Raw genomic sequence first — 221,759 nt, 5'->3', positions numbered from 1 at the left:
GACTTCGTGGTCGTGCTGGGTGCCGGGCTGACCGACGGCGACCAGGTGCCGCCGCTGCTGGCGGGCCGACTCGAGCGGGCCTGGGGGCTGTACCGGGTGCAGGCGGCCCGGGGCCGGCCGCCGGTCGTGCTGGTCTCCGGTGGCAAGGGCGACGACGAGCGGGTGCCGGAGTCGCAGGCGATGGCCGACCACCTGATCGCGCTGGGCTGCCCGGCGGACCGGGTCGTCCAGGAGGACCGGTCGGTCAGCACCGAGGAGAACGTGCGGTTCAGCCGGGTGGTGATGGAGGACCGGCACGGGCCCGGCTACCGCTGCGTGGTGGTCACCAGCACGTTCCACGTGCTGCGCTCCGCCGTGCTGGCACGGCGGGCCGGTCTGCCCGGCCAGGTGCTCGGGGCGCACACGGCGCCGTACTACTGGCCGAGCGCCATCATCCGCGAGTTTGTCGCCGTCCTCGCCCTCTACCCGACCGCCAACGCGGCGGCGGTGGCCGTGCTCGGCGTGGTCGGCGCCGTGGTCGGCCGGATCGCCTGAGGACGGGGCCCGGCCGCCAGGCGCCGGGCACCGGGCACCCGGCGGGCGAGCGGTTCGTTCAAGACCGCCGGGCGGTGCGCGGCCGAGACTGCGGGCATGACGGAACGAGCCTTCACTCCCGCGCTGGGCCGCCTCGCGCCCAACCGCCTCTACGACCCCGTGGCCGCCCTGCTGCGCGAACGCCTGTGGCGCGGCCTGCTGACGATGCATGCGGCTCCCAGGCCCGGGGACGTGATCGTCGACGTGGGCTGCGGCACGGGTTCGCAAGCGCTGCTCCTCCACCGGGTCGAGCCGCGGGCGCGGGTGATCGGCATCGATCCGGATCCGGGCATCCTGGCGCTGGCCCGCCGCAAGGCGGCCGGGGCGGGGGCGGCGGTGGAGTGGCTCGAGGGGATGGGCGACGGCCTGGCCGGGGCGCTGGGTGCGGGCTCGGCGAGCACGGTGGTCTCCAGCCTCGTCCTGCACCAGTGCCCGGTGCCGATGAAGCGGGCGGTGCTCGCCTCCATGTACGAAGTGCTGCGCCCCGGCGGGCGGTTGGTGGTGGCCGACTACGGGTGGCAGCGCACCCGGTCGATGCAGCTGGCGTTCCGGATCGTGCAGCTCGCCGACGGTGTGGCCGACACCCGGCCCAACGCCGAGGGCCGGCTGCCCGAGCTGATCGCCGAGGCGGGCTTCCGGGACGTGCGCGAGGCTGAGGTGGTGACGACGGTCACCGGTTCCATCTCGGTCTACGTGGGCCGCCGGGACTGACCGCGACCCCTCAGCCCGCCCAAGCCCGCAGCCACAGCCGGACCCGCAGCCGCAGCGGGTCCCGGAGCCGGTGCCACAGCCGGAGCCGCAGCCGCTCCCGGAGCCGGAACCGGAGCCGGTCCCGGAGCCGGTGCCGGAAACAGAACCGGGCCCGGGCCCGAGGCCTCCGGGCGCAGCAGCGGGATGACCGCGGCGGGTGTGAGGCCGGTCATCTCGCGCAGTTGCCGGGTGAGGTGGGCCTGATCGGCGAAGCCGGCCGCCATGGCCGCCTCGGCCGGTGAGCGGCCTTCGCGCATCGCTTCGGCGGCCCGGCGCAGCCGCAGCCAGATCCGGTGGCGGGTGAGCGGCATGCCCAACTGCCGGCGGGCCAGGGTGCGCAGGCGTTGGGGTGACAGGCCGACCGTGGCGGCCAGGGTCGCGAGCGGGAGGTCCGGGCGGTCGTCGAGCAGGGCCATCGCGGTCAGCAGACGGGGGTCGAGTGCGCCGGGGTGGCGGACCCCGTCCCCACGGATCTCTCGGTCATCGCGATGACCGAGACGATCGCGTTCGTCGAAGGCGTCGAAGGCGTCAAGGGCGTCGAGGCCGTCGAGGTCGTCGAGGCCGACCAGGGCGGCCAGGTCGTCGGCTTCGGTGAGACCGGGGTCGGGGCCGCAGCGGCGGCGCAGCCGGTCGGCGAAGGCGCAGTGCGGTTCGACGTAGACGGTGAGCAGGTGGGCGGTGGCGAGCAGGCGGTGCCGGACCAGTGGGGGCACGATCAGGGCCCGCGCGCGGTGCCGGGTGCCGGCGCCGTCGAGCATGGTGACGTGGCCGGCGGCGGGTGCGACGGCGATCTGGAAGGCGGCGTGGCTGTGGGCGGTGCCGTCGCCCGAGGGGCCGCGGTAGACCGCGTGGCCCTCGTGGACGGCGAAGTGGGGTGTACCGCGTGCGGCGTCGCCCGTCATCCGGTTCATCCGGTCGATCATGCCGTCGTCGGGCGGCCCGGTCCACCCCTTCGGATCAGGTCGAGAAGTGCACCGATTGGGTTCGGTGTGCGGTCATTTGACGAAGAGTCATTACGGATACCGAACCATTGACATGGCTCACCGGCGTTGCGAGAGTTCTCCTCGTCCGGAGCGTGCCGGTGCGTCACTGCCGGTCAGCGGTCCGGCGCCGCACCCGAGCCCTGCTGGAGTACCGAACCCGGATGAGCCCCGACACCGCTGTGACGCGCCGGCCCTGTGCCGGGTCGCCGCGCGCCCGTGGTCTCACCCGGCGGGTCGGTCCGTAGGGCCGGTGTTGTCGCGCGACCGACCGGGGGGTGGTCGTCGCGGAGTTCCGTGGACCGGGCGTCGGGTTCGCCGACCGGCCGTCGACCGCTTCTCTGTGAGGATCGCAATGAGCCTACCCACGATGCGTGAACCCGCCGGTCCGGCGCAGCGGCCCGGTCCGCTGCGCCGGATGTGCTGGATCTTCCCCGACCGGGAGTCGACCCGGGCGACGGCGATGTGGCAGGACTTCTTCTGGGACCTGTACGCGGAGGTCGCCGAGGAGTCGGGGATGTCCTGGACCCGGCATGCGCCCGACGCGGTCGCGGTGGACGCCACAGATCCCGCACGCCCGCGGGTCTACGTGGACGGTGAAGAGGTCTCGCCGGGCGACACCCTGTTCGTCACGGCGCTGTACTCGCTGCCGTACCAGGCGATGGACATCTTCAACCAGTACGAGCTGTACGCGGTGCTCGAACAGGCCGGTTTCTACCTGCCGTTCCCCCCGCAGGTCTCGCTGGTCGGCAACGACAAGCTGGCGACCATGCTGGCCCTGGCCGGCTCTCCGGTGCCGCCGATCCCCACGGTCCGGATCGGCACCGGCCGCGATGTCGGCAAGCACCTGTACGAGGTGGCGCTGGCGAACATGACGTACCCGGCGATCGTGAAGCCGTCGGGGTGGTGCGGTGGCGGCGGCATCAATCTGGCGCGCAGCCGGGAGGACATCCGGGGGCTGGCCAGTCTGGCGCAGGGCGGCGACACCACGCTGGTCGTCCAGCCGTACCTGGGGGACGGCACGGTCGACTACCGGGTGTACGTGGTGGACGGCGAGCCGTACGCGGTGATGAAGCGGATCCCGCTGCCGGGCTCGCCGGTGGCCAACGCCAGCCGTGGCGGGATCATGGAGTTCCCGCCGGTGCCGCCGGAACTGGCCGCGGCGACGGCGTACTTCGCGGAGCGGCTGCCGATCCCGTTCTTCTGCGTGGACTTCCTCTTCGACGGCGAGCGGTACTGGTTCTCGGAGCTGGAGCCGGACGGGGTGATCGCCCCCGACTATGACGACCCCGGCCGCACCCTGCAGCGCGACATCACCCGGGCGCGGTTCGCCGCCTACCGGGACGCGCACGCGAAGTGGCTGGCCAACGGCGCGGCCGGCACGGCGGTCACCCTCACCCCAGGAACGGAGTCGAGATGACGGACGAGATCACGGGCCGGTTCTCGCTGCCGCCGCAGGCGGCCGGCCCGCACCTGGGCGTCGCGCGGCGCAACCTCGAACTGCTGCGTACCGTGCCGGAGTTGGCCCAGCGCTACGCCGCCCTGGACGGGCCGCTGACGCTCGACGGGCTCGCCGCGCTGCCGCCGCTGGCCAAGGACGACCTCAATGTCGCGCTCGCCCACCTGGAGCCCCGGGCCGCGACCGGTGCCACCTGGCTGTTCCAGAGCGGCGGCAGCACCGGCGCGCCGAAGGTCGGCCACGCGCCGACCGGGTTCTACATGGCCGGGGTGTACGCGCACTGGCAGCCGCTGGACCGTTCGGACGTGTTCGTCAACGCCTGGGGCGCGGGCCGGATGTGGGGTGCGCACTTCCTGGCGGCGGGGCTGGCCGACCTGTCGGGGTGCCAGGTCATCGCCCTGGGCTCGGTCACCGCCGACGAGTACGAGGACTGGCTCGGGTTCTTCGCCGCCCGTTCGGTGACCGCGATCGGCGGGACGCCCAGCGTGCTGCGGCTGTGGTTCGCCCGGGCGCGGGCCGCCGGGCTGGAACTGCCTTCGCTGCGCAAGGTGCTGTGGCTCGGCGAGGCGTGGCAGCCGCAGCTCGAGCAGGACATGGCGGTGGTCGCGCCGCACGCGCGGCGCTGGGGCATGTTCGGCTCCACCGAGACCTGGGTGGTCGGCACCAACACGCCCGACTGCCCGGCCGACACCTTCCACCCGCTGCCCGAGCAGCTGGTGCACGTCGGCGAGGGCGACCTGCTGGACTTCACCACGCTCAACCCCGACATGCTCAACCCCGTTCTGCGCTACCGGACCGGTGACGCGGGTGAGTTGACGGTCTGTCCGTGCGGCCGGGCGGGTGCCGCGATGCGGGTGCTCGGGCGGCGCGACAGTGTGGTGCAGGTCCGCGGTCTGGGTCTGCACGTGAACGAGATCATCGACCGGGTGGAGCGGGAGCCGGGGGTGTCCCGGGCCCAGGTCCTGATCACCGAGACCGGGGGGCGGGCGAGCGGCGTGGACGTCCTCCTGCTCGCCGGCCAGGATGCGGCGGTGGACCTCGACGGTCTGCGCCGGGAGCTGCTGTCGGCGACGTTCACCCTCAGCACCGCGTTCCTGCACGACCCGGAGTCCTTCCGGGTGCTCGCGGTGGACGCGCTGGTCAGCAACGACCGGACCGGGAAGACGGCCGACTTCGTGGTCCGGGAGGGGTCGTGAAGCTGCGCCGGCCGGCCTCGCTGGGCCGCGGGTTCAACCTGTTCTGGGCGGGCCAGACGGTGAGTACGGTCGGCGACCGGGTCACCGTGTTCGTGGTGCCGACCCTGATGATCTTCGCCCTGCACGCCAGTGCCCTCCAGGTCGGCGTGGTGGCGATGGCGCAGTACCTGGGCATTCCGCTGCTCGGCCCGGTCGCCGGGGTGCTGGTCGACCGCTGGGACAAGCGGCGCACGATGCTGACCTGCGACCTGGTACGGCTGGCGGCGGTGGCGCTGATCCCGCTGGCGTACTGGCAGGACGCGCTCTCCACCCCGCTGCTGTTCGGCTGCGTGGCGGTGATCAGCGGCGCCACCATCTTCTTCAACGTCGGGTACCTGGTCGCCGTCCCCGCCGTGGTGGAGGAGGACCAGCTCGTCGGTGCCTACTCGCGGCTGGAGGGCAGCGGTTCGGTGTCCGAGGTGGCCGGCCCGTCGATCGCGGCCGCCCTGTACAGCGCGCTCGGCGCGGCGGCGCTGCTGGTGGACGCGGCCAGCTACCTGGTCTCGGCGGTGTGCTTCCGCTACATGCGGCCGTGGGGCGAGCGGACGGTCGTCGAGGGCACGGTGTGGGAGCGGCTGACCGCGGGTTTCCGGCTGAACTGGGCCGATCCGGTGCTGCGGCGGGTGGTGGTGGCCGCGGTGACGCTCAACTCCGGCGGTCCGGTCTTCGTCACGGTGCTGCCGATCCTCGCCTACCGGGGCCTGGGCGTCTCGGCGGGGGTGTTCGGGGCGGCCATGTCGGTCGCCGCGGCGGGCGCCCTGGTCGGCGCGCTGGTCGCGCCGCGGATCAGCGGGCACCTGGGCACCGGGCGGACCATGGCCTGGGCGCTGCTGCTGCACTGCCTGGTCGGGCTCGGCGTGCTGGCGGCGCCCGCGCTGCCCGCCGGGCCGGTGATCGCGGTGACGATGGGCTGCTACGGCTTCTTCATGTCCTGCATCAACGTGTGCAGCGCGCCGATCCGGCAGTCCCGGATGTCGGCCCGTCACCAGGGGGTGATGCACGCGGCGTTCCGCACCGTGACCTGGGGGGTGATCCCGCTGGCGGCGCTGGTCGGCGGTGTCGCGGTGACCTTGCTGACCGGCCCGCTGGGGGTCCTGGACGCGGCGCGGGTGGTGATGGCCGGCGGCACCCTGCTGGCGGCGTTCTCCTTCCTTCCGGCGGCGGGCCTCCAGCCGCTGCTGGACGCGGCCGAACGGGAGCGCGCCGCTGCGGCGGAGGCCACCGCCGCCGGGCCCGGCAGCGAGCCGACGCTGACGGAGACGGCGTCATGACGGCGGACCCGGGCAGGACGGTCCTGGTGACCGGGACCTCCTCCGGCATCGGGCTGGCCACCGCCGTCCGCGCGGCACGGGCCGGGTTCACCACGGTGGCGACCGTGCGGGAACCGGGCCGGGCGGACGCGCTGCTCGCCGCCGCCGACCGGGCGGGCGTCACGCTGGACGTGCGCCGGCTGGACGTCACGGACGCCGACTCGGTGGCGGAGTGCGTGACGGGCGTCGAGCGGGCGTACGGGCGGCTGGACGCGGTGGTCAACAACGCCGGTGTCTCCAACTCCGAACCCACCCTGGAGATGTCGACGATGGCGGCGCTGCGCGCCAACCTGGAGGTGAACTTCTTCGGTGTCATCGCGGTCAGCCGGGCCGCGATGCCGCTGCTGCGGGCCGCCCGGGGACGGCTGGTGACCATCGGCAGTGTGCACGGGGTCGTCGGCCAGCCGTTCAACGAGGCGTACTGTGCGGCGAAGTTCGCCGTCGAGGGGTTCATGGAGAGCCTGGCCCCGGTCGCCGGGGCGCACGGGGTGACGGTGTCGCTGGTGGTGCCGGGCTTCGTGCCGGACACCGAGTTCGGGGTGTTCCCCGACATCAACCGGGGGACCATCCAGGCCGCCTCGGGCCCGTACGCAGACACCTTCGCCGACTACCTCGCCTGGGTGGGCGGCCAGGGCTGGGAGGCGGCGGGGCAGCCGGCGGCGGAGGTCGCCGAGGTCGTGGTGCGCACGCTGCTCGCGGAGCGGCCCGGTTTCCGGGTCCCCGCCAACGGCTGGGCGGCCGAGTACCTGGACCACAAGCTGGCCGACCGCGACGGCTCGGCCGTGCAGACGCTCGCCCGTACCTGGATCGGACGACCCGACGCCGACGGGCCGGACTCCCCCGGCACCGACGGCAGCTAGGCCGGCGGACCGGCGGACCGGCAGACCGGCAGACCGGCAGACAGACCGACGGCAGACAAGGAGAGGCAGTGCCCGCGAAACCGCTTCAGGAACTGGTCGACCATGCCCGCACCCACTCGCCGTTCTACGCCCGGGTGTACCGCGACGTACCCCGGACCGTCTCGCACATCACCGAGCTGCCCATCATCGACCAGGCCGAGTTCTGGGCCGCCAACCGGTGGCCGGACAACCAGGTCCTGACCGCGCCGCTGACCGACGCGGGTGTGTACAAGACCGGCGGGACCACCGGCGCGCCGAAGCTCTCGCCCTGGTCGCGCACCGAACACGCCGACTCGGTGACCGCGTTCGGCGCGGGTCTGGTCCAGGCCGGGCTGAAGCCGGGCCACCGGGTGGCCAACCTGTTCTGCGCCGGTGAGCTGTACGGCGGGTTCCTGTACGTCGAGAACGCGCTGCACCACGCGCCGGTCGACAACGTCCGGCTGCCGGTCGGCGGCGCCGCCTCCGACGACTACATCGCCGACCTGATCGCGAGCTTCGGCGTCCACGTGCTGGCGGGCGAGCCGATGAAGCTCAGCTCGGTGGCGGAGTGCCTGGTGCGGCGCGGTGAGAGCGCCGACTCGGTGGAGCTGCTGCTGTTCGGCGGCGACCTGCTCTTCGCCGACCTGCGGCCGATCCTGTCCCGGGCCTTCCCCAAGGCGGCGGTCTCGTCGCTGGGTTACGCCTCGGTGGACGCGGGACTGGTCGCCGCGCCCGTCCCGGGCGACGACGTCCGGGTGCACGAGGCGTTCCCCCACCGGACCCTGGTGGAGATCGTCGACGATGTGACCGGTGAGCCCGTCACCACCCCGGGCGTGCCCGGCCGGGTCCTGGTCACCAACCTGTTCCGCACCCTGATGCCGATCATCCGCTACCCCGCCGGGGACCGCGCGGAGTGGCTGGACGCCGAGTGCCGCCGCTTCCGGCTGCTCGGCCGCTCGGTCGAGGGCGCCCGGGTCGGTACCGTCGCGATGCCGACCGAGGACATCCGCGCGGTCCTCATCGAGGCCGACCCGGACCGGTTCATCGCCGGGATGCAGATGGTGCAGCGGCGCTGGGACGGCCGCGACGGCCTGATCCTGCGCCTCGGCTACACCGACCAGCCGCCCGCCGACCTGAGCGGCAGCCTGATCGACGCGGTGTACACGGCCCGGCCGCTCTACCCGGCCGAGGTGGCGTCGGGCGCCATCCACCACCTCCAGGTGGAGTGGGTCCCCCGGTCCGAGCTGGTCACCAACCCCCGCACCGGCAAACTCCAGCAGGTCCTGGACGAACGCCCCCCGGCCTGACCCCGACCCGGATCAGCCGGCCGGCGGACCACCCGGCGGCCGGCTCCGGTGGACACCGGCCGGCGGTGCGCTGCCCGGGTCCCACTCGAATCGGTCCGATCGTCCTCCCGTCGGCGAGTCGGTGGAGGTCGGGGTCGTGGACGCTGCGCGGGGTACGGTGGCCGGATGATCCGGACACCCGAGGCGTTCGCCCGCAGCACCATCGGCCGCGAAGGGCCGCGCGGGGCCGCCTGGATCGCCGAACTCCCCTCCATTGTGGCGGAGTTGCTGGAGCGATGGGACTGCACCCCGGACGGCGCGGTGATGCACGGCGGGGTCGGGGTGGTCGTGCCGGCCCGGCGGCGGGGCGTGGGGGTCGTGGTGCTCAAGGTGTCCTTCCCGCACCCGGGCAATGTGCACGAGCCGGACGCGTTCGCGGCCTGGGGCGGGCGCGGGGCGGTGCTGCTGCACGAGCGGGACGACGCGCGCTTCGGGATGCTGCTGGAACGGGTGTGGCCGTCGACCCTGGCGGAGCACGGGGACGGCGACGAGGTGGTGCGGGTCGCCGGGCGGATCGGTCACCGGCTCGCCGTCCCGGCGCCTCCCGGCCTGCCGCGACTGAGCGAGGAGGCCGGCGCCTGGGAGGAAGAACTACGGCTGGACTCGTCGGAGTTGCCGCACAACATGACCCGGTACGCGGTGGACGCGGCGCTGGCGACCGTCCGTGAGCTCGGCCGTGTCCAGCCGGACACCCTGCTGCACGGCGACCTCCATGCCGGGAACATCCTGCGCGCCGACCGCGAGCCCTGGCTGGCCGTCGACCCCAAGGGGCACGTCGGGGATCCCGGGTACGACGGCGGCACGCTGCTCAAGACCCGGGCGCTGACGCTCTTCGGCGCCCACGACCCGGCCAGGGCTGTACGCCGTGCCGTCGACGTCTTCGCCGAGGCCGCGGAGCTCGACCGTGAACGCGTGCGCCGCTGGGCCCAGTTCCACGCCGTCCGGGCCGCGTTCTGGGGCCACCGGCACGGCTTCCGCGTCGCCCGCGGCGGAGCGGGCCGGGACCGGCTCACCGCACTCATGGATCAGCTGGCGGAGCTGCTCGGCTGATCCGGGTTCGGCGGGTGGTCGGAGGCGACCAGGGCGGCGGCGCGGGTGGGGTCGTCGGCGGCCCGGCGCAGGAGGGCTTCGAGGTCGTAGGGCGGGGTTTCGGGGGCGGCTCCGAGGGCGAGGTCCAGGCCGGGGTCGAAGCGTGGTGCCCGGAGCGCGGCGCGCAGGTCGGGGCGGAGCCGGTCGAGCGTGCGCAGCAGGTCCCAGCCGGCGGCGTCCAGGCGGGCGCGGCGCACCGGGTCGCAGGCGTTCAGGGCGTCGTCGACCCCGGGGTCGGCGGGGTCGTACGTCTGCAGCGCGGGCAGCAGTTCGGGGGCGCCCAGGACGGCGGCCGCGTGGAAGGTCAGGGTGTGGGCGCCGTCGGGGTGGCCGAGCAGGTCCAGGAGCAGCGGAACGGCGCGCGGGTCGTGTCGCCGGGCGAGGCCGTGGATGCCCTCCTCGCGGGCGTCCGGGTCCTCGTCGCCGGTGCGTTCCCACAGGGCGGCGCGGATCGCGGGGCTGTCGGTCCCGAGCTGGACGCCGAGGCCGAAGGTCGCCCAGTTGCGCACCTGCGGGTCCGGGTCGCGGCTCAGTGTGATGAGCGCGGCGGTGTCGGGGCCGTCCGGCAGGTCGGTGGCGACCCCGGGGAAGGCGGCGGCGACCTGTTCCCGTACCCCGGCGTCGGGATGGCCGGCCAGGGTGACCAGGACGGGGACGGCGCGCCGGTCCGCGGTCCCGCCGAGGGCGCGGGCCAGCGCGGCGAGGACCCCGCTCCCGGTCTCCCGCTGCGCCAGGCCGATCAGGGCGGTGGCCGTCTCGGCGCGGAGCTCCTCGTGCCGGTCGCCGGCGTGGCCGAGCAGGGTGCAGCCTGCCTCCCGGTCGACCGGGTCGGGCGAGCGGATCAGTTCCCGGCCGAGCGCCAGGGATCCGGGCCCGTCGGCGGCGGCCTGCCGGAGCAGGGACCGGTACTCGCCCTGGTCCGGGTCCGAGGGGTCGGCGGCGTGTGCGAGCGCCAGGGCGCGGGCGACCGGTTCCGCGGCCGGGGTGGTGTCCACCGGTGCAGTCTCCCGTACGGCCGCGACGCTGCGCACCGGGGTTTTCGCCGGTCAGCCCTACGCCTCGTCAGCCGTTCGCCTCGTCCGGTCGGCCGTAGCGGCCGGCCGCGACCTTCAGCGGGATCAGGGCGAGCCAGGGCCACTTGGTCGCGGAGGTGAAGGTGTAGGAGATGACGACGACGGCGGTCAGCACCAGGCTCGTGCCCACGAGTTCGATGACGAGCGCGCGGACGACGTGGCGGGGCAGCCCGGTGCGCAGGATGCCCGGGTGGGCCTTCAGGTGCAGCACGATGGCGAGTTGGACGACGTCCACGGCGGCGACGCCGGCGGAGTAGATGGCGACCGACTGCCACTGGTCGCCGTACTCGGACAGCAGGGCGGTCGGGAAGGGCAGCAGGGCGACCAGGCCGAGTTCCAGCAGGGCGAGCCTGGTCAGGGTGGTGTCGGGGCGTCCGACGTACTCGAAGATCTCGCGGTGGCCGCGCCAGAACTCGACGATCACCAGGAAGCTCAGCCCGTACGCCGCCAGGGGCGGGAGGATGTCGTGCAGCGCCTGGCGGTAGTCGTCCGGGGTGAGGCCGGCCGGGATCGCGACGTCGAGCACCAGCAGGGTGGCGGCGATGGCGAAGACGCCGTCGGACAGGGCCAGCAGGCGGTCGAGGGCGGGACCGCCGGCCTCGGTGGGCGCTCGCTCCTCGGGTCCGCTCATCCCGTCGAGCGTAGGGGGGCCGGGCGGCCCGGCGGGCGGACACGCCGGGCCGCCGGACCGGCGCCGCCCATTCGGGCCAGCCCCTCGAGGGGCGTTCAGTCCGAGGGTTCGGCGATCTCCGCCCGGTCGCTCCCGCCGTCGGACAGGAACGACGCCAAGGCTTGGCCCTGTTCGGCGACGGCGGTGCGCTCCGTCCGGGTGAGGGGGCGCAGCGGGGTGACGGTGACGGTGCCTGCCCGGGTGGTCCAGGTGGCGCCGACCCGGCCGTCGACCAGGACCACGCGCTCCCCGGCGACGGACAGGCCGCGGTGGGCGTCGTCGATGATCCGGCGGCGGTCGTGGTAGCCGAGGATCGCGTTGTCGAAGGCCGGGAGGAACCGTACGGGGGCGGGGGTGTCGGGGTCGGGGCGCGGTGCGTCGGGGAGGTCGAGCAGTTCCCGGCCGCGCTCGTCGCGGAAGGCGACCAGGTCGCCGCGGATCGCGGCGACCGCGGCCGGCAGTCCCGCCAGGCCGCACCAGGCGCGCAGGTCGGCCGTGGCGGCGGGTCCGAAGGCGGCCAGGTAGCGGCGGACCAGGGCCTGGCCGACGGGGTCGGCGGGGTCCGGGGACGGCGGGTCGATCGGGCGGCCGAGCCAGGCGGCGAGCGGGAGGTTGCGTACTCCGCCCTTGGTCCGCCACAGGCCGCGGGGCGGCAGCTGGGCCATCGGGACGAGGGCGGCGACCAGCATCTCGCCGAGTGGGCGCGGTCCGGGGGCGGGCCAGCGGTCGGCGACGGCGCGGGCGAGTTCGGTCATCGTGCGGGGCCGGCCGTCGGAGAGGACGGCCCGTCCGGCGGCGGCGAGTTCGTCGAGGTCGACGCCGGCGAGTTCGCGGCGGTAGGTGCCGAGCACCCGCTGGCGCAGCATGGCGTCGTGGCGGGCGCGCCAGGCGAGGGCGTCGGCGGCGGTGAGCAGGTGGACGGTGCGGCGCATCAGGTGGGTGCGGACCACGTGGCGGTCGGTGAGCAGCTCGGAGAGGGCGGCCGGGTCGAAGGTGCGCAGCCGTGACCAGAGTCCGGTGAACGGTTCCTGCGGTTCCTGGGCCTGCAGGCCGCCGAGGTGCGCGATTGCGTCGTGGACGGGCAGGTCGCCGGGTTCGAGCAGCAGCTGCCGGGCGAGTGTCGCGCGGTTGAGGGCCCGGGTGCCGAGGACGGTCATCGGATCCCCCGCCCGTTGTCGGGCCGGCTCGCCCGGTGTGCCCGCCTCGGTGCTGTCAGGGTCATGGTGCTCGGGCCTCTCCGGTCGTGGTCGTACGGGGAACGGGACCACGGTCGCACGGGTAGCGGTCAGGTTCTGGCCGCTACCGGGGGCAGGATGGGGTCCATGCCGACGACTTCAGCGCGACTGCTCGCCCTGCTCTCCCTGCTCCAGGCGCGCCGGGACTGGCCGGGGGCGCTGCTGGCGGAGCGGCTGGAGGTGAGTGCGCGGACCGTGCGGCGCGATGTGGACCGGTTGCGCGGGCTCGGCTATCCGATCGCGGCCACCAAGGGGCCCGAGGGCGGGTACCGGCTCGACGCGGGTGCCGAGCTGCCGCCGCTGCTGTTCGACGACGAGCAGGCGGTCGCCCTGGCGGTGGCGCTGCAGCTCGCCGCCTCCTCCGGCGCGGGGATCGGGGAGGCCGCGGCCCGTGCGCTGAACACCGTCCGGCAGGTGATGCCCGCGCGGTTGCGCCACCGCATCGACACGCTCCGGGTGACGGCAGTAGAGCGGCCCGGGGACCGGTCGGGGCCGGAGGTGGACGGTGGTGTGCTGGCCGCGGTGGGCGCCGCCGTCCACGCCCGCGAGGTGCTGCGGTTCGGTTACGCGGGACCGGCGGGCGGGTCCGGCGGGCCGCCGCGCCGGGTGGAGCCGCACCACCTGGTCACCTGGGGAGGGCGCTGGTACCTGGTGGCCTGGGACCTGGACCGCGAGGACTGGCGGACCTTCCGGGCGGACCGGATGGCACCGCGCACGCCGACCGGTCCGCGCTTCACCCCGCGCGAGGTGCCGGGGGGTGAGGTGGCCGCCTTCGTGGCCGGCCGGTTCCGGGGCGCCGACGGCTCCGGTGCGCTGCCGTGCCGCGGCGAGGTGGTGCTCGGCCTGCCGGCGGCCACCGTGTCCCGGTACGCGGGTGACGGGCTGGTGGAGGAGCTCGGCCCGGACCGCTGCCGGCTGACCCTGGGTTCGTGGTCGTGGGCGGGCCTGGCGGCAGCCGTCGGCGCCTTCGACGCGGAGATCGAGGTGGTCGGGCCGCCCGAGCTGCGCCGGGCGTTCGCGCTGCTGGCCCGCCGCTACGCCGAGGCGGCGGCGGGGCCGGCCGCTCCCCCGGCCCCGGCGCCCGGCCGCCACCGGTCGGGGTGAGGGCTCGGGGCAGGGCCGAGGGCCGGGGCGCAGGGCGCAGCGAGCCGGGCGAGGTCCAGGTCGACGAACTCCCGTGGCGCCGTCCGGACCGGAGTCCCGTGCCGGGTCCCGGTCCGGGGCGCGCGGTCAGTGGAAGTCGTCGCGGCGGGGCGGGGGGTTGAGCGCGTCGGCACGCTGCTGCCGCTGCCGGTGGGCCTGGTCGGCGGTGATCTCCCGCAGGTGTGCCTGGCTCTGCAGGGTCATCAGGGTGGCGAGTGCGTGGCGCGGTGTCAGGGGGTTGTCCAGGCAGGCGCGGTACAGGGCGGCGGCGCGCCCGGTGTCGCCGTACAGGGTGCGGTGGAGCTCGGCCGCCCGGTACTGGGCGTACGGGTGTCCGCGGTCGGCGGCCGTCTGCAGGAGTTCCAGGGCGTGCTCCGCGGGTGTGCGGGTGACGCGCAGCTGGCGTTCCAGGTAGAGGTCGGCGAGGGCGAGCATGGCTTCGGGTTCGCCGAGGTCGGCGGCGGCGCGGTACCAGTGGGCGGCGTCGTCGAGCGAGGGGGCGATGCCGGCCGGCGGGCAGCCGTGGTGGGCGAGGGTCGCCAGGTAGTAGGCGGCGCGGGGGGATCCGGGGCTCTGCCGCAGCCAGGGCACGGCCTCCGCGTACCGCCCCTGGACGTAGTGGACGTGGCCGAGGAGTTCGACGGCGGCCGGGTGGCCGGTGGCCGCGGCGGTCTCGAGGAAGAAGGTGGTCGCGGGGCGGTGCGGCTCGCTGTTCCAGCAGTGCAGCGCGATCCGGTAGTACTCCTCGGCGGTGGTGGGTTCGCGGCCGTCCGCGGTGAAGTTGATCCCCTGCCAGAGCACCACTGCCGTTCCTCCCCCGGGCCGGGCGCCGCTCGCCGCCGCCACGCGATCCTGGCACGCCCGGCCCCGGTTGCCCAGGGCGGGGCCGGGGGCCGGGCGGTCAGGCTCCGGCGGTCGCCCGGGAGACGTCGCGCAGCAGCGGGAGCAGCTGGTTCTCGCCGGCGGTCAGCGGGCGGGCCAGCGTCCAGTTGGCCATCACGGTGCGGCGTTCGGGGGCCGGGCTGATGTCGAGTTCGGCCAGCACGCCGTGCTGGAGCTCGAAGCGGACCGACCGGCGCGGCACCAGGCCGACGCCGAGGCCGATCCGGACGGCCTCCTTGACGCCCTCGGTGCCCCACAGGTCGAGGGTCGGGGCGCCGGACAGTTCCCAGCAGTGCAGCAGGTCCTTCAGCTGACGGCGGGTCTGGGAGCCGCACTCGCGCAGCAGGAAGGTCTCGCCCGTCAGGTCGGCGGGGGCGATCCGGTGTCCCGCGAGCGGGTGGTCGGCGGGGCAGACCAGCAGCATGTCGTCGCCGGCGAGGCGTTCGGAGCGGTACCGGCCGGGGGGCAGCGGGCTGCCGCTGAGGCCGACGCCGGTGCGGCCCTCCTCCAGCGCCTCGGCGAGCTGGTCGGCGGTGCTGACGGCGAGGCTGAGCTGGGCGTCGGGTTCCCGGCGGCGCAGTTCCTGGAGGAGGGCGGGCAGCAGGTGGTGGCCGATGGTGCTGGTGCTGCCGATGACCAGGGGTTCGCGGCGCAGCAGTGCCGCCGCGTGGACGGCCTCGACGGCCTGGTCGGCGAGGGCGAGGACCTCCTTGCTCTGGGCCAGCAGGACCTCGCCGGCCAGGGTGGGGCGGATCTTCGGGCCGGATCGGTCGACCAGCTGGGTGCGCAGGGCTATTTCGAGGTTCTGAACCTGTTTCGACACGGAGGACTGGCTCAGGAACAGGACTTGACCCGCCGCCGAGAATCCCTCGCATTCGATGACCTGTGCGAAAATCGCCAGTTGATTGAGGTTGAGTCGCATCGTGGCCTCGCTCGCGTCCGGACGGTGTGGGACACAGGGGTCCGGCGCGGTGCCGCACTGAACCGGCCGGTAGGGCAATGTACCCTGCGCCCGGCTCCGGGTCACAGTGCTGGTCTACCTGCGGTGTTGCCGGTCCGGGCGGTGGGTCGGGTGCGGGGCCGTCCACCCCCGCTGCTACGTGCGCCGACGGTCGGGCGACTGCGGGCCGGACCCCGCCCGCGGGGTGGTGCCGGCACCCGGCGAATGGCAAAGGATTCGCAAAGCCGCGGGACGAAACCTCGGATCGGCCCTCTTTCTCTGGTGACCGGCCCGCCAGCGGCCGGCAGTTCCCAGGGAGGTATTCCGGTGCACCCTTGCCCCGGCGGTCAACCGTCCGCGCAATCCCCGTCCGCCGTCCCCTCCCGGCCCGCCCCGGGCCGGCCCACCCCTTCCCGGCCCGCCCCCGGCCGCCTCGAGCCCAACCGGCCCGGCGCCCCCGCCGGCCGCCCGGTGCCGGGCCCCCGGACCCGGCACCGCCATCCGGGCACCCCCTGGAAGGGGGCGCTGTGGATGCGCTGACCCTGCCGGTCGGCGACCGCGGGGAACTGGTGCTGCGCCGCTCCCCCGGCCCCGCCGCCGACGCCGCGCCGCGGCAACGCCCCGGCACGGTCCAGGCGGTGGCGCTCGCCACGGCGCCGGGGCCGCCCCCGCCGGGCCTGTCCCCCACGAAGGTGATCGCCTACCTGCACGGGCCCGAGCCGTACCTGCTGATCCCCGACCCGGCACCCGGCATGCACCGCGCCCTGGTCCGCTGGCTGCGGGGCGGCTCGGCGGTGGTGGGCCCGGTGGTGGCCCGCGCCGACGCCGGCGCCTCGCTGCGCTGGGCGCGGACGCTGCTGGCCCTGGCCCCGCAAGGGCCGGGCGCCGCCGGCGAACTCCTCTTCGTCGAGGACCACCTGGCCCAGGTGGTGCTCTTCCAGGACCCGCTGCTGGCCGGCCACCTGTCGGCCAAGTGGCTCGCCCGGCTCAACGACCTGACCCCGCGCCGGCGCGAGATGCTGGAGCAGACCCTGCTCGCCTGGCTGGAGGGCGGCGGCGCGACCAGAGCCGCGCTGCTGCTGCGTCTGCACCCGCAGACCGTCCGCTACCGGCTGCGCCAGCTGGAGCGGCTGTTCGGCGCCAGCCTGCGCACCTCGCAGGCGCGGTTCGAGATCCTGCTGGCACTGAAGATCCACGGCATGGCCGCCGAGTTCGCCCGGCTGCGCCGCCGCGCCGACCAACTGCCCGCCTCCCGGGCGTCCGAGCCCCACCAGGACGGCCCACCCGGCACCCGCTGAGGGCCGTGGCCGCTCCTTGACCCTCCCAGCTCCCGTGACCTTCGACCGGGACCTGCGAACACCCAGATCCGTCCGTCGCCGTGCGTTCCACGGCGGAACCGTGCTGCGGTTCCGCGGCAGGTCCGCACGGCCGCCCGGGCCCGCCGCGGCGGTCCGGCGGCGGGCCGGCGTGCTCGCACATCCCGGCGTGATGAGGAAACCGATGTCATCTTCGAGGAAGAAGCGCGGATCCGGAACCGCTCCCTACGGAATCCCCAAGGTGAGCCGACTTCCGCGATCGTTCGCCACTCTTCTCGTGATCGTGGCCATGATCTCCACGGTCGCCGCCCTGGTGGTCCCCATCGTGCGCTCGGCGGGCTCGTACCGAAGTCCCCAGGCGGCCGATGTACCGGGGACGGTGCAGACACCGACCGGGCCGCTGACACCGCTGGACCGGGACTTCGTCAAACGGGTCAGGCTGGCCGGGCTGTGGGAGATCCCCGCCGGCCGGATGGCCCTCGACAAGGGCGGGACCCCCGAGGTCAAGACGGCCGGCCAGCATCTGATCGACGGGCACACCGACCTCGACCGCGCCGACCTGGAGACGGCCAGGACCCTCAACATGGACGTGCCCGCGGAGCCGAACGCCCAGCAGAAGGCCTGGCTCAAGCAGCTGGACGACGCCCAGGGCCCCGAGTTCGACCGGCTGTTCGCCAACATCGTGCGCAACGCCCACGGCCAGGTGTTCGCCGTCGTCGCGCAGGTCCGCGCCAGCACCCAGAACTCCACCGTCCGCGACCTGGCCACCATGGCCAACTCCACGGTGCTGGACCACATGTCGGTCCTGGAGGACACCGGACTGGTCAAGTTCGGCGACCTCACCGCTCCGCCCGGCGGGTCGTCCTCCCCGTCCGCGAGCCCGGTCCCGGCGCCCGCGGGGACACAGCGTTAGAAGCGCGCAGCACGAAGGCCGGCAACGGCCTGTCCGAGACACCCGATCCATCTCCGAAGGTGCGACTATGCGGATTCACAAACGCGGCAAATCCCGCCGCCGAGGCCTTGCCCTGCTGCTGGCCGGGGTGCTGGCGGTCACCGGGGCGTCGGTCCTCGCGGCGGCGGCGTTCGCCGGGCAGGGCCCGTGGCGGTCCCAGGCCGCCACCCAGCTCGGTACGGTCGCCTGCGCCGACGTCGGCTCCGGCCTGGCCTCGGTGCCGGAGGCCGCCCAGGCCGACGTCGACCAGGGCCTCGCCGACCTCGACGCCCAGGTCGCCGACGCCTACCAGGACCTCTCGAAGGCCGGCTCCAAGGGCGGCGAGAACAAGGTGATGGGCACCCTCGCCGCGAAACGCAGCACCACCCTGAAGAAGCTCTCCTCCAGCGCCGGCCCGGACTCGGGCCTCCCCGCGGACCTGTCCGCACTGGCGAACTGCTCGATCCGGCGCGACCTGGAGGTCGACGCCTCCGCCAAGGACTTCGCCCCCGAGTCCGCCAAGGCCGCCTCCGACCGCAGCAAGTCCTCGGGCGGCGCGTCCAAGCTGGGCCGCGGCTTCGTCGACATCAAGTCCGTCGCCCCGAACGCCAAGCCCGCCCGCACCGGGCCCGCCTCCGGCACCTTCACCTCGCAGTGCGGACGCAACGAGAACCGCCACCTCAACCCGGACAACGTGATCGTGGCCCCCGGCGTCAACAACGGCGCCCACCACATGCACGACTACGTCGGCAACAAGGCCACCAGCGCGTTCTCCCCCAACGGGCGGCTCGCCGCCTCCGGCACCACCTGCTCCAACGGCGACCAGTCCGCCTACTACTGGCCGGTGCTGCGCCTGCTCGACGGCAGCAACGACAGCGACCTCAAGGCACCGGGCGGCGGCAAGGACCGCAACGTCGGCAAGATCCTCCAGCCGGCCGAGGTCAACATCACCTACAGCTCCGCCACCGGGAACAAGGTCCAGTCGATGACCCGCTTCCTGCGCATCATCACCGGCGACGCCAAGGCCCTCACCAACGGACCGGCCAACGCCCACGCGTCCTGGAGCTGCACCGGCTTCGAGGACCGGCAGCTCGTCGACAAGTACCCCGCCTGCCCGAGCGGCAGCCGGGTGGTGCGGACCCTGAAGTTCCCGGACTGCTGGGACGGCAAGAACATCGACAGCGCCAACCACCGCACCCACACCGCCTTCTCCGACAAGAAGGGGGTCTGCCCGAAGAACTTCAAGGCGATCCCCCAGCTGACCGAGCGGGTCGCCTACGACGTCCCGTCCGGGGTCAAGTTCGCCGTCGACAGCTTCCCCGAGCAGCTGCACAACCCGATCACCGACCACGGCGACTTCATCAACGTGATGAACAAGGGCCTGCTGGACCAGATGGTGAGCTGCATCAACGAGGGCCGGCGCTGCGGATGACCCCCACCCCCGCCCGCCGGGACCTGCCCGGCGCACCCGGCCGCCCCACCCCGCGCGGCCCACCCGGGCGGCGGCCCGGCCCCCAGCACCACCCGCATTCGACCGGTGAACCGAACCGGACCAGCCACAACGCCGGAGGACTCAGCAGATGTTGACAGGGCAAGGACGCCGGTCGCGGCGCTCGGCCGAGGGGCCGGACCGTACCGGCCGCACCGGCCAGGACGGGCAGACCCCGGCCGGCACCACCGGGGACCAGGCCGAGGCCGGCGCCGCCGGCCCCCGCACGGTGTGGTCCCTGCTCCCGCTGCTCGCGGCGGGGCTCGGCCTGACGGCGGTCGCCGTCAACGGCGCGCTGCAGGCGTTCCTCGGCGTGGCGGCCGGGGTCCTCGCCCTGGTGTCGTTCTCCTCCGCCGTCCTGTGGGGGCTGGCGGCGACCGACCGGCTGCTGCTGCACCCGGTGCACCGGCTGGCCGCCCAGGCGATCCACCGGGCGATGGGCATCGGCGGCGTGGTGTTCCTGGTCCTGCACGTGTGGATGAACCTGATCCAGGACCAGATCGGCGCGGTGTCGGCCTTCATCCCCTTCGCCGACCCGCACCGGCCGGTGGTGCTCGGCCTCGGCGTCCTGGCCGGCTACATCCTGCTGGCCGTGGCCCTGGCAGGCGCGGCCCGCGGGGTGCTGGCCAGGACCGGCGAGGCCGGCCGCTGGCGGATCGTCCACATCTGCGCCTATCCGGCCTGGGGCGCCAGCCTCATCCACGGGCTCAACGCCGGCCGGCTGCCCGCCGGCTGGGTGTCCATCCTGTACAGCCTCGCGGTGGCGGGCGTCGTGGTGGCGCTCGCGCTGCGGCTCGCCTTCCAGGACCGCGGCTCGCTGCGCCGGCCCGCCGTCCCGGTCCGGCCCGAGCCGGAGATCCGGCCCACCGTCGGTGCCGGCCCGGAGCGACGGCGGCAGGACGGATGAGCGGCGCACCCATCGCCTGGCTGGGCCGCCCGGTGCTGTTCGCGGGCCTGGAACGCGAGGAGCGGCTGGACTACCGCTCGCACCTGGTCGTCCACGGCGGGCTGCCGTCGATGCCCGCCGAGGAGCTGGCCGACCTGGCCGAGGACGTCAACCTGCGCGGGCGGGGCGGGGCCGGCTTCCCGTTCGCCCGCAAGATCCGGGCCGTCGTCAAGGCGGCCGCCCGGCGCAAGGGCCGCCCGGTCGTGGTGGTCAACGGAACGGAAGGAGAACCCAGTTGTCTCAAAGACGCGGCGCTGCTGCTGCGCGCCCCGCACCTGGTGGTGGACGGCGCACTGCTGGCCGCCGAAGCCCTGGACGCCGAGCAGGTGGTGCTCGGGGTCACCCGGACCGACACCGAGCAGTCGCTGCGCCGGGCGGTCGCCGAACGCAGGTCCACCCGGATCCCGGTCACCGTCACCCGGCTGCCGGAGCGGTTCGTCTCGGGCGAGGGCAGCGCCCTGGCCCGCGGCATCACCAGCGGGATCGCCCTCCCGCGCGGCGGCGGCGTGCGGACCAGCGACAGTGGGGTCGGCGGTGTGCCGACGCTGCTGTCCAACGCCGAGACGTACGCCCAACTCGCGGCAGCGGCCCGGCTGGGGGCGCTGGTGTACCGAGAAGTAGGCCTCCCTACGGAGCCCGGGACGGTCCTGCTCACCTTGGCCGGCAAACAGGTCGTGGAGGCACCGACCGGTGTCCCGCTCGCCGAACTGCTGACCATGTTCAACATGGAGATCGGCCAGGGCGTCCTGGTCGGCGGCTACCACGGCAAGTGGCTCTCCCCCGAGTCCGCCGCCCAGGCCGTGCTCTCCCGCCAGTCCTTCCAGAGCCTCGGCGGCGCCCTGGGCGCCGGCGCGATCCTGCCCCTCCCCGAGGACACCTGCCCGCTGGGCGAGGCCCTGCGGGTGGCCCGCTGGATGGCCGACGAGACCGCGGGCCAGTGCGGCCCGTGCTACCTCGGCCTTCCCGCGCTGGTCAAAGCGCTGGAGGAGGTGGTGCGAGGCGGCGGCCGGGCCGCCCTTGACGCCGTCGAGACCCGGATGCGCGCCGTCACCGGCCGCGGCGCGTGCAGCCACCCGGACGCCGCCTCCCGGTTCGTCGCCTCCGCGCTGGAGGTCTTCGACGACGACCTGCAGCTCCACTCGTACCAGTACGGCTGCGGCCGGTCCGTGCAGAACGTGCTCCCGATGCCGGTCATGGAGAGCGCCGGGACCATCGTCGTGGACTGGACCCTGTGCGAGGCCCACGGGCTGTGCACCAGCGTCCTGCCCGAGGTGATCAGCCTGGGCGCGGACGGCTTCCCCGCCGCCGGCACCATGCCGGTCCCCCCGCAGCTGCTGCAGCAGGCGGCCCGGGCCGTCGACCGCTGCCCCGCGCTGGCCCTGCGGATGCAGTGAGCCGCCCGCGCGGCTCCCCCGGCGCCCGGCGCCCGTACCACTCACCCAACCCGTCCGACCGGCCCGGCCCCACCCGGGCCGGTCCCGACCCGACCGATTCCGCATTCCCTCGAAAGCCCCCGGCTCCACCGATGGAAAGGCAAGGAACACCTTGACGACGACGACCAAACGCTACGGACTCGTGGCGGTCTGCCTCCTGCTGGCCGGCCTCGTGCTCATGGCGGCCTTCGGAAGTTCCAGCAGCAGCGCCAGCCCGAACAACCGGTCGGCCGACCCCGGGCAGCTGGTCGGCGCGACGCCCGCCCCCGCCGGGGCCGGCGGCTACGGCTCGTACGGCTCCTACGGCGACGCCGGTGCCTCCGGTTCCCCGTCGGCGGCCGGTGCCGGACAGGCCGGCGGGCAGCTCACCGTCCGGATGGACGCCCAGCTCGGCGCGGTCATGACGGACTCCCAGGGCTTCACCCTGTACCGCTTCGACAAGGACACCACGAAGCCGCCGATGTCCAACTGCTCCGGTGCCTGCGCCACCACCTGGCCGCCGGTCCTCAAGGACGGCACCACCGCCGGCAGCGGCGTCGACGCGAGCAAGCTCGGCGAGGTCACCCGGGCCGACGGCAGCCGCCAGCTGACCGTGGGCGGCTGGCCGGCCTACCGCTACGCGCAGGACACCGCGCCCGGTGACACCAAGGGCCAGGGCGTCGGCGGCACCTGGAACGCACTGGCCCCCGACGGTTCCAAGGCCAAGGCCGGCGGCGCCCCGGCGACCCCCGCGCCGGCCACCCCGGCGCCGGCCACTCCCGCCCCCGCCACCACCATGGCGCAGCCGACCCAGTCCAAGGTCCAGCTCTCCGTCATGACCCACCCCCAGCTCGGCCAGATCATCGTGGACGCCAACGGCCGCACCCTGTACCACTTCGCCAAGGACACCGCCTGGCCGATGCGCTCCAACTGCGAGGGCGACTGCCTGAAGACCTGGCCGGCCGCCCCGCCGGTGGACGCCGACAAGATCAAGGGGATCGACCCGAAGCTGGTCGGCAAGATGCAGCGGCCGGACGGCACCTGGCAGCTGAGCATCAACTGCACGCCCGTGTACCTCTACTCGGGCGACCAGGGCCCCGGTGACGCCCTCGGCAACGGCATCGGCGGCGTGTGGTCGGCCATCAACCCGGCCGGCAAGGCGGCCTCCGGCAAGTGACGGCCCCGGACAGCACGCTCGCGGCAACCACCCGCCTCCCGTCCGTCCGCACGGTTCTCCAGTGGGTCGCCCTGGTCTTCCTCCTGGTCCTGGGGATCGTCGAACTCCTCAGCGGCCCGGGCGGGTTGGCCGGAACGTCCCGGGCGGCCGCCGCCGGCCGGAGCTCGGTCGAGGACCTGGCGCGGCGGATCGGCTGCACCGCCGACATCACCACCGACGCCGCCGACCTCCGCCAGGGCGTCTGCACCTCGGACGGGGAGGAGATCTGGATCGCCACCTTCCCGACCACGGGCGCCCAGGACGCCTGGACCTCGGAGGCGAAGGCCTACGGGGGGTCGTACCTGGTGGGCGACCGGTGGGTGGTCGTCCTGTCCGACACCACCACCGACCTGCTGCACGGACTGCTCGGCGGGACCGTCGTCGGCGGGGTCGACCACACCGGCGCCCACTCCCACACCGGTAGCGGGTGACCGCGGCACACAGAGAGGAGGAGAGCGGGACCACGGGGTGAGGGTTCCCACCGGCCGGCGCCGGTGGGAACCCTCACCCGTTCTGTGGTCCCCTGGTCGTCCCCACAGCTGCACCTCGGCGCGGATGGTGGCGGGGATCACGGCGGGGACCGGGGCGGGACGCGGCGGGATCGCGGCCGGACACCACCCGCCGAAACTGGTGGCACGTCAGGAAACCCGCGCCGAAACGCCTGCCGACCATGCAAATGCTGTATGAGTTTTTCCGTTATCCCCGGGCCGACCCACTTGACGGAGCCTCGCCACGGTGCCGACGGGCCCGGCGACTTGCCTCACGGTGCGTCAAGTGCGCTCCGTACGCGGCTCCGCCACCCCGCATGCGGATTCCCCACATTCGGATCCGGAATCACCGGATGCGGGAGCGGTCCGACGGCTGTTGCCCGGAAACCCGTGGGACTGGTGTGCTGTGGCCCTTCCTGCCACACCGTCCCGACGGTCCCGCAGCAGACCGTCGTCGATGCCCTCAACCGGGCAGCTCCCCGTCCCGGCCCGTGCGCCGTAGCGCCGGCCAGGCCCCGCGAACTCCCCCACGCGAGATGGCCAGACCTGAGGAGGAACAAGTTGACCGTTCGTACCAGTACCCGCGAATCGGGCTTGAGCACGCTGAGCGACGCCGAGCTCGCGGCGGTGCTCCCCACCGCGACCGCGACCGGCGGCTCCCGCATCCGCGAGGTGATGGCCGAGGTGTTCAAGCGCCACCACAGCGCCGTACTCGCCTACGCCCGCAGCTACTGCCGCGACCCCCAGACCGCCCAGGACCTCGCCTCCGAGGCCTACGCCAGTACCTACCTGTCCGTCGCCCGCGGTCGTGGCCCCCGCCACGCCTGGCGCCCGTACCTGATGGCCTGTGTGCGCCGCACCGCGATGGAGTGGAGCGCCCAGACCAGGGACCGGGTGGTGCTGCCGGAGGACTTCAACACCTGGGCCGAGCGGCTGGCCGGGGACGCGGAGACCGAGGGCGCGCTGCTGGCCGCCGAGGAGACCGCGCTGATCGCCAGGGCCTACCGCTCGCTCCCGGAGCGGTGGCAGGTGCTGCTCTGGTTCTTCGTGGTGGAGGGCGAGTCCGCAGCCGCGGTCGCCCAGCGGATGAGCATGACGCCGAGCGGGGTGCGCTCGCTGGCCGCCCGCGCCCGCGAGGGCCTGCGCGAGGCGTACCTGCGCGCCCACGTCGACGAGGGCACCGACCTCGAGTGCCGCTACTTCACGGCGCTGCTGGCCGGCGCCGTCCGGCGGCCGGGTCGGCGGCGCGGCCGCGAGCTGGCCCAGCACCTGGAGGAGTGCCGCGGCTGCGTCCGGGTGGCGGCGGAGTTCCGCCGGGCCAACCGCCGCATCGTAACCACCTCGCTGGTTCCGGCCCGCACCGAGGCGGTGCATCCCTGCTGAGCCGCACCGCGCCGCGCCGGCCCGCGGTCGCGGGCCGGCGCGGCCTGATCCTCCACCGGTCAGGGGAACGGCACCACCCGGACCTTGTCGCAGCCGAAGAAGCGGTACGTCCGCCCGTCGGCCCGGTCGGTGTACGAGCCCTTCACGCACGCCTCACCGTCCCCCGGGCGCAGGCCCGAGTGTTCGGTGTCGAAGTGCAGCACCAGGTCGAGGTCGCCGTCCTTCACGGCCTGCGCCGGGTGCTCGGTGTGCTCGACCACGTCCATCGGGTGGCCCTGCCGGTGCGGTTCGGTGCTGCCGCCCGTCCCCGCGTACACCGCGTCGCGCGCCCCGAAGCGGGCGGTCAGCGGCTGGACGGTGGTGGCGTCGAACGCCAGCGGCAGTCCGTACTCGCCCGCCGTGGTGGTGAGCACCGCCACCGGGACGGTGTCGTTGGGCACCAGGAGCAGGTTCTCGGCGCGTTCCGGTTCGACGCTGATGGCGACCGGGACGATGCAGTCCAGGGTGAACTCCGCGGAGCGCCGGTTGTTGTCGGCGACCGGGTCGGTGTCGTCGGGCCGCGCCGGGGCGATCGAGCTGGTGAACCGGTAGGTGTGCGAGCCGGGCCGGTCGCAGCCGAGGGAGAAGACGGCGTCGGACGGCTGCGGGGTGCCGACCGCGAGCGTGGCGACGGTCCGGGTGGCGGTGGCGGGGGTCGCCGTGGCGCCGGGGTCGGGTACGGCGTCGGTGCGCACGGCGGCGTCCATCGGGCTGGACGGGCCGAGGTTGGCGACCGTGCTGTGCAGGGTGACGTCGAGGTGTTCGCCGATCACCAGCTGGGTGGGCGGTGCCTGGGCGGCCAGCCCGGTGACGGCCAGGTCGGCGACCGCGACCACCTTGGTGTCGGAGCTGGCGGTGTTGTCGGCGGGCTTCGCGTCGGGCCCGGCGAGGTTGTCGACGGTCGAGGTGGCGGTGAGGGTCTTCGGGCCGCCGTTGCGGTGGACCAGGTCCGCCGGGACGTCCGCCGTGATGGTGTACTGCCGGGTGGCCCCGAGGCCCACCTCGGACAGGTTGCAGGTGACGGTGGCGCCGGTGACCGTGCAGGGCACGCTGCCGGTCGGGTTGGTCACGTCGGCGGGCAGGGTCGTGGTGACCCGGGTGGAGGTGGCGGGGTTGGGGCCGTGGTTGGCCACGGTGACCGTCCAGGTCAGGCTCGTGCCGGCGATGACCGGGTCGGGTGCGTCGGTGAGCGAGACGGAGAGGTCGGTGGTGTTGTTGGCGGCCCGGATCCGGTCGGCCTCGGCCTTGGTCGGGAAGTTCTGCGACTCGGGCACCGGCGGGGCGCTGCCCGGCTTCGGGAAGCGGCCGGGCAGGTAGCGCTGCACGAGCTTCCAGTCGTCGTGGCCGGTGAGCAGGCTGTCCTTGGTGCTGTTGGTGCAGTCGGCGGGGCCGGCGGCGTCGATGTTGACCGACATCTGCTGGGCGCCGTCGTCGCCGTAGCCGGCCGGGTTGTCGCCGTTCCAGTCCGGGTTCCGGTTGAGCGGGGTGGTGCGTTTGACGCCGGTGTCGTCCATGAAGACGAAGTTGTTGACGGCGTCGTTCGGGTCGAGGACCCGGTCCTCGTGGAGGTCGTCCTCCTTGAGGTTGTCGAGCGGCGCCTTGCCGCGTGAGGTGCCGTCCAGGGCGATCCGGGCGGGTGAGAAGTCGACCAGCAGGCCGCCGCCGGCCCGCGGGATGCCGGAGTTGATGTCGTAGTTCATCACGCTGACGTAGTCGGGTTTGCAGTTGTGGGTCTCGTTGCCGCCGTGGCCGAGGCCGAGGTTGTGGCCGAGTTCGTGCATGAGCGCGCCGGGGTCGTTGCGGTACAGCACGATGTCGGTGCCGCCGCCGTAGCCGCCGATCGCGCAGTCGGTGTCGGGGCCGGCGCCGTCGGAGTCGGTGTGGCTGGAGGTGTAGATGACGTAGTTGAAGGCGCGCTGGCGGACGGCGGCGAAGTTGGTGGCCTTGCTCCGGTAGAAGGCCGGGTCGAAGCCGCAGTTGTCGACGGCCGGGATCACCCCGCCGCCGCCGAGGTTCTCGCCGGCCAGGCAGTCCGGGTCGACCGCGTCGGTCCTGCCGTCGCCGTCGTCGTCGATGCCCTTGCCGCAGGTGGCCTTGAAGTCCTCGACGCCTGTGTCGCGGAACGTGCAGTCGGGGTCGGCCCCGTCGGCGCCGTCCTTGCCGTCGTTGTCGATGCCGTCGGTACAGGTGCCCTGTGGTGGGCCCTCCATCGCGGTGGCGTCGTAGCGGCCGCCGGAGTCGACGTGCAGCCGGATGCCGTTGCCGCCGGCCGGGTTCGGCAGCGGGGCGAGTTCGAAGGCGCGCCTGACCACCTCGAGGGACTCGTGGGAGGGAGCGGTGTTCCCGCTGTGGTCGAGTTCGAGGAAGAGGTCCTTGTGCAGCGGGTCGGCGCCGAAGGCGGGCAGGTCGACGGCGGTGGAGTTGTCGGCGTTGCGGATGCCGTAGCTCTCGTCGCGGTCGGCGATGCCGTCCTGGTCGGCGTCGCTGTGGGCGCTGCTGGTGATGGTGAGCCCGAGGGCGGCGCGCTTGCCGTCGCCGGCCTCGGGGAAGTTGGGGTCGCCGTCGCCGACCGCGCAGGCCTGGCCCTGCGGGTGGCCGTCGCGGTCGGTGCAGGGTGAGTCCGGTCCGGGTCCGTGCCCGATGCCGTCGCCGAACCAGGTGTCGGTGAGCACGTTGTAGGTGAGGTTGAGCTCGACGTCCTGGTTGGCGGGGCTGATGTCCATCCGGTCGTCGTCGAAGCCGAGGCCGTCGTCGTCGTCCTTGATGCCGACGGTGATGCTGAGCGAGGTCTGGCCGGCGGGCAGGGTGAGGGCCTGGTCGAACACCCAGTGCTCGCGCACGGTGTTCGGGTGGAAGGCGTCGTCGGAGACGATCGGCCCGGTCTGCAGGGCGCCGTCGCCGATGGTGACCTCGGGGAAGAACTCGCCCTCCTCGTCGATCCCGGAGTCCGGGACCTCGAAGCGCTCGAACCAGTCCATGCTGACCGTGACGGTCAGTCCGAGCGGGACCGGCGGGGGCGCGGCGGCCGCCGGAGCCGGTGTGAGCAGCAGGCCGGACACCAGGCCGGCCGCCGCTGCCGCGGCCAGCCGTTGTCGCATCCTGTTCAGCATCCTGCCTGCCTCCTCCTGTGGCTGTTTCGGTAACGCAGAGTGACATGGCGGCCACCTCTTGACCCGCGCATGACCGGCCGTGGACACGACAGGTCCCTCGAAGGAGCGAACCGGTGTACGCCGGACGGCGCCACCGGCCGGACCGGACGCGCCGTCAACAGTCCACCGCCGTACGGGAGGGCGCTCACCCCTCCGGCCACACCGGCAACTCCGCAGGTCACCGACCCCATGGCGGTCCGGACCGCCCATGCCGGAGGTCCTGCACGGGTGGTTGCGGCTTCAATTAGGTATGGCTAACCTAAGCCCCTGCTTCCCCCACTTTTCAGCAAGGAAGGCCACCCCCGTGCCCTCGCCTCTGGTTCCCCCCGCCCTGACGTCGTTGGCGGCGGCCGCGCCCTCGACGCCGCTCGGTCCGTTCCTCGACAGCGCCGTGGCCTGGACCACCTGGGTCACCCTGATGGGATCGGTCGGGCTCACCGCCCTCGCCCTGCTGTCCGCCGGCCCCGCCGCCGCCCGTACCGCACCCGCCGCGCTCCCCGCGGTCACCGCCAGGCTCTCGCTGGCCGCCGCGGTGCTCGGCGTCCTCGCCGTCCCGGCCGTCCTCACCGACCTGGCCCACGGCGCCTCGAAGACCCACGGCTACGACTACGCCGCCGCCTGGGACACCCTCTTCGACGGCAGCAACGCCGGCCGCCTGTCCGGTCTGGAGGTCACCCTCTCCCTGGTCGGCGCCGCCCTGGTCGCCCCGCTGGTGGTCCGTTCGGTCGCGGCCGGAGCGGCGCGCCGGTGGCTGCTGTCCGCCGGCCTCGCGGCCTCCTGCATCGCGCTCGGCACCACCAAGTTCCCCACCAAGACGCCCGAGGACTGGGGCCGCACCAGCTTCGACACCCTGGTCTGGATGCTGCACCTGCTGGGCGGCGGCGTCTGGCTCGGCGGCCTGGCCGGTCTGCTGCTGCTCGCCCTCCCCGGCGCGGTGCCCGCCGCCGGCCGCCGCCCGTTCTGGTCGGCCGCCATCCGCCGCTTCTCGGTCGCCGCGATGGCGAGCGTCGCCGGCATCACGCTGTCCGGCCTGTTCCTGTACTGGGCGCACGTGGACGGCCCGACCCAGCTGGTCACCACCATGTACGGCCGGGTGCTCGGCGTGAAGATCCTGATCTTCGGCGGGCTGCTGCTGCTCGGCATGGTCAACCAGTTCTGGCTGCACCCCAGGATCGACGCGCTGCGCGAGGAGGGCGACGAGCGCCCGCTGGCCACCCTGCTGCTGCGCCGGTTCCCGCTGGTCGTCGCGGTCGAGGTGGTACTCGGGATGACGCTGCTGTTCGTGGCGCCCTTCCTGCACGGCTCCGCCCGCAACCAGGCCTTCCAGGCGCAGGCGGCCGAGCAGTCCGCCACCCCGATCCCGGCCAAGAAGCTGCCGAAGCTCCCGGCCAAGGAGGTCAGCGCCTCCACCTGGGTCTACGGGACGGCGGAGACCGCCGCCGTGGTCGTCCTCATGGTCGGCGCCTACCGGGTCTCCGGCCGGCTGGCCCGCCGCCGCACCGACGGCGCCGCGGCCCCGGCACCCGCCGCCGGCTGACCCTCGCCATCACCTGCCACCACCCCCGCCGACCTGGGACTTCTCCCGGGTCGGCGGCGGCGTACCGGGCCGGCCGCCGGTCCCACCCGGTGCCCGGGCGGCCACCCGAGTAGCGTTCGAGACGTGTCCAGTTCTCCGGCGCCACGGCGCCCGGACCGTCGGACGGCCGCACCGGGGCCCCGATGACCGGGCTGCTGGCGGCCGTCGACCCGACCAGCGGGTCCTCCCTGCTCGCCGCCTTCGGCGCGCTGGCCGTCCTGGTGGTGACCTTCGCCGAGTCGGGCCTGCTGGTGGTGGGGTTCTTCCTGCCCGGCGACACCCTGCTGCTGCCCGCCGGGGTGCTCTGCGCCGCCGGCGCCGACCACGGACCCCGCCTGTCGCTCTGGCAGGTGATGCTCTGCGCCGCCGTGGGGGCGGTGGCCGGGGCCCAGGTCGGCTTCCTGATCGGACGGCACGGCGGCCGGACGGCACTCGCCCGCACCCGCAGCGCCCGGCTGAGATCGGCGGCGGCCCGGGGGGAGTCGCTGCTGCGCCGCTACGGCTACCGCAAGGCGATCGTCTTCGGCCGGTTCGTGCCGCTGGTACGCACGGTCCTCAGCCCGCTCGCCGGTGTGCTGGACGTGCCCACCAGGACCTTCACCGTCTGGCAGATCGTGGGCGGGGTGCTCTGGTCGCAGACCCTGGTGCTGGCCGGGTACTGGCTCGGCGCGGCCGTCCCGGGGATCGACCACTACCTGTGGCTGCTGGTCGGGGCGGTCGTCCTGATCTCGCTCCTGCCGCTCCTGTTCCGCCCCCGCCGCGACTCGCGCTCCCGCTGAGGACCCCGGCCGGAAGCCGGGGCCCAAAAGGCTGTCGTCCTTCCAGGGGCGCGGGGAACTGCGCGAGGCCGGAAGGAACGGCGCCGCACCTCCCACCGGACCGTGCGCCGGACGGTCCGCTCAGCCGGTGGTGGCCGCCAGGATGTGGTCGCGGGAGGCCCGGACCTGCTGCCGCAGCGCGGGCAGGTCGACGTCGAGGACCCGGCCGTTCCACTTGCGGGGTTCGCCGTCGACCAGGACGGCGGTGATGTTGCGGGCGTCGCAGCCCAGCACCACGGTCCCGACCGGGTCGTTCAGGGGCATGGTGTTGAGGTCCTCGGCCTCGATGACCAGCAGGTCGGCCTTCTTGCCGGAGGTGAGCGAACCGGTCACGTCCTGGAGGCCGTTGGTGCGGGCGCCCTGGAGGGTGGCGAAGTCCAGCACGTCGTGGGTGGTGATCCTCGCGGGCTGCCGGCCGGTGCCGTAGGCGTCGTTCACCGCGCGCATCCGCTGGATGGCGTGCAGTGTCCGCATCTGGGTGAACATGTCCCCGGCCAGGGCGACCTCGACGTCGATGCTGAGGCCGGGGCGGACGCCCGCGGCCAGTGCCTCGTCGACGGCGGGGATCGCGGTCTCCAGGCCGATCTGGGCGTCCGAGGTGGGGGCGAGTGCGACGGTGGCGCCGCAGCCGCCGATCGCCTTCCACGCCTCGGGGGTGAGCCCGGTGGCGTGGATCAGGGTGACCTCGGGGGTGAGCAGGCCGGCCTCGGCCCAGTCCAGCACCGCCGCCGAGGAGGCGGCGCCGAAGACCGCGTCCACGCTCACACCGATGCCCAGCTCCGCGGCGACGCGTGCGAGTTCGGGCCCGTAGGCGAGGTCCGGCCCGGCGATCTCGTCGGTGGCGAGGGCCGCCAGGCGCAGGGTCAGCAGCTGGTCGCCGCTGCTGAAGTACCGGTCCGCGAGCCGGGTGAGGTCGCCGGGCCACTGGCGGTCCCAGTCGCCGAAGTGCGGGCCCATGGCGGCGTGGACACCGCGGATGCCGGTGTCCAGCAGCGCCTCGATCGCGGCGTCGGAGTGCTCGCGGGTGCGGGAGTTGTGCGAGAAGTCGAGCAGGCAGGTGATCCCGGCGTCGATCGCGGAGAGGGCTGCGAGCCGGGTGCCGGTGTACATGTCCTCGGGCCGGTACACCGGGGCGTAGCCGGCGAGGGTGGTGGTCACGTACCCGCCGAGGTCGTCCACGTCCGGCATGATCCGGCGCAGCTGGCTCTGCCAGGCGTGGCGGTGGGTGTCGACGAAGCCGGGTGCGAGGACGGTGCCGGTGGCGTCGACGACGATGGCGTCACCGGCGTCGAGGGCGGTGCCGACGGCGGCGATGGTGTCCCCCTCGACGAGCAGGTCCGCCCGGGGCAGGGTGCCCAGCTCGGGGTCCATGGTGACGACGGTCGCGCCGGTGAACAGGATGCGGCGCCGGGGGTCGCCGGCCGCCCGGCGGATCCGGTCGAGGACGGCGGCACCGGCGGGGTGGCCGACGGCCGGGATGGGGTCGGTGGTGGGGTCGGCGTGCACGGGAGGCCTTTCGGTGCGGTACGCCGGGCGGGGCCCGGCCGGGGCGGTCGCCCTCGTGACCAGCCTCGGGGTGCGCGGCCCGGGCAACCAGGCCGCCGTGTACCTGGGTGTCCGGCACCCAGGCTGCCCACCCGCCCCGCCCACCGGGGCCCGCTCCGGCCCGTCCGGCCCGACGTACTCGCGCGCCGGGCCCGGCGGCTCGGAGCACGCCACGACGGACGCAGTACGCCGCGCGCGGCCTTGTGCCCGTCCCGCCGGACGAAGGCTCCTCCCCTGCCCGCGCGGGAGCCGCCCCCGGCGCGGGGAGCCTGCGCGACCCGGGGTACTAGAGTTGGCGGGATGAGCAACGGGACGCCGCTGGGTGACTTTCTCCGGGCCCGGCGGCAGGCGCTGAAGCCGCACGAGGTCGGCCTGCCCGAGCACGGCAGGCGCCGGGTCCCGGGGTTGCGCCGGGAGGAGGTCGCGCTGCTGGCCGGGGTGAGCGCCGACTACTACGTGCGGCTGGAGCAGGGGCGGGAGCGCAGCCCGTCGCCGCAGGTCGTGGCGGCCGTCGCGGCGGCGCTGCGGCTGGGGCCGGAGTCCGCGGACCATCTGCACCGGCTCTGCCTGGTTGCCTCCCAGCGGCCGCGCGGCCGTACCCGGCCGACCGTCGACCCGCACCTCGTCCGGTTGATGGACGGCTGGGCGCACACCCCGGCGTTCGTGATCGGGCCGGCGCTCGACGTCCTCGCGGCCAATGCCGTGGCCGTCGCGCTGCACAGCGGCTTCGAGCGGTTCGACAACCTGGCGCGGCTGGTGTTCACCGACCCCGCGGGCCGCGGGTTCTACCGGGACTGGGAGCAGGCCGCGCGGTCCTGCGCCGCCGAGCTGCGGGCGGCCTTCGGCCACGATCCGGACTCGGCCGTGATCGCCGGACTGGTCGGCGAACTCTCGTCCGGGAGCGAGGAGTTCGCGGAGCTCTGGGAACGGCACGAGGTCGGCGGCAAGGCCCAGGACGTCAAGCGCCTGAGGCACCCCGCCGTGGGGAATCTGGAGATCCGCTTCTCGGCCTTCACGGTGAACGGCGCCCCGCACCAGCAGCTGGTGGTGTACCAGGCGGAGCCGGCCGGGGCGACCGCCGCCGCCTTCGAGCGGTTGCACGCGACGGCCGCCGGTACGCGGTGGGTGGGTGCCGCGCTCCCAGGACCCGCGCTGCCAGGACCCGCGCTGCCATGAACACCGCGGCCTGGCTGTCCGCCCGCCGGCGGACGAGAGTCGGGGCATGGACAACTACGACACCCCGCACCCGTTCGTCGGCATGTGGGTGACCGCCAACGGCCACATCCGTCAGGAACTGCTCGCCGACGGGCGCTACGACGAGGCCCGCGGCGACCGGCCGAGTGCCTACACCGGGCGGTACACCGTCACCGGTGACCACCTCGACTACGTCGACGACACCGGCTTCACGGCCACCGGCGACGTCCGGGACGGCGTGCTGTACCACGAGCACCTCGTCCTGTACCGGGAGCACTCCCCCGGGCCGGGCCGCCCCCGGACGGCCGGGTAGCGGCCGGGCCGGGGAACATGCGCCCGGCCCGGCGGCCCGGCCGTTACGCGGCGGCCGTGGGCCGGCCCCCAGTGCCGGTACGGGGGTTCGCGGTGCCCGTACGCGGGTTCGCGGAGCCGCGGCCGGGGCGGCCGCGGCCACCGCGGTTGCGGCCGGCGGAGGCGCTGCGCCGGGGGCGTTCGACGACCGGGTTGGCGATCACGGTGGGGATGCCGGTGGGGACGCGGGCGCCGGTGATGCGCGCGAGCTCCTCGTCCGTGGGGTGGACGGTGAGCGCGTTGGGGGTGAGGTCGGCGGCGGCCATCAGGCGGCTCATCTCGCGCCGCTGGTTGGGCAGTACGAGGGTGACGACGGTGCCGGACTCGCCGGCCCGGGCGGTGCGGCCGCCGCGGTGCAGGTAGTCCTTGTGGTCGGCCGGCGGGTCGATGTTGACGACCAGGTCGAGGCCGTCGATGTGGATGCCGCGGGCGGCGACGTTGGTGGCGATCAGCGCGGTGACCTGGCCCTGGCGGAACTGCTCCAGGGTGCGGGTGCGCTGCGGCTGCGACTTGCCGCCGTGCAGCGCCGCGGCCTTGACGCCGTCGGCGAGCAGGTCCCGGACCAGGCGGTCGGCGCCGTGCTTGGTGTCGGTGAACATGATCACCCCGCCCTCGCGGGCGGCGATGTGGGCGACCACCGCGTTCTTGTCGTGGCTCTGCACGTGCAGCAGGTGGTGCTCCATGGTGCTGACCGTCGCGGCGGTCGGGTCCACCGAGTGCACCACCGGGTCGTGCAGGAAGCGGCGCACCAGCTTGTCGACGTTGCGGTCCAGGGTGGCGGAGAACAGCATGGTCTGCCCGCCCTCGGCGACCTGCTCCAGCAGTTCGGTGACCTGCGGCATGAACCCCATGTCGGCCATCTGGTCGGCCTCGTCCAGCACGGTCACGCCGACCCCGTCGAGCCGGCAGTCGCCGCGCTGGATCAGGTCCTTCAGCCGGCCGGGGGTGGCCACCACGACCTCGGCGCCGCGGTGCAGCGCCATCGCCTGACGGCCGATCGACATGCCGCCGACCACCGTCGCCAGGCGCAGCCGCACCGCGTGGGCGTACGGGGTGAGCGCCTCGGTGACCTGCTGGGCCAGTTCCCGGGTCGGCACCAGGACCAGCGCGAGCGGGCGGCGGGACTCGGCGCGCCGGCCGGCGGTGCGGGCCAGCAGGGCGAGCCCGAACGCGAGGGTCTTGCCGGAGCCGGTCCGGCCGCGGCCGAGGACGTCACGGCCGGCCAGGGTGTTGGGCAGGGTGGCGGCCTGGATCGGGAACGGCGCGCTGACGCCCTGCCGGGTCAGCGTCGCCAGCAGGGCGTTCGGCAGCTCCAGCTCGCCGAAGGACGCGACGGCGGGCAGCGCCGGGGTGATCGTGACGGGCAGCGCGAACTCCCCCTGCACGGCGGAGCGCTGACGCGCGTTCCCGCCGGACGGGCGCCGTCCGCCACCGGATCGGGACCCGGAGCCGGGCCGGCCGCCGGAGCGGGCGGCGGCACCGCGGTACGCGGGACGGTCGGGGCGGTCGGTCCGGTTGCTGCGGTCGGAGCGGTTCATGCGAAGGGCCTTCCTCGGGGCGGCACGTCACGAGGAGGTCACCGCGGCGCAGGGCAGCGCGGGATCGCACGAACGGGCCGGAGATGGAACGGGCGGGGCGTGGACGGTGGGGCCGTGCGGCACGTCGCCTGCGGTGGGCGCTCGCCGTGGGACGGCGGCGGCCTGGATCCGCGGATGGTCACGGGCGACCCCGGACTGCGGCGCGGTGCGTCTCGCGTGGGGCGGTCGCCGGTGACGGAGCCGGGCCGGTGGGGCCTCGGCGGTGGTCGGCGGAAATGCCCAGGGACCCGCACCGTGCGTCGACGCGGTGCGGGTCCCTGCTGCGTGGCAGGTGCCTGCGCAGTGAAAACTACAGCGGGCGAATGTTCTCCGCCTGCGGGCCCTTCTGGCCCTGCGTGACGTCGAACTCGACCTTCTGGCCCTCGAGCAGCTCACGGAAACCGCTGGCGTTGATGTTCGAGTAGTGGGCGAACACGTCCGGACCGCCGCCGTCCTGCTCGATGAAGCCGAAGCCCTTTTCCGAGTTGAACCACTTCACAGTGCCATTAGCCATTAAAGCTCTCCTTCGAGGGGCCGTCCGAGGTCAGCACCGTGCAGACCTCGAGTCGCCGCGATGATGACCCACCGGGAAAAACCCGGACAACAAAAATGCGCCCGCGATCACATCAGCAGGCGCACACAGACGTTCATGGGGACCACAACTGCAACTGGGCATGACTGTAGCAGGCGCCGGCCGATTCGCGGGGGAATTACCCCCGCGCGTCCTGCGGGCATTCCCGCGCACCGCCGCCCGGCCGCCCGGACCGTCGCCGACGGGCCGTCAGGAGGCCCCGGGGGAACGGGGACCGGGCCCGTTGATCACACCGCTCCGGGGCCCGGCTAGAGTGCCGGGCATGGCGGTGGGCGCGGACGTGGACGTGGCGGTGGTGGGCGCGGGGCCGGTCGGCCTCGGCGCCGCACTGCTGCTCGCCCGGGCGGGGCTCGACGTGGTGGTGCTGGAGCGCCGCCCCGGTCCGGTCACCGAGTCCCGGGCCACGGACCTGCACGCGCGGACCCTGGAGGCGCTCGCGCCGAGCGGGCTGGCCGGGTCGCTGCACCCGCTGGGCCGCCGGGTGGACACCGTGGAGATGTGGTCGCACGGGCGCCGGCTCGGCGGCTTCGACCTGGGCGGGGTGCGCTCGCCGTACCCGTACATCCTGACCGTCCCGCAGTGTGCGACCGAGGGCCTGCTCGCCGAACGGGCCGAGCAGGCGGGGGTGCGGGTGCACCGCTCGACGGCGGTCCGGTCGGTCGCAGAGGACGCCGACGGCGTCACCGTACGGGCGGACGCCCTGGACCCGCTGCGCGCCCGCTGGGTGGTGGCGGCCGACGGTGCGTCGAGCACCCTGCGGACGCTGGCCGGCACGGCGTTCCGGGGCCGGACCTACGCCGGCACCTGGCAGCTGGCCGACCTGCGGGTCGAGGACTCCTCGCTGGACCTGACCCGGGTGCACATGGTGGGCGGGCCGCGCGGCCTGCTGGTGGTGCTGCCGATGCACCTGGACGGCTGGGCCCGGGTCGTGCTGCACCTGCCGTCCGGCCGCACGCCGGACGGCGCCCCCGCGCCCGCACCCTCCGCCGACGGCACGTCCGCGAGCGCCGACCCGGCCGCCATCGCCGCCGAGGCGGCGGCCCGCGGGTGGACGGCGAGCGTCCGCGACTGCCGCTGGGCCAGTACCTTCCGCACCCACCGCCGGTTCGCCGCCGGGCACGGAAGCCGGCGGGTGCTGCTGATCGGCGACGCCGCCCATGTCTGCAGCCCGGTCGGCGGGCAGGGGCTCAACCTCGGCCTGCGCGACGCCGTCTCGCTCGCCGCGGCGCTGCCGGACGCCACCGCCCGCGGCGGTGCGGCGGCGGACGCGCTCACGGCCTGGCGCCGCTCCCGCCGCGCCGACGCCCTGGGGGTGCTGGCCCGCACCGACCTCGCCACCCGCGCCTGGACGCTGCGCTCCGCGCCCGCCCGCGCCGTCCGGGACGCCGCCCTGCGCGGCGTCCTCACCACCCGGGCCGGGCGCCGTCTGCTCGCCGAGTCCGTCGCCGGACCCCACCCCGGCCGGTCCTGAGCCCGGGGCCCGGGCCGGGTCCAGGCCCCAGCGGTCCGCCGCCTGCGCCGGACCGGGTTCCCGGCCCGGCGGCCGCGTTCAGTAGAGTTCGGGGGTGGCCATTACACGGGAGCAGATCCTCGCCGAGCTCGGCGTCCAGTCGTCCATCGTGCCCGCCGCCGAGATCCGGCGCCGGGTCGACTTCCTCAAGGACTACCTGAGGTCGACCCCGGCCACGGGCTACGTCCTCGGGATCAGCGGCGGCCAGGACAGCACCCTGGCCGGCCGGCTGTGCCAGCTCGCCGCCGAGGAGCTGCGCGCCGAGGGCCACGAGGCGACCTTCGTCGCGGTCCGGCTGCCGTACGGCGTGCAGGCCGACGAGCACGACGCGCAGATCGCGCTGGGCTTCATCCGGCCCGACCGTTCGATCGCGGTCAACGTCAAGCCGAGCGCGGACGCCGTCGCCGCCGAGGCGGCGCTCGGCCTGGAGGAGCTGCTGGGCGACGAGCCCAAGCTGCGGGACTTCGTCCGCGGCAACATCAAGGCCCGCGAGCGGATGGTGATCCAGTACGCCATCGCCGGACAGCTGGGCATGCTCGTGGTCGGCACCGACCACGCGGCGGAGGCGGTCACCGGCTTCTTCACCAAGTACGGCGACGGCGGTGTCGACCTCACCCCGCTGACCGGCCTGACCAAGCGTCAGGGCGCGGCGCTGCTGGCCGAGCTGGGCGCGCCGTCCAGCGTCTGGGAGAAGGTCCCGACCGCGGACCTGGAGGACGACCGGCCCGCGCTGCCCGACGAGGTGGCGCTCGGCCTCACCTACGCCGAGCTCGACGACTACCTGGAGGGCGCCGAGGTCACCCCGGCCGTCGCGGCGAAGGTGGAGTCGATCTTCTTCGCGACCCGGCACAAGCGGACCGTGCCCGCCACCCCGCTCGACGACTGGTGGCGTTGATCCGGCGGGACCCGTCCAACGTCCTGCGGATCCCGGGCCGGTGGCCCGGGCCGTAGGGCGCGCCGTCCGGGCCGTTGGCTACTGTGCGGGCATGCCCGAAACCCACCTGCGGTCCGACGCCGGCGCGCCCGGTGTCGCCGGCGTGCCTGACGTACCCGGCGTGCCCGGTCTGCGCTACCGGGCCGACTGGCTCACCCCCGGGAGCGCCCGCGCACTGCTCGCCGAGGTCGACGCCGAGGCGTGGTCGACGCAGCTCAGACGCCGGGTGCAGCACTACGGCCACCGGTACGACTACGGGCGGCGCAGCGTGTCCGCCACCCGGTCGGCCGAGGTGCCGCCGGTGCCGGGCTGGGCCCGGGAGGTGGCCGGGCGGCTGCTCGGCGAGGGGCTGATGGACCGCGAGGCGGAGCAGGTGATCGCCAACGAGTACCTGCCCGGGCAGGGCATCAGCGCCCATGTGGACTGCCTGCCGTGTTTCGGGCCGGTGATCGCCGCGGTCTCGCTGGGCTCGGGCTGTTCGATGGACTTCACGGAGCCGGAGACCGGCACCAAGCTCGCACTGCCACTCGCGCCGGGCAGCCTGCTGGTCATGACCGGCCCGGCCCGGTCCGCCTGGCGCCACGCCATCGCCGCCCGCCGGAGCGACCCCGGCCCTATGGGGCGCGTCCCCCGGGCCCGCCGGGTGTCGGTGACCTTCCGCACCCTGCTCCAGCCCGCCGCATGAACCGCTTCAGCTACCCCGAGGTCGGCGCGACGGCTTCGAGCGGCCCGCTCCCGGCCGGCTACCACCACCTGCGCCACCGCGCCCGGCTCGGCGAAGGCCGGGAGGTCTTCACGGCGGCGGGTGAGGCGGTCCTGACCTGGCGGATGCACCACGCCATCGGGGTGGGGGTGTCGGCGTCCGCCCGGCGGGCCGCACCGGGGGTGCTGGTGACGGTGGTGCTCGGCCGCGGCAGGTTGGCGATCACTGCCCCGTGCGCGGTGGTCAGGGCCGTGGAGGAGCCGGACCGGATCGGCTTCGCCTACGGCACGCTGCCCGGCCACCCCGAGCGCGGCGAGGAGTCCTTCGAGGTGGAGCTGGACCCGGACGGACAGGTCTGGTTCACCGTCACCGCCTTCAGCCGCCCGGCCCGTTGGTACACCCGGGCCGTGTCGCCGCTGGTGCCGGTCTTCCAGAGGCTCTACGCCCGCCGCTGCGCCCGTGTCCTGCGCCGCCTGCCCGCGCGCGGGCGGCCCGGCCCCGGAGTCGGTCCGGAAACCGGGACGCGCTGACGCCCGCGACCAGGCGCCCGGGTCAGCGGGTGGCGGCCGCCAGCGCCTCGCGGACCGCGGCGGCGACGGCCGAGTGGCCCGGGTCCTCCGACAACGGGGACCCCGGGTCCTTCAGGTACGGCAGGCCGTAGGCAGGGGTGCCGGGCTGGAAGCGCCACCCCTCGGCGAGCGGTCCGGCGTCGACGGTGTCGTAGCCGAGGGCGTCGAGCAGGGCCGCGGCCCCGGCCTTGGCCCCGGGGTCGTCGCCGGCGATCGGCAGGGCGGTGCGGTCGGGCGCACCGGCCGGGCGGGCCAGGGCGGCGAGGTGGCCGAAGTAGATGTTGTTGAAGGCCTTCACCACGTGGGCGTCCGCGAGGTGTTCCTGGAGCAGGCCGCTGCTGGTGGTGTCGCCCGAGTCCAGCCGGTCGAAGTGTCCGTCGCGCTCGGGGTAGTAGTTGTTGGTGTCCAGCACGGTGCGTCCGGCGAGCGGTGCCGCGGGGACCTGGAGGTAGTTCTTCAGCGGGACCGTCACCACCACCCAGTCGCCCGCCGCTGCCGCCTCGGCGGGCGTCGCCGCGCGGGCGTGCGGGCCGAGTTCCGCGACCAGCCCGGCGAGGGTCTGCGGGCCGCGCGAGTTGCTGAGCACCACGTCCAGCCCGGCGTCCACCGCGAGGCGGGCGAGGGTGCTGCCGATGTTTCCGCTGCCGATGAGTCCGAGGGTAGCCATACCGGTCACAGTGCTCCGGCACCGGCGGGGTATTCCCGTCCCGGGTTCCGTGCCCACCGTTCGGGTCAGGCGAGCCCCCCGGACGGCCGTACCGGTGTCGCGGGCCGGCTCTCCCGGTTGGCCCGGTCGACGGCGGTGACGGTGTACCAGGAGCCTTCCGTGGTGGGGACGGTGAAGCGGCGGGTGCTGCCCGGCAGCAGCGCGGTGAGCCGGTCCGGGTCGGTCCGCCGCCCCGGACCGGGGTGGGTGTCGTAGCGGTAGACCGCGTGCTGGAACGGCTCCGGGCCGGGGCCGCCGGGGTGGATGACCAGCTGCGGGCGGCCCCGGCCGTCGAGGCCGGGGGCGACGAGCGGCGGCCGGGGCGGTGGCTGGGCGGCGAGCCGGGGCAGCAGTGGTCCGAGCGCCGGGCGGGGCCAGTGGTCGGCGGCCAGCCGGCTGACCCCGCCGAGCCGGTCGGCCCACACGCTGGTGGCGTTCCACAGCAGGTTGCCGCCGATCTGCGGGAGACCGGCGTTCAGGGTGAGGTGGCGGGAGAGTTCGGCGGGGTCCTGCCAGGCGCCGGGGCGGCCGGGTTCGCCGACCCGGGAGACGGCCTGGCCGATCCACAGCTGGGTGCCGGAGCCGGCCGTCCGGGTGGCCCACCAGGGTGCGAGCTCGGCGTAGTCCGAGCCCTCGGTGCCGATCGTCCAGTACAGCTGCGGGGCGAGGTAATCGACCAGCCCGTCCCTGGCCCAGCCGAGCGAGTCCGCGGACAGGTCGTCGTACGACTGGGTGCCGTGGGTGCGCGAGCCGGCCGGGTCGGTGGCGGCGTTGCGCCAGATGCCGAACGGGCTGACGCCGAAGGCCGCTTCGGGCCGGGCCTCGCGGACCTGGTCGCGCATCTCGCGGATCAGCAGGTCGACGTTGTGGCGTCGCCAGGCCGCGCGGTCGGTGAAGCCGCCGGCGTGGGCGGCGAACGCCTCGTCGTCGGGGAACGCCGCGCCGGGCGCCGGGTAGGGGTAGAAGTAGTCGTCGAAGTGGACGCCGTCCAGGTCGTAGCGGCGCACGGCGTCCATCATCGCCGCCACCACGAACCGCCGGGCCTCGGGCACCCCGGGGTTGTAGTACAGGCCGCCCCGGTAGGACGCGATCCACTCGGGATGGCGCCCGGCCGGGTGGCCGGGCGCCAGCCGGGCCGGGTCGGGCTGCGTGGCGACCCGGTACGGGTTGAACCAGGCGTGGAAGGCGAGGGCGCGGCGGTGGGCGGCGTCGACCATGAAGCCGAGCGGGTCCCAGCCCGGGTCCCGGCCCTGGGTGCCCGTCAGCCACTGCGACCAGGGCTCGGCTGCGCCCGGCCAGAACGCGTCCGCGGTCGGGCGGACCTGGACGAACACCGCGTTCAGGCCGAGCGCGACCGCGCGGTCGAGGTGGGCGGTGAACTCCGCCCGTGCCTGCTCGGCCGGCAGACCGGGGGCGGAGGGCCAGTCGATGTTGCCCACGGTGGCGATCCACACCCCGCGCATCTCCCGCCCACCGGGCGCGGCCGGCCGGGGCCGGCCCGCACCCGCCGGTCCGGCCTCGGGACGCACCGCCAGCAGGGCCGCCGCCCCGAGTCTGCCGGCGCCCGCCAGGAAATCGCGCCGTCCGGTCCGGGGCACGGCCCCACTCCACTCACCGAGCACAGCCAGCAGCGTAGAACCGGCCGGCCAGCGGCACGGCGAGGGCGCGCGCGGGAACTTGGGGGCGCGGGAAGTCGGGGCGCGGGACGTCGGAAGAGCGACGGGAGCAGGATGCGAACCCGCGTCCATCCGGGATCGGAGCCGGGCGCTCCACCGCAGGGCTTCCTCGTCGCCGCCTCGAACCTCACCGAGCGGCACCTGGGGCGCAGCAGCCCCTCGCCGCGCCGGCCGCCGCTCCGGCTTTCCGGCGCTTCCCGGAGGTGTGCGCCGTTGGGTCGAACGGCGGCGAGCGTCCGGGCGGCGGCCCGCGCCGTGGGTGACGATGGCGCTGTCCGCGCCTCGCCACCGTCTGGAGTCCGTCATGCCCGTACGGGTCCGCTCGTCCCGCGTCCGCCTGCTGTGCGCCGCGCTGGCGCTGGCCGGGGTGGGTGCGGTCGCGGCCTGCGAGTCCGACGGTGGCGGATCCACGGCCGCGTCCGGGTCCGGCGGCTCCGGCGTCTGCGCGGGCTCGGGCCAGCTGCTGGGGGCCGGCTCCACGGCCCAGGCCAACGCGATCGACCTGTGGAAGACCGCGTTCTCCGCCCTCTGTCCGGCGGTCACCGTCACGTACGGTGCCAGTGGGTCGGGGGCGGGGGTGCAGCAGTTCGTCCAGGGCAAGGTCGCCTTCGCGGGCTCCGACGCGGCGCTGGGCCCGGCCGATGTGGCGGCGACCCGCCAGGTCTGCCCCGGCGGTCAGGGCATCGACCTGCCCCTGGTCGCCGGACTGATCTCGATCGTCCACCACATCGACGGCGTCGACCGCCTGGTCCTCGACGGGCCGACCCTCGCCAGGATCTTCGACTCCCGGATCACCAGCTGGGACGACCCCGCCATCGTGGCCCTCAATCCCGGGGTCACCCTGCCCTCGGCCGGCATCCAGGCGATCCACCGCGCAGACGACTCCGGCACCACCGACAACCTGACCCGGTACCTGGCCGCGGCCTCCAACGGCGCGTGGCCCTATCCGCCGGCGAAGTCCTGGGCGGGCCAGGGCGGCCAGTCCGCCACCGGGAGCGCCGGGGTGGCGGCCCAAGTCAAGCAGACCCAGAACTCGATCGGCTACGTCGAACTCTCCTTCGCCGAGAACAACGGCCTGCGGAGCGCGGCCATCAGGACCGGTGCGCCGAAGCCGGTCGAGGCGACCGCCGCCAACGCCGCCAACACCATCGCCGCCGCGAAGCTCTCCGGGCCGGGCGAGGACCTCACGCTGGCGTTCGACTACACCACCGACCAGGAGAACGCGTACCCGCTCGTCCTGGTCACCTACGAGATCGTCTGCGACAAGGGCAACAAGCCGGCGGTCCTGCCGGCCCTCAGGTCCTTCCTGTCCTACGCCGCCGGGGACAAGGCCCAGCAGGCGATCGGCGCCCAGGGGTACGTACCGCTGCCGGTGCCGATCGCGGCGCAGGTCCGCGCCACCATCGACGGGCTCGGCTGATCCGGGGGTCACCGGCGGGGTGGTGACGGACCGGCGCGGCCGGCGCGCGGCGCGCCCTCGGGCGTGCCCTGGGAGCGGCGGCTGCGTTGAGGGAAGCATGGACAGAAACGATTCTGCAGACCGTCCCCTCGGACCCGCCGACGCCGAACCCATCTACCGGAACCTGGTCCGGCTGTGGGTCGCCCAGCGGCGTACCGTCCCCGGCTCCCCGGTCCCCCGGCCGCGGCAGTCCCGCGGCGGCGGGCGCCCCGCACCGTCCGACGGGCCGAGACCCCGGACCGGCGACCCGGTCGCCTTCGTCACCGGTCCCGCCGCACTGCTGCGCAGACCCGCGGAGCGCGGCGACGACGGGTGACCGGCCGGCGCGCGGCCGGCTCTCCGGGTTCACCCCTCCCCCCGCCCGGCGCCCACCAATTCCTTGCGGAGCCTCACCCTGGCGCGGTATCCGAGCGTCTTGACCGCCCCCACCCGCCGGCCGGTCAACCGGGAGATCTCCTCGGAGGTCAGCCCGTCCCAGTAGCGCATTCGCAGCATCTCCCGCTGGGCGGCGGTCAATTTTGTCATGGCAATAGCCAGCCGGGCCGCATCGGCGGCGCCGTCGAATGCCGCGATGACCGCGCTCTCCACGCGCACTCCCGCATCCGTCTCGGGCATCTCCAAAACCAGCACCTCGGCAATGGACGACCTCCGCCGTACATGATCCTTCAGCAGATTCTTCGCAATGGTGACGAGCCATGCGGAGAAGTCCGTGCCGGTCCACCGGTATCCCCGGATCGAGCGCATCGCGCGTACGAAGGTCTCCTGCGTCAGGTCCTCGGCGAGCGCTTCGTTCCCCTGCGTCCGGCGCAGGAGATAGGCCATCAGGGGGCCCCGGTGGCGGCGGTACAACTCGCTCCAGGCGGCCGGGTCGCCGGCCTGCGCGAGATCGATGAGCATCGACATGCGGTCGACGTTGCTGCGTGTCAGGGCTTCCTCCCCGGTCCGCTCGGACCCCTCTGCGGGGTAGGCGCCGACGCTAACACCCTTGCACGCATGCAAGCAAGGAAATCGATAATCCCGAGCCAACCCCCGGTAATCACGGGGAATCCGGTACAAGCTTGCATGCGCGCAAGGTGAATGGCCGGTCTGCGGCGGCGCGGTAGTCTGCCCGCATGCCACCCACCATTGACGAAGATCCCGGACGCGCCACGGCCCGCCGTTTCGGTGCGGCGGTCCACGAGGCCGCCGAACGCGCGGGATACGATCTGCGCCCCGGCGCGGGCGGCCGGGCCGCGCTGGCCAAGGACGTCGGAATGAGCGCGTCAGCCGTGGGCCGGATGCTGCGGGGGGACACGCTCCCCCGTCCGTCGCAGTTCGAGCAGATCGCCTACGCGGTACATGTCGAACTGCGGGACCTCTTGGTCCGTGGCGGCGTTATTTCCCCAGATTCCGCCAACAGCCTGCCGTTGAGAGTACGCTCACAGGCCATCAGCCCAGAGGAAGCGGCCGATGCCTGGGGCATTACCGACCCCGTGATCCGGAAATTCCTGCTCGCCACCATCTCGCAGGCGATCACCATGCAGCACGGGCAACGGGAGGAGAATGCGGGCTGACGTCGTGCCGGAATGAGGTGAAGGTCAGCGTGGCCAGATTCGCACCAACCGTCGTCAGAGTCTCGATGTCCGTTCTCGGCCTGGCGCTCGCCGTCGTGGCGGGCCGGGAGACGCCCTGGATCCCCCCGCTGACCGGCTTCCTGTTCGCGGTCCTGACCGCCACCGAGCTCGCCCTCGCCAAGGTCCGCCACTGGGTCCACCGGGCCGACGACCAGCTCCACACCCAGCTGGCCTTCGTGCTGTCCGAGCAGTCGAAGGCCGCCGCGGAGCACGACGCCCTCGCGATGGACCTCGCCGCCCTCGGACGCCAGATCCAAGAGCAGCAGCGGCAGCGCAACGGGGTGGACTCCCTGCTGGGGCTGCTCCTGACGGCCAGGGCCGACCTCACGGAGGCCCGCCGCACCGCCGCGGCCACCACCGCCGACTACGCCGACCTCTCCTCCGACTGGAACGGCCTGGTCCAGGACGTGATGCGGCAGGGCACCCCGCTCCCGGTGCCCCCGGCCCGCCCCGCCCCGGACGCCACCCGCCCGCCCGCGCACGACTGACCGCGCCCGGTGGGCGCGGTGCGACGGTCGGCGGACCACGGGGCCGGCGCCCGCCGGCCGGCCCCTGACGGCCCGTCCGTCGGCTCAGGGGGAGCAGGGCCCGAGGTCGCCGATCACCCCGACGCGGAAGCCGAGCCACGGGTAGGTGTGGCTGAAGAAGGCGTTGTCCTGCGGCTGGAGACCCACCGCGGAGGGCCACATCTGGTACGCCGGGGCGTTGGACACCCCGCCGTGCTCCCGGCGCCAGACCCGCGCGGAGTCCCCGCCGGCCGGGGGCGGGGTGATGGTGTCGGTCCACTCGACCGCGTTGCCGCCCTGGTCGAGGGTGCCCCAGGGCGAGGTGGTCCTGGCCTGGCCGACGGTGCTGAGGCTGCCCTGGTAGAGGGTCCGGTACGCGATGGGGTCGAGCCCGAACGGGTTGACGGTCGCGCAGGGGACGGGCTGCACCTGGCCCGGGCACCAGCTCGGCGCGGGCAGGTTGCTCGCGTGGTACGAGGCCAGCGGCTGGGTGGCCGCGTTGGTGACGTCGCCGGTGGCGGGGTCGAGGACGGTGGGCGCGGGTGCGGTGGCGTCGCCGTCCCCGAAGACGCCGGGGTTGGTGGGGTACTTCCAGTAGGAGTAGGTGCCGCCGCCGCTCGGGTCGTAGTAGGCCGCCTTGATCCACTCGTCCTGGCTCGGGACGACGAAGCCGGAGTCCTGCGCGCGGGTGGCGTCCGGGCGGGCGAGGTCGTACATGCCGCGCTCGGTCTGCGGCGAGAGCTCGACCTGGTAGCTGACGTAGTCGTGGCCGTCCCGGACGCCGGACTGCTCGGAGACCAGCCGGCCGTTGTGGAGCGAGTTCACGAAGCGGGCCGCCTTGAGGAAGTCGGCGAAGCCGTACGGCTTGTCCGCCCACTCGGGGAACGCCACGCTGTAGTGGTGGCCGTCGGCCGCCGCGGCGGAGAACTCGATCGGGCCGTACTTGGGCCACGCCGAGGAGCTCTCGCTCCGGTCGTACAGGCCGTGCGGGTCCCGTCCCCGGCGGTCCGCCGTGTTCAGGAACGCCACCCACTGTCCGACGGTGACCTCGAACTGCCCGATCTCGTACGGGTCTCGGACGCCGCCGACCATCAGGCACCCGGACGAGTCCGGCGGCGCGTCGGCGCAGGTCCGGTAGATCGCGTCGGTGAACGGGACGACGGCGACCGCCGGGTTCCCCGGGGCGCCGACCTTCACGGTCGTCACGGTCACCACCTCGCCCCGTACTCCCCCGGCCCCACCGGGCTCCGAGGCCGCGGCGCCCGCGGACGGGGCGAGCAGCACCGAGACCCCGCAGGCGGCCAGGGCGGCCCTGCCGAGTCGGGTGCGGCTGACGGCTACCTGCATGGTCGTTCCCTTTCGGCCACGGCGGACCTCCGCCGGATCGGGCGCCGGGCGCTGCGGTGCGGAGGGACTCGGCGGCCGGTCCCGGCCGCGAGCGGTCCCACGCTAGGACAGGACCACGCTCCGCGGTCGAAGCACCGCGGAGGGTGGGGAAATGTTCGCCCGTGTGACGGCCCTCCCGTTCCGCCGCCCGTTCCGCCGCCCGTTCCCCCCGGCCGCGTCCGCGGGTGCGGGCCGTTCACTCGTTCGTGTCGCCGGGGTGTCGTCCGCGGTGGCGGGCGACAGGCGTGGACCACCATGTGTGCTGTCCCGCTGGAGGCGAACGCGGGCCCGCCGTCGACGGGAGAGCGCCGTGCCCCGCAGCCACCCCCGGACCCCGCGCCCGCCCGAGCGCGGTCGCCGATGCCCCGGGCGCGGTGGCCCGTGAGGCTCGCGATCGACCGGGAGTCGCCCGATCTGCCCGCCGTCGAACAGGCGGTCTGCACCGAGCTGGCCGCCGTCGGTGCCGGGCCCGAGGTCTGCAACCAGGTGCTGGTGGCGATCCTGGAGGCGGTCGCCAACGCCCTGCGGCACGGCCGCACCCCCGACGGCGCCGGACGTCCCGTCCTGCTGGACCTCGAGGTCGCGGCCGGCCGGATCACGGCGACGGTCACCGACGACGGCCCGGGCTTCGACCCGGCCGCCTGTCCTGATCCCCGCGCGCCCGAGCGGCTGCTGCTCCCGGGCGGCCGGGGGCTGCTGCTGATGCGCCACTACATGGACAGCGTCGACCATGCCTTCCCGCCCGGCGGGGGCACCGTCGTGACGCTGCGGCGTACCGTCCCCGCGGCCGGCCCGGAGGCGGTGGATCCCGGCCACCGGGAGGAGCGCGGGTGAGGCCCGGGGCCGGGCGGGCACGGTCGCGACGGAGACGGCGAGGTGGCGTTCCGTCAGGGATGCCGTCCGCGGGGGCGGTACCGGCCGGTGCCACCGCTCAGCTCCGTACCAGCCGCTCAGCTCCGTACCAGCCGTTCGGCGTGCCCGGCCTCGTCCGGGCGGATCGTGCCGGGCCGGGAGCCGGCGGGCCGCCAGCGGGTGGTGACGCCGTCCGGGCCCACCAGTGCTCCACCGCGCAGTGCCGCCTCGATCCGCTCGCGGACCTCCGCCTCGGCGGCCGGTTCGGCCGCGAAGAGCACCCGCAGCCGCAGCCGGGCGTCCGAGGACGGCTCGACGGCGGTGTGGTGGGGGGCCAGCGGGCACGGCGGCTCGTGGTCCCAGTGCCCGCACAGCGCGACGGTGACGGCGGCCCCGAGGGCGCGGACGTCGCCTCCCGCCGCCAGTACCACCACCGCCTCGTGGACGTAGGCCCTGCGCATCCGCCCAGTATCCACCCGTGCGCCGTCGGTGCGGCCTGCCAGGATGGCGGCATGTCGAACGAGCCCCGGACCTGGTCCGGCGATCTGCACCCGGACCTGCTGGCGGCGAAGGCCCGGGTCTTCGACCCGGCCGGGCTGGGGTGTTCCCCGCCGGTGGCGGAGGCGGAGAGCGCGCCGTACGCGGCGTACGGGTTCCGGCTGGACGGGCGCCCGGTGCGGTTCCGGGCGGCGCGGACCACTCCGGCCAAGGCGGGCCAGTTCGTCACAGTGTGGAAGCGGCCCGATCCGCGCGGCCCGATCCGGCCCTTCGACACCGCCGACGACCTCGACCTGGTGGTGATCAGTTCGCGGGACGGCGGGCATCTCGGGCAGTTCGTCCTACCGTGCGCGGCGCTGGGCGAGCGGGGCGTCCTGTCCCGGGACGGGGTGGGCGGGAAGCGGGCGTTCCGGGTCTATCCGCCGTGGGTCACCACCACGAACCGCCAGGCCCGCGCGGCCCAGGCCTGGCAGCTGGAGTTCTTCCTGCCGGTGCCCGACGGCGGCCCCGTCGACCTGGTCCGGGCGCGGGCGCTGTACCGCGCGCGGGGCTGACCCGCGCCGGGCGCGGCGGGCCCGCGCTCAGCGCCGGGTGCGGATGCCGTCGAGGGCGATGCCGAGCACCCGGTCGCGCTGTCCGTCGTCGGGGAAGGCGACCGTGCCGACGCCGGAGACCAGGCGCAGCAGGTCGTCGATGTCCATGTCCCGGCGTACCTCGCCGGCCTCCTGGGCGCGGGTCAGCAGGGGCGTACCGGCGTCGTACATGGACTGGCGGCAGGCCAGGAAGACGTCGGTCTCCTCGCCCGCGAGGGCTTCGCGGATGGCGCGCTTGGTGAGGGCGTAGGAGACGAAGCGGCGCAGCCAGGCAGCCAGTGCCTCCCACGGCGGCTCGCCGGCGAGTTCGGCGGCGACCACGCCGAGGTCGTTGACCTCGTTGGCGTAGACGGTTTCGAAGAGGTGCCGGCGGGTGGGGAAGTTGCGGTACAGGGTGCCGATGCCGACGCCGGCGCGGCGGGCGATGTCCTCCAGGGAGGCGTCGGCGCCGTGTTCGGCGAAGGCGTCGCGGGCGGCGGCGAGCAGCGCGTCGTAGTTGCGCGCGGCGTCGGCGCGGCGCGGGCGCTGGGCGGCGAGGAACTCGTGGACGACGACCTGTTCCGTCACGCGGACCTCATCTCGGACACCCGGGTTGAACCGGAGGGGTACCTCCGCTAATCTGGAGGCATGCCTCGACTTTACCACTGAGGCCCCGACCTCGCCCTGCCGCCGTCCGGCCGGGCCCCTCTCTGTACACCGCCGGGCCGGCACCGGCCCGCGGACCGCCCGCCCGCTGCTGCCCGCGGCCGGTCCGCCCCCGCACGTCCGGGCCCGGCCCACTCCCGCCCGCCCATCGGCCGGCCACTGCCGTCCCATGTCCCGAGAAGGTTCGATGAACCGCCACTCCAACCGCCTCACCTTCGGGGTGCTGGCGACCGGTGCGGGTGTCTATGCGCTGCTCCAGTCGCTGATCACGCCCGCCCTGCCGACCGTCCAGCATGCGATGCACACCTCGCAGTCCACCGTCACCTGGGTGATGACGGCCTATCTGCTCTCCGCCTCGATCTTCACCCCGATCCTGGGGCGCGTCGGCGACCTGGTCGGCAAGAAGCGCACGATGGTCGCCTCACTGGTCGCCCTGCTGGTCGGCTGTCTCGTCGCCGCGCTCGCGCCCAACATCACGGTGCTGATCGTCGCCCGGGTCGTCCAGGGCATCGCGGGGGCGCTGTTCCCGCTCTCGTTCGGCATCATCCGCGACGAGTTCCCCGCCGCCCGGGTGTCCACCAGCATCAGCAACCTGTCCGCCGTGATCGCGGTGGGCAGCGGCCTCGGCATGGTGCTGGCCGGGCCGATCGTCGGCGCCCTGGACTACCGCTGGCTGTTCTGGTTCCCGGTGATCGTGGTCGCCGCCACCGCGGTGATCGCCCACCGCTACATCCCCGAGTCGCCGACCCGGACCTCCGGCAGCGTCAACTGGCTCGCGTCGGTGCTGCTGTCCGGCTGGCTGGTGGCCCTGCTGCTGCCCATCAGCCAGGCCTCCAAGTGGGGCTGGGGCTCCCCCACCGTGCTGGTGCTGCTGGCGGCGGCCGTGGTCCTGTTCGCCGCCTGGGTGCTGGCCGAGGCCAGGTCCCGCAACCCGCTGATCGACCTGCGCATCATGCGGCTGCCGGCCGTCTGGACGACCAACGCCGCCGGACTGCTCTTCGGCGGGGGCATGTACGCGGTCTGGGCGTTCCTCCCCGGCTTCGCCCAGACCCCCTCCTCGGCGGGCTACGGCTTCGGTGCGAGCGTCACCGGCGCGGGGCTGCTGATGCTGCCGATGCTGGTCGCCATGTTCGTCTCCGGGGTGCTCAGCGGCCGGCTGGCCGGGCGGTTCCCGGCCAAGGCCCAGCTCACCACGGGCGCCGTGCTCGGCGCCGCCGCCTGCGCGATCCTCGCGGGCTGGCACGGACAGCAGTGGCAGGTGGCGCTGGCCGCCGGCGTCTTCGGCCTCGGCATCGGCCTGGCCTTCGCCTCGATGAGCAACCTCATCGTCCACAGCGTGCCCGCGGCCCAGACCGGCGCGGCCACCGGCATGAACGCCAACATCCGCACCATCGGCGGCTCGATCGGCGCGGCCCTGATGACCGGCCTGGTCACCGGCCACCTCCAGCCCTCCGGCCGCCCGTACGAGTCGGGCTACACCCACGGCTTCGCCCTGCTCGCGGCGTTCTGCCTGGCGGCGGCGCTCGCCGCCCTGCTGGTCCCGGCCCGCCGGCCCGCGCCGGCGACGGCGACGGCCGGGGAGGCCGCGGCGGCCCGGCCGCAGGCCGTACGGAGCTGAACACCCGTGGGCCGCTCCCGGCGCGACGCCGGGACCGGCCCGCGGCGCGTTCACCCCGCGGCCGAGCGCACCGCGGTGACCGTCACCGTCGAGTACCGCACGGTGAAGCTGCCGCCCAGGGCGTCGACGGCCGCGCCGACCTCGTCCAGCACCTGCGCCAGCCGGTCCGGCGGGAGGCGGGTGAACGCGCCCTGCGTGGGCATCTGGTCGAGCCAGGCCTCCCGGGTGTACCGCCACTCCCAGTCCGTGCGCCACTGCTCCGGATCGTCGAAGCCGCCCGCCGTCCGGATCCCCTCGACGGCCCGGCCGACCAGGCCCTGGTAGCCCTCCACCGCCGACGCGCGGAAGTCGAACGGCGCGTCGGGCACGGCCCGCCGGCAGGCTCCGGCGACGGCCTCGGCCAGGTCGGGCGGGAGCTGGAAGGCGTTCCAGAAGGCCGCCAGCCGGCCGCCGGGCCGCAGGATCCGGGCGGCCTTGGCCGCCCCCGCGACCGGGTCGACCCAGTGCCACGCCTGGGCCGCGACGACCGCGTCGAACTCGCGCCCGGCCGCCTCCCAGTCCTCGAACGCCGCCACCTCGACCCGCAGGCCGAGCCGCCGCGCCACGGCGGCCATCCGCTCGTCAGGTTCCACGCCGAGCACCCGGCAGCCGGCCGCCCGGAACTGCCTGGCGGCGATTCCGGTACCGCAGCCGACGTCGACGACCTCGGGGCGGGCGGCTCCCGGGCCGGTGGCGGCGATCCGCGCCACCAGGGCATCGGGGTAGCGGGGCCTGGCCCGGTCGTAGCGTTCGGCGTCGCCGCCGAACGACCGGGCGGCCAGAGTGTGTCGGTGCGGTTCGTTCCCGGGGTCCGGCGTGGTCGCCGGCGGTAAGGTGGGCATGTGCCCATTCATAGTGGGCACATGCCCACTCGTCAACGGGGCGGGCCCGACCCAGAGATGCCGGAGCACACGATGCCTACCGGGGTGGCCATCCGCGACGCCCGCGACCAGCTCTTCGACGCAGCCGAGCGCGTCCTGCTCCGGGACGGCCCGAGCGCGCTGACCAGCCGCGCGGTCACCACCGAGGCCGGCTGCGCCAAGGGTGTCCTGCACCGGCACTTCGCCGACTTCGACGCTTTCCTGGCGGAGCTGGTCGTGGACCGAACCGCCCGGTTCCGCGCCCTGGCCGCCGACCTCGACCGGGCGGCGGGGACCGGCACCGTCGCCGGCAACCTCTCCGGAGCGCTGACGGACCTGTTCGGGCCGGTCGCCGTCGCGATCATCAGCCTGGTCACCTCCCGGGACGGCCTGCGCGGGCGCCTGCGCGCGACCAGTCCGACCGGCGTCCCGCTGCTGACCGACGCCGCGGCGGTGATCGAGGGCTACCTCGCCGCGGAGCGCGGCCTGGGCCGTATCGCGGCCGCCGCCGACCCCGGCACCCTCGCCCCGGCCCTGGTCGGCGCCGGCCACCTGCTGTTCGCCGACCGGACCGGCGCCCCGCCGGACCCGTCGGCCGTCCACCGGTCGGTGGCCGCCGTCCTCGCCGGGGCGCTGCCGTAGCGGCGCCCGGCTGCACCTGCGGGGGCGGCTGCCAGGTCCCGGCGGGTCCGCGAGGGTGATCCGGACGCCTGCCCGGTCGGGCGCCCGACGCCGCGGCCTCATCCGGCGCGACTCTGCACATGCGCCCTACGGCCGCGGGCTCAGGCCCCGGCGGCGCCGAACGGGCGGCCGGGGCCGAAGGCGAGCGCGGCGAACCGCTCGCCGATGCGGCGGTGGGTGGCGGCGTCCGGGTGGAGCGCGTCGGGCAGCGGCAGCTCGGCGTGGTCCGCCTCGCCGTAGAGCTCCCGGCCGTCCAGGTGGTGCAGGTGGGGGTCGTCGGCCGCGCGGGCTGCAGTGAGCCGGGCCAGCTCCTCCCGGATCACGGTGAGCGTCAGCTTGCCGGCCGCCCGCTCCGCCGGGTCGCCGACGGCCCGGAACCGCAGCTTCCCGTCGCTGAAGTCCGGCGCGCACGGGCCGGGGGTGTCCTCGTGGATCGGGCACAGGATCGGGGAGACCACCAGCAGCGGGGTGTCCGGGTGGCCGTCGCGGATGGTGTCGAGGAAGCCGTGGACGGCCGGGACGAAGGCGCGCAGCCGCATCAGGTCGGTGTTGACCAGGTTGATGCCGATCTTGACGCTGATCAGGTCCGCGGGCGTGTCCCGGATCGCCCGTGCGGTGAACGGGTCGAGCAGGGCGCTGCCGCCCAGCCCCAGATTGACGGGTTCCACGCCGCCGCCGGCGGCGGCCAGCGCCGGCCAGGTGGTGGTGGGGCTGTCGGCGTCCGAGCCGTGGCTGATCGAGCTGCCGTGGTGCAGCCACACCCGGCGGCCCAGGTCCGGCGCGGGGTCGACGGGGGCGTCGGTGCGCAGCGCGACCAGCTCGGTGACCTCCCGGTGCGGGAGCCAGATCTCCACCCGCTTGTCGTCCGCGGGCAGCCCGGCGAACCGGACGGTGGCGACCGGCCCGGGCCGGACCACCGTCGCGCCGGTGGCCAGGTCGACGGTCATGACCTTGCCGCCGGCCGCGGTGGCCCGGCCGGCCCGGCGGCCGTCGACCACCAGGTCGTACACGCCGTCGGGCCGGGGCGGGACGCCCGGGTAGGCCAGTTTGGTGGGCAGCACGTCCAGTTCGACGACGGTCGCCCGGGTGGCGAGGACCAGCCGGACCCCCGAGGGCTGGGCCGCGGCCATCGCCAGCTGCGCGTCGGCGCACTGGGCGCGGGCCCGGGCGGGCAGCCGGTGCGGCAGCAGGCCGTGCTCGGTGCGCTCCAGGTCGAGGGCGCCGCGCAGCAGGGCCGCGGTGATGGGCGTCTCGGTGAGGGCGCCCGGCTGCGGGGCGGTCCGGGGTGCCGCAGGGGCCGCGGCGGCGCCGTCGTCGGGTCGGGTGTCCATCCCCGCACCCTGCCGACCCGGCCGGGGGTTCCGCAACCGCTTTCCGGCCTCAGGCCGCGGCGCGCGGGCCGAAGTCGACGTCCGCGGTGGCGACCGTGCCGCCCGTGCGGCCGGGGGCGGTGTGGTGCTGCCAGTACAGGTTGGTGTGGGCGATGACCTGCTCGGGCGCCGGTGCGCCGTACGCCGACAGGTCCTCGGTGGTGTGGGCGTCGCCGACCAGGGTCGCGTCGTAGCCGCGGGTGATCGCGCCGTGCAGGGTCGAGCGGATGCAGGCGTCGGTCTGGGCACCCGCGACGTAGAGGTGGCCGATGCCGCGGGCGGCGAGCACCGCCTCCAGGTCGGTGTCCTCGAAGGAGTCGCCGTAGGCCTTCTGCACCAGCGCCTCGGGCTCCTGCCGGACCAGCTCGGCCACGTACTGCCAGCTCTCGGTGCCGGCGCGGAGCTCGTCGTCGTTGTGCTGGACCCAGACCACGTCGACCCCGGCGGTGCGGGCCCGCTCGACCAGGGCCGCGATGTTGGCGATCACGGTGTCGCGGCGGTGGGCGTGGGCCACCACGCCGTTCTGCACGTCGATGACGAGCACGGCGGCGTTGGGTCGGTCGGCCAGCGTGGTCATGGTTCCCCCGGAGTGTGTGGACCGCTGTCCCGACGATGCTATGTCCCGGGCCCCCGCAGCGGGCCGGGATCGGCCCACGGACGGCCGTCGGCGCAGCGCGGTGTCACCATGGAGCCCGGGGGCCGGTGACGGGAGGCGTTGATGGGCCGCGACTACCAGTTCCACCGCGAGCACGCCGGCTGTTCGGTGACGGCGGTGGTGCACCTGGGCACCGTACGGGAGCTGGAGCTGCTGGTGAACGGGAAGCCGGTGGCGTTCGAGCGGCTCCACGGCCACCACGCCGGGGCCCGGACGCTCACCACGGTGCTGCCGACCGATCCGCCCGTCGGCATCGACGTCCGGCTGGAGCTGCCCGGGGTCATGCGCGGGGACCCGGTCTGCGTCCTGATCGACGGTGACCGGCAGTCGCCGATGCCGTTGCGGCCGGTGCCCCGTACCGCGCGGCCGACCGAGGCCTCCTGGTACAGCTGATCCCCCGGCCCGCGGACGCCGCGCCGCCCCGGCCCCGGTGTGCCACCGTGGGAGGAAGGGGGTGCCAGGACCGTCCGCTGCGAGAGGAGCTGCGATGTCGTCGAAGCGGCGCCGCAAGAAGAAGGCACGCGCGAGGCGCAAGGCCAACCACGGCCGTCGGCCCCAGTGCTGACCGCCCCCACCCGCCCGACCACCCGGACCCGCCGTCGCAGCGCCGCTGCCCCGGCGGGTCCGCGCTGTGCGGTATGCCCCGCCGGGGCGTCGCGGGTCAGCCGATCCTGACGCCGATCAGGCAGGTGTCGTCGTCGGTGTCGGCGCTGCTGTAGCGGAGCAGGTGGTCCAGGCGGTGGTCGAGTTCGGCGGGGTCGTCGGACGGCGGCGGGGCCTGGGCGGTGGCCAGCAGGCTCTGCAGGGAGGACTGCAGGGACCGGTCGCGCCGTTCGATCAGGCCGTCGGTGTACATCATCAGGGTGTCGCCCGGCTGGAGCTGGAGTTCGCCCTCCTCGTAGTCGGCCTGGTCGATCGCGCCGAGCAGGATGCCGCCGACGTCGGGCAGGGTGCCGGCCTGTCCGTCGCGGAGCAGGACCGGTGGCAGGTGGCCGGCCCGGGCCCAGCGCAGCCGGCGGGTGGCGGGGTCGTAGACGCCGCAGACGGCGGTGGCGGTGACGTTGTCGGTCAGGTGGTGGGTGACGCTGTTGAGCCAGGCCAGCAGCTGGGCGGGTCCGGCGCCGGTGGCGGCGAGGCCGCGCAGGGCGTTGCGGAGCGCGACCATGCCGGTGGCGGCGTCGATCCCGTGGCCGGCCACGTCGCCGACGCAGAGCAGGATCTGGCCGCTGGGCAGGGCCAGTGCGTCGTACCAGTCGCCGCCGACCAGGTGGTCCTTCTCGGCCGGGCGGTAGCGGACGGCGACCCGCAGGTCGTGCAGGGTCAGCGGGCCGCGGCTGGGCGGCATGATGGCGTGCTGGAGCTGGAGGGCGAGCCGGCTGCGCTCGGCGGCCTGGGCCTCGGTGTGGGCGAGTTGGTCGCGGGTGGCGGCGAGCGCAACCTCGGTCCAGTGCTGGGCGGAGATGTCCTGATAGGCGCCGCGCACGCCGGCCAGGCGGGACTGCTCGTCGAGGACGGGTTCGGCGACCACCCGGATGTAGCGGGCGACACCGTCGGCGCGCTGGAGCCGGAACGCGGTGGAGGCGGCGCGCCGGTGGTGCAGCACGGTGCGCAGGAAGCGCCCGATGGCGTGGGCGTCGTCGGGGTGCGCGTGCTCGGGCAGTTGGTGCAGTGCGATCGGGCGGGCGGTGGGCGGCAGGCCGTGCAGCTCGAACAGCGGTTCGTTCCAGGCGATCTGGCCGGTGGTCAGGTTCTCCTCGAAGCCCCCGATCCGGCCCAGGCGCTGGGCGTGCTGGAGCAGCCGGGCGACCCGCGGGGTGCCGTCGTCGAGGCGCCAGACGACGGCCAGGTGCCGGCCGTGGCGGCTGATGCTGACCCGCGCCTCGGTGGTCAGCGGGACGCCGTCGACCAGGGCCACCAGCCGCATGCTCTCGGCGCGGAACGGCTCGCCGGTCGCGAAGACGTGCTCGACCTTCTCGAAGAGTCCGCCGGGTTCGGCGGCCAGCGGGTAGGCGTCCAGCAGCCGGGTGCCGACCACCGCGCCGGGCCGGCGGCCGGCGAAGTCGACGAAGCCGGGGTTGACGTGCCGGATCAGGAAGCGCAGGGGCAGGTCGGGCGTGCCGGTCAGGGGTTCCAGGACGAGGCAGGGGTCGTGGAGGCCGTCGGCGAGTTGGAGCAGTTCGGTGAGCTGCTGGTCGGCGCCCTCGCCGGCGGGATGTCCGGGCCCGGTGGCGGGCTGTGGTTCGAGGGCGGTGGCACACAGTTCGGCCAGCGCCTCGATCTGGCGGCGTTCGGGCCGGCTGTGCGGCGGCAGTTCGCCGCTCCAGCAGATCTCCAGGGCCCCGATGATCCGGCCGGCCGAGCCGACGGGGAGGGCGACGCGTCCGCCGGAGAGCTGGTGGTGGCCGATGGACGGCAGGCCGGCGTCGGCCAGTGACGGGTAGTCGGCGGTGTGCCGGCGGTCGAGCGCCTGGCGCGCGGGGGTCGGCACGCCGGGCGGTACGTAGCGCCAGCGGGCCGGCTCGCCCGCGTCGAAGCCGGCGCTGCCGGCCAGCGAGAGCGACTGGTCGGGGTGGGCGGCCCAGATCGCGACCGCCTCCGCGCCGAGCGGCCGCAGGGCGTGCTCCAGCATCGAGGCGGCGACCGCCTCGGCGTCGGCCCCGGCGAGGGCGCCGGCCTCGGCGGCGCGCAGCCGCAGCCCGACCGAGGGGGCGTCCGGGGCGGTGGCCTTGGTGACGAACTCGCGGGCGGCGGCGGCGATCCGGTCGGCGGACCGCCGGTTGACCAGGTCGGCCGCCAGTTCCAGCACGGAGAGCCCGGCCTGTTCGGCGAGGGTGTCGAGCTGTCCGGCCGCCTGGGTCGGGCTGCAGCTGAGCCGTTCGATCAGGATGCCCATGGCCATCTCGACCAGGGCGCGGCCTTCGGTCCCGGCCTGGGCCCGTTCCAGTTCGTCGCGCAGCCGTTCCACGGTGCTGGCGAGCCGGCCGACCGCCCGGGGGTCCCAGGGGGTCAGGCCGTCGGCGGGCGGATCGGCCTCCGGGTCCCGGGCGAGGACGGCGACGCCGTGCGCCGGGTCGGGGACGGCGGCGGTGACCGTGGCGGGGGTGACCGTGGCGGGGGTGGGCTCGCCGGGGCTGTCCGCGTCGGGGCGGGGGCCGGCGGGTCCGGGGCCGGGTCCGCGCTGGTGGGGGTCGTGCACGACGGGTTGCTCCTCGGGTGTCGGGGCACCGGTCGGGCGCCGAACGGCCGGGCGGACGCGGGTCAGACGGTCAGCCGGCTCTTGATCCGGGCCATCAGGTCGTGCGCGTCCACCGGCTTGGTGACGTAGTCGCTGGCACCGGCGGCGAGGCTCTTCTCGCGGTCGCCGACCATCGCCTTGGCGGTGACGGCGATGATCGGCAGGTCGGCGTGTTCGGGCATCGCGCGGATCGCCGCGGTGGCCGTGTACCCGTCCATCTCGGGCATCATCACGTCCATCAGGATGACGTCGATGCCGGGGTGGGCGGCGAGGGTGTCGATCGCGGCGCGGCCGTTCTCGGCCTGCAGCACGCGCATGCCGTGGAGTTCGAGGATGCCGGTGATGGCGTAGAGGTTGCGGTCGTCGTCGTCGACCACCAGGACGGTCCGGCCTGCGAAGGCGGTGTCGAGGTCGTCGGCGGGCGGCTGGTCCGCGGTCTCGGCGCGGACCGGGGGCAGTACGTCGCCGGGCCGTTCGGCGCTCAGGTGCAGGGCGATCCGTTCGCGCAGTTCGTCGAGGCTCGCGATGAGTTCCAGCGGGCGGCCGGCCGCCCGGTCGTGCAGGGCCTGCTCCTCCTCGGCGCCGAGGCGGCGGCCGTGGTGGGCGAGGACCGGGACGCCGCGCAGGGCCGGGTCGCGGTGCATCTCGCCGAGGAAGCGTTCGGCGGCCCCGTCGGGCAGGTCGAGTTCGAGGACCACGCAGTGGCAGGGGGTGGTGGCCAGTGCGGCGGCCGCCTCCTGCGCGCCCACGGCGGTGACCAGTTCCACCGGGCCGCGGGTGTCGCCGCCGTGCGGGTGGCCGCCCGGGTCGGCGAGGTCGGCCAGCGCGCTCTCGGCGACCAGCGAGAGCAGGCCGCGGGGACGGTCCTCGACGACCAGCAGCCGGCGCGGCCGGACCGGCGCGGCGGCGGGTCCGGCGGGGGCGGTGCGCCGTTCGCCGCCGGCCGGGGTGCTCACGGTCGCGGGCTCGGTCCGGGTGCCGGGGACGCCGGGCCCGGCGAGGTCGGCGCGGTCGGCGCGGTCGGCGCGGTCGGCGCGGTCGGCGCGGTCGGCGGGCAGGTACAGGGTGAAGGTGGAGCCCTGGCCGACCGTGCTCTCGGCGGTGATCACCCCGCCGAGCAGGAAGGCGATCTCGCGGCTGATGGACAGTCCGAGGCCGGTTCCGCCGTACCGGCGGCTGGTGGTGCCGTCGGCCTGCTGGAAGGCGCCGAACACGGTCTCCAGGTGCTGCGGGGCGATGCCGATGCCGGTGTCGTGGACCCGGAACGCGATCACCGGGCCGCCGCGCCGCGCCGCCTCGGGCGCCTGCCGCTCCTCGACCAGCCCGATCCGCAGCTCCACGCCGCCGCGTTCGGTGAACTTGACGGCGTTGGAGAGCAGGTTGCGCAGCACCTGCCGGAGCCGGTAGTCGTCGGTCAGCAGGCCCTCCGGTACGTCGGGGGCCAGGGTCACCTCGAAGGTCAGGCTCTTCTGGCCGGTCAGCGGCCGGAACGTCGACTCGACGTAGTCCAGCAGGCGGCGCAGCGGCACGTGCTCGGGACTGATGTCCATCTTGCCGGCCTCGACCTTGGAGAGGTCCAGGATGTCGTTGATCAACTGCAGCAGGTCGGAGCCGGCGGAGTGGATGATGCCGGCGTACTCGACCTGCTTGGCGGTCAGGTTGCGGGCCGGGTTCTGGGCGAGCAACTGGGCGAGGATCAGCAGGCTGTTGAGCGGGGTGCGCAGCTCGTGGCTCATGTTGGCGAGGAACTCGGACTTGTACTTGGAGGCCAGCGAGAGCTGGTGGGCGCGGTCCTCGAGCTCCTGGCGGGCCTGCTCGATCTCCAGGTTCTTGGTCTCGATGTCGCGGTTCTGCGCGGCCAGCAGCTCGGCCTTGTCCTCGAGTTCGGCGTTGGACTCCTGGAGTTCCTCCTGCCGGGCCTGCAGTTCGCGCGATCGGGCCTGCAGTTCGGCGGTCAACCGCTGGGACTCGCCGAGCAGTTCGTCGGTCCTGGCGTTGGCGACGATGGTGTTGACGTTGACGCCGACGACCTCCATCAGCTGTTCCAGGAAGTCCCGGTGGACCTGGGTGAAGGTGCGGACGGTGGCCAGCTCGATCACGCCGAGCACCTGGTCCTCCACCACGATCGGGAGGACCACCAGCGAGACGGCCTCGGTGCGGCCGAGGCCGGAGGAGACCGTCACGTAGCCGGGCGGCAGGTCGTCGACGGCGATGGTGCGACGGCTGCGGGCCGCCTGCCCGACGAAGGACTGGCCGAGGCCGAAGCGCCGGACGGCCGCCCCGTCGTGGCGGGCGTAGGAGCCGATCAGGTTGAGGTGGGTGGTGTCCCCGGACTCCTCGGCGAGGTAGAACGCGCCGTACTGGGCGTGCACCAGCGGGGTCAGCTCGTCCATCACCAGCTCGGCGACCACGTCCAGGTCGCGCTGGCCCTGCATCAGGCCGGAGATCCGGGCCAGGCTGGACTTGAGCCAGTCCTGTTCCTCGTTGGCGCGGGTGGTCTCGCGCAGGGACTCCACCATGAAGTTGATGTTGTCCTTGAGGTCGGCGACCTCGCCGGAGGCGTCGACGGTGATCGAGCGGGTCAGGTCGCCGGCGGCGACGGCGCTGGTCACCTCGGCGATGGCACGGACCTGGCGGGTGAGGTTGCCGGCCAGTTCGTTGACGTTCTCGGTGAGCCGCTTCCAGGTGCCGGAGACGCCCTCCACCTCGGCCTGGCCGCCGAGCCTCCCTTCGCTGCCGACCTCACGGGCCACCCGGGTGACCTCGGCGGCGAACGAACTCAGCTGGTCGACCATGGTGTTGATGGTGGTCTTGAGTTCCAGGATCTCGCCGCGGGCGTCGACGTCGATCTTGCGGGTGAGGTCGCCGTTGGCGACGGCGGTGGTCACCTGGGCGATGTTGCGGACCTGGCTGGTGAGGTTGTGGGCCATGAAGTTGACGTTGTCGGTGAGGTCCTTCCAGGTCCCGGCGACGTTGGGGACCCTGGCCTGCCCGCCGAGGGTGCCCTCGGTGCCGACCTCGCGGGCGACCCGGGTCACCTCGTCGGCGAACGCGGAGAGCGTGTCGACCATGGTGTTGATGACGCCCGCCAGTGCGGCGACCTCGCCCTTGGCCTCGACGGTGATCTTCTGCGACAGGTCGCCCTTGGCGACGGCGGTGGCCACCTGCGCGATCGAGCGGACCTGCCCGGTCAGGTTGGAGGCCATCACGTTGACGTTGTCGGTGAGGTCCTTCCAGGTGCCGGAGACGCCGCGGACGGTCGCCTGGCCGCCGAGGTTGCCCTCGGTGCCGACCTCGCGGGCGACGCGGGTCACCTCGTCCGCGAACGCCGACAGCTGGTCGACCATCGTGTTGATGGTCTCCTTCAGCTCCAGGATCTCGCCGCGGGCGTCCACCCGGATCTTCTGCGACAGGTCGCCGCGGGCGACCGCGGTGGTGACCTCGGCGATCGAGCGGACCTGGGCGGTCAGGTTGTCCGCCATCACGTTCACGGACTCGGTGAGGTCGCGCCAGGTCCCGGAGACGTCCCGGACGTCGGCCTGCCCGCCGAGGCGGCCCTCGGTGCCCACCTCACGGGCGACCCGCGTCACCTCGCCCGCGAACGAACTCAGCTGGTCCACCATCGTGTTGATGGTCTCCTTGAGTTCCAGGATCTCGCCGCGCGCGGTCACGTTGATCTTCTGCGACAGGTCGCCCTCGGCGACCGCGGTGGCGACCTGGGCGATCGAGCGGACCTGCGCCGTGAGGTTGCCGGCCATCGAGTTGACCGAGTCGGTCAGGTCCCGCCAAGTCCCGGAGACGCCCTTGACGTCGGCCTGCCCGCCGAGCCGGCCCTCGGTCCCCACCTCACGGGCGACCCGCGTCACCTCGCCCGCGAACGAACCGAGCTGGTCCACCATCGTGTTGACGGTGTTCTTCAGCTCCAGGATCTCGCCGCGCGCATCGACCGTGATCTTCTGCGACAGGTCGCCCCTGGCCACCGCCGTGGTCACCTGGGCGATGTTGCGGACCTGGTTGGTCAGGTTGCCGGCCATGAAGTTGACCGAGTCGGTCAGGTCGCGCCAGGTCCCGGCCACGCCGGGGACCTGAGCCTGGCCGCCGAGCCGCCCCTCGCTGCCGACCTCGCGGGCGACCCGCGTCACCTCGCCCGCGAACGAACCGAGCTGGTCCACCATGGTGTTGACGGTGTTCTTCAGCTCCAGGATCTCGCCGCGCGCCGCCACGTCGATCTTCTGGGAGAGGTCGCCCTTGGCCACCGCCGTGGCGACCTGGGCGATGTCCCGCACCTGCGAGGTGAGGTTGCCCGCCATCGCGTTGACCGAGTCGGTCAGGTCCTTCCAGGTCCCCGACACCCCCGGCACCTCGGCCTGCCCGCCCAACTGACCCTCGGTGCCCACCTCGCGGGCCACCCGGGTCACCTCGGAGGTGAACAGCGACAGCTGGTCGACCATGCCGTTGAACACCAGGGCGATCTCGCCGAGCAGGCCGTTGGCCTCGACCGGGAGCGTGGTCCCGAAGTCGCCGTCCCGTACGGCGGTCAGACCGGCCAGCAGCAGCCGCAGTTCGGGCTCGCCGACCTGCGCCGCAGCGTGGCCGACCGCGTCGGCGTCCGGGCCGTCGGGGTGCGGCCCGCCGGGGTGCGCTGAGTCGGTGGGCGGCCGGTCGGCCGGGACACCTTGCGCGGGCACCTCGGGGGCCGGTGCCGCGCCGGCAGGCACGTCGTCGGTCGGCACTCCACCGGCCGGAGCTCCGTCGGCCGGAACTCCTTCGGCCGGAAGTCCGTCGGCCGTTGCGGCACCCGGGCCGGTCGCAGGAGCGGACTTGGTCGAGCCAGCCATCGAAAGTCGCCTCCGTGGCGGGCTGTGCCCCCGCCGTCGCCACTCCGGCCCGCGGCGCCGGCAGGTCGCGCCGGGCGTCTCGGGTTCACTCGCCGACACGGGAACGTGCCGCCTGGAGGCTACCCGACGGGTTCCACCGGGTGCGAACACTTCACGACATGTGTGCAGGACCCGCCGCCAGTCCGTGCAGCTCGAGCTCCGCCCAGACCACCTTCCCGGACGCGTCCGGGCCCGGGATGCAGCCCCACCGGCGGGCGAGCATCGCGACGGCGCGCAGCCCGTAACCGCCCAGCCGGCCGGGCGGCCTCGGCGGGATCGGGACGGCGGCCGGCGCAGCCGGGCCCGGCGGAGGCGGCGGGTCCGACGGGGCGGCAGGCATCAGGGGCGCCGGGGCGGCCGGGCTCAGGTCGGTGATCTCGACGCGCAGCGTGTGCGCGGCGACGGAGATCGCCAGTTCGGCGGCGCCGCCCGCGTGGCGGCAGGCGTTGGTGACGAGTTCGGAGACGACGAGCAGCACGTCCTCGGCCCGGGCCCGCCGCTCCGCGTCCTCGGCCGGGAGCCAGCCCCATTCCCGCAGAACGGACTCCGCGAGGTCGCGGCTGCGGCCGATGGCCCCGGCCCGGCCGGTCAGCGCGAGACGGCGGACCGGGCCCGGCCCGAGGGCGGACGTGGCGCCGACGGTGACCGTGGTGGTGCCCTGTTCCGCGTCCATGTCCGCACCCGCCTCTCCCGACGGCACCGGCCGACCGGTGCCGGACTTCCCGTACGTCCGTCTGCCCTCCCGTCTGCCCTCCCGCACCGCCGGAACACCTCACCGTCACCCCGCGGCCCCCGGCCGTCCCCACCGCGGCGGCAGCAGCGGCAGCACCGGCACCGGCACCGGCAGCCGGGCGGAAACCGCGGTGACTATCCGGTCGGAAGCGGGGCAGGCGAGGCGCTGTCAACGATTTGGAGGTCGTTCACCATGGTTCCTCTTCTGCTGGTGCTTCTGCTGGCCGTGATCCTCTTCGGCGCGGGTTTCGCTCTCAAGGCGCTGTGGTGGGTGGCGGTCATCGTCCTGGCGGTGTGGCTGATCGGATTCGTGGCCCGGGGCACCGGCGCTTCCGGCAGCCGGGGCCGCTGGTACCGCTGGTAGCCGACCGCAGTGACGTACGAGACCGACGTACGGCGGTGACGTACGAGGGAGCGCGCCTTCCGGGGTGCGCCCCCTCGTACGTTTCTCACGCCGTGCCGCGCTCCCACCCGCCCGCGCTCCCGCGCCCGCACCCACCGGCTCTGCCCGGTCCAGGTCCGGGCCGGCCGGGCCGGTCGAGGTGCCGCGGCCCGCGGTGCGAGGATGGAAGCCGACGGCATCCGGCGATCCGGCCGTCCGCCTCCCTCGCGGCCCGGCCGGTACGGGCCGGCAGGAGGCTCTCATGACAGCTCCCCTTCGCGGCCGGCCCGGCCTCGTGAGCGGCGGGCGGGCTCTCGGACCACGTCCCGGGGCGCAGGTCCTGCGGGTGGCGGTGGTCGGCTCGGGTCCGGCCGGCCTGTACACGGCCGAGGCCCTGGTCAAGCAGACCGCGCAGGCCGGTCGGACCGGTCCGGCGGGTCAGGCCGCCGACGGCTCCGCCGTGCGGGTGACGGTGGACGTCCTGGACCGCCTGCCCACCCCGTACGGGCTGGTGCGCTACGGCGTCGCCCCCGACCACCCGTCGATCCGGTCGATCGCCGACTACCTCCGGCGGGTGCTGGAGGACCCCCGGGTGCGGTTCCTCGGCGGGCTGCGGCTCGGCGGCGAGGTGACCCGCGAGATGCTGCTGTCCTGCTACGACGCGGTGGTGTACGCGACCGGCGCCCCGCTGGACCGGCGGCTGGGCGTGCCCGGCGAGGACCTGCCGGGCAGCGCGGCGGCCGCCGACTTCGTGCGCTGGTACTGCGGGCACCCGGACGCCGACCCCGGCCGGTTCGCCCTGGACGCGGCCTCGGTCGCGGTGATCGGGGCCGGCAACGTGGCACTGGACGTGGCCCGGGTCCTGGCCCGCCCGGCCGCCGACTTCGGCCCGACCGACGTACCGGATCCGGTGCTGGCCGCGCTGGCCGCCAGCCGGGTCCGGGAGATCCACGTGATCAGCCGCCGGGGGCCGGCCGAGGCCCGGTTCACCACCAAGGAGCTGCGCGAACTCGGCGAGCTGCCCGGTGTCGACATCGCCGTCGACGCCTCGCCCGGCCACCTCGCCGGGGCCTCCCCGGGGGACGGCGGGCGGCCCCCCGGCGCGGACCCGGTGGACCGCCGGGTCCGGGGCAACCTGGCCGTGGTGGCCGACTGGGCCGCCCGGCGGCCCGGGGGCGGGGGGCGCCGGGTGTGCTTCCGGTTCTGGCGCCGCCCGGTGGAGGTTCTCGGGCCCGGGCGGGTGACGGCGCTGCGGCTGGAGCGGACCGCCCCGGGCACGGCGGGCGGGGCGGTGGGCACCGGCGAGTACGAGGTGCTGCCCGTCCAGCTGGTGCTGCGGTCGGTCGGCTACCGCTCGGCACCGCTCGCCGGGGTGCCCTTCGACGAACGGCGTGCCGTGGTCCCCAACGCCGAAGGGCGGGTCCTGGGCGCCGACGGCCGGCCCCGGCCGGGCGAGTACGTCGCCGGCTGGCTGAAGCGCGGGCCGTCCGGCGTGATCGGCACCAACAAGGCGGACGCCGCGCAGACCGTCCGCTCCCTGCTCGCCGACCGGCTCCCGGGCGGCGCCCCGCCCCACCACGCGGACCCCGGCGCGCCGCCGCTGGCCGACCGGCTGGCGGCCCGCGGGGTCCACCCGGTGACGTACGCCGAGTGGCTGGGCATCGACGAGCGCGAGCACCGGACCGCCGCCGCGCTCGGCCGCGGCGAGCGGGTCAAACTGAGCGGCTGGGACGCCCTGAACACCGCGAGCGGCCACCCGCGGCCCGGCCGAACGGCCCACGGGATCGGGTGAGTTCACGCGAATCCCGCCCGCAGCGGCCGCGCGCTTGCCAGATTGTGGGGATGAGCCACCCACCGACCATCGAGGACCGGGCCGCCGCGGCCGGGTCGGGCCGCACCCGGCCGACGATCGCCAGCCCGTGGACCGGCGGCCTGATCGGTCTGCTGCTCGGCGCCCTGGTCACCGCCACCACCATCCTGCTCACCCTCCACCCGGCCGCCGCACCGTCCGGTACCGCCGGCGGCCCGCTCACCGCGCCGCCGGAGCTGCCCGGTTTCACCACCTACCGGTCGGCGGTGACCGCGCTCGACGCGGACAAGGGCGCGGCGGACGCCGACCGGGTCGCCGACGAGGACGCCCGAACCGCCGAGAAGCTCTCCGAGGCGTACGGCGGCGCCACCGGGCTCGCCCAGCGCTACGCCGACCGGCAGCTGGAGCAGACGTTCCTGCTGGTGGCCGTCCGCGCCAACACGCCCGGCCCCTGGGTCGGGTACCAGGATCCCGCGCAGCTCGGGCTGGTCCGGGCGCCGGAGGAGGTGCGGCGCATCGGCGAGGTGTCCTGCTCGATCGCCAACCGGCCGACCAACGCGGGCGGCACACCGGCGGACGACACCGTCGAGGTGGTGCTCTGCCAGCGGGCGGCCCACGGGCTGACGGTCCAGATCCGGTACCCCGGCGGCGACCTGCGCAACCGGCCGGAGCAGGTCGCGGAGCTGATCGACACGGTCTGGTCCCAGCTGTCCTGACGCCCGGTCACACCGTCCGGGCTACACCCGCTGCAGGTCGGTGCGCGCCGGTGCCGCGGCCCAGGCCAGCGAGTACCAGGAGAGCACCGCGAGCACGAGCACGCTCGGGAGTTCGGCGCAGTAGGCGAGGACCTGGGCGGTGAGCAGCGGGGCGCCGCGGTGCGCGGACCAGAGGTCGAAGAACGCGTCCATGAACAGCAGCACGGCGGTTGCTGAGGCGATCGGGCTGGTCGCCCGGTGCCGGCGGCGGACCAGCGCGGCCAGCAGCAGCAGCGCCGTCACCTCGATGAGGTCGAGCCAGACCCAGGAGTTGGACAGGTTGCGGGCACCGAAGTGGCCCTTGGCGGTGAGCGCGAGGACGACGATCCAGGGCAGCAACAGCACCGCGGCGGCCCGCAGCACGACCGGCAGGCGGCGGCGGATCGCCGGTTCGTGGGCGTCGAGTGCGCTGCGGAGATCGGCCATCAGCCGATCCTAACCGGGGCGGGCCGGTGTCCTGCCCGGGCCCCGCGCCCGGCGCCCCGGTTCCTCAAGAGGTCGTGCGGTTCCTCGGGGAGGTCGCGCGGTTCCTCGGGGAGGTCGAGCGTCAGGGGTCGAGGCCTTCGACGACGGCGACGGTCACCGCGGCGTAGGCGGCGTGCGGCACGATGTCGGCGATCCAGTCCGTGAGCGCCCAGGTGCGCGGGTCGGTGACCTTGAGGACGGTCATCGGACCGTTGGTCCCGATCAGCGCGCCGACGCCGGCCACGACGTAGGTGACGGCGGTGGACGGCCGCCAGCCCGCGGCACGCGCCACGCCCAGGATCATCCCCATGCCGACCCCGGCGGCGATCCCGGTCAGCGGGCCGAGGCCCGCGGTGCGGTTCTCCCGCTCCTTGCGGTCCCCCGGCACCTGGACGTGCACGGCCTCGGAGAGCTTCTCGACGGTCACCTCGGGGGTCGAGCTCGCGGGCCGGGCCCGGAGGACCATGTCGAGGTAGCCGACGGTGTTCAGCGCCGTCGTACCGGCGGCGCCGGCCGCGGCTCCGGCCAACGCTCCCTGCAGCAGCGTCGTCATGGCTTCTCCCGTGGGCTGGGGTGGGGGTCGCGGGCAGGTGGGCCGGCCGTCCGGCGGCATCGGGGGCACCGTGTCGGCGGCGACGGGCCGAGCCTCCGGCGCCGTACGCCCGTCAAGGCAGCCAACCGCCCGGCGTCCGCGAACACGCCAATCCAGTCAACACCCGGCCGACCACCGACGCCACCGGGCTCCCGCGCGCGCCGGCCCGGCGCTCGGCACGGCCGGGCCGGGCGGGCCAGCCGCTCCCCGATGACCTGTCGCATGGGAGGACGGCGGAGCCATCCGCCCGGCGCACGCCGGGTGGCGGACCCGCCATGGGGCCGGAAACAGTCGGTACATGACACAGACCACGTGGACCGAAGCCAGAATCCAGCTCCCTGCCACCGAGGGCGGTCACGCTGCGGATCAGGGTATGACCCGTATCGGCCCGGAGGGCTGGGTGCACGTGAGGCAGGACGGCGGGGGTTTCGCGTCCTACCCCCCGCAGTCGGTCTTCTCGATCACCTGGAAGAGCGACCCTTGGGCGGCGGACCGGTAGCGCATGCGGAAGGGCCCCGGCGTCCACCGGGGTCCTTCTCGTTGCGCAGAGCGCTCCCGCACCGCCGGAGGTGTTCTTCGCCGGGGCCGCCGGACCTGTCAGGCGTGCGGGGCGGCGGGCTTCCCCGGCTGCTGGGCGGCTCCGAGCGGGGCGAGGACGGATGCGGCCGACGCCACCGACTCGGCGAGCAGGGCAGCGGTGCGGCCCGCCTCGTAGAGCTGCTCGCGGGCGTCGCGGGCTGCCCGGAGCGCGTCGTGCGCCGCGTCGTCACCGGCGCCGCGCTGGGGCCCGATCCGGCCGGCGGCCTGTTCGCTGCTGAGGAACGAGGCCAGCTGGTCGAGGAGTTCGGGCAGCCGGGCGGTCAGTCCCGCGAGCGCCGCGACCGTGTCGACGGCGTCCGCCGAGTGCACCAGGCCGGGGCGGCCGTCGGGGCCGGCGCTCAGCGCGGCGGACCGGACCAGGTCGGCGGCTTCGGCGGTCAGCTCCGCGGTGGACAGGTTCACCGGCACGTGGCTGTTCATGGTGGTCTCCTTCGACGGGCCGGGCCCGGTGCGGACCCGGCCCTCGTCTGCCCCGGCCGGGGACGATCAGCCGTCGGCGGACGGAAATTGGCCGGGACTCGCCCCCGCCTTCCGGGACCGCCGCGGCCCTCGCGACCCGAGGTCGGCCACCGTGCCGCCGGACGGATGGGGCCGGGGGAACCGCGCGGATGGTGGGGGCACGGCCGGAAGCGGCGCCGACAGGGCGGCCCGGGCCGGTCCGGGCCGGCCCGACTGTCTTGACTTCAACCGAAGTTCAGCTTCTAGGTTCACCCGTGCGCCCCCGGAACCGTCCGGCGGCAGGCGACCGAGCGCGAGGAGAGCCACCATGTCAGGAACCGGAACCGGAACCGTCACCGGAGCCGTCACCGGAACCGCAGCCGCCGCCGAGGTCCCCGAGCGCTACCGCCGGGCCGTGGTGCCGCACCTCATGGTCGACGACGCGGTTGCGGCGATCGACTTCTACCGGCGCGCGTTCGGCGCCCGCGAGGACGTCCGGATCGACCCTCCGGGAGGCGGGGTCCTCCATGCGGAGGTCAGCATCCACGGGTCGGTGCTGATGCTGGGCGACGCCGGGGCGGCGGAGGCGGGGGCGGCCTCCTTCGCGCCGCCGCGCGTGCTCGGCGGCGGGACCTCCGTCATGCTGCACGTGTTCGTCCCGGACGTGGACGCTCTCGCGGAGCGCGCGGCAGCGGCGGGCGCCGAGGTCCTCCAACCGCCGACGGACATGTTCCACGGAGACCGGACCGCCGTCATCAAGGACCCGTCGGGCCACCTGTGGGTGTTCCTGACCCACCTGGAGGACCTCTCGGCCCAGGAGCTCGCCCGCCGGGCCGCCACCTCCGCAACCGCCGACGAAGCACTGACGGCTGAGGGCTGACGGCTCACGGCTCACAGCTCACGGCCGGGTGCGCCGCTCAGCGCTGCGGGGCGACCAGGCCCAGCTCGTAGGCGGTGATGACGAGTTGGACCCGGTCCCGGGCGCCCAGTTTGGTGAACAGCCGTGAGACGTGGGACTTGGCGGTGGCGACCGTGATGAAGAGGTCCTCGGCGATCTCGGCGTTGGAGCGGCCGCTGCCGACCAGGGTCAGCACCTCCCGTTCGCGCTCGGTGATGACCTCCATCGGCCGTGTCCGGGCGGCACCGCCGTGGGGCGGGAGAGGGGTTCCGGGGCGGCCGAGGAAGTCGGCGATCAGGCGGCGGGTGACGCCCGGGGCGAGCAACGCGTCCCCTGCGGCGACCACCCGGACGGCGGCGAGGATGTCGTCCACGGCCATGTCCTTGACCGCGAAGCCGCTGGCCCCGGCCCGCAGTGCGGCATGGACGTGCTCGTCCTCGTCGAAGGTGGTCAGGATCAGGACCCGGGTGGCCGCCGAGGCGCCGGTGACCCGGCGGGTGGCCTCGATCCCGTCCATGCCGGGCATCCGGATGTCCATCAGCACCACGTCGGGGGCGGTCTCGGCGGCCAGCCGGACGGCCTCGGCGCCGGTGGCGGCCTCGCCGACGACCTCCAGGTCCGGGTGGTCGGCCATGATCACCCGCAGGCCGGACCGGAGCAACGGCTGGTCGTCGGCGAGCAGGACCCGGATCATCCGGCCACCGCCGGGCCGTGGGTGTCGGCGGGCAGCGGCAGCCTCGCCCACACCCGGAAACCGCCCTCCGCGCGCGGCCCGGCACTGAACGCGCCGTGCAGCAGCGCGACCCGCTCCCGCATCCCGATGATGCCGAACCCGTGGGCCGTGCCGGGGTGTTGGGCCCCGCGCCCGCCGTCGACGACCTCCACCAGCAGTTCCCCGTCCCCGTATTCGACGGTCACCCGGCAGTGCGTGGTGGCCGCGTGGCGGACCACGTTGGTCAGCGCCTCCTGGACGATACGGTAGGCGGACAGGTCGATCTCGGCCGGGATCGGACGCTGTTCGCCGCCGCGGAGCACCTCCACCCGCACACCCGCGTCGGCGGTCGCCGCGGCCAGCCGGTCGAGGTCGGCGAGGCCCGGTACGGGTGCGGCGGAGGCCGGGCCGGCGCCGGCCGGGTCGGCCTGACGGAGCGCCACCAGGGTGCGTCGCAGGCCCGCCAGGGTCTCCCGGCCGGTGGCCTCGATCGCCCGCAGCGCCTCGCGGGCCGCGGCGGGCTGGGTCTCGATCACCCGGCTGCCGACGCCGGCCTGGATCGCGATGATGCCGATGCTGTGCGCCACCATGTCGTGCAACTCCCGGGCGATCCGCAGCCGTTCGGCGGTGACGGCCTCGGCCACCGCCTGCCGGCGCAGGGCCGCCCCGTGCTCCCGGCGCTCGCGGACGAGCAGCCCGACCACGTACGCGGTGACCATCGCCAGCAGGGCGACCACGCTGATGGCGACCAGCCGGTCGGGTCCGTAGGCGAAGCCTCCGGCTGCCAGCAGTTGCACGGTGGCCGAGACGGCGGCGGCGGCGAGCACGACCGGACGGCTCCGGGTGGCGGCGACGAAGCCGAGGGCGATGTCCGCCGCCAGGAAGGCCAGGAACCGGTCCGGCTGGAAGACATCGCGGCTCAGCACCACCAGCACGAGCGAACCGGTCAGCGTCAACGCCAGTGCCAGCAGCGGCTTTTGGCGCAGCACACCGGTCAGCAGACCGACCGCCAGCACGGCGGCCAGGCCCTGGAAGGTCCCGGACACGGTCGGCGCGCCGGTCGGCAGCAGCAGCACCGTGAGCACGTACAGCAGGCTCCCGCCCCAGAGCGCGGGCCACCCGGCCGCCACCGGTCCGGGTCTTCCGTGGGGGCCGTTGCGGCGGGCGGCGACGGCGGGCCCGTCGGTGCGGGTACGAGCGGTGGTGTCCATGCCGGGACCCTAGACGGGCCGACCGCCGCCGGGCATCCGCCCCGGGGCGTACGCCCGAGGGAGGGTCGGGGCCCGGCGACTGCCGTCCGCGGCGGGAGACCGGTGGGTCGTCGGCCAGGGTCCCGGGGGCAGGGTGCGGGGTGTCGGCGCTCTGCGGCGGTCTGTGCGCAGCGCGGGCCGGGGCCCAGGGGGCTGGTCCGCGCAGCGCGGTCACCGTGGTGGCGACCGCCGCCGGTGCCGCCGACGGTCTCCTCCATAGCCACACCGTGGTGGTGACCGCGTGGCGGCGCCTGGTGCAGAACCGGGGTCCGGGGTCCGGGTCCGGGGTCCGGGGTCCGGGTCCGGGGTCCGTTGCCCGGCGAACTCACCGTCACCCCGGCGGTGGCGGGCTCGTGGACGGTGTGCCTGCGGTGGCCGCCGGTCACGGGTCGTCGTCGCGGGTCGTCGTGGCGGCCGTGGTTGCCGGGTCCTGCGGTGGGTGAGGCGTCCCCGGTCACCGCGGCGCGCGGCGGCGGGGCCGGGACGGGATGTGGACCCGGAAGCGGCCGTCCACCGGGTCCACGGTCGCGGGCAGGAGCCGGCCCACCTGCAGCCCGGAGTGCGCGGACCGGTCCCAGGTCGCCTCGAAGGTCGGGAAGCCGGGGCCGCTGATCCGTACCCGGAGCCGGACGCCGTCCACCTCGCCGTCCCAGGGGATGGCGGTCAGCTCGAGCACCTCGGCGGTCGCGGCGGCCCCGGACCGGTCGAGGCTCCGGTTGTCCGCGCGTTCCCGGCGGGTGTGGACCATCACGCCGATCCCGAGCGGCGTCATGATGAGGGTGAAGCCGGCGCCCACGATCAGCAGCGCGGTCCCGGCGGTCACCGATTCGGCCAGCAGGGCCGGTCCCAGCAGGGCCGTCACCACCCCGACCAGGTGGCGCAGCAGTGCGCCCGCCGGACCGACCACGGGGACCTGCGTTGGCCCGGGCTGACCGCCTCCGGGCGGTCCCTGGGCCGGCCGACCGGCGGTCAGGCCAGGCCCGCGTACAGGAATCCGCCGGGGTTGGCGGGGTCGGGCAGCAGCCGTACCTGGTCGCCGGCCCGTGGGATCTGCAGCTTGGAGACCAGGGTGCGCAGGGTGAGCTGGTCCTGTGCCGGGCCGGCCGGGCGGACCACCAGGTCGACGACCGGGTCGTAGTTGACCAGGCGGCCGGTGTCGGCGATCGACACCACGACGGCGGGGACGGTGGGCGCTCCGGCGGCGAGCAGTTGCTGGACCTCGCCGGCCGACCGGTGGCCGGCGATGGACTGCTGGATCGCGGCGAAGTCCTGGCCGCCGACGAAGGCCTTGGTCATCCGGCCGTAGAACCCCTTGCCCTCGGCGATCTGCCCGACGATCTCCTCGGCCTTCTCCTCGCGGCTCCTGCGGCCCTTGCCGAAGATTCCCATGTCTCTGCGTTCCTCTCTTCTGTGCCACCTGCTCGGTGTCCGATGCGTTGGACGCTATGGGGCCCGCCGCGCCTACCGATCCCAGGTTCCGAGCCGAGGGACGGTCCGAGGCCCGAGGGGCCCGGGCGTCGGTGATCACCGGGCGCCGTACGCTGGGCCCATGGACTCACCCAGCGGGCCGACGGGGACCTGCGTTCCGCGTGCGATGGTCATCGACCGTGCCTGGCGTGCGCTGGGGCCGGGGCTGGAGCCGCTGAGCGGGCCGGGCGGCAGCCCGCTGACCCGGACCGTGAAGCTGGTCCTGCTGCCGTTGGTGGTCCGCCCGTCGCTGCACACCTCGCTGGCGGCGGACTTCCTGACACGCTCGCAGGCCGCCGAGTTGGAAGGGCTGATCAGGGAGGCCGGCGAGTGCCTGGTGGCGACTGCCGCCTGGTTCACGCTGCTCAAGCGGGCCCGGCGGGCGCTCGGGATCGTCGCGGGCAACCCGCAGGACCTGTACTTCCAGCGCTGCTTCGAGCTGGCCACCGTGCACGGCGCCCCCTCGGACGGCGCGGCGCCCGGCTCATCGATGCCCAGCGCCTCAGTGTCCGGCTCATCGGTGTCCGGCTCCCCCGCGCCCGGCGCCTCGGTGCGCACCGCCGAGGGCCGAGCCAGGGCGGCCGTCCGCGAGATCGCGGAGGCGGGCGGCGGACGCACGGTGGACGCGCTCAGGGAGCACCTCGCCGATCCGGACCGCCGTGCCGCGCTCGACCGGACCCTGCTCGCGGCCTGGCAGGAACGGGAGTTGACGCCGGCCGGAGACCTGGCGGCCGTCTCGGCGCTGGCGGCCGAGGCGCTCGACGCGTGCGCCGCGCCGCGCACCGGGCCCGGCGAGAGCGGCGCCACCGCCCCTGCCGCCGGGGTGGCGGGCGCGGCCGCGTTCGCCGAGCTGGTCGACCGCGGGTCGGGCAGTGCGCTCGGCCGGGCGCTGTGGGCGGGCCGCGCGGACGCCCTGTGGGGGCGCGCGGACCTGCCGGCCCACCTGGAGCTGACGGCGCACCGGGTGCCGCCGCGTCCGGAGACCGGCCGTGGCGCGTCGACCGCGACCCTCCCGCCGCCGCTCGACCGCACCCTGTTCGAGCGGGTGTTCACCGTCCTGCAGTCGTCGGGGCGGGACGCGGACCTGCCGCCCGTGCCGGAGCTGGTACGGCGCGAGGCCGGCCGCAGCTGCCAGCCGCTCGGCCTCGGCGACGAGAGCCTGCGGGTGGCGGTGGTCCTCGGCGGCTGCCTCGCGGTCGGCCTGGACCCGCTGGGCTCCGGGCGGCCGCCGGGGCCGGGGACCGCCGCCCACCGGCTGGTGAACCGCCGCTGGCAGCGCGAGGCGTCGGTCCTGCGGGCCCGCCGGATGACCGCCGTGCCCGACCCGGACGGCGGCACGCTGGCCGAACTCGCCGCGGAGCTGCGCACGCCGTGGGTGGCCTACCTGCGCCGGCTCTGGGTCAGGCTGCACGGCCGCGATGTGCGGGACGCCCCGCTGGACGGTCCGGCCGCCGCGTGGGAACTGCTCGACGGGGTGGCCCGCTCGGTCCTGCTGGACCACCGCGGCCGGGTGCGCAACGCCCTGCGCGCCCTCTCGGCACCCGCCGTACCGCAGCTCGTCGAGGCGAGGAGCGCCTGATGTCCTGGCTCACCGTCGGCAGGACCGCGGACGGCGAGGTCCGGATCGTGCCCGGGACCACGCCGGAGATCGCCGAACCCGCCGCCGCCCGGCCCGTGTTCGCGCAGGCGGTGCTCGATGTCGCGGGTGCGGTGCTGACCTGGCCCGTACCCGGCGACCCGGCGCCGCCGACGGCCCTGGTGCATGACGGCGCACGGGCGCAGCAGTGGCTCTGGGCGCTGTACGGGCCACCGGCCGCGGCTGCGGTCGCGGCCTGCGCCGAGGGGCGGTCCGGGCCTGTCTCCGTGCCGTCCGGGCCGGCCGACCCACGGCTGTCCGCCGATGCGGCCCGGTTCGCCCTCGGGCTGTGGGCGGCCCGGTGGTGGCCGGCCTCGGACCGGGACGGGATCCCGGCGCTGCCGGGCGACCTGCTCGGTCTGGAGCTGGCCGCGCTGGGCCACCGGTGCCAGCAGCTGTTCGACGGCTCCGGCGACCAGGTGGACGACTGCGCGGCGGATCTGCTCGACGCCCACCGGGCGGCGGTCGGCCCGCTGCTGCGGTGGTGGCGCACGACTGCCGAGCGGGTTCCGGGTCCGGCTCCCGTCCCGGTTCCGGCGCAGGTGGCGGAGGTGCTCCGGCTGGTCGACGCGTTGGCGGACCTCACCGGCCTGGACGGTCCCGAACTCCGGCTGCTGCGCGAGGAGTTCGACGGGCAGGCGCCCGAAGCCGGCTCCCGGGAGGGTGCGCTGTCGCCGCTGTCGGGCTTCGGCGCACTGTTCGCCCGGCCGGGCGGGTACGCGCTCGCGGCGGGCGGGCCGGTGACCGGCTCCGGTGCCGCCGCGCTCGGGTCCGCTGCCGGGGCGGGGCTCGGTCGGGTGATCGCGCGCGGTGCGGGGTCCTGCGACTGGCGGCGCTACCCGCCCGGTTTCGTCGATGCGGCCGAGGAGGCGGTCTCCTGGACGGCCAGGGCGCAGGGGTCCGGCCGCCGGATCGAGGTCGAGGCGCTCGCGGGAGCCGTGGTACCCGCGCCCGGGGTGTTCCTGGTCGCGCAGGTGCGGGTGGGCGGCGAACCGGCCGCACGGATTCCGCTCGCGCTGCGGGACGACGTCTGGTTCGGCCGGGCGGACCTGGTACTGCCGGAGTCGGCGGCGGCCCGGATCGAGGTGGACGTCCTGCTGCCCGGATTCGGCGGCCCCGACGACGGCCCACCCGCCCTGGCGGCCGACCGCGAGGCCGTGCGCACCCTGGCCCGCCACCGACTGTCCGGGGCGTCCGGTCCCATCCCGTACGACTCCCCCGCCCGGCCGTTTCTCGCCGAGATCGCCGCGGCCGACGCCGCCGAGGACTTCTGACGCCATGCCTCCTGCCGATGCCCAGCAGACCCCACAGCCCGACCCGACAGACGAGGCCGCGCCCCCTGGCCGGGCGGACGCGCTGGGCCCTCCGGAGCAGGCGGACCCTGCCGCGGCGCCGCTGTTCGGTGAACCGTTCGACAGTGGGCTGGCGCTGTTCGAGGACCTCCAGCTCACGGCCGACCTCCCGGCGGCGCTCGCCGTCCTGCGCCGCCTGCTGGCGGCCGCCGAGGCGCTCGACGACTCGCCCGATGTCCGCTTCCTGCGCGCCCATCTGCTGGCCAACAGCGCCATCGTCCGTCTCTCTGCCTCCGAACTCCCCTACGCCGAGGACGACTTCATCGGCTCGCTCGAGCTGCTCCACTCCATCGAGGCCGCCCCGATGGGCCCGCGCGGGCGGCAGCTGTGGCTGGACGTGCTGCTGAAGACCTTGCTGGGACGGGCCGAACTGCTGCGCCGCTCCGGGCGGCTGGACGAGGCCGCCGGGTGCCTGGACGAGGCGGACGCCCGGCTGCCCGGGTTCGCCGGGGACGGCACCCGGGCGGCCGAACTCGGGCACCACCGGGTCCTGTTGCTGATGGCGCGCAGCGAGTGGGGCGCGGCGGAGGAGCTGGCGCTCGCGGTACTGGACACCACGCCCGCCGAGGTGGAGACCCGGCCGCGCCTGTTCACCGCAGTGGGTCTGGCCTGCGCCTCGACCGGGCGGTTCGACCTCGCGGAGGACTGGTTCACCCGCGCCGAGGAGGGTTTCGCGCTGCTCGGCGACGTCGGCGCACGGCAGGAGCTGATCGCCGACCGGGCGTACACCGCCATGCGGCGCGGCGACTTCGACACCGCCGAGCAGCTCTTCGCCGAGGCCTCCGCCGTCTTCGAGCGGCAGCGCCGCTTCGGCGACCTGGCGGTCTGCGAGCAGGCCCGCGGCTTCCTCGCCGCGCAGCGCGGCGACGCCGCCGGGGCCCTGGCCCTGACGGAGACCGGGCTGGCGCGGTTCCAGCAGCTCGGCGCCTCGCTCGCGGCGGCCGACACCATGCTGCTGGCCGCCCGGCAGGCGTACGCCCGCGGTGACCTCGACGAGCAGCGCAGGCTCACCGAGGGCGCCCGCGAGGTGTACCAGGCGCAGGGTGTGTACGAGCGCTGCGCACAGGCCGATCTGATGCTCGCGGCGAGCATCGAGGACGCCCTCGACCGACTACCGGGCGCCGCCGACCCGGCCCCGTCGGCCGCCGACCCGGCAGTCGACGCCCCGGAGGCCGACGCCCCGCCAGGAAGCGCCGCGGCGGGCGACCGGGCGGCGGCGCTGGACGCGGCGCTCGCGCTGGCCGTACCGGCGGCGCTGGCGGTCGAGGCGTTCCGCTTCGACTTCGCGACCGGCCACGCGCGCAGTCAGTGGCTGGAGCTGGCGCAGGAGGGGATGCAGCTGGTGTTCCGGCTGGCACAGCGGCGCGGGGACCAGGGGTTGCTCTTCGAGCTGGTCGAACACCGCTGCGCCGGGGCCGCGTTGACGCTGGGCCGGGCGCCGGGCCCGGCGGTGGCGGCTGCGGTGTTCCCGGACCCGGCGGCGAAGGTCCGCGCACCCGCGGCCGTCCCGGGGTCACCTTCCCCGGTGCTCGGTGCCGTCGCCGCGGAGGCCGCCGCCTCGGTGGGGCTGCGGGCCGCTCCCCCGCCGCCGGTGCTGATGTCACCGGCCTCGCCGCGTACCGCGCTGCAGGAGTACGCGCAGGCCGCCCGGAGCCGCTATCACCGGGCGGTCGTGAGCGGGCCCGCGGTGGCGTCGTGGTGACCGCGGGCGCGCCGGCGCGTCCGGTCGTGCTGCTCAGGCTCGCCGACGCCGGGGACCTCCATCTGACCTGGCGCTGGACGGCCGGCGCCCACGGCTACGGCAGCGGGTACGCGCCCGCCGCCGAGGTCGAGCAGGCGGTCCGGGCGCTGGCGGCGGCCCTGCCGGGACCGGGCGAGGCGATGCAGCACGCCCTGGAGGCGGGCGCGTTCGCCGACCGGCACGGTGAACTCCGCCTGGCCCGGGCGCTGGCCGAGGCGCTGTGGCCGCCAGGGCTGACCGAGCAGCTGCGGCACGTGTCGGGGGCGGTGGGGCGTCCGGTGGTCCGGATCCAGCCCTCGCCGCGGGTCGCCCAGGTGCCGTGGGAACTGCTCACGGTCGATGCGGACGACACCCGGCTGATCGACCTCGCGGACGTCGCGACCGCTGCGCCGCTCTCGCTCCGCCGCCCGCCCGGTCCGGAAGGACCGGAAGGTCCCCAGGGACCGGAGGCTCAGGAGGCACCCCGGGTGCCGTCCGCCGGACGGGACGCGGTGGTGCTGGTGCTCGACCCGAGGATCCCCGGGTTCCGCGCGGACTCCGTGCTCGGTTCGGTGCTCGGCCCGCCCGGGTCGGACCCGGAGCTGCTCGCGCTGGTGGGGCGTCACCTCGATGCGGGGACCGCGGTGCCGGCCGTGGCCGCCCCGGCGGAGGCGTTCCGGCGCAGCGACCTGGACCGTGACTGGCTGGGCGGCGTGCTGCGGGCGGGTGCGCGCCGGCTGCTGTACGTCGGGCACGTCAGCGGCGCGCCGGTCGGCGGTGGCCAGAGCGAGGACGCGGCGCTGCATCTCGCCTGCGGGGCGCAGGTCGCAGGCCTCGCCGAGCCGGTCCGCGGCCACCGTCCGCTGTCGGCGAAGGACCTGCTGCTCGGCACCCTGGCGGGGCGGGCGGACGGTGTGCCGGGGGCCCGGCTGTGGCCGGCGCCGAGCAGGGTCGCGTTGATCGCCTGCGAGAGCGGTGGTGACCTGCGCTTCGCCGAGTCCTTCGGGCTGGCGGCGGCGATGCTCCACAACGGCGCGGAGCTGGTCACCGCGACCCGCTGGACGCTGCCGACCAGCTTCGCCTTCCACCAGCTGGCGGGCCTGGACGCGTCGGTCCGCCCGCTGTCGGAGGCGGTCACCGCAGTCGACGCCGCCCACGACCACCCGGACCCGGTCGGCGCGCTCGGCGGGTGGCAGCGGCGGCAGCTGGCCCGCTGGCGTACCGGCCACCGGATCGAGCACTCACCCTTGTTGTGGGCGGCCCTCACCTGTATCACCGTCTGAGAGGAGCTAACACAAAGCCTTCGCGAGGCCATGTCTCGTCGTTCGTCCGCTCGTTGGTCCGTCCGTGGGGAAGCTGAAGGTCCGCCGTGGGTGGTATCGGATGATCTGTGGGCACGTATCGAGCCATTGCTGCCGGTGCGGGAGCGCCGGTCGCGCAATCCAGGTCGGTTGCCTCTGGACGATCGCGGGTGCCTGCAGGGGATCCTGCTCGTGCTGCACACCGGTGTCCAGTGGGAGTGGCTGCCGCAGGAGTTGGGCTTCGGCTCGGGGATGACGTGCTGGCGCCGGCCGCGGGACTGGCACGAGGCCGGCGTCTGGGACCGGTTGCACCAGGTCCTACTGACCGAGCTGCACCGTGCGGGGAAGCTGGACCGGTCGCGGGCGGTGATCGCCGGCTCCCACCACCAGGCCCGTCGGGGCGGCCCAAAACAGGTCCGAGCCCGGTCGACCGCGCCCGGCCGGGCTCGAAGCACCATGTCATCACCGACGGGCGCGGCACCCCGCTCGCCATCACCCTGACCGGCGGGAACCGCCACGACGTCACCCAGCTCCTGCCACTGCTGGACGCGATCCCACGCATCCGAGGAGCAACCGGCCGACCCCGTCACCGCCCGCGCCAGCTGTTCGCCGATCGTGGCTACGACTTCGACAAGTACCGCCGGCTGCTCCGGAAACGGGGTATCAAGCCGGTCATCGCCCGCCGCGGAGTAGCGCACGGCTCCGGCCTGGGGACCGTCCGCCGGGTGGTCGAGCGCACCAACGCCTGGATCCACGGCTTCCGACGCCGCCGCATCCGCTGGGACATACGCGACGACATCCACGAGGCGTTCCTCAAGCTGGCCTGCTGCGTGATCACCTACCGACGCGTCCGAGCTTTGTGTTAGCTCCTTTAAGCCGTGACCGCTACGGGTGGCACCGGCCTCGGCCGTCGCGCCGGAGGGCGCCGCCGCCCGGCCTGTGCGGGAGCCGAGCGACGTTCGAGCGTCAGGCGGGACGAATGTGCTCGGCCTGCGGGCCCCTCTGGCCCTGGGCTACGTCGAAGGTGACCTTCTGGCCCTCCTGCAGCTCGCGGAAGCCCTGCGCATCAATGTTCGAGTAGTGGGCGAACACGCGGCCGCCGTCCTCCTGCTCGAGGAAGCCGAAGCCCTTCTCGGCGTTGAACCACTTCACGGTGCCGTTGGCAATGCTGGTTCCTACCCGGATCGGTGCCGGGCCTGCTCTGTGCGGGCCCGTGCGGAGGTGATCGCCAAGGTCCGGAGGTGCATGCGCTGGACAGCAAGAACGCCCGCGGGCAACGACCGCGGGCGCACACTCGGAACCACGACTGCTCCGATGACGGTACCCAGCGAACGGCATCGGCGCGGGCCGACGCTCTGCAGAATGCCGGGCCATCAGCTCCGTACACGATGCACTGGATGGCCTGCTCTTCCTGAAATCGATGTCTATCGGACAGCCCGCGTCTTGGAAAGGGACGAGCGCTGGCGGGGTCGCACCCAGGCGCGAGCTGCCTGAAGGCAACCCACTCAGGTGCCAACGAGCATGCCGTGCAGCAAGCCCACCTCGGCCTCAGCCCGTTTCCGAGCCCGAGCCCAAGCCCAAGCCCAAGCCCGCTAGCTGTATTGGCCCGACAGCGGCGAGTGTCAGTAGGTGGCTTTACGCTGTCGCCGTGAACATTGACGATCTTGAGTGGCATGCGAAGCACTACAGTGGCATTTCCTGGAAGCTGATAAACCTCCTACTGAAACAGGGACATCTGGACCTGGTGATCCGGGCTGCGCATGAGAAAGGTGAATGGTCCTGTGCCGAGGCGGCGGCCCGTGAGCTCTTCCGGACCGGAGAGTACGAACGAGCCCGCGACGTACTGGAACCCTTCGTCGCGGCAGGCTGGCAGCCCGCCGTCTGGGCGACGGCGGAGACCCTGATCCAGTGGGGTCGGATCGACGAAGCGCTGGCCCTGGTCCGTCCGGACGAGACCGGGCCCACGCCGGACCGTGTCTGCTTCGACTTCGCCAAACTCCTGGCCGCTGCCGGGCGTGTGGACGAGGCGATCGAATTCCTGCAGCCCCACCTCGGCGGCTGGTGGCTGACGTCGTGCCTCGTCGAGATCACCGATGGGCAGGACCGCGACGCCCGGGTGCTGGAGCTGCTGGACCCAATCGCGCAGAGTGCCCGGCGTGCCAGGGGCGAGGGCCGGTGGAACCATCCTTGCAGCAACGCGCAGCAGCTGCAGGCCCAGGTCCTGGAACGCTCCGGCCGCGCCGACGAGGCGATCCGGATCCTCGGCGCGGACATAGCCGCAGGCCACTTCCTGACTCAGAACACCCTCACCGCGTACGCCGAGCTCCTCCTCCGTCACGGGCGCATCGAGACCCTGCGTGAACTGGGCACCGGCAACCGGGCGGGCGTTGTTCTCCAGTACTACACACGGGCCCTCGAAGGCGCTGGGAAGGCCGATGAGGCGGAGAGGGTCCTGCGGGAGTTCATCGGCTCCGACGAGTATCCGGACCGCTTCCGTTGGCCCCTGATCGATCTGCTGGCTCGGCAGGGCCGCGTCGACGAAGCCGTCGAGGCGGGACGCCCCACGTTCGACCACCACGACGCCTGCCTCCTGGAGGGTGTCATCCACCTTCTCCAGAAGGCCGGACGCCCCGAGGATGCCCTGGCCCTCCTCGACGAACGCAGCGCCGAGTTCGTCGAGGAACACACCTCCTGGTTCGCCTCAAACCGGCTGTGGCTGCTGGGCGAGGCCGGCCGGCACGAGGAAGCCCTCGACTACGCCGCGACCCGACCCGCGGACGAGTACCGCTTGAAGGAAACGACGGCCTGGCTGCTGGCAGACTCCGGCCGCGTCCAAGAAGCCGTCACGCTACTGCGGACCGGAGACCCCCAACACCTTTCGGAGCTGGCCGAGCTCCTGGTCCAGCAGGGACGCGCTGCCGAGGCGATCGACGTCCTGCCCACGCTCGCCGAACAACGCGCGGCGTATGAGCCGGGGACGCCCATCGCAACCGATGAGAACGGCTACGCCCTTGAGCCCCCCGTCTAATACCGGAATGGGTATTTCCGTGACGAGGCTTCGGCTCTTGAGCTGAAGCCTCGTCTCTTACGCTGACCGGTCCCGGTGCTGGAACCAATGACGCCTACGTGAGCACAACAACCGCCTTAAGCCGCCGAACGCCGAGCGCCGGACGCCGACCACCGGGGCTCATCGCGTCGGCACGGCCGTGGAGGGCTCGGAGGGTGTGCTGGGCTCGGAGGGCGTGGCGGGTTCGGAGGGCCCGGCGTCGAGGCCCGTACCGGGGACGGTCTGGCTGGCCACCAGGTCCCGGTAGGGGCCGCAGCGGGCGAGCAGTTCGCGGTGGCCGCCGGCGTCGACGACGGTACCCCGGTCCATCATGATGACGTGCTGGGCGTGCTGGACGGTGGAGAGCCGGTGGGCGACCACGATGACGGCCCGGGTCGCGGCGAGTTCGGAGACGATCGCCCGGAACCGCTGTTCGTTGAGTCCGTCCAGCTGGCTGGTGGGCTCGTCGAGCAGGACGATCTCGGCGTCGGAGAGCAGGGCGCGGGCGAGGGCCATCCGCTGGCGCTGGCCGCCGGAGAGGTCGGATTCGCGGCCCAGCGGGGTGTCCAGGCCCTGCGGGAGGCGGGCGATGTCCTCGGTGAGGCCGACGGCCTCGAGTGCGGCGTCGAGTTCGGCGTCGTCGGCCCGGTCGGTGCGGCCGAGCTGCAGGTTCTCCCGGGCGGTGGCCTCCAGCAGGGTGAACGCCTGGTCGACGTAGGCGATCCGGCCGCGCAGCGCGTCCAGTGGCCAGCTCCGGACATCGTGGCCGAGGACGGTGATGGTGCCGGCCGTCGGGCGGATGAACCGGTCGATCAGCGACAGGGTGGTGCTCTTGCCGGCCCCGGACGGGCCGACCACGGCGGTCAGGCCGGTGCGGGCGGTGGTGAAGGAGATGCCGCGCAGCGCGGGCTCGGTGGAGCCGCCGTGGGTGTAGCCGACGGAGCGGAAGACGACCGAGGGGGCGTCGGGCTCCGGGGTCGGGACGGCGCGTTCGGCGTCCCTGGGGTCGGTCTCCGGGGGCAGCGCCAGCAGTTGGTTGCAGCGGTCCCGGGCGGCCAGGCCGGCCTGGAGGCGGCCGGTGCCGGTGGCCAGCGTGTTGACGGAGGGGATGGTCTGCAGCAGGTAGAGCAGGAAGGCGGCGAACTCGGCGACCTGGAGGTCCCCGGCGGCGAGGCGCGCGCCGCCGGTGAGGATCACGGCGATCATCGCGAGCTGGTTGCCGAGGGTGAGGACCGCGGGGATCAGCGAGCCGAGGCGGGCACCCACCAGGGAGACGGCGCGCAGCCGTTCGGCGTCGGCGGCCAGGGCGCGGGCGGCCACCGGTTCGGCGCGGTAGGCCTTGATGGTGGTGAGGGCGTCCAGGTCGGCGGTGAAGCGCTGGGCGAGGTGTCCGACGGCGTCCTGCTGGCCGGTGACGTTGGCCCGCATCCGGCGCAGGATGAGCAGGACCAGGACGGTCAGGACGGCGAGCGCGAGCACGGTGACCAGGGTCAGCACCCAGTCGATCCAGACCATCACGACCAGGGTCGCCGCCACCGTCAGTGCGGCCAGCGGCAGTTGGACGGCGACCTCGACGACCTGGCGCAGCAGCAGGGCGTCCGAGGTGATCCGGGCGGCGATCTCGCCGGTGCCCCGGGTGCGGACGGTGGCCAGCGGCAGCCGCAGGGCGTGTTCCATGATGCGGACCCGCAGCCGGTAGGTCAGCCGTTCGCCGATGCGGGCCAGCAGGAAGCCGGACAGTGCCTCGGCGAGGGCGCCGCCGAGCGCGGCCGCGCACATCAGCAGCACGTCGGGGGTGAGCGGCCGGTGGGCGGAGAAGTCGGTGATGATCTCGCGCACCAGCAGGGGGAGGGCGAGGATCGCGCCGGTGGCTGCGAGCGCGGCCAGCAGGGACAGGGCGAGCCGGACGGGCTCGGCGGTCAGTTCGGCGCGCAGCCGTACCGGGTCCGGCGGGCGGCTGGCGGTGCGGGTGCTCTGGTCGGCCACGGGCAGCCTCTCTGGTGGTACGGACGGCGGTGCGGCGGCGGTGACTCGGGCCGTCGAGGGCGCGCGGGGGGCGGTCCGGGGCGGCGCAGCGGCCGTGCGACGACGGTGCCGGCGGGATCACGGCGTCGCCGGTCTGCGGCGGACGACGCCCCAGACCGGCGGAGTTGCTGGTCCGGGCCGCAGCGGGGTGTCGCCGCTGCGGCCCGGTGGGCCGGCCGGGCCGGTGGTGACGGCCCGGTCGGCTGTTCCGTGTTCCCCGCCCTACCGGACGGGCGGACGGGTCAGAGGCAGAGCAGCGTGGAGACGGTGCTGGTGCCGCAGTTGAGGACGCTCAGCGAGCTGGTGCTCGCCAGGGTGTCGTCGATCGGGGCCGCCTCGGTCTCGGGCAGCTCCATGGTCTGGAGGTCGAGGATCGCCATGACTTTCTCCTTCATCTTCTGAGGGTGAACAACCCGGCCGGCGGCCGGGGGCCTTGGGTGCGCGCGGTGCGCACGGATCAGAGGCAGACCAGCGTGGAGACGGTGCTGGTGCCGCAATTGAGGACGCTCAGCGAGCTGGTGCTCGCCAGGGTGTCGTCGATCGGGGCCGCCTCGGTCTCGGGCAGCTCCATGGTCTGGAGGTCGAGGATCGCCATGACTTTCTCCTTCTCCTGCGGTGGGTGTGCAACCCGGCCGGCGGCCGGGGGCCTGTGGGGGGCGCGGTGCGCCCGGGGGTGGCGTACGGGCGGGGTGGGCCCGGATCAGCCGGTGGTGGCAGCGGGCGGCGGTGTCGCCGCGCCGGGCCTGCCGGTCCAGGGGAGGAAGGGGGTGCCGGCCAGCGCGGTGCCGAGGGCGAGCAGCACTCCGGCGGAGCCGGTGGCCAGGTCGGCGGAGAGCCGCAGCAGTTGGTCGCCGGGGAAGGCGAGCTGTCCGCGGTAGGTGACCTGGTGCAGGGTCAGCAGGGTGCGCTGGCGTGCCAGCAGCGCGGTGGCGGCGGGTTCGGCGGCGCGGGCGCGGGTGAGCGCGAGGTAGCCGAGCAGTCCGGCCCTGCCGTTGAACAGGCCCGGCTGGATGATGAACTCGGGTTCCGCGGCGCGGCGGATCGCCTGCTCGTGCTCGGCCGCCGGGATGTCGGGGCGGTGGGCGAGCAGGGCGTCCAGCGCGAGGCCGATGCCCGCGCTGCCGGTCTCGACGTAGGGCAGGACGCGGCGGCCGTCGACGACCTGGAGGGTGCCGTCGGTGACGGCGGTGCAGCGGTCCAGGTCGAGTTGGAGCAGGGTCTGCGCCTGGTCGAGCAGGGCCGGGTCGCCGGTGTGCTCGTACAGCCGGACCAGCGCGAGTACCGTGCCGGAGGCCCCGGCCAGCAGGCCGGCCCGGCGCGCGGGGTCGCTGCGCCCGGCCTTCTCCAGGGTGCCGGCGGCGGTGCGGGTGAGGCTCAGGGCGTCGTCGAGCAGCCGCCGGTCGCCGGTGGCCTCGGCGAAGTGCAGCAGGGTCAGGGCGATACCGGGTGCGCCGGCGGCCAGGTCGGGGCCGGGTTCGTCGTCCGGGGCGGCGGCCAGGCGGTGCAGCAGGCCGAGCGCGCTCTCGCGTTCGCCGAGCAGGTCCAGGACGTAGGCCACGCCGTGTCCGCCGGAGTACAGGCCGGGGGTGGTCGGGCGGGTCCTGGCGGCGTCGGCGAGCCAGCGCACGTGGTCGGGGTCGACGGCGGCCCCGGTGGCGTGCAGGGCGTAGAGCACGCCGGCCGCGCCGTGGGCGAGGCCGGGGCCGCGCTGGGTGAACTGGGCAACGTCGCCGGGGAACAGCCGGTCCGTACGGTCGGGGGTGGCCATCGCGGCGATGCCGGCGGCCAGCGAGTCCCGGATCGCGGGCCAGTCGGGCTCGGCCGCGGCGAGCAGGGCGTTGGCCTCGGCGCGGCGCTGTCCGAGCTCGGGGCGGCCGGTGCGGCCGTCGCCGGGCGCGGCGGCGAGCAGGCGGCGGATGTCGTCGGTGTAGCCGGGTGGCACCGGGAAGCGCCGCTCGATGGCGTCGGCGAGTTCGTCCGCCTTGCCCGGGTCGAGGGCGGGGAGCTGGGCCAGCGGCAGGAACAGCCAGAGCCGGATCGCGGCCAGCCCGTACCGGTCGATCTGCGGGCCGGTGTACCCCGGGGGCGCGGTGAATCCGGCGGCGCCGAGCGCCGGGCGCAGGAACTCCTCGACGGTGCTGGCGAGTTCGAAGTCGATGAAGCAGAGGCTGCCGTTCGGCCGGATGATCAGGTTGCGCGGGTGGAGGTCGCCGAAGACCACGCCGCGGTCGTGGATCCCGGCGAGCGTGCGCTCCAGCCGGTCCACGATGTCGAGCGCGTCGCGGGTGTACTCGGCGACGGCGGCCTCGTCGGTGCCGGGGTGGATCAGCGGGTAGCGGCTGGTCAGCCACTCGCTGAGGGAGCGTCCCTCGACGAACTCCTGGACCAGGAACTCGTGTTCCCAGGCCGTCAGCAGTCCGTACTGGGCGGGGACGCCGGGGACCCCGGCCAGCCGGTCCAGGACGGCGTGCTCGTTGCGCAGCCGGGTGATGGCGTCGGTGCCGCGCTGGTCCAGGCCGGCGAACGGCCGGGCCTCCTTCAGGACGACCTTGGTGCCGCTCTCGCCGTCGCGGGCCAGGTAGACACCGCCGGCGTTGGAGAAGTGCAGGACCCGCTCGATGGTGTACGGCAGTCCGGTGTCGCGCTGCGCCGCCCGTTCGGCGATGGCCGGGGCGAGGCGGGCGGGGACCGGCGCCCAGGCGGGGACGGCGAAGCCGGCGCCGCGGACGTCGGGCACCAGCCGGCCGTCCGGCTCGGCGAGGGCGAGCACCCGCTCCCCCGCGTCGTTGCGGCAGTGGCGCTCGGCGAAACCGCCGTACCTCAGGTAGAGCGGGCCCTCCCCCCAGCGCAGGTCGCTGAGGATGTAGGGGCCGCGGCGGCCGGCCAGCAGCGGGCCGAGGCCGTCGAGACATCGCTCCAGTTCGGCGTCGTCCACCGGGTAGAGGGTGCAGAACTTCCCGCTGGCGCCGCGCGGTGCGTACTTGGAGTTCTGGACTTGGAGGATGGGCAGACCGCGCAGGAACTTGAAGGTGATGCGCTCGCTCAGACAGAACGCGTGGACCTGCTCGAGCACCTGCTCGGCGTCCTCGGCGCACGAGGACACGTGGATCTTCCAGCCCTGCGCGGGCAGTTGGACGTCCACCGGCCGGACCACGGCCCAGATCTCCTGTTCCCCGCGCTCCCACCCCGCGGGCAGCGGCCGGCCGACGGCGGCGAACTCCTCGTGGGCGCCCCAGCGGCGGGGCGAGTCGTAGAAGAGCGGGTCGGCATAGGCATAGGCCTCGTACCGGTTGTCCAACGGAACCCTCCTCGGTGCGGGATGCGGTCGCAGGTGGGACGGCGGAGACGCATGCGCACCGCCCGGGGGCCGAATTGAGCCCCGCCGCGATGCGACTATCCGAAGTGTTGGGTGCCCGGAGTTTCCTGCGCAACGGCGCGGACGCAGGTATTCCGGATGAATATTCACCCCCGGCGCAGATCCCGCGCCCGGAACGAGCCGGGGCGCGGAAAAGTGCGCCCTCCGCCCGCGAACCGATCCACCGGCCCGCCGACCCGCACCGGGCGCCCGTCGCACACCCAGCCGCCCCGCTCAGCCGCACCCCGCCCTGCCTGCACAGATACCCGTATCGCAGCCGCCGGGCCACGGCGCCGGGCGGCAGAAGCGCGCACGGGCGGACACCGGCGCACGTACAGCTGGAGTTCACCGCTCCGCCAACGATCCGCCACCGAGCCGGGCTTGCACATTCAGCGAACCGGCGTGAACGAATGACCTTTGATCGCTTTAACGTTCTAATTAAGATCGGATTTCCCCGACGTGACCAAGGCCGGATCTACCCCTTCGGATCCGGACCTCGGGCGGGGCCTGGATCCGGATCGGGATCCGGACCGGGATCCGGGTCCCGTTCGAGGCCCGGGTCCGGATGCCCGCCGGACTCACGCCCGGCCGGGCGAGTTCACCGTCAGCCGGTCCGTCCAGCTGCGCTGCTCCGCCGTGTCGGGAACGGCCAGCCCGCGGGCGCGCCCGATCGCCTCCCAGGCGGTACCGGCGTCGACGCCCTCCAGGATCAGCACCGATGCGGCGAGCAGCGAGGCGCGTCCGATCCCGGCCCGGCAGTGGGTGACTACATGGGCCCCCGCACGCAGCCGTCGGGTGAGCTCGCCCAACGCGGGCAGCACCGCGGGCAGGTCGGGAACGGTCCGGTCGGGGATGGGCACCCGGACGAACTCCAGCCCGGCGGCCACCGCCTCGCGTGCCTCCTCGACGAGTCCGAGCTCCTCCGCCTCGGGCCCCGTGAGCGCGCAGACCAGGACGTCGACGCCGGCCCGCCTGAGTGCGGTCATCTCGTCCGCCAGCCAGTCGCCGCCCCGGGGCCTGGCCATGGTGCTCAGCCGTCCCGGGACGGGCAGGTCGACGGTGAAGAGGGCAGGTCGCATGGGGGCAGCATCCTTCGGATCGGGAACTGACGATCGGTCACACGGGTAAGCAACGGCAGGCGGCAACAGCCGCGCCGGACTCTGGGAAACGCACACATCGACGGCCGGGCGCTCAACGCCCCACGCTCGACGGCCCACGCTCGACGGCCTGGCCGGACAGCCGCCGCTCAGCAGCGGGAGTTCACCGGCAGAAGTTCAATGGCGGGAGTTCGACGGCCGGAGCCCACGGGCCCTCGCTCAACGGCCATACACCCAACGGCTTCGCTCAACGGCCGGAGCCGAGCACCTGCTCGAGGTCGATCCCGTCCTCGTCGTCCGGGCTGCCCGCCACGAAGGCGTCGACGGCCGGGGCCGTGTCCAGGCGTCCCTGCCAGGTGCGCACCACCGCGTGCAGTGGAGTCAGATCATACGACTGGCGGGAGTCCTCCAGCGCCTCGGCCCAGTCCCGCTCGAAGGCGGGCAGCCACCGCTCCGCACGCCGGTCGGCCCGGATCCGGGCGACCAACCGGGCGGCCGCGGCGGGAGCCGGTACCGGCGGCAGGGCCGGCACGTGGTCGGGCTGAGCACTCATCGGGTCCTCCGCACAAGGGTGTCCGTGGTCACGGTACGCCACCCGGGCGGCGGCCGGAGGGGGTCCGGGGATCCCGGCGCCGCCGTACGCGCCGCCGTACGCCCTGCCGGGCCCGGCGGGGCGGGGCGGGGCGGATCGTCAGAACAGCTCGTCCTCGTCGTCCGGGATGACGTGGACCGCGGCCTCCTCGGCCGAGGCGGCGGCACCGTCGATGCCCACGTCCGCCGCGAAGGTGTTCGGTCCCGGCGCGTCGGTGGCCGCCAGCCGGCCGGCCCGGACCACCCCGACCTCGCGGTCCCACGGCTCACCGTCCGTGTCGGAGGTGTCCCCGATGCCGTCCCCGTCCCGGTCCAGCGACTGCGGTCCGTCGTCGGGGTTCTCCTGGGCGAGCCGCTGGTCCAGGGTCTCGCCCCGGCGCTGCTCCTCGACCGTGGTACCCCGGCGTTCGACCGCGAGGGGCCGCTCGGGCGGTGTCCAGCCCTCGTCGTACGGGTCGGCCTCCCGCTGGCTGAGGGTGTCCTCGGTGTCCAGCACCCCCGCGTCGTCGACGACGTCGCCCGCCTCGGGCTGATAGACGTCGTCGCCCCTCGCGTTCTCCGTCCCGGCCATGGCGTAGTCCTCTCGTGCGACTCCGGCGCCCGCGTCGCCGCTGCTGTCCGCGTCGGCGGGAACGTCCGCCGAACGTACGGCGGCGCCCGCCGGCCCGTACCCGGGCGGAGCGCACTCCGCCACCGGCGCGGCCTGCCGGGCGTGGGACGCGCGGCAGCCCGGTACCGGTCGCGACCGCGGTCACGGCGGTACGTGGCGGGCCGGTCACGGGCGGGTCGCCCGGCACTGCCCCGCACGCCGCCGGTCCCGTGCGCCGCCGCCTGCCGAGATCGCGGCGGCACTCGCGGACGCGTGGCACGTCTCCAGATTAAGGGCCCGCGCCCCGCCATGGTCACTCAACCGTGCCCGGGCCCCGCCGCCCACCGCTCCCCCGGGCCCCGGAACGCTCCAGGCACGGGCCGCACACCGGCCGACGGCCCGTCCCCGGGGCCGGGATCGACCCGCACGGCATCCGCGGGTCCGACCACCGCCCGGGCGACGGGCGACGCACGGCGGTGCCCGCGAGGGCGCCTGCGGAGGCCTTCCGAAGGCACCGAGCGCGTCGGAGCACACAGTCGTCCGCCCCGGGAACGGCTGCGCACCCGCCCCCATGCCCCCATGCCGCTCCCTCGGCCGGCCGGCTGCCTTCGGCGTCGGCACCTCCACGGCCCACCACCTCTCCGACACCCTCGAGGAGGCCTCCTGACGCTGTGACCGGATCAGCCCTCCCGGATCAGCCCTCCCGGATCGGTGGCCGGCGCCGGCCGGCGGTCCCGGCGGTCCGCCCCTGCCCCGGGGATGAAGGGCCTTGGGCCCGCACCGTAGGGGCGCCCGCGGCACCCTCGCTGACCTGGGCTATTCTCCCCTGATCAAGTCGCTCCCGGGGAGGAACCACATGCGGCGCAGCCGTGCCCTGTTCACCACGACGCTCGTCGGCGCCCTGCTGAGTGCGGGGTGCGCATCCACCGGCGGCAGCGCCGACGCGTCGGCCGGGACGGTCGCCGCATCCCCGGCCGCGGCCGGCTCCACCACGCCGGCATCGGCGTCCGCGTCCGCGGCGGCCGCATCCGCACCCGCATCCGCTTCGGCGACCGGTCCGGCGCTCCCCGCCGGTTACGACCCCAAGCGTGACGCGGCGGCCGACATCACGGCCGCGCTCGCACTCTCCGCGGCGGACCACCGCCGGGTGCTGCTCGACTTCGGCGCGGACTGGTGCCCCGACTGCAAGGTGCTGGAGCGGCTGTTCCGCTCGCCGGAGGTCGAGCCGCTGCTCCGGGACAAGTACCGCGTCGTCTCCGTCGACATCGGGAAGTTCGACCACAACCTCGCGCTCGCCCAGCAGTACGTCAACCTGAAGACCAGTGGGATCCCGGCGCTGGCGGTGCTCGATCCGGACGGAAAGCTCCTGACCGCCACCGACGACGGCGCGTTCGCCAACGCACGGACGATGAAGCCGGCCGCCGTCGCCCAGTTCCTCGGCCAGTGGGCCGCCAAGTGACCCAGCGGTCCGGACGGGCCGGCGGTGCCCTGTTCCTGCTGCTCGCCACCGCCGGCTGCGCGGCGCAGGGCCGGGCCACGGCCCCGCCCGCTGCCGAGTTCGAGGGCAATGGCGTGGCCGTGGCGGTCCGGTTGGACCGGGAGGCCGACGGGGTGGAACTCCTGCGCGTCACCTTCCGCCCGCAGGAGTCCGGCTTCCACCTGTACAGCGTCGACCTGCCGGCCGGCGGCGTCTCGGGACTCGGTATCCCGACCCGGCTCACCGTCCGCGGCGGCCTGGCCGCGGACGGGACGCCGCGCGCCGACCGGCCGCTGCGGACCGTCAGCCCGGCCGGCCTCGACGTCGAACTTCCCGTCTACCCCGACGGCCCGGTGACGTTCACACTGCCCGTGCACCGGACCGGCGAGGCCCGCGCCGAGGCCGTGGTCAGCTACGGCGCCTGCAGCGAGGGCCGCTGCCTGATCCCGGTCCTCGACCGGTCGATCGGCTTCGCCCTTCCGTAGGCGGTGTCGTCAAACTGGTGTGATGCCGCACTGAGGTTCAGCACTGATGGCGCGGAGTACAGCGACCACGTGCTGGCGGACCTGAGCTCAGGCGTTCATACTCCTGCGCGATGATCTACCCATGTTGAACGCCATGGATACAAGTGGTGCCCGGAGTGCGGCCCTCCTGCTAACCACAATGGACCGATTGCACAGGCAACTGGACGACTTCACCACCCAGCTCTACATCGCCTTTGCCTTTGGGAATGAGTCCGGGCTGGTGCCATCCGTCCGGATCGAGCAGCGCCACGCTGGACCCGAGTTGCTTCTCCACCACTGCTTCGCCTTCTACGCGGAGGGCGATCCGGATGTCAGCGAACTGCGGTTCTCCGCAGGTATGACAGTCACATCGTCCGGCTGGATCGTGGAAGCCCTGGTGGACATCGATCTCGATCAACCCCGGGGTGAATTCGGTGCCGGCGTCCACACTCTCCACCTTGAGCAAAGCGATCAGCTCTCCCTCGAAGTTGCCCTGGGCTACTTGGAGGAGCAGGTCGCATTGATGTGCACGATGGGCGATGTCCCGAGCCGCCTGGGCTTTGAGGCGCATTGATCGCAGACATCGGCCGCACAGCCTCACCCAGGGTGATGTGGTCAAAGGGGACGGGCGTTCACGCCCGGGCGTCGGTGTCGCCCGAAGGCCCGGTGGCAGGTCAGATGCCGAGCGGCGCGTCAGGTGCCCGGTGGTACGGACACCGGCGGTGCGGCCGGGGCGGGGCCGAGGGTGGTGGTGCCGGGGGCGGAGCGGTGGCCGAGGCCGGTGCGGTAGACGTCGAGGGCCGCCTCGGTCCGGCCGGTGCGGCGCAGCAGGTCGCCGAGGAGGCGGCAGAGGTCGGCGAGGTCGCCTGCGGCGCCTGCGCGTTCGAGCAGGGAGAGGGCCCGGACGTAGTGTTCCTCGGCGCTGTCGGGGTCGCCGCGGTCGTCGGCGATCAGGCCGAGCAGGCGGTGCGCCCCGGCGGCGTGGACGGCGCCGCGGTCCGGTCCGATCCGGTCGAGGAGCCGTTCGAGCAGGTCGGCGGCGTCGGCGGGGCGGCCGCGGCGGCGCAGGACGTCGGCGAGTTCGACGTCGACCTGGTCGGTGAAGAGGGCGGCCTGCCGGGACGCCAGCATGTCGCGGGCGGTGCGCAGTTCGCGTTCGGCGGCGTCGAGGTCGCCGGACTGGGCGTGGACGTAGCCGCGCATCCAGTGGCACTTGGCGAGGTCGGTGGTGAGGCGCAGCCGCTGGTAGAGCTCCTGGGCCTTGGCGAGGGAGGCGTCGGCCTCGGCGGTGCGGCCTTCGGCGATCAGGGTGCGGGCGACGCTGCGGTGCATTCCGGCGACCAGGGCGGGGTCGGTGGCGCCGGGTGCGAGGGCGAGGGCGAGTTCGGCGGCCTGGGCGGCGCGGGCGTGGGCGCCCATGTCCATGTACGGGCCGATGGCGGCGGAGTAGAGCAGCAGCAGCGCGTCGGGGTCGTGCAGTCCGCCGGCGTTGAGCCGGTCGATGGTGGTCTCCAGCAGGTAGCAGGCGTAGCGCAGTTCGCCGGCGAGCAGGTGGGCGACGGCGCGGCCGCGGATGGCGGCGGCGCGCCGGGGCAGGGGCTGGTCGGCCTGGAGGCGTTCGGCGGTCTCGAAGTGTTCGCGGGCCTCGGTGAGGTGTCCGGCTTCGAGGGCGCAGTCGCCGAGGCCGAGCAGGGCGGCGGGCCGTAGGGCGTCGGCGCCGTGGCGGCGGGCGGTGTCCAGGCAGGCGGCGAAGCGTTCGGCCGCGTCGGCGGTGTCGCCGGCGGCGAGGGCGCCGTGGGCCTCGGTGAGGGCGAGGCGCAGTTGGGTGTCGAGGTGGGCCGGGCGGCCGGTGGCGAGTTCGTCGTAGGTGACGCCGAGGCGTTCGGCGAGGTGGCGCAGGGCGGCCTCGGAGGGGCGGACGCGGCCGGCTTCCAGGGTGGAGACGTAGGCGGCGGTGTAGGCGGGTTCGGCGAGTCTGCGCTGGGTCAGGCCTTTTTCGCGGCGCAGGTGTTGGATCCGTCGGCCGATGTCGGCGGGTTCGCTGCGTTCGGTCATGGCTGCCTCCTCACGTCGATCACCGGCCATTGTTGCGCCGGGCGTTGCCCCGGGCGTAGGGGCGGCCCTACATTAACTCAGCACTTAAGCCTGATTATCCGTCAACTTAACATCAGTCCGGAGGTCATTCCCGTGCGCAGAGCCCGCTTCACCGCCCTCGCCCTGGCCGGCGTCACCGCCGTCGCCGCGCTCGGTGCCACCACCGCCGCCTCGGCCGCTCCCGCCGCGCCCGGCCCGGCCACCGCTGCCGCCGGTTCGCACGAGGTGGAGGCGTTCGGCGAGGACGGCAGCATCAGCCGGGCCCGGGTGCCCGGGTCCTCCCCGTTCGCCGCCCCGAAGCTCGCGGCCCCGCGCTCGGCCGGGGACGGCACCGTCACCCCGGTGGTCCACAACGGCAGCACCGCCGCCAAACTCGACGTCGTCGTCATCGGTGACGGCTACACCGCCGCCGAGCAGGACAAGTTCCACGCGGACGCCGCCACCAAGTGGCAGGAGATCACCGCGGTCGAGCCGTACCGGACCTACCGGGCGCTGTTCAACGTCTGGACGGTGGACGCCGTCTCGGCCGAGTCCGGCGCCTCCGGCGACCCGGACCGCACCACCGTCCGCAACACCGCGCTCGGCTCGTACTTCTGGTGCGAGGACATCGAGCGGCTGCTGTGCGTCGACACCGACGCGGTCGACCGGTACGCCGCCAAGGCGCCGCAGGCGGACCTGGTGATCGTGGTCGCCAACACCGCCAAGTACGGCGGCGCCGGCTACAACGACATCGTCTCCCCGCTCGGCTACTCGGGGATAGCGACCGTCGCCGGCGGCAACGACCGCTCCGGCCAGATCGCCGTGCACGAGACGGGCCACTCCCTGGGCAAGCTCGCCGACGAGTACTTCTACGACGGCGGCGGCACCTACCAGGGCGACGAACCCGCCGAGGCCAACACCACCACGCTGACCGCCACCGACCTGCGCCGCACCCGCACCAAGTGGTACCGCTGGCTCGGCCGCCCCTCCCCCGACGGCGGCACGGTCGGCAGCTACGAGGGCGCCGGCTACTACCCGTCGGGGCTGTACCGGCCGACCGACAACTCGATCATGCGGTCGCTGGGACGGGAGTTCAACCTCCCCGGGCGCGAGGCCATGATCGCGGGCTTCTACCGGTACGCCTCCCCGCTGGCGAGCGACACCCCGGCCGGGACGGTCCTGCACCGGGGCGACCGGCTCACCGTCCAGCTCCCCGCGCCCGGCACGCGGCTGCGCTGGTACCTCGACGGGCGGGAGGTGCGGGGCCTGCGCGACCGGGCCACCGTCCGGATCGCCGACCTCGGCCTGGCCGGGCCGCGCTTCCTGCACCACTGCCTGACCGCGGTGGCGACCGACCCGACCGACGCCGTCATCGACCCCGAGCTGCGCACCTCGCTCACCGGCGCCGTGACCTGGCAGGTCACCCGCTGACCTCGGTGAGCCACCGGCCGCCGGCGCCGGTGCGGGCTCAGTCGCCGTCCGGGCCGCCCTCGTCCCCGAGCTCCACCCGGACGGCGACGAGCCCGCCGTCGGCATCGAGGTCCGCGAAGGCGGGGAACCAGCCGTCTCCGCACCCGGTCATCGCGAACAGCACCTGCGCGCCGCCCACCCGCACACCGCCGGATCCGGTGGCGGAGCCCCGGACCTGGCGCATGACCTGCCAGTGGTGGGAGTGCGGCCGCAGGTCGAAGGCCAGACCGCGCCGCGGGTCCGCCGCCTTCCACCGCGCGAGGGCCTCCGCCCGCTCGAGAGCCTCGGCGGGCGGGAGGCCCGTCCAGCCGTACGAGTCCTCCTCGCCGGGCTCCCCGAGCCGGGGCGCGCCGAACGCGGCGGCCGCCTCGTCCTGGTGGCGGCCCCAGAACGCCACGTCCGCGAGGCCGTCCACCGGTTCGTCGTGCTGCCAGGCCGCCAGCGCGTCGGCGTCGGCGAACGCCAGCCGGGCCCAGTCCACCCCGATCACCCCGAGCGGGACCGACCGGGCGACCGGCACGTCCCGCACCACGACCCGGAACCGCGCCCAGACGTCCCCCTCCTCCCTGGCCCCGGCGTCGTCCCCGTCGTCCACCGCCCGGGTGGCCAGGACGGGCAGCGGAACGTCCTTCGGCAGTCCGCCGAGCGCGACGAACGGGACGCCGGAGACGGAGAAGCTCCCGCCGCCCAGTGCGGCGCAGCGGCGGGCGCGGTCGCGGTGCGGCACCCCGTCCGGCAGCGCCTCCAGGCGGGCGTCCAGCCCGGCGGTGGCGCAGTGCGCGCCGAACCGGGCGGTCAGTTCCGCCACCTCGTGCACCGGAATGTCGTACAGCACCGGGCCGGGCTGCCCGTCGATGGAGCGGGCCGCGGCCTCGGCGTCGGGGCCGGTCACGGCGAGGTCGGCCACCGGGCCGTGGTCGCCCGCCGCTTCGGGGTCCACGGCGCCCGGGGACGCGTCACCGCGCCAGAGCCCGAGGTAGCCGCCGTCCACCACCAGCAGCTCGCCCGAGGGACAGGTGACCTCACCCAGCAACAATGTCTCAGCCATGGCGCAGGACTCTAGACGCTCCCACCGACGTTCCCGGGACCGGGCACCGGCATGGGGATGGGGGCGAGCCGGGGCGTACACCCAGGAGGGCGAACGCCGCGGGCGCCGCCGCGCGCTGCCGGGCCGGGCGGGTGACTGCGGCCAGAATCGACCTGTCGCAGCGCCGGCAAGTCACCGAGTCACAGCATCACCGAGTCACCGAGTGAGAGGACCATCCCATGCCCGACTTCCGCCCGACGCAGGACCGTGTGATCGTCAAGCCGATCGGGGAGGCGGCCCGGTCGGCCACGGACACCCGGCAGGGCGAGGTGGTGGCGGTGGGACCCGGCCGGGCCCTGGAGGGTGGCAAGCCGCATCCGGTGGACGTCAAGGTCGGCGAGCGGATCGTGTTCCCCGGCTTCTCCGGGTCGGAGATCGAGGTGGAGGGAGAGGTGTACGTGGAGCTTCCGGAGGACGAGATCCTGTCGGTGTCCGCGGAGTAGCGCGCCCGGCGGCCGGCTCCCGCCGTACGGTCAGCCGCCCGCGTCGCCCGCCGCCGCCCGCGCCGCCGCAGCGTCGGCCAGGGCGCCGACCACCGCCGCCACCACCGGTTCGGGGCCGGCCGTTCCGGCCCGGTGGTGGACCGACACCACCCGGTGGCCTACGCCGGGCAGCGCCGCGGCGGCCACCCGGCCCTGCGGGACCCCGGCCAGGGCGAGCAGCGGGACGACGGCCGCGCCGAGCCCGGCCTCGACCAGGGCGAGCACGGCGGGGAACTCCATGCAGACGTGGGCGCGCCGTGGGGTCAGCGCGTGTTCGGTGGCGAGCCGGGCCAGCGCCTGGCCGCAGGCGGACTCCGGCGGTGCGGCGATCCAGGGCACCGCGGCGAGGTCGGCGACCGTCCGGATCCGGGCGGCCCAGCCCGGCGGCACCACGATCCGGTACTCGTCCTCCAGCAGCGTGCGGACCGCGATCCCGGTACGCCGTGCCGGGTCCTCGGCCCCGGCCCCGGCGGCGGAGGCGGCGACCCCGGCGGCGGAGGCGGCCTCGGCGACGCGTGCGGCGTCCTGTTCGGCGATGACCACGTCGACCGCGCCGGTCCGCAGTTCACGCAGCGCGGCCTGCCCCTCGGTGTCGACCACGCTCAGCTCGATGTCCGGGTGGTCCTCGGCGAGCCGGCCGATGGCGGGGACCACCAGGTGCCGGACCGCCGTGGGGAACGCGGCGACCACCACCCGGCCGACCACCCGGCCGGACAGTGCGGCCAACTCGCGCCGGGCATCGGCAAGTTCGCGCTCGATCCGCTCCGCGCGGGCGGCCAGCAGCCGGCCGGCCGCGGTGAGTTCGACCCGGCGGTGGGTCCGGTCGAGGAGCTTGACCCCGGTCTCCCGTTCCAGTTGGGCGATCTGCTGCGAGACCGCCGACGGCGTCAGGTGGAGCAGCCGGGCGCCCTCCATCACACCGCCTCGCACGGCCACGGCGTGCAGGACCCGCAGCCTGCGGGGATCGATCTCCATCCGGTGCGCCTTCCGCTTCACCGTCACTGTCGCGTCGCTTAAGAAAGTATCGCTTGAACTTCAGTTTTCCTTCATCGAAGGTGGGATCATGACTTCCAGCCAGATTTCCGCCACCGGCTCCACGGGCCCCACCAGCTCCACCGACTCCGGCAGCCCCGACCTCCGGGTCCGGTTCGATGCCCAGGTCACCTTCCGCAACGGCGGCGGCCTCCAGGTCCAGGGCTTCCGCCTGGACCTCGAGCATCCGGACCTCGACCGCCCGGAGGTGGACGAGGCGGCGCTCGCGGCGCGGTTCGTCCGCGAGCTGGGCCTGCTCATGGTCGACCGGGTGACGCTGGACCGGATCACCGTGGTCCGGGAGCAGCACAAGGGGCCGCGCGGCGAGGCGCAGGCGTCGGACGGCGCCCGCCGACTGGTGGAGCTCAGCCACCCGATCCACCACGGCATGGTCACCTACCCGGGCCTGCCGGGCCCGGAGCTGAGTGACCATCTGTCGCGCGCGGCCTCGCACGACCACTACGCCGAGGGCACCGAGTTCCAGATCGGCCGGATCAGCATGGTCGCCAACACCGGCACCTACCTGGACACCCCGTTCCACCGGTTCGCCGACGGGCCCGATCTGTCGGGCATCGGCCTGGAGCGGCTGGTGGACCTGGACGGGCTGGTGGTCCGGGTGGGCCACGAAGGGGTGGACCCGGACGAGCCCGGCCGGGCGATCGGGCCGCTGGTGTTCGCGCCGTACCGGGTCACCGGCCGCGCGGTCCTGGTGCACACGGGCTGGGACCGGCACTGGGGCACCGGGCAGTACGGGAGCGGGAACCCGTTCCTGACCCGGGAGGCCGCCGAGTGGCTGGTCGCGCAGCGGCCCGCGCTGGTCGGCATCGACTCGCTCAACATCGACGACACGGCCGACCTCGCGCGTCCGGCGCACACGCTGCTGCTGGAGGCGGGGATCCCGGTGGTGGAGCACCTGCGCGGCCTGGAGCAGCTCCCGGCGGACGGTTTCCGCTTCAGCGCGGCGCCGCCGCGGATCGCGGGGATGGGGACGTTCCCGGTGCGGGCGTTCGCGGTGACCGACGCCCCGGCGGACGGGGGCGGCGTCCGGTGAACCTGGCCGTGGCGCTGATCGGGTGGGCCGCCGCGGGGGCCCTGCTGGCGGCGTACGCGCTGGTCTCCGCGGGCCGCCTCGACGGGTCGGGCCGGGCGTTCCAGCTGCTCAACCTGGCCGGGGCGGCGGGTCTGACGCTGAACTCGGCCGCCCACCGGGCCTGGCCGTCGGTCGCCCTCAACGCGGTCTGGATCCTGATCGGCGTGGCCGCCCTCGCCGGGGTGACCTCCGCCGGGACCCGCCGCAGCCGCTCCCGCCGCGACCGGTCGGCGGCCGGCCGGTCAGCGGTCGGCCGCCGGGGCGCCCCCGGGCTCGGGGAAGACCTGGCCGAGCAGGCGCCGTAGGGCCGTGCGGTCCTCGGCGTCCAGCCGGTCGAGGCCCGCGAGGCCGGAGATCAGCTCGGCGCGGATCAGGCGGACGGTCTGCTCGCCCTGCTCGGTCAGCACGACGTTCTTGACCCGCCGGTCGGCTGCGGCCACCTCGCGGCGGACCAGCCCGCGGGCCTCGAGGCGGTCGGCGATCCCGGTGACGTTGGAGGCGTCGCAGGCCAGCAGGTCGGCGAGGGTGCGCATGGGCATCGGGGTGCGGAGCAGGCTGAGCATCTTGCCCTGCATCAGGGTGAGTCCGCGGTCGGCGGCCACCGTGGCGAAGCAGCGGTAGTAGGCGGCCGCGGCCCGGGCGAGCTGGTCCATCAGCTCGACGGGCGTGGGGGCGGCGGCCGGCCGGGGCGCAGACTGGGTCATGGGTCGAGTGTAGGCGAGATTACTTGACATCCTCAACGATCGAGGATTACCTTCATAAATTAGTTGAAGACCTCAACCATCCAGGCCCGCGGACCCCAGGTCCGGACCGTCCGGCACGGCAGGGCCCCGATCCCGGCTGGAGCCCCACCATGACCGCCGCCCTGTTCGTCGTCACCGGCGCCACCCACTGGACCCTGGCCGACGGCACCGCCCACCCCACCGGTTACTGGGCGGAGGAGCTCGCCGAGCCGCACCGGATCTTCCGCGCGGCGGGCTTCGAGATCACCGTCGCGACCCCGGGCGGCGTGCCCGCCACCGTCGACCGGGCCAGCCTCGCCCCCGAGGCCAACGGCGGCGCCGAGCAGGCCGGCCGGATCGCCGCGTACCTCGACTCGATCGGCGCCGAACTCGACCACCCGGCGGACCTCGCGGCCGTCGACCCCGACGCCTTCGACCTGGTCTTCTACCCCGGCGGCCACGGCCCGATGGAGGACCTGGCCGTCGACGCCGACTCCGGGCGGATCCTCACCCGCACGCTGGACTCGGGCCGGCCGCTGGGCGTGGTGTGCCACGCGCCCGCCGCCCTGCTGGCCGCCCGCCGGGAGGACGGCGCCTGGCCGTTCGCCGGCTACCGGATGACCGCCTTCACCAACGCCGAGGAGCACGCCGTCGGTCTCGCCGCCGGCGCCCGCTGGCTGCTCCAGGACCGGCTGACCGAGCTGGGCGCCGACTTCGCCGAGGCCGAGCCGTTCACCCCGCACACCGTGGTCGACCGCAACCTCTACACCGGCCAGAACCCGGGCTCGTCGGCCGCGCTGGCGCACACCCTGGTCCGGGCGGTGTCGACCGACCCGGCCACCGTGGTCACCCGGCTGCGGGACTCCTTCGACACCGGCCGCACCAGGCCGCTCGCCTGGCGGCTGGACCGGCTGCAGGCACTGCGGGCGCTGCTCACCGAGCAGTCCGAGGTGTTCCTGGCCGCTCTCCACGCCGACCTCGGGAAGAACGCCAAGGAGGCCTACCGCGCCGAGGTCGGCTTCACCCTGAACGAGCTCGACCACACCGTCGCGCACCTGGAGGAGTGGCTGACGCCGAAGCCCGCCGCGGTCCCCGCGCCCTTCCTCCCCGCCGAGGCGCAGGTGGTCCGCGACCCGCTCGGCGTCGTCCTGGTCATCGCGCCGTGGAACTACCCGCTGCAGCTCGCGCTCGCCCCGGTGGTGGGGGCGCTCGCCGCGGGGAACACCGTCCTGGTCAAGCCCAGCGAGCTCGCGCCCGCCACCTCCGCGGCGCTGGCCCGGCTGATCCCCCGCTACCTCGACCGCGAGAGCGTCGCCGTGCTGGAAGGCGCCGTGGAGGAGACCACCGCCCTGCTCGGGCAGCGCTTCGACCACATCTTCTACACCGGCAACGGCACGGTCGGACGAATCGTCATGGCGGCCGCCGCCAAGCACCTCACGCCGGTCACCCTGGAGCTCGGCGGCAAGAGCCCGGTCGTGGTCGAGCCCGGCGTCGACCTGGCCCACACCGCCCGGCTGATCGCCCGCGGCAAGTTCCAGAACGCCGGCCAGACCTGCGTCGCCCCGGACTACGTGCTCGCCATCGGCGACACGGCGGCCGCGCTGGAGCCCGAGCTGGTGACCGCCGTCCGCGAGCTGTACGGCGAGGACCCGGCGGCCAGCCCGGTCTACGGACGGGTCGTCAACGAGCGCCACCACGACCGGCTCACCGCGCTGCTCGGCGACGGCCGGCTGGTCACCGGCGGCGAGGGCGACCGCGACCGGCGCTACCTCGCACCCACCGTCCTCGCGGACGTCTCCCCCGAGGCGCCGGTGATGCGGGAGGAGATCTTCGGCCCGGTGCTCCCGATCATCCAGGTCCCCGACCTCGACGCGGCCATCGCCTTCATCAACGAGCGGGACAAGCCGCTGGCGCTGTACGCCTTCACCGGATCGGAGCGGACCAAGCAGCGGCTCGCCCGCGAGACCTCCTCCGGCGGCCTGGTCTTCGGCCTGCTGCTGTCCCACCTGGCCGTGCCCGAGCTGCCGTTCGGCGGCGTGGGTGAGAGCGGCATGGGCCGCTACCACGGCGAGTACTCGCTCGACACCTTCAGCCACGCCAAGGCCGTCCTCGACAAGCCGCTCGGCTGAGACCGGACCGGCCCGCACGCCCCCGTCGTACCCCTCCGCAGCACCGACACCACCGTCCCCGGCCCCGGCTCCGTCCGCGGGCCGGGGAGCACACCCCGGAAGGCACCACCATGAGTTCAGCACCCCGCCCCGCCGGACCGGGCCGGGTCGACCACCGGGCGGCCGTCGCGGCCCAGACCGAGCGGTTCGCCGCCGCGGTACGCGACGCCGCCCCGGGCACCCCCGTCCCGACCTGCCCCGGCTGGACGCTGGAGGACCTGGTCCGGCACGCCGGCAGCGTGCAGCGCTGGTTCGCCGTCCTGCTGCGGCAGCGGGTCCAGCAGCCGCCCACCAGCCGCGAGGTCGACCTCCGGCTGCCGGAGCACCCGTCCGGCTACCCGGACTGGCTGCTCGACAGCGCGATCGTGGCCGCCGACGCCTTCGCGGCCGGGGACCTGGACGAGCCGATGTGGGCCTGGGGCGCCGACCAGCACGCCCGCTTCTGGGTACGGCGGATGCTGTTCGAGACGCTCGTCCACCGGGTCGACGCCGAACTCGCCCTCGGCCTGCCGGCCGACATCGAGCGTGACCTCGCGGTCGACGGCGTGGCCGAGTTCCTGGTCAACCTGCCGTTCGCCGCGCTCTTCGCCCCCGGCACGGCGCAGCTGCGCGGCGCCGACCGCACCATCCGCTTCGGCTGCACCGACGGCGGGGGCGAGTGGCTGGTGCGCCTGCGGCCGGACGGCTTCGGGGTCGACCCGGACGGGGCCGGGGTCACCGCCGACGCCACGGTCCTCGGCACCGCCGCCGACCTGCTGCTGCTCCTCTACGGCCGCCTCGACCGCGCGGCGGGCGGCTTCGAGATGACCGGCGACCAGGAGCTGCTGGCGCACTGGTTCGCCAACTCCGCGTTCTGATCGGGCGCTTCGGGCGGGCCGCCCCGCCGTGCGGCGGGTCGGGCTGCGGGTGCGCCCGGGTCGGGTGTTGAGTGGTCCCCTGTGCCGCCCGCCGAGGCGGCGCCGGTCGCACCCGACCCGGGGACCACCGACCGCCGACCGCCGACCCACCAGCACGACCAGGAGAGAACATGACCACCCTCGCGCCGGTTGCGCTGGTCACGGGCGCCAACCGCGGCCTCGGCCTGGCCACCGCCCGCCGGCTCGCCGAACTCGGCCACACCGTCCTGCTGTGCGCGCGGCGCCTCGAGGACGCCGAACGTGCCGCCCGGGGCCTCGCCGGGCTGCCGGGCGCGGTGCTGCCCCGCCGGCTGGACGTGGACGACCTCGACGGCATCCGCGCGCTCGCCAGGTCGGTGGAGGCGGACCCGGGCCGGCTGGACGTCCTGGTCAACAACGCGGCCATCAACTACGACACCGCCGCGCGGGCCGTCGACGTCGACCTGGACGAGGTCCGCCGGACGCTGGAGACCAACCTGTTCGGCGCCTGGGCGACGGTCCAGGCGTTCCTGCCGCTGCTGCGCCGCTCCCCGGCCGCGCGGGTGGTCAACGTCTCCAGCGAGTCGGGGTCGCTGGCCTCGATGTCGGGCGGGACACCGGCGTACGGGATCTCCAAGGCGGCCCTGAACGCGCTCACCCGCAAGCTGGCCGACGAGCTGCGCGGCGACCGGATCCTGGTCAACGCGGTCTGTCCGGGCTGGCTCGCCACCGACATGGGCGGCCCGGGCGGCGGGCCGGTCGAGCAGGGCGCCGCCGGCGTGGTCCGGGCGGCGACCCTGCCGGACTCCGGTCCCACCGGCGGCTTCTTCCGCGACGGCCGCCCGCTGCCCTGGTGACCGCCACCACGCGGGCGGTCTCGGCCGCCAGGTCCCTGGCGGCCGGTGCCACCTCACCGGGCCGTCGCAGCGGGGCCGTAGTAGCCGGCGTACCTCTCCTGGTAGCCGAAGTCCACGTCGTGCTTGAACGGGTCGAACTCCGGCCCGTGCTCGATCTCGTCCTTGGTGCGGTCGACGTGGACCTTCCGCTCGGCCTCGTCGACCCGCAGGACGACACCGGCCGGCAGCAGGACCAGCCGGCCGAGGATCCACGGTCCGGTGTCGACCACCAGGTAGCGCGCGCCGACCTCCTCGGAGAGCCGGTCCACCTTGCCGAGGTGGCCGTCGGTGGCCTCCACGTGGTACCCGACCAGGTCGGTCCCGGAGAGGTGGCCGGAGGTCGAGCGGAACTCCCAGATCCCGGTGTCGCTGCTCATGCGCTGCTCCTCCCGTCGGGGGCGCGGTGCCGAACCGTCGGCGGCGCGCCGTACAGCACTCGGCTGCCCCGGAACCCGAGGTCCATGCCTGCGGGTCCGTCCACCTCGGTGACCGGTCACGGTGATCCGGTATCGTCGGGACCTTCGCCGGAGGACCGGCCGGAGTACCCGAGCGGAACATCATGACCGATCCCCGGCTCCGGCTGCGGACCGCACTCGACGCACTGGACTCCGCGTTCGCGTCCCTCGCCCCGGGCCCGGTCCCCGTCGGCGGTTGCCGCCACTGCCACGCCGACAGCGCCCTCGCGGCCCTCGAAGGCCCCGTCGACCGGGTCCCGGACGATCTGATCCCGTCCATCGCAGCCGAGTCGGTCGGCCACTGGGACGACTTCCCCGCGCTGTACCGCCGGATGACGCCCCGGATCGTGCGGCTCCTGACCGCCGACCGGCTCGGCGTCGATCACGGGCTGATCGCCTCCCGGCTGGTCGAAGCAGGCCTGCCCGACTGGCCCGCTCATCAGCGGGACGCGCTGGATCAGGTCTGGCACGCCTGGTGGCGAGCCACCCTGCACGAACACCCCGGCACGGTGTGCGTCGTGGGGGTGCTGGAGACCGTGGCCGTCAGTACCGGCACCCTGGCACCATGGCTGACGGTCTGGGCCGAAGCCCGGACGGAGGCCGCCGATCGGCACCTGGACGACGCACTCGACGGCTGGCTCTCCGAAGGCGGGCTCGCCGATCTGCGACTGGGCTTCTACGACGAGCTGGATGCCACGGCCGACCTGCTGCCCTGGCTGGTCTCCCTGGGTGCCGCCCGAATCGGCGCCGCCCGGTTCGCGGAGGTGCGACGGATGGCGTGCCGAATCCGCCGTCCGCCGGAGTAGCTCCGTGGGTGGGACCGTGCGGGCACCGGCGGCGCACGCTGCACCCCGGTACGACCCGATCCCTTGATTGGCCCACGAATTGACGGTCCGAATGTCCTGCGCGGCGGGCCATTCGACCCGATAGAGTCATGATCATGAAGACCACGGAGAGTCCCGCTTCCCAGCCCGTTCAGCCTGCCCAGTCCGCTCAGCCGGTCCTGACCCGTCGGGCGGAGGCCGAGACCTGTGCCGACCCGAGCAGTGTGATGTCCCTGCTGGCCGACTCGGCCGGCACCGGCGGCGCCTTCACCAGTTACCGGTCGAGCTTCGCCAAGGGTGCGGTCGGTGCGCCCGCCCACTTCCACACCCGGGCCTGGGAGTTGTTCTTCGTGCTCGGGGGGTCGCTGCAGGTGCTGCTCGGTGAGGAGGTGACGGTGCTGAACGAGGGCGACTTCCTGGCGGTGCCGCCGCACACCCCGCACGCCTTCGCGGCCGCCCCCGGCTGCGAGGCCGACGTGCTGTTCGTGTTCACGCCGGGGATGGCCCGGTTCGACTACCTGCGGCTGCTCGGCCGGGTGATGCGCGGGGAGGCGGACCCGAAGGAGATCGCCGAATCGGCGGAGCGCTTCGACAACCACTACGTCGACAGCCCGGCATGGCGCGCCGCGCTGGAGGTGTCCGCGTGATCGACCCCGCCGCGCCGGTCCGGGTGGCCCGCCCCTCGCGGGACCTGGCCGCCGCCGAACGCTTCTACGTCGACGGCCTCGGGCTGGAGGTGCTGTGGCGGACCACCGAACGGGTGTCGGGCGAGCACGACCTGCTGATGGTGGGTCCGCCCGGCGGTGCCTGGCACTTCGAGCTGACCCGTGACCCGGAGCGCCCGCTCGAGCCGACCCCGACGGTGGACGACCTGTTCGTGGTCTACCTCGGCGCGCCGGTCGAGGAGGTGCTGGTGGAGCGGCTGGTCGCCTGCGGCGGCACCCGCACCCCGGCCCACAACCCGTACTGGGACGAGTACGGCGTGACCGTCGCCGATCCGGACGGCTACCGCCTGGTGCTCTGCTCGCGCACCTGGAACCCCTGAGCCGGGGCGGGCCCACCGGCCCGCGCGGCGGCGGCAGGCCACCTGTCAGGTTACCTGTCGGTACGTCAACGGACCTTCCCGCCGCCGCGCTCCGCCCCAGCTCAGCCGCCCCCGACCGGGGCCAGGTCGCCGCAGATGTCCAGACAGGTCGGGGACCACACCTCGTCATTCACCGGCCATCTCCCGCCTCACTGACCGCCATATCGGCCCCCTAGACATAACGGGTCTGGACTGAAAAGGCCGACGCCCCGCCAGTGAACGAGGAGTCACCCCCCATGAAGCCGAGCCCCGAGCTCTCCCGCCGCACCCTGCTGGGTGGTGCGGCCGCCGCCGCAGTGCTCTCCGCCCTGCCGCTGACCGTGCAGCAGGCCCTGGCCGCGCCGGCCAGGCCGGGCACCCTGGCGGACATCGAACACGTCGTCATCTTCATGCAGGAGAACCGCGCGTTCGACCACTACTTCGGCACCCTGCCGGGCGTCCGCGGTTTCGGCGACCGGGCGGCGGTGCGCGGCGTCAACGGCCGCTCGGTCTTCCACCAGCCCGACCCCTCCCGCAAGGAGGGCCACCTGCTGCCGTTCCCCATGAACGCCGCGCACACCAACGCGTACCAGCAGGGCGCGCCGTCCTTCGACTTCATCGCCTCGATGAGCGCCTGGAACGACGGCCTCGCCGACGGCTCGGTGACCCGCCGCTCCTCCGGCTGGCTCGGCCAGGGCTACTACGAGCCCGCCGACATGCCGTTCTACAACGCGCTGGCCTCGGTCTTCACCACCTGCGACGCCTACCACGCCTCGGTGCAGTGCAACACCAACACCAACCGCGAGCACCTGATGACCGGCACCAGCGGCGGCACCGTCCGCGACACCCCGGTGACCGACAACTCGGAGCCCGCGGCGGGCTTCGAGTGGACCACCTACGCGGAGCGGCTGGAGCAGGCCGGTGTCAGCTGGCGCACCTACCAGGCGCTGGACAACTTCGACGACAACGCGCTGGCCTGGTTCACCGCCTTCCACCAGGCCAAGCCGGGCGAGCCGCTGTACGAGCGCGGCCTGAAGCAGGTCGGTGACCCGGCGAAGAAGGGCGACCCGTTCGCGATGGGCGACGCGCTGGTGGACGCCTTCACCGCGGACGTCAAGGCCGACCGGCTCCCCCAGGTGTCCTTCCTGGTCGCCCCGGCCGCGCTCTCCGAGCACGCCAACTACGCCCCGCCGAACGGCGAGCACCTGACCGCCCGGCTGCTGGCCGCGCTGGCGGCCGAGCCCGAGGTGTGGGCGAAGACCGTCTTCATCCTCAACTACGACGAGCACGGCGGCTTCTTCGACCACCTGCTGCCCCCCGTGCCGCCGCTGGCCACCGGCCGCGGCAAGTCCTCCGTCCCGGTCGACGGCGAGGTGGTGGTCCGGGTCTCCAAGGGCACCAGCACGTACCACCGGGTGGTGGACCAGGACGGCCGCTACCGGATCCGCAACGCCGACGGCACGCTCGGCTGGGCGGCGAGCCTGCCGGCCGGGGAGAAGGTGGTCTCCGGGCCGTACCCGATGGGCCTGGGCGTGCGGGTGCCGATGATCGTGGTCTCGCCGTGGACCCGCGGCGGCGTGGTCGACTCCACCGTCTACGACCACACCTCGGTGATCAAGTTCCTGGAGAAGCGCTTCGGCGTGCAGGAGCCCAACATCAGCGCCTGGCGGCGGGCCGTCACCGGCGACCTGACCGCCGTCTTCGACTTCTCCGGGCAGGACCCGGCGTGGCCGCAGCTGCCCGACACCAGCGGCAACCGCAAGAAGGTCGACGACACCGGCAAGCTGCCCGCCCCCACCGTCCCGAGCCCGCAGTCGCTGCCCCGCCAGCAGCGCGGCACCCGCACGGCCCGCCCGACCCCGTACGCGCTGCGCGTCACGCCGCTGGTCAACAAGGGCGTGGTCACCCTGGAGATGATCAACCACGGCCGGCAGGCCGGCGTGCTGGCCGTCTACCCCGAGCCCGGCACCGCCCCGCGCCACTACACCGTCGCCGCCAAGGACCTGATCCGCGACACCTGGACGGCCGGCGACGCCGGGTACGACCTGCGGGTGCACGGCCCCAACGGCTACCTGTGGCACTTCCGCGGCGACGCGGCCGCCAGCTTCGAGGCGCACGTCGCCGAGGACCTGACCGCCCGGGTGCTGGAGGTCGGCCTGACCAACCGCACCCGTACCGCCCAGGTCTTCGTGATCGCCGACCTGGCGTACGGCGGCGGCCGCCGGGAGGTGCGGGTCGAGGCCCGTTCCAGCGCCTCGGTCGACGTCACGGTCAACCGCGAGAGCTGGTACGACATCACCGTCGGGGTCCAGGGCGACCTGTTCTTCCGCCGCCGCTACGCCGGCCGGCTCTCCGGCGGCAGCCAGAACGTCACCGACCCGGCGATGGGCCTGCCCGACGCGCTCACCCTGGACGTGGCGCTGAAGTCCGCGTCGACCACCATCGACGAGGCCGTGCTGGTCCCCGGCCGGGCCGCCCGGGTCACCGCCGTGTTCACCGCCGCCGATGCACTGGCCGGCCTGGAGGCCGCGCCCGTCGTCCCGGCCGGCTGGACCGTCGCGACGGTCACCGCGCCGCCCGCCGCGCTCGCGGCCGGCGCCACCGCGGCCGCCGAGTGGGAGGTCACCCCGCCCGCCGCACTGACGGGCGCCGGCCCGTACCGGATCCTGGTCACCGCCCGCGCGGTGGCCGGCGAGCGGTACGTGGTCGCCGACGGCGAGGTGGCGGCCCGCACCGCCCCGTCGATGGCCGGCCACCTGCTCGGCGAGGACTTCGAGTCGCTGGCGGGTGCGCTGAAGCCGGTCGGCCAGGTGCTCGGCTGGACGGCGCAGGCGCCGGCCGGCTGGTCGGTGGTCAACGCGCCCGGCATGCCGCAGGGCACCGCCCGCCTCCAGGGCTGGACCTTCCACACCAAGCGCGCCTGGTCCAGCCCGGCCGGGCAGGACCGCGGCAACTTCACCCGGGGCCTGGGCATCCTCGCCGTCGCCGACCCGGACGACTGGGACGACACCGGCGCGCCGTCCGCCAAGGGCCGCTTCGACTCGACCCTGGTCTCCCCCGCCGTCCCCGTCCCGGCCGGCACCGGCACGCTGTACCTGGCGTTCGACTCGCACTACCGGCAGGAGGCGCCGCAGAAGGCCACCGTCACGGCGGTGTTCGACACCGGCGCCGAGACCCGGCTGGTCTCGTACAGCAGCGACGCCACCGGCAACGACAACGCCGGTGCGGACGTCCAGAACGCCTTCGTCACCCGGCAGTTCGCCGTCCCGGCCGGCGCCACCTCGGTGACCCTGAAGTTCCGGATGTTCGACGCCGGCAACAACTGGTACTGGGCGGTGGACCACGTCCGCCTGGACAGCAGGCCCATCACGGCCTGATCCGTACCCGCGCGCCGCGGGGAGGGAGCCCCGGTGGGCCCCCGCCCTGCGGCGCGCCCCTTTCGGTCGCTTGAATGTCATGAACACGCCACCCACGCGTCCCTTCCCGGCCAACAACGGGCCGCGGGGGCGGCCGGATCCCCGTCCGACGGGCGCCGCTCCCCCGGCCGCCGGAGAATGCTGCAAAGCCGGGGAACCGAGTGGCCGAGGACCGGACGGCCGCCCCCGGACGACCAGGTGCGGAGGCAGAGGCCGATGCAGTCAGCACCGTTCGAGAGCTGGGCCACGGACTGGGCCCGGCAGGCCCGGGGGATCCCGCGCGGGCAGGTCGCCGCCGGGCTGCTGATCGACCTGGTGGCCGATCCGCGGCAGCACCTCGCCCGTACCGCCGCCTTCCCGGTCACCGCCGCGGCCGCCGCCCTGCGCATCGCGCCGGACCTGCTGCGGGCGGCGCTGACGGACCTGTCCGACGCCGGACTGCTCACTTGGATCTGCCACGACCTGGGCACCCCCGAGGGCGAGGTCGCCGTGGTGACGCTGACCGTGCCGGAACCCGTCGAGACCCGGAGGATCAGGCCGTGACCGCCCAGCAGCCCGCCGCCGCCCGCCCGTTCACCCCCGGCAGCACCGGGGCCACCGGGGCCACCGACGCGGCCGGCGCCACACCCGAGGAGCGCGACGCCGTCCGCCTGGTCGCCACCCGCCTCAAGCGCGCCCATCCCGCCGCCGACCCGTCCCGCGTCGACGCGGTCGTCGCGACCGCCTACGACGAACTCAGCGACGCCAGAGTGCGCAACTTCATCCCCATCCTGGTCGAACGCCGCGCCCGGACCCTGCTGACCACCCCGCCGCCGGCCCCGTAGCCCCGGCCGCACACCCGCGAGCGGCCGCCCCGGGCACCCGCCCCGCCCCCGGGGAGGCCCGGACGGCCGCCTGCCGGTACAGGTACCAGCCCAGGTCGGCCGCGCCGCGACCCCACCGGATCAGCGCCACCCAGTCGGTGACCCCCTGCCGCAGCCGCCACCGCTCCACCCGGCCCGGCCGCCAGTACCCGCCGACCCTGATCTCCACCTGCCGCCAGCACTCCTCGGCCACCCAACTGCGCCCCGGCCCGACCAGCAACTCCCCCGGCGCCGGCACCGCATCCCGCCGACACCGGTCGTCCACTCCGGGGCAGATGGTCACCCCTCCATCATGAATCGCATATACGTTCGATTCAAGGACGGGCGGCCGGACACGGCCCGGCGGAGCCCGCCTGGCATGCTGGCCCGCATGGCTGCCGACCTCCCGACGCCGGTCCACCTCCACGCCGTGCTGGACGGATTGGCCACCAACCCCGCCCTGCCCGCCGCCATGATCCGGCGGCTGTTCGCATGGCGGCGGGGGCTGGGAGAGGTGGCGGGACGCCCGGACCTCTCCGAGGACCTGATCACCGAGATCATCGCGACCGGCGACCACCGGCTCCTGCACGGCCTGGCGCTCAACAAGCACCTACCGGACGGATTCCGCATCCGACTGGCCGCGCACCCGGACGAGGCGGTGCGGTCCGCGCTCGTCGTACGCGCCGGGAGCGCGCCGAGGGAGGTGCTGGAACGGCTCGTCGACGACCCCGCGCCCCCGGTCCGCGCCCGCGTCGCCGAGGACGACGACACACCCCCCGACCTGCGGGCCCGCCTCGCCGCCGACCCCGATCCCGCGGTCCGGGCCACGCTGGCGAAGCACTGGACCCAGGCGCCGGAGGCCGTCCGCCGGAGCCTGCTGACCGACCCCGAGCCCCAGGTCCGCGCCGCGGCCTGCGCGACCTACTTCGCCCGGCTGCCCCACCCGGTACCGCCCCCGGACCTCCTCCCTGCGCTGCTGGCGGATCGGGTGACCCGGGCGGGCGCCGTGGTCCACGCCGTCCTGGACGAGGAGGCCTTCCGGCGGCTCGCCGAGGACCCGGACAGTGAGGTGCGCGCCCAGGTCGCCCGGCATCCCGACCTGCCGTCCCCGGTCCGCGACGTCCTGGCCGTCGATCCGGCCCTGGCGGTCCGGGTGAAGGTGTTCGCCCGGGCCGACACACCTGAGCCGCTGAGAGCACGGATCCACGCCGCCGTCCACGCGCTCTCCCCCACGTGGCAGGACCCGGAACCCGACGCCGACGACGCCGAAGCGCTCGACCTCTGGTACGAGAACATGCTCGCGACGACGGAGCTGCGCATCCTGCGCCTGGAGTGGGTCGCGGCCGATCCGCTGCCGCACGTCGACTCGCCCTACGTCCCCTTCCGCGTCTCGGCGGCCCTCGGCAAGGAGCTCCCCGCCGACGCGGTGGCCCGGCTGCTCGACGACGAGGAGGAGATGGTCCGGCTCACCATGGCGGCCACCGCCCCGCACCTGGTCGATCCCCGGACCGCCGAGAGCATCGAACGCCGCTACCGCCGACGGGACAAGTTCACCTTCTGGTGGGATAACAGCGAGGTCCTGGCCTTCGCCCCGGAGACCCTGCACCGCTTCGCCGCCGACCCCGAGCCCCGGCTGCGCTCCTTCGCGCCGCGTGATCCGGACCTCCCGGCGGCACTCGCCGAGATGCTGGCAGCCGACCCCGAGGACCGCGTCCGCCACGCGGTGGCCGGCCACCGCAGGCTCCCGCTCCCCGCCCTGCTCCGCCTCCTCACGGACCCCTCGGATCACGTCGCCCGGGCCGCGGCGGCCTCGCCGCACCTTCCCGTGGAGAGCATGGAACGGCTGCTCGGCCTGGCGGGCCTGTAGCCGTCGGGCTGCCGGGCTGCCGGGCGGGCAGCCGGTGAGGGCGCCGTCAGGGGCCGCGCCAGATGTTGTCGAAGGCCGCCTCCTCGATGGTCCGCCGTTGCCGGACGGCCTCCAGTTCCGCGACCGCGTCGCCGACCGCGGCGAGCACCGTCACGACCGCCTCGTCCCCGATCTCCTCGGCCTCCTCGGTGGGCCGGTCGTGGATCCCGGCGGTGGTGGCGAGGATCGCGAGGACGGGGTCGCCCGATGCCCAGCGCTCGGCGGCCCGGCGGCGTTCGGGCGAGTCGGCGACCGCCGTCCGGCTGGTCCGGACGGGGATCCAGCGGCCCCGTTCCCGGGTGACCCGGCCCTCCATCTCCAGCGCGGCCAAGTACGCGGACGACAGGCCCCGGCCCCGGCGCCACAGCCAGTCCTCGACCGTCTCGTACGGCGGCTGCCGGACCAGTGACTCCGCCGCCCGGTCCAGCAGCTTGTCGGCCTGCTCCCAGCGGCCGCCGGGCACGATCCGCTCGCCGTCCAGGGCCAGTGCCTCGGACCCGAGCAGGTCGATCACCTCGGCCCCGGCGAGGGCGAGCGACAGGTCGCCCGGGTCCACCGGGCGGCTGGACGCCACGTCCATGGAGACGATGAACAGGTCCCGGGCTGTGGTCATGAGCGGCTCCGCATCTCAGGCACCGGCGGACGGTACGTCGTCGCCGACTGTAGCCCGCCGGCGTCCCGGCCGCGGTCCGAACCGCGGCCCCGGCCCGCCGGTCACACCGTCACCCCGGCCACGCCGTCACGCCGGTCACCCGGGCAGGAGCTGCTGCCCGCCGTCGATGTCGTACGTCGCGCCGGTCAGCGCGGTGTTGGCCATCAGGTGCACCGCCAGCGCAGCGACGTCGTCCGGTCCGACCACCCGCCCGACCGGGAGTGTCGCACGCAGCTGCTCGCGCCGCGCCTCGAGCCCCTCGCCGAGCAGTGACGCCGACAGCGGGGTGTCGACGAAGCCGGCGGCGATCAGGTTGACCCGGACCGGCGCCACCTCGAGTGCCAGGCCGGCCGTCAGGGCGGGCAGGGCGGCGGTCATCGCCGAGGTGAGCGCGAGGCCGACCGCCGGACGGCGGGCCCCGGTGCCGCCCATGAACAGCAGCGTGCCGCCGGGGCGGACCCTGGGCGCACCGTGGCGGGCGACACCCAGCATGACCATCGGGTGCTCCTGGAGCGCGCGGCGCGCCTCGTCGAAGTCCATCTCGGCGAGCGTGGCGTAGTAGGGGCCGCCGGCGGTCACCAGCACGTGGTCGACCGGCGCGGCGAGGTCCGTGAAGAACCGTTCCAGGGCGGCCGGGTCGGTCGCGTCGAAGGCCGCGGTGCCGATGGCGCCGACCTCGGCCGCCGCCCGCTCGAGCCGGGCGGGATCGCGGCCGGTGAGGATGGTGTCGGCGCCCTCGGTCCGCGCGCGCCTCGCCGTCGCCAGCCCGATCCCGGCGCTGCCGCCGATCAGGACGACGGTCTGCCCGGCCAGTGCCGGTGCGCGGGCGGCGGCCGGGGCCTGCGATGGGCCGGTCACCGGGTCCCCGTGGCGTCCGCGGCGGGCCCGCCGGTCATGTCGGCAGCTCCTCGCCGGCGCGTTCGCGGACCATGTACAGCGCGTACCAGTCCGGCCAGTTCGGGTCCTCCGCGCCGATCCGTTGCTCGTGCTTCCCGTGGGCCGCGGCCGCGCGCCGCAGGGCCTCGGCGAGGTCCTCCACCGTCTCGTACGTCGTCCCGCTCATGGGGCACACTCCTTGTCTGAACGGCCTCTCAGCCGCATCTCGGCGGCATCTCAGCGGCCCGGGAGCCGCGTCCTGATCTCCTGGAGCACCCAGCCGTTGCCGTCCGGGTCGCTGAAGGCGGCGAACGTGCCGTAGTCGGCGTGGTCCGGCGCGGGGCCGTCCACCCGCCCGGCCGTCCCGGCCCGGTGGAAGATCCCGGATGCCTCGTGGAACGGCTCGCCGACGTCGGCGCCGCGCCCGATCAGGTCGGCGCGGGCCGCGTCCAGGTCGTGGACCACGAGGTGCAGGCCCTGGAGGGAGCCGGGCGGGGCCGAGCTGACGCCTTCGCCGAAGATGATCGAACAGCCGGAGCCGGGTGGCGTCAGCTGCACCACCCGGTAGCCGTCCTCGACCGGGAGGTCGGCGTCGAGCCGCCACCCGAGTCCCTGGTAGAAGCCCTTCGCCCGGTCGACGTCGGAGACCGGGACGACCACGACCTCGAGCCGTACCTCCCCCGGCCGCACCGGCGGGCTCGCGGCCGCACTGCCGTTGCTCTCCTGGGCGCTGCTCATCCCCGTCTCCATCCGTGGGTGTCCGTCTGTGGGTGGCGCAGTGGTCGCGGCGACCACGACCTCTGCGCGCAGCGGACCGGCAGCCGGGCGGACGGGCTGCCGAGCGCTTCCACAAGCCTCCCGGGCCGGTCGCGGTGTCCTCCGGAGCCTCCACCTCCACCGTGCGCCGCGGGCCCAGCACCGTCAAGGCGGGACCTGCGGGGGCGGCGACGACGGCGGCGGGCGCGACGGCCGTCGGCCCGGGATGCCGGGCGCCGGGACCCGTTGCTAGATGGAAGCAGGGGGTCCGCAGTGCGGGGGACCAACACGACAGCAAGGGCTGGGAGTTCAGATGCGACAGCGCAGTCTGCGGGACCTCCGGGTGTCGGCCATCGGCCTCGGGTGCATGGGCATGTCCGCGTTCTACGGCACCACCGACCAGGACGAGGGTGTCGCGACCATCCGGCGCGCCCTGGAACTCGGCGTCACGTTCCTGGACACCGCCCAGGTGTACGGGCCGCTCACCAACGAGTCCCTGGTCGGCGAGGCTATCCGGGGACACCGCGACGAGTACGTCCTCGCCACCAAGTTCAACCACCGGATGGACCACGCCGTGCCGGGCGACATGTCGACGGTGGGGCGGCAGGACGGGTCCGCCGAGCACGTCCGCAGCTCCGTCCACGGCTCGCTCGAGCGGCTCGGCACGGACCGCATCGACCTGTACTACCAGCACCGCGTCGACCCGAACGTGCCCATCGAGGAGACCGTCGGCGCGCTCGGCGAACTGGTCGCCGAGGGCAAGGTCCGGCACATCGGGCTGAGCGAGGCGGGCGCCGCGACCATCCGCCGCGCCCACGCCGTCCACCCGGTGACCGCCGTCCAGAGCGAGTACTCGCTGTGGAGCCGGGACGTGGAGGCCGAGGTGCTGCCCACCTGCCGCGAGCTCGGCATCGGGTTCGTCCCGTACTCCCCGCTCGGCCGCGGCTTCCTCGCCGGCCGCTTCAGCTCCCCGGACGAACTGGACGAGAACGACTTCCGCCGCGGCAATCCGCGCTTCACCGAGGCCAACCTGCAGGCCAACCTCCGCCTCGCCGACAAGGTCAAGGAGATCGCCGCGGAGAAGGACGTCACCCCGGCCCAGCTGGCGATCGCCTGGGTGCTGGCCCGCGGCGAGGACTTCGTGCCGATCCCCGGCACCAAGCGCCGCAGTTACCTGGAGCAGAACGCGGGCGCCGTCGACGTCGAGCTCACCGCCGACGACCTGGCCCGGATCGATGCCGAACTGCCCGCGGCGGCGGGCGAGCGCTACGACGAAGCGGGCATGCGGGCCGTCAACCGCTGACCGCCCACGGCGCCCCGGGCCCACCCGGACCAGCCCGGACCAGCCCGGATCAGCCCGGCCCACGGTGGCCCGGAGTGGCTTGGGCCGGCCCGAGGCGGAGCGCGCTGCGCGGCGGGGGCGCGCACGATGCGTCACACCCCCGGGACCACCGGCCCGTCCGACGCCGGCGCGACGGGCGCCGACCGTCCCGGAGCGGCCATCGAGCCCGGCGCGGCGGGGCCGAGGCCGGTGAAACCGGCGTGCGGGAGCGGGTCGGCGGGTTGTGCGCACCCCCTGACGCCGGACGTCGGGTCTTGGCACGGGTCGGCGCGACAACAGACGCTCTGTGCACGGCCGATCGCCGATCGGTCCCGTCCGCCGAGCCTCTGGAGGGCCTCTCATGCCGTTCTCGCGCACCCGTACCGCCGTCACCGCCCTGCTCGTCGCCGGTGCCACGGCCCTGGCCGCACCGGCCCAGGCGGCGGGCGGTCACCGCGCCCTCAGCCACTTCGACGACGGCAGCTTCGAGACGCCCAAGGTCGCGGCGAACACCTTCACCGGGCTGACCGCCGGTCAGACCCTCGGCCCGTGGAACGTCACCGCGGGCAGTGTCGATCTGATCGGCGCCGGCTTCTGGCAGGCCGCCGAGGGCGATCAGTCGCTCGATCTCAACGGCTCCAACAGCGGCACCGTCACCCAGAGTTTCACCACCGTGCCGGGCACCACCTACTCCGTCACCTACGCGCTGGCCGGCAACCCGGAGGGCGGAGTCGCCCTCCGGACCGGCCGGGTCCTGATCGACGGCCAGAACTTCCAGGACTTCTCCTTCGACGTCTCCGGCCGGACCAGGGCCGCCATGGGCTACGTGGGGCACCAGTTCAGCTTCGTCGCGCAGAACACGTCCACCACGCTCGGCTTCACCAGCACCGTCGCCGGGGCGTACGGACCGGTCATCGACAACGTCCGGGTGACGGAGTGCAAGCCCTGCTGCGGCTGACCGGCCCGGCCGGTGGTTGCGGGACCGGCCTCGCGGACCACCGCCGCTCCCGCAACCACCACCACCGCGTCCACGGACCGCGTGTACCGTCCCTACCGCCCCTACCGCTCCTGCCGCTCGTGCGGGCGCCGCGGGCGGTCGAGCGTGGCGAGCAGCAAGTTGGGGTCGGCCTGGGTGAAGTAGGCCGCGCTCGGGACGTAGACGGTGTCGCCCCGGACGGCCACCGAGGTGGGGTTGGACAGGCCGTCCTGGCCGGTGAGGACGGTGTGGTGGCTGCCGTCCCCGGCGACGAAGGCGGCCTCGTTCGGGGCGTTCAGGGCGGCGATGAGGCTGTCGCCGTGCCCGGTGAACGCGAAGTCGTCGATCCCGGCGAGTCCGGTGGCCCGGGTCTCCACCGGCCCGGCGGTGCCGTCCTGACGGATCGGGATCCGCAGCAGGGTGCCGGTGTCGGTGTTGGTGACCCAGACGGCGTGGTGGTGCACCTTGAGCCCGTTGGCTCCGAAGCCCCCGGTGGGGCGGAGCTCGGGTGCGGCCGACCACACGGTCGCCGGGCCGCCGTCGAGGGGGACGGCGTGGACGACGCCGAGTGCCGAGTCGGCGGTGTAGAGCAGGCCTGCGTGCTCGTCGAGGGCGAGGCCGTTGGGGAGGCCGGTCGCGGGCAGGGCTGCGAGCCGCTCGGGGTTGCCGCCGGGGCACAGCCGCCAGATCCCGGTGAGGTCGTCCGTTCCGGTGGCGTAGCCGAAGTAGAGGGTGCCGTCGTGGGCGCGGGCGATGCCGGTCACGATCGCGGCGCCGAGGAGGGGGGTGGCCGGGTGTTCCGGTGCGGGCAGGGTGGCCAGGATGGTCTGGGTGCCGTCCGGGGCGACCCGGCCGATCTGCCGGGCGAAGGAGAAGGTGAGGTCGGCGGAGCCGTCCGGTTCCAGCGCGATGTTCTCGGGCTGGCGGCCCTGGGCGAGGTCGAAGTGGGCCAGGATCCGGGGTGCGGACAGCGGCGGCGCGACGGCCACGGCCGGGTTGGCCGCCAGCAGGGACAGGCCGGCGGCGGCGGCGCCGAGCAGGCCGGTGATGCGGGATGGGCGGGACAAGGTCTCTCCTCCGGTGAGCACACGAACGGGTGGCTCAAGAGGACCATGCCTGACGTCCCGTCACCCTTTCGACGGGCCCGGCGCCGTGGCCGGGTCCCCCGGTCGGTCGCTCCCGACCGGGGCCCGGCCCGCGGCGCTCCGGCGCGGACGTTACGGCGTGGCGCTCTCGGCCGCGAAGCGGTCGGCGGCCTCGCGCAGCCGCTGGACCCGCCACTCGGCGTCGGCGTCGGCCGCGGCGACCCGGACGGCCTCGGCGAAGTCGCAGGACAGCAACTCGCGGGTGACCACCAGCCGGTCGGGGAGTCCCAGGTAGCGCTCGGCGAGCCGGAGCCGGACCGCCGCCATCCCGTCCGCCGCCAGCACCGGCCGCAGTTCCTCGATGAACGGCGCCAGCCAGGCGGCGCGCAGCTCGTACTCGGTCCGGCCGCCGAAGGCCGGGGTGAGGGCGGTGAGCAGCCGGGCGGGGTACTCCTCCCAGGGTTCGGCCAGGGTCGGGTAGTCCTTGCGGAACTCGTCCCAGTCGACCTCGAGGCCGGAGATCCCGGTGGGCAGGACGGGCCAGTGGTGGCCGCCCTCCGCGGAGCTGGCGAACACGTCGTGCAGCAGCTCGTAGGAGACCTGCGTGTCCTGGGCGAGCAGGACGGCGTCGTACAGATCCTTGCCCTGCGGGTGGTTGTCGGTCAGCAGCCAGAGGATCTTCCAGGCGAGCGACAGCTCGGGGGTGGCGGTGAGCAGCGGGGCCGAGACGCCGGGCAGCTCGCCGGAGCGCGGGGCCAGCGGGAGGTGCTCGGTGAAGACGAAGTCGAGCTGCACCGTGCCGCCCGGCACGCCGGGGGCGGTCCAGGGCAGCACCAGCCGGCGGCCGGGCACCCGGCTGTAGGTCCAGATCTCGTCCGCGACGGCCTGGTCCGCGTGCAGCCGCAGGCCGGTGTCCGGTATCGCGGCGGACGAGCGGTCGGCGGTCAGGCGGTCGGCGGCGGCGGCGATCTCGTGGATCATGCGCTCGGTCCGGTCGTCCTCCAGCTCCCAGTCCTCGGGGACGACGACGAAGTCCAGATCGCCGGGCTCGCGCGCCGCCTCGCCGTACCAGCCGCGCAGCAGGATGCTGCCGCGCAGGACGAGGTGCTCGGCCCAGGCGGAGCGGGCGACCGCGGACAGGACGGTGTTCAGCGCCTCCCGGCGGGCCGTCAGCCAGCGGGCGGCGACCTCGGGGTCCGCGAACGCGGGTTCGCTGGGACGCAGGGCCCGGGCGTACCCGGCGAGCGCCGGGTCGAACACGGGCTGCTGGGTGACGGCGTCGTCGTCGATCGGCCGGATGCCGCGCGGCAGGTCGAGTTCCTCGCGCAGGGCCTCCGAGGGCGCCTGCCGGGGCAGCACGACCTCCTCCCACGGTCCGTACTCGAAATCGGCCCAGCCGTGGTCGGCGTCGGCGCGGCGGGTGGTCGGTCCGGTGGCTCCGGTGGTCATCGTGTGGTTCCCCCTCGGTGGTCGGTGGTACGGCCGGTCCCGGGTGTCCGGGGTATGGCGGTGGTGCCGGGTACGACGGTGGTGCCGGGTGTCGCAGCGATCGCTGCGGTCCCCGCGATCTCGGCGGTCCCCGCGATCCCTGCGGTCTCGGTGATCCAGCCCGCGTCGAGTGTCTCGTCGGTGTCGAGGGCGACGAACTCACGCTCCGCCGAGGCGATGGTGTGCCCGTCGGTGGTGAGGTCGGCGAGCAGCGCGTCGAGCCGGCGGCCCGCTGTGTCCAGCCCGACCAGGCGGCAGCGCTGCGTCACGAACTGCTCCCGGACACCGTCGGCGCGCACCCGGCGGGCGTTGGCGGACAGGTGGGCGCTGTGCCTTACGGCCAGCGCGGCGAGACCGTCGGTGCGCTCGCCCGGTGGGAGCAGCAGTTTGACGTGGTGTTCGAAGTACCGGTGCGGGCCGAGGGCCTCGGCGGAGGCGTCCGACTGCGGGACGCCGCGTGCCCAGGGGGTGGCCTCGATCTTGACCCGCAGCACGGCGAACCCGGCGTCCGCCAGCCGGTCCGAGGTCCGGCGGGTCTGCGCGGCGACGTCCTGGTACGAGCCGGAGCCGCGCAGCGTGAGCATCGGCTGGGAGACGGCGGCGCCGCGGGCCAGCAGGATGTGGGTGAACTTGACGCCGTTGGCCGAGGCCCAGTCGGCCAAGGCGTCGGCGTCCTGCGGGGCCACGGTCAGGTGCACCTCGAAGTCGCCGTGCAGGTCGGGGCCACCGTGCGGATCTGCGCCCGATCCGGCGCGCGGACCTGCCTGCGGACCGGCGTACGGCTCCGCGTGCGTCTCGGCGTCAGCAGGCCCGTCGGGCGCGGCGGGTGCGGGTCCGGGTTCGGTGGTGCGGCCCAGGTCAGGGTGGGTGACGAGCATGCGAGCATGGTGGCAGACGCCTCCGACAGTCCCTCGGCGGGCTCCTGCCGCGGCTCCGTCGGTGGCCTGCCGGAGCACCTCCTCCGTACACGTCGGCCTCGGTACACGTCCACCTCGGTACACGTCCACCTCGGTACACGTCCGCCCGGCCGGTACGGACCGGCGCCGCCGGGCGGTCCAACGCGCACGGACCGGTGGGCCGTTGCGGGCGCCCCCGCGCCGTGGGGTCAGGCGGACGCATCCAGGACCACGGGCAGCCGCTCGGCGACCTGGTCCGCGAGCCGTTCGAAAGCCGGTTGCAGTAGGGGGGCGGCGGCCCTGGCGAGGCCGTGGAACCGTAGCTGGGCGCGGTAGACGATGACGGTCCGGCCGTTCCAGGCGCGGATGCGGATGTCGTCGGTCGCGGTGACCGTGCGGTTCTCTCCGACGAACACCAGCCGGTCCGGCCGGTACCGGGCGAGGCGGTAGGCGAGCCGGGTGCGCCGTCCCCGGAAGCGGGACACGTTGAGCCAGCGGGCGCCCTCGGCCAGCGGGCCGTCGTCCAGCCGTACGCAGCTCTCGGTGCCGGGGTCCCAGTGGGGTGTGTTACCGAAGTCCGCCAGGTACCGAAGGACCTGGTCGGCCGGCCGGGTGACGGTGATGCTGCGTTCGACGGTGACCATCGTGTGCTCCTTCCGGGCGGGCGTGGCAGGGTGCCGGCCGCCACCACGGGTTCTTCGGAGCCGGGGCCCGTCCGGATGGCCCGGAGCGGAGCCGGTCGGGGCCGGTCAGGGCTGGTCGGGGCCGGTCGGGGCCGCGGCGGGTCATTCGGTGAGCAACTGCTCGATCCGGTCGAGCGCTTCGGCCAGGTCGCGGGGGCGCAGTGTGCCGGGTGGGCGGCGGGTGCCCGCCCAGCCCGGTCCGGCGGCCAGCACGACCGGTCGGGTCCGGGATCCGCGGCCGCCCCAGGCCGTCCCGGCGACCCGGGCGGCCAGGGCCCGGTCGGCGGTCTGCCGGGCCTGCGACCAGAGCAGGACCGCGGACGGGCCGGTACGGCGGACCGCCTCCAGCAGTGCCTCGGGCGGCACCGCCGGGCCGAACATCCGGAACGGCAGCCCCCGGTCGGCGAGCCCGGCGGCGACCGCCTCGAGCGGGAGGGCGTGCAGTTCGGCGGGCATGCCGGCGAGCATGACGGGCGGGCCGGGGCGGGCCGGGGCGGCGCCGGGGCGGTCGGCGATCCTGCGCAGGGCCGTGGAGATGTGCCAGGACAGCAGGTGCTCGACCTCGACGTACCGTTCGCCCTCGACGGACCACTTGCGGCCCGCCGCTCGCAGGGCGGGCATCATCACCTCGGTCCAGGCGGCCACCGGTCCCAGGTCGTCGACGGCCTGGCGCAGGATCAGTGCCATCTGCGGGGCGTCGAGGCGGACGGCGGCCCGGGCCAGCCCCCGGCACTCGGGTCTGACCGGACCGACCGGCAGGGTGTTGCCGCCGCCGGGGGGATGGCTCGCGGCGTCCGCCGTACCGTCGGCCACGTCGGTGGCGTCGTCGGTGGCCGGGGCGGCGGCGTCCGGGTCGCCGGCCCTGCCGCTGCGGGCCAGCCGGGCGGCCTCGCCCGGCGGGACCCCGCGGGCGGTGAGGCGGCACATCGCCTCGAGCACGGCGACGTCCTGCGGGCTCCAGCGGCGGTGGTGGCCCGCCTCTCGCCGAGCAGGGCCGATGCCGTAACGGCGTTCCCACGAGCGAATGGTGGTGGGTGAGACGCCGAGCCGGCGGGCCACGCCACCGGTGCTGAGACCGGCCTCGGCGAGCGGCGGGGCAGCTGCGGGTTCGGACACGGACGGGAGCCTACGTCCGGTACGGCCCGGTGCCGCGACCGGCGCGCCCACGGGATCACCATCCCGCGATGCGGCCGACCGCGAAGCCGAGGCAGCTGACCACCAGCACGGCGATGACCAGCAGCGGGATCCAGCCTGGCCAGGCGGTGTGGAGCTCCACGGACTCCGGGGTGGAGATCCCGGCGCAGGTCGAGGCCTCGCACTCCGGGGTCTCGGTGGGAACGGGCCGAACGGCGGGCAGGACCGGCACGGACGGGGGAACGGTGGCGGCCATGGTCTCCTCCAGGTGGCTTCCGTGCAGCGGGGTTTGCCTGCAGTGGGGGGGTGAAGCGGTGGGGTGTGTCTGAGCTATGGGGGGGGTGAACCGGCGGGGGTACCGGCCCGGGGCGGGGTGTCAGCGGTGTTGGAGCCGGGCGAGGCGCCGCATGGTCACGGCGAGCGCGAGGGCCGCTGCGGCGGCCGGTCCGGCGGCGGCCGGTGTTCCGGCGGCCGCGCAGAGGGCACCGGCGCCGGTGAACGCGGCGAGGACGGCCGCGGCCAGGGCCAGCGCCCGGGGCCGTTCGGCGGGCCGCCGTAGTCGGCCCGTCCGACGGGCGAGCAGGCGGTCGAGCCTCGGGGCGTCACGACGCAGCCCCGCTTCGAGGCGGTCCAGAGCTCGCTGTTCCTGGGTGGTCAGCGGCGTGGTCACGGCGTTCGCACCTCCTCGGGTGGCGGGCCGGTTCCAGGATCGCCCAGGGGTGCCGCCGAAGGCTGCTCGCAGCGTTTGTGCATCAGCACCGGCGAGAGGTTCGGAGGGCGGGGATGCGGCGGCCCCCGGCGCGGCCGTACGCCGTTCGCCGGGGGCCAGAGGCCGTGTGCCGGGAGCCTGGTGGCGTGGGGGCGTGTGCCGGGGGCCGCCGGGTGGGGTACCCGGGGTCAGATCTGCCGGTCGGGGTCGGAGAAGGTGAGGCCGCCCACAGCGGCGGGCCGCTCGGCGGCGGCCCACGGCTGCGAGTCCTCCGCGCCGGGCGGCTGCCGGAAGTCGGCGCCCTGCTCGACCGGGAGCAGCCGGGCTGCGGTGGCCTGGGCGGGGAGCGGGGCGTCCGTGGCGGATTCGGAGAAGGCGGGCAGCCCGAGGCTGCGGCGGTCAGGGGTCATGATCGTCAGTGTGACATGCTCCGTTCGCCTCCGGGCGCGGGGCACCCCGGTTCGGGGCCGATCCCCGTTCTGGGCCGCTCCCGATCCGTGGCCGCTCCCGATCCGTGGCCCTCGCGACCGGCCCGCCGGAACGGGCCTCGCCGGGATGCGCCTCGCCGAACGGCGTTGCAGGCGGCTGGAGTCCGGTCGGGGGCGGCCGAATTCGGGTGCACGGGGTGCGCAGCGCTGGCAGCATGCGGGCCATGACCACGTCCGATGTTGCTCGTGATGCCCTGCAAGGCCTGGCCCTCGGTGATGCGTTCGGGGAGCGGTGGTTCCCGCTGTTCCGTTCGCCGCAGGAGGCGTTCGAGTCGATCCGGGAGCGCCGGACGCCCGCCGAGTCGCCGTGGCACTGGACGGACGACACCGCCATGGCCCTGTCGGTGTACGGGGTCCTGACCGCGCACGGCGCGGTGCACCAGGAACTGCTGGCGGAGGCTTTCGGGGTGACCTACCTGGCGGATGTCGGCCGTGGGTACGGACACGGCATGCACCGGTTGCTGCCCCGGCTGGCCGAGCAGCCCGCCGGGTGGCGGACCGAGGCCCGCGGTCTGTTCGGGGGCGAGGGCAGTCTCGGCAACGGCGCGGCGATGCGGGTGGCGCCGCTGGGCGCCTGGTTCTGCGAGGACCTGGAGGAGGCGGCCGAGCAGGCCGTGTTCTCGGCGGAGGTCACGCACGCCCATCCGGAGGGCGTCGCGGGCGCGGTGGCCGTCGCGGTGGCTGCGGCGCTCGCCGCCCGCAGCCGCAACCGGCCCGCGCCGTCCGGGACGGAGCTGCTGGCCGAGGTGGCGGCGCGGACGCCCGCGGGGCCGGTCCGGGACGGCCTGCGGACGGCGGCCGAACTGCCCGCGGACACCGAGCCGTGGCGGGCGGCCGACGTCCTGGGCAACGGGAGTCGGATCCGGGCGGCCGACACCGTGCCCTTCGCGCTCTGGGCGGCGGCCTGGCACCTGGACAGCCTCACCGACGCGCTGTGGACCACGGCCGAGGGGCTCGGCGATGTCGACACCACCTGTGCGATCACCGGTGGCACGGTCGCCGCCCGCACCGGTCTGGCCGGGGTCCCGGCCTCGTGGCTGACCCGGCGCGAACCGCTGCCGGCCTGGGTCGAGCAGGCCTGACCCGGGCACCCGACCGGCGCTCACCCGGCCGGGGGTACCCTGCGCAGCGAACCCGTACCGGGCACGCACCACCGCCGCGACGCGAGGATCCCGGCAGTATTCCGGCAGAAGCAGAAGCAGCAGCAGAAGGAGAACAGAGTCATGGCAGAGCCCCTGATCGTCGCGGTCGCCGGCCGGACGCCGCAGGTCGATCCGACCGCCTTCGTGGCCCCCAACGCGGTGGTGGCGGGCTCGGTCAGCCTCGCGGCGGGGGTGAGCGTCTGGTACGGCGCGGTGCTGCGCGGCGACGCCGAGGCCATCACGGTGGGCGCCGGGACCAACATCCAGGACAACTGCACCGTGCACAGCGACCCCGCGTTCCCGGCCGTGCTCGGCGAGCGGATCACGGTGGGCCACAACGTGGTCCTGCACGGCTGCACGGTCGACGACGACGTGCTGATCGGGATGAGCGCCACCGTGCTGAACGGTGCCCGGATCGGCGCCGGTTCGCTGGTGGCGGCCGGTGCGGTGGTCCCGCAGGGCATGCAGGTGCCGCCCGGCTCGCTGGTGGCGGGGGTTCCGGCGAAGGTGCGGCGCGAGGTGACCGAGGAGGAGCGGGCCGGTATCAAGGCCAACGGCGAGGGCTACCTGCTGCTCGCCCGCGCACACGCCGACATCCCCCCGCAGAACGGCTGAACCCCGCGAATCGGCTGAACCCCCACAGAACGGCCCCGTCCGCCGCCGGACCGGCCGTCGACGGATGCGCAGTACGCCCGCGCGTCCCCGGCGGCCGTTCCCGGCGGCCGGCCCGGGTCCGGTCCGGGGACCGGTCCGATCCGGCCATCCGACTCCCGGAGGTCCGCTACGATCAGGCCAAATACAGCTGCTCGCGACCGAAATGACACCTCGTCAGCTCATCGGCCCGTTTCCACCGGCATTCACCGACCACCCCCGGAGCCGCTCCGCCCCCACCAAGTCCGCTCGTCCTGTCGTCCTGACATCAGGACCGCGGACGGCGGGGTGCGCGATACTGGATCCCCACCCTGCTGCCCCTGCCGATGCGGAGTCGCGATGCAGCCCCTCGCCGCGCTGATCAGAGTCGACCGGTCGAGCCCGATCCCGCTCTACTTCCAGGTCGCCGAGCGGCTGGAGGCGCTGATCACCTCGGGCGAGCTGGCCGCCGGGGCGCGGCTGGACAACGAGGTCTCGCTGGCCGGCGAGCTGGGCCTGTCCCGGCCGACCATGCGGCAGGCGATCCAGCACCTGGTGGACAAGGGGCTGCTGGTCCGCAAGCGCGGGGTCGGCACTCAGGTGGTGCAGACCCGGGTGCGCCGGCAGGTCGAGCTGACCAGCCTGCACGACGACCTGGTCCGCGACCACCGCAGACCGCGCACCGAGGTGCTGCGGCTGGCCCGGGTGGAGGCCACCGAGGAGGTGGCGGCCGCGCTGCAGGTGGCACCGGGTGCGCCGGTGTGGGAGCTGGAGCGGCTGCGGTTCGCGGACGAGGAGCCGCTGGCCCTGCTGCGCAACCACCTGCCGGTCGGACTGTGTCCGTTGAGCGCGCAGACGCTGTCGCGCAGCGGCCTGTACGAGGAGTTGCGCGCGGCGGGGGTGCGGCTGGGCGCGGCCGAGCAGTCGATCGGCGCCCGGCGGGCGTCCGCGGCCGAGGCGCGGCTGCTGGGCGAGAGCCGGGGGGCGCCGCTGCTGACCATGCGGCGCACGGCGTACGACGTGCAGGGCCGTCCGGTGGAGCACGGGAGCCACCTGTACCGGCCCACGCTCTACTCGTTCGAGTGCACTCTGCTGGCTCGCTGACGAACTGTCACCATCCCTTTCCCCGTTGCCCGTAGACGGGCGGCGGGTGCTCCGTGCGCGGTACGAAATCGACGCAAAAGCGCCTCAATATGACCGGTCAGTATGTCTTGACATACTGACCTACCGATACCAATCTTGTGGCACTCGAGCGCCCCACCCGTAGCGCCGCCCGACCCTCGCGGCGCCGACGCACCATCAGGCCGACCACGTACCACCGCTGGACCAAAGCCCCGGACCACCGCTGGACCACTGCTGGAACCCTGACCGCCCGGGACCCTCCCGGCCCGACCACCCCACGTTCGAGCCATCCCCGGACGCCGCTCCGTCGAACCCTCCTTCACCGGCCCGCGCCCGGCCGCGCGCCGTCATCCCACCCTCGGAGGCAGTGCCATGACCCACCCGCGGACCCCCGACGCCGACCGCTCCCCCACCCGCCGCAGGCGCACCCGTACCGGGCCGTTGCTCACCGCCGCGGCCGCGGCCGCCGCCCTGCTGCTGGCCGCCGCGTGCAGCGGGCCGGCCGGTGGGAGCGGTTCCGCCTCCGGCAGCGCGCCCGCCCCGGCGCCCGCCTCCGGCTCCGGCCCGCTGCACGTCACCGTCATCACCCACGCCGGTCCGGGCGACGCGTTCTGGAGCGTGGTGAAGAACGGCGCGACCGACGCCGGCAAGCAGTTGGGCGTCCAGGTCGACTACGCCTCCGATCCCGATCCGGCGGGCCAGGCCAAGCTCATCGACAACGCCGTCGCCCAGCACGTCGGCGGCCTGGTGGTGTCGATGGCCAACCCGGACGCACTGCAGACCGCCGTCAAGGCCGCCGTCGCGGCCGGGATCCCGGTGGTCACGGTCAACTCCGGTTCGGCCCGCAGCGTGGAGTTCGGCGCCGTCGGCCACGTCGGCCAGGAGGAGACGGTGGCCGGACAGGGCGCCGGCGCGAAGCTGAAGGGCCAGGGCCTGCACAAGGTGCTGTGCGTCATCCACGAGGCCGGGAACATCGGCCTCACCCAGCGGTGCGACGGCGCGAAGCAGGGGTTCGGCTCCGACGTGGTCAACCTCCAGGTGGACGCCAACAACCCCACCGACACGCTCTCCCGGATCCGCGGCGCGCTCCAGGCCGACCCCGCCGTCGACGGGGTGCTCACCCTCAACGCGCAGGTCGCCGCGCAGGCCGTGGACGCGGTCAAGGCGGTCGGCTCCAAGGCCCAAGTGGCGACCTTCGACGTCAACCCGGACGTGCTGGCGGCCATCAAGGCCGGCACCGTCTCGTTCGCGGTCGACCAGCAGCAGTACCAGCAGGGATATCTGCCGGTCGTGATGCTGAAGCTGTACCACGACAACGGAAACACCCTCGGCGGCGGCCACCCGGTGCTCACCGGCCCGGCCTTCGTCGACAAGTCCAACGTCGACCAGGTGACCGCGTACGCGGCCCGGGGCACCCGGTGACCCGGCCGTCCGAGGCGGCGGCCGGCCCGGCCGCCGCCACCCCTTCCGCCGCCACCCCTTCCGCCTCCACCCCTTCCGCCGCCACCCCTTCCGTCACCGCTCCGGCGGGCGGCCCAGCAGGCGCTGCACCCGGCGCTCCCGCCGCCGCGGCGGGAGGGCGGGGCGGGGCCTGGCTACTCCACCGCCTCGTGGTCCGGCCGGAGTTGGGTGCGGCGCTGGGCGCGCTGCTGGTGTTCGGGTTCTTCTCCACCGTCACCGGGCAGTTCCTCAGCCCGCTCGGCGCGGCGACCTGGCTGGACGACTCGGCGACCCTCGGGATCGTGGCCGTCGCGGTCGCACTGCTCATGATCGGCGGCGAGTTCGACCTGTCGGCCGGGGTGATGACGGCCTCCACGGCGCTGGTCACCTCGCTGCTCGCGGTACGCCTCGGCTGGAACGTCTGGGCCGCGCTGCTTGTATCGCTGCTGCTCGCCCTCGCGGTCGGCGCCCTGAACGGCTGGCTGGTGATGCGCACCGGGCTGCCGAGCTTCATCGTCACGCTCGGCTCGTTCCTGGCGCTGCAGGGGCTCAACCTCGGGGTGACCCGGGCCGTCACCGGCACCGTGCAGGTCAGCGGCATGCGGGCGACGGACGGCTACACCTCGGCCGGTTCGCTGTTCGCCTCCACCATGGACCTCGGGGGTACCGTCTTCCCGACCTCGATCGTCTGGTGGCTCGGTGTCACGGCGGTCGCCTCGGTGGTGCTGGTCCGGACCCGCTTCGGCAACTGGGTCTTCGCGGTCGGCGGTTCGGCGCCCAGCGCCCGCCAGGTCGGCGTCCCGGTGCAGCGCACCAAGATCCTGCTGTTCATGACCACCTCGGCCGCCGCCTGGCTGGTCGGCAGCATCAACCTGCTGCGGTACACCACCGTGCAGGCCAACCAGGGGGTGGGGCTGGAGTTCCAGTACATCATCGCCGCGGTGATCGGCGGCTGTCTGATGACCGGCGGCTTCGGCTCGGCGGCCGGGGCCGCGATCGGCGCGCTGATCTTCGGCATGGCCCGCCAGGGGATCGTCTTCGCCCGCTGGAACAGCGACTGGTTCATGCTCTTCCTCGGTCTGATGCTGATCTCGGCCGTGCTGGTCAACAACACCTTCCGCCGCCGCGCCGAACGGGCCCGCCGATGACCGCCGAGAAGCCGATGACCGGGGAGACGCCGATGACCACCGAGAAGCCGACCGTCGGCGACCCGCCGGGGCCCACGGAGAACACGGTGTCCGCGCAGCGTCCGGCGCCCGTGCCGACGCCCCTGCTGGAGGCCAGGTCCGTCGGCCGGACGTACGGCAGCGTCAGCGCCCTGGACGGGGTGAGCGTCACCGTGAACGCCGGTCAGGTCACCTGCGTGCTGGGCGACAACGGGGCCGGCAAATCCACCCTGATCAAGATCCTCTCCGGCGCGCACCGGCACACCAGCGGCGAACTGCTGCTGGACGGGCGGCCGGTCCGCTTCGGCTCGCCACGCCAGGCGCTGGACAGCGGCATCGCCACGGTCTACCAGGACCTGGCCGTCGTCCCGCTGATGAGCGTCTGGCGCAACTTCTTCCTGGGCTCCGAGCCGGTACGCCGGTACGGGCCGGTCCGGCTGCTGGACCGGCGCGGCGCGCGGGAGACCGCCCGCAGCGCGCTGGCCGAGATGGGCATCGAACTGGCCGACGTCGAACAGCCGGTGGGAACCCTGTCGGGCGGGCAGCGCCAGTGCGTGGCCATCGCGCGGGCGGTCCACTTCGGCGCCCGGGTGCTGATCCTGGACGAGCCGACGGCCGCACTCGGCGTCCGGCAGGCCGGGGTGGTGCTGCGCTACGTCGCCCAGGCCAGGGACCGGGGTCTGGGCGTCGTCCTGATCACCCACAACCCGCACCACGCCCACCCGGTCGGCGACCGGTTCCTGCTGCTCCAGCGGGGCCGCAGCCTGGGCTGCTTCGAGAAGGCCGACATCTCGCTCGCCGAGCTCACCCGGCAGATGGCGGGCGGCGCCGAACTCGACGCACTCGCCCACGAGTTGCGCACGGACGCCACGGACGCCACGGACGCCGCCGACGCCACGATCGCCACCGACCCCGACTGACCGCCCGCCCCGCGCTCCTGCTCCTGCTCCCGCTCCACCCGGCTCCCTCCGGTCCTCCCTGCACATCCCGACGAAAGGCCCACCCATGCGTGTCGGTCTCCTCGGTACAGGCCGCATCGGCCTCTTCCACGCCTCGACCCTCGCCCGCCACCCGGCCGTCACCGAACTGCTGCTCGCCGACGCCGACCCGGACCGCGCCCTGGCCGCGGCCGCCCGGCTCACCGGCGGCGCCGCCCGCACCGGCGGCGCCGCCCGCACCGGCACCGGCACCGCCACGGTCACCGCGCTCGCCACGGTCGACGCGGTGCTCGCTGCCCGCCCGGACGCGGTGGTGGTCGCCACCGCCACCGACGCCCACGCCGACCTGATCGTCCGGACCTCCCGCGCCGGGCTGCCGACGTACTGCGAGAAGCCGATCGCCGCCGACCTGGCGGGCACCATCCGGGCCCTGCGGGAGGTGGACCGCAACGGCACCGCGCTGCAGATGGGGTTCCAGCGCCGCTTCGACGCCGGCTACACCGCCGCCCGGGCCGCCTACCGCTCCGGCGAGCTCGGCTTCGTGCACACCCTGCGGACGGTGACCGCCGACCCGGCGCCGCCGCCGGCCGGCTACCTGCCCACCTCCGGCGGCCTCTACCGGGACTGCCTGGTGCACGACTTCGACGCCGTCCGCTGGGTGACCGGCCGGGAGATCCTCCAGGTGTACGCCACCGGTTCCAACCGCGGCGAGCCGTTCTTCGCCGACGCGGGCGACGTCGACACCGCGGCCGCGCTGCTCACCCTCGACGACGGCACCCTGGTCAGCTGCACCGGCACCCGGTACAACGGCGCCGGGTACGACGTCCGGATGGAGGTCAGCGGCAGCCTCGGCCAGATCACCGCCGGCCTGGACGGGCGCACCCCGCTCACCTCGGCCGAACCCGCCGGGCCCGCCGCGCCGGAGCAGCCGTGGCCCGACTTCCTCAGCCGCTTCCACGACGCGTACCTGGCCGAACTCGACGTCTTCCTGGACGTCGCCCGCGGCCGCCGCCCGAGCCCCTGCACCGGCCACGACGCGCTGGAGGCGCTGCTCGCCGCCGAGGCCTGCGAGCTGTCCCGGGCGCTCGGCTCGCCGGTCGCCGTCGACAGCGTCCGCTCGGCCGCGGCCCTGCGGGCCCTGCCCGCGCAGGAGGCCGCCCGATGACCGGGCAGCCGACGACCGGGCAGCCGACGACCGGGCAGCCGACGACCGGACAGTCGCTCACCGGACAGCCCCTGACCGGACGACCCGCCACCGAACGACCCGCCACCGAAAGGCCGTTGGCCGGGCAGCCGGCGCCCGGGCGGCCCGCCCCCGCCGCGCTGCGGCCCCGGATCGCGGCCGCGCCGATCTCCTGGGGCGTGTGCGAGGTCCCCGGCTGGGGCCACCAGCTGTCCGCCGGGCGGGTGCTCGCCGAGATGGCCGGACTCGGCCTGGCCGCCACCGAGTTCGGCCCGGACGGCTTCCTGCCCGCCGACCCGGCCGAGCGGGCCGCCACCCTGCGCTCGTACGGGCTGGCCGCGGTGGGCGGCTTCGTCCCGGTCGTCCTGCACGAGCCCGGACACGACCCGCTGCCCGTGGTGCGGACCGCGCTGCGGGCGCTGGCCGGCTGCGGCGCCCGCACCCTGGTGCTGGCCGCCGCCACCGGCCGGGACGGCTACGAGCAGCGGCCCGCCCTGGACACCGGCGGCTGGCGCACCCTGCTCGCCAACCTCGCCGGGATCGTCGAGCTGGCCGCCGCGGAGGGCGTCACCGCCGCCCTCCACCCGCACATCGGGACCATGGTCGAGCGTCCCGAGGAGGTCCGGCGCGTCCTGGACGGCGGCGACGCCCCGCTCTGCCTGGACACCGGCCACCTGCTGGCCGGCGGCACCGACCCGGTCGACCTGGCCCGCCGCGCCGCCGACCGGATCGCCCACGTCCACCTCAAGGACGTCGACGCCGGGGCCGCCGCCCGGGTCAGGTCCGGCGAGGTCGGCTACGCCGAGGCCGTCGCCGCCGGGCTGTACCGGCCGCTCGGGCAGGGCGACGTGGACATCGCCGCGCTGGTCCCGCTGCTGGAGCGGTCCGGCTACCGCGGCTGGTACGTGATGGAGCAGGACACCGTGCTCACCGGCGAGCCCGCACCCGGCAGCGGCCCGGTCGCGGACGTCCGGGCGGGCCTGGACTTCCTGCTCGCCCTGGCGCCCGAGGGGACACCGGCCGGATGAAGCGACCCCACGACCTGATCACGCTGGGCCGGGTCGGCGTCGACCTCTACCCCCAGCAGACCGGGGTACCGCTCGCCGAGGTGGAGACCTTCGCCCGCTCGCTCGGCGGCACCGCGACCAACGTGGCCGTCGCCGCCGCCCGCCACGGCCTGCGCACGGCGGTCGCCACCGGCGTCGGCGACGACCGCTTCGCCCCGTACGTGCGCACCGCGCTGCGCCGCTTCGGCGTCGACGACAGCCAGGTGGTGACGGTGCCGGGCCGGCAGACGCCGGTGGTGTTCTGCGAGATCCATCCCCCGGACGACTTCCCGATCCTGTTCTACCGCTCGCCGATCGCTCCGGACCAGTGCCTGACCTGCGAGGACCTCGACCTGGCGGCCTTCGCCCGGGCCCGGATGATCTGGATCACCGGCGGCGGCCTGGCCGTCGAGCCCTCCCGGACCACCACCCTGGAGGCGGCGGCACTGCGCGCGCCCGACGCCGACACCGTGCTCGACCTGGACTGGCGGCCCTCGTTCTGGGCCCGGCCCGAGGACGCCAGGCACTGGTACGCGCGGGCGCTGGAGCTGTCCACCGTCGCCGTCGGGAACCTGGACGAGGCCAAGGTCGCCGTCGGCACCTGCGACCCCGACAAGGCCGCCGACCTGCTGCTGGCGCGCGGGGTCCGGCTCGCCGTCATCAAGCAGGGCCCGCGCGGCGTGCTGGCCCGCACCCCCACCGAGGAGGTGGTGGTCGAGCCGGTCACCGTCCGGGTGGTCAACGGTCTCGGCGCGGGCGACGCCTTCGGCGGCGCGCTGGCCGCGGGGCTGCTCGCCGGTCGTCCGCTGCGGGAGGTGATCGAGACCGCCAACGCCGCCGGCGCGCTGGTCGCCGGGCGGCTCGCCTGCGCCGACGACATGCCCGAGCCGCACGAGGTCACCGAGCTGCTCTGGCGCCACGCCCGCCGCCACCCCGAGGACCCGCCGCTGTCCGTGCCGCCGCGCGCCTTCACCCTGGCCGCCCACCGCCACCGGGACGTGAGCCTGTGACCGCCGACCCCGGCCCGCTCACCCTGGCCGCCCGCCGCCGCCCCGATCTGGCCCAGCTGACCGAGGTCCGGGCGACCAACCCGGGGGCCGTCGCCGAGGCGCTGCTGCTGCGCCCGCGCTTCGACCGGGCGGCGCTGGCCCGGCCGCTGTTCGTGCTGGCCGCCGACCATCCGGCGCGCGGGGCGCTGGCGGCCGGCGGCTCCCCGACCGCGATGGGCGACCGCCACGAACTGCTCGCCCGCTGCGTCGAGGCGCTGGCCCGCCCGGGCGTGGACGGGTTCCTCGGCACCGCCGACCTGGTGGAGGACCTCGCCCTGCTCGGCGCCCTCGAGGGCAAGCTGGTGCTCGGGTCGATGAACCGCGGCGGGCTGCCCGGCGCCGCCTTCGAACTCGACGACCGCTTCACCGGCTACGACGCCCGCGGCATCGCCGAGGCGGGCCTGGACGGCGGGAAGCTGCTGCTGCGCCTGGACCCCGGCGACCACGGCACCGCCACCACCCTGGAGAGTGCGGCGCACGCCGTCGACCAGCTGAACGAGCGCGGGCTGATCGCCATGGTCGAGCCGTTCAGCTCCCGCCGGGAGGGCGGGCGGGTGGTCAACCGGCTCACCGCGGACGACCAGATGTGGGCCAACAACATCGCCCAGGGCCTCGGCCGCACCACCGCCCACACCTGGCTCAAGGTGCCGGTGGTCGAGGACATGGAGCGGATGATGGCCTCGACCACCCTGCCCGCGATGCTGCTCGGCGGCGAGGGCGGCGGCGACCGCGACGCGCTGTTCGCGTCGTGGCGACGGGCCCTGCGGATCCCCCAGATCCGCGGTCTGATGATCGGCCGCACCCTGCTCTACCCGCCGGACGGCGACGTCGCGGGCGCCATCGACACCGCCGTCTCGCTGCTGGAGCGCTGACCGGCACCCGTTCCCTCCCGCCCCCGACACCCCGAGGAGACCCCGTGCCCGCGGACCCGCCCGGCCCCGCCCCCGTACGGCTGCACCTGCCCGACGGGACCGCCGCCCGCGACGGCTACCGCTGCCGGATCGACCCGGCGACCGCCGGCTGGACCTACACCTCGCTGCGGATCCTCGACCTGGCGCCCGGCGCGTCCCGGACCTTCGACACCGGCGACAGCGAGTGGATCGTGCTGCCGCTGTCCGGCTCGGCCCAGGTCACCTGCGACGGCCGGACGCTGGAGCTGCACGGGCGGCCCGACGTGTTCGCCGCGGTCAGCGACTTCGCCTACCTGCCGCGCGACGGCCGGGCCACCGTCGCCAGTGCGGCCGGCGGCCGGTTCGCCCTCACCGGCGCCCGGTGCGAGCGGCGGCTGGCCTTCCGTCACGGACCGGCCGACCGGGTCCCGGTGGAGATCCGCGGCGCCGGGAGCAGCACCCGGCAGGTCAACAACTTCGCCGGGGTGGACGCCTTCGCCACCGACCGGCTGATCGCGGTCGAGGTGCTCACCCCGGCCGGGAACTGGTCCTCGTACCCGCCGCACCGGCACGACCGGGAGCGCCCGGGCGAGGAGAGCCGGCTGGAGGAGATCTACTGGTTCACCATCGCCGACTCCCCCGCCGGCACGCCCGGCACCGGCTACCACCGGGTCTACCCGTCCGGGGAGCGGACCCGTTCGGAGGTGCTCGCGGAGGTCCGCACCGGCGACGCGGTGCTGGTCCCGGACGGCTACCACGGCCCGTCGATGGCGGCCCCCGGGTACGACATGTACTACCTCAACGCGATGGCCGGGCCGGGCGCCACCCGGGCCTGGCTGATCTGTGACGACCCGGCGCACGCCTGGGTCCGGCGGACCTGGACCGGGCAGGCCCCGGACCCGCGGCTGCCGATGTGCACGGCACGCGCCCACGGAACGGCACCCGCGCCAACACCCGCACCCGCACCGACGGAAGGTCCCGAGCGATGACCGCCGCCACTCCCGAGGTACAGGTGGTACCCGAAGCACCCGGTGCCACCGTCCGGCTGACCACCGCCCAGGCGCTGGTGCGCTTCCTCGCCCACCAGTTCACCGAGCGCGACGGCCACCGGCAGCGGCTGATCGCGGCCTGCTGGGGCATCTTCGGCCACGGCAACGTGGCGGGTCTCGGGCAGGCGCTGCGGCAGGCCGGGCAGGACGGCCCGGACGGCATGCCGTTCCTCCAGGGCCGCAACGAGCAGGCGATGGTGCACGCCGCCGTCGGTTTCGCCCGTCAGCGCGGCCGGGCCGCCACCCACGCCGTCACCACCTCGATCGGCCCCGGCGCCACCAACCTGGTCACCGGCGCCGCCCTGGCCACCGTCAACCGGCTGCCGGTCCTGCTGCTGCCCGGCGACGTCTTCGCGACCCGCCCCGCCGACCCGGTGCTGCAACAGCTGGAGTCGCCGTCCTCGGGCGATCTGACGGTCAATGACGCGCTGCGTCCGGTGTCCCGCTACTTCGACCGGATCTGGCGGCCGGAGATGATGATCGACGCGGCGCTGCACGCCATGCGGGTGCTGACCGACCCGGTGGACACGGGGGCGGTGACGCTCGCCGTCCCGCAGGATGTCCAGGCCGAGGCGTACGACTGGCCGGCCACCTTCTTCGCCGACCGCGTCTGGCGGCTGCGCCGGCCGCAGCCGGACGCCGGGGAGCTGGCCCGCGCCGCCGAGCTGATCAGGGCCGCCCGCCGGCCGCTGCTGGTGGCGGGCGGCGGTGTCCACCACAGCGGGGCCGAACGGGCGCTGGCGGCCCTGGTCGAGGCGACCGGTCTCCCGGTCGCCGAGACGCAGGCCGGCAAGGGCTCGCTGCCCTGGGACCACCCCGCGCAGCTCGGTGCGGTCGGCCACACCGGCACCACCGCGGCCAACGACGCCGCCGGGCGGGCGGACCTGGTGATCGGTGTCGGCACCCGCTGGACCGACTTCAGCACCGCGTCCGCCACCCTGTTCGGCGCGCCGGGCGTCCGTTTCGTCAACCTCAACATCGCCGCGCCGGACGCCCACAAGCTGGCCGGCGAGCCGTTGGTGGCCGACGCCCGCAGCGGGCTGGAGCAGCTGACCGCGCAGCTGGCCGGCCACCGGGTCGACCGGGAGCACCGCGAGCTGTGCACGGCCTCGGCCCGGAGCTGGCAGCTGCTGGTCGACCGGGCGTACCACGCCCCGGACCCGGCGGCCCGGCCCACCCAGACCCAGCTGCTCGGCGTGCTCCAGGAGACCCTCGGCGAACGCGACGTGCTGGTCAACGCGGCCGGTTCGCTCCCCGGTGACCTGCACCGGCTCTGGCGGGCCCGCGATCCGCGGCAGTACCACGTCGAGTACGGCTACTCCTGCATGGGGTACGAGATCCCGGCGGCGCTCGGGGTCCGGCTGGCGGACCCGGACCGGGAGGTGTTCGCGCTGGTCGGCGACGGCACGTACCTGATGATGCCGACGGAGCTGGTCACCGCCGTCCAGGAGCACATCAAGATCATCCCGGTGCTGGTGCAGAACCACGGCTACGCCTCGATCGGCGCTCTCTCCGAGGCGGTCGGCGCCGACCGCTACGGCACGGCGTACCGCTACCGGGCGCCGGACGGCGGCTACACCGGTGATCCGCTGCCGGTCGACCTGGCGGCCAACATGGCCAGCCTCGGCCTGGACGTCCTGCGGGCCGACACCGTCGAGCAGCTCCGCACCGCCCTGCGCACCGCGCGCGGCGCCGACCGGCCCACCGCCGTGTACGTCGAGACCGCACCGGCGGCCGCACCCGCGCACGACGGTGCCCCCGCCTGGTGGGAGGTCCCGGTGGCGGAGGTCTCCACCCTCAAGGCCACCGCGGAGGCCCGCCGGGCCTACGACGAGGGGAAGCGTCGGCAGCGGCGCCACCTGTGACCCCGCCCGCCGGGGGGGCGGGCGGGGTGCCGGTGGGGGTGGGGCGCGGGGCGAGGCGGGGTCAGGGGTTGAGCGTCCACTTCTGGTTGCCGCCGCCGGTGCAGGTCCAGATCTGGGTCGGGGTCGCGTCGGCGGGGTTGTTGCCGGTGACGTCCAGGCACTTGTTGGCGGGCACGTTGACCACGTCGTGGCTGGCCGCGTTGTACGACCAGCGCTGGGCGCCGGTGCCGTTGCAGTCCCACAGCTGCACCTTGGTGCCGTCGGCGGTGTTGCCGCCCGAGACGTCCAGGCACTTGCCGAGCGCCCGGATGGTGCCGTCGCCGCCGACCGTCCAGCGCTGGGCGGGGGTGCCGTTGCAGGTGTAGAGCTGGACCGGGGTGCCGTTGGCGGTGTTGGCCGCGGCCACGTCCAGGCACTTGCCGGCCAGGCCGGTGAGGGAGCCGCCGGCCGGTGCGGTGGAGCCGGTGGTCACCCGGACGTAGTCCACCACCAGTTGCTGCGGGAAGGCGGTGGAGCCGTCCGGGTCGCCGGGCCAGTAGCCGCCGACGGCCAGGTTGAGGATGATGAAGAACGGCTTGTTGAACACCCAGCTGCGGCCGCCGAGATCGGCCGGGGTGCGGCGCTGGTAGACGGTGCCGTCGACCGACCAGCTGATCGAGTCGGGCGCCCAGTCGACCGCGAAGGTGTGGAACGCGTCGGCGAACGCCTGGCCGGCGGGCAGGCTGTAGCCCGCGCCGATGCCGCCGCTGCCGGAGTACCCGGGTCCGTGGATGGTGCCGTGCACGGCACCGGGCTCGAAGCCGACGTTCTCCATCACGTCGATCTCGCCGCTGTTCGGCCAGCCCACCTGGCCGATGTCGTCGCCCAGCATCCAGAACGCGGGCCACATGCCCTGGCCGCGCGGGATCTTCATCCGGGTCTCGACGTGCCCGTAGGCCTGGGCGAACCGGCCCGAGGTGTTCAGCCGCGCCGAGGTGTACTGGCAGCTGCCGTACCAGCACTGGTAGTTGGCCGGGTTCTCGCGGCGGGCGGTGATCACCAGGTGGCCCTGGCCGTCCAGCGCGGCGTTGGCGTTGCCCGCGGTGTAGTACTGGCGCTCGTGGTTGCTGACGTTGTCCCCGGTCTCGGTCTGCCACCGGCCGGAGTCGACGCCGGCCCCGGCCGGGCCGTCGAAGTTGTCCTCGAAGTTCACTGCTTGAACGGGGAGCGGAGCCGCCGCCACCGGGGCCGGCGCCCAGCTGAGGGCGGCGAGCAGGGCCAGGACCACCCCGAGGGTGGCCGCGAGGGAGTGTCGATGTATCGATGAAGGCATGCGAAGACCGCCTCGGATGCGGGTTGGTGGGTGTCGGCCCGCCTGTGGCGTCGACCGAATGGGGGCACCCCGGCCAAAGGCCCGCCGGCCGGGTGAGTGGGTGGCCCGGCCGGGACCTTTCTTCACGAAGTGAACTCTCCTGACGAAACCCTGTCAATGACTTGGACACGGCGGCCCGTTCGGCCCGGCGCCCTACGGTCCGTCAGGGCGGCGGGGCCGGCTGGGCGGGGCCGCCGGGTCCCGGCCCGGGGCTGTTCGGCGCCGACGTCTCGTCCTGCCGCTCGCCCTTCCGCTCGCGGGGCTCCCGGCGGACGGCCGACGCGGCACCGGTGACCGCGAAGGCGAGGTCGGCGGCGATACCGGAGCGGCCGAGGCCGAGGCCGGAGGCGCGACCCGGGCGGCCGAGGCAGGTGGCGACGGTGGCGACGGCGGTCGGCTCGGCGTGCTCGCCGTCCAACCCGCCGGCGACCGTGGTGGTGACCGCCGCGCAGCCGCTCGGACGGGGCCGGCCGGGCCGGTCAGCGGCCTTCAGCCGGGGTGCGGCTCCGCCGGGGTGCGGTCCTCCGGGGCCGGCGACGGGTCCGGGATCCCGCCGGGGTGGGGGTCGCGGGGTGCGGCGTCGAAGGCGGGTACGGTGATGACCCCCGCCTGCACCACGTGCCCGCGCAGGGACCCGCCACTGATGGTGTTGTACACCGCGGCCGCCGCCGCGTCGGCCTGGTCGAGCCGGCGCAGCCGGTCGGAGACGGGCAGCCGGGCGCCGAGCTCCCGCAGTTCCTCGGCGAAGCCGGGGTCGCGTTCGGCGGCGTCCGCGAGCGAGTCCGCCAGTCGGCGCCGGGTGCGTTCCGACAGCTGCGGGTGGGGCGCCGCGGCCTCCTCGCGGGCCCGCTCCAGTGCCGGATCGGGGCCGAGCCTGCGCGCCACCGCCTCGTACAACCGGCGTGTTCCGTCGGCGAGTTCGGCGTCCTCCTGGGCATCCTCCCGGCCGGTGAGCCAGGCGAACACGTACTCCACTGCGATCTGCACACCCGACACGACAGCTCCCCCTTCGGTGTCCCCCACGTCGCCCTGTCCTATCGGAGCTCCGGGCGATGCGCCAAATCGGTGGCATCAGGGGGACGGTGGTTGCCGCAGCCCCTGGAGCAGCAGGTCGATCAGTCGGCGGGGGTCGTAGCGGGGGTCGCTGTCGCGTCCGATGCAGAGGTTGCCGATGCCGCGCATCAGCTCGTAGGCGTGCGTGCCGGGCCTGATCTCGCCGGCGTCGGCGGCGGCGTCGAGCAGGTCGGCGCAGACGGGCACCAGGCGGTCGAGGAAGTAGGAGTGCAGCGCGTCGAATCCGCTGTCCGCCTGCATGGTGTTGGCGAGTCCGTGCTTGGTGACCAGGAAGTCGACGAAGAGGTCGACCCACTGGCGGAGCGCGGCGAAAGGGGAGTCGCTTGCGGCGAGCAGGGCGGGTCCGGCCTCGGCGCAGGCCTCGACCTGGTGGCGGTAGACGGCGACGACGAGGTCCGCCCTGGCCGGGAAGTGGCGGTAGATCGTCCCGACGCCGACGCCGGCCGTGGCCGCGATCGTGCGGATCGGCGCGTCGATGCCGGAGGTGGCGAACACCTCCGCCGCCGCGGCGAGGAGCGCCTGCTGGTTGCGCTGCGCGTCGGCCCGCTTGCTGCGGTTCGACCCCTGAGCCGACTGGCTTTCCGCCGACCGACTTTCCGCCGACTGGCCTTCCGTCGACTGGCCTTCGATGGACACCGCGTTCTCCGTCCGGACGGTGGTTGACTAAACGGAACGGCGTTCCGTATCGTATCTGGAACAAGGTTCCGCTTCGAGCTTAGCCGAAGCGCACCCTCCTGTCCGCCTCACCCGCCGCTGGCCAGACACCACCGGCACCGCAGCGCGGGAACAGAAAGGCTTCCCCATGACTTCACCGGCCCAGGTGACCGACACCGTCAGCACCTCCACCCCCGTCCTCTCGGTCGACCCGGTCGTGCTGCCGGTCCCCGGCCGGCCCGTCGACCTGCACCTGCGCGTCAGTGCCCCGGTGACCGGGAGCGGGCTGCCGGTCATCCTGCTCTCGCACGGCCAGGGACCCTCCAACCACCTCTCCTCCTCCCACGGCTACGCCCCGCTCGCCAACTACTGGGCGGCGCAGGGCTTCACCGTCATCCAGCCGACCCATCTGAGCTCGCGGACGCTGCACCTGGACCCCGCCACGCCCGGGGCGCCGCTGTACTGGCGTTCGCGCGCCGAGGACATGTCGCACATCCTCGACCGCCTCGACCTGATCGAGGCCGCCGTCCCCCAGCTCCGCGGACGCCTGGACCACGGCAAGGTGGCCGTGGCCGGGCACTCGATGGGCGGGCACACCGCGAGCCTGCTGCTGGGCGCCCGGCTCACCGACCCCGACACCGGCACCGTGGTCGACCTGACCGAACCCCGGATCACCGCGGGCCTGCTGCTCGCCGCGCCGGGCCGAGGGGGTGATGCGCTCACCGGGCCCATCGCCGAGAACTTCCCCTTCTTCCTGACCGCGGACTTCTCCCGGATGACCACGCCCACCCTGGTGGTGGCCGGTGACAACGACCACTCCCCCCACATGACCGTGGCGGGCCCGGCCTGGCACACCGACCCGTACGTCCTGTCCCCCGGCCGCAAGTCCCTGCTCACGCTGTTCGGCGCGGAGCACGGTCTCGGCGGGATCTCCGGGTACGACGTCGCCGAGACCACGGACGAGAACCCCGCCCGGGTCGACGCGGTCCAGCGGCTCACCACCGCCTATCTCCGCAGCGAGTTCTTCCCCGGGGACGGTGCCTGGCCTGCGGCGGTCGAGCAGCTCACCGCCGGACCGGACCCGCTCGGACGGGTCGAGTCCAAGTGACCCCCACCCGTCCGGCACGGCGGAACACCACTGCGCAGCAGCGCACTTCGCTCCGCACCGGCTGACAGATCCGTTCCCTCGCGCCGAGCCTCACCCGGGCGCCCCGGCCACCGCCGGGGCGCCCCGACGCCTCCTCGGGCCTCAGCGGTCGTGCCGGTGGTCCGCCAGGACCTCGGCGATCACGTGGCGTGCGGTGGCCGCCATCGCCGGGTTGGTGGTCCGGTAGTAGGAGGCCTCCATCAGAGCGACCGACAGCGCCCAGGCGCGGCCGCGGGACCAGGCCGCGTCGTCGTCGCCGAGCCGCGCGCGGAACTCTCCCCTGGCCGCGGCGGGCAGCAGGTACCAGGCCGCGATCAGGTCCACCGCGGGGTCGCCGATCCCCGCGCAGCCGAAGTCGATGACCGCGCCGAGCCGTCCGTCGACCAGCAGCACGTTGCCGGGCTGGAGGTCCGCATGGATCCAGCCGGCCGGGCCGGGGTGCCCGGCGGCCCGCAGCGACGCCGTCCAGACCTCGGCCGCGGCATCGGCATCGACGTCAGCGGTCTCGCCGGCGTGCCCGGTGTCGCCGGTGGCGCGCAGCGCGGCCAAGGCGGAGCGGGTCTCGGTGTCGCGGGCGGCCAACGGCTCGCTGCGGTACGAGGCCGGGCCGTCGGCGGGGTCGATCCGGCGCAGGGCGTGCAGCAGGTCCGCCAGGTCCCCGGCCAGCCGGGCGGGGTCGGGAAGCCCGCCCGCACCGACGGCCGGGGTCTCGCCGTCGAGCCAGCGGTACACCGACCAAGGCCAGGGGTAGCCGCAGCCGGGCGTCCCGAGGCCGAGCGGATCGGGGACGGCGACGGGCAGTTCGGGCGCGAGCCGGGGCAGCCAGTGGTGTTCCCGGGCCACGTCGGCGGCGGCGCCCGCGATCCTGGGCAGCCGTACCACCAGGTCCTCGCCGAGCCGGTACATCGCGTTGGAGGTCCCGGCCGACCGGACCGGCTCGACCGGGTGGTGCGCCCACCGCGGGAACTGGGCGGCGAGCAGGCGCCGTACCAGGGCGGGGCCGGCGGCGTGCATCCTGCCGATGCTCATGGCGGCTCCCCTGGTCGATCTCCCGGGCCGGTGCACGGGCGGTCGGCCCGCGGCCCGGGCGACACATCGTCACCGGGTTGCGGGCCGACCATGAAGCAAACGCCTCCCGGCGCCCCCGGTCAACCGGTTTCCGGGCCGGACGCCTCCCGCCCCCTCCGGCCGGGCGCCGCCGGACCGGTCAGCGCGGCTCCTGGGCAGGCCGTCCGGGTGTCGCCGGGTCGGGTGTGTCGCCGGGTGCGTGCTGCGGCGGGCCGCCGCCCATCGCCCGGAGCATCCGCGCGCCGCCGGTCCGGAAGAAGCGGACCACCAGGGCCAGGGCGAGCAGCAGGAAGACAATGTTCAGCCAGGTCGTGTAGTTCCAGGAGACGCCGTCGGTGGGGACCTCGGCGTCGGCCTGGTCCGGGATCAGGCCGAGTCCGCCGAAGACCAGTTCGACGGCGTACCCGGCGAGCACCATGGCGGTGTAGAAGGTGGCGAGGATGAACAGGGCCATCCGGGGGCCGTAGTACTTCCGGTAGATGTTCAGAATGGGCAGGATCAACAGGTCGGCGAAGAGGAACGCGACGACCCCGCCGAAGCTGATGCCGCCCTTCCACAGCACCACGGCGAGCGGCACGTTGCCGATCGAGCAGACGAACGAGGCGATCGCCACGACCGGCCCGATCAGCGGGCCCCAGATCTTGGCGGCGACCGGGTGCCCGCTGAAGAAGAACGCCTGCCAGAAGCTGTCCGGGACCCAGGCCGCGACCGCCCCGGCGATCAGCAGGCCGACGGCCAGGTCCCGGATGATCGCGGCCCACTCCATCACGAACACGTGCGACACCGCGGTGAACCCTTCGGCGGACCACAGCCGCCGGGCGAAGCCGCCCGGGCGCCGTACGGTCATGTCCATCGCTGCGTGCCCCTCCATCGAGCCGGCCAGCCCGCGGTCGGCCTGCCGCCGCGCCTGCGCGAGCAGCCGCTCCCGCAGGAACAGCCGGAACAGCACGGCCAGTACGACGATCATCAGCGGGCCGCCGGTGAACTCTGCGGCGGTGAACTGCCAGCCCATCAGCAGGGCCAGGATCACCCCGAGTTCGATCACCAGGTTGGTGGAGGCGATCTCGAACGCCATCGCCGCGGTGAAGTCCGCGCCCTTGCGGAACAGGGACCGGGCGAGCGCCACCGCCGCGTACGAGCAGGAGGAGGACGCCGCGCCCAGCCCGGTCGCCACCGCCAGGGTGCGGGGGCGGGCGTCGCCGAGCAGCCGTACCACGGTGGAGTGGCGGACCACGGCCTGCACCACCGCGGACAGCGCGAAGCCCAGGATGAGGGCCCAGGTGATCTTCCAGGTCATCGAACCGGTGATCCTCAGTGCGTGCAGCACGGCGCCCATGGGTGCGGCGTCCTCTCCTGGTACGAGCGGTGGGGTCGCCGGGATCCGTTCCCCGAAGCCGCCGGCCGAGACGGGGCCGCCCGGCTGAAACCTGCCCGGTCCGGCCGTCCTTCGGCACGTCACGCGGGTGACGGGGCCGCGCCGGCCCGGTCCGGCAGCAGGACGTGCGCCAGCAGCGCCATGCCTCCACCGACCGCGGTGGCCGCCAGGCGCGCGGCCACCGCCGAGTCGACGACGGTCCCGGTGGCGGCGAGCAGGAAGAGGATCGCGGCGGCCAGACCGGCGCTCAGGGCGAGGTACCCGGTCCTGGCCAGCAGGTAGGCGCAGCCGATGAACACCACCGCCAGCACCGCGTCCGCCTCCGCCCCCGGGTGCCACAGCGCCGTCAGCGCGGCGGCGAGCACGACGCCGACGGCGTTCCCGGCCGTCCGCGCGACGCACCGGGCGCGGGTACGGGAGGTCTCCGGTCTGAGGACCATCACGGCCGTCAGCGCGATCCAGTAGCCGTGCCGCAGGCCGGCACCGCGGGCGAGCACCACGGCGAGGCCGGTGACGGTGGCCAGTCGGACCGCGTGGCGCAGCACGGGCGAGGCCGGGGACAGCTGGTCCCTGACGCTGCGCACGGCGCCGGTGAACGCGGCGGCCGGGCCCGGGCGCCGTAGCCGCTCGCCGGCCGGGCCGTGGGCGGCTCCGGTGTCCGGGCCCGCGGCGGTGGCGGCGCCGTGTACGAGCTCGACCGCCCGGGTCAGCAGCAGGTCCAGCCGTCGGGCCTCCTCGGCCTGGCCGTCGCACCGCGCCGCGGCCCGGTGGACGCGTCCCAGCGCCCGGTCCGCGGCGTCCCGGGCCCGGTCGGCGGCGACCAGGTCGAGGACGTCACCGGCGGCGGTCAGCAGCGCCCGGGCCGATGTACGCCCGGCCGGCGACCCCGCGGCGTCGGCCCGGGCCGTGGCGGTCAGGGCGGGAAGGATGCGCTCCGGCAGCCCATGGAGGGTCCGGAAGGCGGCCGGCCTGCGGGCGGCCTGGCGATCGGTCAGGGTGAAGGTCCCGCGCAGGAGGACCAGCGGCTCCGGATCGAAGGCGGCCCCCGGGTCGGCCGCGAGGTCGCGCGCGTACCGCCCGAGGGCGCGGTACGCGTCCGACAGTGCCTCCCGTTGCACCCGCCACCGCCGGCCCGGGCGTACGGCCAGCAGTACGGCCTGGGTGAGGCCGCCGGCCACCACGAGCCCGGCCGCGGCGAACGCGTGGCCGGCGCTCTGCGGCACCGCCGCCGCCCCCAGCAGCAGGACGGTGGCGGCCGCCGCGATGACCCCGGCGTTGGGGCCGAGGGCCCACAGCAGGCCGGCTCCCCAGCTCCACAGCACGACCGCGCCCACATACGGCACCGGGTGCGCGGCGGTGAGCGCGCCCACCAGGGTGGCCGCCCCCAGGGCCAGGGACACCGCGGCGACCAGGGGAATCCGGCCACGGGCGCTCTGCTGGAACGCGGTCGCCCCCGCGATGGCCGCGCCGCTGCCGGCCGAGACGGCGGCCGGCGGGGATCCGCAGGCGAGGGCCGTCCCGACGGCCACGACGACGCCGGTCAGGCTGCGGGCGACCGCCACCGGGTCCGGCCAGGACCACTCCAGGCGCAGCCCTTCGCGCAGGGCCGCCGCGGTGAGCCGCTGCCACCTCGTCATGCCCCCATGATGGCGCTCCGGCGGTGATCGCCGACGTAGGTCGCCGAGCGCCCCGGGCCGGCGCGGCGCGGCCCGCGTCGGCGCGGTCCGGGGCGGGCCGGTCATCGGCCGACACGGCCGTCCTGCCGTTCCCGGGGAGGCGTGGGGTTTCGGCCATCGGATCCCGGACGCCCTCGAACGGTCCCGGACGGACGGGTACGGTGTCGGGGCGGCGCCTCGGACACCCCGTCAGGTTCCGCTCGCTCCACCCGTTCGCCACCTTCGTCGATGGAGCTGACCGCATGCGCGACAGAATGCCCTCCGGCAGCAGGCCCACCGCCGCACCCGCCGGTCCCGCCGCACCCACCGGTCCCGCCCCGGCCCGCCCGGCGCTCTCCCCCGCCGACCGGCGGGCGTCCGGGTGAGCCGGCCCGCCGGGACGACCGGTGCGGGTGTCGTGGTCGCGCGGCTCGGTGGCCGCTGGCGGGTGAGCCGGCCGTGGCACCCCGGGCTGCGGCCCTATCTGCGCAGCTACGCCGGGTACTGGGAGGCCGGGTCCTCACCGTACCGGGTGCGGGTGGTCCCGACCGGCCGGGCCGTCGTGGTGATCAACCTGGCGGAGCCCTTCACCCAGGTCAGCCGGCTGGGCGTGCCCGGTCCCGGCAGCGGGCGGATCGGCTCGCTGGTGGTCGGTCTGGAGGACCGGCCGGCGCTCTGCGAGCACCCGGGCGGGCAGGAGGCGATCCGGCTGGAGCTGACGCCGCTGGGCGCCTACCGGCTGTTCGCCGTCCCGATGCGGGCGCTGACCAACCACGCGGTCGAGCTGGCGGACGTGCTCGGGCCGGGGGCCGGGGAGCTGGTCGAGCGGCTGGCGGCCACCCGGGACTGGGCGGCCAGGTTCGACCTGCTGGACGCCGTCCTGCTGGCCCGGCTCGGACAGGGTCCCGCGCCCGCACCCGAGGTCGGCCGGGCCTGGCAGTTGCTGGCCGGCAGCGGCGGCACCGTCCCGATCGCCCGGCTCGCCGAGGAAGTGGGCTGGAGCCAGGGGCACTTGATCCGCCGCTTCACCGATCAGGTCGGACTGGCCCCCAAGGCCTCGGCCCGGGTGCTGCGCTTCCACCGCGCGGTCGCGATGCTGGCGGGCGGGGACGCCGGCCCGGCCGCCGTGGCGGCGGCCTGCGGCTACTACGACCAGGCGCACCTGAATCGGGAGTTCCGGGCGCTGGCCGGCGCCACCCCCGGTCAGCTGGTGACCGCCCGCCGGGTGGAGGGCGCGCTCGCCCAGTAGCGCGCGGGCCAGTAGTGCGCGGGCCGGCAGTGCGCGGCCCGGCAAGGCGCGGCGCAGCAGGCCGGGTAGTGCGCGGACCAGCAGGCCGGCGGGCGCGGTCGGGCGGGCGCAAATTTGTCCAAGCCCGGCCCGGCGGACGCTGGCTAGCCTCCTGGAGGCCCGGGCGCGCGCTCACGCCGCGCGCGTCCGGGCCCGCCGCGCACCCGGTCGTCGGGCGGGCCGCGACGGCGGCAGCGTTGGGAGCGTCCGATCCGCCCGTGCGCCCGACGGCGCGCAGCACGGGCCAGGGGGGAAACCGTGGCACTGGAACTACCGCCGGAACTCGGGGCCGTACTCGGTCTGCTGGGGCTGGAGTGGCCCCAGGTGAACGAGGACGACGTGGTCAGGCTCGCGGACGAGCTGAGGAAGCTCGCCTCGACCCTCGACTCCGTCCAGCTGGACGCCGACAAGGCTCTCACCGCCCTGCAGGGGGCCTACCACGGCGCGTCCGCGGACCGGCTGGCCGAGATGTGGGGCACCGTCTCGACGTTCTCGCGCCTGGTGGTCGACGGCTGCGGGGCCGCCGCGACCGCGCTCAACGCGGCGGCGCTGGTCGTGGAGGGCTGCAAGGCCGCGACTCTCGTCCAACTGGTCACCACTCAGGGTGAGTTGGCGGTGGCGTCGGCGACCGGGCCGTGGAGCACGGCGGCCATCGTCGCGGCCGCCAGGCAGATCGCCTCCACCATCCTGGAGGAGGCGGTGTCCGCGCTCGGCCAGGCGCTGGCGCAGCCGGTGGGTGATCTGGTGGAGGCCGTGCTGGGCGGCCTGACGGGCGGCGGCGGGTCGGGGCCGTCGCAGGGCAGCGGGTTCGGGGTGGACCTCGAGCAGTTGGCCTCCTGCGCGCTGCAACTGCGGCGCCACGCGGACGGGATCGACGCACACGGTGACTCGTTCCGGCGGATCCTCGAGGGGCTGGATGTGGGGCGGCCCGGCGACGCGCTGGGCCGGTTGCTGCTCGCCGCCGTCGAGCAGATCGCCACCACCGTCGGTACGGAGGTACTGAAGCGGCTGCTCGGCGCGTTCCGGGGCACCGCCGACCGGATGGACCAGGTGGCGCGCAACCTCACCGAGAACGAGGACGCGCACAGCCGTGAGATGCAGGGCATCCTGACCTCGCCGGCCGCCTCGTCCGGGCCGGGTCTGCTGAAGCTGGCGGGCGGGGTCGCCGGCGGGGGTGGCGCGCACCGCGCGGGGCACCGCGCGGACGAGGCGCCCGACCTGGTGTCCGCCGGTGCCGGGCCGGGCGGCGGCGGGTTCCTCCCCGGTGTGGCCCGCGCGTTCGATGCGGCCGATGCCCCGGCCGCGCGCGGCCCGCGGGCCGGCCGCGCCTCCGGGCCCTTCGTGCCGGACCAGCGCACCGCGCAGAGCGACCGCGGTACGGCGGCTCCGGCGCCGCAGCCGAAGGCGTCCCCGGCCGCCGAGCCGCAGCCCGGCGGGTTCGGCCACCAAGGCGGCCAGGTCGGCCCCGGCGGCCAGGGCGGCGGTCAGGGCGCGGCCCGCGGCGGGGCCGGCCACCTCGGCGGCCGTCCCGCGCCGGAGCCGGACGTTCCCGGCCGCGCGCCGCTCGCGCCGCCGGCCGGTGCGCCCGATCCGGGAACGTCCGGCCGGCCCGGCCTCGGACGCCAGCAGGGGCCGGAGGCGGGTCAGGGGGCCGGTGGCCCGGTCCGAGAGGGCGCGGCGCCGCCGCAGGACCGGCGCCCGGACGGGCCCGCCGGGCCGCCCGAGGAGGAGGCCGAGGGGGCGTACGGCCGCGGGGAGCCGGTGCCCGCCGGGTGGGAGAGCGGCCGTCCGTACGGCGGGTGACGGGCGGGGTTCGCGCGGGGCTTGAGCGGGGTTTGAGCCGTACGGGGGGGGTGCGTGGTGCCCCCGTACGGCTCGGCCGTCCACCTCCGGGAAATCGGACAGAGCGTCACATAGGGTGCGCCTGCGGGCGCCGGACCGGTGCCCGCCCGGATGTGACGCCGAGCCGATCGAAGCATTCCGTCCAGGGCCCGCACGTCCGGTCAGGACAGTGACTCCGTCGTCCAGGAGGACGTGCATCGTGCAGAAACTCACCCGTCTCGGTGTCGCCGTCGCGACCGCGCTCGCAGCCGCCGCCGTGTCCGCCCCCGCCGTCTCGGCCTCCCCGGCCGCGCCCGCGGACCACGGGCACGCCCACGGCCACGAACACGGCCAGGGCGGCCGCCACGCGGTGTTCGCGCAGACCGACAACACCGCGGGCAACCAGGTCGTCGCCTACCACCGCGCCGAGGACGGCCGCCTGACCCAGGCCGCGGTCTACGACACCGGCGGCCTCGGCGGGGCGCTGGACGGCGCAGTCGCCGACCACCTGGCCTCCCAGGGCTCGCTCACCTACGACCCCCGGCACGCCCTGCTGTACGCCGTGAACGCGGGCAGTGACACCGTGACCGTCTTCTCGGTCGACGGCGACCGCCTGGAGCGCCGCCAGGTCGTCGCCTCCGGCGGCCGGTTCCCGGTCAGTGTCGCCGTGCACGGGGACGTGGTCTACGTGCTGAACGCCCTGGACGGCGGCTCCGTCCAGGGCTTCACCGTCGAACACGGCCGGCTGGAGCAGCACGCCGACTGGAACCGCTGCCTGGGCCTCGACCCGGACGCCACGCCGCAGTTCGTCAACACCCCCGGCCAGGTGGGTTTCACCGGCGACGGCTCCAAGCTGGTCGTCACCACCAAGGCCAACGGCAACGCCATCGACGTCTTCGACCTCGAGCACTCCGGCGCACCCGCCCAGCACCCCGTGGTCACCGTGCAGCCCGGCGCGGTGCCGTTCGGCTTCGTCACCAACGGCGCCAACGGGCTGCTCCTCACCCAGGCCGGCCCGAACGCGGTCGCCACCGTCCACATCCACGAGGACGGCACGGTGATGCAGACCGCGGCCGCGGCCACCGGTCAGATCGCCACCTGCTGGATCACCGCCGCCGGCGACTTCCGGTACGCCTCCAACGCGGGCAGCGCCTCCGTCAGCGGGTACCGGCTCAACCCGGACGGCTCGCTCACCGCGCTCGGCAACACCTCCACCGACCCCGGCACCGTCGACTCCGCCGCCTCCCAGGACGGCCACTACCTCTACGTACAGACCGGGATCAACGGCATCCTCGACGAGTTCCGGGTCAACGGCGACGGCTCACTGACCGCCCTCGGCTCGCACGTGGTCCCCGGCGCCGTCGGCGGCGAGGGCATCGTCGCCTTCTGAGCCACCGCCCGGGGCCCGTCCGGGCCGGGGCAGGCCGGGGCCTCCGGCCCCCGTCTCCGACGGCTTCGCAAAAACCGCAGCCCGTCTCTCGAAGCGCCGAGAGACGGGCTGTGCCCCGGAGCCGCCGGGGTACGGCTCTGAATCAGGCGGCGAGGAGCTTGCGGACCGCGTCGCTGACCTCGGGGAGCTCGCCGGGGAGGGCCCACTGGTGGGCGTCATGTTCGGTGAGGACGACCGGTTCGGTCTTCTCCGTGGTGACGGCGAAGTTGAACTGGCGGGTGGTGCCGCCGCGGCTGTTCGTGTAGTCGAAGTGCCCGATGTAGCCGATGACCTGGTCGATCGTCAGGCCGGTTTCTTCGGCGGTCTCGCGGTGCAGGGCGTCGAGGATGGTCTCGCCGTCCTCGACGGTGCCGGAGGGGATCTCCCACATCCCGCCCAGGTAGTCGTCGGGGTTGCGGCGGACGAACAGGACCCGCCCGTCGTGGTTGATCACGGCGGCAGCGACGAAGCCGGTGATGCCGGCGGCCTCGGCGTCGGCAGCCAGGCCGGCCACGAACTCGGGGGAAATGATGGTCACAGCAGCTCCATGTGGTGGTCGCTGACCTTGGAGGCCGCGCGGACGTACTGCTCGGCCACTTCCAGATCCTGCTCACGATGCCAGACCGGGAGCTTGATGGTGTGGGCGTGCGCGTGTTCGGCGACGGGGAAGTCCCCCTGCCTGTAGCGCCGGTGGGAGTGCGGGTGGGCGGGGAACAGCATGTTGGGCTGCTGGTAGAGGGGCAGCCGGTTCAGGGGGCAGGTCGAGCCTGGCCGGTCGAACTCGGTGGCGCCCTCGGCGATCAGTGCCCGGTGGAACCGCTCGATCGGCAGGCCGCCGAGCTCGTCGGGCCGGTAGGTGAGCGTCAACCCGTACCAGGACGGAGTCACTCCGTCGGGCATCCCGGCGACCTCCAGACCGGGAATCCGGGCGAGCCGGCCGCTGAGGTAGCGGGCGATCTCCGCCCGGCCGGCGAGGTAGCCGTCGAGACGGGCGAGCTGGTCGTGCGCGATGGCCGCGGCCAGCGGGTGGATGCGGAGCTTGAGGCCGGCCCCGGTCACCGCGTACCGCGCGAGCGGATGGCCTTCCGGGATCTCGGTCCTGGCCCGCTTGTTGTAGTGCGCCAGCGTGATGACCCGGTGGTGGATGTCGTCGTCGTCCGTGAGGACGAATCCGCCCTCCCCGCCGGACAGCGGCTTGGGACCGTTGAGGGAGAACGCCGAGGCGAGGCCGAACGTGCCGACCTTCTGCCCGTCGATGCCGGCGCCGTGGGCATGGGAGCCGTCCTCCAGCACGACCAGGCCGTGGGCGTTCGCCACAGCGAGGAGGTCGGTCATGTCGGCGGGCTTGCCCCACAGGTGGGTGACCATGACCGCGCGGGTGCGGGGAGTGACCAGCTCCTCGAGCCGGTCCGGGTCGATGTTGCCGTCCGGCCGGGTCTCGCACAGCACCGGCACCGCGCGGAGGTGGAACAGCGGGGAGGCGGTGGCGTGGAAGGTCCAGGCCGGGACGATCACCTCGTCGCCGGGCTTGATCCGCGCCGCCCAGTAGGTGGCGTGCAGGGCGGCGGTACCGGAGCTGGTGGTGACCGCGTGCCGGACGCCGAAGTAGTCCTGCAAGCCGTCCTCGAGCTCGGCGACGATGCCGGACCGGCCGGGGATGGAGATCGACTCCTCCAGCTGGGCGGCGACCTTGGCGCGGGTGGTGTCGTCGATCGGCGGCCAGGTGAAGTGCGGGCCCGTGGCGGTGACGGCGGGCTTGCCGCCGCGCAGGGCGAGCGTACTGGTCACAGCATCTCCTTCGGGTCGATGTAGCGCCCCGCTGCCTTGGACCGGTAACAGGAGGCGATGAACGCGGCGTGCGCGAGGTGCTGCTCCGGGCCGGAGGTGTTGGGCCGCTCGCCGTCCAGGACCCGGCAGAAGTAGTCGATCTGCGCGGCCGATGCGGAGGCCGGTGCGTGCGGGCGGGTCAGCTCCTCCACGACCGCGCCGCCCAGGTCGAGCCGCTGGACCTGGCCCTTGGTCAGCAGCACCGAGCCGCGGGTGCCGACCACGTACAGGCGCTCGGACTTCGGGGCCACCCATCTGGACAGCAGCACCGAGCCGTACAGGTCACCGTCGTAGCCGAGCTGGATGACGGCGGTGTCCTGGGCGTCGTACCCGCCGCCGGGGACGGCCGCGGTGGAGAATTCGGCGATCACCCGGCTCGGCAGGCCGAAGTACCACAGCAGCAGGTCGATCAGGTGGTAGCCCATGTCGAGGATGCAGCCGCCGCCGGCCTGCCGGATGTCCCCGCGCCACCCGGCGCCGGGGTCATCCGTGTGGAAGGTGTACTGGCCGTCGATCAGGAACGGGGTGCCGATCTGGTCCAGCATCCCGGCGACGCTGGTGTAGATCGGGTTGAAGCGCCGCTGGAGGGTGACCATCAGCTCGACCTGGCCGGCCCGGCAGATCTGCGCGAGTTCCCGGGCTTCCCCGACCGACGTGGCGAACGGCTTCTCCTTGAGGACATGGACGCCACGGGCGGCACATTCCTGGACGACCTCTCGGCCGGCGTGGTGCGGGACGGCGACGACCACGAAGTCCGGGGCCACCGCATCCAGCAGCTCACCGGCACGGGTGAATCCGGGGACCTGGAGGGCTTCCTGCCTCTGCCGCAGGGTGTCGGGGTTTCTGTCGCAGACGGCGACGAGCTCGGCCCTGCTGGAGCCGAGCAGGCCGGGCAGGTGGTCTTCGAGCGCCTGGTGGCCGAGGCCGATGACTGCAGCGCGTCGTTTGATGTGCGGACTCCTTCCGCTTCGTGAAGGAACTTCGTCGGTGCACGACGAGTAGAGCCCCAACTGCGGGTCACCGAACAGGCATTGTCTGTAGTCCCGGGGTGGTCCCGCCGTCGCTCGCAGTAGGCTCACGGTCACCATCGATGATGGGATTGGCCCCGTGGACGACCAGATCCGGCACCCCCACGCGTACGCCCGCGCGCTCCGCAGCTGGTCCCAGACCGACCTCGCGGTCCGGATCCACCACGCCGCCAGGAACCGGCCCGAGGGTCTTCGCTCGGGCACCGACAAGGCGGCCGTCAGCAAGTGGGAGAACTGGCGCAAGACGCCCAGCATCGAATCCCAGCTCCTGATCGCCGAAGCCTTCGACGTCCCGATCGCCGACCTGGAGACCGTCGAGTGGCCGCACTGGCTTCCCGGTCAGGAACAGCCGGTGCCGCTCGGGTCGGCGTTCACCGTTCACGCACTTCGAGATGGACAGAGAGCCGCCATGGACCACCGCCGCCGCACCTTCATGACCTTCAGCGCGCTCGCGCTGGCCGGGCTCTCCACCCAGTGGGCGACCGTCGAACCCGACCGGCTCACCAGCGCCCTGGACGGAAAACAGGTCGATGCCGAGCTGGTCGACTGGCTGGAGGACACCAGCACCAGGCTCACCACCCTTCCGACCGAACAGCGCCAGCACACCGCCAAGCTGATGGACGCCCAGCTGGACACGGTGACCGACCTGCTGGAACACGGCCGCTACACCGAACCCGTCGGTCGGCGGCTCCACCTGCTGGCCGCCTCGCTGGCCAGCACGTGCGGCTGGCACCGCTTCGACCAGGGCCGGCACTTCGCAGCGGGCAAGCTCTGGAGCGCGGCCCTGACCAATGCACACGCCGCCCGCGACCGCGACCTCCGCGCCGGCGTCCTCTCCGACTTCGCCTACCAGTCGATCTGGCTCACCCAGCCCGGCTCAGCCGTCGAGCCGCTCGGCCAGGCCCTCGTCCACACCCGGCACCCCACCGCCCGGTCCCTCCTCCACCTTCGCCGGGCCCGCGCGCACGCCGCCCTCGGCGCCGCCGCCGACTGCCACCGCGACCTGGCCGCCGCCGAGGCCGCCCTGCTGACCGACAGCCCCGACCCGGCACCCGGCTGGTGCCGGTGGATGAGCACGGCGGACCTGGCCGTCGACTCCGGCCAGTGCATGCTCGACCTCGGCCGCACCGACGAGGCCCACGCGCGTATCGACGAGGGCATGAGCCTGCTGCCGCGATCCCGCGACAAGACCCGCGGGATCTTCCTGACCTACGAGGCCCGCAGCCTGCTGCGGGCCCGCGAGGTCGAACAGGCCCTCGCCGTCACGAACCAGTCCCTCGACCTCGCCACCCGGATCGGTGCCGAGCGGTGCGTCACCCTGATCCGCGAGCTCGCCCCGGCGTTCACGGCCTACCGGCAGGTCGACGGTGTCACCGACCTCATGGACCGGCTCAAGGCCGGCTGACCGGGCACCGGGCAGCACCCGGCGGCAAGGCTCGCCGCTCGCCGCCCTCCACCGATAGCTGCGGCGCCCTTGAAACCGCGGGCGGCGGCCTGCTGGCCGGCCGTTCTGAGCCCGCCGACGTGCGTGGACGTCCTCGCCATACCGACGGCGTCGCCCGACTGCCCGATGGTGTCAGCGCTGATGATGCGCGTGCCGGGAGGAGCGACGGCGTTGCGCTCCAGGCCATTGACGTGGTGCGGCATCCTCGGGGTGGCACCGGAGGGGTCGGTCACCGACGGGCCGATGTCCTGCGGAGCAGGGGTGAGCCGGTCACCCAGGAAGCCGGCGTTCGCCGGACCGGGGTGTGCCGGGCCGTGGCCGGGGCAGACGCGGGGGCAGCGCCGGGCGGGACCGCCCGGCGGTGACCTCGGGAGGCTGTCATGACCGGCCAGCTGCCGTCGGCCGTCGGTTCCGCGACCGATGCGCCGATCCGCACCGACGTACCCGCCCGGCTGGACCGCCTGCCGTGGTCCCGCTGGCACTGGCGGATCGTGATCGGCCTGGGCACGGTGTGGATCCTCGACGGCCTGGAGGTGACCATCGTCGGCAACATCGCCGCCCGGCTGGCCGAGTCCGGCAGCGGGATCACCATCAGTACCGCCCAGGTCACCACGGTCGCCGCGGCCGTGTACGTGGCGGGTGCCTGCAGCGGCGCCCTGTTCTTCGGCTGGCTGACCGACCGGCTCGGCCGCAAGCGGCTCTTCATGATCACGCTGGCCGTCTACCTGGCGGCGACGGCCGTGACGGCGTTCTCCTGGACGGCCTGGTTCTTCTTCCTGTGCCGGTTCTTCACCGGGTTCGGCATCGGCGGCGAGTACGCGGCGATCAACTCGGCCATCGACGAGCTGATCCCGGCCCGGGTGCGGGGCCGGATCGACCTGGTCATCAACGGCAGCTTCTGGATCGGCGCGGCGATCGGCGCCTTCGCCTCCATCGCACTGCTGAACACCTCGCTGTTCGCCACCGACCTCGGCTGGCGGCTGGCGTTCGGGATCGGCGTGGTGCTCGGCCTGGTGATCCTGCTGGTGCGGCGTCATGTGCCGGAGAGCCCCCGCTGGCTGTACACCCAGGGCCGGGGCGAGGAGGCGGACCAGGTGGTCGCCGAGGCCGAACGGATCGTCGAGCGGGAGACCGGGAAGCCGCTGCCCGCGGCCTCGGGCACCATCCTGATCCGCCCGCGCGGTCCCCTCGGCTTCGTGACGATCGCCCGTACGGTGACCCGGAGCTACCCGCGGCGGACCGTCCTCGGGCTCGCGCTCTTCATCGGCCAGGCCTTCCTGTACAACTCGGTCACCTTCGGCTTCGCGGTGATCCTCTCGACCTTCTTCGACGTCCCGACCGGGAACACCGGCTACTACTTCGCGGTGATCGCGGTCGGCAACTTCCTCGGGCCGCTGCTGCTCGGCCACCTCTTCGACTCGGTCGGCCGGAAGCCCATGATCGCCGGGACCTACATCGGCTCGGGGGTGCTGCTGTTCGCCACGGCGTTCCTGTTCCAGCAGGGCCTGCTGAACGCGACCACCATGACGGCCTGCTGGACGGCCGTGCTGTTCCTGGCCTCCGCGGGTGCGAGCGCCGCCTACCTGACGGTCAGCGAGATCTTCCCGCTGGAGACCCGGGCGCTGTGCATCGCGTTCTTCTACGCCGTGGGCACCGCGATCGGCGGCATCACCGGGCCGCTGCTCTTCAACGGCCTGGTCAGCAGCGGCAAACCCGCCGACACCACCCTCGCCTTCTGCATCGGCGCGGCCCTGATGACCCTGGCCGGCGGCGTCGAGGCGGCGATCGGCGTCCGCGCCGAACGCCGCAGCCTCGAGTCCCTGGCCCAACCCCTCAGCGCCGTCGACGAACCCGAACCGGCCCCCCGCTGACCAGCCGGGCCCCGGGGCACGGGGGCACGGGGCACCGGCTCAGCCCGGTACGCGCCACCTGACCAGGTACTCCGTGCCGTCCACCCGCCACCGGGGCCAGTCGACGACGCCCGGCTCGGCGACCGACCCACCGGCCCCCCGACCGGCCGGCCAGCCCGCCCCTCCGCCCGCCCGCGGACCGTCGTACCACTCCGACTCGGCGTGGACCCGCTCGCACCCCTCCGCACGGGCACGGCACGGCGTTCGCCGCCCGGACGGCCTCCGACTGCTCCCCGGCCTCCCGTCTGCCCCGAGCTCGCCCGGCAGCCCGTCTGTCACGCCCGGAGGGCCCGGGCGTACGGCTGTCAGTGGGGAGCGCTATGTTCACGAACGTCGATCGGACCTGGTGAGGGGGCATCGTGACGGATCTCAAGAGCGGGACGATCAGCTGGGAGGAGGCGCGCGCCCTCATCGCGGCGCGGATTCCGCAGGGCGTGATCGAGCGGTTCTCCTCCGTGCCCGCCGCCGAGCTGAGCCATCTGCGCACTCCGTTGCGCCAGCTCCGCGCCGAGCTCGCGCGCGAGCTCGCCTCGGACGAATGGGACCGGTATGACGCCGCCTACGATCAGCTCGCCGCCCTGCAGTTCGCCGGGATCTACTGCGCCGCCACTCCCGCCCAGGCCCTGGAGTGGCTGACGACCCGCCCGCTCCTCGACATCACCTGGCCGCTGCCCTGCGGTGGTTCCACCAACCCGGACCACCACGTCCTGCTGATGGCGCTGCTCCCACCGCACCGCGACCAGGCGTTCCACCGTGAACTCGCAGTCCGGCTGGCCGAGTGGCTGCCCCCGCGGGGCGACCACGACCGGTGGCTGATCACCCACGCCCTCGCCGTCTGGTCGGGCGCCGAACTCCCCACCACCGACGGCTACCTGATCGGCTGGGTGCGTGAGGGCAGCTCGATTCGCCACCCCCACCTCGAGATCGGCGAGTGGTTCGCCGAGCACGGCCTGCGCGAGCCGGTGCCGCACCACGACACCCTGCTGTCCTGGCTGCGCGCCCAGCCCAGGCTGGCCGAGTTCGTCCGTCGCCTGTTCGAGGTCCCGGACGTCGGATCCGAGTTCACCGACCCCTACGCCGCTCGCTCCGGGCCGGCCAACGAGTGGCCCAAGGTACTCGCCACGCTGGCGGGCGAGGGTGTGCTCGACCGCGCCGAGCTGATCGGCCTCTGCCTCGGAAAGCTCCTGCGCGGCGACCGGCCCGGCAACCTGCGCGGGTTCCTCCAGCTGTACGCGGCGCTGGCGCTCGACCCGGAGGAGGTCCTCGCCCGGGCCCGCGATCACGTCCGGCTGGCCGCCGACGGCGCGCCGGCCGCCGCCAAGGCCGCCCAGGCGGCGCTGGTACCCGTGGACGACCGACTGCCCGCCGAGGTGTTCACCGAGCTGACGGCCGCCGTCCTGGCCCGCCCGGAGAAGACCCTCACCACCGTCCAGCTGAGCCGCGCCGCCGCCGCCCTGCGCCGCGACCCCGCCACGGCGGACAGCCTGCTGCCCGCCGTCGGCGTGGCTTTCGCCCATCCCGCTATGGCCGTCCAGGAGCGCGCCCTGCGCCTCGCCGCCCAGCACCTGTCCGGCGTCGCCCCGGCCTCCGCCGAGGCCGTGCGCAGCGCCGCCGTCGCCCTCGGCCCGGCCCTGCAGCCCGAGGCCCACCGCCTGTTGGCCGTCCAGGCCCCGGCGGCCCCGGCGCGGGAGGATGCCGCCGAACCGCAGGCCGCCACAGCGCCCATGGGCCGGGCCGCGCTCCCCGCCGCACCCGCCGGCCCGCTCGACCTCGCCGAGCGGCTGGCGGCCGTGATGGCCGATCAGGTGCCCGACCCGGGCGAGTTCGAGGTGGTCCTCGCCGCCCTCGTCGCCGAGCACCACCGTGACGCCGCGGCCCTCCATGCTGCCCTCGCTCCGCTCACCGCGGGCCGCAACGACGAACCGATCAAGATCTGGCAGGCCCACCGCCTCGAGGAAGCACTCGGCTGCCTTCTCGACGCCCTGACCGGCCGCCGTCACCTGGCGGCGCAGCACGCCGCCGAGATGCTCGACCGGCCCGCTCACCTCCGTGGTCCGGGGACCGTTCCGGTGCTGCGCGTGCTGGAGGTCGCGTCCCGGATCGGGCCGGCGCCGGTGCCGCTGCTGCTCGCCACCCCGACCGCCGCCGATGGCGCCGTCGATCCGGCGGTGTTCACCGAGCGGCTGGCGGTGTACCGGGCCGCCGGGGCCTCGCCGGGGCCCGCCGACCTGGCGCAGTCCCTGCTCCGGCTGCCTCCGGAGGCGTTGCCGGCCGCCCGCTCGGCCGCCGCCGGACTCGGCTGCGAGCTCCCGGCCGATGCCCCGCCGCCTACCCCGGACGCCTTTCACACCCAGCCGCCGGGCCGGCCCGAGCGGCCCGCCCCGTACGGGGTCCTCGAGACGATTCCTCGGATCGCGCCGTTCGTCCACGCCGCCGGGCCCGTCCCGGATGGCATCACCGGCCTGCTGCACGCCCTGCCCGACCCGGCCGAAGCCGGGCTGTTCCTCGGGATGGCGGTGCCGCGCCCCGGCGTGCTCGCCCAGCTGCCCTGGGTGGCGCCCTGGCATCCGGAGACCGTCGCCGCGCACGGCCTGCCCGCCCTGGTGTCCCAGGCGAACTCCGCCAGCCATCACGTCCTCAACCCCTGGCTGCCCCGGCTCGCCGAGGTCGCGGGTCGGCCCGCAGCGGTGTACCACCTGGCGCTCGCGTACGGGCTCACCGCCGCCCGCCCGGAGAACCGCACCGTGGCGCTGGACGCCCTGCTGGTCCTGAACGCGCACGGGCGGTTGCGTCCCGAGGTGCTCGGCGCGTGGATCGCGGGGCTGTGGCGGCTGACGGCGGCCAAGCCGAACCGGTTCCTGCCCGTCCTGGCCGACGCCGCGCGCAGCGGTGCGGGCCGGCCGGTCTGGCAGGTGCTGACTGCCCTGATCACCGTGCTCGCCGCCGAAGAACCGGGCGTGCGCGGACTGGCGGACGCCCTCGCGCTGGCCGCCGAGTGCGCGGCGGCGGACGGCATCCGGACCGCTCTGCCCGCCCTCGACGCCCTCACGGCTTCGACCGCCCCCCGCCGCGTCCGGACCGAGGCGGCCCGGCTGGCCCGAATACTCGCCTCCGGCTGACCGGGCGGGCCCGGAGGGAGCCGCTCCTCGACCACCCCGCCGGCGCGCTCGGCCCAACCCGCCTCACCGCGCTGACCGGTGACCTCCTCACCACCTGGACCCGTCGCCCGTCCCGGCCGGGTCCAGGCTCGGCCTACCCAGGCTCGGCCGGCCTGGCGTGGACGTGGCACGTCCGTTCGATGCAGGCGTGAGGATCTCGATCGGCCGGGGGCCTCGGGCAGGGGCGTGGCGAGCCGGTCCCGGACGGATCGGCCCTGCGGCGCAGTTGATCCCCAACCGGCTCCGCACGCGACTACTACGCGGCGGTGGCGGGTGCCGGGTGGCCGGAGGGGAAGATGACGCGCAGGCTGCGGACCCGGTGGCGGTCGTCGCGGAGCATCAGCCAGGTCAGGCTGCTGGGGCAGGGGTTGGTCTTGTCGGCGGGGTTGGTGACGTCCATCTCCCAGATGGCGATGGACCGGCCGGCCACCACGTGGCACGGGTGCTGGCGGACGCCGGCGGCCTGGAGGCGGTCCATCACCGGGGTGGGGTGGAGGTGCTCTCCGGGGCGGGCGAGGACGCCGACCAGGCGGGTCGCGGCCGGCCACAGTTCGGCGATCTCGCGCGGGAGGCTGCCGCGTTCGGAGGCGGCGAGGGTGGCCAGGGCTTCCTGCCGGCTGGCGTGGTTGGGGGCGAAGGCGTCGTCGTGGGCCTCGGCGGCGGCCGCGAGCAGGTGGCGGGCCATCGCGGCGCGGGCCTGGTGGAGGCGGCTGCGGACGGTGCCCACCGGCACCTCGCACACCTCGGCCAGGTCCCGGTACGAGGTGACGGTGGTGAAGTGGCGCAGCATCAGCACCAGGCGCTGCGGCTCGGGCAGCTGCTCCAGTGCGGCCCAGATCCAGTCCCGCATTGCGTGCCCGTCCAGCGCCCGGTCCGGCCGTGTGCTGTCGGGAGCCGGTGGCAGAAGGCGGGCGAGGTCGCCGGTGGCAGGGTGTTCGCGGGTGGCGCGCAGGCGCATCCGGGCCGTGTTGCGGACCACCGCGCGCAGCCAGGCGCCGACGGCTTCGGGGTCGCGGACGTCGCCGATGCGGCTCAGCGCGGTGAGGGCTGCTTCCTGGACGGCGTCCTGGGCGTCGGGGCCGTGGCCCAGGACGCTGAGGGCCACGGCGTGCATGGGGGCTTGGTGGCGGGCGAGGAGCAGGCCCAGGGCGCCCGTCTCGCCGGCCTGGGCCCGTCTGGTGAGGTGGGCGTCGGTGAGTGGTTCGAACGGGATCACGGGTCTGCCCTCCGGCCGGGCCTGGGGTGGGTACGGGATGGTGCGGCAGGACCCGGGAAGGGTGCTGCGGCCATGGCGCGGCCACCGCCCGCCCCGGCGGGGCCACGAAGAAGGTAACGGGCAGGCGGTGGCCGCGGGCCGAGGGTCAGGAACCGCTGGCCGCGGCTCTGATGACGGCGGCGACCTGCTCGGGCCGGGAGATGTGGACGGCGTGGCTGGCGGCGGTCTCGGTGACGGTGGCGCCGGCCCGTTCGGCCATGGCGTGCTGGGCCGGCGGCGGGATCATCCGGTCGTCGGTGGCGACGAGGTAGTGGGTGGGCCTCAGGCGCCAGGCGGGGGAGGTGACGGCGCCGCCGAGGGCGTCCAGGCCCCAGGGGACCTGGGAGGCGGCGAGGAAGCGGGCGTCGGCCTCGGGCAGGTCGGCGGCGAAGGAGTGGGCGAACTTCTCCTTGTCGAGGAAGAGGTGGCCCTCGACCGGCGGGAGGATCGGCGGGACGGGCGCGCCGGGCGGCGGGTCGGCGATCAGGGTGTTCACCGACTCGTCCTTGTCGGGGGCGAAGGCGGCGACGTAGACGAGGGCGGCCACGGTGGCGTGGGTGCCGGCCTCGGAGATGACCGCGCCGCCGTAGGAGTGGCCGACCAGCACGGTCGGGCCGTCCTGGGCGTCCAGGACCAGCCGGGTCGCCGCCGCGTCCCCGGCCAGCGACAGGGTCGGGTTCTGCACCACGCTCACGGTGAACCCGTCGGCGGTCAGCAGGTCGTGGACCCCCCGCCAGCCGGAGCCGTCGACGAAGCCGCCGTGCACCAGCACAACGTTGCGGGCGGTGACTGCAGGACTCATCATGCGTCAACTCCTCCAATTCGGACCTGCGATGGGTGCCGGGAAGGGCTTCACCGCATCCCGGTACCCCGATACCGCCCTGATGCACCGCCGGGCCCGGAGTTCGCCACCTTCCCTGTGATGTGCATCACCTTCCCGGTGTCGAACTTCCCGGTCCCGCGGGCATCACGTCGGCGCCGGGACTCACAGGCCCGGCAGTCACCCGATCACGACGAATGACGAAGGAGTCCCATGAGTACGGAGTTCTCCCGCCGCACGGTGTTGGCCGCCGGCGCGGCGCTGGCCGGATCGGCCGCCCTGACGGCGGGCACCGGCACCACCGCGGCGGCGGCGACCGGGGAGGGACGGCCCGGGGTGAAGCCCACGATCGTCCTGGTGCACGGCGGCTACGCCGACTCGTCCTGCTGGAACGCCACCATCGGCGAACTGCAGCGCAAGGGGTTCACCGCCGTCTGCGGGTCCAACCCGCTGCGCGGCATCCCGACCGACGCCCCTTACATCGCCGGCCTGTTGGACAGCATCACCGGACCGGTCGTGCTGGTCGCCCACTCCATGGGCGGGACCGTCATCACCAACGCCGCCGCCGGGAAGGCCAACGTCAAGGCGCTGGTCTACATCGCCGCGTTCGTGCCCGACGTTGGCGAGACCCAGGGCGAGCTCATCGGCAGGTTCCCCGGCAGCGAGGTCCTGCCGGTGAGCGTGCCGGTGCCGTACACCAAGGCCGACGGGACCACCGGCACCGAGTTCTACCTCGGCAAGGACGGGCAGGCCGCCTTCGCCGCCGACATCCCCGCCGCGGACTTCCGCGTCCTCCAGGCCACCCAACGCCCCTTCGACGCCGACTCCTTCACCTACCCGACCACGGTGGCCGCCTGGCGGACCATCCCCTCCTGGGGTCTGGTGGCCGGGCGGGACAAGGCGATCCCGCCGGCCTGCGAGCGCTGGATGTACGCCCGGGCCGGCGCCCGCAAGGTCGTCGAGGTGCCGACCTCCTCGCACGTCGCCATGCTCAGCCACCCCCGGGCGGTCGCCGACCTCATCCTGGACGCCGCCCACGCGGTCTGCTGACACCACCGGCGCCTCCCACGCGGCGGCGACCACCGGGGCCGCCTCCCCGGCGGCTCGGCCGCGACACCGTGCGGAGCCGATGCCGCCTTCTCCCCGCCCCGGGCCGGGGAGCCGGTGCGGTTCCTCGGGACGGACTCGACGGGGTTTCCATGTGCTGATCACGGGGCGGGGGTGAGGCCCTGCGCGCCGGAGGGCCTCACCCCTGCCGGAGGATCACCGCGGGGTTCAAGCGCCGGCCCGGTGGACGGCTTCCAGGGCGGTGAGGTCGTCCTCGGTCAGGTGCAGCGCCCCGGCGGCGACGTTGGCGGCGAGATGGTCGGGGTTGCCGGTGCCGGGGATGGCGAGCACGTGCGGGCCGAGCTGCAGCGTCCACGCGATCCGGACCTGGGCCGGGCTGGCGCCGTGGGCGCGGGCGACGGCGAGCACCGCCGGGCTGTCGGCGCCGCTCGCGCCCGCCTCCCGGCCGGTGCCGGCGATGGCGTAGAACGGTACGAAGGCGACGCCCCGCTCGCCGCAGCTGCGGACGAACCCGTCGTGCTCGGGCCGCATGCCGATGCCGTAGGGGTTCTGGACGCAGACCACCGGTGCGATGGCCATGGCCTCCTCGAGGTGGTGCGGCTGGACGTTGGAGATGCCGAGGTGGCGGATGAGCCCGGCGGTCCGCAGGTCGGCGAGAGCGCCGAAGCGCTCGGCGATCGAACCGGTGCCGAGGATCCGCAGGTTCACCACGTCGAGGTGGTCGCGGCCGAGCTGGCGCAGGTTCTCCTCGACCTGGCCGCGCAGTTGCTCGGGCGTGGCGTGGGTCTCCCACCTCCCGGACCGGTCGCGGCCGGGTCCGACCTTGGTGGTGATGACCAGGTCGTCCGGGTAGGGGGCGAGTGCCCGGTTGATCAGCTCGTTGGCGGAGCGCAGCGGGGAGAAGTAGAAGGCGGCGGTGTCGATGTGGTTGACGCCGAGTTCGACGGCGCGGCGCAGCACGGTGACCGCCCGGCCGCGGTCGCCGGGCACCGCGTCGGGGATGAGCGCCTTGCCGTCCTGGGCCAGGCGCATCGCGCCGAAGCCGATCCGGTTGACTGCCAGGTCACCGAGGGTCCAGGTACCGGACGATGCTGCCGTGATGGTCTGTGAGGTCATGCCGGAATGATCGCTGCGGTAGGGTGCCGACTGCCATTGATTCACATATTTCTGAATCCCTGCGACCCGAGGGGTGGTCACCGTCCTGACGGAGTTGGCGTTCTCGGCGGGTGACCTGGCGCTGATGCGGTTCGCCGTCTCCCCGATGTGGGAGGTGGGGACCAGCTTCCGGGCGCTGACCGGCGGCGCCGCCCATCCGGTGCACCGGCCGTGGGTGGAGCAGGTCCGGCCGCGGCTGGCGGCGGCGGGGCTGGACCGCGGCTGGCTCGCCGACCTGGTCCCGCCCGCGGGTTACGTGGCGGACTTCCTGAACCCCGCACCCGCCGGCCCGGCGCCGGACCTGGCCACGGAGCTGGCCGCGATCCTGGCGACACCGGAGGACCGGGTGCGCCGCGACCTCGACCGGCTGGGCGAACAGGCGGGGCGCCTCGGCCCGCGGCTGCGCGCCCTGTACGCGGATCCGCGGGCGCGGCTGAGCAGGGTGGTGGAGGAGATCGGGACGTACTGGGAGCTGGCGCTCGCCCCGTACTGGGAGCGGATCCGTGCGGTGCTCGACGCGGAGGTGTTCCACCGGGCCCGGCAGGTCGCCGAGTACGGCGCCGGGCACGTCCTCAACGACCTCCACTCGTCGGTCAGCTGGGAGGACGACGTGCTGCGGCTGGTGCGCCGCAAGGCGCCACTGTCCCTCCCGTCGGCGGGCCCGGGGCTGCTGCTGGTGCCGTCGGCGTTCACCGGACCGCATCCGTTCGCCCGGGTGACGCCGCCCGGGCCGCCTCAACTCGCCTATCCGGCCCGCGGTGTCGGTGCCCTGTGGGCGCGGCGGCCGGTGGCCGGCACGGCCGCCCTCGCCGCCGTGCTGGGGCGTTCGCGGGCCCTGCTGCTGGCCGAGCTGGACTCCCCGGCCTCGACCACCGAACTGGCCCGCCGCACCGGGCTCTCGGCGGCCGGGGTGTCGCAGTACCTGACGGCGCTGCGCGACGCGGGCCTGGTCAGCGCCCACCGGGCCGGCCGTTCGGTGCTGTACGCGCGGACCGCGGTCGGCGAGTCGCTGCTGCTGGCGGCGGTTTCGTAGCGTCCGCGACGGGCCTCGCCCACCCGGGTTGTTGAAGGTTGAACGCCGCGTCCGAATACCGCCGGAGTTCCACGCCGTGCCGACCGAGGATCGAACCATGTCCCGCGAGCACAGAAGGAGTTCCCCTCTCATGACCACGACGACTCTCATGACCACGACGACGACGGAGCGCACGGGCGCGGTGGACGGCCGGGCGGCGAGGCTGGCCGGCAAGGTGGCGCTGGTGACCGGCGGCAGCCGGGGCATCGGCGCGGCGGTCGCGCTGCGGCTGGCCGAGGAAGGCGCCGACATCGCCCTCACCTACCGCGGTGACGGGCAGCGGGCGGCCGCGGTGGCCGCCGCGATCGAGGCGCTCGGCCGCCGCGCCTGGGCGGTACGGGCGGACAGCGGCGACCCGGCGGCGGTGCGGGCGGCGGTGGACGGCACGGTGGCCCGCCTCGGACGGCTGGACATCCTGGTCAACAACGCGGGCCTGGGGATGATCGCCCCGCTCGCCGACCTGGCCGCGGACGAGGTCGACGCGGTGCTGGACGTCAACGTGCGCGGGCCGTTCCTGATGGCCCAGGCGGCGGCGGTGCACCTCCCGGCCGGCGGCCGGATCATCACCATCGGCAGCTGCATGAACGACCGGGTGCCGTTCGCCGGTGCGACGCTCTACGCGACCAGCAAGGCGGCCCTGACCGGCCTCACCAAGGCGCTCGCCCGGGAGCTCGGCGGCCGGGGGATCACCGCCAACCTGGTCAACCCGGGGCCGACCGACACCGACATGAACCCCGCCGACGGCCCGGGCGCCGACTTCCAGCGCGACCAGACCACCCTCGGCGCCTTCGGCCGACCCTCGGACGTGGCCGCGACCGTCGCCCACCTCGCGGGCGAGGACGGCCGGTACATCACCGGCACCTCGATCGCGGTCGACGGCGGCTTCTCGGCCTGACGCCCCACGGGTAAACACGGCCGCAACCGCCCCGGACCACCGGCCGGGGCCGGTCCGACACCTCACCCCGGACCGGCCCCGGCCGCCACCGCACCCGTTCCGCACCCGCACCCGTTCCGCACCGGAACTGTCGGTACCGGCCGCTAGCGTCGGATCACGCCGTGAGGGCGGGGCGAGGCCGTGGGAGAGGGGACGACATGACGGGTCGAGGGGTGCTGTTCGCGCTCACCGCCGACCGGGCCGCGCGGCTGGCCGGTGCCCGCGACGACGGCGAGGTGCTGGGGCTGCTCGCCGCGATCGAGCGGGAGTGGGAGCGCGACTGGCTGGCCGAGCTCGACAAGGCCTGGGACCACCTGCACCGCTGCCTGACCGACGGCTCCCCGACGTACGGCGCCGGGGCGCACGGCTACGAGTCGTACGGCTCCGGGGCGTACGGCAGCCCGCACTACCCTCTTTCCCACGCCGTCCTGGGCGGGCTGCCGCTGTACCAGGGCGCCGGCCACCTGGCCGCCCTCACCGAGGCGCAGGAGGCCCGGGAGGTCGCGGCCGCGCTGGAGCCCCTGGACGAGGCGTGGCTGCGGGCCCGTTTCGTCCGCCTGGGGTCGGCGGCCGAGACCGAGGGTCCGTACGGCGACGGCCCGTTCGGTGGCAGCCCGTTCGGCGGCAGCCCGTTCGGTGAGGAGGGCTTCGGTCACCTGTGGTCGGCCTTCCTCGGCCTGCGTGCGCTCTACCGCCGCGGGGCTGGGGCGGGCGGGGTGGGGGTCTTCATGTGGGGCGGGGGGGGACCACCGCCCGCCGCGGCGACTGACGCATGGTCAGGGCCGTTCGAAGAACTGCAGCACGCCGCCGACGGAGAAGCACAGGGCTCCGGCGAAGGTCCCCCAGTTGGCGATGTCCACGTTCACCAGGCTGTCGGTCTCCGGCCGGGTGAACGCGGCCAGGGCGGAGACCAGGAACAGCACCGAGCCGAGCTGGTTGACCATGACGATCCACCAGGCCAGGCTGCGTGAACGCCAGCACGGCCGCCCGTGGCACACCTCGACGATCGCCAGGTGGCCGGAGACCAGGAACAGCGCGCAGCCGATCAGGTCGGGCGTCCAGATCAGCCGGTTCACCTGCTGGGCCGTCAGCCCGGTCAGGAAGGAGTCGAGCAGGTTGATGCCGAACACCAGCGTGCCGACGAACAGCACGAAGGTGCTCAGCCAGTCGATCCGCAGCGGCTCGTAGCTCCACCACCGCCACCCGCCGGTGACCAGCGAGCCGGACCAGCCGCCGGCCGGATCGGTCCCGCGGCGCGGCGAGTTCACCGCCTGGAGCAGCGAGGTGTAGCCGCCGGTGTTGAAGAACAGGCCGCCCACGAAGTAGACGGTGGCGATGGTGGTCGCGCCGGTCGACCCGAGCTGGGCGAGCGCCGCGCCGGCGGCGAACAGCGCGCCGCCCACCGTGAACGCGGCGGCCGCGATCGCGTTGAGTCTGGCGAGGCGGCGCAGCGCGACGTCGTCGGCGCGGCGGGCCCGGCGCTCGCCGCCGTCGTGGGTGCGGACCCGCAGCGCGCCGCGCTTGCGGGCCAGACGCGACTCCCAGATCGCCGTCCCGCCCCGGCCCGGGCGCCCGGTCAGCCTGGTGGTGAACGGTCCCGCGCCCTCGGCGCGCTCCTCGGGTCGGCCCATCGGGCGAGCGTAACCGCGCGGGACGCGCAGGGGCGGGTGGCCCGGTCCGTGTCCCCGCCGATCCCCCCGGATGCCGCTCCGGGCGCTCGGCAGCGGTGTCGGACCCGTCTGCGATGCTCCCGGCAGGACGGTCGGCGGGCGCCGGCCCGGAGGGGGGTCTGCGATGGCGTTCGGCGGCGGGGTGTGGCGGCTGGTACGGAGGGATGGTCCGGCGGGCCGGGAGGGCGGGGTGGGCGAGATCGTCGTCGACGAGGCCGACTTCCCGTGGCTGCACGGCCGCTTCGTCCCGGGTCCGGGGTTCGCTGCCGTGGAGCCGCTGTTCGCCCGGACGCGTGCGCTGTGCGAGGCCGAGGAGTGGGAGGCCTTCGACGCCGCGTACGAGGAGATCACCGGGCGCCTGGCGCTGGTCTCCCCCTCCGGGCCGGTTGCGGAGTTCCTGCTGCACATCGAGGACGGCCGGGCGTGGTTCCGCTGGAGCGAGGAGCCGTTCCTGGAGAGCTGACGGGTCGCCCGGGGCCGGTGTCCGGGTGGCTCCGGCGGGGGCCGCCCTCCGGTGGTCACCGGGCCTCGGAGAGCTCCTTGCCCGACCCGTGCCGTGCTCGCTCCGCGGCGGCGGTCCGCAGGTGCGCCACCCGGCGGGACCGGGCGGGCCCGGCCGCCAGGTTCGCGGCGGCCAGGACGAGACCGAGGCAGAACACTCCGGTCCAGAGCGTGCCCGTGCCCAGGCGTTCGGCGACGAGCCCGCCGAGGGTCGGGCCGAGGAACATCGCGCCGGGCGGACCGAATCCGAAGACCCCCTGGTAGCGGCCCCGGGCGTCGGCGGGCGACAACTGGACGATCACCGCGGAGTTCGCCAGCGTCATCAGCATCTCGCCGACCGTCCAGACGGCGACCGTCAGCGCGTACGCCCACAGCGAGTCGGCGAGCGCGACCAGCCCGAAGCCGACCCCGGCGATCACCACCGAGGCGGCCAGGACGTGCTCGTGCCGGTACCGGGCCACGAGTCCCGGCAGGACGAGCTGCCCGGCGACGATCAGCACCATGTTGACCACGATGACCTGCCCGTACGACGTCACGTCCAGCCCGTCGGCGACGAGGGAGGCCGGCAGCGTCTTGTTGGTCTCGATCATCGTCCAGCCGAGCAGGGTCAGTCCGACGAAGACCATGAACGTCCGGTCCCGCAGGACGGGGCCGAGCCCGGCCCGGCCGGTCCTGGCGGCCGCCGTGGCGGCGGGCCGGGTCTCCGGGACCTTCAGCGCGAGCAGCAGCGTCGAACACAGCAGGACGCCGGCGTTGGCCGCGAACAGCAGCATCGGCTCGACCCTGGCCAGCAGCCCGGCGAGCAGCGCCGCGGCGCCCGAACCCAGGTTGAACGCCCAGTAGTTCAGGTTCAGCGCGCGGACCCGGTCGGCCTCGGCGACCACATCGATGATCGACGCGGTGAACGCCGGCCGGACGATGCCGAGGAACACCCCGAGCAGCAGGGCCAGGACCAGGACGGCCGCCCGGCTGTCGGTGCAGCCCAGGGCCAGCATGGTCAGCGCCGCGGGGACGGAGGCGCCGAGCATCGCCGGGCGCCGTCCCCACCGGTCGGCGATGATCCCGCCGGGCAGTCCGCCCAGGGCCGTGCCGATGCCGCCCAGACCGATGACCAGTCCGGTCCAGGAGACCTCGAAGTGCCGGACCGAGAGCAGGTACACGCCGAGGTAGATCTGCGCCACCGCGCCCGTCCGGTTGATCAGCGACGCCGTCCACAGGTACCAGAACGCGGGCGGCAGACCGCCGGCCGTCTGCCGCAGCCAGCCGCTCGTTCGGTGGGGGTGCAGGGAAGGCAAGGGTGGGCTCCTCGGGGCACGGTCACGGGTCGGTCGCTGCGACGCTACGGGCCGCCGACGGCGGAGTCCTGGTCCACTTTTGGCAAACTGGACCAATGATCGAGACCCGCGGCCCCGGCATCGCCTCCGTCCTCGGCAGCTGGCGGCAGGAGCCGGGACCGCTCGCGCAGGCTCTCGCCGCGGCGGTCCGGGACGCCGTCATCGACGGGCGGATCCCGGTCGGCACCCGGCTGCCGTCCGAGCGCGCCCTCGCCTCGGCGCTCCGGGTCAGCCGCGGCACCGTGGTCACCACCCTCGCCGCGCTCCGCGACGGTGGCTGGCTGCGGACGCACCCCGGCAGCGGCAGCGACGTCCGGCTCCCACCGGAGATCACCGAGCGCACCGCACCCTGGTCGGTGGACCACGGGGACGGCCTCGACTTCACCCGCGCGGTGCCCGCCGCCCCCCACGCCGCCTACCTGGAGGCGTCCCGGCGGGCCGTGGAGCGGTCCGCCGCCCTGCTGGTCGACTCGGCCGAACCCGACGCGGGGCTCCCGCGGCTGAGGGAGCTGCTGGCCGACCGCTACACCCGCGACGGCCTGCCGACCCGCCCGGACCAGATCCTGGTCACCTCGGGCGCCCGGGCCGCCTTCACGCTCCTGGCCGACCACCTGCACGACCGCGCCCGCCCCGTCCTGGTGGAGAGCCCCACCTACCAGGGCGCGCTGGCCGTCCTGCGGCGCCGCCGCGCCCGGCTGGCGGCCTCGCCCGTCACCGCCGACGGCTGGGATCCGGACCATCTCGCGCACACCGCCAGGACCGTACGGCCGGGACTGGCGTACCTGACCCCCGACTTCCACAACCCGACCGGCGCCCTGATGCCCGCCGCCCAGCGCGACCGGGTGGCCGACCTGGCGGCCCGCCACGGCATGACGGTCGTCGTCGACGAGACCCTGCGCGACCTGGACCTGCGCACCCCGCCGGAGCCCGTTCCGCACCTGACCGGCAGGGCCGTCGTCGCCGTCGGCTCGCTGAGCAAACTCGTCTGGGGCGGCCTGCGCGTCGGCTGGCTGCGCACCGACGCCGCCCGCATCCGCGAACTCCTGCACAACCCGCTCCAGGCACGGCTGTCACCACCACCGCTCGAACAGCTCATCGCCTGCGAGCTCCTGGCCGACCTGCACGCCTTGGTGCATGAGCGGCGGGAGCGGCTCCGCGCCCAGCGCGACCACCTGGCGGCCCTGCTGACGGGTACGGGCGCGTGGAGCTTCACGCTCCCGCCGGGCGGCCTCTGCCTGTGGCTGCGGCTGCACGGGACGACCGGGACCGCCCTGGCCACCCGCGCGGCCCGCGAGGGCTTGCGGCTCTCGCCCGGGCCGGCCTTCTCCGCCGACCGCACCCTCACCCGCTACCTGCGGCTCCCCTACACGGCCACCCCCGAGACCCTGACCCGCGCGGTCGCCGTCCTGACCGGCCAGCAGGCGACCCGGCGGTAGCTGGTACGCCCTCCACAAAACCCCACCGGGGATCGCCGGAACGTGGGCGGCAGGAGCCCGTCCCGCCGCGCTGTCGGCCGTCCGGGGTGTCGCGGCCCGGCCTCGCGCCGGGCGGCCGCGGGCGGGGACACAATCGGCGCATGGAGAAGCCCGAGATCGTGTCGGCCGCACAGTGGCAGCTCGCCCGCGACGAGCTGCTCGAGGCCGAGAAGGAAGCCACCCGTGCCCTGGACGCGCTCGCGGCGCGCCGCCGCCGGCTGCCGATGGTGCGTTTCGCCGACGACTACGTGTTCGAGTCGCCGACCGGCCCCAGGACGCTGCTCGACCTGTTCGAGGGCAAGGACCAGCTGGTGGTGTACCAGTTCATGGACGTCGGTCCCGACCACCTCTGCCCGGGGTGCACCAAGTTCACCGACAACGTCCCGGCCAAGGCTCCGGCCGCGCTCGCGGACCACGGGGTCGCCTGGGCGACCGTGTCGGACCTGCCGCTCGCCCGGATCGAGGAGGCCAAGGCCCGCCAGGGCTGGACCATGCCGTTCGTGTCCTCGCGCGGGACGTCGTTCTCGGCGGACTGCGGCGCCGGCGGCGGTTTCATGCTCAGCGCCTTCCTGCGCGACGGCGACCGGGTCCACCGGACGTACAGCACCACCTCGCGCGGCGTGGACCGGCTGGTGTTCCTGCACAGCATCCTCGACCTCACCGCGTACGGCCGACAGGAGGACTGGGAGGACTCCCCCGCCGGCTGGCCCCAGCACCCCACCTACGGATGAGTCCGCCCGGATAGGTCCTCGCGGATGAGTCCTCCCGGACAAGCCCTCCCACCTGCGGCGGAGCCGGTGCGCCCGTCCCAGCCCGCAAGATACCGGCGGGTTGGGGTTCGCAGGGGGACCGCGCAACGCTACCGTCGTGCCCCAAGGGCAGGCGCTCCCACCGGCCGGCCCGACTCGACGGGCCGTGGCGCGCACCCCTTCCGGTCACCGGAAGCGTCCCGGCCCGCCCCGGCGGCCGGCCTCTCGGGCCCGTCGGCGGGCGCAAGGCCGGACCTGCCACGAGGTCATCGCGGGCGCGGTCCGGCCTTCACTCTTCGTCCGCTCTTCGGCGTACCCGGTCCGCCCGTCCCGGCGCAGGCCGTCCTCCGCTTCGGCCTGACCCGGTCCGGACGCCGCCGGGCGCGGTGCGCTACGGGGCCTTGACGTCGGCCAGCCGGGCACCCTGGAGCTGGCAGTCCCGGAACTCGTACCAGGGTGCGGTGCCGGTCCAGCGCAGGAAGCCGGTGGTCCCGGTGCCCGCGGTCATGTCGATGAACCGGCAGCCGTCGTACAGCAGCTTGCCCGCCGTGGTCGCGGTGGCGGCGTTGACCTGGTGCGAGCCCATCAGCGCGCAGTCCTGGTAGCGCACCATCGGGCCGCGGGACGGGTTGACGGCGTCGAAGCGGTACACGTGGGTGACCGCGTTGGGCGCCCAGGACTGGAACGACAGCGCGATGTCGTCGCAGGAGACGAAGGTGATGTTGCCCTTGTACCAGGAGGAGTCGATCACCTTGTGGCCCGGCCCGCGCAGCTCGAAGCGGATGCCCTGGGCGTACAGCCGCATCACCGAGTCGGCCCGGCCGGTTGCCGCCGATCCGAGCTGGAAGAAGGTCCCGGTGGAGGCCGCGTCGGTGAGGATGTACGAGCCGCCGGTGAAGTTCACCGAGCCGCCGCGCTCGTTGCGCACGAACGTGCCGGACTTGTACTCGACCTTGCAGTCCCGGAACCAGTAGTTGAGGAACTGGTCCTGCTGGGACGCGGCCGGCGTCATCCCGATGACCAGGAACGCGTCGGTGTAGGAGCCGCCGATCTGGCAGTGGTCCCAGCCCATCTCGCTGTTCAGGTCGGAGGTGCCGGCCGGGCCGTCGAGGCCGATGCCGACCTTCCAGCTGCCGCGCCACTCGACGTCCTCGTACCAGGTGTCCTGGACCCCGCCGGCGTCGGAGGAGTAGGCGTAGTTGAAGGTCGCGGTGGCGTCCTTGCTCTCGAACGTCAGGCCGCTGATCCGGATGTTCTTGTACCGCTGCCGGTTGGTCCACAGCGTGGTGTCCCGGGCGGTCGGCGCGTACGTGATCCGGGACAGCCGCTTGCCGTACCCGCGGATCGCGATGCCGTCGACGATGCCGCCGTGGCCGACGCCGTCCTCGCCGGGCAGCAGCGAGTCCGGCTGCGTCAGCAGGTAGGTGCCGGGCGGGATGAGCAGGGTCTTCTTCGGTATCGCGCCGGAGATCGGGCCGGGCTGGAAGGAGCCGAGCAGCTCCGCGGCGGCGGCCCGGAACGCGGCGTCGCTCGCCGTCTGACCGGTCGGGTCGGCGCCCTTGGCGACGACGTCGACCACGTACGGGTCGGCGCCGGCCGCCGCCGCCGAGGCGCTGGACCCGCCCAGCGCGAGGCTGCCCGCGAGCGCCCCCATCCCCGTGACGCCGGCGAGCAGCGCGCGCCGCCCCGGACCGCGCCCGTCCGCCGTCCGCTCTCCTGATCCGCCGTCACCCTGCCGGTATGCCCGTGTGGACACCTTGTGCTCCCCTCGTGAGGACATTGCTGATCTTGGTGGAACAGCAAGATCCTCACCCATCCGGGCCGCCGTCTCAAGGCCCGCCCGGGGTCGGTTCCGCCGCGGGAGGCGCTTTGTCCGGATACGGAGCAGCTTGTGCGGCCGAGGCCTCAGGGCGGTGTGGTGAACCGGTACCCCTCGCCGATCAGCATCGGCAGGTACGTCCGCAGGGCGGCGACGGTCTGCGACCGGTCGCCGCCGCCGTCGTGGTTGAGCACGATCGCGCCGGGGCGGACCCCTTCCAGCACGCGGCTGGTGATGGCGGGGGTGCCGGGGCGGCTCCAGTCGCGCGGGTCGACCGACCAGGACATCGGCCGCATCCCGAGTTCGGCGCCGGCCGCCAGCGACGGTTTGGTGAAGTCGCCGCCGGGGGCCCGGAACCAGGTGGGTGCCCGGCCGGTTGTGGTGTGCAGGAAGTCGCTGGTGCGGCGCAGCTCGTCGCCGACCTGGGTGTCCGAGAGCCGGCGCAGCTCGGGGTGGGTCCAGGTGTGGTTGGCGATGTGGTGGCCCTGGGCGGCGATCTCACGGACCAGCGCGGGATGGGCCGAGGCGTTCTCGCCGACCAGGAAGAAGGTCGCCGAGATCTTCTGCTCGGCGAGGAGTTTCAGCACGGCGGGGGTGTAGGTCGGGTCCGGCCCGTCGTCGATGGTCAGGGCGATCAGCCGGTCATCGGTGGAGAGCGAGAACAGCGGGTCCCTGACCCGGACCGGCGCGGGCGGACCGGCCGCCTGCGGGGCGGCCGCGGCGACCGGCGGCGCGGCGGCGGCCTCGGGCGGGGCCCCGGACGGCGCCTGCGGCGCGGGGCCGGCGGGTGCGGCGGCGGCCGTGGTGTCGGCCGTCCGGTCGGTGCCGTCGGCCACGGGCGACAGGCGGCTCCAGGACTGCGGGGAGAGCAGGGTGAACCCGGCCTCGACCAGCAGAAGCCGACGGGTCATGATCTGACGATGCGACAACATGACTGATCCCTCCCCGCGCAGCCCGCCTCCCTCCCACCGGTGGCCCGTACCCACCTCCGCATCACCCGGCCGGCCCAGCATCCGGGCCCCACGCTCCTCCGTTGGTGTGGCCCGCCGCGGCACGGCGGCCGGTGCCCGAGGCGCCCCGGTGTGCGGGGCGGCCCGCTGTCGGTGCCCGCCGCTACCATCGCCCGCATGAGAGCTGACGGAACGTTCGCCGTGAAGTCCTTCGTCCCCACCGAACTGGTACCGGACCCGGCCGTCGCCACCGGGCTGCCGGTGGGCGTGGCCACCATGGAGAAGAGCTTCGAGGGCGAGGTGGCGGGCCGGTCCGCGACCCTGTTCACGGCCGCCTTCGACCAGACCACGGGCACCGGGACGTACGTCGCCATGGAGTCCTTCGAAGGCTCGCTGGGCGGCCGGTCCGGCGCCTTCAACTTCGCCCACTCGGCGTCGACCACCGGGACGGACCGCAGCGCGCAGTTCTTCGTGATCGTGCCGGCCAGCGGCACCGGCGAGCTGGCGGGGATCTCGGGCACCGGCGGCATTGCGGTGGAGGAGGACGGCACCCACCGGATCTGGTTCGACTACCGGATCGGTTGACCGGCCCGGGCCCGGGCCCGGGCCAACGCAGGCTTCCTCCGTCAGCGCCGCCGGCAGTGGGCCCGTTGGCCGCCGGCCCGGACGCCGGGCCGGTGACAGCTGTCCGGCTCCCCGGTGGCGGGGGCCTCGGCACCGGGTGTCCCGGCGCCCGGACCGGCGGAGGCCGGCGGTCGGGGCACGGTCCCGGTCCCTGCCGTGCCCGCGCCGGCGGCCGCGAGGCAGACGGCCACCCCGAGCAGCACGCTGGCCACCCCGAGCAGCCGTCCCCGTCCCCCTTCCGGACCGCTCACCGGGCGCCGGCGGGCACCCGGCCCGGCTGTGCCGTGGCGGGCGCCGGGCCGCGTCCGGCGCGGGCGAGGGCGGTGTCGATCAGCAGGTCCAGCAGTTCCCGGTACGGCAGGCCGGCGGCGGCCCAGATCCGCGGGTACTGGGAGGCCGCGGTGAACCCCGGGAAGGTGTTCACCTCGTTGACCACCGGGTCGCTGCCGTCGCGCAGCAGGAAGTCGACCCGCAGCAGGCCCGAGCAGTCCAGCGCCTCGAACACCTCCAGGGCCATCTCCTGCAGCCGGGCGCCGAGTTCCTCGGGCAGCCGGGCGGGCACCTCGAAGCGGGTGGCCCGGTCCAGGTACTTGGCGTCGTGGTCGAAGAAGGCCCTGCCCCCACCCACCCTGATCTCCAGCGGCGGGCCGGCCTGCAGCGTGCCGTCCGGGTGCTCGACGACGGCCACGTCCACCTCCCGTCCGAGCACGGCCTGTTCGACCAGGACCTTGCTGTCCGAGCGGCGGGCGACGGCCACGGCCTCGGCCAGGGCGTCCCAGGTGTCGACCCTGGTCACGCCGAGGCTGGACCCGGCCCGGGCGGGTTTGACGAACACCGGCAGTCCCAGCCGTTCCCGCTCACCCGCCGCGAGGCTGTCGCAGCCCGGCGCGCACAGCAGTGCGGAGGCCGCCACGGGCAGTCCGGCGGAGGCGAGCAGGCGCTTGGTGACGTCCTTGTCCATGCCGACCGCACTCGCCGTCACCCGGTTGCCGACGTACGGGACGCCGAGCAGTTCCAGCAGCCCCTGCACCGTGCCGTCCTCCCCGTAGGGGCCGTGCAGGGCGGGGAACACCAGGTCGGCCGCGCCGAGGACGGGACCGGCGGCCAGCAGGCTCTCCCAGGCGGACGTGCCACGGGCGGGGGTGAGCCGGGCGAGGGCGGCCGCGTCGTAGGGGGCGGCGGGCAGGTCGGCCGGGCCGGCGATCCACTCGCCGCCGGTGGTGATCCGGACCGGCCGGACGCGGTGGCGGGTGCGGTCGAGGTGGGTGAGGATGCCCGCCGCCGAGCCGCAGGAGACCGCGTGCTCGCCGCTGCGGCCGCCGAACAGCACGACCACGTCGGTCCGCCGGTCCGCGGCGGCCGGCACGGCTCCTGGCAGGGTGTCGGTGTCAGTCACGGCGGTGGTCCTCCTGGTCGGTCGGGCTCTGCGGGTCGGGCGGGGTGGCCGCGGGAGCGGTACGGCCGCGGTCGGTGCTGCGGGGTTCGGTACTGCGGGGTTCGGTGCGGGCGGGGGCCGGGAGGTAGCGGCGGGGCACCCGGGCGCCGATGCCGGTCAGCACCTCGTGCGGGTTGGTCCCCGCCCAGCGGGCCCAGTCGGCGACGGTCGGTTCGCCGCGGTCCCCGGGCCCGAACACCAGCACGTCCTCGCCGATCCGGACGGGCAGCGAACCGGCGTCCACCACGCACTGGTCCATCGCGATCCGCCCCGCCACCGGCCGCCGGTCACCGGCGACCCACATCCGGGCCCGGCCGGCGGCGGCCCGCGGCACCCCGTCGGCGTACCCGAGCGGGACCAGCAGCAGGGTGCCAGCCCGCTCGGCGGTGTACTCGTGGCCGTAGGAGACGCCCTCGCCGGCGGCGACCGGGCGGGCCATGATCGCGCGGGCCCGCAGGGTCATCGCGGGCCGCAGGCCGAAGGTCCGGCCGGGCACCGGCTCGACGCCGTACAGGCCCAGGCCCGCCCGGACCAGGTCGAAGTGGGTCCGCGGATCGGCCAGGCCGGCCGCCGAGTTGGCGAGGTGCAGCAGGGCGGGCCGCAGCCCGGCCGCCCTGGCCACGGCGACGGCCTGTTCGAACTCCGCCACCTGCCGGTCGGTGGCGCGGCCCGGGCCGTCCGGGTCGGCCAGGTGCGACCAGACGCCCCGGACCGTCAGCAGGCCGCGCAGTTCCAGCGCCCGGGCGTGCGTGGTCAGCGCGGGCCAGTCGGCGGGGGCGGCGCCGTTGCGGCGCAGCCCGGTGTCGACCTTGAGGTGGACCCGGGCGGGGGTCCCGGCCCGGGCCGCGCAGGCGGCGATGCCGGCCAGGTGGACCGGTGAGGAGACCGCGAGGTCGATGCCGGCCAGCAGGGCCGGGGTGAAGTCCTCGTCCGGCAGGTGCATCCAGGACAGCACGGGGGCGGTGATGCCCGCGGCCCGCAGGGCGAGCGCCTCGGTGGTCGAGGTGACGCCGAGCCAGCTCGCGCCGTGGGCGAGGGCGGTGCGGGCGACGGGTACCGCGCCGTGGCCGAATCCGTCGGCCTTGACCACGGCCATCAGCGCGCCGCGGGTGTGCGCGGCGAGCAGCGCGGTGTTGTGCGCCACTGCGGCGAGGTCGACCACGGCCTCGGCGTACCGGCCGCCGGCGGCCCGGACCTGGTCCGCCGCGCGGTCGGGGCCGGCGGGGGCGGACGCGGGGTGGACGGGGCCCGGGTGTGCGGGCCCGGCGTGGGGTGGCCCCGGGTGGGGCGGCCCGCAGCGGTCGCGGATCGCGCCCGGCCGTCCGCTCGTCGTGCTCCGCATGGGTGGGCACCTTTCCTGGTGGGTGACGCCGGGGTTCGGATCCCTGGGGTCCGGAGCCCGGGTTCAGACGCCCGGGGTTACGGGCACCAGGGGTGTGCGAACACCTGGTGGGCGGCGTCGGCCGGGTACGGCCCCGGCTGACGCCCAGTCCAGCGGGCGGGCGGTGAACGGGCGGTGAGCCGATCACTCACGCGGGACTCACACGGGATCCCGCATACTGGGCTGCTCATGACCGGTACCGGGTGGACCAGGGGGACGAGTGGGGCGTACGGGACGTGCGGGGATGCCCATGACCGGGGTCGGGACCGGGGTCGGGACCGGAGCGGGCTCCGCCCCCGGGCGCTGCGGGCGGCCGTGGTGACGGCGGCCGGCTCCCCGGGGGGCGCGGGTGCCCGGCACACCTGGGGCGGGAGTCTCCGGCTGCGGCTCACCGTGGTGTTCGGGGTGATGTTCTTCGTGGCGGCCGCGGCGGTGCTCGCGGTGACGGTGGTGCTGGTCGACAACTCCATGCGCTACGGCCTGGATCTGGCCTTCCCGAGCACCTACAGCGTGGATCCGGGGCTGTCCAAGGAACTCCAGCGGTACCTGGCGCAGCAGCAGGCGGGCGAACCGGCGACCAAGCGGATCATGCTGGACTCGATGCGGGACAACCTGCTGTTCAAGGGCGGGCTGGCGGTGATCGCCGTCGGAGTGGTGGCCACCACGGCGGGGTGGCTGGTGGCCGGGCGGCTGGTCCGTCCGCTCAGCATGATCAGTTCGACCGCGGAGCGGATCGCCGGACGGACCCTGCACCGACGGATCGACCTGGACGCGCCGCCGGGCGAGGTGAAGTCCCTGGCCGACTCCTTCGACAGCATGCTCGACCGCCTCGACCAGGCCTTCGCCGGGCAGTCACGGTTCATCGCCAACGCGGCGCACGAGCTGAAGACCCCGATCGCGGTCAACCGGACCCTGGTGGAGGTCGCGATGAGCCGCCCCGACGCCCCGTCGGAGATCCGGCAGCTCGGTGAGAACCTGCTCGCCGTCAGCGCCCGCCACGAGCGGCTGATCGACGCCCTGCTGACGCTGGCCCGGGCCGAGGACTCCCTCACCGAGCTGGTACCACTTGATCTCGCGGAGCTCGCCGAGTCGGTGCTGGACTCGGCCGCCGAGGGCGCCGCCCGCCGCGGGGTGACCCTCGACGACCGGGTCGAGCCCGCGCTGGTGACCGGTGATCCGGTGCTGCTGGAGCAGGTGGTGCGCAATCTGGTCGACAACGCGGTCCGGTACAACGTCCGGGGCGGCTCGGTGACCGTGCGCACCGCGATGGGGCGCACCGACGCGGAGATCGTGGTCGGCAACACGGGTCCGGTGATCTCGCCGCACGAGGTCCCGGTGCTGTTCGCCCCGTTCCGGCGGCTGACCGACCGGGTGGGCTCGGCGCGCGGCAGCGGCCTGGGTCTGTCCATCGTGCGGGCGGTGGCGCAGGCCCACGGCGGGGAGGCGACGGCGCTGCCGCGCCGGGGCGGTGGGCTGACGGTCCGGGTGCTGCTGCCGCTGGACGGGCCGGGTGCCGCGCGGGGCCGCTGAACGGACCCGGGCGGCCCGGGCACGCCGGGAAGGCCGGGCACGCCGGAAGGGTCAGGCGATCCGGTAGCCGGTGCCGGTGATGGTCTCGATCAGCGGCGGTTCGGCGAGCTTGCGGCGCAGGCTGCGGATGGTCACCCGGACGATGGTGGTGAACGGGTCGATGTTCTCGTCCCAGACCCGCTCCAGCAGTTCCTCGGCGGAGACCGGGGCGCCCTGCGCGCGCAGCAGTTCCTCCAGCACGGCGAACTCCTTGCGGGAGAGCGCGAGCGGCCGCCCGTCGCGGCCGGCCGAGCGGTGGTGCGGGTCGAGCCGGAGGCCCGCCCGTTCCAGCACCGGCGGGGTGGCGGGCCGGGAGCGGCGGCCGAGCGCCCGGATCCGGGCGGTCAGTTCGGCGAAGGCGAACGGCTTGGACAGGTAGTCGTCGGCGCCCAGGTTCAGCCCGGCCACCCGCTCGGCCAGCGTGGTGGAGACGGTGAGCATCAGCACCCGGACCTCGGCGCCCGCCGCCACCGTCCGGCGGCACACCTCGTCGCCGTGCAGTCCGGGCAGGTCCCGGTCGAGGACCATCACGTCGTAGCTGTTGACGGCCAGCCGCTCCATCGCCGCCTCGCCGTCGTGCACCAGGTCCACCGCGAACGCCTCCTGGCGCAGCCCCTCGGCGATGGCCTGGGCCAGCATCTCCTCGTCCTCGACCACCAGTACGCGCATCGGGCCCCCGCTCTCGTTCCTGTCCCTCGACCGGACGGACGTACCGGGCACCCGGAACGGTTGCGCGCGCAGCGACACGGGCCCGGACCGGCACCAGCACCAGCACCAGCACCCGGGCGGGCGGGGGCCCGGACCGGGGGCGGCTCAGACCGGCGGGGCGTCCCCGGCCTGCGCCCGGACGCCGGTCAGACCGCCGCCCGGGATGTCGAGCAGCAGCTGCTCGAGCACCTGCGCCTGCACCTCGGCGCCCTCGTAGGAGAGGAACCGCAGGCTCTCGTCGCCGCGCAGGTACCCCTCGCGGTCGGCCCAGCGGGCGAACGGGGCGTCAGCGGGCTGCAGGACCAGGTTCCACCGGGTGACCTGCCGGGACGGCAGCTCCTCCGGGCGGAGGGCGGACTGGTCCGGTCCGGTGGTACGGGGGTCGGTGGCGTCGGCCGCCGCGCGTGCGCGCGCGAAGGCACGTTCGAAGTTCTCCTCGCCGGGCTGCTCGCTCATCGTCCCAGCCTGCCCCGCCGGGCCGCCGCGGCGGGGCAGCACGGCCGCAAGGTCCGCCGTTCGGAGCACCCGGCGGCCGGGCCCCGCCGGCCCGCCGGCTCAGTGCCCGCCGGGGACTGCGGTCAGCACGAAGACGGGGATCTGCCGGTCGGTGTTGGTCTGGTACTCGGCGTAGTCGGGGTAGGCCGCGACGGCGCGCTCCCACCACAGGTCCCGCTCGGCGCCGGACACCTCACGGGCCGCCATGTCCTGGCGCACCGGCCCGTCCTGGAGCTCGACCCGCGGGTCCGCCACCAGGTTGTGGTACCAGACCGGGTGCTCGGGTGCGCCGCCCTTGGAGGCCACCACCGCGTACTGCCCGTCGTGCTCGACCCGCATCAGCGGGGTCTTGCGCAGCCGGCCGCTCTTGGCGCCGCGGGAGGTGAGCAGGATGACCGGCATGCCCCGCATCGTGGTGCCCTGGACCCCGCCCGAGCTCTCGTACAGCGCGACCTGGTCGCGTACCCACTGCTCGGGGCTCGGCTGGTACTCACCCTCAAGAGGCATGGTCATCCCGTTCCGTCGGAGGTCGTCGGCGGCCGGCTGCCGCCGCCCGCCCGACCACGCTTACCACTCGCGGCCGCCACCGTCACCCACCGCACCGGCCGCGGCGGCGCGCCGTAGGCTGATCGGATGTCTCTGCTCAGCCTGCACGACCGCGCCGCCCTGTCCGAGCGCTTCCGCCGCGACCCGGCGCTGCACCTGTTCGAACTCGGCGACCTCGACGACCTGCTCTGGCCGCACACCTCCTGGTACACGCTGGGCGACGGCGGTCCCGTCGCGCTGCTGTACACGGTCGGCGAGATCCCGACCCTGCTCGGCTTCGCCGACCCGGCGGACCCGGCGGCGGCCGACCCGGCGGACCCGGCCGGCGCGGGCTCGTTGGACGCGCTGGTACGGGCGATGCTCCCGGTCCTCCCCCGTCGGTTCTTCGCGCACCTGTCCGGCGCCGCGGACCGGTGCCTCGCACCGCACTACCGGCCGGAGCACCGGCAGACCCTGCTCAGGATGGTCCGCTCCGACCCCGCGCGCACCGAGCGGCACCCGGACGGCCCGTGGCGGCCCGAGCCGCTGGACCGCGGCGACCTGGCGGACCTGCTGGCGCTGTTCGAGGCGGGCTACCCGGGCAACTGGTTCGACGAGCGGATGCTGGACACCGGCCAGTACGTCGGTGCCCGCCTCGACGGCCGGCTGGTCGCCGTCGCGGGTGTCCACGTGTACGCGCCGGACCAGGGGGTGGCGGCGATCGGCAACGTCACCACGCATCCCGCGGTCCGCGGCCGCGGGGCGGCCGGCGCGTGCGTGGCCGCGCTCTGCCGGCGCCTGGCCCGGAGCGTCGACACCATCGGGCTGAACGTCCGGGCGGACAACACCAGCGCCGTCGAGCTGTACGGCCGGCTCGGCTTCACCGTCGTCACCGAGTTCACCGAGTCCGTCTTCACCGCCGCGGACCCGGCCACCGCGGCCCCCGACGGGCCCGCCCACTCCTCGGCGCAGCGCTAGCCGGGGCCCGGCGCCCGTGGGCCCGGCGTCCGTGGCCGGCCCGGGATGCGGACGGGCGGCGTACCCGGCGGGCCGTTGGCCCGACCCGGTACGCCGCCCGTGGTGCGGTGGTGATGTGCTCCGGCGGTGCTGTGCTGCGGTGGTGCTGCGCTGCAGCAGTCCTGCGCTGCGGCCGTCAGGCGGCGAGGACGCCGGTGCCGAGCAGGCCGAAGAGCAGGACGCCGATGATGATCCGGTACACCACGAAGGCGTTGAAGGAGTGCTTGGCGACGTACTTCAGCAGCCAGGCGATCGAGGCGTAGGCCACCACAAAGGAGACGGCGGTGCCGACCAGCAGCGGCGCCGGGTCCACGCCGGCGCCGAGCGCGTCCTTGAGCTCGTAGATGCCGGCGCCGGTGAGGGCCGGGATGCCGAGGAAGAAGGACAGGCGGGTGGCCGCGACCCGGTCGAGGTCGAGGATCAGGCCGGCGGACATGGTGGCGCCGGAGCGGGAGAAGCCGGGGAAGAGGAGCGCGAGGATCTGGGCGGCGCCGACGATCATGGTGTCCTTGAGGCCCGTGTCGTCCTCACCGCGCTTGTGCCGGCCCATCTGGTCCGCGGCCCACATCACGGCGCTGCCGACGATCAGCGAGCCGGCGACCACCCACAGCGACGCCAGCGGGCCCTCGATCAGCGGCTTCGCGGCGAGACCGACGACGACGATCGGGATCGTGGCGTAGATCACCCACCAGGCGAACTTGTAGTCGTGGTGGTAGCGCTCCTCCTTGTTCGCCAGACCGCGGCCCCAGGCGGAGACGATCCGGACGATGTCCTTGAAGAAGTAGAGCAGCACCGCGGCGATGGCCCCCACCTGGATCACGGCCGTGAACCCGACGACGGACTTGTCGTCGACCTGGATCCCCATCAGCCCTTCGGTGATCTTCAGATGGCCGGTGGAGGAGATCGGGAGGAACTCTGTCACTCCTTCCACGACTCCGAGGATGACGGCCTGCCCGATGCTGATGGCGCTCACGTGGACCTTCCCGGTTCTGCTCTGCGGACGGGCCCGCCCGCATACGACTACGCGAATGTAGGCGGCGGCGCATCGCGGAGTCCACTCGCCCCCTCCCCGGGCAGGTCCGGCCCGGTCCGCGGGCTACTGCTCGCGCAGGCCCCAGGGGCTGCCGTACGCGGTGAGCAGGTCGAGGAAGGGCCGGGGCGGGAAGGCCTCGGGGCCGAGGACACCGGCGCCGCTCCAGGCGCCGGTGGCGAGCAGCTCGAGGGCGACGACGGGGTTGATCGCGGTCTGCCAGACCACGGCCTGGGAGCCGTACTCGCCCATCGACCACTGGTTGTCGACCACGTGGTAGAGGTACACCTCGCGCGGCCGGCCGTCCTTGCTGCCCTTGACCCAGGTGCCGGCGCAGGTCTTGCCGGTCATCCGGTCGCCGAGGGTGGCCGGGTCCGGCAGGGCGGCCGCGACCACGTCGCGCGGGGAGACCCGGGCGGGCCCGCGGTCGGTCGGGACGGTGAGCGGGGTGGTGCTGTCGAGGCCGAGCGCGTGCAGGGTCTTGAGCTTGCCGATGAAGTCGTCGCCGAGGCCGTACTTGAAGGTGACCCGCTTGGCGCCGACCCAGCGCGGCACCAGCAGCACCTCCTCGTGCTCCACGTTGACGCACTCGACCGGGCCGATGCCCTCGGGGAAGTCGAACACCTCGGGCTCGCTGAACGGCTCGGTGGTGTACCAGCCGCGGCCCTCCTCGTAGACGACCGGCGGGTTCAGGCACTCCTCGATGGTGGTCCAGATGTTGAAGGAGGGCGCGAAGTCGTAGCCCTCGACGGACAGGTCGGCGCCGTCGCGGATGCCGATCTCCTCGATCTCGTCGAACAGCTCGTCGGCCGCGTACCGGGCGAAGACGTCCGAGAGGCCGGGCTCGACGCCCATCCCGACCAGCGCCAGCCGGCCCGCCTTCTCCCAGTCCGCGGCGCGCTCGAACTGCGCGTCGCCCAGCTTGACGCCGCACAGCTCGTACGGGCGCTCGGGGTGCGGCCGGGACAGTGACATCGCCATGTCGAGGTAGTGCGTGCCGGCCGCCAGGGCGGCCTGGAAGAGCGGCAGCACGAACCGCGGGTCGGTGGCGTTCAGCAGCACGTCGCAGCGCTGCTCGGCGAGCAGGGCGGCGACCGCGGCCTCATCGGAGGCGTCGACCCGGTGGGCGCTGAACCTGGTCCCCGCCTCCCCCAGCGCGGCGACCGCGGCCTCGGCCCGGGACAGGTCGTAGTCGGCCACCGCCAGGTGGTCGAAGAACGGGCGGCGGGCGGCGATCCGGGTGACGGCGGTACCGACACCGCCGGCGCCCACGAGCAGGATGCGCATGAGGGGACCTCTCTCTCGCAGGGTAGGGAGCCTCCAGGGCTCCGAGCTCCTGGGATGTGATGAAACTCCTGGCCCTCCGGTAGGGTCAATGGCGTTGGCATAAGGGCCGCCGGCGTCACCGCCGAGGGTCCTTGCGGCCGGAGCGGAGGAGCGGACGATGCCCAAGCAGGTGGTCCCGGAGTCCGCCCGACGGCGGCGGCGGCCGACCAAGCAGGGCGCGGTCCTCTCCGAGCAGGTGATCGTCGAGACGGCCCTGCGGATGCTGCGCGAGCACGGCGGCGAGGGGCTGACCGCGCGGCGTCTCGGCCTGGCGCTGGGCGCCGACCCGAGCACCCTGTACCGGTACTTCCGGGGGATGGACGAGCTCACCCTGGCCATCGGGGACGAGCTGATCGGCCGCGCCCTGGACGGCTGGGCCCCGACCGGCGACTGGCGCGCCGACCTGCGCGGCCTGGGACTGCGGATCCACCGCGCCTACCTGGCCCATCCGCAGGCCGCCGTCCTCACCGCGAGCCGGGTCAGCGGCCGGGCCCGGGAGATCGTCGCCGACGAGACGGTCCTCGGCATCCTGCGCACCGCGGGCTTCACCGACCCGGCCGCCGTCCGGATCTACCACGCGTTCATCGACCAGAGCCTCGCCTTCGCCGCCCTGGACGCGGCCTCGCTCGCGCTGCCGGCCGCGGCCCGCGCCGCCGACGAGGAGATGTGGGCCTCCACCTACGCCCGGCTCCCCGCCCGGACGCACCCTCACATCGCCGCCACCGCCGACCTGTTGGCCGCCCGGATGAACGACAGCGCGTACCCGCTCGCGCTGGAGATGCTGCTCGACAGCGCGGCCCTGCAGCGGGCCCGCCAGGACGCCGGCCCGCCGTCCGCACGGCCGGGTCAGGCAGGCGGGGCGGTGTAGTCGACCCGGCGTTCCTGGTGGGTGACGGTGAAGCCGGCGCGCCGGCAGTCCTCCAGCACGGCGGCGCCCTGCCCGGTCCAGAAGTAGCTGGTGCCCGCCGCGACGGTCCGGACACCGACGCCGCCGGTGCCGAGCCGTCCCCGGCACGGGAAGACCTCCGCCACCTCGGCCGCGGACCAGTCGAGCGGCCCGGTGCCGAACCGCTGCCAGAGCGCGCCGACCAGCCTGATCCGCAGCCGAACCCTGCCCTCACCGACCGTCAGTTCGGCCAGCGGCCAGGTGGCGTTGAGCCTCGCCGCGCGCAGCCGCCCGATCGGCGCCGGAATGTTCGCCCCACCCGTCCATCGCATGGGTGCATCATGCACCCGGGCCGGACCCGCGCCGCAGGCGGGTGCCGAGGTGCCGAAGCGCCGGGCCCGCCGCGCTCGTCAGCCGACGATCCCGAGCGGGTCCGGGACCTCGTCCAGCAGGAGCGCGCCGTTCGAGCGCACGCTGTTGACGGCCGTCGACACGGCCTTGACCGTCATGTCCCCGTCGGCCGGGAGGTGCAGCAGGTGCTGGAGTTCGGCGCGGTCGGAGACCTCCGGGTCGAGCCAGTGGCCGGCGTCCTGCGGTGCGACGACGACCGGCATCCGGTCGTGCACCAGGCCGGCGCTGTCGGTGGCGTCGCGGGTGAGGATGCACGCGGTGGTCAGCCAGGCCGCGGGGTCGTCCTCGGGCAGGTTCCGGTCCCGCCAGAACTCGTACAGGCCGGCCATCAGCATGGTCGTGCCGGTGGTGAGGTAGTACGGCTGCTTGAACGCCTTCCGGCCGTTCTCCGCCGGGACCTGGCGCCACTCGAAGTAGCCGTCCGCGGGGATCACGCACCGCCTCGACACGAACGCCTTGCGGAACGACGGCTTCTGGTCCGCCGTCTCCGACCTCGCGTTGATCAGCCGCGCGCCGCCGGACGCGTCCTTCGCCCAGGACGGGACCAGGCCCCAGCGCAGCGGGCGGAGCTGCCGCACCAGCTCGCCGGTGGCCCGGTCGAGGCGTTCCATGACCGCCGGGACCGGATCGGTGGGGGCCACGTTCCAGCTCGGCGCCAGGGTCTCGTCGGGGTCCCAGCGCAGTTCGCCCAGGAGGCCGACGAGATCGACGGGGGCAACGGTGGAGACGAAGCGGCCGCACATGCCCCCACCCTCCCACGCCGGCCCGCCGCCCGGGGCAGGCCACGACAGATCGTGTGACGCTGCGCGTGACCGCGCCGGGGGCAGCGGCGGTCCGGCGGCCTCAGCGGGGCGCCGGGCCCCAGGTGTGGGCGACGTCGACGACGAGGCGGCCGTCGAGCTGGAAGACCCGGAACGGCAGACGGGCGCGGACGCCGACGCCGATCTGGGTCCGGCCCTCGAAGCTGGACGCGAAGCGGGTGTCGGTGAAGGTCCGGTACCCGGCCAGGTCGACGCCGGGCAGCGGCTGTCCGGGGTGCGCGGGGTAGCTGGTGCGGCCGGTGGCGGGGTCGAAGGCGGGGGCCTCGACCACGATCTCCAGAATCGCCCCGCCGCGGACCGGGACCGGCTTGCCGGACGCGTCCTGGACCAGGGTGTCGACGTAGTGCACGTGGTAGCCGGCCGGCCGGGTGGCCGAGGTGCCGGGGATGTCGAGCACCAGCCGGTCGTAGCAGGGGTGGGCGCCGGTCCGCACGTTCACCAGCGGCCGGGTGCCGGACGCCGTGGCGTCCTTGGGCAGGCTGCCCCAGCCGGTCGGGCACTGCGGTGTGCCGACCGCCGCCGGGGGCGGTGCGGCCGCAGCCGTGACGGGTGCGACCGCCGCACCGGCCCCGGCGAGAGCGAGCACCATCGGGATCACCGTCCAACGTCTCATGACCACCGTCTCCTCCGCATATGACCCGCATCGGACCCCCGTAAACAGGGACGAAACCCTCCCATCGGTGGTTGCCTCGCAAGTCGCCGGATATCGGCGGCGCCCGGCGGACGGCAGGCGGGCAGCGGGCGGTTCGGCATGTCTTCGACAAGATGACAACTCGTCAGTAACATGGCGCCGACGGCAGGCCCGACGCGGAGTCCTGCCGCCTACTGATCTCGGGCGGTCGTGTCCTCGTCCGCCGCTCCGAAGGGGACTCTTTGAACAGCTCCACACGTACGTTCGGCCTGCCCGCGCTCGCCGCGGCGGTGCTGATCGGCGCCTGCTCCTGCGCGGCACCGGCCACTCCCCCGTCCTCCCCGCAGGCGCCCGGCGGCGACGCCGCCGCCCTCGCACCCGCCACCTCCGCCGCCCGCGCCGCGGCGGACTCCCTGGTGGTGACGGCGGCCCAGCCCGGCGCGCAGCAGGTGGCGATAGGCAAGCCGGGGGCGGGCGCGCCCGAGGTGGCGCCCGCCGCGGCGGACCTCCGGCTCGCCTCCTACGACCCCGGCACCGGCCGGGCCGTGCTCAGCGGTACGGCCGCGACCCCCGCGCCCACCACCGCGGCCCCCGCCCCCACGGGCACCCCCGCGCCGAAGAGCGCCCCGCCCGCAGCCCCGCCGGCCGCATCGCAGAGCGCCTCCGCGCAGGCCTCGCCGGTGCCGTCGGCCACGGCCTCGCTCGGCCAGGTCCAGGTGGGCCGGCTGATCGCCAGCCCGCCGACCCCGGCCGCGCCCAAGGGTGCGCTGCTCGCCGTCACCGAGGTGCACCCGAGCGCCACCCCGGGGACGGTCGAGGTCGCCACCCGCCCGGCGACCCTGCCCGAACTGCTCGGCGGCGCCGAGGCCGACGGCCAGGTCGCCGTGGACCCGCACGCGATCACCGTCACCCCGCTGGTCAAGGACTTCAAGCTCTCCTTCGGCCAGGACGGCAACGGTGCCAAGGCGGACGCCTCCGGCACCCTCGGGCTGGACCTGAACGCACCGCTGCCGCTGCCCGCCGGTGCGAGCGCGGCCGCGTCGGCCTCGCTGCGGCTGCACCCGGCCGTGCACTTCGCCTACCACGGTGCCAAGGCGGGTGAGCCCAGGACCGCCTCGATCGGCTTCGACCTCGGTGCCCAGGGCCAGTGGAAGCTGAGCGGCGAGCTCGCCAAGGGGACCGGGACGCCCGTGCGGATCCCGGTCGCCGAGCTGCACGCCAACCCGGTGCTCACCGTCGCCGGGCTGCCGGTCGTGGTCAACCTCGGGCTGACCTGCTTCCTGGAGGTCGGCGCCGACGGCAAGGTGACCGTCGACGCCGAGCAGGAGTTCACCGGCGCCTGGAGCGTGCACGCCGACTACGCGGGCGGCAAGGGCTGGAAGCCGGTCACCGACGCGGCCGACACCAAGGTCTCCGCGGTGCGGGCGCACTTCGCCGGCCAGGCCTCGGTCCGCGCCGGTCTCGGCGCCGACGTGTCCGTGGGCCTGTACGACGCGGTGGGCGTCGAGGCGACCGTGGAGCCGTACCTGCGCAGCGAGGTGAACGGCTCGGTCGCGCTGTAGAGCGGCGGCGCCGCGCCGAAGGTGCAGGGCAGCTGGGCGCTGTACGGCGGCGTCGACCTGACCGGTGCGCTGCTGGCCCACCTGACGATCTTCGGTACCCCGGTGGCGGAGAAGCGGCTGCCGCTGCCGGTCTTCCACCGCGAGTGGCCGCTGACGTCCGGCGGCACCTCTGCCGCGCCGACCGCGCCGGTGGTGCCCTCGGCACCCGCCGCCCGCTGACGCCGACGTGGCCCCCGCCGGCCGTTCGCGGCGGGCGGGGGCCACGGGCTCGTCCGGCCGGGTGGGGCCTTCGGGCCGTCGGACCGGCCACGCCGGGGGTGAATGCTCCGGCCCGGTGCGGGCGTCGACGTACGCTGGGCCCCGGCGGGCGGGCCGGCACCGGTGCCGACGGCCACCGACGACGCCGACCACGCTTGGAGGAGCCGTGGACACCACCGCACTCGAGACCACCCGCCGTTCGCTGCACGCGGTCGCCGAACTGCTGCTGGCCGGACCGCAGTACCGGCAGAGCGGCACCATCCGGCTGCGGGTGCACGCGGACGGTTTCGCCACCGTCGCCGCGCCCGAGCTCCTGGTCCAGGGCACCCATCTGGTGGCGGGCGGGCGGCGGCTGCCGCTGGACGGCACCACCTGCGCGGCGCTCGCCGCGGAGCTCGGCCTCGAGGGCGGCGGGCCGGCCGGGCTGTACCAGGACGGCTCGGGTGCCGCGATGACCGAGGAGCTGTCCGTCGACCCCACCGCGGCCGCGCGCCTGGTCGGCGCCTTCGCCTCGGGCGACGCGGCGCTGCGCCGCTTCGCGCCCGGCCAGCAGCCGGTGCTGTGGCCGGAACACTTCGACCTCGGCATCTCGGTCGACTCGGTGAACTACGGGGTGTCTCCGGGGGACGGCTTCTCGCCCGAGCCCTACGCGTACGTCGGCCCGTGGACCCGGCGCGCCGGCGGGTTCTGGAACGCCCCGTTCGGCGCCACCCGTCCGATCCGCCGGCCGGACGACGCCGCGGAGGTCCTGGCCTTCTTCACCGAGGGCCGGGACCGCGCTGCGGCGGACCCGGTCTCGGCGGACGACGAGGGCTGAGCGCCGGCGCGGCCATCCCGGCCGGGGGCGGCTACCCCGGCGGCCGGGCCCGCTTCAGCAGCTCGGTGAGCAGCGGGCGGACCTCCGGCGGGATGTGCGGTTCCGTCAGCTGGACCAGCTGGTCGCCGGCCGGCCGGTGGACGGTGAGGCGGTAGCCCGGGAGCGCGGTGCCGGGGCGGCCGGCCGCCGCCGGGGTGGTGGCGGCCAGGTGCTCGAGGGCGGTCAGCCCGTCCAGCACCTCGGCCGCCTGTGCCGACGGCAGGGCGTCGGTGTCGAGCGTGGCGGACGCCCGCAGGCCGGTGAAGCCGCCGCTGCGTTCCATCGACACCCGCACCACGTCGCACCTCCCGTACTCCCGCCCGGCGGACGACGTCCGCCGGGCCGGTCGGTCACCAGAAGCCCTGCTGCCGGGCGCAGGCGCGGACCACCTGGGCGGCCTCGGCGGGCACCTGCTTGCTCTCGGCCAGGATCCGCGCCTGGGCGGCGGCCACCACGGCGGCGTCGGTGAAGACGGCGGTCGGCCAGAGGTTCTGCAGGGTCTGGTACATGATCAGGGTGCCCGCCTCGATGCCGATCTCCTTGCAGATCAGGTAGTACCACCGGTTGGTGATCCCGGACATCAGGTGCGGGTCGGCGGGTTCGAAGTAGCCGCTCATGTCCCGGGGCTGCGGGTCGCGGCCCATGATCTGGTTGTCGAAGGCCGAGCCGGGCTCGGACATCGAGCGCAGCGCCTCGCCGGCCAGGTCGTCGGCCATGATCTCGTCGCCGATCAGCCAGTTGTGGGTGTCGGCGTCGCGGTGGTGGACGAAGGCGTCGATGGCGGAGCCCATCATGTCGCTGAACGACTCGTTGAGCGCGCCGGTCTGGTCGTTGGTGTAGTTGAGGCCCGCGGTGAACTGGGTGACCCCGTGGGTCAGCTCGTGCGCCGCGACGTCGAGGTCGCCGGTCAGGTCCTTGAAGATCTCGTTGTCGCCGTTGCCGAACACCATGACCTGCGCGTCCGGGTCCCAGAAGGCGTTGTCGAACTTCTCGCCGAAGTTGACGTTGGCGACCAGGTTGAGGCCGGCGTTGTCGATCGAGTTCCGGCCCAGCTGCTGCTTGTAGTACTCGCGGACGGCGCCCAGGCTGTCGTACGCCTGGTCGGCGTTCTGCCCGGCCACGGCGGGGTCGCCCTCGCCGCGTAGCAGCTTGATGTTGTAGCTGGACTGCGTCTCGTCGTCGTAGATGAGCCGGCCGGCGGTCGCGGTCGGCGGGACGGTGAGCCCCTTGAGGCCGACGGCGGCCTGCGCGGCCAGCAGCGGAGCGGTCCCCGGGACGTCGGGGGTCTGGTTGCGGCGGGCGCGGCGGAACTGCGCGGACAGGACCGTCGAGCGTTGGGCGGCGGACGGTTCCAGGCTCTCGCGGCCCTGGACCCGGGCGATGTGGTCGAGCACGTGCGGCGGCACGAACGAGTGGTAGCGGTGCGTCATGGCGGATTCCTCGGTCTGGCACTCACCGTGGTTCGGGCGCGGTCGTGCGCGTCGGGCGCCCGGCCGCTCGTGGTTGAGTCCCCCGGCTCATTTCTCACCCCTCGCGCGGCACATTCTTCTCCTCGTCCTCCGGGCTTCCAAGGGGCAGAAGGACACCGGCGGCGGGGTAGAACTGCCCGGGTGCCCGGGTGCCCGGGTGCCCGGGTGCCCGGGTGCCCGCCGTCCGTCGGCGCCGTTCCGCCGTGCGCCCGTGACCTGGACGCCTGTCGGCGGTTATCCAGGTCGGCACGCCCCTGACGTACGGAGGCCCTGATGCGTACCGCGATCCGATTCGCCGCCACCGGCACCCTGCTCGCCTTTCTCGCGCTGGCCGCCGCGCCCGCGGCCCAGGCGCGGGGCACGGTGCTGCGGGACCACCACGAGCCGATCCCGGTCGGTGCGATCACCGATCTCGGCGATCTGCTGAAGGTGGGGAACCTCGGGTACGACTTCGCCCGTCTGCTGGGCAGCTGACGGCGCGTCGGCCGGTCCCGGGCCCCGACCGCCCTGGCATGTCCGCGGCCGGAAACTGTGCTGGTCAGAGGGGTTCTCAGCGGGTCGCCACGGGTCTAGCATCCCGGTCACGGCAGTCCCACCACCCCCCGAGAGACGGGCTGCCGAGCAGGTCGGCCGTGCGCGGCCGACGCCTCCCCAGGCCGGGGTCCCGTCCGCCCGGGACCCCGGCCCAGGGTGTGCCCGCGCCCGCCGGGTGCGGCGCCGCGCGGGTCAGACCGCGGGCGTACCGGGTGCGGCGGGCGCGCCGGATCCGATGAGCCGCCAGCGGCGGTCCGCGGTGTCGCCGCACGGGACGAGGGCGATCCGGGCGCCGTCGCGGCCGGTGCGGGTGGTCTCGGCGCCCAGGCACAGGCCGGCGGCGTCGTTGACGATCCACCGGGTGCCGTCCGGGCGCGGGACCAGGCGGTAGAGCTGGTTGTCGGCCGCGATGTTGTCGCAGTAGGACTCGCCGACCCGGGTGCCGGCCTCGACCGCGGCGGTGCCCGGCGCGTCGAGGCAGAGGTTGTCCTTGACGTTGCGGAGGGTGAAGAGTCCGTCGCCCTGGTGGTCCCACCAGTAGAGCTGGTTGTCGGCGGCGGTGCCGTCGCAGGTGAACAGGTTGACGACGCCGCCGGGCCGGCCGGCGCCCTGGCCGGGGAGGTTGACGCACCAGCCGGTGGCGGCGTTGCGGATCAGGAACGGGCCGTACGCGGTGACCCCGGTCCGGGCGGTGGACTCGATCCGTAGCGGCGCCCGGCCGCCGGGTCCGGGCGGCGCACCCGGCGGGCCGTCGGCCGCTGCCTGGGCGGGGATGACGCCGAGCGCGCCGAGGGACAGGACGATCGCGGTGAGGACGGAGCCCAGGGCCCCGCTCCGGAACGACTTTGTCATGGACGCGACGATAGTCCGCCCGCGCCCGCCCGGCAGCCGAACGGGCCACTCCGCCCGCAACCGGCCCCGCCGCGCGCCCACCGACCGTGCCCGCCCCGCCACACACGGCCACCCTGACCCCACCGGTTCCACGGACCACAGGGCCTTACGGCTGAACACCGGCCGACCGAGGTCGTACACCGGCTCCGACGGGGTAGCCGTGACCCGGACGACCCTTCGGAGGCCCGAATGAGCAGTACGCCCGAGTCCACCCCCTTGCTGCGCGACCTCGTCCGGACCAAACCGGTCGAGCAGTCGATCGCCGACACCCAGGAGCCCGAGCACGCGCTGCGCCGTTCCCTCTCCGCGCTGGACCTCACGGTCTTCGGGGTCGGCGTGATCATCGGCACCGGCATCTTCGTCCTCACCGGCACCGCCGCCAAGAACCACGCCGGACCGGCGGTCGCCCTGTCGTTCGCCGCGGCCGGCATCGTCTGCGGGCTGGCGGCGCTGTGCTACGCCGAACTCGCCTCCACCGTCCCGGTGGCCGGCTCGGCGTACATCTTCGCGTACTCGACCATCGGCGAGCTGCCGGCCTGGATCATCGGCTGGGACCTGATCCTGGAGCTGGCGCTCGGCGCGGCGGTGGTCGCGGTCGGCTGGTCGGGCTACGTGCAGTCGCTGCTGGAGAGCGGCGGGGTCACCCTGCCGCACGCCATCTCCGGCTCCGCCACCGGCGGCTGGAGCTTCAACCTGCTGGCCACCGCGCTGGTCCTGCTGCTCACCGGGGTGATCGTGCTCGGGATGAAGATCTCGGCCGAGGTGACCCGGGTGATCGTCGCGATCAAGGTGACCGTGGTGCTGGTGGTGATCGTGGCCGGCCTGTTCTTCATCAAGAGCGACAACTACTCGCCGTTCATCCCGCCCGCGCAGACCGTCGAGGGTAAGTCCGGCGGGCAGTCGCCGATGGTGCAGGCGCTGTTCGGCTACACGCCGACCGACTTCGGCGTGATGGGCATCTTCACCGCCGCCGCCGTGGTGTTCTTCGCCTTCATCGGCTTCGACGTGGTGGCGACCGCCGCCGAGGAGACCCGCAACCCGCAGCGCGACGTGCCCCGCGGCATCCTCGGGTCGCTGCTGATCTGCACCGTGCTGTACATGGCGGTGTCGCTGGTGGTGACGGGGATGCAGAAGTACACCGAGCTCTCCAGCGACGCGCCGCTGTCGGACGCGTTCAAGGCGGTCGGCCAGCACGCCTTCGCCGACATCATCAACGTCGGCGCGGTGGCCGGTCTCACCTCGGTGACGATGATCCTGCTGCTCGGGCAGAGCCGGGTGTTCTTCGCGATGAGCCGCGACGGCCTGCTGCCGCGCACCTTCTCCACCGTGCACCCGCGCTTCGGGACCCCGGCGAAGGCGGTCCTGATGCTCGGTCTGGTGGTCGCCGTGCTGGCCGGTCTGATCCCGCTGGAGGAGCTGTCCGAGCTGGTCAACATCGGCACGCTGTTCGCCTTCATCGTGGTCTCGATCGGCGTGATCGTGCTCCGCCGCACCCGCCCCGACCTGCACCGCTCCTTCCGCTGCCCGGGAGTGCCGGTGGTGCCGGTGCTCTCGGTGCTGGCCAGCCTGTGGCTGATGCTCAACCTGCCGGTCGACACCTGGCTGCGGTTCGTGATCTGGATGGTGATCGGGATGGTGGTGTTCTTCCTCTACGGGCGCGGCCACAGCCGGCTCGGCCTGGCGGCCCGCTCGCAGGCGCCGACCGGGCCCGACGGCCCCCGGTAGTCCCCGGTCGTCGCGGGTCGCCGGTCGTCGCCGGCAGTCCCCGGTCGCCGCCGGCAGTCCCGTCGACGGGCGGCGCCCGCCCGGTGCGTGCTGCCGCACCGGACGGGCGCCGCCGCGGACCGGTCCGCCGGCCCGCCGGTCCGCCCGTCAGAGGCGGTGCCGCTCCAGCAGCAGCCCGGCGCGGTCCAGCTCGCCGAACGGCAGCGCCGGGCGGGCCGGCGCGGTGGTCCGGGCGTCCGTCCCCGCGACGCCCGCCCAGCGCAGCAGCGCGGCGGTGGCGGCCGCGGACTGGTCGGCGCTCAGCGCGGCGATCTTCGCGCCGTGGTTGGCGCCCGGCGCGGTGTAGACGTACGAGTCCTCGCTGCCCCGGCCGAGGGTGAACCGCTCGGCGCCCCACGGGTCGTTCTGGCCGTAGACGAAGAGGATCCGCTCGGCGGAGTGCCGCACCCAGCCGTCGATGTCCCGCATGGCCGACGGGTCGAACCGCATCGGGATCGACCGCGGCACGTAGGTGCGGGGCGAGTACAGCTCCTTGGTGCTGTAGTGCAGCAGCCCCTTGAGGTGCGAGACGTCGAAGTTCGGGGAGCCCAGCTGGGTGCCCGCCTGGTAGTAGTACGGGGTGTAGGCGGCCAGCGACTGGTCGCTGTTGGAGTCGATCCCCGAGTGGGTGTCCAGCCAGCCGTACAGCTGGTCGTCGGTGGCGGTCACCGGCGGGACCGCGGCGCAGTCCGCCTCGGTGCTGTACTGCCAGAACCCCCAGACCACGTCCAGCACACCCAGCTCGTAGCCCCGGTCGGCGCTGCCGACGGTGGTGAAGGTGTTGCCCGCGGCGGCGTTGTCCGCGGCGTAGCGGGGCTCCAGCGTGCCGCGGCGGACCAGCAGTTCCCGCTGGGCGGCGTCGAGGGCGGAGCGGCACTGCGCGGTGCCGACGTGGTCGAAGAAGCGGCTGTACGCGGAGTCCTCGCGGTCGTCCACGTCGTTCGGGGCGACGTACGCCACGGTGCCCGCCACGTCGTCCGGGTAGAACCGGCGGTGGTAGACCGAGGACATGCCGCCCTTGCTGGCGCCGGTGGAGATCCACTTCTGGCCGTACAGCGGCTTCAGCGCCGTGATGATGGCGTGCGTGTCGGCGGCCGCCTGCTCGATGCCCGCCTTCGACCAGTCGGCGGGCTCGGGGCGGGAGGGCGTGAAGTAGCGGTACTCGATGGAGACCTGGTTGCCGTCCACCAGCCGGGTGGGCTCGGTGCGCGACGGCGTGGTCCCGAGCGTGTAGCCGTTGGTGTAGAGCACGGTCGGGCGGTCCTCGCCCCGGTGCAGCACGCTCAGCCGCTGCTGGAAGGTGCCCAGCCAGGGCCGCCGGTGGTCCACCGGCTGGGTGTAGGTGAGCAGGAAGTACCGGTAGCCGGGGGCGGGCTTCTCCTCGGTGACGGTCATCCCGGGGATCGCCGCCAGGCGGTCGCGGATGTCGGCGTCGGCCGGCGCCTGGGCCAGCGCGGGTACGGCGAGCCCGAGAGCCAGCAGCGGTATCAGGAGGGCGGCGGTGAGCAGTCTTCTGAGCGTGGTGCGCATCGACTCTCCGTAACGTGAACGGCGATGGACGGTGGTGGGGATCGGCCCGGAGGCCGGCCGGGACCGCCCCAAAGCTGTCGCGGACATGACCAACTGTCAAGGGTGCACCCCGCCGCGCGGGCCGCCACGCCACCCGAAGACCGGCGGGGACCACCCCTCTCCCCTTACCGTGGCACGTATGAGTGATCGTCAGACTGCCGGGACGCGCTTCGGCCGGGCCGACTACCTCGGCGCCGCCGGCGCCTTCGCCGTCTGCATGGCCGGAACGACGCTCCCCACCCCGCTGTACGGCCTCTACCAGGAGGAACTCGGGTTCTCCGAACTCACCGTCACACTCGTCTTCGCCGTCTACGCCTTCGGGGTGATCGGCGTCCTGCTGCTGGCCGGGAACGCCTCCGACACCGTCGGCCGCCGCCCGGTCCTGCTCGCCGGACTCGGCTTCGCCGCGCTCAGCGCCCTGTGCTTCCTGCTGGAGGGCGGACTGCCGCTGCTCTACCTCGGACGGCTGATGTCCGGACTGTCGGCCGGCCTGTTCACCGGCGCCGCCACCGCGTACGTGATGGAGCTGGCACCCCCGGGACGGACCGCCAGGGCCGCGTTCGCCGCCACCGCCGCCAACATGGGCGGCCTGGGCTGCGGCCCGCTGCTCGCGGGGCTGCTCGCGCAGTACGCGCCCGAGCCGCTCACCACCCCGTTCCTGGTGCACCTGGCGCTGGTGGCCGTCTCGTTCACGGTGATCTGGTTCCTGCCCGAGACGGTCCGCGACCGCCGGCCCGCCCGGGCCGCCCGCCCCCGGCGGCCGAGCCTGCCGCCCGAGGTCCGCAAGGTCTTCGCGCCGGCCGGGACCGCCGCCTTCGTCGGCTTCGCCCTGCTCGGCGTGTTCACCTCGGTCACCCCCGCCTTCCTCGCCCAGGACCTGGACGTGCACAACCACGCCGTGGTCGGCGCGATCGTCTTCTCCGCGTTCCTGTTCTCCACCTTCGGCCAACTGCTGGCCGGCCGGCTCGGCGTCACCAAGGCGCTGCCGGCCGGCTGTCTGACCCTGATCGCCGGACTCGCACTGCTGGCGCTCTCGCTGGCCACCGAGACCCTCGCCCCGCTGCTGCTCAGCGCCCTGGTCGGCGGCTTCGGCCAGGGGCTGGCGTTCCGCGGCTCGGTCGCCGCCGTCGCCGGAGCGGCACCCGCCGACCAGCGCGCCGGCGCGATCTCCACCCTCTTCGTGGTCGCCTACACCGGCATCTCGATCCCCGTCATCGGCATCGGCCTGCTCACCGAACCGCTCGGCCTCGCCGACGCCGGCCTGGTCTTCATCGCGGTCATGGCCGTGCTCGCCGCATCCGCCGCCGTCTACCTGCTGCGCAGCCCGGCCGGCACGGGCGCCGGCACCAACGCCGACACCGACACCGCCCGTCGGTGAGCGGGCGGCGCCTGTCCTGGTGCCCACCCGCCAACCGCCGGTAGCCTCCCGGCCATGACCGACGACGCTGCGCTCTGGGACCGGCTCGCCGCACTGCTGCCGGAGGCCGCGGCCCGGCAGGTGCGGGACTGCTGGAGCATCGGGGAACAGGAGGCGGGGCTCAGCCTGCTGGTCTCCGGGATCCTGGCCCACCACGTGCCGATCAGCGAGACGGTCAGGGCCCAGATCTCCGTCCTCGCGGAGACATGGGGCGAGAGGGAGGCCCTGACGCCCCGGATCCTCCGATGCCGCGGGGATGACGCACCATCCCATCTGAAGGTGCTCGAACCCGACGACGGGCCGGACCGCGGGCCCGGCCAGGATCCGGCCGGCCTCGTCCTCATCCCGTGGATCGCCTGCACGGGCTGCGGCCAGGTCCTGACGCGCGCCCATCGCCGAGAAGGCTGGGGACACCTCTCCTACCTCGCCCACCACTACGTGATCACCTCACCGGACCACGCCGTGAACTCCCGCATCTTCCCGGCTGAATCTGCCGGCGCCGCTTTCGCCGCTCTCCTGGACGCCTGCGCGGAAACCACGAACGGCCGCTGACGCGGGAGTCGTCCCACCATGGGAATCGGCAGCATGGAGAGGTCCGTCCCGCCGCGAGTGTCCGAAGGCGGTGTAGGTGGCGCAGCCCGAGCACGCACCCCGGCGACATCGAAATCCGTGCGTAGCGGCGCTGTCGGTGCGCCGTGACACCATCGCGACTGTGGTCGATCACCTGAACGATGTCGAATGGTCCCGGCTGTTCCACGCCCGGGGACCCGCCGGTGACACACCGCGTCATCTGGCGGCACTCCTCGACGATGACGACGCGCGGGCTTTCGTCGACGGGTACTCGCACCTGTGGTCCACGCTTCGTCGCGAGGGCAGGGCCTGGCCGGCCACGGCGCCGACCGCCTTGATCGTCGTCGAGCTCCTGGACGATCCGTTGCTGGGACCCGACGATCCAACGCTGCGGGACGCGATGCTCGTCTACCTGTATGCGGTCGGCGTCGCTGCCGACCTCGGCGACGATGCCGCAGAACTCCGAACCCGGATCGGCGAGCGCACGTCGGAGCTGCGGTCCTGGACCGACGGTTACCTGTCGGCCGACGTCAACGGCCGGTCCCGGATGTGGCAGGACGGTACGGGCCTGGGCGAACTCGTCCTCGATCAGGCGGCGCTGGCCTGCTTCGACCTGGCGCCCACGCTCCTGCGGCGGACCTTGCCGTACCTCGCCTCGGAACGGGCCAGGCGCAGGACGTGTGCGGCCGCGGCCATCGGCTCACTGGCCCGCCATCCGTCGGCATTGACGCAGCGTTCGGCACTGCTGGAGCAACTGATGTCGGTGGCCAGGGCGGCCGAAGCCCCGTACGACCTCGCGACGATTCTGGTGGCCATCGGCCAGCTCGGCGGCGACACGCGTCCCTGGCTGACCGATCCGCACGAGGGCGTTCGCGGCTGTGCGGCTCTGGCCCCCGACCTTGCCGGCGACGACAGGGCGGACCGGGTACTGCAGGAGCTGGCGCGATCCCCTCGCGCGTTCTGCGAGTCCTTCGGCGACCTGGCTCCACCCCTGCAGTTCCAGTTCAAGCCGTACCAGGACCTGCTCGCCCCCGGACCACTCCGGCGGATCGGCGCAGTTGGGAGGACTGCTCCGGTCGGCCGGTCCTGACGCGCGGACCGGTGGCATATCGGCAGCGCCCGCTCACCGGCGGGCTGTCGTGAGTCTCCGGGCGCGCCGGCGAAGGGTCCGCTCGCCGGACGGGCTGCAACGAGAAGAGGTGTCAGACCTCGTCGAAGCCGCGGAAGGTCCCTGATGCGTCGGCGAACTCCGCGAAGTCCGTGTCGGCGATGCCGAGGTTGGCCGAGATCTCCGGAAACCTCCGGGCGGGAACCCTGAACGTCCGGCCGGGCTCGTCCGAGAGGTCCACGGCCAGGAGCGGGTGACCCGGCTCGTTCATCGTGGCCGCGTCCGCCAGAAACAGGTGGACGATCTGCTCGTCCTCGTCCGCCGCAGCCTCCTCGGCCTCCAAGGCCGGGACACCCACGCCGGCGAAGCGCGGCTCGCTGACACACGTGGCATGAGGGTACTCGCCGGCGACGTCGAGTGCGGCCCGAACCGCGTCCCAGGATCCCTCATCACCGATCAAGCGCCCACCGTCCGAGTAACCTCTACTCATTCCGGCCTTTTGATCGCGTGTTCGATACCGCCGACTCGGTCGCGCGCCCTTCCGATCGGCTGGGCATCCCCTACCGCTACCGCCTCCGGTGTCACCGGAAACGGGTAGCCTCCGGCGAGAAAGGGCTGCTGGCGGGAGTTGATGTGAACGTCGAGGAGATGCTGGACCGGCTCGCCGCGGTGATCGGGCCACCGCCAGCGGACGGAGTGGTCCCGGTTCCGTGGGAGCTCGGACGCCAGGCGCTCGGGCTCCAGCTGCCCGCGGACTATCGGGCGTTCGCCGACCGGTACGGGATGGTCAGCATCAGGGATGAGCTGCACATCTGGACACCGTCGGCAGCGTTCAGTCCGAAGGTAGGGCAGCCTCCCGGCTTCGAGGGGTTCCTGTGTTTCACGACGGACCCCTACGGGTATTGCGCCATGCTGGCTCAGGCCTACCGGGACGGGGACTACGACGAGTGCCCGTATCCGCTGTTCCCGGCCGAGGGCGGGCTGCTGAAGTGGGGCAACAACTACAACTCCGACCAGTTCTTCTGGCTGATGCGGGGTCCGGATCCGGACCGGTGGCCGGTCGCTGCGAAGTTCGACTCGATGCGGGAGTGGGACCTGTTCGAGGGTGGCTTCCTGGAGTTCCTGTTGGCAGCGGTGACGGGGCAGTATCCGTACCATCGCGACGTTGTTCCCGCTGGGACGGACCCGGTCGGTGATGGCCGTGACTATCGCCCTCGGGGTGACTGGTCGAAGCAGCTCTGGCGGTGATCCAACCTGGCTGTTGCCCGGACGAGCTCGGTGATCGCGGATTCGGGCATGCCTACCAGGTCGGGCGATTCTCTGGTCGGCCGGGCATGAGAATGGGACTTCCGCGCAGCTCGCAGATGACACCTGGGCAATCAGTGGGTCTACTGCACCCCGGCTGTGGCCGACGGCAAGTACCTCTGGTCCGAACTGCTGGAGCCGGCCGAGGCGGGGCGACGACGCCGGCCGCAGGCGCTACCCGCCGGCCGCGCGGAGCTGTTCGCGGCTGATCAGGGCGACCGCGCGGCCGTCCAGGAGGACCACCGCCGCGTCGTGTTCCGTGCCGAGCGCCCGGGTGGCCTCCGGGAGCGGCGTGCCGATGCCGACGGTGGGCAGGGGTGCTCCGAGCAGACCGGCCACGGGGTCCCCGGGGTGGGCCAGGCCCGCCGCGAGTGCCGATTCGACCGCGGCCGCCGCGATCGAGCCGACCACCTCGGTACCGCCGATGCCCAACTGCCGTCCCTCGCGGGCCGTGACCACCGGTGCCACCCCGCCCGGTACGCCGCGCAGCACCTCCAGGGCGGCCGCGAGGTCGGCGTCGGCGGGTACCGAAGGCAGCGGCCCGGGTGGGACGGATCCGCCTTCCAGGGCCGCCCGGACGGTCGGCTCGGTGTCCTCGGGGGTGCGCGGTTCCTCGAGGAAGCCCCACTGCCGCAGCCAGTCGTCGCTGTACAGCTTGGAGAGGTACGAGCGGCCGGAGTCCGGGAGCAGGACCACCACCAGGTCGTCCGGCCCGAGGCCGCGCGCCACCCGCAGCGCTGCGGCGACGGCCGTGCCCGAGGACGGACCGGCCAGCAGCCCTTCCTCGCGGGCCAGCCGGCGGGCGGTCAGCAGCGACTCGCGGTCCGGGATGCGTTCGAAGCGGTCCACCACGTCCCGGTGGAAGGACTGCGGCCAGAGGTCCTCGGTGGTCTCCGGGTGGACGAAGTGGCCGATGCTCTCGACGAAGTACGGGCTGCCGTCGCCGCCCGAGTAGACCGACGCCTCGGGGTCGGCGCCGACCACCGTGACCGCTCCCCCGGAGACCTGCTTGAGGTACGAGCCGGTGCCGCTGATCGTGCCGCCGGTGCCGACCCCCGCCACGAAGTGCGTCACCCGGCCGCCGGTCTGGGCCCAGATCTCCGGGCCGGTGGTGCGGACGTGCGCCTGCGGGTTGGCCGGATTGTCGTACTGGTTGGCCAGCCAGGCGCCGGGGATCTCCGCCGCCAGCCGCCGGACCACGTTGAACAGGTGCTCGGGGTGCTGGCGCGGCAGGGCGGCCGGGGCCACCACGACCTCGGCGCCGTACGCCCGCAGGATGTCCGCCTTCTCCGGGGAGGAACGGTCCGACACCCCGACGATCACCCGGTAGCCGCGGCGGCGGCCGATGATCGCCAGCCCGATCCCGGTGTTCCCCGAGGTCGCCTCGATGATGGTGCCGCCGGGACGGAGGTGGCCGTCGCGCTCGGCCGCGAGGACCATCGACAGCGCCGCGCGGTCCTTGACGCTGCCGCCGACCCCGAGGAACTCCGCCTTGGCGTAGATCGGGGCGGCGATCCCCTCGCCGAGCCGGGAGAGCCGGAACATCGGGGTGTAGCCGATCGCGTCCGCCACCGATGCGTGGACCGCGGCCACCGAATCGCGCCCCGCGAAGGCCGGTTCGTGGTCCACGGCTGCCGACTCGTCGACCGCCACGGCGGCCCCCTTCCGAACGGATGGCGGATGTCCACGAGTTCGGGGACCGCCCCCGCCCGCGCCGGGCCTGCCGGCCCGCTGCGCCGCCTGCGTGCAGCCTCCACCAGGTCGGCGGCCCGGCGCAAGTGGCGGATGTTCCGCACCGCCGTACCCGGACCGGGGTGCGCCGGCGGACCTTCGGCCCACCGGCGCAGGACTACTGACCTGCCGTCGAGCCCGGCCGGCGGCCGGACGGACGTCGGGTCAGGACAGCTGGCCGCCGTAGTCCGGCAGCTTGAAGGTCCGCTCGGCGTGGCCGCCCACCAGGTCGGTGGTGTTGTTGCCGATGTTGGCCACGATGGTGTAGCCGCTCTGCTCGATCTCGGCGCGCTTGGCGGTCTTGAAGGCGGACGTCTCCTGGAACAGGTCGAGGAACGAGCGGCCGTAGAGGCCGTCCACCGGGTAGCCGACCGAGGTCAGGTTGTACCGGGTGATGCAGTCGATGAAGCCCGGGCGGGCGGTGACGAAGAAGACCTTCGTGCCACGGGCGTTGGCCGACTTGACCACGTTCAGTACGGCCTGGACCGCGGGGGTCGGCAGGCCGAAGTTGTAGTCGGTCTCCAGCGAGGTGTTGTCGATGTCCAGCACGATCGCCGGGTGCTCGCCCGCCTTGGCCGGCACTCTCGTCCGCAGGTAGGAGTCGGCCTGGTCGGCGACCGCCTGGACGTCCTTGAGCCAGGTCGCGTACGGCACGTTGGGCTTGCCGAGCGCGGGCGCGGCGGCCACGGCGGGCGCGACGGCCGGGACGGCCTCCGGGGCCTTCGCGGGCTGTACGGCGCCCGCCGGGGCGGCGGCGGCGAGGGCGACCGCCGTGCCGATGACGGCCACCGTGCCGAGGGCCCGGGTGCGGCGAAGTGGTGCGGTCATGTGCATGCTCCTTCGAGTTGGGGACCGGAGCAGCATGGGGCATCAGGGTTACCCGCGGGTAGCCATCGGACCAAGATTTCTTCCTGCCGCCCGCGCGGCTCGACCACACTCGCCGTCACACTCGCGGTGCACTCTTTGCCGGACCCGCGGCCGGTCCGCCCGGTCGGGTGAACTCGCCGTCCCCGTCGGCGTGTCCGGTGCCGAACCGGCGGGGGCCGCGGTGAGGCTCGGCCGGAATCCCGCCGCCGCACCGCCGGGAGGGGAGCCGCCCGATCCGCGCAGGAGCCGCCGATGTCCGCCGAGGAGACCAACGAGGAGAACAAGCGGCTGGTCCGCCGCTTCTACCGGGAGATCGACGCCGGCAACCTCGACGCGATGGACGAGCTGGTCGCCGAGGACTACGTCGACCACTCCCCTCCCCCGTTCCCGCTGCCGCCCGGCCGCGAGGGCCTCAAGGCGGCGTTCCGGTTGTTCCGCGAGGCCACCCCCGGCACCCACCGGATCGACGACCAGATCGCCGAAGGCGACAAGGTGGTCACCCGTCTGACGGCCCGTGGGGAGCAGACCGGCGACCTGCCGGGCATCCCGGCGGGGAACAGCCCCCGGCCGCTGGAGATGACGGCCACGGTCGTCCACCGGATCGAGAACGGCCGGCTCGCGGAGAAGTGGTCCGACAAGGATCTGCTGCGCTTCCTCCAGCAACTCCAGGTCCTCCCACCCCTGGACGACACGCCCGGCCTCACCGATGGCCTGACCGGCGGCCCGGCCGCGGGCGCACAGCCGTAACCGCGTCGCGGCCGGGGCCGGACCGGACCCGCGCCCTGTGCCCCGTGCCCCGTGCCCGTGCCCGTGCGAGTGGGCATGCCCCGCCGCTCGGCACCGCCCGGCCACTCCCCCCGGCTCGGGCTCCCGCCAGGCCCGGCCCGCCACAGGCACGGTCTCCGGCGGGCCCGGCGGATCAACTCTCGACAGCGGCTCGGGACTTCGCGCACCGTCGCTCGAGACGGCACCAGGACCGACGGCCGGGCCCGCCGGAAGCCGGCTCCGTCCTCGAGTCCGCGCAGCTGCAGACCCGTGTCCGGCACCAGGTCGGCTCCCGTCCGCTCACCCCGCCCGAGGCCGGCCCCACTCTGGCTCCATCCTGGCCTCGTCCTGGCTCCACCCCGGCAACGGGCAGCGGCGGCCGACGACCCGGCGCGGCAGGCCAGGCGCGGCGGCGGCCGCAGGGTTCACCGTCCGAGGATCCGCCGGAGCCAGCGGAAGCGGGCGTCGAGGGCGTCCCGGCTGACGGCGGCCTGCGGGGCGAAGGTGTCGAAGCCGTGGAAGGCGCCCGGCCAGACGTGCAGTTCGGCCTCGCCGCCCGCCCGCCAGATGGCGTCGGCGTACGCCACGGTCTCGTCCCGGAAGGTCTCGGCCGAGCCGACCTCCAGGTACGCGGGGGGCAGCCCGCCCAGTTCGGCGGCGCGGGCGGGGGCCGCGTACGGCGGCAGGTCGGCCGCGCCGTGACGCTCCCCCAGCACGGCCTGCCACGCGGTCGCGTTGGAGGTGCGGTCCCAGGTGTCGTGGCCGGCCATCTGGTGGCCGGAGACGGTGTCGTTGCGGTCGTCGAGCATCGGGCTCAGCAGCAGTTGGCCGGCCGGGACCGGCCCGCCGCGGTCGCGGGTGAGCAGGGCGAGCGCAGCGGCGAGCCCTCCTCCGGCGCTCTTGCCCGCGAGCACGATCCGTTCCGCGTCCAGGCCGAGTGCGGGCGCCTGTTCCGCCACCCGTACCAGCCCGGCGTAGCAGTCCTCCACCGCGCCCGGGTACCGGGTCCCCGGCGCCAGCCGGTACTCGACCGACACCACCGCCAGCCCGAGCGGCAGGGCGAGGTCGCGGAGCAGCCGAGGGAGCACGGACCGGGCGTTGCCCATCACCATGCCGCCGCCGTGCAGGTAGTACAGCAGCGGCAGCGGTCCGGAGTGCCCGGCGGGCCGCGCGCCGACCAGCCCGACCTGCCCACCATCCCCGCTTCTGGGCGCGCCCAGCTCCGTGACCTCGAACCGGCCGCAGTCCGCCAGCTCCTGGAGCGTGGGCCTCGGCCGCGCCGCGGCGTCACGCCGCTGAAGCTCCGCCAGGCCCTGCGGGGTGACCGGCTCGCGGGCCCTCCCGCCCAGGGCCGCCAGCACCGCGCCCAGCTCCGGGTCGACGTACGGCGCGGGCCACGCCCCCTGCTCGCCCTCGGAACCCACCACGAAACCCCCTCCGTCCCAGCTCGCCTGACGGTATCGCGGGTCGCCGGCCAGGGGGTCATCCCCGCGGACGGCCCGCCCGGACCTGCCACACCAGGGCGGCGAGGAGCGCGGCAACTCCGGCGGCCCAATCGGCGAGGGTGGCCACGGCCGACTCGTTCACGTGCCCGCCGTTGCCCTCCGGCGCGGGAAGGCCCGCGGTGGCCACGGACAGCAGGATCAGCAGCGCCACCCCGGCGAGGGCCAGCGCCGCGCGGCCCGCGCCCTTCCACCGCCGGGCCCGGACGGCGGCCACGGCGGCCGCCGCCACCACCAGGGCGCAGCCGACAGCCGGAAGCACCGTGTACGTCAGCCACTCCGACAGCAACGGACCCCAGTACCAGTCGGGTTCGGGACTCGGCAGGTCGAAGTAGTACCCGGTCGCCGGCGGCGGCGGGCCGGTGAAGTCCCGGACCGTGCCCGGCGCGAGGCCGCCCAGCAGTCCGCCGGTGAACGCCGCACCCGCGACCCGTCCCCGCCCGGTCCCGCCGTGGCGGGCGGCCCGGGCGAGCCGGAGGGCGAGCGCCGCGCAGCCGCCCGCCAGGAGCCCGAGCAGCAGTCCCCCGGCGGCGCCGTAGCCGAGCGGTGTCCAGGCGTTCCAGGGGTAGTCGGCCGTCCGTGCGGCCCGTACGGCCCCCGCCAGGCACCAGGCGGCCGTGCCCGCCGCCATTCCCCAGGGGGCGGTCACCGCCCACCAGCCGCGGGCCGTCGCCCGCCTCCCCGCCGTCTCCGACACCGGCGCCCCTCGGACCGTGCGGTCCGGCCCGCCGCCGTACCCGTCGGAAGGCGGGACGCGCCGCCGGTCCGCCGTGGTTGCGGCGACTCGGCCGCTGGACGGGGCAGGCGGACGGCGTGGCGGCCGGGCCGGGGTCGATCGTGACCTGCTCCAAGTGGAGCCCAGGAGTGGTGGGCCTCTCAGCACGGCCACAGGCTGGCCCCGGGCCTGTCGTCGGACCCGGACCGCCCCCGGCGGCGGGTCGGCGACAGGCCCGGCAGCGCGCACGGACCGTGCGGCGGCACACGGAGCCGGGCGGCGTCGCGGCCGGGCAGTCACGAACAGGAGAGACAGGACCACATGGCGGAACAGAGCATCGGCCCGGGTGGCCCGCCGTCCGTTCGCGGGAGCGGCGGGTTCGTACGGAGGCGGGCGCAGCACCGGCACGCACGGCGGCGCCCCCGGCGGGCATCCGGCGGGGTGGCCCTGGTCGCGGCCGGTCTGACCTTCCTGGGGGTGATCGGTCCGGCATCCAGCAGTGCCGTGCCGGTACCCGGCCATGAGCACCCGTCAGGGTCTCCGGCGCGGTTCGTGCCCGGTCCCTGCCCGGCGACCCCGGAGCCGGTGCCCGGGCGGTGCGGCTTCCTGGAGGTGCCCGAGAACCGCGAACGGCCCGGCGGGCGGACCGTCCGGCTGGCCGTCGCGACCATCCCGGCCGTGTCCTCGACCCCGGCCGGGGATCCGGTGGTGTTCATGGAAGGCGGTCCCGGCGGTGACGCGTTCGGGGCGATCCCCTTCCTGATCGCCTCCGGCCTGAACCGCGACCGCGAGCTGATCGTCATGGCCCAGCGCGGCACGTTGCACTCGGAGCCGCACCTCGCCTGCCCGGAGATCGACCGGTTCAACGCGGAGGCCGTGGGGCTGCCGTACGACGCGCCGTCGACCGGGCGGCTGCTGGTGGGCGCGGCGAAGGAGTGTCGGGACCGTCTGACGGCCGACGGGATCGAGCTGAGTGCCTACAACACCACGGAGAACGCCGCGGACTTCGCCGATCTGCGCCGGGCGCTGGGCATCGAGTGGTGGAACGTCTACGGCTACTCGTACGGCACCGATCTGGCCCTGACGTACCTGCGCCGGCACCCCCGGGGGATCCGCTCGGTGGCGATCGACTCGGTCGCGCCGCCGCAGATCGTGAGCCTGCCGTGGACCTGGGACAGCGCGCAGGAGGGGATCAACGCGATCTTCGCGGCGTGCGAGGCGCAGCCGAGCTGCGGGAGCCGCTACCCGGACCTCCGGGGCACGCTGACCGAGCAGGTCCGGCGGCTGGAGGCGAACCCCCTGTCGCTGACGGTGCAGCCGCCGGGCGGCGGGACGCCGGTGAAGGTCGTCCTCGACGGAGGCTCGCTGGTGAACCTGCTGGTCGCCGACGGCGGCGCGATGCCGTCCGTCGACGTCCCCGCCGCGCTGGACGAGCTCGCCCACGGCAATCCGGAGCGCTTCGCCCGGGCCCAGGCGGCTGGGGCCGCGCCGGTCATCGGCGAGTTCGCGCACGGCCTGACCCAGTCGGTGGCGTGCGGCGAGTGGGCGCCGGGCTTCTCGGAGGCGGACCTGCCGGAGGCGGGGCGCCGGGCGTTCCCCGGCTGGCCGGACACGGTCCTGGCGCACGCCCCGCAGCTGCCCTTCGAGTACGACGTGTGCCGGGTCTGGAACGTCCCCGACCGCACCGGGATCCAGCGGGTCGCCACCTACAGCGATGTCCCGACGCTGATCATCTCCGGCACCTTCGACGCGAAGACCGGGGCGAGCTGGGGCGCGTACACCGCCCGGACGCTGTCCCGCTCGACCGCTGTGCGGATCCCCGGGATCGGCCACTTCGTGGTGCCCCAGTCGCCGTGCGCGCAGAGCGTGCTGGCCTCCTTCCTCACGCATCCGACCGCGCCCGACGACTGCTGCGTGGCCGGGCTGGAACCCGCACCGTTCACCATCACCCCTGACCCGGAGAGAGCCTGATGTCCATCCACCCGCCCCACCGCCGGCGCCCCGCGCGACGGCTCCGGACCGCCCTGGCCGGGGTCACGGCCGGTGTCCTGCTCGCCGGCCTCGCCGCGCTGCCCGCCCGGGCGGAGGACGGCGGCGGCGGGGAGCCGCTCGGCACGGTCGCCCGGACGACGGGCCACGCCCGCTTCGAGCCGGGGCCCTGTCCCCGGACGGCCGACCCGGTCCCCGAGCTGGCGGAGGCCCGCTGCGGGACGCTCACGGTGCCCGAGAACCGTTCCCGGCCCGACGGGCGGAGGATCACCCTCGGTGTGGCGATCATCCCGGCGGCGACCCGGCGAGCGGCGCCCGATCCGATCGTGTGGTTCGCCGGCGGCCCCGGCGACGACGCGGTGTCCGAGATCCCGCTGGCGGTCAACGGCGGCCTGAACCACGACCGGGACGTCATCTTCATGTCCCAGCGCGGGACCTACTCGGCCGACCCGGAGCTCACCTGTCCGAACATCGACGAGTTCAACGCCCGCGCCCTCGGCCTCGTCCTCGGTGCGCCGTCCACCGGGCGCCTGCACGTCGAGGCGGCCCGGGAGTGCCGCGAGCAGCTGATCGGCCGCGGGGCCGACCTCGGCGCCTACAACGGCACCGAGAGCGCCGCCGACTACGCGGATCTCCGGCTGGCACTGGGTATCCGGCAGTGGAACGTGTTCGGCATCTCCTACGGCACCGACCTGGCACTCCAGTACCTGCGCCTGCACCCGGCGGGCATCAGGTCGGTCGGCATCGACGGCGTCCTGCCGCCCTCGCTGGCCGGCGGGGCCGTGACCTGGCGAGCGGCCCGGGAGGGCTTCGACGGGATGTTCCGGGCGTGCGCGGAGCAGCCCGCCTGCAACAGCCGCTATCCGGACCTCGAGGGCACCTTCGAACGCCTCGTCGTCGAGCTCGAGGCCCGTCCGGTCACCACCACGGTCACCGTCCCGGGCCACCCGGAGCCGGTGGAGGTCGTGCTGGACGGCGGGGTGCTGGTGACCTGGCTGACCTCCGCCAGCCACCTCGCGGCCGGGGTGCCCCGCTCCATCGACGAGCTGGCCCACGGCAACCCGCAGCGCATCGCCGAGCAGTACGCGGGCGGCAGGCTCAGCCCGCAGGCCATGGGCAGGGTCGCCCACGGGCTCGCGTACGGCGTCTTCTGCAGCGAGTGGACACCGTTCGAGAGCGAGGAGGACGTGATCCGGGCCGGACAGCGCGCCTTCCCGACGTTCCCGCGGTCGGTGCTGGCCAACGCCCCGCAGCTCGCCTGGCTCCACGACGACTGCCGCGCCTGGGACGTCCCCCCGGCCCCGCGCTCGATCCGGGACATCACGCGCAGCGACGTCCCGACACTCGTCCTGTCGGGCGGCTTCGACTCCCAGACGGCGCCGAGCAACGGGCCGTACGCCGCCCGCACGCTGAGCCGGTCCACCGAGGTCACCGTCCCGTACGTCGCGCATGTGGTGTTCGCCGACTCGCCGTGCGCGCAGGCGATCACCCGCTCGTTCTTCGACACCCCGACCGCGCCGGACACGGAGTGCCTCGCCTGTCTCCGGCCACCCGAGTTCGAGATCGCACCCTGAGGCCGACCGGCTGACCGGCTGACCGGCTGACCGATCCGACGGGCATCCGCCGCACGGGCTGTGCGGTGGGTGCCCGTCGGCGTTCCGGGGGAAAAGCGCTGTGGAGCGGGTGGGCCGGTCTGCGACGATCGCCGGATGGGTGTTCTGGATGCCGTGGCCGGCCGGGTCGCGGGTGGCGCGGTGGTGGAGTTCCGGCCGAGCGGGTCGTCCATGGTGCCGCTGGTGCGCAGCCGGCAGCTGGTGGCGGTGGCCCCCGTCGACCCGGCGAAGGTGGAGGTCGGGGACATCGTCCTCGCCCGGGTCGCCGGGACGGTGTACCTGCACCTGGTGTCGGCGGTGGACCGGGCCCGGCGGCGCGTGCAGATCAGCAACAACCGCGGCCGGGTCAACGGGTGGACCGGCCACGAGCGGGTCTTCGGCATCTGCACGGCGGTCGACGGCGTCCCCCGGGCGGGCACCGACGGCAAACTCCGACGCCCGGCCCCGGAGCAGGTCCCGGCGCGGCCGGCCCGGCCGGCGGCACCGGGGCTGCCGGACGGCTGGACCGTCGAGCGGGTGCGCGCCGAGTCGGGGGACCCCACCGCCACCCTGCTCCCGCCGTGGCGGCCGGTGCTGGTCGAGCGGGCCGACGGGGCGGACTACGACCGGCTGCGGCCGGAGGCGGTGCTGTCCTTCCACGGGCTGTGCCTGGTGCTCGCGGACGGCGAGTGGTTCATGGGCGAGCTGGACACCGACGGTTCGGTGGTCTGCTGGAGCTCCTACGGCCCCGACCTGGGCGACGCCATCCGGGGCCTATGAACGGGCGGGATTGCGATCGGCGGCTGCCCGTCAGGAGGCCTCGACGGCGGCCTTGATGCGGCGGCCGAACGCGTCGGCGTCCTTGCGGGCGGCGCTCAGTGCGAGGCCGACCAGCAGCTTGCCGATGCCGTGGCCCTCCAGGGTGTTGAAGATCCGTACCCGGGTCCGGGTGTCGGACAGGGCCTGGAGGTCGTAGCCGCCGGCGGAGGCGGTGACGAGGTTCTTGGAGATCTCGGCCCAGCGGACCGTGGTGGGCTCCACCAGCTCGGTGATCCGGAACTCCCGGCCGGTCTTCATCCCGGCGTCCTTGACGGTGCTGGTGAACACCGTGCCGACGGCGGTGGGCCCGTCCGGCTTCTTGGTGATCGCCAGGACCCGGGGGCTGAACTTGGGGTCGTTGCGCCCGTCGGCGAGGAAGGCGAAGACCTCCGCGACCGGCCGGTCCACCTCCACCGTGGCCTCGAACTGACCCGCCATGACGCCTCCTGTGCCGTGTTGTCGGGACCCCTGCTGTGGCGTTCGCGATCATGCCAGATCCGGCGTCCGAACGCCCGTACCCGCTCCGCGCGGAGCTGCGGTGTCGCCCGCGCACCCGCGGGGGATCAGCCGTCCAGCGCGTCCCGTACCTGGGCCGCGGCGGACCGCAGCGGCGCGGACGGGAGCCGCGCCAGGCGGTCGACCACCGCCGCGACCCGGTCCGGGTCGCCGAGGGAGCGGGCCGACCCCGACTCGACGGTCTGCTTGAGGAACTCGCCGAGCAGCCGGCACTCCCGGCCGGGGTACCGCCTCCGGTGGTGGGTGAACTCCGCGCTCCAGTACGCGTACGGCTGTCGCAGGGTGGCCGAGAGGGCGGCGGGGCCGCCGCCGGTACGGGACGCCCCGGACAGCGCGAGGAGCTGGTCGGTCACGGTGGCGAGCACCTTCGAGTTGCCCCACCGGCCGGGTGTGACCGTCAGACCGACCGTCATGAACCGCCGCCACGGCACGAACTCCGCCTGCGCGTCCGCCTCCCAGCGGCCGATGCCCTGTTCCTCCAGCCGGAGGTGGGCGCCGCCGCGGGCGGCCGGGTCGCCGATGAGCCAGGCTCCGTCGACGAGGACGAGGGGGCCGAGGTGGTCCGACACGGTACGGCTGACGCTCCTCCTGGTCGGTGCGGGGTGCGGCCGGAGTGAGGACGGCGCACGGAGGCATCGTGCCACGTCCACGGCCACGTCCACGGCCACGGCCTCGGCCTCGGCCTCGGCCGGGCGGGGTGGCCCGGCGAGCCGCAGGTGGTGGGGGCGGGGCGCGTCGTAGGGTGTCGAGGGTCCGCCGGGTCGCTGTGCACCCGCGTCGGCCTGCCCGGCGGTCGTGGTGTCCGCCGGTGGCCTCACCGACCGCCCCGGCGGGTACGGCGGCGTGGTGAGCGGGAGGCGGTGAGCGGGCGGTGGCGCACATGCGCGGCGGACCGCCGACCTTCGGACCCCGGCGGATGCCGTGGCGGCTGCGGCTGCGGCTGCTGGCGGTGGTGGCCTGGCAGCGGGGCCGCGAGGTCGAGCTGATGCGGCGGGCGATGGGGTTCGCGGCGCTGGGGTTCGTCACGCTGATCCCGCTGCTGATCGTGGTGGCGGCGGCTTCGCCGGTGCACGGCAGCGGCTTCGCGGGGTGGGTGGTCGACGGGCTCGGCCTGTCGGGGCGCTCGGCGGAGGCGGTGCAGCAGCTGTTCTCCTCGCCGCGCCGGGTGCTGGGCACGGCCACCGCGCTGAGCCTCGCGGCGGGTGCGCTGTTCGGGATCTCGTTCATGTCCAGCCTGCAGTTCGGCTACGAGCGGATCTGGGGGCTGAACGCGGCGGCCTGGCACTCGGTGTGGCGGCAGGCGGTCGGCCTGGCCGGGCTGGTCGGGTTCCTGCTGGCGGCGTCGTGGAGCGGGGTGCCGCTGGCGGGCACCGCCGCTCAGCCGACGCTGCGGCTGGTGACCACGGTCGGCGGCGGCGTGCTGTTCTTCTGGTGGATCCAGTGGCTGCTGCTGGGCGGCCGGGTCTCGGGGTGGGCGCTGCTGCCGGGGGCGTTGGCGACGGTGGGGGCGCTGGTGGGGCTGCGGGTCTTCTCCCGGCTGGTGTTCTCGCCGCTGATCGTCTCCAGCGCGCTCTCGTACGGGGCGATCGGGACGGTGCTGGTGGTGCAGTCCTGGCTGATCGGGGTGGGGTTCTCGGTGTTCGCGGGGGCGCTGGCGGGGCACGCGGCGTGGGCGGCGCGCCGGGACCGGCGGCCGAGCGCACCCCGGTGGCCCGGGCTCAGCTGGCGGGACGGCTCCGGGGGACCTTCGGCCCGGTGACGCGGGCCGTCCGTCCCCGCCCGCGGGCGCCGGTGTTCCCGCAGCCTGGAGAGGTGGCCGCCCGGGCCTCCCCGCCCGACCGGCCCTCCCCGGCCCGAACCCTCCGGCCCGATCCCCCCGGCCCGATTCCCCCGGCCCTGCCCCGACCTCGACCGAGGAGCCCCGGACCCATGCCCGACGAGGCCACCGCACACCGCCTGGTGGACGCGTTCTTCACGCACTGCCACCACTGCGGCGAGCCCGAGGACCCCGACTGCCACGACCGTTCGCTGTGGCGCCTGTACCTCGACCTCAGCCCGGCGACGGTCGAGCGGCTGCGGCTGTGGATCGACGGTGCGGCCGTCCACCACTCCACGCCGGGCGAGCGGGCCGCGCTGCTGCGCTGGCTCGACGCCGTCGCCACCTGACCCGGCCGGCGCCGGGCGCCCGGCGCCGGCCCGGGCGGTTCTCCCCTTCCGCACCGGTTTCCCACCTTTCCGCACCCGCACGGCCCTTCCCCCGTCCGGCCCACCCCGGCGGGCGGCGCCGACGGCCGGAGCCGCCGTCCGACCTGCGACGACACCGGCGCTACCCTTCTGCTCCAGCCGGAAACCCCGCGGCCGGAGACCGTCCTCGGAGAAAGTCGCGAACCCGTCGCGATTTTTCCGTGATCCGGCCCGCTGCCGCGGGTCTCCGATGCACGGGGCCGGACGGCCGGACGAGTGAGGGCAGCGGATGTACGTGGACGGTGAGGTCGGGACCGCGGAGGTCGTCGCCGCGCAGGCCGGCGACGAGGACGCGCTGGAGAGGCTGCTGACGGCCAGCCTGCCGCTGCTGTACAACGTGGTCGGCCGGGCGATGAACGGTCACAGCGAGGTCGACGACGTGGTCCAGGAGACCATGGTGCGGGTCGTCAGCGGGCTGAACGGGCTGCGCGACCCGGCGTCGTTCCGGTCCTGGCTGGTGGCCGTCGCGATGAACGAGGTCCGCCGCCGCTGGAGTGCCCGGCAGAGTGCGCCCGTCGCGGCGCTGGACGGCCTGGAGGGCACCCGCGAGGTCGCCAACCCGGGCTCCGACTTCGTCGGTCTGACCATCCTGCGGCTCGGCCTGTCCGGGCAGCGCAAGGAGGTCGCGGAGGCCACCCGCTGGCTCGACGAGGGCGACCGCGACCTGCTGTCGCTCTGGTGGCTGGAGACGGCGGGCGAGCTCACCCGGGAGGAACTGGCCGCCTCGCTGGACCTGTCGCGCCAGCACACCGCGGTCCGGGTGCAGCGGATGAAGGAGCAGCTGGAGGTCGGGCGGGTGGTGGTCCGCGCGCTGACCGCCGACCCCCGGTGCCCGGTGCTGACCGAGCTGGTCGCCCCCTGGGACGGCAGCCCCGGCGCGCTGTGGCGGAAGCGAATATCGCGGCACACCCGCGGCTGCGCGGTCTGCTCCGGCCACCAGCGGGACCTGATGCCGGCCGAGGGGCTGCTGGCGGGGATCGGCCTGGTGCTGCCGGTGCACGACCTGCTGCCGCCGGACCTGCTGTCGGGGCTCGCCACCCAGGGCTCGGGCGCCGGTGCGGGCGCAGGCGCGGCGCACCCGCTGCCGGGGGCCGGGGGCCACGGCGCCGGGGCGCCGGCCGCGCCCGGACGGCTGCCGCGGATCCCGCGGCCCCGGTCGGCGGGGGTCGCGGCCGGGGCGCTCGCGGTGACGGTCGCGGTGCTCGGCGCGGCACAGTTCTACCCGGGTCCGCCGGAGCCCCCGGCGCCGCCGCACGTCGAACCGGCGCCGGCCGCGCCGGTGGCGGTGGCCAGTGTGGAGGTGGTCACCCCCTCCCCCGAGCCCACGCCCAGCCCGACGCCACCGCCGCCCCCGCCCAGTCCGTCGCCCTCGCCCACCCCCTCCCCCACGCAGACGGCGCCCCCGAGTCCGACCGCGCGCAGCATCGAGCAGCAGCTGGTGGATCTGGTCAACGCCAAGCGGGCGCAGGCGGGTTGTCCGGCGCTGCGGATCGATCCGCGGGTGCACACGGCGGCCCAGCGGCACTCGGACGACATGGCGGCCCGCGGCTACTTCGACCACGCGGGGCCCGCGGGCGACCAGCCCGACGACCGGCTGACGGCGGCGGGCTACGTGTGGAGCCGGTGGGGCGAGAACCTCGACCGGGGGAAGAAGACGGCCGCCGACCTGGTGGACGACTGGATGGACGGGGGCATCCACCAGGCCAACCTGCTGGACTGCCGGTTCGCGGCGGTCGGGCTCGGGTCGGCCACCGGCGCGAGCGGGCCGCTGTGGACCCTGGACCTCGGTACGGCCCGCTGAGCGGCAGGGCCCGCTGAGCGATCCGCCACCGGGCGCCGCCGCCCACCCCGGCCGGGAGGGCCCGACCGGGGTGGGCGGGCGGCCCGGCGCGGCGGCGATGCCGGGTGCGGCGGCCCGGCTCAGCGGCCGGTGTCCGGCCGGCCCGCCCAGGCCGTGAGAGCCCGGACCCGTTCGGCCCGGCGGCCGTCCGGGTCAGTGGTGCGGGTGGCCCAGGCCACGTGCCCGTCGGGGCGCACCAGCACCTCGGTGACGTCCGTCAGCAGGGGGTGTGCCCCGTGGGTGGCGGGTGCGAGGGCGGTGACGCGCCGGGCCCGGCCGCCGAGCCCGTCCGGTTCCCGGGCGTCACGGGTCCGCCGCTCGCCGGCCAGGTCGAGCAGGACGAACCGGCCGTCCCGCAGCAGCTCGTGGACGCGCGTGGCCGCCGAGCCCGGGGCGGTCAGCGGGACGTCCGGCATCCGGTGCCCGGTCAGCGGGTGGGCGTCGGGCGCGGACGGCGGGTAGGCGGTGTCGAGCCCGACGACCTGCCCGGCGATCCGGCGGTTGACCGGGGCCAGTTGGAGCAGGCCGCCGATCAGGTCGCGCAGGGCCGCCCCCGGCCGCCGGTACTGCGGCACCAGGGTCAGCTCCCACAGCAGGGTCTGCACCTCGGTGTTGGCGGTGACGGCCGCGCCGACCGGGTGGCGTTCGTCGTGGTAGGAGTCGAGCAGGCCGGGCGGCGCCCAGCCGTTGACCTCGGCGGCGAGCTTCCACCCCAGGTTGGCCGCGTCCTGCAGCCCGGTGTTGAGCCCCTGTCCGGCCGCCGGGAAGTGGATGTGGGCGGCGTCGCCGGCCAGCAGCAGCCGGCCGTGGCGGTAGCGGGCGGCGAGCCGGGTGGCGTTGCCGAAGCGGGACAGCCAGCGCGGCCGGGCCACCCCGAGGTCGCTGCCGCAGGCGCGCACGAGTGCGGCGCGCAGTTCGCCGGGGGTGACGGGCTCGGCGGCGGGGACCCGCATCCGCTCCGGGTCGATCAGCACGATCCGGGTGAGGCCGCCGGGCATCGGGACGGCCAGCACGCCGTGTTCGGCGGCGAGGGCGAGCGCGTCCGGGGCGACGGTCTCGAAGTCGCCGAGCATCCCGGTCAGGGTCTCGTCGGTGCCGGGGAAGTCGATCCCGGCCGCGGTCCGGACGATGCTGCGCCCGCCGTCGCAGCCCACCGCGTAGGCAGCCCGGATCACCCGTACGGTGCCGTCCGGGCCGCGCACCTCGACCTCGGCGGCGTCGGCGTCCTGGCGGACCGTCAGCACCTGGTGGCCGCGCTGCGGGGCGGCGCCGAGCCCGGCGGCCCGCTCCTCCAGCACCTCCTCGGTGCGGTCCTGCGGGAGGAACAGGGTGTGGCGGTGGCGGGTGTCGAGGGCGGTGAGGTCCAGCCGGGTGGGCAGTCCGGCGAAGTGCCAGTCGGGCACGGTCCGGCCCAGCGCGAGGACCCGGTCGGCCCAGCCGCGCTGGTCGAGCACCTCGAGGCTGCGCGGGTGCAGGGTCAGCGCGCGGGAGTTGCGCTGCCGCTCGGTCCGCCGGTCGAGGAGTTCCACCCGCAGGCCGGCCTGGGCCAGTTCCGCCGCGAGCATCAGTCCGGTCGGGCCCGCCCCCACCACGACGACATCGGTCTCGGTCACCTTCGGTCCTCCCTGCATCCTTTAGTGAACGACGTTCACGTGAACAACGTTCACTATACCCGCCCGCGGCCGGACCCCGTACGGGTGCAGCTCCGTCGCGCCCCCGCGGGCGCGGGACCGGCCGGGCCTAAGGTGCGGGACATGACGGAACAGGCCGCCCACCGCACCCGGCTCGAACGCATCCTCGGAATCCCGCTCGCGGCGGACGCGGTCCGGCAGTGGCCGCAGAGCGGCGAACTGATCCGCGGCCGCGACCGGATCGCCGAGGTGGAGTCCCACTTCGTCGGCCTGCGGATCGGGATCGGGCGGCGGCACACGCACGGCGGCACCGTCGTGGTCGAGTGGAGCACCGACTACGGCGACGGCCGGGTCTACCGGAACGTCTCGATCGCTGAGACGGCCGACGGGCAGGCCGTCCGGATCACCGATTACTGGGGCGAACCGTTCACCCCGCCGGCCTGGCGCCACCCGCTCGCCGAACGGCTCGACATGCCGCCGGACGGCCCGTGGCCACCGGGCAGTGCGCTGCTCCCGGACTGACCCGGAGCAGACCTCGGGAACAGCGTGTGACCGCGCGCTCTACCCAACCGGTATGGACGCGAAACACCAGGTTCGTCCACACTGATTCGACAAGACGGCAGGTCGGCCCCACGCCGGCACCCGACCGCACCCGGTCCCGACCGTCCTCGGCCGACGCCGCCGCGTGTGTATCCCGCCCGGCAGCGCAGGCCGCAGCGCCAAGCGTGGCGGCTCCGCCCGATCGGGCTCCGCTCGCACCGTGCCCCGCCGACCGTCCTGTGTCGGGCGGGTCCACGGGTCGCGAACCACCGGTGAAGCCCGTCCGTGTCCCCCGCCGGACCGGCCAGCCGGACTCCGCCCTCCGCCCGGCCCCGCGCGTGTCCCACCCGCGCCGGGGCGCAGCCCAGGACGGAGACCGCGGAGGTCCGCACCGCAGCGGCCCCCGCTCCCCGAGGAGCTCATCCATGAGGACCGCCCACCACTATCCGACCGGCACGAGGTCCGCCTCGTACCTGCGCTGTTATCCGGCCGACACCTGGCGGATGACCGCGCACCGGGAGATGCTCAGCCGCCACGCGCACCGCCTCGGACTGCCGGAACCCGTCGTCTTCATCGACAACGGCTGCCGGTCGTTCGATCCCCTGCCCCGGCTCGAACAGCTGCTGGGTCATGCGGCCGAGGGGCTCTTCCACGTGGTGCTCATCCCGGGTTCCTGGGTCTTCAGCCTGGACGACACCGAGGCGCACCGGGTACGGCGGCGACTGGCCGCGCACGGCTGCCAGGTCCTGGAACCGCCGCGCGGCTCCCGCCCGGGGCCGGGCGGCGGCCGCGCGCTGCCCGGTTTCGGCCCCCGCTGACCCACGGCACCATCCCGCCCACCGGTGCGAGGCCGGTCGGCGGGCCTCGCCGCGTACGCGGCCGGGCCGTGGTGCGATGGGAGCGGCGCTCGCGGCCGGGCGCCGCACGCGAAGGAGGCGGACGGTCCATGGCAGCCCACTCCCCCGCCGGACCGGACGAGCCCTCCGACAGCCGCCACGAGAGCCCCGAGCAGCGGGCGGACCGCCGCTGGGGCGATCTGCTGCAGGAGGTGCGGATCGCGCAGACCGGTGCGCAGATCATGTTCGGTTTCATGCTGACGGTCGCCTTCACCCCGCGCTTCGCCACCTTGCAGGGCTTCGACCGCGGCCTGTACGTCGCCGTGGTGACCTGCGGCGCCGTCGCCACCGGGACGCTGATCGCGCCGGTCGGCTACCACCGGGTGCTGGCCGGACGCCACCTCAAGTCGAGGATGGTGACCGCGGTCAGCCGGCTGGTCGCGCTGGGGGCGGCGCTGCTCGCGCTCACGGTCGGCGGCGCGCTGCTCCTGCTGCTGCGGGTGGCCGGTCTGCGCGGTGCGGCGTGGCTGGTCGCGGGCCTGGTGATGGTCTGGTTCGGGCTCTGCTGGCTGGTGCTGCCGACCGTGCTGCTGCGGCGGGCCCAGGAGCGGGCCGGGCCGGGCGTCCACTGACGCCCGGCGGTGGCCGGTCCGGTCGCGGGTTCAGTGGCCGGTCCGGTGGACCAGGCCGTGGCGGCGGCGTCCGCCTCCCGGCAGCGCGCTGGAGCCGTACCCGCCGGGCTCGCCGGGCCCGGTGTCCCCGGTCGGACCGGTGTCCCCGTTCGGACCGACCGGCTGGACCGGCTCGACGGTGTCGGTGTAGGCGGCCGGCGCGGTCCGCCCGGCGGCGGCCCGGGCGGTGCGGAGTTCGGCGGAACGGCGGCGGGAGCGGCGGATCCCGGCGGCGACCAGCAGGCCGCCGAGGCCGACCAGGAGGGTCAGTGCGATGCCGGCGAGGAAGGCCGTGAGGCTGTTCACGGTGGCCACCTCGCTGCCGAGGACGGTCGCCGTGTAGTCCGGGCCGCCGCCGAGGTTGTCCGCGATCAGCAGGCCGGTGAAGGCGCCCGCGGCGGCGAGCAGCAGTACTCCGAGCAGAATCATCCGGGTGTCCCCTTCCGGGAGTCTTCCGGGGCGGTCCCCCGGGCGTCTGCCCGAGGTACGGCGGTCCACGCGTCACGACGGTCGCGGGTCTTCCGTCCGCGTGCCGGTGCCGGTGCCGGTGGTGGGCCGGCGGCCGTCGCCGTCCAAGGTCTGCCTGATCCAGCCGTCGAGCTCCGCCCGGTACGGCTCGCGCCCGCTCGGCACCGCAGCGAAGCTGCGCTGCAGGAACTCCTCCAGTGCCGCGCTCGGCGTGCGCAGCACGGCCGTCGAACCGTCCACCCCGCGCAGCAGCATCAGCACGTGGCGGTGGCCGATCTCCGGTTCGATCAGGACGTCGCCCTGCCCGGCCGGCACGTCCAGGCCCTCGGCGAGCAGGTCACGGGCGAACACCCAGTGCTCGGGGGCGCCGGCGGGGACGTGGAAGTCGACGTGCACGGCGAACGGGTCGCGGGGGTCGTGGGTCCAGGTCGTCCTGACCGGCAGCTCGAGGGCCGGGGCGAGCAGGAGGAGGGCGGGGACGGTGGTCGTCACTCGGGTCGGGGGCGTCATACGGGCCTCGACTCCTTCCATCGGCCGTCAGGCCGTCGCGGGCACGGGCGTCACGCGGCCCGTGTGCCCGGCCGCGGGGGGCCGAAACAGGCGGACGGCCCCGCTCCCGGCTCACCGGGTGCGCCGCCGTCGCCGGCCGATCAGCCCCGCCAGGGCGGTCAGCGCCGCCGCCCAGGCCAGCCCGAGGACGACCAGGACGGCCGCCGTCGGCTCCCGCACGGCCGCCGCCAGGCACAGTGCGGCGCCCATCAGCAGCATCACCACCGTCGTCGCCCGCACGGCGAGCAGCGCGGTCCGCGCGCGGACCGTCCAGGCCGGGGTCATGGTGCTGAGCCGCCGGTCGAGCCGGGTGTCGCTACGCAGGTGCTCCTCGATCGACTGCAGGATCTGCCGTTCCTGCCCGGACATCGACGATCCGTCCATCGTCGCCACCTCCGTACCCGTCGGCGACGGCCCCTCTCCTGGCCCGCTACCCGGGTGGAGGCGGTTCCAACCTGTTCGCGCCGGTTTCGGTCGGCTTGCGGCGTTCACATGTCAACTGCCCTGCTATCAGCCGGTTACTGCCGGTGCCGACCGGTTTCCAGCTCGGCCGTACGGACATACGCTCGACGCGGGGCCGGGTGACCCGGCCGGGGCGGACGAGGAGGACTGGGATGAGCGACAGCCTGGCGCTGGACGTCGACCGGATCAGCCGGGAGGCCCTGCGGACCATCGCCGCCGGTCCGGTGGCCGACCGCGCGGGCATCGACACCGAGCGCGTGATCAGTGTGCTGAACGACGTCGTGGCGGCCGAGGTGGTGGCGTGGCTGCGCTACACCCGGCACTCGGTGACCGCCCGCCGCGGCGACCGCTCCGCGGCGAGCGACCGGTTCGACGCGCTCGCGGACCGGGCGATGCGGCACGCGACGGCGGTCGCGGACCGGATCACCCAGCTCGGCGGGCGGCCCAACTTCGACCCCGCCACCCTCGCCCAGCGCGCCCACACCGACTACTCGGTGGCCGACGCCTCGGCGCTGCGCATGATGTGGGAGCAGAACCTCCAGGCGACCCGGATCGTGGTGGCCGCGTACCGCTCGATCATCGGCTGGCTGGGCGACCAGGACCCGCAGACCCGGGAGTTGATGGAGTCGCTGCTGGCGGACGAGCGGCGCAGCGAGCAGGAGCTGGCCGCGCAGCTGGCGCCCTGAGCGTTCCGTGACCAGGCGCCGCCGGCCGGGCCGACGGCGGCGCGGGGACGGCTGCGGCGCGGGATCAGCTCCCGAGGGGCTGGGTGAAGCGCAGCATGTTGCCGGCCGGGTCGCGGAAGGCGCAGTCCCGCACGCCGTAGGGCTGGTCCATCGGCTCCTGGAGGACCTCGCCGCCCGCGGCGCTGATCCGCTCGAAGGTGGCGTCGCAATCGTCGGTGCCGAAGATGACGCCCCGCAGCAGGCCCTTGGCCATCAGCTCGGCCATGGCCAGCCGGTCGGCCGGGGAGGCGTTGGGGTCGGCGGCGGGCGGCTCGAGGACCACGTTCACGTCGGGCTGCGAAGGTGCGCCGACGGTCACCCAGCGCATCCCCTCGAACCCGACGTCGTTGCGCACCTCCAGGCCGAGCACGTCGCGGTAGAAGGCGATCGCCTTGTCGTGGTCGTCGACGGCGATGAAGCATTGGGAGAGGCTGATGTTCATGGCCCCCACGCTACGGCCGGGCGCCCTGGGATGCTTCTCCGTTCCTGACCGGTCTGGTGTGGATCTTGGCGATGCAGGCCGGGATGGCTGCGCCCTCCTCGTGGTCCCGGGCCCGGTAGGCGCTCGGGCTCTCTCCGACGAGTTCGGTGAAACGCGAGCTGAACGACCCCAGCGAGGTGCAGCCGACGGCGAAGCAGACCTCGGTCACGGTGAGGTCGCCGCGGCGCAGCAGCGCCTTGGCCCGCTCGATCCGACGGGTCATCAGATAGCTGTAGGGCGTCTCGCCGTAGGCGGCGCGGAAGCTGCGGGAGAAGTGGCCGGCGGACATCAGCGCCTCGCGGGCCAGCGCCGGTACGTCGAGCGGCTCGGCGTAGTCGCGGTCCATCCGGTCGCGCGCCCGTCGCAGCCGGACCAGGTCGTCGAGGCTCTGCCGTCTCACCCGGCCAGTCTCCCACAGCGGCCGGGCCCGGGGCGGTGGTTCGCGGCGCGCGCGGACCGGTCGGACGTGCCCTCGCGGATCCGGTCAGGAATGGAGAAGCCACCGCGTCCGGGCGCTGCCTAGCCTGAGGTCCATGGACATCAGCATTCACTGGACCTTCCTCCCCCACCACGACCCGGAGGCCTCGCTGGCCTTCTACCGCGACCTCCTCGGCCTCGAGGTGCGCAACGACGCCGGTGCGGGCGCGATGCGCTGGATCACGCTCGGCCCGGCCGGCCGGCCCGGCACCGCGGTCGTCCTGGAGCCGCCGGCGGCCGACCCCGGGATCACCGAGGACGAGCGCCGCACCATCGCCGAGATGATGGCCAAGGGCAGCTACGCCCGGATCACCCTGGCCACCGCCGACCTCGACGGCACCTTCGCCCGGCTGAAGGGCGGCGGCGCCGAGGTCGTCCAGGAGCCGACCGAGCAGCCCTACGGGTTCCGGGACTGCGCGTTCCGGGATCCGGCCGGGAACCTGGTCCGCATCAACGAGGTCCGCTGACCCCGAGCTGGTTAGTACTGCAACGGTGCTTAACGTGACGAGGCATCAGCTCTTGGGGTGTTGCCTCGTCTCTTGTAGTGGCTGGTCCGGGCCTGGTGCTGGCGTCGTCGGCGCCAGTGGGACCAGTGCAGGACGTGGGCGATGCTTCGGCGAACGGGCCGGGTGAGGTGGGCGATCAGTCGACGGATCTCGGGGACGGTGAGTGGGATCAGGTCTGGCGTTCGAGCCGGTCCGGCCCCTTTTCGAGCTGCTGGGCCCGCATGACTGTCAGGTAGGCGTGGGCGGCCATGGCGAGGGTGATGTGCCGATACCAGCCCGGGTAGCGACGGAT

The 221,759-nt window shown here is 74.6% G+C and carries 212 protein-coding genes and 4 pseudogenes (1 of these 216 running past the window's edge); 116 read left to right on the top strand and 100 right to left on the bottom strand.

Annotated features, from left to right (window positions below):
• Both AC2TEW_RS03845 and AC2TEW_RS03840 read left to right on the top strand, forming a co-directional pair.
• On the top strand, positions 1-534 hold the 3' portion of the coding sequence (locus AC2TEW_RS03845) for a YdcF family protein (RefSeq protein WP_484621838.1). Its footprint begins 474 nt before the window's first position; 534 of the gene's 1,008 nt are visible here — the last part of the coding sequence; its start codon lies beyond the left edge, outside the window; the stop codon is at positions 532-534.
• Between the two features lie 96 nt (positions 535-630).
• Positions 631-1,284: a class I SAM-dependent methyltransferase gene (locus AC2TEW_RS03840; RefSeq protein WP_484621837.1), complete on the top strand. Its 654-nt coding sequence runs from the start codon at positions 631-633 to the stop codon at positions 1,282-1,284.
• Here the strand turns inward: AC2TEW_RS03840 and AC2TEW_RS03835 are convergent.
• Positions 1,263-2,234 (bottom strand): helix-turn-helix domain-containing protein, encoded by a 972-nt coding sequence (locus tag AC2TEW_RS03835; RefSeq protein ID WP_484621836.1) that lies wholly within the window; start codon positions 2,232-2,234, stop codon positions 1,263-1,265. The genes AC2TEW_RS03840 and AC2TEW_RS03835 overlap by 22 nt on opposite strands.
• A gap of 439 nt (positions 2,235-2,673) precedes the next feature.
• Here AC2TEW_RS03835 and AC2TEW_RS03830 point away from each other — a divergent pair, with 439 nt between their 5' ends.
• From AC2TEW_RS03830 to AC2TEW_RS03805, 6 genes are all read left to right on the top strand, one after another.
• Entirely contained in the window at positions 2,674-3,723 is a 1,050-nt protein-coding gene (locus AC2TEW_RS03830; protein WP_484621835.1) for an ATP-grasp domain-containing protein, read from the top strand.
• On the top strand, positions 3,720-4,958 hold the full coding sequence (locus tag AC2TEW_RS03825) for an AMP-binding protein (protein WP_484621834.1): 1,239 nt from the start codon (positions 3,720-3,722) through the stop codon (positions 4,956-4,958). The genes AC2TEW_RS03830 and AC2TEW_RS03825 overlap by 4 nt, the downstream gene beginning before the upstream one ends.
• Entirely contained in the window at positions 4,955-6,268 is a 1,314-nt protein-coding gene (locus AC2TEW_RS03820) for an MFS transporter (RefSeq protein WP_484621833.1), read from the top strand. Before AC2TEW_RS03825 ends, AC2TEW_RS03820 begins: the two co-directional genes overlap by 4 nt.
• The gene (locus AC2TEW_RS03815; protein ID WP_484621832.1) at positions 6,265-7,167 is read left to right on the top strand and encodes an SDR family NAD(P)-dependent oxidoreductase; all 903 of its coding nucleotides are present in this window, start codon (positions 6,265-6,267) and stop codon (positions 7,165-7,167) included. The genes AC2TEW_RS03820 and AC2TEW_RS03815 overlap by 4 nt, the downstream gene beginning before the upstream one ends.
• A 68-nt stretch (positions 7,168-7,235) precedes the next feature.
• Positions 7,236-8,492: a phenylacetate--CoA ligase family protein gene (locus AC2TEW_RS03810; protein WP_484621831.1), complete on the top strand. Its 1,257-nt coding sequence runs from the start codon at positions 7,236-7,238 to the stop codon at positions 8,490-8,492.
• Positions 8,493-8,657: 165 nt separating this feature from the next.
• The gene (locus tag AC2TEW_RS03805) at positions 8,658-9,581 is read left to right on the top strand and encodes an aminoglycoside phosphotransferase family protein (protein ID WP_484621830.1); all 924 of its coding nucleotides are present in this window, start codon (positions 8,658-8,660) and stop codon (positions 9,579-9,581) included.
• On the opposite strand, the gene AC2TEW_RS03800 is transcribed toward AC2TEW_RS03805, so the two are convergent.
• The 3 genes from AC2TEW_RS03800 to AC2TEW_RS03790 all read right to left on the bottom strand — a co-directional run bounded on the left by AC2TEW_RS03800 (position 9,557) and on the right by AC2TEW_RS03790 (position 12,520).
• On the bottom strand, positions 9,557-10,615 hold the full coding sequence (locus AC2TEW_RS03800) for a HEAT repeat domain-containing protein (RefSeq protein ID WP_484621829.1): 1,059 nt from the start codon (positions 10,613-10,615) through the stop codon (positions 9,557-9,559). The two genes, AC2TEW_RS03805 and AC2TEW_RS03800, sit on opposite strands and share 25 nt — an antisense overlap.
• Positions 10,616-10,682: 67 nt before the next feature.
• On the bottom strand, positions 10,683-11,324 hold the full coding sequence (locus AC2TEW_RS03795; RefSeq protein ID WP_484621828.1) for a TMEM175 family protein: 642 nt from the start codon (positions 11,322-11,324) through the stop codon (positions 10,683-10,685).
• A gap of 95 nt (positions 11,325-11,419) precedes the next feature.
• The gene (locus tag AC2TEW_RS03790; protein ID WP_484621827.1) at positions 11,420-12,520 is read right to left on the bottom strand and encodes a winged helix DNA-binding domain-containing protein; all 1,101 of its coding nucleotides are present in this window, start codon (positions 12,518-12,520) and stop codon (positions 11,420-11,422) included.
• 165 nt (positions 12,521-12,685) lie between these two features.
• Here AC2TEW_RS03790 and AC2TEW_RS03785 point away from each other — a divergent pair, with 165 nt between their 5' ends.
• Positions 12,686-13,702: a helix-turn-helix transcriptional regulator gene (locus AC2TEW_RS03785; protein WP_484621826.1), complete on the top strand. Its 1,017-nt coding sequence runs from the start codon at positions 12,686-12,688 to the stop codon at positions 13,700-13,702.
• Positions 13,703-13,828: 126 nt separating this feature from the next.
• On the opposite strand, the gene AC2TEW_RS03780 is transcribed toward AC2TEW_RS03785, so the two are convergent.
• Together AC2TEW_RS03780 and AC2TEW_RS03775 are read right to left on the bottom strand one after the other, a co-directional pair.
• Entirely contained in the window at positions 13,829-14,545 is a 717-nt protein-coding gene (locus AC2TEW_RS03780) for a tetratricopeptide repeat protein (protein ID WP_484621825.1), read from the bottom strand.
• 97 nt (positions 14,546-14,642) lie between these two features.
• On the bottom strand, positions 14,643-15,545 hold the full coding sequence (locus AC2TEW_RS03775; protein WP_484621824.1) for a LysR family transcriptional regulator: 903 nt from the start codon (positions 15,543-15,545) through the stop codon (positions 14,643-14,645).
• A 545-nt stretch (positions 15,546-16,090) separates the two neighbouring features.
• Between AC2TEW_RS03775 and AC2TEW_RS03770 the strand changes: the two genes are divergently transcribed.
• The 8 genes from AC2TEW_RS03770 to AC2TEW_RS03735 all read left to right on the top strand — a co-directional run bounded on the left by AC2TEW_RS03770 (position 16,091) and on the right by AC2TEW_RS03735 (position 24,744).
• Complete coding sequence (locus tag AC2TEW_RS03770; RefSeq protein ID WP_484621823.1) at positions 16,091-16,861, top strand: helix-turn-helix domain-containing protein; 771 nt, start codon at positions 16,091-16,093, stop codon at positions 16,859-16,861.
• A gap of 259 nt (positions 16,862-17,120) precedes the next feature.
• A complete protein-coding gene (locus AC2TEW_RS03765) occupies positions 17,121-17,792 on the top strand; it encodes a DUF4142 domain-containing protein (RefSeq protein WP_484621822.1) in 672 nt (223 codons plus the stop codon).
• Between the two features lie 67 nt (positions 17,793-17,859).
• Positions 17,860-19,242, top strand: a complete 1,383-nt coding sequence (locus tag AC2TEW_RS03760; RefSeq protein WP_484621821.1) for a DUF1996 domain-containing protein — start codon at positions 17,860-17,862, stop codon at positions 19,240-19,242.
• A 148-nt stretch (positions 19,243-19,390) separates the two neighbouring features.
• Positions 19,391-20,206 (top strand): hypothetical protein, encoded by an 816-nt coding sequence (locus AC2TEW_RS03755; RefSeq protein WP_484621820.1) that lies wholly within the window; start codon positions 19,391-19,393, stop codon positions 20,204-20,206.
• Positions 20,203-21,639, top strand: a complete 1,437-nt coding sequence (locus tag AC2TEW_RS03750; RefSeq protein WP_484621819.1) for an NADH-ubiquinone oxidoreductase-F iron-sulfur binding region domain-containing protein — start codon at positions 20,203-20,205, stop codon at positions 21,637-21,639. The genes AC2TEW_RS03755 and AC2TEW_RS03750 overlap by 4 nt, the downstream gene beginning before the upstream one ends.
• Positions 21,640-21,790: 151 nt before the next feature.
• Positions 21,791-22,834, top strand: coding sequence for an SCO0930 family lipoprotein (locus AC2TEW_RS03745; RefSeq protein ID WP_484621818.1), 1,044 nt, complete (start codon positions 21,791-21,793; stop codon positions 22,832-22,834).
• Complete coding sequence (locus AC2TEW_RS03740; protein WP_484621817.1) at positions 22,831-23,304, top strand: hypothetical protein; 474 nt, start codon at positions 22,831-22,833, stop codon at positions 23,302-23,304. The genes AC2TEW_RS03745 and AC2TEW_RS03740 overlap by 4 nt, the downstream gene beginning before the upstream one ends.
• A 651-nt stretch (positions 23,305-23,955) precedes the next feature.
• Complete coding sequence (locus AC2TEW_RS03735) at positions 23,956-24,744, top strand: RNA polymerase sigma factor (RefSeq protein WP_484621816.1); 789 nt, start codon at positions 23,956-23,958, stop codon at positions 24,742-24,744.
• 59 nt (positions 24,745-24,803) lie between these two features.
• Here the strand turns inward: AC2TEW_RS03735 and AC2TEW_RS03730 are convergent, their stop codons facing one another.
• Positions 24,804-27,893 (bottom strand): M66 family metalloprotease, encoded by a 3,090-nt coding sequence (locus AC2TEW_RS03730; protein ID WP_484621815.1) that lies wholly within the window; start codon positions 27,891-27,893, stop codon positions 24,804-24,806.
• Positions 27,894-28,236: 343 nt separating this feature from the next.
• Here AC2TEW_RS03730 and AC2TEW_RS03725 point away from each other — a divergent pair, with 343 nt between their 5' ends.
• Entirely contained in the window at positions 28,237-29,469 is a 1,233-nt protein-coding gene (locus tag AC2TEW_RS03725) for a CopD family protein (RefSeq protein ID WP_484621814.1), read from the top strand.
• A 182-nt stretch (positions 29,470-29,651) separates the two neighbouring features.
• Complete coding sequence (locus tag AC2TEW_RS03720) at positions 29,652-30,287, top strand: DedA family protein (RefSeq protein ID WP_484621813.1); 636 nt, start codon at positions 29,652-29,654, stop codon at positions 30,285-30,287.
• A 120-nt stretch (positions 30,288-30,407) separates the two neighbouring features.
• Here AC2TEW_RS03720 and AC2TEW_RS03715 read toward each other — a convergent pair whose 3' ends face one another.
• Positions 30,408-31,832 carry an amidohydrolase family protein gene (locus AC2TEW_RS03715; RefSeq protein ID WP_484621812.1) on the bottom strand — a complete coding sequence of 475 codons (1,425 nt, stop codon included), beginning with the start codon at positions 31,830-31,832 and terminating at the stop codon, positions 30,408-30,410.
• Between the two features lie 339 nt (positions 31,833-32,171).
• Between AC2TEW_RS03715 and AC2TEW_RS03710 the strand changes: the two genes are divergently transcribed.
• A complete protein-coding gene (locus tag AC2TEW_RS03710) occupies positions 32,172-33,047 on the top strand; it encodes a helix-turn-helix transcriptional regulator (protein ID WP_484621811.1) in 876 nt (291 codons plus the stop codon).
• A gap of 46 nt (positions 33,048-33,093) precedes the next feature.
• Entirely contained in the window at positions 33,094-33,378 is a 285-nt protein-coding gene (locus AC2TEW_RS03705) for an Atu4866 domain-containing protein (protein ID WP_484621810.1), read from the top strand.
• A 43-nt stretch (positions 33,379-33,421) separates the two neighbouring features.
• Here the strand turns inward: AC2TEW_RS03705 and AC2TEW_RS03700 are convergent, their stop codons facing one another.
• Both AC2TEW_RS03700 and AC2TEW_RS03695 read right to left on the bottom strand, forming a co-directional pair.
• Entirely contained in the window at positions 33,422-34,954 is a 1,533-nt protein-coding gene (locus tag AC2TEW_RS03700; protein WP_484621809.1) for a DEAD/DEAH box helicase, read from the bottom strand.
• 349 nt (positions 34,955-35,303) lie between these two features.
• Positions 35,304-35,507: a cold-shock protein gene (locus AC2TEW_RS03695; protein WP_033823215.1), complete on the bottom strand. Its 204-nt coding sequence runs from the start codon at positions 35,505-35,507 to the stop codon at positions 35,304-35,306.
• Positions 35,508-35,847: 340 nt separating this feature from the next.
• On the opposite strand from AC2TEW_RS03695, the gene AC2TEW_RS03690 reads away from it, so the two are divergent.
• The 4 genes from AC2TEW_RS03690 (at position 35,848) to AC2TEW_RS03675 (ending at position 39,262) form a co-directional block, all read left to right on the top strand.
• Entirely contained in the window at positions 35,848-37,056 is a 1,209-nt protein-coding gene (locus AC2TEW_RS03690) for an FAD-dependent oxidoreductase (protein ID WP_484621808.1), read from the top strand.
• 94 nt (positions 37,057-37,150) lie between these two features.
• Positions 37,151-37,990, top strand: coding sequence for an NAD(+) synthase (nadE, locus tag AC2TEW_RS03685; protein WP_484621807.1), 840 nt, complete (start codon positions 37,151-37,153; stop codon positions 37,988-37,990).
• Between the two features lie 91 nt (positions 37,991-38,081).
• The gene (locus tag AC2TEW_RS03680) at positions 38,082-38,714 is read left to right on the top strand and encodes an alpha-ketoglutarate-dependent dioxygenase AlkB (protein ID WP_484621806.1); all 633 of its coding nucleotides are present in this window, start codon (positions 38,082-38,084) and stop codon (positions 38,712-38,714) included.
• Entirely contained in the window at positions 38,711-39,262 is a 552-nt protein-coding gene (locus AC2TEW_RS03675) for a DUF1990 domain-containing protein (RefSeq protein ID WP_484621805.1), read from the top strand. Before AC2TEW_RS03680 ends, AC2TEW_RS03675 begins: the two co-directional genes overlap by 4 nt.
• Positions 39,263-39,284: 22 nt before the next feature.
• Here the strand turns inward: AC2TEW_RS03675 and AC2TEW_RS03670 are convergent, their stop codons facing one another.
• Entirely contained in the window at positions 39,285-39,968 is a 684-nt protein-coding gene (locus AC2TEW_RS03670; RefSeq protein ID WP_484621804.1) for an NADPH-dependent F420 reductase, read from the bottom strand.
• A 410-nt stretch (positions 39,969-40,378) separates the two neighbouring features.
• Positions 40,379-41,605, bottom strand: a pseudogene (locus AC2TEW_RS03665) (glycoside hydrolase family 10-like protein); the annotation flags it as partial.
• A gap of 382 nt (positions 41,606-41,987) precedes the next feature.
• Between AC2TEW_RS03665 and pstS the strand changes: the two are divergent.
• Complete coding sequence (pstS, locus tag AC2TEW_RS03660; protein ID WP_484621803.1) at positions 41,988-43,103, top strand: phosphate ABC transporter substrate-binding protein PstS; 1,116 nt, start codon at positions 41,988-41,990, stop codon at positions 43,101-43,103.
• A gap of 97 nt (positions 43,104-43,200) precedes the next feature.
• A complete protein-coding gene (locus tag AC2TEW_RS03655) occupies positions 43,201-43,458 on the top strand; it encodes a hypothetical protein (protein ID WP_484621802.1) in 258 nt (85 codons plus the stop codon).
• Positions 43,459-43,487: 29 nt separating this feature from the next.
• Here AC2TEW_RS03655 and AC2TEW_RS03650 read toward each other — a convergent pair whose 3' ends face one another.
• Positions 43,488-44,045, bottom strand: coding sequence for an RNA polymerase sigma factor (locus AC2TEW_RS03650; protein WP_484621801.1), 558 nt, complete (start codon positions 44,043-44,045; stop codon positions 43,488-43,490).
• Positions 44,046-44,254: 209 nt separating this feature from the next.
• Here AC2TEW_RS03650 and AC2TEW_RS03645 point away from each other — a divergent pair, with 209 nt between their 5' ends.
• Together AC2TEW_RS03645 and AC2TEW_RS03640 are read left to right on the top strand one after the other, a co-directional pair.
• Positions 44,255-44,695: a helix-turn-helix domain-containing protein gene (locus AC2TEW_RS03645; RefSeq protein ID WP_484621800.1), complete on the top strand. Its 441-nt coding sequence runs from the start codon at positions 44,255-44,257 to the stop codon at positions 44,693-44,695.
• A gap of 29 nt (positions 44,696-44,724) precedes the next feature.
• On the top strand, positions 44,725-45,243 hold the full coding sequence (locus AC2TEW_RS03640; RefSeq protein ID WP_484621799.1) for a hypothetical protein: 519 nt from the start codon (positions 44,725-44,727) through the stop codon (positions 45,241-45,243).
• 84 nt (positions 45,244-45,327) lie between these two features.
• On the opposite strand, the gene AC2TEW_RS03635 is transcribed toward AC2TEW_RS03640, so the two are convergent.
• Positions 45,328-46,608 (bottom strand): SUMF1/EgtB/PvdO family nonheme iron enzyme, encoded by a 1,281-nt coding sequence (locus tag AC2TEW_RS03635; protein WP_484621798.1) that lies wholly within the window; start codon positions 46,606-46,608, stop codon positions 45,328-45,330.
• A 420-nt stretch (positions 46,609-47,028) separates the two neighbouring features.
• Between AC2TEW_RS03635 and AC2TEW_RS03630 the strand changes: the two genes are divergently transcribed.
• Positions 47,029-47,481 carry an ATP-binding protein gene (locus tag AC2TEW_RS03630; protein ID WP_484621797.1) on the top strand — a complete coding sequence of 151 codons (453 nt, stop codon included), beginning with the start codon at positions 47,029-47,031 and terminating at the stop codon, positions 47,479-47,481.
• A gap of 116 nt (positions 47,482-47,597) precedes the next feature.
• On the opposite strand, the gene AC2TEW_RS03625 is transcribed toward AC2TEW_RS03630, so the two are convergent.
• On the bottom strand, positions 47,598-47,960 hold the full coding sequence (locus AC2TEW_RS03625) for a hypothetical protein (protein WP_484621796.1): 363 nt from the start codon (positions 47,958-47,960) through the stop codon (positions 47,598-47,600).
• A 51-nt stretch (positions 47,961-48,011) separates the two neighbouring features.
• Here AC2TEW_RS03625 and AC2TEW_RS03620 point away from each other — a divergent pair, with 51 nt between their 5' ends.
• A complete protein-coding gene (locus AC2TEW_RS03620) occupies positions 48,012-48,551 on the top strand; it encodes a MepB family protein (RefSeq protein WP_484621795.1) in 540 nt (179 codons plus the stop codon).
• Between the two features lie 27 nt (positions 48,552-48,578).
• Here AC2TEW_RS03620 and AC2TEW_RS03615 read toward each other — a convergent pair whose 3' ends face one another.
• Positions 48,579-49,157 (bottom strand): TetR/AcrR family transcriptional regulator, encoded by a 579-nt coding sequence (locus tag AC2TEW_RS03615; RefSeq protein ID WP_484621794.1) that lies wholly within the window; start codon positions 49,155-49,157, stop codon positions 48,579-48,581.
• A 265-nt stretch (positions 49,158-49,422) separates the two neighbouring features.
• Here AC2TEW_RS03615 and AC2TEW_RS03610 point away from each other — a divergent pair, with 265 nt between their 5' ends.
• On the top strand, positions 49,423-50,853 hold the full coding sequence (locus AC2TEW_RS03610; protein WP_484621793.1) for an MFS transporter: 1,431 nt from the start codon (positions 49,423-49,425) through the stop codon (positions 50,851-50,853).
• 50 nt (positions 50,854-50,903) lie between these two features.
• Here AC2TEW_RS03610 and AC2TEW_RS03605 read toward each other — a convergent pair whose 3' ends face one another.
• Entirely contained in the window at positions 50,904-51,734 is an 831-nt protein-coding gene (locus AC2TEW_RS03605; protein WP_484621792.1) for a class I SAM-dependent methyltransferase, read from the bottom strand.
• A 72-nt stretch (positions 51,735-51,806) separates the two neighbouring features.
• On the opposite strand from AC2TEW_RS03605, the gene AC2TEW_RS03600 reads away from it, so the two are divergent.
• Entirely contained in the window at positions 51,807-52,394 is a 588-nt protein-coding gene (locus AC2TEW_RS03600; protein WP_484621791.1) for a TetR/AcrR family transcriptional regulator, read from the top strand.
• 140 nt (positions 52,395-52,534) lie between these two features.
• Here AC2TEW_RS03600 and AC2TEW_RS03595 read toward each other — a convergent pair whose 3' ends face one another.
• Together AC2TEW_RS03595 and AC2TEW_RS03590 are read right to left on the bottom strand one after the other, a co-directional pair.
• Positions 52,535-53,764 carry a GDSL-type esterase/lipase family protein gene (locus AC2TEW_RS03595; RefSeq protein ID WP_484621790.1) on the bottom strand — a complete coding sequence of 410 codons (1,230 nt, stop codon included), beginning with the start codon at positions 53,762-53,764 and terminating at the stop codon, positions 52,535-52,537.
• Positions 53,765-53,813: 49 nt separating this feature from the next.
• On the bottom strand, positions 53,814-54,380 hold the full coding sequence (locus AC2TEW_RS03590) for an isochorismatase family protein (RefSeq protein ID WP_484621789.1): 567 nt from the start codon (positions 54,378-54,380) through the stop codon (positions 53,814-53,816).
• Between the two features lie 141 nt (positions 54,381-54,521).
• On the opposite strand from AC2TEW_RS03590, the gene AC2TEW_RS03585 reads away from it, so the two are divergent.
• Entirely contained in the window at positions 54,522-54,851 is a 330-nt protein-coding gene (locus AC2TEW_RS03585; protein WP_484621788.1) for a hypothetical protein, read from the top strand.
• Between the two features lie 94 nt (positions 54,852-54,945).
• Entirely contained in the window at positions 54,946-55,023 is a 78-nt protein-coding gene (locus AC2TEW_RS03580) for a 50S ribosomal protein bL37 (protein ID WP_484622052.1), read from the top strand.
• Between the two features lie 96 nt (positions 55,024-55,119).
• Here the strand turns inward: AC2TEW_RS03580 and AC2TEW_RS03575 are convergent, their stop codons facing one another.
• From AC2TEW_RS03575 to AC2TEW_RS03565, 3 genes are all read right to left on the bottom strand, one after another.
• Entirely contained in the window at positions 55,120-57,654 is a 2,535-nt protein-coding gene (locus AC2TEW_RS03575; RefSeq protein ID WP_484621787.1) for a SpoIIE family protein phosphatase, read from the bottom strand.
• A 62-nt stretch (positions 57,655-57,716) separates the two neighbouring features.
• Positions 57,717-62,426 carry a HAMP domain-containing protein gene (locus AC2TEW_RS03570; protein WP_484621786.1) on the bottom strand — a complete coding sequence of 1,570 codons (4,710 nt, stop codon included), beginning with the start codon at positions 62,424-62,426 and terminating at the stop codon, positions 57,717-57,719.
• 256 nt (positions 62,427-62,682) lie between these two features.
• Complete coding sequence (locus AC2TEW_RS03565; RefSeq protein ID WP_484621785.1) at positions 62,683-63,243, bottom strand: ATP-binding protein; 561 nt, start codon at positions 63,241-63,243, stop codon at positions 62,683-62,685.
• Positions 63,244-63,495: 252 nt separating this feature from the next.
• Between AC2TEW_RS03565 and AC2TEW_RS03560 the strand changes: the two genes are divergently transcribed.
• From AC2TEW_RS03560 to AC2TEW_RS03550, 3 genes are all read left to right on the top strand, one after another.
• Positions 63,496-63,666, top strand: a complete 171-nt coding sequence (locus AC2TEW_RS03560) for a hypothetical protein (RefSeq protein ID WP_033825083.1) — start codon at positions 63,496-63,498, stop codon at positions 63,664-63,666.
• 280 nt (positions 63,667-63,946) lie between these two features.
• The gene (locus AC2TEW_RS03555; protein WP_484621784.1) at positions 63,947-65,476 is read left to right on the top strand and encodes an FAD-dependent oxidoreductase; all 1,530 of its coding nucleotides are present in this window, start codon (positions 63,947-63,949) and stop codon (positions 65,474-65,476) included.
• 50 nt (positions 65,477-65,526) lie between these two features.
• On the top strand, positions 65,527-66,210 hold the full coding sequence (locus AC2TEW_RS03550; RefSeq protein ID WP_484621783.1) for a hypothetical protein: 684 nt from the start codon (positions 65,527-65,529) through the stop codon (positions 66,208-66,210).
• A gap of 21 nt (positions 66,211-66,231) precedes the next feature.
• Here the strand turns inward: AC2TEW_RS03550 and AC2TEW_RS03545 are convergent, their stop codons facing one another.
• The 3 genes from AC2TEW_RS03545 to AC2TEW_RS03535 form a co-directional block, all read right to left on the bottom strand.
• On the bottom strand, positions 66,232-66,675 hold the full coding sequence (locus AC2TEW_RS03545; protein ID WP_484621782.1) for a hypothetical protein: 444 nt from the start codon (positions 66,673-66,675) through the stop codon (positions 66,232-66,234).
• A gap of 121 nt (positions 66,676-66,796) precedes the next feature.
• The gene (locus tag AC2TEW_RS03540; protein WP_484621781.1) at positions 66,797-67,267 is read right to left on the bottom strand and encodes a hypothetical protein; all 471 of its coding nucleotides are present in this window, start codon (positions 67,265-67,267) and stop codon (positions 66,797-66,799) included.
• Positions 67,268-67,903: 636 nt separating this feature from the next.
• Positions 67,904-68,326 (bottom strand): hypothetical protein, encoded by a 423-nt coding sequence (locus AC2TEW_RS03535; protein ID WP_484621780.1) that lies wholly within the window; start codon positions 68,324-68,326, stop codon positions 67,904-67,906.
• A 346-nt stretch (positions 68,327-68,672) separates the two neighbouring features.
• Here AC2TEW_RS03535 and AC2TEW_RS03530 point away from each other — a divergent pair, with 346 nt between their 5' ends.
• On the top strand, positions 68,673-69,224 hold the full coding sequence (locus AC2TEW_RS03530; RefSeq protein WP_484621779.1) for a VOC family protein: 552 nt from the start codon (positions 68,673-68,675) through the stop codon (positions 69,222-69,224).
• Between the two features lie 37 nt (positions 69,225-69,261).
• Here the strand turns inward: AC2TEW_RS03530 and AC2TEW_RS03525 are convergent, their stop codons facing one another.
• From AC2TEW_RS03525 to AC2TEW_RS03510, 4 genes are all read right to left on the bottom strand, one after another.
• On the bottom strand, positions 69,262-69,936 hold the full coding sequence (locus AC2TEW_RS03525; RefSeq protein ID WP_484621778.1) for a response regulator: 675 nt from the start codon (positions 69,934-69,936) through the stop codon (positions 69,262-69,264).
• Positions 69,933-71,165, bottom strand: coding sequence for a sensor histidine kinase (locus AC2TEW_RS03520; RefSeq protein WP_484621777.1), 1,233 nt, complete (start codon positions 71,163-71,165; stop codon positions 69,933-69,935). The genes AC2TEW_RS03525 and AC2TEW_RS03520 overlap by 4 nt, the downstream gene beginning before the upstream one ends.
• Positions 71,166-71,658: 493 nt before the next feature.
• Positions 71,659-72,111, bottom strand: coding sequence for a hypothetical protein (locus AC2TEW_RS03515; RefSeq protein ID WP_484621776.1), 453 nt, complete (start codon positions 72,109-72,111; stop codon positions 71,659-71,661).
• Positions 72,112-72,173: 62 nt separating this feature from the next.
• On the bottom strand, positions 72,174-72,593 hold the full coding sequence (locus AC2TEW_RS03510; RefSeq protein WP_484621775.1) for a hypothetical protein: 420 nt from the start codon (positions 72,591-72,593) through the stop codon (positions 72,174-72,176).
• A gap of 160 nt (positions 72,594-72,753) precedes the next feature.
• On the opposite strand from AC2TEW_RS03510, the gene AC2TEW_RS03505 reads away from it, so the two are divergent.
• The 5 genes from AC2TEW_RS03505 (at position 72,754) to AC2TEW_RS03485 (ending at position 79,546) form a co-directional block, all read left to right on the top strand.
• Positions 72,754-74,250, top strand: a complete 1,497-nt coding sequence (locus AC2TEW_RS03505) for a hypothetical protein (RefSeq protein WP_484621774.1) — start codon at positions 72,754-72,756, stop codon at positions 74,248-74,250.
• Positions 74,250-75,581: a hypothetical protein gene (locus AC2TEW_RS03500; protein ID WP_484621773.1), complete on the top strand. Its 1,332-nt coding sequence runs from the start codon at positions 74,250-74,252 to the stop codon at positions 75,579-75,581. The genes AC2TEW_RS03505 and AC2TEW_RS03500 overlap by 1 nt, the downstream gene beginning before the upstream one ends.
• 4 nt (positions 75,582-75,585) lie before the next feature.
• Positions 75,586-77,361 (top strand): hypothetical protein, encoded by a 1,776-nt coding sequence (locus tag AC2TEW_RS03495; protein ID WP_484621772.1) that lies wholly within the window; start codon positions 75,586-75,588, stop codon positions 77,359-77,361.
• Positions 77,355-78,662, top strand: a complete 1,308-nt coding sequence (locus tag AC2TEW_RS03490) for a CHAT domain-containing protein (protein ID WP_484621771.1) — start codon at positions 77,355-77,357, stop codon at positions 78,660-78,662. The genes AC2TEW_RS03495 and AC2TEW_RS03490 overlap by 7 nt, the downstream gene beginning before the upstream one ends.
• A 30-nt stretch (positions 78,663-78,692) precedes the next feature.
• Positions 78,693-79,546 (top strand): IS5 family transposase gene (locus AC2TEW_RS03485; RefSeq protein ID WP_484621770.1). Its coding sequence is split into 2 segments (ribosomal slippage): positions 78,693-79,089 and positions 79,089-79,546, totalling 855 coding nucleotides; the frame shifts between segments, so codons are not numbered across the junction.
• A gap of 100 nt (positions 79,547-79,646) precedes the next feature.
• On the opposite strand, the gene AC2TEW_RS03480 is transcribed toward AC2TEW_RS03485, so the two are convergent.
• Positions 79,647-79,847 carry a cold-shock protein gene (locus AC2TEW_RS03480; RefSeq protein WP_484622051.1) on the bottom strand — a complete coding sequence of 67 codons (201 nt, stop codon included), beginning with the start codon at positions 79,845-79,847 and terminating at the stop codon, positions 79,647-79,649.
• Between the two features lie 481 nt (positions 79,848-80,328).
• Between AC2TEW_RS03480 and AC2TEW_RS03475 the strand changes: the two genes are divergently transcribed.
• Positions 80,329-81,708, top strand: coding sequence for a tetratricopeptide repeat protein (locus AC2TEW_RS03475; RefSeq protein ID WP_484621769.1), 1,380 nt, complete (start codon positions 80,329-80,331; stop codon positions 81,706-81,708).
• 159 nt (positions 81,709-81,867) lie between these two features.
• Here the strand turns inward: AC2TEW_RS03475 and AC2TEW_RS03470 are convergent, their stop codons facing one another.
• The 7 genes from AC2TEW_RS03470 to AC2TEW_RS03440 form a co-directional block, all read right to left on the bottom strand.
• Positions 81,868-83,712, bottom strand: a complete 1,845-nt coding sequence (locus AC2TEW_RS03470) for an ABC transporter ATP-binding protein (RefSeq protein ID WP_484621768.1) — start codon at positions 83,710-83,712, stop codon at positions 81,868-81,870.
• A 281-nt stretch (positions 83,713-83,993) separates the two neighbouring features.
• Complete coding sequence (locus tag AC2TEW_RS03465; RefSeq protein WP_484621767.1) at positions 83,994-84,146, bottom strand: SapB/AmfS family lanthipeptide; 153 nt, start codon at positions 84,144-84,146, stop codon at positions 83,994-83,996.
• 62 nt (positions 84,147-84,208) lie between these two features.
• Complete coding sequence (locus tag AC2TEW_RS03460) at positions 84,209-84,346, bottom strand: SapB/AmfS family lanthipeptide (RefSeq protein WP_350639260.1); 138 nt, start codon at positions 84,344-84,346, stop codon at positions 84,209-84,211.
• 105 nt (positions 84,347-84,451) lie between these two features.
• Positions 84,452-87,049 (bottom strand): class III lanthionine synthetase LanKC, encoded by a 2,598-nt coding sequence (gene lanKC, locus AC2TEW_RS03455; protein ID WP_484621766.1) that lies wholly within the window; start codon positions 87,047-87,049, stop codon positions 84,452-84,454.
• A gap of 635 nt (positions 87,050-87,684) precedes the next feature.
• Positions 87,685-88,185, bottom strand: coding sequence for a protein-tyrosine phosphatase family protein (locus AC2TEW_RS03450; protein WP_484621765.1), 501 nt, complete (start codon positions 88,183-88,185; stop codon positions 87,685-87,687).
• 265 nt (positions 88,186-88,450) lie between these two features.
• The gene (locus tag AC2TEW_RS03445) at positions 88,451-88,756 is read right to left on the bottom strand and encodes a DUF6247 family protein (RefSeq protein ID WP_484621764.1); all 306 of its coding nucleotides are present in this window, start codon (positions 88,754-88,756) and stop codon (positions 88,451-88,453) included.
• A gap of 138 nt (positions 88,757-88,894) precedes the next feature.
• Positions 88,895-89,365, bottom strand: coding sequence for a DUF5709 domain-containing protein (locus tag AC2TEW_RS03440; protein ID WP_484621763.1), 471 nt, complete (start codon positions 89,363-89,365; stop codon positions 88,895-88,897).
• A gap of 874 nt (positions 89,366-90,239) precedes the next feature.
• Between AC2TEW_RS03440 and AC2TEW_RS03435 the strand changes: the two genes are divergently transcribed.
• The 3 genes from AC2TEW_RS03435 (at position 90,240) to AC2TEW_RS03425 (ending at position 91,937) form a co-directional block, all read left to right on the top strand.
• Entirely contained in the window at positions 90,240-90,842 is a 603-nt protein-coding gene (locus AC2TEW_RS03435) for a thioredoxin family protein (RefSeq protein WP_484621762.1), read from the top strand.
• Positions 90,839-91,345, top strand: coding sequence for a hypothetical protein (locus tag AC2TEW_RS03430; RefSeq protein WP_484621761.1), 507 nt, complete (start codon positions 90,839-90,841; stop codon positions 91,343-91,345). The genes AC2TEW_RS03435 and AC2TEW_RS03430 overlap by 4 nt, the downstream gene beginning before the upstream one ends.
• A 187-nt stretch (positions 91,346-91,532) precedes the next feature.
• Positions 91,533-91,937, top strand: a complete 405-nt coding sequence (locus tag AC2TEW_RS03425; protein ID WP_484621760.1) for a hypothetical protein — start codon at positions 91,533-91,535, stop codon at positions 91,935-91,937.
• A gap of 119 nt (positions 91,938-92,056) precedes the next feature.
• Here the strand turns inward: AC2TEW_RS03425 and AC2TEW_RS03420 are convergent, their stop codons facing one another.
• Positions 92,057-93,418 (bottom strand): helix-turn-helix domain-containing protein, encoded by a 1,362-nt coding sequence (locus AC2TEW_RS03420; protein WP_484621759.1) that lies wholly within the window; start codon positions 93,416-93,418, stop codon positions 92,057-92,059.
• A gap of 132 nt (positions 93,419-93,550) precedes the next feature.
• Between AC2TEW_RS03420 and AC2TEW_RS03415 the strand changes: the two genes are divergently transcribed.
• The gene (locus AC2TEW_RS03415; RefSeq protein ID WP_484621758.1) at positions 93,551-94,867 is read left to right on the top strand and encodes a M64 family metallopeptidase; all 1,317 of its coding nucleotides are present in this window, start codon (positions 93,551-93,553) and stop codon (positions 94,865-94,867) included.
• Positions 94,868-94,904: 37 nt separating this feature from the next.
• Here AC2TEW_RS03415 and AC2TEW_RS03410 read toward each other — a convergent pair whose 3' ends face one another.
• Positions 94,905-95,954 (bottom strand): hypothetical protein, encoded by a 1,050-nt coding sequence (locus tag AC2TEW_RS03410; RefSeq protein WP_484621757.1) that lies wholly within the window; start codon positions 95,952-95,954, stop codon positions 94,905-94,907.
• A gap of 218 nt (positions 95,955-96,172) precedes the next feature.
• On the opposite strand from AC2TEW_RS03410, the gene AC2TEW_RS03405 reads away from it, so the two are divergent.
• The gene (locus tag AC2TEW_RS03405) at positions 96,173-96,436 is read left to right on the top strand and encodes a GroES family chaperonin (protein WP_484621756.1); all 264 of its coding nucleotides are present in this window, start codon (positions 96,173-96,175) and stop codon (positions 96,434-96,436) included.
• A 30-nt stretch (positions 96,437-96,466) separates the two neighbouring features.
• Here AC2TEW_RS03405 and AC2TEW_RS03400 read toward each other — a convergent pair whose 3' ends face one another.
• Positions 96,467-97,450 (bottom strand): LysR family transcriptional regulator, encoded by a 984-nt coding sequence (locus tag AC2TEW_RS03400; RefSeq protein WP_484621755.1) that lies wholly within the window; start codon positions 97,448-97,450, stop codon positions 96,467-96,469.
• An 88-nt stretch (positions 97,451-97,538) separates the two neighbouring features.
• Between AC2TEW_RS03400 and AC2TEW_RS03395 the strand changes: the two genes are divergently transcribed.
• Positions 97,539-98,558 carry a cyclase family protein gene (locus AC2TEW_RS03395; protein ID WP_484621754.1) on the top strand — a complete coding sequence of 340 codons (1,020 nt, stop codon included), beginning with the start codon at positions 97,539-97,541 and terminating at the stop codon, positions 98,556-98,558.
• Positions 98,555-98,902, top strand: coding sequence for a CBU_0592 family membrane protein (locus tag AC2TEW_RS03390; protein WP_484621753.1), 348 nt, complete (start codon positions 98,555-98,557; stop codon positions 98,900-98,902). Before AC2TEW_RS03395 ends, AC2TEW_RS03390 begins: the two co-directional genes overlap by 4 nt.
• Here the strand turns inward: AC2TEW_RS03390 and AC2TEW_RS03385 are convergent.
• On the bottom strand, positions 98,840-99,301 hold the full coding sequence (locus AC2TEW_RS03385; RefSeq protein WP_484621752.1) for a MarR family winged helix-turn-helix transcriptional regulator: 462 nt from the start codon (positions 99,299-99,301) through the stop codon (positions 98,840-98,842). The two genes, AC2TEW_RS03390 and AC2TEW_RS03385, sit on opposite strands and share 63 nt — an antisense overlap.
• Positions 99,302-99,450: 149 nt before the next feature.
• On the opposite strand from AC2TEW_RS03385, the gene AC2TEW_RS03380 reads away from it, so the two are divergent.
• The 3 genes from AC2TEW_RS03380 to AC2TEW_RS03370 all read left to right on the top strand — a co-directional run bounded on the left by AC2TEW_RS03380 (position 99,451) and on the right by AC2TEW_RS03370 (position 103,219).
• Positions 99,451-101,448: an aldehyde dehydrogenase family protein gene (locus AC2TEW_RS03380; RefSeq protein ID WP_484621751.1), complete on the top strand. Its 1,998-nt coding sequence runs from the start codon at positions 99,451-99,453 to the stop codon at positions 101,446-101,448.
• Positions 101,449-101,558: 110 nt separating this feature from the next.
• Positions 101,559-102,344, top strand: a complete 786-nt coding sequence (locus AC2TEW_RS03375) for a maleylpyruvate isomerase family mycothiol-dependent enzyme (protein ID WP_484621750.1) — start codon at positions 101,559-101,561, stop codon at positions 102,342-102,344.
• Between the two features lie 170 nt (positions 102,345-102,514).
• The gene (locus AC2TEW_RS03370) at positions 102,515-103,219 is read left to right on the top strand and encodes an SDR family oxidoreductase (RefSeq protein WP_484621749.1); all 705 of its coding nucleotides are present in this window, start codon (positions 102,515-102,517) and stop codon (positions 103,217-103,219) included.
• 53 nt (positions 103,220-103,272) lie between these two features.
• Here the strand turns inward: AC2TEW_RS03370 and AC2TEW_RS03365 are convergent, their stop codons facing one another.
• Complete coding sequence (locus tag AC2TEW_RS03365) at positions 103,273-103,635, bottom strand: PRC-barrel domain-containing protein (protein ID WP_484621748.1); 363 nt, start codon at positions 103,633-103,635, stop codon at positions 103,273-103,275.
• A 182-nt stretch (positions 103,636-103,817) separates the two neighbouring features.
• On the opposite strand from AC2TEW_RS03365, the gene AC2TEW_RS03360 reads away from it, so the two are divergent.
• The 7 genes from AC2TEW_RS03360 (at position 103,818) to AC2TEW_RS03330 (ending at position 111,725) form a co-directional block, all read left to right on the top strand.
• Positions 103,818-104,519: a hypothetical protein gene (locus AC2TEW_RS03360; RefSeq protein WP_484621747.1), complete on the top strand. Its 702-nt coding sequence runs from the start codon at positions 103,818-103,820 to the stop codon at positions 104,517-104,519.
• A gap of 134 nt (positions 104,520-104,653) precedes the next feature.
• A complete protein-coding gene (locus AC2TEW_RS03355; RefSeq protein WP_484621746.1) occupies positions 104,654-105,184 on the top strand; it encodes a cupin domain-containing protein in 531 nt (176 codons plus the stop codon).
• Entirely contained in the window at positions 105,181-105,582 is a 402-nt protein-coding gene (locus AC2TEW_RS03350) for a VOC family protein (RefSeq protein ID WP_484621745.1), read from the top strand. Before AC2TEW_RS03355 ends, AC2TEW_RS03350 begins: the two co-directional genes overlap by 4 nt.
• Positions 105,583-105,857: 275 nt before the next feature.
• Positions 105,858-108,977 (top strand): phosphocholine-specific phospholipase C, encoded by a 3,120-nt coding sequence (locus AC2TEW_RS03345; RefSeq protein ID WP_484621744.1) that lies wholly within the window; start codon positions 105,858-105,860, stop codon positions 108,975-108,977.
• A gap of 255 nt (positions 108,978-109,232) precedes the next feature.
• Complete coding sequence (locus tag AC2TEW_RS03340; protein ID WP_484621743.1) at positions 109,233-109,559, top strand: hypothetical protein; 327 nt, start codon at positions 109,233-109,235, stop codon at positions 109,557-109,559.
• The gene (locus AC2TEW_RS03335; RefSeq protein WP_484621742.1) at positions 109,556-109,840 is read left to right on the top strand and encodes a three-helix bundle dimerization domain-containing protein; all 285 of its coding nucleotides are present in this window, start codon (positions 109,556-109,558) and stop codon (positions 109,838-109,840) included. The genes AC2TEW_RS03340 and AC2TEW_RS03335 overlap by 4 nt, the downstream gene beginning before the upstream one ends.
• A gap of 409 nt (positions 109,841-110,249) precedes the next feature.
• Entirely contained in the window at positions 110,250-111,725 is a 1,476-nt protein-coding gene (locus AC2TEW_RS03330; protein ID WP_484621741.1) for a hypothetical protein, read from the top strand.
• Between the two features lie 46 nt (positions 111,726-111,771).
• On the opposite strand, the gene AC2TEW_RS03325 is transcribed toward AC2TEW_RS03330, so the two are convergent.
• From AC2TEW_RS03325 to AC2TEW_RS03310, 4 genes are all read right to left on the bottom strand, one after another.
• A complete protein-coding gene (locus AC2TEW_RS03325; protein ID WP_484621740.1) occupies positions 111,772-112,377 on the bottom strand; it encodes a GOLPH3/VPS74 family protein in 606 nt (201 codons plus the stop codon).
• 135 nt (positions 112,378-112,512) lie between these two features.
• Positions 112,513-113,274, bottom strand: coding sequence for an SDR family oxidoreductase (locus AC2TEW_RS03320; RefSeq protein ID WP_484621739.1), 762 nt, complete (start codon positions 113,272-113,274; stop codon positions 112,513-112,515).
• Positions 113,275-113,308: 34 nt separating this feature from the next.
• On the bottom strand, positions 113,309-113,479 hold the full coding sequence (locus AC2TEW_RS03315; protein ID WP_484621738.1) for a hypothetical protein: 171 nt from the start codon (positions 113,477-113,479) through the stop codon (positions 113,309-113,311).
• 50 nt (positions 113,480-113,529) lie between these two features.
• On the bottom strand, positions 113,530-114,030 hold the full coding sequence (locus tag AC2TEW_RS03310; RefSeq protein WP_484621737.1) for a VOC family protein: 501 nt from the start codon (positions 114,028-114,030) through the stop codon (positions 113,530-113,532).
• A 331-nt stretch (positions 114,031-114,361) separates the two neighbouring features.
• Here AC2TEW_RS03310 and AC2TEW_RS03305 point away from each other — a divergent pair, with 331 nt between their 5' ends.
• Together AC2TEW_RS03305 and AC2TEW_RS03300 are read left to right on the top strand one after the other, a co-directional pair.
• Complete coding sequence (locus tag AC2TEW_RS03305; protein WP_484621736.1) at positions 114,362-115,351, top strand: aldo/keto reductase; 990 nt, start codon at positions 114,362-114,364, stop codon at positions 115,349-115,351.
• A 379-nt stretch (positions 115,352-115,730) separates the two neighbouring features.
• Positions 115,731-116,327, top strand: coding sequence for a choice-of-anchor C family protein (locus tag AC2TEW_RS03300; RefSeq protein WP_484621735.1), 597 nt, complete (start codon positions 115,731-115,733; stop codon positions 116,325-116,327).
• Positions 116,328-116,428: 101 nt separating this feature from the next.
• Here the strand turns inward: AC2TEW_RS03300 and AC2TEW_RS03295 are convergent, their stop codons facing one another.
• The 8 genes from AC2TEW_RS03295 to AC2TEW_RS03260 all read right to left on the bottom strand — a co-directional run bounded on the left by AC2TEW_RS03295 (position 116,429) and on the right by AC2TEW_RS03260 (position 122,750).
• Complete coding sequence (locus AC2TEW_RS03295; RefSeq protein ID WP_484621734.1) at positions 116,429-117,412, bottom strand: NHL repeat-containing protein; 984 nt, start codon at positions 117,410-117,412, stop codon at positions 116,429-116,431.
• Between the two features lie 150 nt (positions 117,413-117,562).
• Entirely contained in the window at positions 117,563-118,879 is a 1,317-nt protein-coding gene (locus tag AC2TEW_RS03290; RefSeq protein WP_484621733.1) for a nucleotidyl transferase AbiEii/AbiGii toxin family protein, read from the bottom strand.
• On the bottom strand, positions 118,876-119,796 hold the full coding sequence (locus AC2TEW_RS03285; protein WP_484621732.1) for a hypothetical protein: 921 nt from the start codon (positions 119,794-119,796) through the stop codon (positions 118,876-118,878). The genes AC2TEW_RS03290 and AC2TEW_RS03285 overlap by 4 nt, the downstream gene beginning before the upstream one ends.
• Before the next feature lie 227 nt (positions 119,797-120,023).
• Positions 120,024-120,458, bottom strand: coding sequence for an SRPBCC family protein (locus AC2TEW_RS03280; protein WP_484621731.1), 435 nt, complete (start codon positions 120,456-120,458; stop codon positions 120,024-120,026).
• Positions 120,459-120,599: 141 nt separating this feature from the next.
• Positions 120,600-121,613, bottom strand: a complete 1,014-nt coding sequence (locus AC2TEW_RS03275; RefSeq protein WP_484621730.1) for a MerR family transcriptional regulator — start codon at positions 121,611-121,613, stop codon at positions 120,600-120,602.
• Between the two features lie 55 nt (positions 121,614-121,668).
• The gene (locus AC2TEW_RS03270) at positions 121,669-121,887 is read right to left on the bottom strand and encodes a hypothetical protein (RefSeq protein ID WP_484621729.1); all 219 of its coding nucleotides are present in this window, start codon (positions 121,885-121,887) and stop codon (positions 121,669-121,671) included.
• Positions 121,888-122,007: 120 nt separating this feature from the next.
• Positions 122,008-122,301, bottom strand: coding sequence for a DUF3040 domain-containing protein (locus AC2TEW_RS03265; protein WP_484621728.1), 294 nt, complete (start codon positions 122,299-122,301; stop codon positions 122,008-122,010).
• Positions 122,302-122,528: 227 nt separating this feature from the next.
• Complete coding sequence (locus tag AC2TEW_RS03260) at positions 122,529-122,750, bottom strand: hypothetical protein (protein WP_484621727.1); 222 nt, start codon at positions 122,748-122,750, stop codon at positions 122,529-122,531.
• A 233-nt stretch (positions 122,751-122,983) separates the two neighbouring features.
• Here AC2TEW_RS03260 and AC2TEW_RS03255 point away from each other — a divergent pair, with 233 nt between their 5' ends.
• The 12 genes from AC2TEW_RS03255 (at position 122,984) to iolD (ending at position 136,348) form a co-directional block, all read left to right on the top strand.
• Positions 122,984-123,910 (top strand): ADP-ribosylglycohydrolase family protein, encoded by a 927-nt coding sequence (locus AC2TEW_RS03255; RefSeq protein WP_484622050.1) that lies wholly within the window; start codon positions 122,984-122,986, stop codon positions 123,908-123,910.
• Between the two features lie 141 nt (positions 123,911-124,051).
• Entirely contained in the window at positions 124,052-124,585 is a 534-nt protein-coding gene (locus tag AC2TEW_RS03250) for a gamma carbonic anhydrase family protein (protein ID WP_484621726.1), read from the top strand.
• Positions 124,586-124,960: 375 nt separating this feature from the next.
• Entirely contained in the window at positions 124,961-125,704 is a 744-nt protein-coding gene (locus AC2TEW_RS03245; protein ID WP_484621725.1) for a GntR family transcriptional regulator, read from the top strand.
• 390 nt (positions 125,705-126,094) lie between these two features.
• On the top strand, positions 126,095-127,144 hold the full coding sequence (locus tag AC2TEW_RS03240; RefSeq protein WP_484621724.1) for a sugar ABC transporter substrate-binding protein: 1,050 nt from the start codon (positions 126,095-126,097) through the stop codon (positions 127,142-127,144).
• Between the two features lie 188 nt (positions 127,145-127,332).
• Positions 127,333-128,310, top strand: a complete 978-nt coding sequence (locus AC2TEW_RS03235) for an ABC transporter permease (protein ID WP_484621723.1) — start codon at positions 127,333-127,335, stop codon at positions 128,308-128,310.
• Between the two features lie 32 nt (positions 128,311-128,342).
• Entirely contained in the window at positions 128,343-129,248 is a 906-nt protein-coding gene (locus AC2TEW_RS03230; protein ID WP_484621722.1) for an ATP-binding cassette domain-containing protein, read from the top strand.
• 85 nt (positions 129,249-129,333) lie between these two features.
• Positions 129,334-130,431, top strand: coding sequence for a Gfo/Idh/MocA family protein (locus AC2TEW_RS03225; RefSeq protein ID WP_484621721.1), 1,098 nt, complete (start codon positions 129,334-129,336; stop codon positions 130,429-130,431).
• Positions 130,428-131,477 (top strand): TIM barrel protein, encoded by a 1,050-nt coding sequence (locus AC2TEW_RS03220; protein ID WP_484621720.1) that lies wholly within the window; start codon positions 130,428-130,430, stop codon positions 131,475-131,477. Before AC2TEW_RS03225 ends, AC2TEW_RS03220 begins: the two co-directional genes overlap by 4 nt.
• On the top strand, positions 131,474-132,505 hold the full coding sequence (iolC, locus tag AC2TEW_RS03215; RefSeq protein ID WP_484621719.1) for a 5-dehydro-2-deoxygluconokinase: 1,032 nt from the start codon (positions 131,474-131,476) through the stop codon (positions 132,503-132,505). The genes AC2TEW_RS03220 and iolC overlap by 4 nt, the downstream gene beginning before the upstream one ends.
• Complete coding sequence (locus AC2TEW_RS03210) at positions 132,502-133,416, top strand: Cgl0159 family (beta/alpha)8-fold protein (protein WP_484621718.1); 915 nt, start codon at positions 132,502-132,504, stop codon at positions 133,414-133,416. Before iolC ends, AC2TEW_RS03210 begins: the two co-directional genes overlap by 4 nt.
• Positions 133,417-133,460: 44 nt before the next feature.
• Positions 133,461-134,423, top strand: a complete 963-nt coding sequence (gene iolB, locus AC2TEW_RS03205; RefSeq protein ID WP_484621717.1) for a 5-deoxy-glucuronate isomerase — start codon at positions 133,461-133,463, stop codon at positions 134,421-134,423.
• Complete coding sequence (iolD, locus tag AC2TEW_RS03200) at positions 134,420-136,348, top strand: 3D-(3,5/4)-trihydroxycyclohexane-1,2-dione acylhydrolase (decyclizing) (protein WP_484621716.1); 1,929 nt, start codon at positions 134,420-134,422, stop codon at positions 136,346-136,348. Before iolB ends, iolD begins: the two co-directional genes overlap by 4 nt.
• A 61-nt stretch (positions 136,349-136,409) precedes the next feature.
• Here the strand turns inward: iolD and AC2TEW_RS03195 are convergent, their stop codons facing one another.
• The 4 genes from AC2TEW_RS03195 to AC2TEW_RS03180 form a co-directional block, all read right to left on the bottom strand.
• The gene (locus tag AC2TEW_RS03195) at positions 136,410-137,660 is read right to left on the bottom strand and encodes a ricin-type beta-trefoil lectin domain protein (protein ID WP_484621715.1); all 1,251 of its coding nucleotides are present in this window, start codon (positions 137,658-137,660) and stop codon (positions 136,410-136,412) included.
• A 202-nt stretch (positions 137,661-137,862) separates the two neighbouring features.
• The gene (locus tag AC2TEW_RS03190) at positions 137,863-138,117 is read right to left on the bottom strand and encodes a hypothetical protein (protein WP_484621714.1); all 255 of its coding nucleotides are present in this window, start codon (positions 138,115-138,117) and stop codon (positions 137,863-137,865) included.
• A gap of 71 nt (positions 138,118-138,188) precedes the next feature.
• On the bottom strand, positions 138,189-138,686 hold the full coding sequence (locus AC2TEW_RS03185) for a hypothetical protein (RefSeq protein ID WP_484621713.1): 498 nt from the start codon (positions 138,684-138,686) through the stop codon (positions 138,189-138,191).
• An 84-nt stretch (positions 138,687-138,770) separates the two neighbouring features.
• Positions 138,771-139,409, bottom strand: coding sequence for a TetR/AcrR family transcriptional regulator (locus tag AC2TEW_RS03180; RefSeq protein ID WP_484621712.1), 639 nt, complete (start codon positions 139,407-139,409; stop codon positions 138,771-138,773).
• Positions 139,410-139,575: 166 nt separating this feature from the next.
• Here AC2TEW_RS03180 and AC2TEW_RS03175 point away from each other — a divergent pair, with 166 nt between their 5' ends.
• Complete coding sequence (locus tag AC2TEW_RS03175) at positions 139,576-140,535, top strand: alpha/beta hydrolase family protein (RefSeq protein ID WP_484621711.1); 960 nt, start codon at positions 139,576-139,578, stop codon at positions 140,533-140,535.
• Between the two features lie 141 nt (positions 140,536-140,676).
• Here AC2TEW_RS03175 and AC2TEW_RS03170 read toward each other — a convergent pair whose 3' ends face one another.
• The 3 genes from AC2TEW_RS03170 to AC2TEW_RS03160 all read right to left on the bottom strand — a co-directional run bounded on the left by AC2TEW_RS03170 (position 140,677) and on the right by AC2TEW_RS03160 (position 144,654).
• A complete protein-coding gene (locus tag AC2TEW_RS03170; protein WP_484621710.1) occupies positions 140,677-141,603 on the bottom strand; it encodes an aminoglycoside phosphotransferase family protein in 927 nt (308 codons plus the stop codon).
• A 178-nt stretch (positions 141,604-141,781) separates the two neighbouring features.
• Positions 141,782-142,978 carry a permease gene (locus AC2TEW_RS03165; RefSeq protein WP_484621709.1) on the bottom strand — a complete coding sequence of 399 codons (1,197 nt, stop codon included), beginning with the start codon at positions 142,976-142,978 and terminating at the stop codon, positions 141,782-141,784.
• Between the two features lie 119 nt (positions 142,979-143,097).
• A complete protein-coding gene (locus AC2TEW_RS03160; RefSeq protein ID WP_484621708.1) occupies positions 143,098-144,654 on the bottom strand; it encodes an FUSC family protein in 1,557 nt (518 codons plus the stop codon).
• 281 nt (positions 144,655-144,935) lie between these two features.
• On the opposite strand from AC2TEW_RS03160, the gene AC2TEW_RS03155 reads away from it, so the two are divergent.
• From AC2TEW_RS03155 to AC2TEW_RS03140, 4 genes are all read left to right on the top strand, one after another.
• Entirely contained in the window at positions 144,936-145,058 is a 123-nt protein-coding gene (locus AC2TEW_RS03155) for a hypothetical protein (RefSeq protein WP_484621707.1), read from the top strand.
• The gene (locus tag AC2TEW_RS03150; RefSeq protein WP_484621706.1) at positions 145,055-145,921 is read left to right on the top strand and encodes a helix-turn-helix domain-containing protein; all 867 of its coding nucleotides are present in this window, start codon (positions 145,055-145,057) and stop codon (positions 145,919-145,921) included. Before AC2TEW_RS03155 ends, AC2TEW_RS03150 begins: the two co-directional genes overlap by 4 nt.
• Before the next feature lie 297 nt (positions 145,922-146,218).
• Positions 146,219-147,763: a WXG100-like domain-containing protein gene (locus AC2TEW_RS03145; RefSeq protein WP_484621705.1), complete on the top strand. Its 1,545-nt coding sequence runs from the start codon at positions 146,219-146,221 to the stop codon at positions 147,761-147,763.
• Positions 147,764-148,001: 238 nt separating this feature from the next.
• Positions 148,002-149,171 (top strand): lactonase family protein, encoded by a 1,170-nt coding sequence (locus tag AC2TEW_RS03140; RefSeq protein WP_484621704.1) that lies wholly within the window; start codon positions 148,002-148,004, stop codon positions 149,169-149,171.
• Between the two features lie 142 nt (positions 149,172-149,313).
• On the opposite strand, the gene AC2TEW_RS03135 is transcribed toward AC2TEW_RS03140, so the two are convergent.
• From AC2TEW_RS03135 to AC2TEW_RS03120, 4 genes and pseudogenes are all read right to left on the bottom strand, one after another.
• On the bottom strand, positions 149,314-149,748 hold the full coding sequence (locus tag AC2TEW_RS03135) for an NUDIX hydrolase (protein WP_484621703.1): 435 nt from the start codon (positions 149,746-149,748) through the stop codon (positions 149,314-149,316).
• Entirely contained in the window at positions 149,745-150,998 is a 1,254-nt protein-coding gene (locus AC2TEW_RS03130; protein WP_484621702.1) for a DegT/DnrJ/EryC1/StrS family aminotransferase, read from the bottom strand. Before AC2TEW_RS03130 ends, AC2TEW_RS03135 begins: the two co-directional genes overlap by 4 nt.
• Positions 150,995-151,633, bottom strand: coding sequence for a Gfo/Idh/MocA family protein (locus AC2TEW_RS03125; RefSeq protein ID WP_484622049.1), 639 nt, complete (start codon positions 151,631-151,633; stop codon positions 150,995-150,997). The genes AC2TEW_RS03130 and AC2TEW_RS03125 overlap by 4 nt, the downstream gene beginning before the upstream one ends.
• Before the next feature lie 54 nt (positions 151,634-151,687).
• A pseudogene (locus AC2TEW_RS03120) lies at positions 151,688-152,125 on the bottom strand (Gfo/Idh/MocA family protein); the annotation flags it as partial.
• Positions 152,126-152,144: 19 nt separating this feature from the next.
• Between AC2TEW_RS03120 and AC2TEW_RS03115 the strand changes: the two are divergent.
• The 3 genes from AC2TEW_RS03115 (at position 152,145) to AC2TEW_RS03105 (ending at position 158,538) form a co-directional block, all read left to right on the top strand.
• A complete protein-coding gene (locus tag AC2TEW_RS03115) occupies positions 152,145-153,470 on the top strand; it encodes a helix-turn-helix transcriptional regulator (RefSeq protein ID WP_484621701.1) in 1,326 nt (441 codons plus the stop codon).
• A 419-nt stretch (positions 153,471-153,889) separates the two neighbouring features.
• Positions 153,890-155,380: an MFS transporter gene (locus tag AC2TEW_RS03110; protein WP_484621700.1), complete on the top strand. Its 1,491-nt coding sequence runs from the start codon at positions 153,890-153,892 to the stop codon at positions 155,378-155,380.
• Between the two features lie 398 nt (positions 155,381-155,778).
• Entirely contained in the window at positions 155,779-158,538 is a 2,760-nt protein-coding gene (locus tag AC2TEW_RS03105; protein WP_484621699.1) for a hypothetical protein, read from the top strand.
• A gap of 295 nt (positions 158,539-158,833) precedes the next feature.
• Here AC2TEW_RS03105 and AC2TEW_RS03100 read toward each other — a convergent pair whose 3' ends face one another.
• Both AC2TEW_RS03100 and AC2TEW_RS03095 read right to left on the bottom strand, forming a co-directional pair.
• Positions 158,834-159,793: an RNA polymerase sigma factor gene (locus AC2TEW_RS03100; RefSeq protein WP_484621698.1), complete on the bottom strand. Its 960-nt coding sequence runs from the start codon at positions 159,791-159,793 to the stop codon at positions 158,834-158,836.
• 145 nt (positions 159,794-159,938) lie between these two features.
• Positions 159,939-160,634, bottom strand: a complete 696-nt coding sequence (locus AC2TEW_RS03095) for an alpha/beta fold hydrolase (protein ID WP_484622048.1) — start codon at positions 160,632-160,634, stop codon at positions 159,939-159,941.
• Between the two features lie 231 nt (positions 160,635-160,865).
• Between AC2TEW_RS03095 and AC2TEW_RS03090 the strand changes: the two genes are divergently transcribed.
• Complete coding sequence (locus tag AC2TEW_RS03090) at positions 160,866-161,702, top strand: alpha/beta fold hydrolase (RefSeq protein WP_484621697.1); 837 nt, start codon at positions 160,866-160,868, stop codon at positions 161,700-161,702.
• A 225-nt stretch (positions 161,703-161,927) separates the two neighbouring features.
• On the opposite strand, the gene AC2TEW_RS03085 is transcribed toward AC2TEW_RS03090, so the two are convergent.
• The gene (locus AC2TEW_RS03085; RefSeq protein ID WP_484621696.1) at positions 161,928-162,836 is read right to left on the bottom strand and encodes an aldo/keto reductase; all 909 of its coding nucleotides are present in this window, start codon (positions 162,834-162,836) and stop codon (positions 161,928-161,930) included.
• Positions 162,837-162,960: 124 nt separating this feature from the next.
• On the opposite strand from AC2TEW_RS03085, the gene AC2TEW_RS03080 reads away from it, so the two are divergent.
• From AC2TEW_RS03080 to AC2TEW_RS03070, 3 genes and pseudogenes are all read left to right on the top strand, one after another.
• Positions 162,961-163,908: an ArsR/SmtB family transcription factor gene (locus tag AC2TEW_RS03080; RefSeq protein ID WP_484622047.1), complete on the top strand. Its 948-nt coding sequence runs from the start codon at positions 162,961-162,963 to the stop codon at positions 163,906-163,908.
• A gap of 148 nt (positions 163,909-164,056) precedes the next feature.
• Positions 164,057-164,842, top strand: coding sequence for an SDR family NAD(P)-dependent oxidoreductase (locus AC2TEW_RS03075; RefSeq protein ID WP_484622046.1), 786 nt, complete (start codon positions 164,057-164,059; stop codon positions 164,840-164,842).
• Positions 164,843-165,039: 197 nt separating this feature from the next.
• Positions 165,040-165,579: pseudogene (locus AC2TEW_RS03070) on the top strand (DUF1877 family protein); the annotation flags it as partial.
• Between the two features lie 78 nt (positions 165,580-165,657).
• On the opposite strand, the gene AC2TEW_RS03065 reads toward AC2TEW_RS03070, so the two are convergent.
• Positions 165,658-166,512: a hypothetical protein gene (locus tag AC2TEW_RS03065; RefSeq protein ID WP_484621695.1), complete on the bottom strand. Its 855-nt coding sequence runs from the start codon at positions 166,510-166,512 to the stop codon at positions 165,658-165,660.
• 163 nt (positions 166,513-166,675) lie between these two features.
• Between AC2TEW_RS03065 and AC2TEW_RS03060 the strand changes: the two genes are divergently transcribed.
• Positions 166,676-167,014: a hypothetical protein gene (locus AC2TEW_RS03060; RefSeq protein ID WP_484621694.1), complete on the top strand. Its 339-nt coding sequence runs from the start codon at positions 166,676-166,678 to the stop codon at positions 167,012-167,014.
• Positions 167,015-167,069: 55 nt separating this feature from the next.
• On the opposite strand, the gene AC2TEW_RS03055 is transcribed toward AC2TEW_RS03060, so the two are convergent.
• Positions 167,070-168,347 (bottom strand): MFS transporter, encoded by a 1,278-nt coding sequence (locus AC2TEW_RS03055; protein ID WP_484621693.1) that lies wholly within the window; start codon positions 168,345-168,347, stop codon positions 167,070-167,072.
• 95 nt (positions 168,348-168,442) lie between these two features.
• On the opposite strand from AC2TEW_RS03055, the gene AC2TEW_RS03050 reads away from it, so the two are divergent.
• Complete coding sequence (locus AC2TEW_RS03050) at positions 168,443-169,822, top strand: aminotransferase-like domain-containing protein (protein ID WP_484621692.1); 1,380 nt, start codon at positions 168,443-168,445, stop codon at positions 169,820-169,822.
• A 140-nt stretch (positions 169,823-169,962) separates the two neighbouring features.
• Entirely contained in the window at positions 169,963-170,592 is a 630-nt protein-coding gene (locus AC2TEW_RS03045) for a DUF899 domain-containing protein (protein WP_484621691.1), read from the top strand.
• 409 nt (positions 170,593-171,001) lie between these two features.
• Here AC2TEW_RS03045 and AC2TEW_RS03040 read toward each other — a convergent pair whose 3' ends face one another.
• Both AC2TEW_RS03040 and AC2TEW_RS03035 read right to left on the bottom strand, forming a co-directional pair.
• Entirely contained in the window at positions 171,002-172,366 is a 1,365-nt protein-coding gene (locus AC2TEW_RS03040; protein WP_484621690.1) for a hypothetical protein, read from the bottom strand.
• A gap of 149 nt (positions 172,367-172,515) precedes the next feature.
• On the bottom strand, positions 172,516-173,340 hold the full coding sequence (locus AC2TEW_RS03035; RefSeq protein ID WP_484621689.1) for a polysaccharide deacetylase family protein: 825 nt from the start codon (positions 173,338-173,340) through the stop codon (positions 172,516-172,518).
• A 216-nt stretch (positions 173,341-173,556) separates the two neighbouring features.
• On the opposite strand from AC2TEW_RS03035, the gene AC2TEW_RS03030 reads away from it, so the two are divergent.
• Positions 173,557-173,964: a DUF3224 domain-containing protein gene (locus AC2TEW_RS03030; RefSeq protein WP_484621688.1), complete on the top strand. Its 408-nt coding sequence runs from the start codon at positions 173,557-173,559 to the stop codon at positions 173,962-173,964.
• A 286-nt stretch (positions 173,965-174,250) separates the two neighbouring features.
• Here the strand turns inward: AC2TEW_RS03030 and AC2TEW_RS03025 are convergent, their stop codons facing one another.
• On the bottom strand, positions 174,251-175,399 hold the full coding sequence (locus AC2TEW_RS03025) for a D-alanine--D-alanine ligase family protein (RefSeq protein WP_484621687.1): 1,149 nt from the start codon (positions 175,397-175,399) through the stop codon (positions 174,251-174,253).
• The gene (gene alr / locus AC2TEW_RS03020) at positions 175,392-176,780 is read right to left on the bottom strand and encodes an alanine racemase (protein WP_484621686.1); all 1,389 of its coding nucleotides are present in this window, start codon (positions 176,778-176,780) and stop codon (positions 175,392-175,394) included. Before alr ends, AC2TEW_RS03025 begins: the two co-directional genes overlap by 8 nt.
• A 447-nt stretch (positions 176,781-177,227) precedes the next feature.
• On the opposite strand from alr, the gene AC2TEW_RS03015 reads away from it, so the two are divergent.
• Positions 177,228-178,349 carry a sensor histidine kinase gene (locus AC2TEW_RS03015; protein WP_484622045.1) on the top strand — a complete coding sequence of 374 codons (1,122 nt, stop codon included), beginning with the start codon at positions 177,228-177,230 and terminating at the stop codon, positions 178,347-178,349.
• A 51-nt stretch (positions 178,350-178,400) separates the two neighbouring features.
• On the opposite strand, the gene AC2TEW_RS03010 is transcribed toward AC2TEW_RS03015, so the two are convergent.
• The 3 genes from AC2TEW_RS03010 to AC2TEW_RS03000 all read right to left on the bottom strand — a co-directional run bounded on the left by AC2TEW_RS03010 (position 178,401) and on the right by AC2TEW_RS03000 (position 180,098).
• On the bottom strand, positions 178,401-179,057 hold the full coding sequence (locus AC2TEW_RS03010; RefSeq protein ID WP_484621685.1) for a response regulator transcription factor: 657 nt from the start codon (positions 179,055-179,057) through the stop codon (positions 178,401-178,403).
• A 144-nt stretch (positions 179,058-179,201) separates the two neighbouring features.
• Positions 179,202-179,552, bottom strand: a complete 351-nt coding sequence (locus AC2TEW_RS03005; protein WP_484621684.1) for a hypothetical protein — start codon at positions 179,550-179,552, stop codon at positions 179,202-179,204.
• 99 nt (positions 179,553-179,651) lie between these two features.
• Positions 179,652-180,098, bottom strand: a complete 447-nt coding sequence (locus AC2TEW_RS03000; protein WP_484622044.1) for a nitroreductase family deazaflavin-dependent oxidoreductase — start codon at positions 180,096-180,098, stop codon at positions 179,652-179,654.
• 126 nt (positions 180,099-180,224) lie between these two features.
• On the opposite strand from AC2TEW_RS03000, the gene AC2TEW_RS02995 reads away from it, so the two are divergent.
• Positions 180,225-181,094: a GNAT family N-acetyltransferase gene (locus AC2TEW_RS02995; protein ID WP_484621683.1), complete on the top strand. Its 870-nt coding sequence runs from the start codon at positions 180,225-180,227 to the stop codon at positions 181,092-181,094.
• Positions 181,095-181,269: 175 nt separating this feature from the next.
• On the opposite strand, the gene AC2TEW_RS02990 is transcribed toward AC2TEW_RS02995, so the two are convergent.
• Together AC2TEW_RS02990 and AC2TEW_RS02985 are read right to left on the bottom strand one after the other, a co-directional pair.
• Positions 181,270-182,106 carry an undecaprenyl-diphosphate phosphatase gene (locus AC2TEW_RS02990; protein ID WP_484621682.1) on the bottom strand — a complete coding sequence of 279 codons (837 nt, stop codon included), beginning with the start codon at positions 182,104-182,106 and terminating at the stop codon, positions 181,270-181,272.
• Positions 182,107-182,229: 123 nt separating this feature from the next.
• Positions 182,230-183,450 carry a saccharopine dehydrogenase family protein gene (locus tag AC2TEW_RS02985; RefSeq protein ID WP_484621681.1) on the bottom strand — a complete coding sequence of 407 codons (1,221 nt, stop codon included), beginning with the start codon at positions 183,448-183,450 and terminating at the stop codon, positions 182,230-182,232.
• A 157-nt stretch (positions 183,451-183,607) separates the two neighbouring features.
• On the opposite strand from AC2TEW_RS02985, the gene AC2TEW_RS02980 reads away from it, so the two are divergent.
• Positions 183,608-184,357 (top strand): TetR/AcrR family transcriptional regulator, encoded by a 750-nt coding sequence (locus AC2TEW_RS02980; protein WP_484621680.1) that lies wholly within the window; start codon positions 183,608-183,610, stop codon positions 184,355-184,357.
• Here the strand turns inward: AC2TEW_RS02980 and AC2TEW_RS02975 are convergent.
• From AC2TEW_RS02975 to AC2TEW_RS02965, 3 genes are all read right to left on the bottom strand, one after another.
• Entirely contained in the window at positions 184,336-184,707 is a 372-nt protein-coding gene (locus tag AC2TEW_RS02975) for a hypothetical protein (RefSeq protein ID WP_484621679.1), read from the bottom strand. The two genes, AC2TEW_RS02980 and AC2TEW_RS02975, sit on opposite strands and share 22 nt — an antisense overlap.
• A gap of 78 nt (positions 184,708-184,785) precedes the next feature.
• Positions 184,786-185,529: an SOS response-associated peptidase gene (locus tag AC2TEW_RS02970; protein WP_484621678.1), complete on the bottom strand. Its 744-nt coding sequence runs from the start codon at positions 185,527-185,529 to the stop codon at positions 184,786-184,788.
• Between the two features lie 100 nt (positions 185,530-185,629).
• Positions 185,630-186,220, bottom strand: a complete 591-nt coding sequence (locus AC2TEW_RS02965) for an AMIN-like domain-containing (lipo)protein (protein WP_484621677.1) — start codon at positions 186,218-186,220, stop codon at positions 185,630-185,632.
• 260 nt (positions 186,221-186,480) lie between these two features.
• Between AC2TEW_RS02965 and AC2TEW_RS02960 the strand changes: the two genes are divergently transcribed.
• From AC2TEW_RS02960 to AC2TEW_RS02950, 3 genes are all read left to right on the top strand, one after another.
• Positions 186,481-187,800 (top strand): hypothetical protein, encoded by a 1,320-nt coding sequence (locus tag AC2TEW_RS02960; RefSeq protein ID WP_484621676.1) that lies wholly within the window; start codon positions 186,481-186,483, stop codon positions 187,798-187,800.
• Positions 187,801-187,821: 21 nt separating this feature from the next.
• A complete protein-coding gene (locus AC2TEW_RS02955) occupies positions 187,822-188,019 on the top strand; it encodes a hypothetical protein (protein WP_484621675.1) in 198 nt (65 codons plus the stop codon).
• A 205-nt stretch (positions 188,020-188,224) separates the two neighbouring features.
• A complete protein-coding gene (locus tag AC2TEW_RS02950) occupies positions 188,225-188,875 on the top strand; it encodes a hypothetical protein (protein ID WP_484621674.1) in 651 nt (216 codons plus the stop codon).
• Positions 188,876-188,906: 31 nt separating this feature from the next.
• Here the strand turns inward: AC2TEW_RS02950 and AC2TEW_RS02945 are convergent, their stop codons facing one another.
• Together AC2TEW_RS02945 and AC2TEW_RS02940 are read right to left on the bottom strand one after the other, a co-directional pair.
• The gene (locus AC2TEW_RS02945; protein WP_484621673.1) at positions 188,907-189,197 is read right to left on the bottom strand and encodes a protealysin inhibitor emfourin; all 291 of its coding nucleotides are present in this window, start codon (positions 189,195-189,197) and stop codon (positions 188,907-188,909) included.
• 67 nt (positions 189,198-189,264) lie between these two features.
• A complete protein-coding gene (locus AC2TEW_RS02940) occupies positions 189,265-190,344 on the bottom strand; it encodes a M4 family metallopeptidase (RefSeq protein WP_484621672.1) in 1,080 nt (359 codons plus the stop codon).
• 312 nt (positions 190,345-190,656) lie between these two features.
• Between AC2TEW_RS02940 and AC2TEW_RS02935 the strand changes: the two genes are divergently transcribed.
• Positions 190,657-190,857 (top strand): hypothetical protein, encoded by a 201-nt coding sequence (locus AC2TEW_RS02935; RefSeq protein ID WP_484621671.1) that lies wholly within the window; start codon positions 190,657-190,659, stop codon positions 190,855-190,857.
• Between the two features lie 252 nt (positions 190,858-191,109).
• On the opposite strand, the gene AC2TEW_RS02930 is transcribed toward AC2TEW_RS02935, so the two are convergent.
• Positions 191,110-191,769 carry an RICIN domain-containing protein gene (locus tag AC2TEW_RS02930; protein WP_484621670.1) on the bottom strand — a complete coding sequence of 220 codons (660 nt, stop codon included), beginning with the start codon at positions 191,767-191,769 and terminating at the stop codon, positions 191,110-191,112.
• A 228-nt stretch (positions 191,770-191,997) separates the two neighbouring features.
• On the opposite strand from AC2TEW_RS02930, the gene AC2TEW_RS02925 reads away from it, so the two are divergent.
• On the top strand, positions 191,998-193,533 hold the full coding sequence (locus tag AC2TEW_RS02925) for an amino acid permease (RefSeq protein WP_484621669.1): 1,536 nt from the start codon (positions 191,998-192,000) through the stop codon (positions 193,531-193,533).
• A 147-nt stretch (positions 193,534-193,680) separates the two neighbouring features.
• On the opposite strand, the gene AC2TEW_RS02920 is transcribed toward AC2TEW_RS02925, so the two are convergent.
• A complete protein-coding gene (locus AC2TEW_RS02920) occupies positions 193,681-195,102 on the bottom strand; it encodes a S28 family serine protease (RefSeq protein ID WP_484621668.1) in 1,422 nt (473 codons plus the stop codon).
• A gap of 178 nt (positions 195,103-195,280) precedes the next feature.
• On the opposite strand from AC2TEW_RS02920, the gene AC2TEW_RS02915 reads away from it, so the two are divergent.
• The 3 genes from AC2TEW_RS02915 to AC2TEW_RS02905 all read left to right on the top strand — a co-directional run bounded on the left by AC2TEW_RS02915 (position 195,281) and on the right by AC2TEW_RS02905 (position 198,218).
• The gene (locus AC2TEW_RS02915) at positions 195,281-196,519 is read left to right on the top strand and encodes an MFS transporter (RefSeq protein ID WP_484621667.1); all 1,239 of its coding nucleotides are present in this window, start codon (positions 195,281-195,283) and stop codon (positions 196,517-196,519) included.
• 54 nt (positions 196,520-196,573) lie between these two features.
• Positions 196,574-197,110 (top strand): hypothetical protein, encoded by a 537-nt coding sequence (locus AC2TEW_RS02910; protein WP_484621666.1) that lies wholly within the window; start codon positions 196,574-196,576, stop codon positions 197,108-197,110.
• 160 nt (positions 197,111-197,270) lie between these two features.
• The gene (locus AC2TEW_RS02905) at positions 197,271-198,218 is read left to right on the top strand and encodes a hypothetical protein (RefSeq protein WP_484621665.1); all 948 of its coding nucleotides are present in this window, start codon (positions 197,271-197,273) and stop codon (positions 198,216-198,218) included.
• 112 nt (positions 198,219-198,330) lie between these two features.
• Here the strand turns inward: AC2TEW_RS02905 and AC2TEW_RS02900 are convergent, their stop codons facing one another.
• Entirely contained in the window at positions 198,331-198,696 is a 366-nt protein-coding gene (locus AC2TEW_RS02900; RefSeq protein WP_484621664.1) for a DUF6924 domain-containing protein, read from the bottom strand.
• 47 nt (positions 198,697-198,743) lie between these two features.
• Here AC2TEW_RS02900 and AC2TEW_RS02895 point away from each other — a divergent pair, with 47 nt between their 5' ends.
• Positions 198,744-199,484 (top strand): hypothetical protein, encoded by a 741-nt coding sequence (locus AC2TEW_RS02895; RefSeq protein ID WP_484621663.1) that lies wholly within the window; start codon positions 198,744-198,746, stop codon positions 199,482-199,484.
• A 231-nt stretch (positions 199,485-199,715) separates the two neighbouring features.
• Here the strand turns inward: AC2TEW_RS02895 and AC2TEW_RS02890 are convergent, their stop codons facing one another.
• Positions 199,716-201,194 carry a pyridoxal-phosphate dependent enzyme gene (locus tag AC2TEW_RS02890; protein ID WP_484621662.1) on the bottom strand — a complete coding sequence of 493 codons (1,479 nt, stop codon included), beginning with the start codon at positions 201,192-201,194 and terminating at the stop codon, positions 199,716-199,718.
• Positions 201,195-201,437: 243 nt separating this feature from the next.
• The gene (locus AC2TEW_RS02885) at positions 201,438-202,106 is read right to left on the bottom strand and encodes an HAD family acid phosphatase (RefSeq protein WP_484621661.1); all 669 of its coding nucleotides are present in this window, start codon (positions 202,104-202,106) and stop codon (positions 201,438-201,440) included.
• Between the two features lie 285 nt (positions 202,107-202,391).
• On the opposite strand from AC2TEW_RS02885, the gene AC2TEW_RS02880 reads away from it, so the two are divergent.
• The gene (locus tag AC2TEW_RS02880; protein WP_484621660.1) at positions 202,392-202,886 is read left to right on the top strand and encodes an ester cyclase; all 495 of its coding nucleotides are present in this window, start codon (positions 202,392-202,394) and stop codon (positions 202,884-202,886) included.
• Positions 202,887-203,329: 443 nt separating this feature from the next.
• On the opposite strand, the gene AC2TEW_RS02875 is transcribed toward AC2TEW_RS02880, so the two are convergent.
• Together AC2TEW_RS02875 and AC2TEW_RS02870 are read right to left on the bottom strand one after the other, a co-directional pair.
• The gene (locus AC2TEW_RS02875; protein ID WP_484622043.1) at positions 203,330-204,328 is read right to left on the bottom strand and encodes an alpha/beta hydrolase; all 999 of its coding nucleotides are present in this window, start codon (positions 204,326-204,328) and stop codon (positions 203,330-203,332) included.
• A gap of 58 nt (positions 204,329-204,386) precedes the next feature.
• Entirely contained in the window at positions 204,387-205,103 is a 717-nt protein-coding gene (locus AC2TEW_RS02870) for a hypothetical protein (protein ID WP_484621659.1), read from the bottom strand.
• Between the two features lie 630 nt (positions 205,104-205,733).
• Here AC2TEW_RS02870 and AC2TEW_RS02865 point away from each other — a divergent pair.
• The 3 genes from AC2TEW_RS02865 (at position 205,734) to AC2TEW_RS02855 (ending at position 209,482) form a co-directional block, all read left to right on the top strand.
• Positions 205,734-207,092: an alpha/beta fold hydrolase gene (locus tag AC2TEW_RS02865; protein ID WP_484621658.1), complete on the top strand. Its 1,359-nt coding sequence runs from the start codon at positions 205,734-205,736 to the stop codon at positions 207,090-207,092.
• Positions 207,092-208,684, top strand: coding sequence for an alpha/beta fold hydrolase (locus AC2TEW_RS02860; protein WP_484621657.1), 1,593 nt, complete (start codon positions 207,092-207,094; stop codon positions 208,682-208,684). The genes AC2TEW_RS02865 and AC2TEW_RS02860 overlap by 1 nt, the downstream gene beginning before the upstream one ends.
• Positions 208,685-208,819: 135 nt before the next feature.
• Positions 208,820-209,482, top strand: a complete 663-nt coding sequence (locus tag AC2TEW_RS02855; protein WP_484621656.1) for a hypothetical protein — start codon at positions 208,820-208,822, stop codon at positions 209,480-209,482.
• 30 nt (positions 209,483-209,512) lie between these two features.
• Here the strand turns inward: AC2TEW_RS02855 and AC2TEW_RS02850 are convergent, their stop codons facing one another.
• Entirely contained in the window at positions 209,513-209,959 is a 447-nt protein-coding gene (locus AC2TEW_RS02850) for an SRPBCC family protein (RefSeq protein WP_484621655.1), read from the bottom strand.
• Positions 209,960-210,084: 125 nt separating this feature from the next.
• Positions 210,085-210,606 (bottom strand): hypothetical protein, encoded by a 522-nt coding sequence (locus tag AC2TEW_RS02845; protein WP_484621654.1) that lies wholly within the window; start codon positions 210,604-210,606, stop codon positions 210,085-210,087.
• Positions 210,607-210,917: 311 nt separating this feature from the next.
• Here AC2TEW_RS02845 and AC2TEW_RS02840 point away from each other — a divergent pair, with 311 nt between their 5' ends.
• From AC2TEW_RS02840 to AC2TEW_RS02830, 3 genes are all read left to right on the top strand, one after another.
• On the top strand, positions 210,918-211,796 hold the full coding sequence (locus AC2TEW_RS02840) for a ribonuclease BN (RefSeq protein WP_484621653.1): 879 nt from the start codon (positions 210,918-210,920) through the stop codon (positions 211,794-211,796).
• A gap of 170 nt (positions 211,797-211,966) precedes the next feature.
• Complete coding sequence (locus tag AC2TEW_RS02835) at positions 211,967-212,203, top strand: hypothetical protein (protein WP_484621652.1); 237 nt, start codon at positions 211,967-211,969, stop codon at positions 212,201-212,203.
• Positions 212,204-212,510: 307 nt separating this feature from the next.
• The gene (locus AC2TEW_RS02830) at positions 212,511-214,082 is read left to right on the top strand and encodes a sigma-70 family RNA polymerase sigma factor (RefSeq protein ID WP_484621651.1); all 1,572 of its coding nucleotides are present in this window, start codon (positions 212,511-212,513) and stop codon (positions 214,080-214,082) included.
• A 119-nt stretch (positions 214,083-214,201) separates the two neighbouring features.
• On the opposite strand, the gene AC2TEW_RS02825 is transcribed toward AC2TEW_RS02830, so the two are convergent.
• Complete coding sequence (locus AC2TEW_RS02825) at positions 214,202-215,734, bottom strand: FAD-dependent oxidoreductase (protein WP_484621650.1); 1,533 nt, start codon at positions 215,732-215,734, stop codon at positions 214,202-214,204.
• A gap of 141 nt (positions 215,735-215,875) precedes the next feature.
• Between AC2TEW_RS02825 and AC2TEW_RS02820 the strand changes: the two genes are divergently transcribed.
• The 3 genes from AC2TEW_RS02820 to AC2TEW_RS02810 all read left to right on the top strand — a co-directional run bounded on the left by AC2TEW_RS02820 (position 215,876) and on the right by AC2TEW_RS02810 (position 217,760).
• The gene (locus AC2TEW_RS02820; RefSeq protein ID WP_484621649.1) at positions 215,876-216,274 is read left to right on the top strand and encodes a nuclear transport factor 2 family protein; all 399 of its coding nucleotides are present in this window, start codon (positions 215,876-215,878) and stop codon (positions 216,272-216,274) included.
• A gap of 443 nt (positions 216,275-216,717) precedes the next feature.
• Complete coding sequence (locus AC2TEW_RS02815; RefSeq protein ID WP_484621648.1) at positions 216,718-217,110, top strand: hypothetical protein; 393 nt, start codon at positions 216,718-216,720, stop codon at positions 217,108-217,110.
• A 128-nt stretch (positions 217,111-217,238) separates the two neighbouring features.
• Positions 217,239-217,760, top strand: coding sequence for a DUF6328 family protein (locus tag AC2TEW_RS02810; protein ID WP_484621647.1), 522 nt, complete (start codon positions 217,239-217,241; stop codon positions 217,758-217,760).
• A 30-nt stretch (positions 217,761-217,790) separates the two neighbouring features.
• On the opposite strand, the gene AC2TEW_RS02805 is transcribed toward AC2TEW_RS02810, so the two are convergent.
• The 3 genes from AC2TEW_RS02805 to AC2TEW_RS02795 form a co-directional block, all read right to left on the bottom strand.
• Positions 217,791-218,228 carry a hypothetical protein gene (locus tag AC2TEW_RS02805; protein ID WP_484621646.1) on the bottom strand — a complete coding sequence of 146 codons (438 nt, stop codon included), beginning with the start codon at positions 218,226-218,228 and terminating at the stop codon, positions 217,791-217,793.
• Positions 218,229-218,300: 72 nt separating this feature from the next.
• The gene (locus AC2TEW_RS02800; RefSeq protein WP_484621645.1) at positions 218,301-218,777 is read right to left on the bottom strand and encodes an SsgA family sporulation/cell division regulator; all 477 of its coding nucleotides are present in this window, start codon (positions 218,775-218,777) and stop codon (positions 218,301-218,303) included.
• 111 nt (positions 218,778-218,888) lie between these two features.
• Positions 218,889-219,200, bottom strand: coding sequence for a DUF3040 domain-containing protein (locus tag AC2TEW_RS02795; protein ID WP_033818651.1), 312 nt, complete (start codon positions 219,198-219,200; stop codon positions 218,889-218,891).
• 230 nt (positions 219,201-219,430) lie between these two features.
• Between AC2TEW_RS02795 and AC2TEW_RS02790 the strand changes: the two genes are divergently transcribed.
• Positions 219,431-219,964, top strand: a complete 534-nt coding sequence (locus tag AC2TEW_RS02790) for a ferritin-like domain-containing protein (protein WP_484621644.1) — start codon at positions 219,431-219,433, stop codon at positions 219,962-219,964.
• A 64-nt stretch (positions 219,965-220,028) separates the two neighbouring features.
• On the opposite strand, the gene AC2TEW_RS02785 is transcribed toward AC2TEW_RS02790, so the two are convergent.
• Positions 220,029-220,445, bottom strand: a complete 417-nt coding sequence (locus AC2TEW_RS02785; protein WP_484621643.1) for a VOC family protein — start codon at positions 220,443-220,445, stop codon at positions 220,029-220,031.
• Positions 220,446-220,455: 10 nt separating this feature from the next.
• Positions 220,456-220,830: a helix-turn-helix transcriptional regulator gene (locus AC2TEW_RS02780; protein WP_484622042.1), complete on the bottom strand. Its 375-nt coding sequence runs from the start codon at positions 220,828-220,830 to the stop codon at positions 220,456-220,458.
• A gap of 187 nt (positions 220,831-221,017) precedes the next feature.
• Between AC2TEW_RS02780 and AC2TEW_RS02775 the strand changes: the two genes are divergently transcribed.
• Positions 221,018-221,428 carry a VOC family protein gene (locus AC2TEW_RS02775; protein ID WP_484621642.1) on the top strand — a complete coding sequence of 137 codons (411 nt, stop codon included), beginning with the start codon at positions 221,018-221,020 and terminating at the stop codon, positions 221,426-221,428.
• 208 nt (positions 221,429-221,636) lie between these two features.
• Here AC2TEW_RS02775 and AC2TEW_RS02770 read toward each other — a convergent pair.
• A pseudogene (locus AC2TEW_RS02770) lies at positions 221,637-221,759 on the bottom strand (IS701 family transposase); the annotation flags it as partial.

The organism is Kitasatospora sp. NEAU-CNBT7 (assembly GCF_057220535.1).
The sequence above is the reverse complement of the archived record's forward strand: the minus strand, read 5'-3'. Positions and strand labels throughout refer to the sequence as shown.

What these genes read in the sequence shown, in the direction of transcription:
- AC2TEW_RS03840 (WP_484621837.1), top strand. Translation starts at nt 631, where the DNA reads ATGACGGAACGAGCCTTCACTCCCGCGCTGGGCCGCCTCGCGCCCAAC.
- AC2TEW_RS03835 (WP_484621836.1), bottom strand. Translation starts at nt 2,234, where the DNA reads ATGAACCGGATGACGGGCGACGCCGCACGCGGTACACCCCACTTCGCC.
- AC2TEW_RS03830 (WP_484621835.1), top strand. Translation starts at nt 2,674, where the DNA reads ATGCGTGAACCCGCCGGTCCGGCGCAGCGGCCCGGTCCGCTGCGCCGG.
- AC2TEW_RS03825 (WP_484621834.1), top strand. Translation starts at nt 3,720, where the DNA reads ATGACGGACGAGATCACGGGCCGGTTCTCGCTGCCGCCGCAGGCGGCC.
- AC2TEW_RS03815 (WP_484621832.1), top strand. Translation starts at nt 6,265, where the DNA reads ATGACGGCGGACCCGGGCAGGACGGTCCTGGTGACCGGGACCTCCTCC.
- AC2TEW_RS03805 (WP_484621830.1), top strand. Translation starts at nt 8,658, where the DNA reads ATGATCCGGACACCCGAGGCGTTCGCCCGCAGCACCATCGGCCGCGAA.
- AC2TEW_RS03795 (WP_484621828.1), bottom strand. Translation starts at nt 11,324, where the DNA reads ATGAGCGGACCCGAGGAGCGAGCGCCCACCGAGGCCGGCGGTCCCGCC.
- AC2TEW_RS03790 (WP_484621827.1), bottom strand. Translation starts at nt 12,520, where the DNA reads ATGACCGTCCTCGGCACCCGGGCCCTCAACCGCGCGACACTCGCCCGG.
- AC2TEW_RS03785 (WP_484621826.1), top strand. Translation starts at nt 12,686, where the DNA reads ATGCCGACGACTTCAGCGCGACTGCTCGCCCTGCTCTCCCTGCTCCAG.
- AC2TEW_RS03775 (WP_484621824.1), bottom strand. Translation starts at nt 15,545, where the DNA reads ATGCGACTCAACCTCAATCAACTGGCGATTTTCGCACAGGTCATCGAA.
- AC2TEW_RS03760 (WP_484621821.1), top strand. Translation starts at nt 17,860, where the DNA reads ATGCGGATTCACAAACGCGGCAAATCCCGCCGCCGAGGCCTTGCCCTG.
- AC2TEW_RS03755 (WP_484621820.1), top strand. Translation starts at nt 19,391, where the DNA reads ATGTTGACAGGGCAAGGACGCCGGTCGCGGCGCTCGGCCGAGGGGCCG.
- AC2TEW_RS03750 (WP_484621819.1), top strand. Translation starts at nt 20,203, where the DNA reads ATGAGCGGCGCACCCATCGCCTGGCTGGGCCGCCCGGTGCTGTTCGCG.
- AC2TEW_RS03730 (WP_484621815.1), bottom strand. Translation starts at nt 27,893, where the DNA reads ATGCTGAACAGGATGCGACAACGGCTGGCCGCGGCAGCGGCGGCCGGC.
- AC2TEW_RS03720 (WP_484621813.1), top strand. Translation starts at nt 29,652, where the DNA reads ATGACCGGGCTGCTGGCGGCCGTCGACCCGACCAGCGGGTCCTCCCTG.
- AC2TEW_RS03710 (WP_484621811.1), top strand. Translation starts at nt 32,172, where the DNA reads ATGAGCAACGGGACGCCGCTGGGTGACTTTCTCCGGGCCCGGCGGCAG.
- AC2TEW_RS03705 (WP_484621810.1), top strand. Translation starts at nt 33,094, where the DNA reads ATGGACAACTACGACACCCCGCACCCGTTCGTCGGCATGTGGGTGACC.
- AC2TEW_RS03700 (WP_484621809.1), bottom strand. Translation starts at nt 34,954, where the DNA reads ATGAACCGCTCCGACCGCAGCAACCGGACCGACCGCCCCGACCGTCCC.
- AC2TEW_RS03695 (WP_033823215.1), bottom strand. Translation starts at nt 35,507, where the DNA reads ATGGCTAATGGCACTGTGAAGTGGTTCAACTCGGAAAAGGGCTTCGGC.
- AC2TEW_RS03690 (WP_484621808.1), top strand. Translation starts at nt 35,848, where the DNA reads ATGGCGGTGGGCGCGGACGTGGACGTGGCGGTGGTGGGCGCGGGGCCG.
- AC2TEW_RS03680 (WP_484621806.1), top strand. Translation starts at nt 38,082, where the DNA reads ATGCCCGAAACCCACCTGCGGTCCGACGCCGGCGCGCCCGGTGTCGCC.
- AC2TEW_RS03675 (WP_484621805.1), top strand. Translation starts at nt 38,711, where the DNA reads ATGAACCGCTTCAGCTACCCCGAGGTCGGCGCGACGGCTTCGAGCGGC.
- AC2TEW_RS03670 (WP_484621804.1), bottom strand. Translation starts at nt 39,968, where the DNA reads ATGGCTACCCTCGGACTCATCGGCAGCGGAAACATCGGCAGCACCCTC.
- pstS (WP_484621803.1), top strand. Translation starts at nt 41,988, where the DNA reads ATGCCCGTACGGGTCCGCTCGTCCCGCGTCCGCCTGCTGTGCGCCGCG.
- AC2TEW_RS03655 (WP_484621802.1), top strand. Translation starts at nt 43,201, where the DNA reads ATGGACAGAAACGATTCTGCAGACCGTCCCCTCGGACCCGCCGACGCC.
- AC2TEW_RS03650 (WP_484621801.1), bottom strand. Translation starts at nt 44,045, where the DNA reads ATGTCGATGCTCATCGATCTCGCGCAGGCCGGCGACCCGGCCGCCTGG.
- AC2TEW_RS03645 (WP_484621800.1), top strand. Translation starts at nt 44,255, where the DNA reads ATGCCACCCACCATTGACGAAGATCCCGGACGCGCCACGGCCCGCCGT.
- AC2TEW_RS03635 (WP_484621798.1), bottom strand. Translation starts at nt 46,608, where the DNA reads ATGCAGGTAGCCGTCAGCCGCACCCGACTCGGCAGGGCCGCCCTGGCC.
- AC2TEW_RS03625 (WP_484621796.1), bottom strand. Translation starts at nt 47,960, where the DNA reads ATGCGCAGGGCCTACGTCCACGAGGCGGTGGTGGTACTGGCGGCGGGA.
- AC2TEW_RS03620 (WP_484621795.1), top strand. Translation starts at nt 48,012, where the DNA reads ATGTCGAACGAGCCCCGGACCTGGTCCGGCGATCTGCACCCGGACCTG.
- AC2TEW_RS03610 (WP_484621793.1), top strand. Translation starts at nt 49,423, where the DNA reads ATGAACCGCCACTCCAACCGCCTCACCTTCGGGGTGCTGGCGACCGGT.
- AC2TEW_RS03605 (WP_484621792.1), bottom strand. Translation starts at nt 51,734, where the DNA reads ATGCCCACCTTACCGCCGGCGACCACGCCGGACCCCGGGAACGAACCG.
- AC2TEW_RS03600 (WP_484621791.1), top strand. Translation starts at nt 51,807, where the DNA reads ATGCCTACCGGGGTGGCCATCCGCGACGCCCGCGACCAGCTCTTCGAC.
- AC2TEW_RS03595 (WP_484621790.1), bottom strand. Translation starts at nt 53,764, where the DNA reads ATGGACACCCGACCCGACGACGGCGCCGCCGCGGCCCCTGCGGCACCC.
- AC2TEW_RS03590 (WP_484621789.1), bottom strand. Translation starts at nt 54,380, where the DNA reads ATGACCACGCTGGCCGACCGACCCAACGCCGCCGTGCTCGTCATCGAC.
- AC2TEW_RS03585 (WP_484621788.1), top strand. Translation starts at nt 54,522, where the DNA reads ATGGGCCGCGACTACCAGTTCCACCGCGAGCACGCCGGCTGTTCGGTG.
- AC2TEW_RS03580 (WP_484622052.1), top strand. Translation starts at nt 54,946, where the DNA reads ATGTCGTCGAAGCGGCGCCGCAAGAAGAAGGCACGCGCGAGGCGCAAG.
- AC2TEW_RS03565 (WP_484621785.1), bottom strand. Translation starts at nt 63,243, where the DNA reads ATGGACGCGGAACAGGGCACCACCACGGTCACCGTCGGCGCCACGTCC.
- AC2TEW_RS03560 (WP_033825083.1), top strand. Translation starts at nt 63,496, where the DNA reads ATGGTTCCTCTTCTGCTGGTGCTTCTGCTGGCCGTGATCCTCTTCGGC.
- AC2TEW_RS03555 (WP_484621784.1), top strand. Translation starts at nt 63,947, where the DNA reads ATGACAGCTCCCCTTCGCGGCCGGCCCGGCCTCGTGAGCGGCGGGCGG.
- AC2TEW_RS03550 (WP_484621783.1), top strand. Translation starts at nt 65,527, where the DNA reads ATGAGCCACCCACCGACCATCGAGGACCGGGCCGCCGCGGCCGGGTCG.
- AC2TEW_RS03545 (WP_484621782.1), bottom strand. Translation starts at nt 66,675, where the DNA reads ATGGCCGATCTCCGCAGCGCACTCGACGCCCACGAACCGGCGATCCGC.
- AC2TEW_RS03540 (WP_484621781.1), bottom strand. Translation starts at nt 67,267, where the DNA reads ATGACGACGCTGCTGCAGGGAGCGTTGGCCGGAGCCGCGGCCGGCGCC.
- AC2TEW_RS03535 (WP_484621780.1), bottom strand. Translation starts at nt 68,326, where the DNA reads ATGAACAGCCACGTGCCGGTGAACCTGTCCACCGCGGAGCTGACCGCC.
- AC2TEW_RS03530 (WP_484621779.1), top strand. Translation starts at nt 68,673, where the DNA reads ATGTCAGGAACCGGAACCGGAACCGTCACCGGAGCCGTCACCGGAACC.
- AC2TEW_RS03525 (WP_484621778.1), bottom strand. Translation starts at nt 69,936, where the DNA reads ATGATCCGGGTCCTGCTCGCCGACGACCAGCCGTTGCTCCGGTCCGGC.
- AC2TEW_RS03520 (WP_484621777.1), bottom strand. Translation starts at nt 71,165, where the DNA reads ATGGACACCACCGCTCGTACCCGCACCGACGGGCCCGCCGTCGCCGCC.
- AC2TEW_RS03510 (WP_484621775.1), bottom strand. Translation starts at nt 72,593, where the DNA reads ATGGGAATCTTCGGCAAGGGCCGCAGGAGCCGCGAGGAGAAGGCCGAG.
- AC2TEW_RS03505 (WP_484621774.1), top strand. Translation starts at nt 72,754, where the DNA reads ATGGACTCACCCAGCGGGCCGACGGGGACCTGCGTTCCGCGTGCGATG.
- AC2TEW_RS03500 (WP_484621773.1), top strand. Translation starts at nt 74,250, where the DNA reads ATGTCCTGGCTCACCGTCGGCAGGACCGCGGACGGCGAGGTCCGGATC.
- AC2TEW_RS03495 (WP_484621772.1), top strand. Translation starts at nt 75,586, where the DNA reads ATGCCTCCTGCCGATGCCCAGCAGACCCCACAGCCCGACCCGACAGAC.
- AC2TEW_RS03465 (WP_484621767.1), bottom strand. Translation starts at nt 84,146, where the DNA reads ATGAAGGAGAAAGTCATGGCGATCCTCGACCTCCAGACCATGGAGCTG.
- AC2TEW_RS03460 (WP_350639260.1), bottom strand. Translation starts at nt 84,346, where the DNA reads ATGGCGATCCTCGACCTCCAGACCATGGAGCTGCCCGAGACCGAGGCG.
- AC2TEW_RS03450 (WP_484621765.1), bottom strand. Translation starts at nt 88,185, where the DNA reads ATGCGACCTGCCCTCTTCACCGTCGACCTGCCCGTCCCGGGACGGCTG.
- AC2TEW_RS03445 (WP_484621764.1), bottom strand. Translation starts at nt 88,756, where the DNA reads ATGAGTGCTCAGCCCGACCACGTGCCGGCCCTGCCGCCGGTACCGGCT.
- AC2TEW_RS03440 (WP_484621763.1), bottom strand. Translation starts at nt 89,365, where the DNA reads ATGGCCGGGACGGAGAACGCGAGGGGCGACGACGTCTATCAGCCCGAG.
- AC2TEW_RS03435 (WP_484621762.1), top strand. Translation starts at nt 90,240, where the DNA reads ATGCGGCGCAGCCGTGCCCTGTTCACCACGACGCTCGTCGGCGCCCTG.
- AC2TEW_RS03420 (WP_484621759.1), bottom strand. Translation starts at nt 93,418, where the DNA reads ATGACCGAACGCAGCGAACCCGCCGACATCGGCCGACGGATCCAACAC.
- AC2TEW_RS03410 (WP_484621757.1), bottom strand. Translation starts at nt 95,954, where the DNA reads ATGGCTGAGACATTGTTGCTGGGTGAGGTCACCTGTCCCTCGGGCGAG.
- AC2TEW_RS03405 (WP_484621756.1), top strand. Translation starts at nt 96,173, where the DNA reads ATGCCCGACTTCCGCCCGACGCAGGACCGTGTGATCGTCAAGCCGATC.
- AC2TEW_RS03400 (WP_484621755.1), bottom strand. Translation starts at nt 97,450, where the DNA reads ATGGAGATCGATCCCCGCAGGCTGCGGGTCCTGCACGCCGTGGCCGTG.
- AC2TEW_RS03395 (WP_484621754.1), top strand. Translation starts at nt 97,539, where the DNA reads ATGACTTCCAGCCAGATTTCCGCCACCGGCTCCACGGGCCCCACCAGC.
- AC2TEW_RS03385 (WP_484621752.1), bottom strand. Translation starts at nt 99,301, where the DNA reads ATGACCCAGTCTGCGCCCCGGCCGGCCGCCGCCCCCACGCCCGTCGAG.
- AC2TEW_RS03380 (WP_484621751.1), top strand. Translation starts at nt 99,451, where the DNA reads ATGACCGCCGCCCTGTTCGTCGTCACCGGCGCCACCCACTGGACCCTG.
- AC2TEW_RS03375 (WP_484621750.1), top strand. Translation starts at nt 101,559, where the DNA reads ATGAGTTCAGCACCCCGCCCCGCCGGACCGGGCCGGGTCGACCACCGG.
- AC2TEW_RS03370 (WP_484621749.1), top strand. Translation starts at nt 102,515, where the DNA reads ATGACCACCCTCGCGCCGGTTGCGCTGGTCACGGGCGCCAACCGCGGC.
- AC2TEW_RS03365 (WP_484621748.1), bottom strand. Translation starts at nt 103,635, where the DNA reads ATGAGCAGCGACACCGGGATCTGGGAGTTCCGCTCGACCTCCGGCCAC.
- AC2TEW_RS03360 (WP_484621747.1), top strand. Translation starts at nt 103,818, where the DNA reads ATGACCGATCCCCGGCTCCGGCTGCGGACCGCACTCGACGCACTGGAC.
- AC2TEW_RS03355 (WP_484621746.1), top strand. Translation starts at nt 104,654, where the DNA reads ATGAAGACCACGGAGAGTCCCGCTTCCCAGCCCGTTCAGCCTGCCCAG.
- AC2TEW_RS03345 (WP_484621744.1), top strand. Translation starts at nt 105,858, where the DNA reads ATGAAGCCGAGCCCCGAGCTCTCCCGCCGCACCCTGCTGGGTGGTGCG.
- AC2TEW_RS03340 (WP_484621743.1), top strand. Translation starts at nt 109,233, where the DNA reads ATGCAGTCAGCACCGTTCGAGAGCTGGGCCACGGACTGGGCCCGGCAG.
- AC2TEW_RS03330 (WP_484621741.1), top strand. Translation starts at nt 110,250, where the DNA reads ATGGCTGCCGACCTCCCGACGCCGGTCCACCTCCACGCCGTGCTGGAC.
- AC2TEW_RS03325 (WP_484621740.1), bottom strand. Translation starts at nt 112,377, where the DNA reads ATGACCACAGCCCGGGACCTGTTCATCGTCTCCATGGACGTGGCGTCC.
- AC2TEW_RS03315 (WP_484621738.1), bottom strand. Translation starts at nt 113,479, where the DNA reads ATGAGCGGGACGACGTACGAGACGGTGGAGGACCTCGCCGAGGCCCTG.
- AC2TEW_RS03310 (WP_484621737.1), bottom strand. Translation starts at nt 114,030, where the DNA reads ATGAGCAGCGCCCAGGAGAGCAACGGCAGTGCGGCCGCGAGCCCGCCG.
- AC2TEW_RS03305 (WP_484621736.1), top strand. Translation starts at nt 114,362, where the DNA reads ATGCGACAGCGCAGTCTGCGGGACCTCCGGGTGTCGGCCATCGGCCTC.
- AC2TEW_RS03300 (WP_484621735.1), top strand. Translation starts at nt 115,731, where the DNA reads ATGCCGTTCTCGCGCACCCGTACCGCCGTCACCGCCCTGCTCGTCGCC.
- AC2TEW_RS03290 (WP_484621733.1), bottom strand. Translation starts at nt 118,879, where the DNA reads ATGACCACCGGAGCCACCGGACCGACCACCCGCCGCGCCGACGCCGAC.
- AC2TEW_RS03285 (WP_484621732.1), bottom strand. Translation starts at nt 119,796, where the DNA reads ATGCTCGTCACCCACCCTGACCTGGGCCGCACCACCGAACCCGGACCC.
- AC2TEW_RS03280 (WP_484621731.1), bottom strand. Translation starts at nt 120,458, where the DNA reads ATGGTCACCGTCGAACGCAGCATCACCGTCACCCGGCCGGCCGACCAG.
- AC2TEW_RS03270 (WP_484621729.1), bottom strand. Translation starts at nt 121,887, where the DNA reads ATGGCCGCCACCGTTCCCCCGTCCGTGCCGGTCCTGCCCGCCGTTCGG.
- AC2TEW_RS03260 (WP_484621727.1), bottom strand. Translation starts at nt 122,750, where the DNA reads ATGACCCCTGACCGCCGCAGCCTCGGGCTGCCCGCCTTCTCCGAATCC.
- AC2TEW_RS03255 (WP_484622050.1), top strand. Translation starts at nt 122,984, where the DNA reads ATGCGGGCCATGACCACGTCCGATGTTGCTCGTGATGCCCTGCAAGGC.
- AC2TEW_RS03250 (WP_484621726.1), top strand. Translation starts at nt 124,052, where the DNA reads ATGGCAGAGCCCCTGATCGTCGCGGTCGCCGGCCGGACGCCGCAGGTC.
- AC2TEW_RS03245 (WP_484621725.1), top strand. Translation starts at nt 124,961, where the DNA reads ATGCAGCCCCTCGCCGCGCTGATCAGAGTCGACCGGTCGAGCCCGATC.
- AC2TEW_RS03240 (WP_484621724.1), top strand. Translation starts at nt 126,095, where the DNA reads ATGACCCACCCGCGGACCCCCGACGCCGACCGCTCCCCCACCCGCCGC.
- AC2TEW_RS03230 (WP_484621722.1), top strand. Translation starts at nt 128,343, where the DNA reads ATGACCACCGAGAAGCCGACCGTCGGCGACCCGCCGGGGCCCACGGAG.
- AC2TEW_RS03225 (WP_484621721.1), top strand. Translation starts at nt 129,334, where the DNA reads ATGCGTGTCGGTCTCCTCGGTACAGGCCGCATCGGCCTCTTCCACGCC.
- AC2TEW_RS03220 (WP_484621720.1), top strand. Translation starts at nt 130,428, where the DNA reads ATGACCGGGCAGCCGACGACCGGGCAGCCGACGACCGGGCAGCCGACG.
- iolC (WP_484621719.1), top strand. Translation starts at nt 131,474, where the DNA reads ATGAAGCGACCCCACGACCTGATCACGCTGGGCCGGGTCGGCGTCGAC.
- iolD (WP_484621716.1), top strand. Translation starts at nt 134,420, where the DNA reads ATGACCGCCGCCACTCCCGAGGTACAGGTGGTACCCGAAGCACCCGGT.
- AC2TEW_RS03195 (WP_484621715.1), bottom strand. Translation starts at nt 137,660, where the DNA reads ATGCCTTCATCGATACATCGACACTCCCTCGCGGCCACCCTCGGGGTG.
- AC2TEW_RS03175 (WP_484621711.1), top strand. Translation starts at nt 139,576, where the DNA reads ATGACTTCACCGGCCCAGGTGACCGACACCGTCAGCACCTCCACCCCC.
- AC2TEW_RS03170 (WP_484621710.1), bottom strand. Translation starts at nt 141,603, where the DNA reads ATGAGCATCGGCAGGATGCACGCCGCCGGCCCCGCCCTGGTACGGCGC.
- AC2TEW_RS03165 (WP_484621709.1), bottom strand. Translation starts at nt 142,978, where the DNA reads ATGGGCGCCGTGCTGCACGCACTGAGGATCACCGGTTCGATGACCTGG.
- AC2TEW_RS03160 (WP_484621708.1), bottom strand. Translation starts at nt 144,654, where the DNA reads ATGACGAGGTGGCAGCGGCTCACCGCGGCGGCCCTGCGCGAAGGGCTG.
- AC2TEW_RS03155 (WP_484621707.1), top strand. Translation starts at nt 144,936, where the DNA reads ATGCGCGACAGAATGCCCTCCGGCAGCAGGCCCACCGCCGCACCCGCC.
- AC2TEW_RS03125 (WP_484622049.1), bottom strand. Translation starts at nt 151,633, where the DNA reads ATGGTCACCCTCCAGCGGCGCTTCAACCCGATCTACACCAGCGTCGCC.
- AC2TEW_RS03110 (WP_484621700.1), top strand. Translation starts at nt 153,890, where the DNA reads ATGACCGGCCAGCTGCCGTCGGCCGTCGGTTCCGCGACCGATGCGCCG.
- AC2TEW_RS03095 (WP_484622048.1), bottom strand. Translation starts at nt 160,634, where the DNA reads ATGAGTCCTGCAGTCACCGCCCGCAACGTTGTGCTGGTGCACGGCGGC.
- AC2TEW_RS03090 (WP_484621697.1), top strand. Translation starts at nt 160,866, where the DNA reads ATGAGTACGGAGTTCTCCCGCCGCACGGTGTTGGCCGCCGGCGCGGCG.
- AC2TEW_RS03085 (WP_484621696.1), bottom strand. Translation starts at nt 162,836, where the DNA reads ATGACCTCACAGACCATCACGGCAGCATCGTCCGGTACCTGGACCCTC.
- AC2TEW_RS03080 (WP_484622047.1), top strand. Translation starts at nt 162,961, where the DNA reads ATGCGGTTCGCCGTCTCCCCGATGTGGGAGGTGGGGACCAGCTTCCGG.
- AC2TEW_RS03075 (WP_484622046.1), top strand. Translation starts at nt 164,057, where the DNA reads ATGACCACGACGACGACGGAGCGCACGGGCGCGGTGGACGGCCGGGCG.
- AC2TEW_RS03065 (WP_484621695.1), bottom strand. Translation starts at nt 166,512, where the DNA reads ATGGGCCGACCCGAGGAGCGCGCCGAGGGCGCGGGACCGTTCACCACC.
- AC2TEW_RS03060 (WP_484621694.1), top strand. Translation starts at nt 166,676, where the DNA reads ATGGCGTTCGGCGGCGGGGTGTGGCGGCTGGTACGGAGGGATGGTCCG.
- AC2TEW_RS03050 (WP_484621692.1), top strand. Translation starts at nt 168,443, where the DNA reads ATGATCGAGACCCGCGGCCCCGGCATCGCCTCCGTCCTCGGCAGCTGG.
- AC2TEW_RS03045 (WP_484621691.1), top strand. Translation starts at nt 169,963, where the DNA reads ATGGAGAAGCCCGAGATCGTGTCGGCCGCACAGTGGCAGCTCGCCCGC.
- AC2TEW_RS03035 (WP_484621689.1), bottom strand. Translation starts at nt 173,340, where the DNA reads ATGACCCGTCGGCTTCTGCTGGTCGAGGCCGGGTTCACCCTGCTCTCC.
- AC2TEW_RS03030 (WP_484621688.1), top strand. Translation starts at nt 173,557, where the DNA reads ATGAGAGCTGACGGAACGTTCGCCGTGAAGTCCTTCGTCCCCACCGAA.
- alr (WP_484621686.1), bottom strand. Translation starts at nt 176,780, where the DNA reads ATGCGGAGCACGACGAGCGGACGGCCGGGCGCGATCCGCGACCGCTGC.
- AC2TEW_RS03015 (WP_484622045.1), top strand. Translation starts at nt 177,228, where the DNA reads ATGTTCTTCGTGGCGGCCGCGGCGGTGCTCGCGGTGACGGTGGTGCTG.
- AC2TEW_RS03010 (WP_484621685.1), bottom strand. Translation starts at nt 179,057, where the DNA reads ATGCGCGTACTGGTGGTCGAGGACGAGGAGATGCTGGCCCAGGCCATC.
- AC2TEW_RS03005 (WP_484621684.1), bottom strand. Translation starts at nt 179,552, where the DNA reads ATGAGCGAGCAGCCCGGCGAGGAGAACTTCGAACGTGCCTTCGCGCGC.
- AC2TEW_RS03000 (WP_484622044.1), bottom strand. Translation starts at nt 180,098, where the DNA reads ATGCCTCTTGAGGGTGAGTACCAGCCGAGCCCCGAGCAGTGGGTACGC.
- AC2TEW_RS02995 (WP_484621683.1), top strand. Translation starts at nt 180,225, where the DNA reads ATGTCTCTGCTCAGCCTGCACGACCGCGCCGCCCTGTCCGAGCGCTTC.
- AC2TEW_RS02985 (WP_484621681.1), bottom strand. Translation starts at nt 183,450, where the DNA reads ATGCGCATCCTGCTCGTGGGCGCCGGCGGTGTCGGTACCGCCGTCACC.
- AC2TEW_RS02980 (WP_484621680.1), top strand. Translation starts at nt 183,608, where the DNA reads ATGCCCAAGCAGGTGGTCCCGGAGTCCGCCCGACGGCGGCGGCGGCCG.
- AC2TEW_RS02975 (WP_484621679.1), bottom strand. Translation starts at nt 184,707, where the DNA reads ATGCGATGGACGGGTGGGGCGAACATTCCGGCGCCGATCGGGCGGCTG.
- AC2TEW_RS02970 (WP_484621678.1), bottom strand. Translation starts at nt 185,529, where the DNA reads ATGTGCGGCCGCTTCGTCTCCACCGTTGCCCCCGTCGATCTCGTCGGC.
- AC2TEW_RS02965 (WP_484621677.1), bottom strand. Translation starts at nt 186,220, where the DNA reads ATGAGACGTTGGACGGTGATCCCGATGGTGCTCGCTCTCGCCGGGGCC.
- AC2TEW_RS02945 (WP_484621673.1), bottom strand. Translation starts at nt 189,197, where the DNA reads ATGGAACGCAGCGGCGGCTTCACCGGCCTGCGGGCGTCCGCCACGCTC.
- AC2TEW_RS02940 (WP_484621672.1), bottom strand. Translation starts at nt 190,344, where the DNA reads ATGACGCACCGCTACCACTCGTTCGTGCCGCCGCACGTGCTCGACCAC.
- AC2TEW_RS02935 (WP_484621671.1), top strand. Translation starts at nt 190,657, where the DNA reads ATGCGTACCGCGATCCGATTCGCCGCCACCGGCACCCTGCTCGCCTTT.
- AC2TEW_RS02930 (WP_484621670.1), bottom strand. Translation starts at nt 191,769, where the DNA reads ATGACAAAGTCGTTCCGGAGCGGGGCCCTGGGCTCCGTCCTCACCGCG.
- AC2TEW_RS02925 (WP_484621669.1), top strand. Translation starts at nt 191,998, where the DNA reads ATGAGCAGTACGCCCGAGTCCACCCCCTTGCTGCGCGACCTCGTCCGG.
- AC2TEW_RS02920 (WP_484621668.1), bottom strand. Translation starts at nt 195,102, where the DNA reads ATGCGCACCACGCTCAGAAGACTGCTCACCGCCGCCCTCCTGATACCG.
- AC2TEW_RS02915 (WP_484621667.1), top strand. Translation starts at nt 195,281, where the DNA reads ATGAGTGATCGTCAGACTGCCGGGACGCGCTTCGGCCGGGCCGACTAC.
- AC2TEW_RS02910 (WP_484621666.1), top strand. Translation starts at nt 196,574, where the DNA reads ATGACCGACGACGCTGCGCTCTGGGACCGGCTCGCCGCACTGCTGCCG.
- AC2TEW_RS02885 (WP_484621661.1), bottom strand. Translation starts at nt 202,106, where the DNA reads ATGCACATGACCGCACCACTTCGCCGCACCCGGGCCCTCGGCACGGTG.
- AC2TEW_RS02880 (WP_484621660.1), top strand. Translation starts at nt 202,392, where the DNA reads ATGTCCGCCGAGGAGACCAACGAGGAGAACAAGCGGCTGGTCCGCCGC.
- AC2TEW_RS02860 (WP_484621657.1), top strand. Translation starts at nt 207,092, where the DNA reads ATGTCCATCCACCCGCCCCACCGCCGGCGCCCCGCGCGACGGCTCCGG.
- AC2TEW_RS02855 (WP_484621656.1), top strand. Translation starts at nt 208,820, where the DNA reads ATGGGTGTTCTGGATGCCGTGGCCGGCCGGGTCGCGGGTGGCGCGGTG.
- AC2TEW_RS02850 (WP_484621655.1), bottom strand. Translation starts at nt 209,959, where the DNA reads ATGGCGGGTCAGTTCGAGGCCACGGTGGAGGTGGACCGGCCGGTCGCG.
- AC2TEW_RS02840 (WP_484621653.1), top strand. Translation starts at nt 210,918, where the DNA reads ATGCGCGGCGGACCGCCGACCTTCGGACCCCGGCGGATGCCGTGGCGG.
- AC2TEW_RS02835 (WP_484621652.1), top strand. Translation starts at nt 211,967, where the DNA reads ATGCCCGACGAGGCCACCGCACACCGCCTGGTGGACGCGTTCTTCACG.
- AC2TEW_RS02830 (WP_484621651.1), top strand. Translation starts at nt 212,511, where the DNA reads ATGTACGTGGACGGTGAGGTCGGGACCGCGGAGGTCGTCGCCGCGCAG.
- AC2TEW_RS02820 (WP_484621649.1), top strand. Translation starts at nt 215,876, where the DNA reads ATGACGGAACAGGCCGCCCACCGCACCCGGCTCGAACGCATCCTCGGA.
- AC2TEW_RS02815 (WP_484621648.1), top strand. Translation starts at nt 216,718, where the DNA reads ATGAGGACCGCCCACCACTATCCGACCGGCACGAGGTCCGCCTCGTAC.
- AC2TEW_RS02810 (WP_484621647.1), top strand. Translation starts at nt 217,239, where the DNA reads ATGGCAGCCCACTCCCCCGCCGGACCGGACGAGCCCTCCGACAGCCGC.
- AC2TEW_RS02805 (WP_484621646.1), bottom strand. Translation starts at nt 218,228, where the DNA reads ATGATTCTGCTCGGAGTACTGCTGCTCGCCGCCGCGGGCGCCTTCACC.
- AC2TEW_RS02800 (WP_484621645.1), bottom strand. Translation starts at nt 218,777, where the DNA reads ATGACGCCCCCGACCCGAGTGACGACCACCGTCCCCGCCCTCCTCCTG.
- AC2TEW_RS02795 (WP_033818651.1), bottom strand. Translation starts at nt 219,200, where the DNA reads ATGGACGGATCGTCGATGTCCGGGCAGGAACGGCAGATCCTGCAGTCG.
- AC2TEW_RS02790 (WP_484621644.1), top strand. Translation starts at nt 219,431, where the DNA reads ATGAGCGACAGCCTGGCGCTGGACGTCGACCGGATCAGCCGGGAGGCC.
- AC2TEW_RS02785 (WP_484621643.1), bottom strand. Translation starts at nt 220,445, where the DNA reads ATGAACATCAGCCTCTCCCAATGCTTCATCGCCGTCGACGACCACGAC.
- AC2TEW_RS02780 (WP_484622042.1), bottom strand. Translation starts at nt 220,830, where the DNA reads ATGGACCGCGACTACGCCGAGCCGCTCGACGTACCGGCGCTGGCCCGC.
- AC2TEW_RS02775 (WP_484621642.1), top strand. Translation starts at nt 221,018, where the DNA reads ATGGACATCAGCATTCACTGGACCTTCCTCCCCCACCACGACCCGGAG.